The 230,686-nt window shown below is 44.0% G+C and carries 216 protein-coding genes, 10 pseudogenes and 1 other annotated feature (2 of these 227 only partly in view); of the genes and pseudogenes, 105 read left to right on the plus strand and 121 right to left on the minus strand.

The genetic code is table 11. The features are described 5' to 3' along the window. The 8 genes from M654_RS12240 to M654_RS12275 all read left to right on the plus strand — a co-directional run. On the plus strand, positions 1 to 117 hold the end of the coding sequence (locus M654_RS12240; RefSeq protein ID WP_026587177.1) for a phage tail family protein. Its footprint begins 720 nt before the window's first position; 117 of the gene's 837 nt are visible here — the last part of the coding sequence; the start codon falls outside the window, past its left edge; it ends in the stop codon at positions 115 to 117. A 12-nt stretch (positions 118 to 129) separates the two neighbouring features. Then, the gene (locus M654_RS12245) at positions 130 to 1,839 is read left to right on the plus strand and encodes a phage tail protein (protein ID WP_026587178.1); all 1,710 of its coding nucleotides are present in this window, start codon (positions 130 to 132) and stop codon (positions 1,837 to 1,839) included. A 36-nt stretch (positions 1,840 to 1,875) separates the two neighbouring features. After that, positions 1,876 to 4,437 carry a peptidase G2 autoproteolytic cleavage domain-containing protein gene (locus M654_RS12250; RefSeq protein WP_026587179.1) on the plus strand — a complete coding sequence of 854 codons (2,562 nt, stop codon included), beginning with the start codon at positions 1,876 to 1,878 and terminating at the stop codon, positions 4,435 to 4,437. Positions 4,438 to 4,449: 12 nt separating this feature from the next. Continuing rightward, the gene (locus M654_RS12255) at positions 4,450 to 5,637 is read left to right on the plus strand and encodes a phage baseplate upper protein (RefSeq protein ID WP_201278474.1); all 1,188 of its coding nucleotides are present in this window, start codon (positions 4,450 to 4,452) and stop codon (positions 5,635 to 5,637) included. Continuing rightward, on the plus strand, positions 5,634 to 5,816 hold the full coding sequence (locus M654_RS12260; protein WP_026587180.1) for an XkdX family protein: 183 nt from the start codon (positions 5,634 to 5,636) through the stop codon (positions 5,814 to 5,816). Before M654_RS12255 ends, M654_RS12260 begins: the two co-directional genes overlap by 4 nt. 62 nt (positions 5,817 to 5,878) lie before the next feature. Further along, positions 5,879 to 6,148: a hemolysin XhlA family protein gene (locus tag M654_RS12265; RefSeq protein WP_026587181.1), complete on the plus strand. Its 270-nt coding sequence runs from the start codon at positions 5,879 to 5,881 to the stop codon at positions 6,146 to 6,148. Between the two features lie 14 nt (positions 6,149 to 6,162). Beyond that, positions 6,163 to 6,426 carry a phage holin gene (locus M654_RS12270; RefSeq protein WP_026587182.1) on the plus strand — a complete coding sequence of 88 codons (264 nt, stop codon included), beginning with the start codon at positions 6,163 to 6,165 and terminating at the stop codon, positions 6,424 to 6,426. Between the two features lie 48 nt (positions 6,427 to 6,474). Beyond that, complete coding sequence (locus M654_RS12275) at positions 6,475 to 7,428, plus strand: glycoside hydrolase family 25 protein (protein ID WP_026587183.1); 954 nt, start codon at positions 6,475 to 6,477, stop codon at positions 7,426 to 7,428. A gap of 63 nt (positions 7,429 to 7,491) precedes the next feature. Here the strand turns inward: M654_RS12275 and M654_RS12280 are convergent, their stop codons facing one another. Further along, entirely contained in the window at positions 7,492 to 7,713 is a 222-nt protein-coding gene (locus tag M654_RS12280) for a hypothetical protein (protein ID WP_026587184.1), read from the minus strand. Positions 7,714 to 7,729: 16 nt separating this feature from the next. Then, positions 7,730 to 9,247, minus strand: a complete 1,518-nt coding sequence (locus M654_RS12285) for a T7SS effector LXG polymorphic toxin (RefSeq protein ID WP_026587185.1) — start codon at positions 9,245 to 9,247, stop codon at positions 7,730 to 7,732. 193 nt (positions 9,248 to 9,440) lie between these two features. On the opposite strand from M654_RS12285, the gene M654_RS23580 reads away from it, so the two are divergent. Together M654_RS23580 and M654_RS12290 are read left to right on the plus strand one after the other, a co-directional pair. Next, positions 9,441 to 9,584, plus strand: a complete 144-nt coding sequence (locus M654_RS23580) for a hypothetical protein (RefSeq protein WP_021837703.1) — start codon at positions 9,441 to 9,443, stop codon at positions 9,582 to 9,584. 254 nt (positions 9,585 to 9,838) lie between these two features. Then, positions 9,839 to 10,069 carry a MerR family transcriptional regulator gene (locus M654_RS12290; RefSeq protein ID WP_026587187.1) on the plus strand — a complete coding sequence of 77 codons (231 nt, stop codon included), beginning with the start codon at positions 9,839 to 9,841 and terminating at the stop codon, positions 10,067 to 10,069. Between the two features lie 22 nt (positions 10,070 to 10,091). On the opposite strand, the gene M654_RS12295 is transcribed toward M654_RS12290, so the two are convergent. Further along, complete coding sequence (locus M654_RS12295; RefSeq protein WP_179115763.1) at positions 10,092 to 10,460, minus strand: YolD-like family protein; 369 nt, start codon at positions 10,458 to 10,460, stop codon at positions 10,092 to 10,094. A 103-nt stretch (positions 10,461 to 10,563) separates the two neighbouring features. Beyond that, positions 10,564 to 11,139, minus strand: a complete 576-nt coding sequence (locus M654_RS12300) for a hypothetical protein (RefSeq protein WP_026587189.1) — start codon at positions 11,137 to 11,139, stop codon at positions 10,564 to 10,566. 513 nt (positions 11,140 to 11,652) lie between these two features. On the opposite strand from M654_RS12300, the gene M654_RS12305 reads away from it, so the two are divergent. Further along, positions 11,653 to 11,763: a helix-turn-helix domain-containing protein gene (locus M654_RS12305; protein WP_328700289.1), complete on the plus strand. Its 111-nt coding sequence runs from the start codon at positions 11,653 to 11,655 to the stop codon at positions 11,761 to 11,763. A 237-nt stretch (positions 11,764 to 12,000) separates the two neighbouring features. Here the strand turns inward: M654_RS12305 and M654_RS23920 are convergent, their stop codons facing one another. Then, positions 12,001 to 12,375 (minus strand): hypothetical protein, encoded by a 375-nt coding sequence (locus tag M654_RS23920; RefSeq protein ID WP_236251126.1) that lies wholly within the window; start codon positions 12,373 to 12,375, stop codon positions 12,001 to 12,003. A 551-nt stretch (positions 12,376 to 12,926) separates the two neighbouring features. Between M654_RS23920 and M654_RS12315 the strand changes: the two genes are divergently transcribed. The 3 genes from M654_RS12315 (at position 12,927) to M654_RS12325 (ending at position 13,939) form a co-directional block, all read left to right on the plus strand. After that, complete coding sequence (locus tag M654_RS12315) at positions 12,927 to 13,157, plus strand: hypothetical protein (protein WP_051290372.1); 231 nt, start codon at positions 12,927 to 12,929, stop codon at positions 13,155 to 13,157. Between the two features lie 15 nt (positions 13,158 to 13,172). Then, positions 13,173 to 13,445: a DUF3986 family protein gene (locus M654_RS12320; RefSeq protein WP_026587190.1), complete on the plus strand. Its 273-nt coding sequence runs from the start codon at positions 13,173 to 13,175 to the stop codon at positions 13,443 to 13,445. A 155-nt stretch (positions 13,446 to 13,600) separates the two neighbouring features. Then, positions 13,601 to 13,939 carry a hypothetical protein gene (locus M654_RS12325; RefSeq protein ID WP_035428098.1) on the plus strand — a complete coding sequence of 113 codons (339 nt, stop codon included), beginning with the start codon at positions 13,601 to 13,603 and terminating at the stop codon, positions 13,937 to 13,939. A gap of 243 nt (positions 13,940 to 14,182) precedes the next feature. Here the strand turns inward: M654_RS12325 and M654_RS12330 are convergent. Continuing rightward, positions 14,183 to 14,488 (minus strand): annotated as a pseudogene (locus tag M654_RS12330) (alcohol dehydrogenase catalytic domain-containing protein); the annotation flags it as partial. Between the two features lie 892 nt (positions 14,489 to 15,380). On the opposite strand from M654_RS12330, the gene M654_RS12335 reads away from it, so the two are divergent. From M654_RS12335 to M654_RS12370, 8 genes are all read left to right on the plus strand, one after another. Then, positions 15,381 to 16,367, plus strand: a complete 987-nt coding sequence (locus tag M654_RS12335; protein ID WP_026587193.1) for a mannose/fructose/sorbose PTS transporter subunit IIA — start codon at positions 15,381 to 15,383, stop codon at positions 16,365 to 16,367. 37 nt (positions 16,368 to 16,404) lie between these two features. Then, a complete protein-coding gene (locus tag M654_RS12340; RefSeq protein WP_026587194.1) occupies positions 16,405 to 17,205 on the plus strand; it encodes a PTS mannose/fructose/sorbose transporter subunit IIC in 801 nt (266 codons plus the stop codon). A gap of 22 nt (positions 17,206 to 17,227) precedes the next feature. Then, positions 17,228 to 18,139, plus strand: a complete 912-nt coding sequence (locus tag M654_RS12345; protein ID WP_026587195.1) for a PTS system mannose/fructose/sorbose family transporter subunit IID — start codon at positions 17,228 to 17,230, stop codon at positions 18,137 to 18,139. Between the two features lie 165 nt (positions 18,140 to 18,304). Further along, positions 18,305 to 18,700: a DUF956 family protein gene (locus M654_RS12350; protein WP_026587196.1), complete on the plus strand. Its 396-nt coding sequence runs from the start codon at positions 18,305 to 18,307 to the stop codon at positions 18,698 to 18,700. Between the two features lie 414 nt (positions 18,701 to 19,114). Then, positions 19,115 to 20,002 carry a sulfite exporter TauE/SafE family protein gene (locus tag M654_RS12355; RefSeq protein ID WP_026587197.1) on the plus strand — a complete coding sequence of 296 codons (888 nt, stop codon included), beginning with the start codon at positions 19,115 to 19,117 and terminating at the stop codon, positions 20,000 to 20,002. Between the two features lie 271 nt (positions 20,003 to 20,273). Continuing rightward, positions 20,274 to 20,570, plus strand: a complete 297-nt coding sequence (locus tag M654_RS12360; protein ID WP_026587198.1) for a class I SAM-dependent methyltransferase — start codon at positions 20,274 to 20,276, stop codon at positions 20,568 to 20,570. Between the two features lie 229 nt (positions 20,571 to 20,799). Next, entirely contained in the window at positions 20,800 to 22,053 is a 1,254-nt protein-coding gene (locus M654_RS12365) for an MFS transporter (protein ID WP_026587199.1), read from the plus strand. A 199-nt stretch (positions 22,054 to 22,252) separates the two neighbouring features. Next, on the plus strand, positions 22,253 to 23,383 hold the full coding sequence (locus tag M654_RS12370) for a Rap family tetratricopeptide repeat protein (protein WP_026587200.1): 1,131 nt from the start codon (positions 22,253 to 22,255) through the stop codon (positions 23,381 to 23,383). A gap of 852 nt (positions 23,384 to 24,235) precedes the next feature. Here M654_RS12370 and M654_RS12375 read toward each other — a convergent pair. Continuing rightward, a complete protein-coding gene (locus tag M654_RS12375) occupies positions 24,236 to 24,841 on the minus strand; it encodes a DUF1643 domain-containing protein (protein ID WP_026587201.1) in 606 nt (201 codons plus the stop codon). A 287-nt stretch (positions 24,842 to 25,128) separates the two neighbouring features. On the opposite strand from M654_RS12375, the gene M654_RS12380 reads away from it, so the two are divergent. From M654_RS12380 to M654_RS12440, 17 genes and pseudogenes are all read left to right on the plus strand, one after another. Next, on the plus strand, positions 25,129 to 25,731 hold the full coding sequence (locus M654_RS12380; protein WP_026587202.1) for an SAM-dependent methyltransferase: 603 nt from the start codon (positions 25,129 to 25,131) through the stop codon (positions 25,729 to 25,731). 127 nt (positions 25,732 to 25,858) lie between these two features. Beyond that, a complete protein-coding gene (locus M654_RS12385; protein ID WP_026587203.1) occupies positions 25,859 to 26,392 on the plus strand; it encodes an AAA family ATPase in 534 nt (177 codons plus the stop codon). A gap of 25 nt (positions 26,393 to 26,417) precedes the next feature. Beyond that, positions 26,418 to 26,765, plus strand: coding sequence for a DUF3221 domain-containing protein (locus M654_RS12390; protein WP_236251264.1), 348 nt, complete (start codon positions 26,418 to 26,420; stop codon positions 26,763 to 26,765). 25 nt (positions 26,766 to 26,790) lie between these two features. Continuing rightward, a complete protein-coding gene (locus M654_RS12395; RefSeq protein ID WP_026587205.1) occupies positions 26,791 to 27,351 on the plus strand; it encodes a GNAT family N-acetyltransferase in 561 nt (186 codons plus the stop codon). A 198-nt stretch (positions 27,352 to 27,549) separates the two neighbouring features. After that, a complete protein-coding gene (locus M654_RS12400) occupies positions 27,550 to 28,521 on the plus strand; it encodes an alpha/beta hydrolase (protein WP_026587206.1) in 972 nt (323 codons plus the stop codon). Positions 28,522 to 28,719: 198 nt separating this feature from the next. Beyond that, positions 28,720 to 29,400, plus strand: coding sequence for a hypothetical protein (locus M654_RS12405; protein WP_026587207.1), 681 nt, complete (start codon positions 28,720 to 28,722; stop codon positions 29,398 to 29,400). Positions 29,401 to 29,597: 197 nt separating this feature from the next. After that, positions 29,598 to 30,245 carry a hypothetical protein gene (locus M654_RS12410; RefSeq protein ID WP_026587208.1) on the plus strand — a complete coding sequence of 216 codons (648 nt, stop codon included), beginning with the start codon at positions 29,598 to 29,600 and terminating at the stop codon, positions 30,243 to 30,245. A 220-nt stretch (positions 30,246 to 30,465) separates the two neighbouring features. Then, entirely contained in the window at positions 30,466 to 30,636 is a 171-nt protein-coding gene (locus tag M654_RS24395; protein WP_442858866.1) for a DUF3986 family protein, read from the plus strand. Between the two features lie 809 nt (positions 30,637 to 31,445). Further along, the gene (locus M654_RS24130; protein WP_256860393.1) at positions 31,446 to 31,577 is read left to right on the plus strand and encodes a hypothetical protein; all 132 of its coding nucleotides are present in this window, start codon (positions 31,446 to 31,448) and stop codon (positions 31,575 to 31,577) included. Between the two features lie 95 nt (positions 31,578 to 31,672). Beyond that, positions 31,673 to 32,164: a Rok-like winged helix domain-containing protein gene (locus M654_RS12415; RefSeq protein WP_026587210.1), complete on the plus strand. Its 492-nt coding sequence runs from the start codon at positions 31,673 to 31,675 to the stop codon at positions 32,162 to 32,164. A 365-nt stretch (positions 32,165 to 32,529) separates the two neighbouring features. Further along, positions 32,530 to 32,865, plus strand: a complete 336-nt coding sequence (locus tag M654_RS12420) for a hypothetical protein (RefSeq protein ID WP_026587211.1) — start codon at positions 32,530 to 32,532, stop codon at positions 32,863 to 32,865. A gap of 635 nt (positions 32,866 to 33,500) precedes the next feature. Next, a complete protein-coding gene (locus M654_RS12425; protein WP_026587213.1) occupies positions 33,501 to 33,935 on the plus strand; it encodes a dUTP diphosphatase in 435 nt (144 codons plus the stop codon). 452 nt (positions 33,936 to 34,387) lie between these two features. Beyond that, positions 34,388 to 34,471 (plus strand): annotated as a pseudogene (locus M654_RS24210) (hypothetical protein); the annotation flags it as partial. 64 nt (positions 34,472 to 34,535) lie between these two features. Next, complete coding sequence (locus M654_RS23585) at positions 34,536 to 34,703, plus strand: hypothetical protein (RefSeq protein ID WP_201278475.1); 168 nt, start codon at positions 34,536 to 34,538, stop codon at positions 34,701 to 34,703. A 237-nt stretch (positions 34,704 to 34,940) separates the two neighbouring features. After that, complete coding sequence (locus M654_RS23925; protein ID WP_236251127.1) at positions 34,941 to 35,588, plus strand: hypothetical protein; 648 nt, start codon at positions 34,941 to 34,943, stop codon at positions 35,586 to 35,588. A gap of 216 nt (positions 35,589 to 35,804) precedes the next feature. Next, positions 35,805 to 37,220 (plus strand): flavin monoamine oxidase family protein, encoded by a 1,416-nt coding sequence (locus M654_RS12435; RefSeq protein ID WP_035428324.1) that lies wholly within the window; start codon positions 35,805 to 35,807, stop codon positions 37,218 to 37,220. Between the two features lie 240 nt (positions 37,221 to 37,460). Further along, the gene (locus M654_RS12440; RefSeq protein WP_026587216.1) at positions 37,461 to 38,585 is read left to right on the plus strand and encodes a Rap family tetratricopeptide repeat protein; all 1,125 of its coding nucleotides are present in this window, start codon (positions 37,461 to 37,463) and stop codon (positions 38,583 to 38,585) included. Positions 38,586 to 38,710: 125 nt separating this feature from the next. Here M654_RS12440 and M654_RS24400 read toward each other — a convergent pair whose 3' ends face one another. Then, positions 38,711 to 39,145 carry a YrvL family regulatory protein gene (locus M654_RS24400; RefSeq protein ID WP_026587217.1) on the minus strand — a complete coding sequence of 145 codons (435 nt, stop codon included), beginning with the start codon at positions 39,143 to 39,145 and terminating at the stop codon, positions 38,711 to 38,713. A 306-nt stretch (positions 39,146 to 39,451) separates the two neighbouring features. On the opposite strand from M654_RS24400, the gene M654_RS12450 reads away from it, so the two are divergent. The 4 genes from M654_RS12450 to speG all read left to right on the plus strand — a co-directional run bounded on the left by M654_RS12450 (position 39,452) and on the right by speG (position 41,325). Then, a complete protein-coding gene (locus M654_RS12450; RefSeq protein WP_026587218.1) occupies positions 39,452 to 40,036 on the plus strand; it encodes a TetR/AcrR family transcriptional regulator in 585 nt (194 codons plus the stop codon). A gap of 80 nt (positions 40,037 to 40,116) precedes the next feature. Next, positions 40,117 to 40,452 (plus strand): DMT family transporter, encoded by a 336-nt coding sequence (locus M654_RS12455; RefSeq protein ID WP_026587219.1) that lies wholly within the window; start codon positions 40,117 to 40,119, stop codon positions 40,450 to 40,452. Then, positions 40,452 to 40,766 carry a DMT family transporter gene (locus tag M654_RS12460; protein ID WP_026587220.1) on the plus strand — a complete coding sequence of 105 codons (315 nt, stop codon included), beginning with the start codon at positions 40,452 to 40,454 and terminating at the stop codon, positions 40,764 to 40,766. Before M654_RS12455 ends, M654_RS12460 begins: the two co-directional genes overlap by 1 nt. A 28-nt stretch (positions 40,767 to 40,794) precedes the next feature. Further along, positions 40,795 to 41,325, plus strand: a complete 531-nt coding sequence (speG, locus tag M654_RS12465; RefSeq protein ID WP_026587221.1) for a spermidine N1-acetyltransferase — start codon at positions 40,795 to 40,797, stop codon at positions 41,323 to 41,325. Between the two features lie 81 nt (positions 41,326 to 41,406). On the opposite strand, the gene M654_RS12470 is transcribed toward speG, so the two are convergent. Next, the gene (locus tag M654_RS12470) at positions 41,407 to 41,763 is read right to left on the minus strand and encodes a YxeA family protein (RefSeq protein WP_026587222.1); all 357 of its coding nucleotides are present in this window, start codon (positions 41,761 to 41,763) and stop codon (positions 41,407 to 41,409) included. 207 nt (positions 41,764 to 41,970) lie between these two features. Next, the gene (locus M654_RS12475; protein WP_026587223.1) at positions 41,971 to 42,156 is read right to left on the minus strand and encodes a DUF4177 domain-containing protein; all 186 of its coding nucleotides are present in this window, start codon (positions 42,154 to 42,156) and stop codon (positions 41,971 to 41,973) included. A 307-nt stretch (positions 42,157 to 42,463) separates the two neighbouring features. Here M654_RS12475 and M654_RS12480 point away from each other — a divergent pair. The 5 genes and pseudogenes from M654_RS12480 (at position 42,464) to M654_RS12500 (ending at position 46,092) form a co-directional block, all read left to right on the plus strand. Continuing rightward, positions 42,464 to 43,335: pseudogene (locus M654_RS12480) on the plus strand (manganese catalase family protein). Positions 43,336 to 43,399: 64 nt separating this feature from the next. Then, positions 43,400 to 44,200, plus strand: coding sequence for a DUF2935 domain-containing protein (locus M654_RS12485; protein ID WP_026587224.1), 801 nt, complete (start codon positions 43,400 to 43,402; stop codon positions 44,198 to 44,200). Between the two features lie 144 nt (positions 44,201 to 44,344). Further along, the gene (locus M654_RS12490) at positions 44,345 to 44,839 is read left to right on the plus strand and encodes a GNAT family N-acetyltransferase (RefSeq protein ID WP_026587225.1); all 495 of its coding nucleotides are present in this window, start codon (positions 44,345 to 44,347) and stop codon (positions 44,837 to 44,839) included. A gap of 14 nt (positions 44,840 to 44,853) precedes the next feature. Beyond that, positions 44,854 to 45,153 (plus strand): hypothetical protein, encoded by a 300-nt coding sequence (locus tag M654_RS12495; RefSeq protein WP_026587226.1) that lies wholly within the window; start codon positions 44,854 to 44,856, stop codon positions 45,151 to 45,153. A gap of 333 nt (positions 45,154 to 45,486) precedes the next feature. Continuing rightward, positions 45,487 to 46,092 carry a TetR/AcrR family transcriptional regulator gene (locus tag M654_RS12500; RefSeq protein WP_026587227.1) on the plus strand — a complete coding sequence of 202 codons (606 nt, stop codon included), beginning with the start codon at positions 45,487 to 45,489 and terminating at the stop codon, positions 46,090 to 46,092. A gap of 159 nt (positions 46,093 to 46,251) precedes the next feature. Here M654_RS12500 and M654_RS12505 read toward each other — a convergent pair whose 3' ends face one another. Further along, positions 46,252 to 46,620: a P-loop NTPase family protein gene (locus M654_RS12505; protein ID WP_051290375.1), complete on the minus strand. Its 369-nt coding sequence runs from the start codon at positions 46,618 to 46,620 to the stop codon at positions 46,252 to 46,254. Between the two features lie 255 nt (positions 46,621 to 46,875). Between M654_RS12505 and M654_RS23590 the strand changes: the two genes are divergently transcribed. The 6 genes from M654_RS23590 to M654_RS12530 all read left to right on the plus strand — a co-directional run bounded on the left by M654_RS23590 (position 46,876) and on the right by M654_RS12530 (position 53,370). Further along, on the plus strand, positions 46,876 to 47,016 hold the full coding sequence (locus tag M654_RS23590; RefSeq protein ID WP_179115722.1) for a hypothetical protein: 141 nt from the start codon (positions 46,876 to 46,878) through the stop codon (positions 47,014 to 47,016). After that, entirely contained in the window at positions 47,009 to 47,842 is an 834-nt protein-coding gene (locus M654_RS12510; RefSeq protein WP_026587228.1) for a prohibitin family protein, read from the plus strand. Before M654_RS23590 ends, M654_RS12510 begins: the two co-directional genes overlap by 8 nt. Positions 47,843 to 48,310: 468 nt before the next feature. Continuing rightward, positions 48,311 to 49,069: a hypothetical protein gene (locus M654_RS12515; RefSeq protein ID WP_026587229.1), complete on the plus strand. Its 759-nt coding sequence runs from the start codon at positions 48,311 to 48,313 to the stop codon at positions 49,067 to 49,069. 76 nt (positions 49,070 to 49,145) lie between these two features. Further along, positions 49,146 to 49,985, plus strand: coding sequence for a thymidylate synthase (locus M654_RS12520; RefSeq protein ID WP_026587230.1), 840 nt, complete (start codon positions 49,146 to 49,148; stop codon positions 49,983 to 49,985). A gap of 41 nt (positions 49,986 to 50,026) precedes the next feature. Beyond that, positions 50,027 to 50,719, plus strand: coding sequence for a hypothetical protein (locus M654_RS12525; protein ID WP_026587231.1), 693 nt, complete (start codon positions 50,027 to 50,029; stop codon positions 50,717 to 50,719). Between the two features lie 206 nt (positions 50,720 to 50,925). Continuing rightward, complete coding sequence (locus M654_RS12530; RefSeq protein WP_026587232.1) at positions 50,926 to 53,370, plus strand: peptidase G2 autoproteolytic cleavage domain-containing protein; 2,445 nt, start codon at positions 50,926 to 50,928, stop codon at positions 53,368 to 53,370. 231 nt (positions 53,371 to 53,601) lie between these two features. On the opposite strand, the gene lexA is transcribed toward M654_RS12530, so the two are convergent. Continuing rightward, positions 53,602 to 54,225 (minus strand): transcriptional repressor LexA, encoded by a 624-nt coding sequence (gene lexA / locus M654_RS12535; protein WP_026587233.1) that lies wholly within the window; start codon positions 54,223 to 54,225, stop codon positions 53,602 to 53,604. 155 nt (positions 54,226 to 54,380) lie between these two features. Here lexA and yneA point away from each other — a divergent pair, with 155 nt between their 5' ends. From yneA to M654_RS12565, 6 genes are all read left to right on the plus strand, one after another. Next, entirely contained in the window at positions 54,381 to 54,692 is a 312-nt protein-coding gene (gene yneA, locus M654_RS12540; protein WP_026587234.1) for a cell division suppressor protein YneA, read from the plus strand. Between the two features lie 19 nt (positions 54,693 to 54,711). Continuing rightward, positions 54,712 to 55,401, plus strand: a complete 690-nt coding sequence (locus M654_RS12545; protein ID WP_051290376.1) for a YneB family resolvase-like protein — start codon at positions 54,712 to 54,714, stop codon at positions 55,399 to 55,401. 16 nt (positions 55,402 to 55,417) lie between these two features. Next, on the plus strand, positions 55,418 to 55,651 hold the full coding sequence (locus tag M654_RS12550; RefSeq protein WP_026587235.1) for a DUF896 domain-containing protein: 234 nt from the start codon (positions 55,418 to 55,420) through the stop codon (positions 55,649 to 55,651). 166 nt (positions 55,652 to 55,817) lie between these two features. Beyond that, on the plus strand, positions 55,818 to 57,821 hold the full coding sequence (tkt, locus tag M654_RS12555) for a transketolase (protein WP_026587236.1): 2,004 nt from the start codon (positions 55,818 to 55,820) through the stop codon (positions 57,819 to 57,821). A 180-nt stretch (positions 57,822 to 58,001) separates the two neighbouring features. After that, on the plus strand, positions 58,002 to 58,442 hold the full coding sequence (gene sirA / locus M654_RS12560; RefSeq protein ID WP_026587237.1) for a sporulation inhibitor of replication protein SirA: 441 nt from the start codon (positions 58,002 to 58,004) through the stop codon (positions 58,440 to 58,442). A gap of 85 nt (positions 58,443 to 58,527) precedes the next feature. Further along, complete coding sequence (locus M654_RS12565) at positions 58,528 to 58,746, plus strand: YneF family protein (RefSeq protein WP_026587238.1); 219 nt, start codon at positions 58,528 to 58,530, stop codon at positions 58,744 to 58,746. An 80-nt stretch (positions 58,747 to 58,826) separates the two neighbouring features. Here M654_RS12565 and M654_RS12570 read toward each other — a convergent pair whose 3' ends face one another. Next, positions 58,827 to 58,994: an aspartyl-phosphate phosphatase Spo0E family protein gene (locus tag M654_RS12570; RefSeq protein WP_026587239.1), complete on the minus strand. Its 168-nt coding sequence runs from the start codon at positions 58,992 to 58,994 to the stop codon at positions 58,827 to 58,829. A 242-nt stretch (positions 58,995 to 59,236) separates the two neighbouring features. Here M654_RS12570 and M654_RS12575 point away from each other — a divergent pair, with 242 nt between their 5' ends. The 3 genes from M654_RS12575 (at position 59,237) to M654_RS12585 (ending at position 60,971) form a co-directional block, all read left to right on the plus strand. Next, positions 59,237 to 59,944 (plus strand): cytochrome c biogenesis protein CcdA, encoded by a 708-nt coding sequence (locus tag M654_RS12575; protein ID WP_026587240.1) that lies wholly within the window; start codon positions 59,237 to 59,239, stop codon positions 59,942 to 59,944. A gap of 83 nt (positions 59,945 to 60,027) precedes the next feature. Then, positions 60,028 to 60,393, plus strand: coding sequence for a response regulator (locus tag M654_RS12580; RefSeq protein WP_026587241.1), 366 nt, complete (start codon positions 60,028 to 60,030; stop codon positions 60,391 to 60,393). Positions 60,394 to 60,476: 83 nt separating this feature from the next. Then, on the plus strand, positions 60,477 to 60,971 hold the full coding sequence (locus tag M654_RS12585; RefSeq protein WP_142246118.1) for a CcdC family protein: 495 nt from the start codon (positions 60,477 to 60,479) through the stop codon (positions 60,969 to 60,971). A gap of 36 nt (positions 60,972 to 61,007) precedes the next feature. Here M654_RS12585 and M654_RS12590 read toward each other — a convergent pair whose 3' ends face one another. From M654_RS12590 to sspO, 4 genes are all read right to left on the minus strand, one after another. Then, on the minus strand, positions 61,008 to 61,436 hold the full coding sequence (locus M654_RS12590) for a DUF2621 family protein (protein ID WP_026587243.1): 429 nt from the start codon (positions 61,434 to 61,436) through the stop codon (positions 61,008 to 61,010). Between the two features lie 250 nt (positions 61,437 to 61,686). Then, positions 61,687 to 62,058 carry an Hsp20/alpha crystallin family protein gene (locus tag M654_RS12595; RefSeq protein WP_026587244.1) on the minus strand — a complete coding sequence of 124 codons (372 nt, stop codon included), beginning with the start codon at positions 62,056 to 62,058 and terminating at the stop codon, positions 61,687 to 61,689. Positions 62,059 to 62,189: 131 nt separating this feature from the next. Next, entirely contained in the window at positions 62,190 to 62,336 is a 147-nt protein-coding gene (locus tag M654_RS12600) for a small acid-soluble spore protein P (protein WP_026587245.1), read from the minus strand. 33 nt (positions 62,337 to 62,369) lie between these two features. Beyond that, positions 62,370 to 62,516 (minus strand): small acid-soluble spore protein SspO, encoded by a 147-nt coding sequence (gene sspO / locus M654_RS12605; RefSeq protein ID WP_026587246.1) that lies wholly within the window; start codon positions 62,514 to 62,516, stop codon positions 62,370 to 62,372. 233 nt (positions 62,517 to 62,749) lie between these two features. Between sspO and acnA the strand changes: the two genes are divergently transcribed. The 7 genes from acnA (at position 62,750) to M654_RS12640 (ending at position 67,567) form a co-directional block, all read left to right on the plus strand. Then, the gene (acnA, locus tag M654_RS12610; RefSeq protein ID WP_026587247.1) at positions 62,750 to 65,476 is read left to right on the plus strand and encodes an aconitate hydratase AcnA; all 2,727 of its coding nucleotides are present in this window, start codon (positions 62,750 to 62,752) and stop codon (positions 65,474 to 65,476) included. A gap of 75 nt (positions 65,477 to 65,551) precedes the next feature. Continuing rightward, a complete protein-coding gene (locus M654_RS12615) occupies positions 65,552 to 66,034 on the plus strand; it encodes a peroxiredoxin family protein (RefSeq protein ID WP_026587248.1) in 483 nt (160 codons plus the stop codon). A 93-nt stretch (positions 66,035 to 66,127) separates the two neighbouring features. After that, positions 66,128 to 66,253: an FbpB family small basic protein gene (locus tag M654_RS12620; protein ID WP_077736713.1), complete on the plus strand. Its 126-nt coding sequence runs from the start codon at positions 66,128 to 66,130 to the stop codon at positions 66,251 to 66,253. 65 nt (positions 66,254 to 66,318) lie between these two features. Beyond that, positions 66,319 to 66,462 carry an acid-soluble spore protein N gene (locus M654_RS12625; RefSeq protein ID WP_006637039.1) on the plus strand — a complete coding sequence of 48 codons (144 nt, stop codon included), beginning with the start codon at positions 66,319 to 66,321 and terminating at the stop codon, positions 66,460 to 66,462. Between the two features lie 28 nt (positions 66,463 to 66,490). Next, complete coding sequence (gene tlp, locus M654_RS12630; RefSeq protein WP_026587250.1) at positions 66,491 to 66,727, plus strand: small acid-soluble spore protein Tlp; 237 nt, start codon at positions 66,491 to 66,493, stop codon at positions 66,725 to 66,727. A gap of 114 nt (positions 66,728 to 66,841) precedes the next feature. Then, the gene (locus M654_RS12635) at positions 66,842 to 67,258 is read left to right on the plus strand and encodes a YbgC/FadM family acyl-CoA thioesterase (protein WP_026587251.1); all 417 of its coding nucleotides are present in this window, start codon (positions 66,842 to 66,844) and stop codon (positions 67,256 to 67,258) included. Beyond that, positions 67,259 to 67,567, plus strand: coding sequence for a hypothetical protein (locus M654_RS12640; RefSeq protein WP_026587252.1), 309 nt, complete (start codon positions 67,259 to 67,261; stop codon positions 67,565 to 67,567). It abuts the gene before it with no gap. Positions 67,568 to 67,580: 13 nt separating this feature from the next. Here the strand turns inward: M654_RS12640 and M654_RS12645 are convergent, their stop codons facing one another. The 3 genes from M654_RS12645 to plsY form a co-directional block, all read right to left on the minus strand. Further along, a complete protein-coding gene (locus M654_RS12645; RefSeq protein WP_163170535.1) occupies positions 67,581 to 67,748 on the minus strand; it encodes a hypothetical protein in 168 nt (55 codons plus the stop codon). Next, positions 67,735 to 68,022 (minus strand): HesB/YadR/YfhF family protein, encoded by a 288-nt coding sequence (locus M654_RS12650; RefSeq protein ID WP_026587253.1) that lies wholly within the window; start codon positions 68,020 to 68,022, stop codon positions 67,735 to 67,737. Before M654_RS12650 ends, M654_RS12645 begins: the two co-directional genes overlap by 14 nt. A gap of 84 nt (positions 68,023 to 68,106) precedes the next feature. Beyond that, positions 68,107 to 68,700, minus strand: a complete 594-nt coding sequence (gene plsY / locus M654_RS12655; RefSeq protein ID WP_026587254.1) for a glycerol-3-phosphate 1-O-acyltransferase PlsY — start codon at positions 68,698 to 68,700, stop codon at positions 68,107 to 68,109. 179 nt (positions 68,701 to 68,879) lie between these two features. Between plsY and M654_RS12660 the strand changes: the two genes are divergently transcribed. The 3 genes from M654_RS12660 to parC all read left to right on the plus strand — a co-directional run bounded on the left by M654_RS12660 (position 68,880) and on the right by parC (position 74,008). Continuing rightward, positions 68,880 to 69,293 (plus strand): CoA-binding protein, encoded by a 414-nt coding sequence (locus tag M654_RS12660; RefSeq protein ID WP_026587255.1) that lies wholly within the window; start codon positions 68,880 to 68,882, stop codon positions 69,291 to 69,293. Positions 69,294 to 69,612: 319 nt separating this feature from the next. Next, positions 69,613 to 71,580 carry a DNA topoisomerase IV subunit B gene (gene parE / locus M654_RS12665; RefSeq protein ID WP_026587256.1) on the plus strand — a complete coding sequence of 656 codons (1,968 nt, stop codon included), beginning with the start codon at positions 69,613 to 69,615 and terminating at the stop codon, positions 71,578 to 71,580. 4 nt (positions 71,581 to 71,584) lie between these two features. Then, entirely contained in the window at positions 71,585 to 74,008 is a 2,424-nt protein-coding gene (gene parC, locus M654_RS12670; protein ID WP_026587257.1) for a DNA topoisomerase IV subunit A, read from the plus strand. 265 nt (positions 74,009 to 74,273) lie between these two features. On the opposite strand, the gene M654_RS12675 is transcribed toward parC, so the two are convergent. The 3 genes from M654_RS12675 to M654_RS12680 all read right to left on the minus strand — a co-directional run bounded on the left by M654_RS12675 (position 74,274) and on the right by M654_RS12680 (position 75,870). Beyond that, positions 74,274 to 75,056 carry a (S)-acetoin forming diacetyl reductase gene (locus M654_RS12675; protein WP_026587258.1) on the minus strand — a complete coding sequence of 261 codons (783 nt, stop codon included), beginning with the start codon at positions 75,054 to 75,056 and terminating at the stop codon, positions 74,274 to 74,276. Between the two features lie 316 nt (positions 75,057 to 75,372). Then, positions 75,373 to 75,498: a hypothetical protein gene (locus M654_RS24135; RefSeq protein ID WP_256860391.1), complete on the minus strand. Its 126-nt coding sequence runs from the start codon at positions 75,496 to 75,498 to the stop codon at positions 75,373 to 75,375. A gap of 27 nt (positions 75,499 to 75,525) precedes the next feature. Further along, positions 75,526 to 75,870: a hypothetical protein gene (locus M654_RS12680; protein WP_026587259.1), complete on the minus strand. Its 345-nt coding sequence runs from the start codon at positions 75,868 to 75,870 to the stop codon at positions 75,526 to 75,528. Between the two features lie 323 nt (positions 75,871 to 76,193). Here M654_RS12680 and M654_RS12685 point away from each other — a divergent pair, with 323 nt between their 5' ends. Further along, positions 76,194 to 77,606 (plus strand): alanine/glycine:cation symporter family protein, encoded by a 1,413-nt coding sequence (locus tag M654_RS12685; protein ID WP_026587260.1) that lies wholly within the window; start codon positions 76,194 to 76,196, stop codon positions 77,604 to 77,606. 37 nt (positions 77,607 to 77,643) lie between these two features. Here M654_RS12685 and M654_RS12690 read toward each other — a convergent pair whose 3' ends face one another. The 9 genes from M654_RS12690 to M654_RS12730 form a co-directional block, all read right to left on the minus strand. After that, on the minus strand, positions 77,644 to 77,985 hold the full coding sequence (locus M654_RS12690) for a hypothetical protein (protein ID WP_026587261.1): 342 nt from the start codon (positions 77,983 to 77,985) through the stop codon (positions 77,644 to 77,646). 114 nt (positions 77,986 to 78,099) lie between these two features. Next, a complete protein-coding gene (narI, locus tag M654_RS12695) occupies positions 78,100 to 78,786 on the minus strand; it encodes a respiratory nitrate reductase subunit gamma (RefSeq protein ID WP_026587262.1) in 687 nt (228 codons plus the stop codon). Then, positions 78,783 to 79,325: a nitrate reductase molybdenum cofactor assembly chaperone gene (narJ, locus tag M654_RS12700; protein ID WP_026587263.1), complete on the minus strand. Its 543-nt coding sequence runs from the start codon at positions 79,323 to 79,325 to the stop codon at positions 78,783 to 78,785. Before narJ ends, narI begins: the two co-directional genes overlap by 4 nt. Positions 79,326 to 79,342: 17 nt before the next feature. Continuing rightward, a complete protein-coding gene (gene narH, locus M654_RS12705; RefSeq protein WP_026587264.1) occupies positions 79,343 to 80,812 on the minus strand; it encodes a nitrate reductase subunit beta in 1,470 nt (489 codons plus the stop codon). Further along, positions 80,802 to 84,488: a nitrate reductase subunit alpha gene (locus tag M654_RS12710; RefSeq protein WP_026587265.1), complete on the minus strand. Its 3,687-nt coding sequence runs from the start codon at positions 84,486 to 84,488 to the stop codon at positions 80,802 to 80,804. Before M654_RS12710 ends, narH begins: the two co-directional genes overlap by 11 nt. A gap of 198 nt (positions 84,489 to 84,686) precedes the next feature. Further along, positions 84,687 to 85,928: a DUF438 domain-containing protein gene (locus tag M654_RS12715; RefSeq protein WP_026587266.1), complete on the minus strand. Its 1,242-nt coding sequence runs from the start codon at positions 85,926 to 85,928 to the stop codon at positions 84,687 to 84,689. Then, the gene (locus M654_RS12720) at positions 85,925 to 86,167 is read right to left on the minus strand and encodes a DUF1858 domain-containing protein (RefSeq protein WP_026587267.1); all 243 of its coding nucleotides are present in this window, start codon (positions 86,165 to 86,167) and stop codon (positions 85,925 to 85,927) included. Before M654_RS12720 ends, M654_RS12715 begins: the two co-directional genes overlap by 4 nt. Positions 86,168 to 86,258: 91 nt before the next feature. After that, positions 86,259 to 87,362 carry a TIGR04053 family radical SAM/SPASM domain-containing protein gene (locus tag M654_RS12725; protein WP_026587268.1) on the minus strand — a complete coding sequence of 368 codons (1,104 nt, stop codon included), beginning with the start codon at positions 87,360 to 87,362 and terminating at the stop codon, positions 86,259 to 86,261. Between the two features lie 113 nt (positions 87,363 to 87,475). Beyond that, complete coding sequence (locus M654_RS12730) at positions 87,476 to 87,943, minus strand: cyclic nucleotide-binding domain-containing protein (protein WP_026587269.1); 468 nt, start codon at positions 87,941 to 87,943, stop codon at positions 87,476 to 87,478. Positions 87,944 to 88,086: 143 nt separating this feature from the next. On the opposite strand from M654_RS12730, the gene M654_RS12735 reads away from it, so the two are divergent. Beyond that, positions 88,087 to 88,809 carry a YwiC-like family protein gene (locus M654_RS12735; RefSeq protein ID WP_026587270.1) on the plus strand — a complete coding sequence of 241 codons (723 nt, stop codon included), beginning with the start codon at positions 88,087 to 88,089 and terminating at the stop codon, positions 88,807 to 88,809. 44 nt (positions 88,810 to 88,853) lie between these two features. On the opposite strand, the gene M654_RS12740 is transcribed toward M654_RS12735, so the two are convergent. Next, entirely contained in the window at positions 88,854 to 89,567 is a 714-nt protein-coding gene (locus tag M654_RS12740; protein ID WP_026587271.1) for a fumarate/nitrate reduction transcriptional regulator Fnr, read from the minus strand. A 142-nt stretch (positions 89,568 to 89,709) separates the two neighbouring features. Further along, positions 89,710 to 90,897, minus strand: a complete 1,188-nt coding sequence (locus M654_RS12745) for a nitrate/nitrite transporter (protein ID WP_026587272.1) — start codon at positions 90,895 to 90,897, stop codon at positions 89,710 to 89,712. A gap of 219 nt (positions 90,898 to 91,116) precedes the next feature. Between M654_RS12745 and M654_RS12750 the strand changes: the two genes are divergently transcribed. From M654_RS12750 to M654_RS12760, 3 genes are all read left to right on the plus strand, one after another. Beyond that, positions 91,117 to 91,356 (plus strand): DUF2164 domain-containing protein, encoded by a 240-nt coding sequence (locus tag M654_RS12750; protein WP_026587273.1) that lies wholly within the window; start codon positions 91,117 to 91,119, stop codon positions 91,354 to 91,356. Then, positions 91,334 to 92,065, plus strand: coding sequence for a Crp/Fnr family transcriptional regulator (locus tag M654_RS12755; protein WP_236251128.1), 732 nt, complete (start codon positions 91,334 to 91,336; stop codon positions 92,063 to 92,065). The genes M654_RS12750 and M654_RS12755 overlap by 23 nt, the downstream gene beginning before the upstream one ends. A 163-nt stretch (positions 92,066 to 92,228) precedes the next feature. Continuing rightward, complete coding sequence (locus tag M654_RS12760) at positions 92,229 to 94,583, plus strand: nitric-oxide reductase large subunit (RefSeq protein WP_026587275.1); 2,355 nt, start codon at positions 92,229 to 92,231, stop codon at positions 94,581 to 94,583. Between the two features lie 87 nt (positions 94,584 to 94,670). Here M654_RS12760 and ric read toward each other — a convergent pair whose 3' ends face one another. After that, complete coding sequence (ric, locus tag M654_RS12765) at positions 94,671 to 95,384, minus strand: iron-sulfur cluster repair di-iron protein (RefSeq protein WP_026587276.1); 714 nt, start codon at positions 95,382 to 95,384, stop codon at positions 94,671 to 94,673. A 158-nt stretch (positions 95,385 to 95,542) separates the two neighbouring features. Here ric and M654_RS12770 point away from each other — a divergent pair, with 158 nt between their 5' ends. The 4 genes from M654_RS12770 to M654_RS12785 all read left to right on the plus strand — a co-directional run bounded on the left by M654_RS12770 (position 95,543) and on the right by M654_RS12785 (position 98,752). Continuing rightward, positions 95,543 to 95,914 (plus strand): DUF1360 domain-containing protein, encoded by a 372-nt coding sequence (locus M654_RS12770; protein WP_026587277.1) that lies wholly within the window; start codon positions 95,543 to 95,545, stop codon positions 95,912 to 95,914. A gap of 401 nt (positions 95,915 to 96,315) precedes the next feature. After that, on the plus strand, positions 96,316 to 97,866 hold the full coding sequence (locus M654_RS12775; RefSeq protein WP_026587278.1) for a cellulase family glycosylhydrolase: 1,551 nt from the start codon (positions 96,316 to 96,318) through the stop codon (positions 97,864 to 97,866). A 100-nt stretch (positions 97,867 to 97,966) separates the two neighbouring features. After that, on the plus strand, positions 97,967 to 98,221 hold the full coding sequence (locus M654_RS12780; RefSeq protein WP_026587279.1) for a YnfE family protein: 255 nt from the start codon (positions 97,967 to 97,969) through the stop codon (positions 98,219 to 98,221). Between the two features lie 24 nt (positions 98,222 to 98,245). Then, a complete protein-coding gene (locus tag M654_RS12785; RefSeq protein WP_026587280.1) occupies positions 98,246 to 98,752 on the plus strand; it encodes a GNAT family N-acetyltransferase in 507 nt (168 codons plus the stop codon). Positions 98,753 to 99,102: 350 nt separating this feature from the next. On the opposite strand, the gene M654_RS12790 is transcribed toward M654_RS12785, so the two are convergent. From M654_RS12790 to M654_RS12830, 9 genes are all read right to left on the minus strand, one after another. After that, positions 99,103 to 99,660 carry a TetR/AcrR family transcriptional regulator gene (locus M654_RS12790; RefSeq protein WP_026587281.1) on the minus strand — a complete coding sequence of 186 codons (558 nt, stop codon included), beginning with the start codon at positions 99,658 to 99,660 and terminating at the stop codon, positions 99,103 to 99,105. A gap of 22 nt (positions 99,661 to 99,682) precedes the next feature. Next, on the minus strand, positions 99,683 to 100,861 hold the full coding sequence (locus tag M654_RS12795; protein WP_026587282.1) for an MFS transporter: 1,179 nt from the start codon (positions 100,859 to 100,861) through the stop codon (positions 99,683 to 99,685). A 528-nt stretch (positions 100,862 to 101,389) separates the two neighbouring features. Beyond that, positions 101,390 to 101,884 (minus strand): DinB family protein, encoded by a 495-nt coding sequence (locus M654_RS12800; RefSeq protein WP_026587283.1) that lies wholly within the window; start codon positions 101,882 to 101,884, stop codon positions 101,390 to 101,392. A gap of 508 nt (positions 101,885 to 102,392) precedes the next feature. After that, the gene (gene ppsA, locus M654_RS12805; protein WP_026587284.1) at positions 102,393 to 104,993 is read right to left on the minus strand and encodes a phosphoenolpyruvate synthase; all 2,601 of its coding nucleotides are present in this window, start codon (positions 104,991 to 104,993) and stop codon (positions 102,393 to 102,395) included. Between the two features lie 230 nt (positions 104,994 to 105,223). After that, on the minus strand, positions 105,224 to 105,745 hold the full coding sequence (locus M654_RS12810; RefSeq protein WP_026587285.1) for a DUF2812 domain-containing protein: 522 nt from the start codon (positions 105,743 to 105,745) through the stop codon (positions 105,224 to 105,226). A 1-nt stretch (position 105,746) separates the two neighbouring features. Beyond that, positions 105,747 to 106,082: a PadR family transcriptional regulator gene (locus M654_RS12815; RefSeq protein ID WP_026587286.1), complete on the minus strand. Its 336-nt coding sequence runs from the start codon at positions 106,080 to 106,082 to the stop codon at positions 105,747 to 105,749. 185 nt (positions 106,083 to 106,267) lie between these two features. Beyond that, positions 106,268 to 107,671 carry a right-handed parallel beta-helix repeat-containing protein gene (locus M654_RS12820; RefSeq protein WP_026587287.1) on the minus strand — a complete coding sequence of 468 codons (1,404 nt, stop codon included), beginning with the start codon at positions 107,669 to 107,671 and terminating at the stop codon, positions 106,268 to 106,270. A gap of 196 nt (positions 107,672 to 107,867) precedes the next feature. After that, positions 107,868 to 109,208, minus strand: coding sequence for a branched-chain amino acid transport system II carrier protein (brnQ, locus tag M654_RS12825; RefSeq protein ID WP_026587288.1), 1,341 nt, complete (start codon positions 109,206 to 109,208; stop codon positions 107,868 to 107,870). Positions 109,209 to 109,652: 444 nt separating this feature from the next. Further along, entirely contained in the window at positions 109,653 to 110,060 is a 408-nt protein-coding gene (locus M654_RS12830) for a hypothetical protein (protein WP_026587289.1), read from the minus strand. 359 nt (positions 110,061 to 110,419) lie between these two features. On the opposite strand from M654_RS12830, the pseudogene M654_RS12835 reads away from it, so the two are divergent. Beyond that, positions 110,420 to 110,641, plus strand: a pseudogene (locus M654_RS12835) (MerR family transcriptional regulator); the annotation flags it as partial. Here M654_RS12835 and M654_RS12840 read toward each other — a convergent pair. The 13 genes from M654_RS12840 to M654_RS12900 form a co-directional block, all read right to left on the minus strand. Continuing rightward, entirely contained in the window at positions 110,625 to 110,879 is a 255-nt protein-coding gene (locus M654_RS12840; RefSeq protein ID WP_081692840.1) for an HPr family phosphocarrier protein, read from the minus strand. The pseudogene M654_RS12835 and the gene M654_RS12840 overlap by 17 nt on opposite strands. Positions 110,880 to 111,229: 350 nt before the next feature. Then, positions 111,230 to 112,285, minus strand: a complete 1,056-nt coding sequence (locus M654_RS12845; protein WP_026587291.1) for an enoyl-CoA hydratase/isomerase family protein — start codon at positions 112,283 to 112,285, stop codon at positions 111,230 to 111,232. 15 nt (positions 112,286 to 112,300) lie between these two features. Beyond that, on the minus strand, positions 112,301 to 113,080 hold the full coding sequence (locus M654_RS12850; RefSeq protein ID WP_026587292.1) for an enoyl-CoA hydratase-related protein: 780 nt from the start codon (positions 113,078 to 113,080) through the stop codon (positions 112,301 to 112,303). Between the two features lie 84 nt (positions 113,081 to 113,164). After that, a complete protein-coding gene (locus M654_RS12855) occupies positions 113,165 to 114,616 on the minus strand; it encodes a CoA-acylating methylmalonate-semialdehyde dehydrogenase (protein WP_372709334.1) in 1,452 nt (483 codons plus the stop codon). Further along, positions 114,600 to 115,508: an NAD(P)-dependent oxidoreductase gene (locus M654_RS12860; RefSeq protein WP_026587294.1), complete on the minus strand. Its 909-nt coding sequence runs from the start codon at positions 115,506 to 115,508 to the stop codon at positions 114,600 to 114,602. Before M654_RS12860 ends, M654_RS12855 begins: the two co-directional genes overlap by 17 nt. Positions 115,509 to 115,522: 14 nt before the next feature. After that, on the minus strand, positions 115,523 to 117,238 hold the full coding sequence (locus tag M654_RS12865) for an acyl-CoA dehydrogenase family protein (RefSeq protein ID WP_026587295.1): 1,716 nt from the start codon (positions 117,236 to 117,238) through the stop codon (positions 115,523 to 115,525). A gap of 359 nt (positions 117,239 to 117,597) precedes the next feature. Continuing rightward, positions 117,598 to 118,542, minus strand: coding sequence for a mannose-6-phosphate isomerase, class I (gene manA / locus M654_RS12870; RefSeq protein WP_026587296.1), 945 nt, complete (start codon positions 118,540 to 118,542; stop codon positions 117,598 to 117,600). Between the two features lie 17 nt (positions 118,543 to 118,559). Beyond that, positions 118,560 to 120,482 (minus strand): fructose-specific PTS transporter subunit EIIC, encoded by a 1,923-nt coding sequence (locus tag M654_RS12875; RefSeq protein WP_026587297.1) that lies wholly within the window; start codon positions 120,480 to 120,482, stop codon positions 118,560 to 118,562. A 141-nt stretch (positions 120,483 to 120,623) separates the two neighbouring features. Continuing rightward, the gene (locus M654_RS12880; RefSeq protein ID WP_026587298.1) at positions 120,624 to 122,567 is read right to left on the minus strand and encodes a mannose transport/utilization transcriptional regulator ManR; all 1,944 of its coding nucleotides are present in this window, start codon (positions 122,565 to 122,567) and stop codon (positions 120,624 to 120,626) included. A 216-nt stretch (positions 122,568 to 122,783) separates the two neighbouring features. Further along, on the minus strand, positions 122,784 to 123,440 hold the full coding sequence (locus M654_RS12885; RefSeq protein WP_026587299.1) for an ABC-2 transporter permease: 657 nt from the start codon (positions 123,438 to 123,440) through the stop codon (positions 122,784 to 122,786). Further along, positions 123,424 to 124,293: an ABC transporter ATP-binding protein gene (locus M654_RS12890; RefSeq protein WP_201278508.1), complete on the minus strand. Its 870-nt coding sequence runs from the start codon at positions 124,291 to 124,293 to the stop codon at positions 123,424 to 123,426. Before M654_RS12890 ends, M654_RS12885 begins: the two co-directional genes overlap by 17 nt. Before the next feature lie 11 nt (positions 124,294 to 124,304). Continuing rightward, positions 124,305 to 124,679, minus strand: coding sequence for a GntR family transcriptional regulator (locus M654_RS12895; protein WP_026587301.1), 375 nt, complete (start codon positions 124,677 to 124,679; stop codon positions 124,305 to 124,307). Positions 124,680 to 124,953: 274 nt separating this feature from the next. Continuing rightward, positions 124,954 to 125,931 carry an amidohydrolase family protein gene (locus tag M654_RS12900; RefSeq protein WP_026587302.1) on the minus strand — a complete coding sequence of 326 codons (978 nt, stop codon included), beginning with the start codon at positions 125,929 to 125,931 and terminating at the stop codon, positions 124,954 to 124,956. A 204-nt stretch (positions 125,932 to 126,135) separates the two neighbouring features. Here M654_RS12900 and M654_RS12905 point away from each other — a divergent pair, with 204 nt between their 5' ends. Both M654_RS12905 and M654_RS12910 read left to right on the plus strand, forming a co-directional pair. Continuing rightward, on the plus strand, positions 126,136 to 126,756 hold the full coding sequence (locus M654_RS12905) for a TetR/AcrR family transcriptional regulator (protein ID WP_026587303.1): 621 nt from the start codon (positions 126,136 to 126,138) through the stop codon (positions 126,754 to 126,756). 369 nt (positions 126,757 to 127,125) lie between these two features. Next, positions 127,126 to 127,479 (plus strand): annotated as a pseudogene (locus M654_RS12910) (ferritin-like domain-containing protein); the annotation flags it as partial. A gap of 169 nt (positions 127,480 to 127,648) precedes the next feature. On the opposite strand, the gene M654_RS12915 reads toward M654_RS12910, so the two are convergent. Next, positions 127,649 to 128,032: a GNAT family N-acetyltransferase gene (locus tag M654_RS12915; protein ID WP_236251130.1), complete on the minus strand. Its 384-nt coding sequence runs from the start codon at positions 128,030 to 128,032 to the stop codon at positions 127,649 to 127,651. Between the two features lie 305 nt (positions 128,033 to 128,337). Further along, positions 128,338 to 128,593 (plus strand) — a binding site (T-box leader). An 80-nt stretch (positions 128,594 to 128,673) separates the two neighbouring features. Between M654_RS12915 and M654_RS12920 the strand changes: the two genes are divergently transcribed. The 3 genes and pseudogenes from M654_RS12920 (at position 128,674) to M654_RS12930 (ending at position 131,660) form a co-directional block, all read left to right on the plus strand. After that, the gene (locus M654_RS12920; protein WP_026587305.1) at positions 128,674 to 129,933 is read left to right on the plus strand and encodes an MFS transporter; all 1,260 of its coding nucleotides are present in this window, start codon (positions 128,674 to 128,676) and stop codon (positions 129,931 to 129,933) included. 232 nt (positions 129,934 to 130,165) lie between these two features. After that, positions 130,166 to 131,307, plus strand: a pseudogene (locus tag M654_RS12925) (IS4 family transposase); the annotation flags it as partial. A 104-nt stretch (positions 131,308 to 131,411) separates the two neighbouring features. Beyond that, a complete protein-coding gene (locus M654_RS12930) occupies positions 131,412 to 131,660 on the plus strand; it encodes a beta-xylosidase family glycoside hydrolase (RefSeq protein ID WP_152520968.1) in 249 nt (82 codons plus the stop codon). A gap of 273 nt (positions 131,661 to 131,933) precedes the next feature. Here M654_RS12930 and M654_RS12935 read toward each other — a convergent pair whose 3' ends face one another. From M654_RS12935 to M654_RS13000, 14 genes are all read right to left on the minus strand, one after another. Further along, the gene (locus M654_RS12935; RefSeq protein WP_026587307.1) at positions 131,934 to 134,852 is read right to left on the minus strand and encodes an insulinase family protein; all 2,919 of its coding nucleotides are present in this window, start codon (positions 134,850 to 134,852) and stop codon (positions 131,934 to 131,936) included. A gap of 30 nt (positions 134,853 to 134,882) precedes the next feature. Continuing rightward, on the minus strand, positions 134,883 to 135,197 hold the full coding sequence (locus M654_RS12940; RefSeq protein WP_026587308.1) for a thioredoxin family protein: 315 nt from the start codon (positions 135,195 to 135,197) through the stop codon (positions 134,883 to 134,885). Position 135,198: 1 nt separating this feature from the next. After that, positions 135,199 to 136,155: a trigger factor gene (locus M654_RS12945; RefSeq protein WP_152520969.1), complete on the minus strand. Its 957-nt coding sequence runs from the start codon at positions 136,153 to 136,155 to the stop codon at positions 135,199 to 135,201. Next, on the minus strand, positions 136,152 to 137,894 hold the full coding sequence (locus tag M654_RS12950) for an ABC transporter ATP-binding protein (RefSeq protein WP_026587310.1): 1,743 nt from the start codon (positions 137,892 to 137,894) through the stop codon (positions 136,152 to 136,154). The genes M654_RS12945 and M654_RS12950 overlap by 4 nt, the downstream gene beginning before the upstream one ends. Then, complete coding sequence (locus M654_RS12955) at positions 137,887 to 139,674, minus strand: ABC transporter ATP-binding protein (RefSeq protein WP_026587311.1); 1,788 nt, start codon at positions 139,672 to 139,674, stop codon at positions 137,887 to 137,889. Before M654_RS12955 ends, M654_RS12950 begins: the two co-directional genes overlap by 8 nt. After that, complete coding sequence (locus M654_RS12960; RefSeq protein ID WP_051290377.1) at positions 139,664 to 141,157, minus strand: sigma-54 interaction domain-containing protein; 1,494 nt, start codon at positions 141,155 to 141,157, stop codon at positions 139,664 to 139,666. Before M654_RS12960 ends, M654_RS12955 begins: the two co-directional genes overlap by 11 nt. Before the next feature lie 25 nt (positions 141,158 to 141,182). Then, entirely contained in the window at positions 141,183 to 142,358 is a 1,176-nt protein-coding gene (locus tag M654_RS12965; protein ID WP_051290378.1) for a trans-sulfuration enzyme family protein, read from the minus strand. A gap of 350 nt (positions 142,359 to 142,708) precedes the next feature. Beyond that, on the minus strand, positions 142,709 to 142,858 hold the full coding sequence (locus tag M654_RS24405) for an RNA polymerase factor sigma-54 (protein ID WP_163170557.1): 150 nt from the start codon (positions 142,856 to 142,858) through the stop codon (positions 142,709 to 142,711). Then, positions 142,812 to 143,147 (minus strand): hypothetical protein, encoded by a 336-nt coding sequence (locus M654_RS12975; protein ID WP_026587313.1) that lies wholly within the window; start codon positions 143,145 to 143,147, stop codon positions 142,812 to 142,814. The genes M654_RS24405 and M654_RS12975 overlap by 47 nt, the downstream gene beginning before the upstream one ends. A 388-nt stretch (positions 143,148 to 143,535) precedes the next feature. Then, on the minus strand, positions 143,536 to 144,135 hold the full coding sequence (locus M654_RS12980) for an NAD(P)-dependent oxidoreductase (protein ID WP_051290379.1): 600 nt from the start codon (positions 144,133 to 144,135) through the stop codon (positions 143,536 to 143,538). Between the two features lie 32 nt (positions 144,136 to 144,167). Further along, a complete protein-coding gene (locus M654_RS12985; RefSeq protein ID WP_163170558.1) occupies positions 144,168 to 144,344 on the minus strand; it encodes a hypothetical protein in 177 nt (58 codons plus the stop codon). Between the two features lie 249 nt (positions 144,345 to 144,593). Then, positions 144,594 to 145,013 (minus strand): arsenate reductase (thioredoxin), encoded by a 420-nt coding sequence (arsC, locus tag M654_RS12990; protein ID WP_026587314.1) that lies wholly within the window; start codon positions 145,011 to 145,013, stop codon positions 144,594 to 144,596. Between the two features lie 18 nt (positions 145,014 to 145,031). Beyond that, positions 145,032 to 146,330 carry an arsenical efflux pump membrane protein ArsB gene (locus M654_RS12995; protein WP_026587315.1) on the minus strand — a complete coding sequence of 433 codons (1,299 nt, stop codon included), beginning with the start codon at positions 146,328 to 146,330 and terminating at the stop codon, positions 145,032 to 145,034. Positions 146,331 to 146,447: 117 nt separating this feature from the next. After that, complete coding sequence (locus M654_RS13000) at positions 146,448 to 146,795, minus strand: ArsR/SmtB family transcription factor (protein ID WP_026587316.1); 348 nt, start codon at positions 146,793 to 146,795, stop codon at positions 146,448 to 146,450. A gap of 663 nt (positions 146,796 to 147,458) precedes the next feature. On the opposite strand from M654_RS13000, the gene alr reads away from it, so the two are divergent. Together alr and M654_RS13010 are read left to right on the plus strand one after the other, a co-directional pair. Further along, the gene (alr, locus tag M654_RS13005; protein ID WP_026587317.1) at positions 147,459 to 148,640 is read left to right on the plus strand and encodes an alanine racemase; all 1,182 of its coding nucleotides are present in this window, start codon (positions 147,459 to 147,461) and stop codon (positions 148,638 to 148,640) included. Positions 148,641 to 148,801: 161 nt separating this feature from the next. Further along, on the plus strand, positions 148,802 to 149,527 hold the full coding sequence (locus tag M654_RS13010; protein ID WP_142246116.1) for an endonuclease/exonuclease/phosphatase family protein: 726 nt from the start codon (positions 148,802 to 148,804) through the stop codon (positions 149,525 to 149,527). A gap of 27 nt (positions 149,528 to 149,554) precedes the next feature. Here the strand turns inward: M654_RS13010 and M654_RS13015 are convergent, their stop codons facing one another. The 8 genes and pseudogenes from M654_RS13015 to dacB form a co-directional block, all read right to left on the minus strand. Further along, complete coding sequence (locus M654_RS13015; protein WP_026587319.1) at positions 149,555 to 150,412, minus strand: GRP family sugar transporter; 858 nt, start codon at positions 150,410 to 150,412, stop codon at positions 149,555 to 149,557. 123 nt (positions 150,413 to 150,535) lie between these two features. Further along, positions 150,536 to 150,682, minus strand: a pseudogene (locus M654_RS23930) (glycoside hydrolase family 10 protein); the annotation flags it as partial. A 75-nt stretch (positions 150,683 to 150,757) separates the two neighbouring features. Further along, positions 150,758 to 151,906 (minus strand): annotated as a pseudogene (locus tag M654_RS13020) (glycoside hydrolase family 10 protein); the annotation flags it as partial. A 123-nt stretch (positions 151,907 to 152,029) separates the two neighbouring features. Next, the gene (locus M654_RS13025; RefSeq protein WP_026587321.1) at positions 152,030 to 153,232 is read right to left on the minus strand and encodes a DHH family phosphoesterase; all 1,203 of its coding nucleotides are present in this window, start codon (positions 153,230 to 153,232) and stop codon (positions 152,030 to 152,032) included. 114 nt (positions 153,233 to 153,346) lie between these two features. Beyond that, positions 153,347 to 154,081, minus strand: a complete 735-nt coding sequence (gene pflA, locus M654_RS13030) for a pyruvate formate-lyase-activating protein (RefSeq protein WP_026587322.1) — start codon at positions 154,079 to 154,081, stop codon at positions 153,347 to 153,349. Between the two features lie 53 nt (positions 154,082 to 154,134). Next, positions 154,135 to 156,360, minus strand: coding sequence for a formate C-acetyltransferase (pflB, locus tag M654_RS13035; RefSeq protein ID WP_026587323.1), 2,226 nt, complete (start codon positions 156,358 to 156,360; stop codon positions 154,135 to 154,137). 297 nt (positions 156,361 to 156,657) lie between these two features. Continuing rightward, entirely contained in the window at positions 156,658 to 158,151 is a 1,494-nt protein-coding gene (locus M654_RS13040; protein WP_051290380.1) for a glycosyltransferase, read from the minus strand. 126 nt (positions 158,152 to 158,277) lie between these two features. Next, positions 158,278 to 159,756, minus strand: a complete 1,479-nt coding sequence (gene dacB / locus M654_RS13045) for a D-alanyl-D-alanine carboxypeptidase/D-alanyl-D-alanine endopeptidase (RefSeq protein ID WP_026587324.1) — start codon at positions 159,754 to 159,756, stop codon at positions 158,278 to 158,280. Positions 159,757 to 160,120: 364 nt separating this feature from the next. Here dacB and M654_RS13050 point away from each other — a divergent pair, with 364 nt between their 5' ends. Continuing rightward, a complete protein-coding gene (locus M654_RS13050; protein ID WP_152520971.1) occupies positions 160,121 to 162,184 on the plus strand; it encodes a CIA30 family protein in 2,064 nt (687 codons plus the stop codon). 599 nt (positions 162,185 to 162,783) lie between these two features. Further along, positions 162,784 to 163,096: pseudogene (locus M654_RS13055) on the plus strand (transposase); the annotation flags it as partial. Between the two features lie 57 nt (positions 163,097 to 163,153). Here M654_RS13055 and M654_RS13060 read toward each other — a convergent pair. From M654_RS13060 to M654_RS13085, 6 genes are all read right to left on the minus strand, one after another. Next, the gene (locus M654_RS13060) at positions 163,154 to 164,179 is read right to left on the minus strand and encodes a substrate-binding domain-containing protein (protein ID WP_026587326.1); all 1,026 of its coding nucleotides are present in this window, start codon (positions 164,177 to 164,179) and stop codon (positions 163,154 to 163,156) included. Between the two features lie 295 nt (positions 164,180 to 164,474). Then, the gene (locus M654_RS13065; RefSeq protein WP_026587327.1) at positions 164,475 to 165,839 is read right to left on the minus strand and encodes a glycoside hydrolase family 1 protein; all 1,365 of its coding nucleotides are present in this window, start codon (positions 165,837 to 165,839) and stop codon (positions 164,475 to 164,477) included. Between the two features lie 308 nt (positions 165,840 to 166,147). After that, a complete protein-coding gene (locus M654_RS13070) occupies positions 166,148 to 166,765 on the minus strand; it encodes a hypothetical protein (protein WP_026587328.1) in 618 nt (205 codons plus the stop codon). A 53-nt stretch (positions 166,766 to 166,818) separates the two neighbouring features. Continuing rightward, positions 166,819 to 168,087, minus strand: a complete 1,269-nt coding sequence (locus M654_RS13075) for an ABC transporter substrate-binding protein (RefSeq protein WP_026587329.1) — start codon at positions 168,085 to 168,087, stop codon at positions 166,819 to 166,821. Positions 168,088 to 168,194: 107 nt separating this feature from the next. Further along, positions 168,195 to 169,076, minus strand: a complete 882-nt coding sequence (locus M654_RS13080; RefSeq protein WP_236251131.1) for a carbohydrate ABC transporter permease — start codon at positions 169,074 to 169,076, stop codon at positions 168,195 to 168,197. An 18-nt stretch (positions 169,077 to 169,094) separates the two neighbouring features. Then, complete coding sequence (locus tag M654_RS13085; RefSeq protein ID WP_026587331.1) at positions 169,095 to 169,979, minus strand: carbohydrate ABC transporter permease; 885 nt, start codon at positions 169,977 to 169,979, stop codon at positions 169,095 to 169,097. Between the two features lie 481 nt (positions 169,980 to 170,460). On the opposite strand from M654_RS13085, the gene M654_RS13090 reads away from it, so the two are divergent. Next, on the plus strand, positions 170,461 to 172,701 hold the full coding sequence (locus M654_RS13090) for an alpha-galactosidase (RefSeq protein ID WP_026587332.1): 2,241 nt from the start codon (positions 170,461 to 170,463) through the stop codon (positions 172,699 to 172,701). Positions 172,702 to 172,715: 14 nt separating this feature from the next. After that, on the plus strand, positions 172,716 to 173,684 hold the full coding sequence (locus M654_RS13095; RefSeq protein ID WP_026587333.1) for an ROK family protein: 969 nt from the start codon (positions 172,716 to 172,718) through the stop codon (positions 173,682 to 173,684). A 272-nt stretch (positions 173,685 to 173,956) separates the two neighbouring features. On the opposite strand, the gene M654_RS13100 is transcribed toward M654_RS13095, so the two are convergent. The 8 genes from M654_RS13100 to M654_RS13135 form a co-directional block, all read right to left on the minus strand. Next, positions 173,957 to 174,661: a hypothetical protein gene (locus tag M654_RS13100; protein WP_026587334.1), complete on the minus strand. Its 705-nt coding sequence runs from the start codon at positions 174,659 to 174,661 to the stop codon at positions 173,957 to 173,959. After that, positions 174,658 to 175,359, minus strand: a complete 702-nt coding sequence (locus M654_RS13105; protein ID WP_051290412.1) for a fluoroquinolone export ABC transporter permease subunit — start codon at positions 175,357 to 175,359, stop codon at positions 174,658 to 174,660. The genes M654_RS13100 and M654_RS13105 overlap by 4 nt, the downstream gene beginning before the upstream one ends. A 5-nt stretch (positions 175,360 to 175,364) precedes the next feature. Further along, the gene (locus M654_RS13110; RefSeq protein ID WP_026587336.1) at positions 175,365 to 176,219 is read right to left on the minus strand and encodes an ABC transporter ATP-binding protein; all 855 of its coding nucleotides are present in this window, start codon (positions 176,217 to 176,219) and stop codon (positions 175,365 to 175,367) included. Then, positions 176,212 to 176,817, minus strand: a complete 606-nt coding sequence (locus M654_RS13115; protein WP_026587337.1) for a TetR/AcrR family transcriptional regulator — start codon at positions 176,815 to 176,817, stop codon at positions 176,212 to 176,214. Before M654_RS13115 ends, M654_RS13110 begins: the two co-directional genes overlap by 8 nt. 141 nt (positions 176,818 to 176,958) lie before the next feature. Then, positions 176,959 to 177,516: a hypothetical protein gene (locus M654_RS13120; RefSeq protein ID WP_026587338.1), complete on the minus strand. Its 558-nt coding sequence runs from the start codon at positions 177,514 to 177,516 to the stop codon at positions 176,959 to 176,961. Between the two features lie 196 nt (positions 177,517 to 177,712). Continuing rightward, a complete protein-coding gene (locus M654_RS13125) occupies positions 177,713 to 178,891 on the minus strand; it encodes an NAD(P)/FAD-dependent oxidoreductase (RefSeq protein WP_026587339.1) in 1,179 nt (392 codons plus the stop codon). A gap of 42 nt (positions 178,892 to 178,933) precedes the next feature. Then, positions 178,934 to 179,368, minus strand: coding sequence for a DUF1641 domain-containing protein (locus M654_RS13130; protein WP_026587340.1), 435 nt, complete (start codon positions 179,366 to 179,368; stop codon positions 178,934 to 178,936). A gap of 396 nt (positions 179,369 to 179,764) precedes the next feature. Further along, on the minus strand, positions 179,765 to 179,995 hold the full coding sequence (locus tag M654_RS13135; protein WP_026587342.1) for an excisionase family DNA-binding protein: 231 nt from the start codon (positions 179,993 to 179,995) through the stop codon (positions 179,765 to 179,767). Positions 179,996 to 180,091: 96 nt separating this feature from the next. On the opposite strand from M654_RS13135, the gene M654_RS13140 reads away from it, so the two are divergent. Further along, positions 180,092 to 180,319 carry a hypothetical protein gene (locus tag M654_RS13140; RefSeq protein WP_026587343.1) on the plus strand — a complete coding sequence of 76 codons (228 nt, stop codon included), beginning with the start codon at positions 180,092 to 180,094 and terminating at the stop codon, positions 180,317 to 180,319. A 77-nt stretch (positions 180,320 to 180,396) separates the two neighbouring features. Here the strand turns inward: M654_RS13140 and M654_RS13145 are convergent, their stop codons facing one another. The 16 genes and pseudogenes from M654_RS13145 to M654_RS13220 all read right to left on the minus strand — a co-directional run bounded on the left by M654_RS13145 (position 180,397) and on the right by M654_RS13220 (position 198,488). Next, entirely contained in the window at positions 180,397 to 182,349 is a 1,953-nt protein-coding gene (locus M654_RS13145) for an AMP-binding protein (protein WP_026587344.1), read from the minus strand. Between the two features lie 27 nt (positions 182,350 to 182,376). Beyond that, positions 182,377 to 183,921 carry an acyl-CoA carboxylase subunit beta gene (locus tag M654_RS13150; RefSeq protein WP_035428114.1) on the minus strand — a complete coding sequence of 515 codons (1,545 nt, stop codon included), beginning with the start codon at positions 183,919 to 183,921 and terminating at the stop codon, positions 182,377 to 182,379. 1 nt (position 183,922) lies between these two features. After that, positions 183,923 to 184,705: an enoyl-CoA hydratase gene (locus tag M654_RS13155; protein WP_026587346.1), complete on the minus strand. Its 783-nt coding sequence runs from the start codon at positions 184,703 to 184,705 to the stop codon at positions 183,923 to 183,925. A 16-nt stretch (positions 184,706 to 184,721) separates the two neighbouring features. Then, positions 184,722 to 185,633, minus strand: a complete 912-nt coding sequence (locus M654_RS13160; protein WP_026587347.1) for a hydroxymethylglutaryl-CoA lyase — start codon at positions 185,631 to 185,633, stop codon at positions 184,722 to 184,724. A 17-nt stretch (positions 185,634 to 185,650) separates the two neighbouring features. Then, a pseudogene (locus tag M654_RS13165) lies at positions 185,651 to 185,869 on the minus strand (acetyl-CoA carboxylase biotin carboxyl carrier protein subunit); the annotation flags it as partial. Positions 185,870 to 185,882: 13 nt separating this feature from the next. Beyond that, a complete protein-coding gene (locus M654_RS13170; RefSeq protein ID WP_026587349.1) occupies positions 185,883 to 187,217 on the minus strand; it encodes an acetyl-CoA carboxylase biotin carboxylase subunit in 1,335 nt (444 codons plus the stop codon). A gap of 43 nt (positions 187,218 to 187,260) precedes the next feature. Further along, positions 187,261 to 188,898 carry an AMP-binding protein gene (locus M654_RS13175; protein WP_026587350.1) on the minus strand — a complete coding sequence of 546 codons (1,638 nt, stop codon included), beginning with the start codon at positions 188,896 to 188,898 and terminating at the stop codon, positions 187,261 to 187,263. Between the two features lie 31 nt (positions 188,899 to 188,929). Next, complete coding sequence (locus tag M654_RS13180) at positions 188,930 to 190,090, minus strand: acyl-CoA dehydrogenase family protein (protein WP_026587351.1); 1,161 nt, start codon at positions 190,088 to 190,090, stop codon at positions 188,930 to 188,932. Positions 190,091 to 190,446: 356 nt separating this feature from the next. Beyond that, positions 190,447 to 191,718, minus strand: a complete 1,272-nt coding sequence (locus tag M654_RS13185; RefSeq protein WP_026587352.1) for a glutamate-5-semialdehyde dehydrogenase — start codon at positions 191,716 to 191,718, stop codon at positions 190,447 to 190,449. Between the two features lie 26 nt (positions 191,719 to 191,744). Beyond that, positions 191,745 to 192,866, minus strand: coding sequence for a glutamate 5-kinase (gene proB, locus M654_RS13190; protein WP_026587353.1), 1,122 nt, complete (start codon positions 192,864 to 192,866; stop codon positions 191,745 to 191,747). Between the two features lie 40 nt (positions 192,867 to 192,906). Then, positions 192,907 to 193,758, minus strand: a complete 852-nt coding sequence (proC, locus tag M654_RS13195) for a pyrroline-5-carboxylate reductase (protein WP_026587354.1) — start codon at positions 193,756 to 193,758, stop codon at positions 192,907 to 192,909. 329 nt (positions 193,759 to 194,087) lie between these two features. Next, on the minus strand, positions 194,088 to 194,765 hold the full coding sequence (locus M654_RS13200; protein ID WP_026587356.1) for a DUF421 domain-containing protein: 678 nt from the start codon (positions 194,763 to 194,765) through the stop codon (positions 194,088 to 194,090). A gap of 141 nt (positions 194,766 to 194,906) precedes the next feature. Further along, positions 194,907 to 195,500 (minus strand): adenylyl-sulfate kinase, encoded by a 594-nt coding sequence (gene cysC, locus M654_RS13205; RefSeq protein WP_026587357.1) that lies wholly within the window; start codon positions 195,498 to 195,500, stop codon positions 194,907 to 194,909. Then, on the minus strand, positions 195,497 to 196,660 hold the full coding sequence (sat, locus tag M654_RS13210) for a sulfate adenylyltransferase (protein ID WP_026587358.1): 1,164 nt from the start codon (positions 196,658 to 196,660) through the stop codon (positions 195,497 to 195,499). Before sat ends, cysC begins: the two co-directional genes overlap by 4 nt. Continuing rightward, positions 196,623 to 197,762, minus strand: coding sequence for a sulfate permease (locus tag M654_RS13215; protein ID WP_026587359.1), 1,140 nt, complete (start codon positions 197,760 to 197,762; stop codon positions 196,623 to 196,625). The genes sat and M654_RS13215 overlap by 38 nt, the downstream gene beginning before the upstream one ends. 15 nt (positions 197,763 to 197,777) lie before the next feature. Next, on the minus strand, positions 197,778 to 198,488 hold the full coding sequence (locus M654_RS13220) for a phosphoadenylyl-sulfate reductase (protein WP_026587360.1): 711 nt from the start codon (positions 198,486 to 198,488) through the stop codon (positions 197,778 to 197,780). Between the two features lie 823 nt (positions 198,489 to 199,311). On the opposite strand from M654_RS13220, the gene M654_RS13225 reads away from it, so the two are divergent. Then, complete coding sequence (locus M654_RS13225) at positions 199,312 to 200,076, plus strand: phosphosulfolactate synthase (RefSeq protein WP_026587361.1); 765 nt, start codon at positions 199,312 to 199,314, stop codon at positions 200,074 to 200,076. 20 nt (positions 200,077 to 200,096) lie between these two features. Here M654_RS13225 and M654_RS13230 read toward each other — a convergent pair whose 3' ends face one another. The 8 genes from M654_RS13230 to gltB all read right to left on the minus strand — a co-directional run bounded on the left by M654_RS13230 (position 200,097) and on the right by gltB (position 212,568). Then, on the minus strand, positions 200,097 to 200,720 hold the full coding sequence (locus M654_RS13230) for a YitT family protein (protein WP_026587362.1): 624 nt from the start codon (positions 200,718 to 200,720) through the stop codon (positions 200,097 to 200,099). Between the two features lie 73 nt (positions 200,721 to 200,793). Beyond that, the gene (locus M654_RS13235; RefSeq protein WP_026587363.1) at positions 200,794 to 201,900 is read right to left on the minus strand and encodes a mandelate racemase/muconate lactonizing enzyme family protein; all 1,107 of its coding nucleotides are present in this window, start codon (positions 201,898 to 201,900) and stop codon (positions 200,794 to 200,796) included. A gap of 13 nt (positions 201,901 to 201,913) precedes the next feature. Next, positions 201,914 to 203,167 carry an MFS transporter gene (locus tag M654_RS13240; protein WP_026587364.1) on the minus strand — a complete coding sequence of 418 codons (1,254 nt, stop codon included), beginning with the start codon at positions 203,165 to 203,167 and terminating at the stop codon, positions 201,914 to 201,916. Positions 203,168 to 203,250: 83 nt separating this feature from the next. Continuing rightward, complete coding sequence (locus M654_RS13245) at positions 203,251 to 204,267, minus strand: glycosyltransferase family 2 protein (RefSeq protein ID WP_026587365.1); 1,017 nt, start codon at positions 204,265 to 204,267, stop codon at positions 203,251 to 203,253. Positions 204,268 to 204,279: 12 nt separating this feature from the next. Next, entirely contained in the window at positions 204,280 to 205,980 is a 1,701-nt protein-coding gene (locus M654_RS13250) for a DUF6044 family protein (RefSeq protein ID WP_026587366.1), read from the minus strand. 65 nt (positions 205,981 to 206,045) lie between these two features. Next, entirely contained in the window at positions 206,046 to 206,291 is a 246-nt protein-coding gene (locus M654_RS13255; RefSeq protein WP_026587367.1) for a hypothetical protein, read from the minus strand. Between the two features lie 213 nt (positions 206,292 to 206,504). Further along, positions 206,505 to 207,986, minus strand: coding sequence for a glutamate synthase small subunit (gltD, locus tag M654_RS13260; RefSeq protein ID WP_026587368.1), 1,482 nt, complete (start codon positions 207,984 to 207,986; stop codon positions 206,505 to 206,507). Positions 207,987 to 208,002: 16 nt separating this feature from the next. After that, positions 208,003 to 212,568 (minus strand): glutamate synthase large subunit, encoded by a 4,566-nt coding sequence (gene gltB / locus M654_RS13265; RefSeq protein WP_026587369.1) that lies wholly within the window; start codon positions 212,566 to 212,568, stop codon positions 208,003 to 208,005. Between the two features lie 148 nt (positions 212,569 to 212,716). Between gltB and M654_RS13270 the strand changes: the two genes are divergently transcribed. Both M654_RS13270 and M654_RS13275 read left to right on the plus strand, forming a co-directional pair. Further along, entirely contained in the window at positions 212,717 to 213,619 is a 903-nt protein-coding gene (locus M654_RS13270; RefSeq protein WP_026587370.1) for a glutamate biosynthesis transcriptional regulator GltC, read from the plus strand. Between the two features lie 253 nt (positions 213,620 to 213,872). Continuing rightward, positions 213,873 to 215,504: a PhoX family protein gene (locus tag M654_RS13275; protein WP_035428117.1), complete on the plus strand. Its 1,632-nt coding sequence runs from the start codon at positions 213,873 to 213,875 to the stop codon at positions 215,502 to 215,504. 28 nt (positions 215,505 to 215,532) lie between these two features. On the opposite strand, the gene M654_RS13280 is transcribed toward M654_RS13275, so the two are convergent. Next, the gene (locus M654_RS13280; RefSeq protein ID WP_051290413.1) at positions 215,533 to 217,407 is read right to left on the minus strand and encodes a hypothetical protein; all 1,875 of its coding nucleotides are present in this window, start codon (positions 217,405 to 217,407) and stop codon (positions 215,533 to 215,535) included. Positions 217,408 to 217,613: 206 nt separating this feature from the next. Here M654_RS13280 and M654_RS13285 point away from each other — a divergent pair, with 206 nt between their 5' ends. The 4 genes from M654_RS13285 to M654_RS13300 all read left to right on the plus strand — a co-directional run bounded on the left by M654_RS13285 (position 217,614) and on the right by M654_RS13300 (position 223,348). Then, positions 217,614 to 219,185, plus strand: a complete 1,572-nt coding sequence (locus tag M654_RS13285; RefSeq protein WP_026587373.1) for an alkaline phosphatase family protein — start codon at positions 217,614 to 217,616, stop codon at positions 219,183 to 219,185. A 139-nt stretch (positions 219,186 to 219,324) separates the two neighbouring features. Further along, complete coding sequence (locus tag M654_RS13290) at positions 219,325 to 219,801, plus strand: MarR family winged helix-turn-helix transcriptional regulator (RefSeq protein WP_026587374.1); 477 nt, start codon at positions 219,325 to 219,327, stop codon at positions 219,799 to 219,801. Then, entirely contained in the window at positions 219,798 to 221,525 is a 1,728-nt protein-coding gene (locus M654_RS13295) for an ABC transporter ATP-binding protein (protein ID WP_026587375.1), read from the plus strand. Before M654_RS13290 ends, M654_RS13295 begins: the two co-directional genes overlap by 4 nt. Then, a complete protein-coding gene (locus M654_RS13300) occupies positions 221,522 to 223,348 on the plus strand; it encodes an ABC transporter ATP-binding protein (RefSeq protein ID WP_026587376.1) in 1,827 nt (608 codons plus the stop codon). The genes M654_RS13295 and M654_RS13300 overlap by 4 nt, the downstream gene beginning before the upstream one ends. 57 nt (positions 223,349 to 223,405) lie before the next feature. On the opposite strand, the gene M654_RS13305 is transcribed toward M654_RS13300, so the two are convergent. Further along, the gene (locus tag M654_RS13305; protein WP_026587377.1) at positions 223,406 to 224,971 is read right to left on the minus strand and encodes an alkaline phosphatase D family protein; all 1,566 of its coding nucleotides are present in this window, start codon (positions 224,969 to 224,971) and stop codon (positions 223,406 to 223,408) included. Positions 224,972 to 225,368: 397 nt separating this feature from the next. Here M654_RS13305 and M654_RS13310 point away from each other — a divergent pair, with 397 nt between their 5' ends. Continuing rightward, complete coding sequence (locus M654_RS13310) at positions 225,369 to 226,523, plus strand: cytochrome P450 (RefSeq protein WP_051290414.1); 1,155 nt, start codon at positions 225,369 to 225,371, stop codon at positions 226,521 to 226,523. A 45-nt stretch (positions 226,524 to 226,568) separates the two neighbouring features. On the opposite strand, the gene M654_RS13315 is transcribed toward M654_RS13310, so the two are convergent. Further along, positions 226,569 to 227,285: a 3-ketoacyl-ACP reductase gene (locus M654_RS13315; protein WP_026587379.1), complete on the minus strand. Its 717-nt coding sequence runs from the start codon at positions 227,283 to 227,285 to the stop codon at positions 226,569 to 226,571. A gap of 312 nt (positions 227,286 to 227,597) precedes the next feature. Between M654_RS13315 and M654_RS13320 the strand changes: the two genes are divergently transcribed. Further along, positions 227,598 to 229,034, plus strand: coding sequence for an MDR family MFS transporter (locus M654_RS13320; RefSeq protein WP_026587380.1), 1,437 nt, complete (start codon positions 227,598 to 227,600; stop codon positions 229,032 to 229,034). A 148-nt stretch (positions 229,035 to 229,182) separates the two neighbouring features. Beyond that, positions 229,183 to 230,686, plus strand: the 5' portion of a protein-coding gene (locus tag M654_RS13325) for a molybdopterin-containing oxidoreductase family protein (RefSeq protein ID WP_026587381.1). The gene runs 536 nt beyond the window's last position; only the first 1,504 of its 2,040 coding nucleotides appear in the window; its start codon is at positions 229,183 to 229,185; its stop codon lies off the right edge, out of view.

The following is a 230,686-nucleotide window of genomic DNA, read 5'->3' on the forward strand; positions in this document are numbered from 1 at the left end:
AAACCCGTAAAAACATCTGGCCGGCTCCCCGGGCTCGATATCGGAATGAATGAGTTTGAAATTCAAAATACCGATGATTTTGAAATCACATTCGATACCCGTTTCTATTACGGATAAGGAGCAAGCAAAATGGCAAATTCAGATTTTATAAAAGAAATTGCAGCTGACGCACAAAGAATATATAAAAAATATGATATTCTTGCGTCTCTCATTATTGCTCAAGCCTGTTTAGAGAGTGCATGGGGGACAAGCGGACTCGCTCAGAAGGGTAAAAACTTATTCGGTATCAAGGGTACTTATAACGGTCAATATGTCCTCATGTGGACGACTGAATATGATAAACACGGGAAGCCCACCCAAGTGCAAGCCAAGTTCCGCAAGTATCCATCTCGGTATGCTTCCCTTCAAGATTTAGCCAGGCTGTATGTAAACGGAACAAGTTGGGATCCCGATCACTACAAAGCTGTGGTAGGTGAAAAAGATTATAAGAAAGCGACAGCCGCCCTTGTAAAGGCCGGGTATGCGACTGATCCCAATTACGCTACTAAACTGAACAGTATCATTTTCACTTATAAACTCACACAATATGATTCTGTGGATGGGGTGCCGGACGAGCCAGATGAACCTGAAATCCCGATACCGGAGCCGGAATATCCAAGCAAGGAGTATGACGGGAAAGATGTCCCTCTCAATCAAAATCTGCCTTCTGATGTTGATTTTCCACAGCTGCACGTATCAACAAAGGACGGTAAAAATGTAGTGGAAATTACGGGCGTTTCTGTCGATCTGACAGACGATACGACAGGAAAAAAGAGCTTTACCTTCTCCATCACTAAAACACAGGAGAACGCCATAGAATTTGATTTGTTAGTGAACGACAATATTCTTTATCTGGATGAAAGGAAATTCAATCATCAAAAGTATTACATTACAAACGTTGACCTGCGGCAAGAAAATAATGTCCTTAGGAAAACAGTTTCAGCCAGTCACATTTTTTCGGTTCTACTGATCAATAATTATGTGAATGAAACTGCTTCTAAAAAAATGACGATTAAAGAGGCTTTTGATATTGCTTTAAAAGATACCCCTTTCAAATATGAATTGAAGTCTCCAGAAAGTGACTTCCCTATTGCCGAGCAAGAAAACTTTGGAGACGGAAATTCAACGGAATTGGTGGATAAAATTATTTCGGAGTACGGTCCTGAGCTGGATGTTGATAATTATAAAATACTTGTTTATAAGAAAATGGGGCAAAAAATCAATTTCACCTTAGATTCGCGCTATAACATGCCAGGCATTTCTATTGAGACAAATTCACAAAACAGTACAACGCGTGCCTGGGGTTACGGGGCGTTGAAGAAGAGCAGCACTGACAGTAAAAACCCACAATATGAATTTGAGCCGATCTTATACGTACATCCGGATGAAAAAAAGTTTTTACTCGAGGGCCTGCCGCGCTGGGCTGATCCAATTAAAGATGAAACCATAAAAAAAGCCAGCAGCATGATTTCTGCTTTGAAAAAGCGTGTAAATCCTTATCCGGAAATGACAATTGAAGCAGACTTCCAAAAAATCTATGAGCCAAAGCTTTTAGAAATTGAACAGGGTTTCTGGAAAGGCGACACGATTCATGTCCTGGCTGATACGGCAGCGGGAATCACATTTGAAGATGATGTGAGACTGATTTCTATTCAGTACAACCCGTTAAACCCATACAGCAGCCCGAAACTAACATTCGCGAATTTCAGAAAAGACATTCAGGATGTTGCAGTAAATCAGGCCAAACAACTAAGGGATCAAAAACGATATATTGATCAGCTTTTTAAAACGCTCAGGTAGGCGTTTTTTTATTTTGCCAAAAAAGGAGTGAACAATATGGTTCGGCTAATTAAGGACTATGATCATACACGAAATTCCCGCCATCAAGCACAGTTAAGATCAGATATGCAAAGTATAGAAAGTGGTTTAAATGATCAAGAAATTAAGCTTCAGTCCCATAAAAAAGCTAAAACCGCCCACACGTCGGATCAAATCGACCACGGCGGGTTTTCTTTGCGCACATATATAGACGGCTTGTATAATCGGTTTCGCAACTTGATTCTAAACACTGACGGTACAAACGTAAAAGAAGTAGTGGATGCCCGTGTAGATGCTGATGGAAATATCCAACCATTGTTGAAAGAACGGCTCGATAGGGAATATAAGAAGCTCCTACAAAAAATCAAACGGACTGTAAACGTCGACGATTTCGGAGCTGATCCGACAGGCGTTAAAGATAGTACCGAAGCCTTCCAAAAAGCTATTGGTACCGGTAAAGTCAGACTGAATCTATCGGCCGGAACCTATATAGTAAAAGGCGTAAAACTTCCGTCCTGGACGTATATGATCGGTCAGGGTATAGGAGTCACCACACTGAAACTTCACGAAGATACGCCGGCCAGCGAATGGGTCGTAACAAACGTGGATCATGCAAAAGGAAACCGCAATATTATGGTCGAAGGAATGTCACTTGACTGGAACCCAAATCGACAAGGCGGTGTAGGTGCAACCGGTGGTTTGCATTCAAGCTGCCTAACCTTTGCGAATGTTAAATTCGGAATTGCCCGCGAAGTAGAGGGTATTAATCCAGGTCTTCATTGTTTCGATGCGTCTGCGCCAACTTATAATATTTCGGACGCTGACTATACGAAAAATGGCTGCCGGTATATATGGTTTGATCGATGTGTCGGTTCGGGGTATGGCGATGATGGGGTAACTACGCATTATGGTGAATACATCTTTATTACACGGTGTGTTATGACAAATCCAAGTGGAAAGGCGCATGCTGCAGGAGCGGCCAATTCCAATGGTATCGAGGTAGACGACGGTTCTAAAAACGTTTGGGTCATCGACTGTTACACGGAAGGCAACGTGCGAGGCGTCGAAGTAAAGGCGCATACGGAATGGCCGGCACCGTCAAACGTCCATATACGCGGCTGCGAATCTTACCGTGATGTTCGAGCATTTGATTTGCGTCACATCGGCCACCACTTGGCAAGCGATCCATGGAGTGAAACAGCTAGAGACGTTACAATAATTGATTGTACTGCTCGGGAACCGATATTTAATGATCTTTATGCCGGATTAGAACCGAAAGCGCTTGTTGTTTCAGCTTACCAGCGCGTCATGATTTCTAATTTCCGGGCGATCGGTGATCCGACATATGACTATAAAGGAACGCCAATAATTGCTTTTCAATACAAAAGCCGAAAAATTAATGTTAATGGTTTACAAGTATACGGATTTGCGAGGGCCGGTTCTGATATTCACGTTATTGGGGGCGATCAACGAACGGATGACGTTCACATTTCAAACTTCGCGATCCACGATTCGGCACCGGTCGGGATTAGTTTAGGCGGCGGTGTATATTTTGTCACCTTAATGAATGGTATTGCACACACAAGAGGCGGAACCGCCGGAATTACATCTCCGAACAACCAAGCAAATATTATCGCGGTACGTGCTTACGGTTATACGGATGCGGCAGTTATTGCGGGTGAACGTTATTCCTCCGTTCCAAATAACATTAAAAGCGGATTTCGGGCGGCTTCATCTTCCGGATCTCCGTTGACTGACACAAGCGCAATCATCGCGTCAACGGGAAGCGGGAAAGCGAAAGGCGAGGCGAACGCACTCATAGCAACCCGTGGTGGTTCCACGACTGAAGGTTCGCGCTCTACCGTAATAGGCTCGAATAATTCACACGTAAAAGGATCGGGTTCAGTGTCGGCAATGGTCCTCGGATCGGTTAACGTCATAAACGATAAAAGTTATACCACCGTTTGGGGATATGGCAGCGAGCCATCTGCCGCGAACAAACGAGCCGAAATAAATGCGAAGGCGGGAACGGTTCGAGGTACCGGCGCCGTCGAAAGTGTATCTGATCTAAAAGACCTCGCGGAATACTTTGAATCCAAAGATGGCCGAAAAATTGAATCCGGTTATCTGGTGACCTTGGACGGCGACAAAATTCGGAAAGCAGAAAAAGGCGACAAGGTTTTAGGCGTTATTTCTGAGACGGCTGGCGTCATTATGGGTGGCGCAGCTTTTTATTGGAATGATCGCTATTTAAGAAATGAGTTTGGTGGCATTATCTATGAAACCATCAATGAAAATGGCCGAGAGATTAAGGTCCCGAAGGAAAATCCAAACTATAACCCTGATCTTGAATACATCCCGCGGGAAGAACGGGACGAGTGGCATGTCGTCGGCTTGGTCGGGCAGGTATATGTCAGAATTGATGAAACTGTTCAGGCGGGGGATCGCATCGTGCCATCTGGCGGAATAGGGACTAAATCCGAGGATGGCCCAGGCTTTTACGTGATGCGTATTAAACAACCGTATTCTCTTCAAAAAGGCTATGGTGTCGCCCAGGTCTTCATGCACCCACAGATGTAAGGAGGTTTAGTGATGATTTATAAAGAAGGCGAGGTATCATTTGATATTAACGTACAGAAAACCGCGGCCAAATCAACCAATATACAGTTTTTCACCCAGGACACGGGCAGCGCAAAGCTGTCCTTTTCTTTTACAAAAGACGGCGCTCCGTTGCCCCTTTCGGCCGTAGACGCCAAAATCGTTCTATTGTATGCGGATGACTCATTTTATAAACGCAGCTTGACGCTGACGGATAAAGTAAACGGGAAAGCAGAATATGTCTTATCCGATGAAGAGCTTAAACATTACGGCCAGGTCAGAGCTGAGATCAAACTATATTATACGAACGGACAGGCGATTGCGACAGTTTATTTCACTTTCTCCATTGCGAAAACGTTAGAAGATCAAAATATTATCCCTGTGGCTGAGTATTACATTGATGATGTTGAAACGTTTCGGGCGAGCATTAACAAAACAATGGATGAAATCAGCCAAACCATTGAGGAACTTAAAGCCAAGTTTGCTGATCTTGAGAACATCGAAACAAAGGACGGCGCCCAGGAAAAAGCAAATGCTGCGGAATCAAATGCAAAAGTTTACATTGACAAGCATGCGAACAATAAAGATAATCCGCACAATGTGACGAAAGCCCAGATCGGTTTATCAGAAGTGATGAATATAAAGCAGGCAGCAAAAATTGATTTCGATGCCCATAATCAAGACAGCTCACGACATATTACATCAAGTGAAAGAACAAAGTGGAATGAGGCAGAATCCAAAATAAATGACCATGTTAATAGCAAGTCTAATCCGCATCAAGTAACAACGAAGCAGGTTAATCTGATTAATGATTCTGCTTTTCAAGATGCTTCTTATGATGGAAATAATTATCCTGATGGAATTTCAACCTTTCCACTTTTAGCTAATGAGGCCATAGGATACCCAGGTTCTTATGGCGGGATTTTAAATGTGAAGTCAACTCAATACCGGTTTGCTCAGTTTTTCTTACCTGCAGGAAATATAAAAGACCCAAGAATCTCTATAAGGTATTGGTATCACAGCCAAGGATGGACAGATTTTATGACGCTTGTAACTTCCACAGATCTGGAGGCAGCCGAAAAGCAAATAGATACCTTAAAACAGCAGAACGCTTCTTTGTCTTTACAAATAGCGCGTCTTCAGGCCGATATTGAAGCGCTAAAAGGTGGTGCGTCTTCATGAAGTATCCAGCTTTATCAGATATAAAACAGTTTTATGATTGGGGGTGTTATACAGATGATGACGTGCGAGAATATGTGAAAATTAATTGGATCACTCCAGCAGAATATGAACAAGTCACAGGCAAGAGCTATGATAAGCCTGCCTTCAGTGTGGACTTGGGTATGACTATCACCCTATAAGGGTGTTTTTATTTTGCCTCAGGGGAGGTGAATACGATGTGAGAACAGGAGGATTTCAGGACATGCCACAAGCGAATGATTATGATGTTTTACAAAAAGAAATTGCAGAAATCAAAGCAGATCAAAAAACACAAGATCAGCGGATCACTACCCTCGAAAGGACGTCTGACCGACATGATCAGCAGATCATTTCAATCAATGAAAAGCTGAACAAGATCGAGGAAAACACAACTTGGATCAAGCGCAGCATTACGGGCGCGATCGTTACTGCGATTAGTACCGGCATCATCGGCGGCGCAATCGCTGTTTTTTATAATCTACTGCAAAAATAGGAGGAATACACATTATGAAAAACTTAGACAAAGGCACGGTCGTCCGGACGGTGCTTCTTTTTATTGCATTGGTAAACCAGACATTGATCATGTTTGGAAAGTCAGCATTGCCGATCAGCGAGGATCAGGTCAATACGTTGGCCGACGCTTTGTATTTGGCGGGCTCTACGATTTTTACAATCGTCACAACGGTGGTCGCTTGGTTTAAAAACAACTATGTCACCGATAAAGGTAAGCAGCAAAAAGAAGTTTTGAAACAAAAAGGATTAACAAAATGAGGTTGCTGGCTGGCAGCCTTTTAACTAATTTAAAGGAGGATTTTAATAATGGGAATCAAAGGAATCGACGTATCACACTGGCAAGGAAACATCAATTGGAAGAAAGTTGCGGGGGACGGTATTAAATTCGGCTTTATCAAAGCAACAGAAGGAACAACCCTAAAGGACAATAAATTTGAAACGAATGTTTCAGGTGCGAACGCTGCTGGGATTAAAACGGGAGCCTACCACTTTGCAAGATTCGGTTCAAAGTCAGAAGCATTGGAAGAAGCGAGATTCTTTTTATCAGTTGTCAAAAAGGTCAGTCTCTCATACCCTCTTGTTCTTGATCTAGAAGTGAATCAGAGGAATGTTGGTAAATCAGTTTTGACAGATGCAGCAGTGGCCTTTTTACGGGAAGTTGAAAAAGCCGGTTATTTCGCCATGATTTATAGCGGCAAGTCTTTCCTTGAGAATTGCCTTGATGAATCTAAACTGAAGCCATTTGCATTATGGGTCGCCCGTTACAACAACAAACTTGGTCGGGATGCAGATATTTGGCAGTATTCTGATTGTGGAAAGGTGGCTGGCATTTCCGGTAATGTGGACATGAACATTTGCTACCGTGACGGTTTACGTGCACAGGCAGCTGTAAAAACTGAAAAAACATCCTCAGTAAAACCTGTTTCAAACAAAAAGTCAGGGAAATCCAACACGACTTACACTGTCAAAAAAGGAGACACACTTTCTGAAATAGCACAGAAATACGGAACAACTGTTAAAGCTCTTCAGAGTTTGAACAACATAAAAGACCCAAATAAGATTTATGTTGGCCAGAAATTAAAGATTAGCGGTAATGTATCAAAATCATCAAACAAAAAGCAGTATTACACAATCAAATCCGGTGACACTTTATCCGGTATTTCAAAAAAGTTCAATACATCAATTAAAACGCTGCAGGCTTGGAATGACATCAAGAATCCCAACAAGATTTATGCTGGCCAGAAAGTTCGAGTTAGATAAAAATCAACATTGTAGTAATAAAAAAGGGCAGGCGCTATGCCTGCTCATTTTATATCATCCTTATTAAATATCAATTTTATCCCAAATTTCTTTAATTTTCTTATTATCTATTGTTCCTTTTTCAAAAAGCTCATCTGTTGTTTTGAAAGATTGTGAATTGCTATCCCTTTCTCTGGTTAAGTACAAACCTTCATCATTTTGACTTATCCAGTAGCTCTCATCCAGATAGTAGAATTGAAATTCTTCACCCATTTCAACTCTTTCTTTAAACTCTTCAATATTCAATATTAAACACTCCTTTTTATGGTAAACGTTTAAATTTACCATCCTCTTTCCATTCAAAAATGTGTTCGTGCGGCCACTCTGGATGTTGTTTTGCATTTCCATGGTTCGTAAAATCCACATCTCGAATAGCGCGCCCTTCAGAATCATAATACCTTCTAGTTTTTACTTCACCAGTTTTCTTATCTACAACATCAACAGATGAGTTAGGAACTCCTTTTCCTGGATGTGGTATAAATGTAGTTGTTGAATGATTTGGAGAAGGTGTAATATCGATAGTTTTTCCTTTATTTGATGTTACAGTTTTTTTCTCAATCCCCGAAACTTTCTTAGACGTCTTGGCACCTTTTTCAGCCTTAGAAGCTTTCTCAGTTGTTTTTGCACCTTTCTCAACCTTGGCAATTTTCTTTGCTGATTCCTCACCTTTGAATAATTTGTAACCGCGTTTTCCGTATTTAAATGCTTTTCCAAAAGGTGTGACATAAAATCCAGCCATAAAACGATCTTTAACTGAGACAATTTCACCTGTTGCAAGGTCGTACCCAAATCCGGCTCTTACTGCATCATAAACTCCTGCAAATTCCAAACCAGTCTCTAGATATTTTTCCCATTCGCTCTTTTCAACATTTTCAGGAAGGGTGTATGCAGGTTCTATCTTGACGATTATATTACCATCTATATAAGCTCGATACACTGTGTCATTATAAGCAGTATATTTCTTTTCTAGCTTTTCTAACTCCTCTTCACTATACACTTTCTTAGAAACTTTTTGTGCCGCCAATTTCTTTGTTCGATCAGGGTCGGCGAGAGTATTCATTTCAGTGTCTTCTTTGTCTCCGACTTTTTTCAACATAACACCCATCGCTGATTCTTGATTTCCACTCAGGGTATCCATCTCATCCGGCTTTAAAATCGCGCCTTTTTGATAGCCGGTTATTTCAATTTTTGGTCCGGTATACATCTTTTCGAGCCGCGCAATGTATTTCTGCATCGTCTCAAGGTCGTTTTCAGCCGTTTTGAGGGCGTTTGTTTGCTCGCGGTCAAACGCATGCAGCTTTTCAAGAGTCGTGCTGATTTCCTTTAACGCTTTCTGATTCTGTTCGTGAAAATCGCTGTCGTTCAAATCCGGCAGATCAACGATATGACTGACTTTTGCGATTGTCGCGTTGGTCTTGGAAACCAAATGTTTCGTTGTTCGATCAGCAGCATTTAAACCATTCTCAAGTTCGTGCTCGAGAAAGGACTGTGAAATAAATCCATTATGGTTTGGTTCCAGGGAATTCAACGCGTTTTTCATTTTCTTCAGCGCGGAACTGTATTCCTCTATGAAAGTATCATAGAACTGTAGAAAAGGGGTGTGGCATTCCTCGTAAAAGGCGCGAATCGCGTCGCCGCCTTTTCCTTTTAAAGCATCATCAAGTGATGTGATGCCGTCAACGGCCTTTTTGACTTTGGCGAATTCGTCTGATTGTTGTTTTAATTGTTCCAGCGTTTGATCAATTGCATTGTGCAACGCCTGAACATCCAGAGTCTTCATGGCATTCTCCTCTAATCCTTTTAGTTACAATCAGTATAGAGTTTACCACTTTACGGAAAGGAATTGGTTAATAAATCCTGTACAACCATGAAAATGAATCGATTTACATAGATAATTAAACCTATTTTTTGTAATGCTATTTACCGTTGTAAATAGGTTTGGTATAATTAAAATATAGAAAGGAGGTGCTAAAGTGGACGAGGTGAGAAACTGGATTCTTGCTACTGCTGGAGTGGTGACCATATTCAAACACATTTATGATATATGGCAAAACGAAAGCAAAAAAAGAGGCAAGAAAAAGAAAAAGCGCTCCCGCCGGGTAAGCAAGAAGCGCTAAACATAGTGAGTGAGAGAAGGGGAGAAATCCCCTTGCTCTCCAATTCATTATATCACGTCCACAAATTATGAAACAATATTTTAAGCATTACAGCTCATTAGATATGGCAACTATGCTCATCCTAATAGCGGGCATTGTTGCAATTGATTTTGAAAAAGTCGGCACTCTCGGGAAAATCACGGGCATCATTTTATACCTGGCTGTGATTGTTACACTGTTAAAAGGATTAATTATGATTTGGAGCGAGAAGAGACATGACAGAAAACGAAAAAATTAAATTTATTCAGGAAGAGGTTTTGACAGCAGCAGAAGCAGGGGAGCTGCTTGGTGTTACACGACAGCGCTTAAGCACCCTGGTGACTTCCGCTAAACTTAAACCCGTAAAGAAGGTAGGCACTGTGAGCTTGTTCCTTTTGAGTCATGTGGAGGAATTAAAAAAAGAATTAGAGGCCGGCCGGAAAAAATACCGGCCGTATGATCAGTAGGCCCTTCTTTCGTCGAGAGGGGCTATTTCATTTTCACGCCAACAACATCCTCAAAATTTATCAAATTCGTGTCTCCCTTTGAATCCACGACATGAAAAACCTTCCGTAGCTGATTTATGTAATGGATTTTTCCTTCTATATAAATGATCTCCCCGGTTTCAGGGCCGTTAAGCATTGGCAGCTGCTTAAATACAGAAAACTGAACTGGATTATTAAACTCCATTGCTTCACTTATGACCATTTCCATATCTTCGATCTGAGACATGTCAAGAACCGGCCTTTTTACTTTGTCCTGGTTGCTTTCTAACTCACGAAGCAGGCTGACATGTTCGGGTAGCATCATAGCTGTCCATTTGATTGATCCCCGATCTTTTAAGTTGTCATCTTTCATGGTGGTGTTCATCTCCTTGAGATGATTATAAGGGAACGTTTGTTCTGTTCTCAACAAGAAAAATAACCCATTCAAAGTAAAGCCCTCTTTAAAGAGAAGGCTTTTATTTTAGTGGGCGAATTTCGATAATAAACATTTTGAAATTAGGGCGGAGCTTGAGTGTAAGATCACAGATATCATTTGAAAGTGAATAATCAGGATCAGCTTCTTTTAAAGCCTTATTTAAATCATCCTGACTAAATCCCATAGTTACAAATAAAATATAAGCAGCCCCCATACCTTTCATTGACGGCTTTGAATAATCATCGCTGTTGGAAATAAGGTTAATTCCTGTTAAAACATCTTGTTTATTGAACATTCCTGATATTATATAGTCTCTATCCGTATTAGAGTTATCCTTTTCATTAGCCAAAATCTGAACAAAATTCTCCTTCGTCTCATTTAATTCACCATCTTTATCAAGCCTGGAAAGAGGTTCCTCAATAACATCCATGTCAATACTGTCTATGTTTTTATTATATTCATCAATAAATTCATTTAGAGTAAAACCAAAATCACTCTTTGCTTCGGTGGTTTCTGTCTTCTCTTCAGCTGCAGCTGTCTGGTCGTCAGTTTTATTTTGTGGTGCACTGCTGCATCCTGCTAACACCAAAAATAAAACCAGTAATATCTTTTTCATATTGATCCCCCTCTAGTTTAAAACGAACATTTACATTTTAAAACAAATGAGGGGGATTATCCAATGTGTTAACAGTTAAGTGAACACCCACAAATGCACCCACAAAACACCCACAATCAAAAAATATTTCTTGATATTTTATCCTACATAAAAAAATGAAACCCTTATATATCAACGTTCATGACCCAATATGATATATAAAGGTAATATAGGTTATAATCCGCACACAAGTCCACCCTTGGGAGCGCGAGCAGTATATGTCTCAGTATTAATGGGTAAATCATTGATTTAAAAGAGTATTAGAAAAATAAGATGGTGGTCAAAATGAATGGTAAGACCTTAATTGATAGGTTTGACCACTTTTTGACCACCAAATTTTATAAAAAAATTACCTCATGATTGAGTTGAAATAACTTTCATAACTGTCCACTGATTTGTTTTCAGATTCTCCGATACATAGAAATGTTTGATTTAAAAAAGGGCTTAGGGATATCATCATCAACCTTAGTTAAAATGTCTAAAAGGTCATTGGCAGTCATTCTGAAAATCTGCGAATACTTAGAGTGCAATATTGAAGAAGTAGTAGAGTTTGTTGAAGATGAAACTGCAGATGCAAATAAATAAGTCGCCCAATTAATGAGCGACTTGATCCTTGCCAATAATCAGCTTTCTTAAGAGCAGTTTTAATTATGTCACTGTCTTTCTTATAGCCAACAGGAATATAACCAGGAGAATCATGGATAGGTAGGAAATCAATATAGTGAACAGGGTTTTTAAAATCATCCACCGTTATTTTCATGGTAATGGACTTAATCATCGTAACCTGCTTTGAGCCAGAAGAAAGTCCGCCAATTATTGCTCCTACACCTCCTGCCAAACCCCACCGATTGCTGCACCAGAAGTCTGCTTACCTCTAGAAGCTTTGGACACTATTTCATTGTGTTCATTTCGTTTGTAAATTTTAAAAATCTTCTTGGACTCGTTGAAAGAAATTTTTTTATTGTAATTAGTAAAAGAACCATCAGCTTTAAAGTCTGAATCGAATTCTTTAAGCATTTCAACATTATTTCTAATCTTTTTGGCTAATTGTTTATTTCGTATTCTATACGGCTTGGTTACCAAAAGTAATATTCCTAATACGGAGAGTATCACAGCAAAAACTTTCCACCCGTCCATAAAATAGAAGAAGACTGTCAATACTCCATATAAAATATAAAATAAAACCTTATTATTCACCAGTATGCCACAATTTTCTTTCTCAGGAATGTTTATCTTGAGCAGAAGGGAAACACCATCAACGCAATATTTGACTGATTAAAGTGAAATTGACTGAATTAACTGTTGATTCCCATACCTTATATTGATATATTTGGAATGTAAATAATTAACTAGGAGGTCAAATGTGGCGAAAAAGTTTATTAAAACTATTGTCTCACTTTTGGTCTTTGTGTTGGTTAGAATGTTCTGAGTCCATTATCTCAAGCAATTGAAGAGGGAAAAGAGGATGAAAGCATTGATTTCAACTCAACTCTCAATACATATGATATTTTTCCAAAAAACATTGATGGAACATCTTCAATTTCATCCCTCAATAAAAAAGATATTCAAAGTTTTAATAATGAAGAGTTTGAAAAAGAATTTGATTTTTTAATAGAAGACCCAGTATTTCAGCTGTTAGAACAGGTGCTAGCCAAACAAGAAGTTAAGGACGCTGAAATAAAGCAGATGTGGATACCAGTAGTTGCTGCTGCTTTAGGGTCTTAATGAGCAAAGTTGGCAGATCTGGAATGAAAAAAGGTTGGGCGATTGCGAGGCCGCATGTCCAAAAAGCTTTAAAAGCGCCGAGCAAATACAAGATCGATGGCCCCGGTGGTGGTGGCAGAATTATTCAGGTTCGTTTAAAATCTACCGGAAAACCAATTTTCAGATTAGATTACTATCCAGTTAAAACAGGAGGCCCCTATAAACTTCATTACCATGTGCCGCCTAACATGAAAAAACATCATATCATTTTCTAAAGGGAGGGTTTCCAAATGAATTATGATGAAACACAACATCTACATTTTAGTTACAATAAAAAGGGATTAGATCTTGAAGCAGTAGGATTAAAGCGACTAGATGTTGATGTTTGGGACGTTTATTTTAACTTTCAGGATCATAACATAAATGAACCAACTATGAGGTTTTCAAAAATCGATCCATTCGGTTGTAAGATATTTTCAATAACAAGTAAAGATTTAAGTGAAGATGAGGCGACTCAATACTTCGAACTTTGGATTAAACATGAGTTAAATAAAGCTCTCTAATTTAAGCTCCCTCGTTATGAGGGAGCTTTATAGTAAGCTGAGAAAGAATAAACACAGCATAGCAATATGTATCTTGAGCAGAAGAGAAGGAAAGAGACTAATCAAGGCCTTTTTTGTAAAGCTCCGGATATGTTTTTAGAAGGGTATGATATTTCATGAGAATTTTTTGGTTTTTTTTGGCTGCCGCTCTGATTGGAATAATAATGAATACTATTCAAGAAATTTTTTCGTCTGCTGTCACAACAACTGTTTTAGTGGTTCTTGTGGCTGCTTGTTTGGTTTTTGACCTAGTTAAAGGTAAGAGGAGCCAAGAGCAGGGTGATAAAAAATATGAGTTTATATGGTGGATTGCAACAATTCTCATGGTTCTAGTGATGACTTTTAATACTGTCTTTTTAAAAATTGATCCTAAGTATAATATCATCGTTGTATTGATTCACATTTTGTTCATGGTGATTATTAAGAGTAGATGGAAGAAAGCTAAGACAGATTAAGCAGGTGGTCGACCTGCTCTTTTCGTTCCATCTCGGCTGATTTTTTCCGGTGTCAATTTTCTCCTTCAGTTTCAAAATAAAAGAGACATTCATTGGGATGCCTTTTGCCGAAAATGATGTCTGGATTTAGCCTTTGCGGAAATATGTTTAATTCAAGGTTAAATAATCAAACCCTTTATAATTGTATACCAATCTGCAAGAAGAGAATCCTGATTTTCAAAATGGATGAATCGCATACTAACGAAGTGTTTCTCGACCTGTTAAGCAGTACTCGCAGCGGCCACAACTTTCAAACATCCATGCAATAGAGACGCGGTCTCCCTCTTTTAAGCTGGTTACGCCTTCACCAATCTCGGTTACAATGCCTATTCCTTCATGACCTAAAGTGACACCTGCAACATCACCAAAATCAGCATTCTTCACATGTAAGTCAGTATGACATATATCACAGTATTCCATCTTCACTTTAGCTTCACCATGTTTTATAGGACGCAATTCTTTTTTTACTATTTCTACATTTTTGTCTTTCGTTGCTACTACTGCTTTCATCTAAATAACACCATTTCCAATTTATGTTAGGGTATAAAACCTACACTGGTAATTTAGCACAATATTCTTCTTGGAAAATCAACATAAATATGAATTTTTTTTTAGATAAATGGCAGACTATGAACGCAGAGCAGTCGAATTCTCTCGACAGCTTTACCAACGTCTTGCTCAAAGCAACAGAGTATAGAGTGAAACTTTCCAAGTTGTATCCGTAAAATTGGAAGCTGTTAAACGTTGTCAGTTCCATTTAGCATCTTAGTCTGGTGACAGGTGACCATCAACCACAGGTCATATCTGACTCTATCTCTGTATGCTTCAAATCGGCATTGACATTTATATTTCGGCCCTATTTTTTCTTTGCAATTAGGGATGATTGGGAAGTATAAGTATACATAGTCAACTTTGATCCTGACGATAAAATGACTGAGTTGTGCAGACTCTTTTCGTTTTGCGACTTGTACTTGCAGAGTTCGCAAGCTATTCGATGAGAATGATAAAAATATTGTGATCTATCACAATATTTACAATTAAACGACTTATTTTATCGTCTTGATTTTTCATAAAAATGTCATAGAGGAGTCGATCTGCAACCTTTTTCCTATGTTATTGTAATAATTGAACAAATAATCCGATAGGGAGATGAAGCGATCAGTATAGTATAAATAAATAAACTGGTAGTTTTTTAATGTATTTATAAGTGACGATTAAGAATCAACGAGGCTTAAAAACAGTAAAATGAAAGCGGTTTATAGAAATGGTGATACAGAATGAGGGGGTCTTAAGAGGAGAAAAATCCTTTTAAATGACAAAGACTGACGAAACTGAAGTATAAATAGTTGTGTTGGTTGTGTCTATTCAAAAAAAGAAGGATGGAATATTAGGAGGCAGAGAGATGGTAGGGATTATCCTGGCAAGCCATGGAGGATTTGCTGAAGGCATCTTACAATCTGGCACAATGATTTTGGGAGAACAAGAAAACGTTAAGGCTGTCACCTTAATGCCAAGCGAAGGTCCAGACGATTTGAGAGCAAAAATGGAAGCAGCAATTGCATCTTTTGATAATCAAGATGAAGTATTATTCCTAGTCGATCTATGGGGAGGTACACCATTCAATCAAGCTAACCGCTTGTATGAAGAACACAAAGACAAATGGGCAATCGTTGCTGGTATGAGTTTGCCAATGTTGATTGAAGCTTATGCATCCCGTTTTTCAATGACGTCTGCTCAAGAAATCGCAGCACACATCATCAAAACAGCAAAAGAAGGGGTTAGAATGAAGCCTGTAGAGCTAGAACCTAAAGACAATACTGTGGCTCAAGTTGCTGAAGGTGGACAAGCAAAAGGTGTGCTTCCTCCTGGTAAAGTAGTTGGTGACGGGAAGATTCAGTTCGTTTTAGTCCGCGTGGATTCTCGTTTATTGCATGGTCAGGTGGCGACTGCATGGACAAAGGCTACAAAACCAAATCGTATTATCGTAGTTTCAGATGCAGTGTCTAGAGATGACCTTCGAAAGAAATTGATCGAGCAGGCCGCACCGCCAGGGGTTAAGGCAAATGTTGTTCCAATCAGCAAAATACTGGAAGTTGCAAAAGATCCCCGTTTTGGTGACACAAAAGCACTGTTATTATTTGAAAACCCATTAGATGTCCTAAGAGTTATTGAGGAGGGCGTGGATATTAAAGAAGTGAACGTTGGATCTATGGCTCATTCAACCGGTAAAGTGGCCGTTAGCAATGTACTTTCTATGGGACGAGAAGATGTTGAGGCTTTCGAGAAAATGAAAGAAAAAGGCATCCAGTTTGATGTACGGAAAGTACCCAGTGATTCTCGTGTAGACATGGATGACATTCTAAACAAAGCGAAGGATGAATTAGCATAGCGATATAACAAAATTTATATAAAAAGGAGGGCATATGATGTCTATTATAGCAATTGTTTTCATCATTTTAATTGCTTTTCTAGCTGGTATGGAAGGGATATTAGATGAATTTCAATTCCATCAACCACTAGTGGCATGTACATTAATCGGTTTAGTAACAGGTAACTTGGAGGCCGGTATTGTTCTTGGCGGTACACTTCAGATGATTGCACTTGGATGGGCGAATATCGGAGCAGCCGTAGCGCCGGATGCTGCATTTGCGTCAGTTGCATCAGCAATTATTTTAGTATTGGGCGGACAAGGTGTTGACGGTGTCGCATCGGCAATCGCAGTAGCGGTTCCACTTGCAGTAGCGGGTCTTTTCTTAACAATGATCGTTCGTACAATTGCTGTTCCTATCGTACATATGATGGATGCCGCAGCTGAAGAAGGAAATTTCAGAAGGATCGAAATTTTGCATATCGTTGCGGTGTGTTTACAAGGTATCAGAATTGCGATTCCTGCAGGAGCACTTTTATTCATCCCGGCAGAAAGCGTTCAATCATTCTTGGAGTCAATGCCTGCATGGCTAACAGACGGAATGGCTATTGGTGGTGGAATGGTGGTCGCTGTTGGGTATGCACTAGTTATTAATATGATGGCAACAAAAGAAGTATGGCCGTTCTTCATTATTGGTTTCGTAATAGCTGCAATTTCTGAATTAACACTTATTGCACTTGGTGCATTGGGTGTAGCGTTAGCTCTTATTTACTTGAATCTTTCTAAAATGGGCGGTTCTTCAAATGGCGGCGGAGGCAATTCCGGCGACCCGCTTGGTGATATCTTAAACGATTATTAATTCTAAAAGGAGGAGAAGAGAAATGGCAGAAAAAATACAACTAACAAAAAGGGATCGCTTAACCGTTGCATGGCGTTCTACATTTATTCAAGGTTCTTGGAACTATGAACGCATGCAGAATGGCGGCTGGGCCTTCTCAATGATTCCGGCAATCAAAAAATTATATCAATCAAAAGAAGATCGTGTAGCAGCGTTAAAACGTCACTTGGAATTTTTTAATACGCATCCTTATATAGCTTCACCGATTCTGGGAGTTACACTAGCACTTGAAGAAGAATGTGCTAATGGTTCAAAAGTTGATGATGTGGCCATTCAAGGAGTTAAAGTTGGGATGATGGGTCCTTTAGCCGGTGTTGGTGATCCAGTATTTTGGTTTACATTACGTCCGATGTTAGGTGCTTTAGGGGCATCATTAGCAATGGGTGGAAGCATCCTTGGGCCAATCCTTTTCTTCTTGGCTTGGAACCTGATTCGTTGGGGATTTATGTGGTATACACAAGAATTTGGATATAAAGCCGGTTCTAAAATCACCGATAATCTTTCAGGCGGATTATTGCAAGATGTTACAAAAGGTGCATCAATCCTTGGTATGTTTGTTCTTGCTGCCTTAGTGCAACGGTGGGTATCGATTAAATTCTTGCCAGTCGTTTCTGAAGTTAAGTTAGATAAAGGCGCGTATATTGAATGGGACAAACTTCCTGGAGGCGGAGAAGGGATTCGTCAAGCTTTTGAACAAGTAAACTCGGGACTGGCACTTTCATCTACGAAAGTAACAACCTTACAAGATAACTTGGATCAATTAATTCCTGGTTTGGCTGCATTGCTTCTGACATTCTTATGTATGTGGTTGCTTAAGAAAAAAGTCAGCCCAATTGTCATTATTCTTGGCTTATTCGTATTTGGGGTAGTTGGTCACGTTATTGGGCTTTTATAATTAAAGTGAGGATTATTGATTGAAGTATAGTGTAGTAGCACACTTCTGTCGTCTGTGAATCGATAATAGTTCGCATACAAAAAGTGGCTGGAAAATGATTGTCTGAGCCATTTTTTGTATTGGGTTGAAATGAATAAATCAGATAAATGAAATGGAGTGGATATCATGGTTCAATCAATTAATACAAAGGTCGATTTAGTAATGGATGCCACCGCTTTTACGGGATTGACGGACTATGGGAAAATTATGATTGGTGATCAAGGGTTTGAATTTTATAACTCCCGTGATCCTCGTAAATTTATTCAAATTCCATGGGAGGAAGTAGACTATGTCATAGCCTCTGTGATGTTTAAGGGGAAATGGATTCCGCGTTATGCGATTGAAACGAAGAAAAATGGGACCTTCATTTTTTCTTCTAAGGAACCTAAGAAAGTTCTTCGGGTCATACGAGAATATGTAAATCCCGATCACATGGTACGGTCCTTAAGTTTCTTTGATGTTATTAAACGAGCTTTTAAGTCGATAGGTAAGAAGAATAATGGAATGAAAAGAAGAAGGTGATTTTTCATTTTAAGTATACTAAGGTTATTCATGTTTTAGATTTAATTAGAGGAATTAAACATGAAAACAAATACTAAGGAGTATGTGGAGATCATGGTACATATCGACCCTAGAACACGCACCGTTGCTTCTTCTTGAACAAGCTTTACATTTCGTGTAGTTTTGCCCTTGCCCGTTCTTTCGCTTCCCCTTGACACTTTTCCTGTAGTAATTCAAAGCGGCGTCCGTCCTTAACATCTCCATTTGCTCACTTTCTCTCAACGGGATGATCACATTTTACCAACAGATGATCTGAGGATTTTCCATTTAAAATGAGTGAAGATTTTTTATTTTTTAAATTCACACTTTACAGGTGGGGATAATATGAATTATGATATTTAACAATAAAATAAGCCAACGAACTGAGGGGGAAAAATGAAAAAGTTAATTGTGTTTGTCTTTATTGGATTATTTGCACAGCTGATAGACGGTGCCTTAGGAATGGCGTACGGGGTGACTTCATCCTCGCTGCTGCTTGCTTTTGGAATCGCACCGGCGGTTGCCTCAGCATCCGTCCACCTGGCGGAAGTCGTCACAACCGCTGCGTCAGGTGTGTCGCATATTAAGTTTGGAAACGTCGATAAACAAACGCTCAAACGCCTTGTCATCCCTGGATCAATCGGGGCATTTCTCGGCGCTGCATTTTTAAGTAACATCCCCGGAGAACTTGCAAAACCTTATATTTCAATGTTTTTGCTCGTCCTTGGTGTGTATGTGCTCATTCGCTTTCTGTTCATGTTTAAAATGGGAGAGCAAAAAAGCGGTGTCAGTCTTTCGAGAGGGAAAGCCGTTCCTTTAGGGCTAATTGCCGGTTTTGCCGATGCGACCGGAGGGGGAGGCTGGGGACCGATTGCCACCCCGGTCCTGTTATCCAAAAAAGGAGCCAGTGCCCGAAAAGTGGTGGGAACTGTTGATACAAGCGAGTTTGCCATTGCCGTTTCGGCAACGTTAGGATTTTTCATTTCCCTCGGCTGGGAAGAAGTGAATTGGCTGTGGGTCGGCGCGTTGATGATTGGCGGAATCATTGCGGCTCCGATTGCCGCCTGGCTGGTACAAAAGGTTCACACCCGATTAATGGGCGTTCTGGTCGGCGGGTTGATCATCCTCGTCAACGCAAGAACGCTGATCAATTCGTGGTTCGATCAAACAGCATTATATCCGATGGTTTATGTTGGAATCATTGCAGTTTGGATATCAGCTATTGTTTATATTGTCATTAAAATAAGAACAAGTGATCCAGCTGCTCAAGCGTTAAATCAATAGCTCTCCGCGTGGCCCGGATAACAGAAGGAACATTCGTAAAAGACATGAGATTTGAACAAATGTTTAGGGATAAGCGCCATGGGGATTGGAGCTAGTACGGTTTGGATCAAAGTCAAGATGTGAGAAAACAGCCATCAAAGCAGAATCTTTCGATCAACCACATGCCATCTTCACCTTAAAGGGACAGAGGTGAAGGTTCAAAAAGGAGACGGAGTTGTTGAAGCCTGCAATATGCTATACTTTATATACCAAAATATCGGAGGCTTGAACATTGGTTAACTTTGATCCTGAAAAATTGAAGAAACTCCTTGATTCTGCGACAAACCCAGCAAATCCAAAGGATACAAAAATAAAGAATTATTACGTGAATCAAGAGTTTGTAGCCTTTGATATTGATTCTGAAAATGTGGAGATTGCTTTGCGCATTGCTGGTCATTTAGGAAAAACCGCCACGACCTTTACGATAACAAACTTCCTTTTTCCTGACACAAACAAAATTGACTACATTCAATTTATGGTTTTTAAAATCAATGACCCAGAACTTTTAGCATTCTTAGATGAAATATAAAAGCAAACCCCACAAAAAGTGGGGTTTCTTATGTGTTTTTTCCCTTGGTCCTTTTTCGGCTGCCTTAAAGCTTCATATGAAAAGAAAGTTGGAAAGTTTAAAAAAGCCCTTTCCACTTTATAAAAATTACCTTAATTATTCCAGGTCAACATTGACATAAACGAAAAATAGAATATGCTTAATGAATAGACACTGTAAAATTGAGGAATTTTTGTAAGGGGGAACTTAAATGAATAATGATACAGTGTGGCAAAGAAATTTCACCTTTCTTTTTTGCTCTAAGATGGTGAAGATAACGGCCGATTCTTTGGCATTTAACACAATCCTGTGGTTTCTTATTTTGGATGGAAAAGGGGCTGTTGGAACAGCCTTTTTAATAGCTGTAAGTTTTCTTCCTCAGGCTATATTGGGGCCAATCATTACTCCTTTGATGAAAACAAGTACATTGAAGTTTTGGATGTTCTTTTCAGACTTAACGAGGGCATTAATCATGTTAATTATTCCAATTTGCTACTTCAATGGCTTTTCACCTTTGCCGTTTATTATTTTGCTTATGCTTGTGCATTCTGCTACAGGGGCTTCATATGATCCTGCTTCTGTTTCTTTAATTCCGAAAATTGTGAAGCAGGAAATGATTCAAAAGGCGAATGCGACAATACAATCTGTAGGCCAAGCAATCAAATTAGGAGCGGTTTCACTCTGTGGTGTTTTAATTGTATTGATTGGTGCAGCTCATACAATGCTGCTGATATTACCTCTCTATGTAATATCAGCTATTTTAGTCTTATTCATAAAGTATAGTGTGAGTGAGGTGAGAAATGCGAAAGCAGCCAAACCACGAGAGCCATATTTAAAGAAGTTAAGAAGGGGATTCATGCTTGTAAGGCGTCATCATATATTGTTTCCATTAGCCATTTTTTGTGTGTTTTTAAACTTAGGATCTGCACCATGGGAGGCGCTTGCAGCAGTCTACATAGCCGAGGATTTAAACCAGGGGGCAATTATTCATTCTATAGTGAGGGTTTTAACCACAGGCGGGGCTTTTTTGATGGGCTTTATTTTGACTAGAGTGAAAGTAAATCGTTATGGGTTGTTGTTTGTTGCTGCTGGCATTGTAGAAGGAACAGCTTTCTTCATTACAGGTATGAATTCACTTTTACTGTTGGTGTTTGTTGCAGCCTTTGTCTTAGGAGCAACGATTAGCGCAATAAATGTCCCAGAGCATACGATCATACAAATATCGGTTGATGATGAGGACCAGCCCCAGGTCTATGCTGTTATCAGTATGATTTCATATGTAATGATTCCTATTGGTGCTTTAATGGCTGGGTATGCTGCGACTGTTTTTGGGGCAGGAAAAGTCATCGCTTTTGGAGGGATAGTCGAAATACTTGCAGGACTCGGTATCTTAGCTTTCACAAAACTCGGAAAATCTCAACGATCAGATTTATCAAAGGCCAAAGAAGATAGCTTAGAGCTGTAACAATATGAGTGTGTCACATTTACATTCTAAATATTCAGACTATTTGATATAATAGATTATATTCTGTCATTTGTGGGAATTTTTCAATGTTTAGCGAAGATAATGTCAATTTTGCTTGTCAAAGAGAAACTTTAGTGTGGAAGAGATAAGATATCCACTTAATTGGCTTTGCCTTAGCTTAATGAGAGGGGTTTAAGTAATGTCTACTGAAAGTGTGATTCCGTATGATCTAGTGGCAACGAAGATGAACTATTGGTATAACTGTATAAAGAATAATAGGAGAACTGCGGCTGAGAAGGCGAAAGCTGAAGTTAAGCAAGAAATAAAAATAATGGAAGAAAATCAAGATGTTCTTGTTTATTTTTCGTTATTAGAGTTCCGTCATCAGCTTATGTTGGAAGAGTTTTATCCAAATACTCGCGAAAAAATTATGCTGCAATACGAAAAGTTGAAGGAAACACGGGGGAGTCAAGACCTCAATGGAATGCTTGAATATTATTATCATTTTTTTATGGGGATGTACTACTTCAGACAAAAAGAGCTTATATTCTCATTGAATTGTTACAGAAAGGCAGAACTAGAAATAGAATCGATTGATTGTGAGGAAGCAGAGAGAGCTGAATTTTATTTTAAAATGGCTGAAGTTTATTATCACATGAAACAAACATACTTCTCGATGAATTATGCTAAACGTGCTTATGCCATATATCGAAATCAACCCGCCTATGGCAACAAACGTGTACATTGCCAGCTTGTTATCACAGGTAATTGGCTTGACAACATGCAAACTGCAAAGGCATTGAAACATGCAAATCAAGCGTTAGAAGATGCTGAGAAATTTGGCGAAAGTTATTTGATAAGAAAAGCACTTTTTAACATCGGCCTATGTTATACTCATCTTGAAGAACTTGACAAAGCATCCGATTTTTATTTAAAAGCACTTCATATAACTGAACCAAAAAACCCTACTTTTGAAGCAAAGACATTATGTGTTTTAGCATTTGTGAAAGCAAAGTCAAACGATTTAAAATCGTCAAGAGTTTTTTATAAAAAATCATTGGAAATCGCCAAGAAAAACAACATAAGGGACACTTTTGAAACACTGAAGATAATTAAGGGAGTATATCTAAAAGATGATTTGGAAATTGTAAGGGATGCTTTTAAGTTCTTCGAGGAAAAAAAGATGTATCCCGATATGGAGTGGTATGGAATTGCTATTGGTGACTCGTTGAGCCAAAGAGGAGAAATCTTGGCTGCTAATGAATTTTATCGCAAGGCAATTGAAGCACGAAAACAAATTCAAAGGGGAGAGATTCTAGATGAAAGCTAAACTTTTAATTTGTGGAATTTTAGTGTTGGGACTTACAGGAGTAGCTAGTGTTTCTTTTCTGCATCAGGAACATGACAGCTATAATGTTGCTATTAGAGCAGAAACTTGATCATTATGATAATCAAGCGCAGCTAATTTAAAATGGGAATTGATAAATGAAGGTATTACCATTGAATATAGATCTACCATTTCAAGTGTTTACTAAAGAGGTAGGTCTATTTTTTATTGAGATGTAGGGCATATGCTATTACCCTTCCCCCAGCTAAGGTGTTAGCAAAATAAGCAAAGATATATTCAATGTCTTTTCACTGTTTCCCGTAAAAAGTTTCAGGTTCACCTAAAAATGACATTTCAGGATTAGACTTTAAATAAGCAGGGGGAAGAAAGACAACTATTCCACGGTTTTTATTTACTGAATAATTTAGGGTTAATTCATTTTCGGGATGTAGGTTTGCAGCAGTGGTTACAAAAACAATATTCCAAGCTTATTCTTTTAAAAAGACCCCAGGCTCTCGCGAGGGCAAGTCATTTTTACATAACCTAAAAGGAAGCATCGTTTGAAGAAGAAAAATGGTATGTATTTGTTGGAGAAGTAACTACAAAAGCGTATGATCTCACGTTGAAAAACAAACTGTCTTTACCTGATTCTCCACTTAAAAAAAGAAAAGGCCACATAAAATCACCTGATTTTACAACAGTTGTTAAAGGCGTGGGGGAACTAATTGATGAGAAATTTGAAAGTAAACAATTTTATCTACATGTAGAGTTAAGTACAGTTGCACGATGATATGATTGTTACTGAGCTTGGCTGGCCTAAAGGGGATACCCGTTCTTTCCCCTTTGATGAAAAAATTAAGTGGATAAAGGGTATAACTCAAGATTTACAAGCCTATTTTTAGATGGATGTCGTGGGAAGCGGGTTAATGTTAAAAGATTTTCATGCTGAGTTTTAATGGCATAAATCTGATCTTGTTCTATTTCTTGAAGAAGAGCAATGCAATCCTCGCATTGTTTCCTATATGCTTGTTTATTGAATTTTTTTGGGTATTCACCCCAAGCTAATATGACTTTTTTGGCACCTTTAGCTAGCGATCTTATAATCTGGAGATTGTTTTCCGTTGCTTGCCTAAATAAATCACTATTCTCATTTTGTAAATAGCTAATCAAAGATGATAACAGTTTAGAATCTGTTTCATAAAAAGGATAAAGGTTAACGACATGTATAGCACCCACTTCATTCAATGAGTGACTAAACTTGCACAGCTTTCCTATAGTCAAGTCAGAGATTTTCTTGTCTGCCTTACTTGGGTTTAACATGATAAAAACATAGGATGAGTCTAAACTGTTATTTAATTTGATTGATAAGCAGTACCTAGCTTCAATTGAAGCTGTTAACCTTTCTGTTTTGCATTCTACGACTTCTTTCACAAAATTAGGATTATATTTATAAACAGGCAAAAGAGATCATTCCTTCCCGGTTCATGACTGAGAATATTTTACCAAACGATGGATAAGAAAGGAAGGGAATCAATGTGTTTTTCGGGGGCAGCTCTAAGACAACATTTAAAAAAGTACTATCCGAGGCAAATCAGATTTGACCTGAATGGTTTGATAAAACATCTGCTTATACGTTGAAGTATCTAGGGGCTTGAAATAAATTGTTAAGCGTGAACCGTTAGCTGCCTAAACTGATGTAGGTGAAATGTTCATGTGGAACCATCTTTAGAAAAGGGAGAGCTGTGATCATGAATTCTTTTTGGAATACCCGTTTTCAAGATGAGAACTATGTGTATGGAACTGAACCGAATGCGTTTTTAGCCGACTCGCAGAAGAAACTTCAATTAACGGGAGACGCATTGGCGATTGCGGAAGGGGAAGGGCGCAATGCCGTTTTTTTGGCCGAACAAGGAATGAATGTCACTTCATGGGATTATGCGGAATCCGGATTGAGAAAAACTGAAAAGCTTGCCGAATCCCGAAACGTAGCAGTTCATACTGAGCTTGTTGACTTAAATGAAGCGACATGGATAAAAGATCAGTGGGACGAGATCGTATGTATTTTCGGGCATTTTCCAAAAGAATTACGACATCAAACACTTTTAGGAGTGAAAGAAGCGGTGAAACCGGGCGGGTTTTTTGTTACAGAGGTTTATTCCACTCACCAAATTCCGTATAAAAGCGGAGGACCGCAGGATTTGGAACTTTTATATTCTCCGGAAGAATTTTTACAAATTTTCTCTGATTGGCGTATTGTTCACTTTTTCATGGGGGAAGTGGTTCGTCATGAAGGGGAATTCCATCATGGCTTGTCTCATGTTATTCAATTTATCGGACAAAAAAGAGGGTAGAGTTACGCTTTTTATCGGCCGGTTCGTTTCACGCTTTCGTGTGAAATGCCGGCTTTTTTCTGATTATTCGGGAGGATCATGATCACTTGTGCCGAAATGAAAAAGCATATATAAAGCAGGTGGAACGATGAAAAAAATGTATATCATATCCGGGCCGGCAGGGGCAGGTAAATCCACGATTTCAAAGAGGCTTGCTGAACAGTTTGACGGGAGCGCTTATATTGAAGGAGACCTCATCAGTGATATGGTGATCAGCGGCTACCGTCCGCCCTGGGAAAGCGAAGAATCATTGGCATTAACTTGGGAAAATATCGCTGATGTCAGCATTAATTTTATACAGGCCAATAAGACAACTGTAATTGATTATGTCGCTTTTCCGGAGGAAGTGGAAACCCTTTCTGAAAAGGTTTATGGCGCGGTGAAGGATGCTGACATTTTTTATGTTGTTTTATGGGTTGAAAAAGATGAATTGTTGCGGAGAGACGCTTTAAGAATGAAAGAATACCAGATGGGAGCAAGATGTTTGGCATTAGCGGATGAGTTCAAACGTAAAGGAATAGATGAACGTTTTCTTTATGATATAACCAACATAGGTATCCCCGACATTCTTTCCAACATAAAAGAAAATCCCCGATTCAAATACGTGAAAACGAATTTTTAGGAAAGGGGACGATGTATTGCAAAAAGTGTTGTGGCTTGTTTCGCTTTTGGCTGTTTTAGCTGGGGGCGGCTGTCAAGCAAATGAAGAGATGCCTGCTTCAGAGAATGGACAAAGTAGTGTAGGGTACATTTTCTTCAAGAAGGAGGATAGTGCAATCTTTATTGAGAGTCAACAAAAACCAAATGATGAGGATTACAAACTAACAGAAAGAGAGATCATAAAAAAATACCGGAACAAAGTGATTTTGTTAGGGCTCAGCAAACTAAAAAACAAAGAAGAGCTGAAACAGAGACAGAAAGTAAAAGTATGGTTCAACCATTTGAAAGAATCAAACCCTCCTCAAGCAACGATTGATAGATTTGAAAAAAGGTAAAGTACTAACAAAGGAGTGAGCCTGAGTGCATAACATCGAGATAAGAAGACCGCGACTCGAGGACCAAAACGAGCTTAATCAATTTTTTAGAACAGTGGTTACAGATACATTTGCCAAAGAAGGTCTGTCAGAGCTCATTCAGGATATCGAAAGTGAAATCGAAAATAAAAAGCAGTACTTGCAAAGTGACTTGAACACGAGCGGGGAGGGACGCTATTTTTTGATCGCTTCAGATAAAAATGGCAATCAAGTGATCGGAACAATTGAATTTGGACCTGCAAGTGAATTGATTCGTCATACAGATCGAGCGCTGCAAGAGCAGTATGAGGTCGGTACTGTATTTGTCCATCCGGATGTCCAAAATCGCGGGGTAGGGACGTTGCTTTTAAACGCAATGCTTCTCACCCTGCTGAGCAGAGGAATCGAGGAATTTTGTTTGGACAGCGGCTATCAGAGCGCTCAGAAGATATGGAAAAAGAAATTTGGTGAACCGGATTATTTGTTGAAAGATTATTGGGGAAAAGGGGCTGACCATATGATTTGGAGGATATGTACGGATGATGTGCCGATTCAATTTTGCAGATGATCATGTGGTGATATCTGCTGCAGCATTAGCGTGGCTTGAATTTCTATAGATCAGCAGAAAATGAGATACGGTGATGAAGAAGACAGTCAGAATGGGCTGTCTTTTTAGTTGATTGCCCTTATCCGCCAATCCATTTCCGTTAAGTGATAAAATAAAAGGGTTTGATCAGACTCATTTCAAAGTTCGGGAGGGCATAACGTGTTTTTTCCAAAGATGATAGATCGTTTGGCCTTATATGATTTACACAGAAAAAGAAGCAAGAATAAACATTTTTCTGCTTTTTCGTTGGATACAACGGCTAGAGATCTATTCTATAAATCAAATATAGCTGATGTCTCAATTAGACTGAATGAATCAAGAAAACATTATAGGATTGGGACATTCAGCTATCAATCCTTAATTCCATCCGGCGATCGCGTCAATGATACGTTAAAAGGGGAGGTTTTTTTTAACAAAAATTATACAGATAAACCGAATGTTATTTTTGTCCACGGCTGGCGAATGGATTCATACGATCGAATCAAAAAGATATTTCATCACCGCGTCATGAATGATTTAGGATGGAACATGTACTACTTTCCCCTTCCATATCACATTGAAAGAGAGCCGGATTATTCACTTTATAGTGGAGAATTGATGATCAGTGCGAATCTTGATCGTACAGTTGAATCAACGAGACAAGCTGTTGTAGATTTACGTGGATTAATACACTGGATAAAAGAAAATAAAACCGGCCCAGTTGTTATCGTGGGCGTGAGTTTAGGGGGATGGATTACGAATCTAATGGCTGCCCTTGAATCTCAAATTGATGTAATGGTATCAATATTTTATGCCAACCGCCTTTCCTATTCGATATGGAATACAATTCCGGGTCAATTCATAAGAGAAGAATTAGAACAGCATGGTGTGACTTATAAAGATGTAGTAAGATACTGGAACATCACCGATCCTAGCCAAGCCACACCGAAAATAAACAAAGAAAACATTCTGCTGATTTCCGCTAAACATGATCAGTATATTCACTTAGAAGATGCAGATGATTTGTGGGAAAGTTGGGGGAAACCCGAAAGATATCTCTACAATTGCGGCCATGCCGGGATTGTTCTTTGTCGCAGAAAGCTGGCTTTAGATACGCTTTCTTTCATCCGACAAAAATTAATTCTTAGATGAAATATAAACGCAACCCCCACAAAAAGTGGGGTCTCTTCAATTTTTCACCTGGTTCTCTTCCGGCTTCAACTCTTCGCTTCTGAGTTGCAGAATCTTTTACTGTTACCATGATAATCTAGGGGGATACACTCTTTTGCGTTTGTTCCTTGACATGAAATACCAGTATGATATTTTATGATAGATGAAAGGAATGGTTGGATGAAGAAACGAACAAAGATTTTTTATTGTAATGCTGCTCTGGCTCTGCTGGTGCTCGCAGGATGTACAGGCGGTACGAAAGAAGCAAAAACAGCTCATTCAAATAATGACTCTGTTTTAGAATCTCAAGAAGCACCCAGCGAAAAACAAGACAGCAATTCAACAGACAAGAAGGAAAATGAATCGGTGGCCAAAAAGGGATCAGAAGAATCTGCAATAGACGATTCAAAGGACAAAGAAACAAAAACCAGAGAGACAAAACATCCATCTAAAAGTGAAAAAGACGATGCATTATCTGGATATTCTGCTGAGGAAATCGAATACGCTAGAGTTTGGTTGCAACTTGGACCAAATCAAGAGCTAGATGAATTGAATGTTCGACATATTTCGGCTGGCGAACCAATCAATCCTAATGATGACACCAGTGCTAGATATCCAGAAGATGTTATCCAATTAGCGGGTTCTCGATTAGTAGATGGATCAGTAACTTACAGTGGAAACGGGGATGGCACGATTAAGGTATACAATGTTCCTTTACGTTGGGATCGTTCTGCTGATGTAGATAAAAACTTCATGCACGAATACACAAAAGGAATAATTGAAAATAAAAAGCTTGTTCACGTAGACCCCGGCGATGATGTAAAAGTGATAAAGCTCATTGATATTATGAATATTCATTAATCAGATTGATTTTTTGCGTTTCCCCAAAGTTACATTTATTGAACTGCTATACCGTTTTTATTTGTAAAACAATCTTAGCCCTCGGATGTGCATCCATTTACCAAAAAACGATAGAAACACACATTAAACAGAAATACCGGTAAAAATGTGCAAAAAATATAGTATAATGGTTAAATGTAATGCCGAGGAGGAAAGTCATGAAAGCATTAGTGAAGTATTTAATTATTTTAGGGATCATTGGAGCAGTGACGGTAGGATTTATCGTTTTTAATGGAATACATAACAATGATCACGAGGAAATAAATCATGATGTAAAACGAGAAATGATTAAAGAGTTACATACGAATAAGAGAAGTATTGCTTCAGAAGAATCGGAAGACACGAAAAAACGTGATGAAAAGAATTTTACGCTGGCACAATTTGAACAACGATTCAATGACGAAGCGAAAAAGCTGGAAGTAAGTTCTGAAAACATACGTTTAAAGGTCCAGGAAGGAAAAAAGAAAGAGTTAGCAGTCTATCACTTTAATCATAACCTTGCATTAACTGCAGTCATTGACAAAAAATCAAACAAAGTGATCAATGTAGTGCTGTTTAGAAGTGGTGAGATAGAGGCGGAAGGATTAACGGAATTTTATAAAAATGCTGCCGTCATAATGAATACTTTTCATCCAGAGATGACAAAAAAAGATAGAGGAAAACTATTGTTTGATGACTTAGAAGCCAATCAAGTAATAACACATGATGATTTCAGCAGAGAAAAGCGTTATGCTGGTTTTCATTATACCGTCGAGTATTCAAAAGAAAAATTACTTTTGTTGTTCGCTGTAACAATTCCACAGTGAGTATAGCCGGAAATCATTTTATTTTCAGCATAACGGACAAAGTAAAGGCAGCTCCTTTCTAGATTAGTGGAAAATAAACAAAAATTTAATGATTTTTAGCATTGGAACAGGGGTTGTCTTAGTCTGCAAATTCATGTCTTGTATGATTTGAAAGGAGAGAATTCAATCCCTCAACAAAACACCGTCTAAACAATTTTTCTCTCCTTTCAAGATCATCACGATCCTCACCACAAATGTAACTCAATGTTCCGTAAAGCGACTAGATGTTGGTGTTTGGGACGTTTATTTTACATTTCAGGGATCATTCTCTGTAAGCCAATTTGAGGTTTTAAAAATCGTTTCATTCGGTTGTATGATGCTCTCAATATTAATAAGTGATGATTTAATATAGATGAGGTAAATCAGTTTATCAAAGCTCTTTAATTTATCTTTACGGCAAAATGATATTAAACGTATATAAATCCCGCCCGGCATGAGGGAGTGTAGTTTTCAGTGAGGGATTATATACTGGCATCCTCCATGGCTTTTTGTCTCCGGCTTTTCTTTTCCAAGTTTCCTTCAGACACCTCAATATCATTTAAGTAACTGTTCCAAAGATTAAAAAGCACCCATTCTTCATTTTGGTTCAATCCTAAAAATGCCCTTCAAATGAACGTTTTCCGTCCTCTTCAGGCTTTAATCGTTCTGTTATTCATCCGTATTGTTAAGCCCGGAAAGGAAGTCGTATTATTAACACTATTTTGTGGAAACCGTTTCCCAATTCAATTACACAGTAATCTGGTGTACCGCTAATGTTTAACGGCTCCCTGGCATCCAAAATAAAGGAGATAAGGCTTAATTACGACATAAAGAAAAATAAGAAAAAATTAGCATTTCAATCATTTGTATACCTGGATAAAATGCCACATGGAAAATGAAAGAAGGGGTTTTTGATCGATATTTTAACTATTTTAAAAATCGTGATCGGAATTATTATTTTGATATCGGCGTTTTTTATCATAAGGCGGTATCAAAAAGATCGAACGGCTGAGTATGATAAAGCGGACACCTTTTTGTTAATTTTAGTAGCATTTGAGCTAGTGATACTTCCAATTTGGGGATATTTGTTATATGAATAAAAGGGGAGATTGAGTGAATTGAGAAAAATAGAAAACAATTTATTTAAACCATTTATTTTTATCTTAACTATCCTTAAGTACAATGGGTTTAGCAAAAGCTCAAGCCGTTGAATTTTCTGCTGATGAATTAACAGAAATCAATAAGATTGCAGAGATATTAGAATTTTACTTTGATGAAGTTGGGGAAGTGGATGCTGCTGCAAGCACTTTGTAAACCTGTTTTTGCTTCAAATAACTTATAAATCAATTGTGAAAGTTAAAAAAGTCCTATAAACTATAATTAAACAATTGATTTAGGAGCTGGGGCTTATGTTCAATGAAAGAGAAGCTTTACGTTTGAGACTTGAGCAGCTTAATGATAAAGAGATTCATGTCATGCGGGAACTTCGAGAAGAACGAGAGAGTATTTATATTAAGCTCCGCGAGTTGGATAGAGGAAATCAGCTTCCTAAGGCTGACAAAAACTCTTCATTGATTGAACTGGCAAGTGCGGCGGCCCAAGAGTTGAAACAATCCAAAAATCTGTCTCAACATTCTTTTTCTGATGACGGCACATCCCCGTTGGACTCAGAAGCCGAAGAACGTCATAGGTCTAAAACATCAATTCAGCGGGAAGCAGCATTGAAAATATTGAATGAGCATAAAGACGGTATAAGAGGGACAAGCCTTCGTACGGAAATTGAAAAAGAAACGGGTTTCCCGGTTAGGAATATGACGACTTTCATGAATGGCTTGATGAAGCATTATCCTGAAATCGAAAAACCAGAGCGCGGTCGTTATCTCCTTAAGTCCTTTCAATAGGACTTTTTTGTTGTGCTTGTTTTATGAAGCTGATTTGATCCTTGAAGCCGATTATACAGACTGCTACACAGGAAAGATTTTTCGGATAGGGGTCTGAGCAGGAATAAACGACCTTTAGAGCTTATGTTATTACAGCTGGAAAATTCAAAAAGGTGAAATTTCTCGCCATTGAAAATGCACTTAGTGTGGATGAATTGTTCTACAATTATAATCAGAGCTGTGGAGTGTTTGCTTTCATTTAACTAAGCCAGTCTTTTATAAAAAATTCTCAGTTGAATCAGGATTTAGCTTAAGGAAGGATAATGAGAACCTTGAATACAAGATTTAAACGTTTATTAAGACTGCGTCATTTTGAATTCTTTCAGGTGGTATCTGCGGAGAATGACTACATAGCCCATCTTTTAATACACGATGACCAAACAGATCAAGATTGTATCGATGTTTATTTGATTTATACTCAGGAACTAGATGATGATTCTTATCAGGATGTTGTTAGCTTTAATGATGATCTTTTAGGTATGAAGTATAAGCGTACTCACTACATGAATTTGTTAAAAGTTGAGGAAGAATTTGATTTTGATTTTCCTTTTGATATGCTTGCTATTCGTCATTATGTTCAGGAAATTTTAAATATATTAGGAATTAATGAAACGCTCCCTAATATGAAAGAAAGCAATTTTGATAAACTGTCTCAAGATTGATAACCCTTGCAAAGGCAGCTCAGTCACATTACCAAAAACAATGAAAGAGAATTGATCCTAAATGAAATCGCGATTAGAAAAGAAAAAGCAAGAAAATCTGATAGTGAAGCTTTTCAAAACCTTAAAAAAAATAATATATGCAATTGTCTCAATGATTTTCGCTATATTAATTTTGGGAGTGCTATTCCTGCCTGGAGCCGGGAAAGATAAAGAGGAAGATGAACTTCACAGCCATAAATATTATAACAGCAGTCACAAGAATTATCATTCGAACCAAAAATCATATCGGAAAAGAAGCAGTAGCAGCCAAAAATCATATCGAAAGAGCAGTCACCATCACTAAGGGGTTTCCCATACATACTTTTAAGGAATGAGCTGACATTGTTATGGCAGTGGTTCTTAGAATAAGAGCGGATGAAATAAATGCACCTAGCGATTGCTCGCTTTGGATAAAGGAGGAAACTCACGTAAAACGAGTGCAGTACCGGATTTAAACCAGACAGAATTGAGACATGGTATGACAAGAGTGAAGTTCAGAACGGGTGACTGACTTTCAAAGCTTCAGCTGTTATACTTTCAATAGGTTTGAGTATATCATGAAGGAATGACAATAAAGAAAAAAGGAGCCAGCACATATGCCACTGCAAATTAAAATCAAATATTTAGATCAAACACAAACACGCATCTCAAAAATTGAACAAGGGGATTGGATTGATTTGCGAGCTGCCGAAGATGTGTCCATTCAAAAAGGGGAGTTTAAATTGATTCCACTCGGTGTAGCGATGGAATTACCTGAAGATTATGAAGCCCATGTAGTTCCTCGTTCAAGTACATATAAACATTTCGGAATCATTCAGACAAATTCAATGGGTGTGATTGATGAATCATACAAAGGGGATGATGATTTCTGGTTCTTCCCGGCTTATGCGCTCAGAGACACTGAAATCAAGAAAGGCGACCGCATTTGCCAGTTCAGAATCATGAAGAAGATGCCTGCAGTTGAACTGGTCGAGGTTGATCATCTAGGAAATGAGAATCGTGGCGGCCATGGTTCTACAGGGACTAAATAAAAGAGCAAGCCTTGGCTGTCTTCATCATGATGTACAGTCAAGGTATTATTTGAACACCCTCCTCGAATTTCTGAATTCTTCCAACAAAAGTCTTTTTTAATGCCCCTATAGTAAATCTGTGTTCTCACTGAAGAAGCCTAATTTCGTTTGAGTGGATGGAGGATTTCATTTGTAGCCAATGCAGCACACACAGTGTGATTGGCATCGGTGAGAAACAGGCATTCTCTATAAAATCACTTGATTCTGTAGATTTCTATATTTTTAACCCAATTAGTTCTATAAATTGTTGAAGGAGCAAAGGAATAAGTCCATTATTGAAGTATTTTTTTTTATAAGTGGAATAAGGAAACATCTGCACAAACGAGGGAGTTTCCCATTTTCCAGCGTCTGCTTTTGATGAAGTATGTCAGAAGAAAATTTGAGTAAAGGCCTGCTTATTCACAAAAGATGAAAAACATTATACAAAAGAAGTCATCATTGTCGTGACATTGATTGTGTTGTTTATTTATTTCTTTTACACGCTGCAAGGGTTTTAGCAGGAGAAGAGATAAATGTACTTTCTGGAGCGGCATTATCGCAAAAAGAAGGGGGAGTTATGTCATGAAAATGAATGAGAAAAAGAAAGCGATACAAGAAAAATATAGAGAGGAAATGAAAAGACAGAGACGGGGAAAGGAAGATGAGAAAACATATACAATAGAAGTAGTGATCATAGTGGGCATCATCGTGCTGGCGATTGTTTTAAATTTAGCGATCAAGGAATTTTAGCATAACACACCCGTGCCTCTTTTGCGTCAGAAAAATAACAGCTTAAATAATCACCTTTTGAGGCTGAAAAATCTATTTTAGACATAAGACCCGACCCGCTATTGTCGGGTCTTTGTTTGAAAACATTAGCAATCATCAAATATATAAAGAGATGGCCGATATTATACATATAAGGTGACAGTAAGTGTAGATCACTCGCTTTTATGGGATGATTCGTACTGAGAGGGGCGTTTGATGGTGTTAGAAAAGAAAAACAGGAAAAAGATTATAATTGGAGCTGTTGCAGCAGTCGGTGTTGTTGGGGCATCATACAGCTGGGGATCTGCCAATGCTTCAACAGAACTAGGCAAAGAAAAAGTGAAATACGAAGAAATGACTGATAAGGTTTCTAAAAAGAAAAAAGAATTGGATCTATTGGATAAAAAATTAAGAGAGACTGCTGCCAAATTAGATGAAAAATCAAAGGCGTATCAAGATGCGAAAAAAATGATTGCACAAAGAGACGATGCCCAGAATGAAAAAGAAGAGCTAACCAATGAAATTAGCACCAAGAAAGAAGAATTAAAAGAGGTTAAAAACGAAATCAATGATAAAAACAAAGAATTGTCTTCAGTAACAGGACAGATTCAAGAAAAGAAAGAAGCTCCTAAAGTGTTTTCGGCCGGCCAATATATTGTTGGCCAAGACTTTCCTGAGGGTAGATACAAAGCGGTGCCTGTTGGGCAGGGAAGCAACTTCTTTATTTACGGAAGTGACGGCAGTGCAACTGTCAATACGATTCTGGGCTCCAGTGCAGATGGAAATGAACCTGAGTATGTCTTCTATACTTCAGAAGGGGATATCATGAGGACCGAAGCCCAGGTTAAGCTTATACCTGTAAAATGATTTCTGTAAACGACTCTTTACAGCTTGTCGGCTTTATTGACAAGCTTTTTAGTAGTAAATTTTGAAGTGCCCGTCAAACGTACGAATGCTTTGTAAATTTGAAAGGCTGCAAAATATCCATGAGATGGTGATAGGCGTCCTTTTTAATGAATATAATGCAATAAATCATTAAAGAGGGTGCCTGAACAATTGAATTCCCAATTAAAGAGCGAAGACATGATGACGATCATTAAACATGGGCTTAAAACATCGCAGCATCCCAAGCATATTCTAATTGTAGGAGCCGGTTTGTCCGGGCTCGTTGCGGCATCTTTATTGAAAGATGCCGGGCATAAAGTGACGATTCTGGAAGCGAATGATAGAGTGGGCGGGCGCGTTTTCACTTTGCGGTCTCCCTTTAGCAATGGGTTATTTTTCAATACCGGACCAATGCGCATTCCGGACACCCATTCTTTAACTTTAGAATATATTAAAAAATTTAATCTGCCTATAAATGTATTTATAAACCGAACGGATCAGGATATCATTTATGCAAATGGCATCACAACACGGCTGCACTTGTTCGAAAAAAATCCGCAAATTTTGTGTTACCCGGTTGCCCCACATGAACAGGGAAAAACGGCTGAAGAGCTGATGCTCAATGTTTTGCAGCCGATCCTCAACTTTATAGAGCAGAACCCGGAGAGAAATTGGCGGATTGTAGAGCAGAAATACAGGTTTCATTCGTTAGGCTCTTTCTTAAGCGCTTATTATTCAGCGGGTGCGATCGACATGATTGGCGTACTTCTGGATATGGAAGCGTATATGGGGATATCCCTTATTGAAGTCTTGAGGGAATCAATTTTTTTTACATCACCGGCTAGGTTCTATGAGATAACCGGCGGCATGGACCGGCTGCCGCATGCATTTCTTCCGCAATTAAAAGATCATATTCTGTTTCAGCAAAAAATGGTGGAGATTTCCCAAAAGCAAAACAGTGTAACGATCCACTGCATTCATCAGCAATCAGCAGAACATGTAGCGCTGACAGGCGACCTCGCTATCGTAACCATTCCTTTTTCAGCCATGCGATTTGTAAAGGTTGAACCGTTCCATTCTTTTTCCTATTACAAGCGAAGGGCAATCCGTGAACTCAACTATATAGCCGCAACCAAAATCGGTATCGAGTTTAAAAGCCGGTTTTGGGAAAAAGTTGGACAGCTTGGCGGCAAATCGATAACCGACCTGCCGATTCGATTTTCGTACTATCCAAGCTACGGAATTGGCTCGGCTGGACCTGCTCTCATGTTAGCGAGCTATACATGGGCGGATGAGGCGCTGACATGGGACAGTCAGCCTGAAGGAGAGAGAATCCGCTATACGTTAAGGAATTTAGCAGAAATCTACGGAAATATCGTCTATTCTGAATTTGTCTCAGGCGCTTCTTTCAGCTGGAGTCAGAACCCCTATTCTGTCGGGGGATTCACCGCTTTTGAACCCGGACAGGAAATCGAACTGTATCCTTATATTCCAACCCCTGAGGGAAGAGTCCATTTCGCCGGAGAACACACCTCACTGACACACGGCTGGATGCAAGGAGCGATTGAGTCGGGGGTACGCGTGGCGTATGAAGTGAATCATTTAACGAAATGAGACGCCTGAGGCCATATTCTGTCTCTTGGAAAGTGCATACTTTCGACAGCGGGGATTCAACTTCAGAAAGCTTGCGTATCAAGTTTTTTAAAAAACTCTTTCTGTATTCTTTTCCTTTCAACTTCCTCCAATTAAGCAATTATACTTGTATAAAATTTGCATTTTTGGTTCTGGATATCCCAAAGATATGGTAAGATAAAATAAATTTACACGAAAATAAGCGGGAAGGAGTTTTTGTTTTTGGATAATGAAAGTGTAATACCATACGATCTAGTTGCAATAAAAATGAATTTTTGGTATAAGACATTAAAACAAAATTGGCCGCATGAAGCTGAAGAAACAAAAAAGGAAATTGAAAAATTGATAGATCAAATGGAACAAAATCAAGAGGTTCTTATTTATTACTCTTTACTAGAGTTCCGACATAGACTGCAATTTGATTATTTAAGATCAGGAGCTGAAGGTGACCTGGACAGCCGTTATAAAAAGTTTAGGGAAATTAGAACGACCAATGATTTAGAAGGGATGCTTGAATATTATTATCATTTCTTTGCTGGCATGTACCACTTTCGACAAAAAGAATTATTACATGCATTAACTTACTATAAGAACGCCGAATTTCAGCTTCGTTCTATGGAATGTGATGAAGTGGAGAAAGCGGAGTTTTATTTCAAAGTGTCTGAAGTATATTACCATATGAAACAAACGATACTTTCAATGAATTATGCCAGTAAAGCATATAACATATACAAACATTATCCTACTTATGGCGAGCGGATTATTCAATGCCAGTTCATATTAGCTGGTAACTGTCTGGACCAGATGTGCCCAGAAAAAGCAATGCCCTTCTTCAATAAAGCATTAAATGAGGCCCGGCAAATAAGTGCTGCCCATCTAATAGGGTCTTCACTTTTAAACATTGGACTTTGCTATGATCAATTAGGAGAATTCGAAACATCAAAAGATTATTTTCAAAATGCGATAGGATTGTATAAAGAGGAAAATCACAGTTATTTGCCGAAAGCAATCTTCAATCTTGCATACGTTAAAGCAAAATTAAAAGAATATTCATCGGCTTATAATTTATATCTTGAAGGAACAGAACTAGCAGAAAAGAATAAGGATATAGATATGTTGTCAAAGCTGAACATGGTTAAGGGACTCTATTTTTTAAACGATTTAGATATGGTTAGAGAATCCTTCAAGTTCTTTAAAGAAACGGGAAAGTATGCAGATTTGGAGGAATACGGTTTAATTGCAGCTCAATTTCTGGAAGCGAAGGATCAAGTTCATGATGCTTTAGAATTTTATCGAGCAACTATTGATGCAAAAAGACAAATTCAAAGAGGTGTGCTTTTACATTAAAATTATGGTGTGAAATTCTCAACTATACATAAACTAACGACGACATCCCCTGTGGGCGGAAAAGGCAAGCAGTATTTGATGTCAGGTAAATGTGAAGGAGAGGGGATTCACTCCTTCATTTTTTGCTATTTGCGGCTTTTTGAATTTGTTTCATCAAACACAACTTCAATAACAGCAATAAAAGCCGCCGCTATGAAAAGAGTGTTTGAAGGTATGAAAATACTGGTCATAAGTTGATCGACGATACGAAAGGTGACCAGGTTCATGAGAAAGTCGATCATAAACTTCAAAAATAAATATATCTTTCTGTTTTCGAAAGTCAGAAAGGACATCGTGTTTAAGACTTTTCCAATGAACTCAAAGATCCCGCCGATCAAAAAACAACCCAACATAAAAAGCAGGATGGATGTATGTGATTCATATGATACGGCAAAGAGTTTAAAAAACCCCGTGATGAGAAAGAAAATGAAAAAAGCAATAAGCGCCAGCGCGATCAAAAGCATGAGGCCGATTCCTGTGAGTACACTAAATTTTCTAAAGAGCCATTCTCCCTTCCTCATTGTTCAAGTGCTGCTCCCTTCTTCAATAAGCGTTTCATGAGGCCGCCGCTTTTTTCTTCCCGTTGGTCCATTGAACGGTAGGCAAGACAAAGAAAAGCGGCAATTGGCCCAAGATAAATAAACAAACGAGCGCAAGTTTGCAATGTTGCTGTTATATAAAGTATATAGGACAGCAATTTCCATGTCAGCGAATGTTTCGGATTTTAAAGGAATGTTAAGCTGAAAGAGAGATCGGCACCGTTGACATAAATGCATCGATCCGTTAAAATGACTGATAGTCATTCATTTTCAAGGAGGCCTTTATTTATGCCTAAACAAACTTCAGGGAAATATGAAAAAATTTTGCATGCGGCCATTGAAGTCATTTCTGAAAAAGGGCTTGATAAGGCTTCCATTTCAGATATTGTGAAAAGAGCCGGGACGGCGCAAGGCACTTTTTATTTGTATTTTTCCTCGAAAAATGCGTTAATTCCTGCGATAGCAGAGAATCTTTTAACACATACACTGAATGAAATCAAAGGCAAAATGGACGGAACAGAGCCCTTTTGGACGGTCATGAAAATTCTGATCGATGAGACATTCAACATTACTAGCCTTCATAAGGATATTATTGTGCTTTGTTACTCAGGGCTTGCCATCGACCACTCCATGGAAAAATGGGAAGCCATTTATCAGCCGTATTATTCCTGGCTGGAGGGAATCATTGAAAAAGCCGCGGAAAACAATGAAATTATTCGCGATATCAATGTAAGATGGACGGCCAGAACGATTATCAATTTTGTTGAAAATACAGCTGAACGTTACTATATCGGCGCTGAAAAAGAAGAGGATATCGAAGTGTTCAAGAAGGAAATTTTCACATTTCTGAAAAGAAGCTTAAGCGTCAGGTGAAAAATGACTGGCCTATGCCGTTCATTTTTTATCGCCACAAAAATGACTGACATTCATTCATAATAGGAAGGATGCTGCATATGTATTGGCTGTTTGTTTTGATTGCAGGCTTTTTGGAAGTGGTGTGGGCCACGGCGCTTAAAGGTGCAGAGACATTGTTAGATTGGACGGTCATCTTTATATTGATCGCTGTCAGTTTTATTTTGCTTATTCGTTCTTACCGGAAAATTCCGATGGCGTCTGCTTACACTGTATTTGTCGGTATCGGAACCGTCGGAACTTATGTTACTGGAATTGTTTTGGGGGAACCCTTTTCAGGAGGCCAAATTTTCTTTTTAACCGTGCTCTTAGCCGGAATTATCGGCATGAAGCTTTTCACAAAAGAACGTGAGACACATTCAAGAGGTGAACATTGATGGCATGGTTTTTGCTTGTCGTTTCAGGAATTGAAGAAATGATCGCTGCCATTGCGATGAAATATGTGGACGGCACGAAAAAGAAGTGGCCGATCATTGTGATGGTTGTTGGATTTGCTTTGTCATTTTACTGCCTTTCAAAAGCAATGCAGGTTCTCTCCGCCGGAGTCGCGTATGCAGTCTGGACCGGGATAGGGATCATCGGCATAACGGCCGTCAGCTTTTTTTGGTTTAAAGATCGCTTTCAACTCCCGCAGCTGATATCCCTTTTCCTGATCATTGTCGGAGTTGTCGGCCTGCGTCTTACATCTTAATATTTGATTTACATTGGAGGATGTTTACATGTCGAATCAGCTTAAATTGCGTCCGTTGGAAAGAGAAGATTTGCCATTTGTCCACCGTCTCAACAACGATGCAAAAATCATGTCCTATTGGTTTGAAGAGCCTTACGAAACGTTTGTGGAATTGCAGGATTTATTTGATAAACACATTCACGATCAAAGTGAACGTCGATTTATTGTTGAAAAAGAGACAGAGATGATCGGATTGGTTGAGTTGGTGGAAATTGATTATATTCACCGCAGGGCCGAGTTTCAAATTATTATTGATCCGGCGCATCAAGGCAATGGCTATTCGTCAATCGCGACTTATCTGGCCATGAACTACGCGTTTTCCGTATTGAATTTGCATAAGCTTTATTTAATTGTCGATGAAGATAATCAAAAAGCCATTCATCTATATAAAAAAGCCGGTTTTTCCATCGAGAGCGAGCTTCAGGATGAATTTTTCGTCGACGGTTTTTACCATAACGCCATCAGAATGTGTATTTTTCAGAAGGAATTTTTAAAAATCAAACAGGATGGAACAAAATAAAAACAGCACAGCCCTTGTGCTAAAGAAGCGGCGGTGAAATGCGCGGACGTCCTGTCCGGCCGCCGCCGTCATTTCTGCCGTTCATTTTTTTACATCCAATCGCTCATTCGCCAAATCCGGGATGTCCTCTTTGTCAACTTCTTCCCAGGATGTTACGCCCTTTTTCTTGGAATCGTATACGCGCAAAAATGCGCCTTTCTTGAGATTTTTGTCTGCGGTAAACGTCATTGTTTTTTCCTTGCCTTCTTCGTCAAAGCCGGCTAATTGATAGTTGAATATTCGATATTCCTTGCCATCATCCGCCTTTGAAATCTCCTCTTTTCCATCACCTGCAATCTGGACATAATATTGGTCTGTTCCCAGACGATTCAGGTTGCAGCCTGTCAATACGGCAGCAAATGCGATCATGAGACTGATCAATGCGAAATGTCGTTTCATGTTGTTCACCTCTTTTTTGTTCTGTCCTGATTGTAAGCTTCTTTCTTGAAAGAAAAAATTGAATCATATAACAAGAACATTACACTTTTGTAAGGTTTTATGTGGACTTTTATCGTATGGAGGAAACCGGCTGCGCGGGGTTTTTATTTATGAAGACCCTGATGATAGGAGGATCATTTAAAAAAGGGGCAGAGCCCCTTTTTGCCGTCATGCATCTCTTTCAAAGATCAACTCAAAATAAGATGCAATTCCATATCCTGAAGTCGCAGGAGCGAAGATTTGCACAAATCGCCACCCTTCCCGGGCGTACTCTCGGATGACTTCCCGGTAATCTTCCTTTGGTTTCTTATTAAATGAGCTCAATTCAATTTTGACAAATTGATATTCTTTCATGCTAACGAAGCCTCCTTTTCATGTTTATACGCATGAAGAAGCGAAAAGGTTTCCGCATGGAAAATGAAGAAGGATAGACTAATCAATAAGCATGAACCGAAATAAAGGAGCCGGTTTTGATGTGGCTGCCATCTGCCGTTCCTGCACCTGTATTGATTTAAAGTCTCCCAAGCATATAAGGGGGAACAAGTCATACAGAAAGCCGGTTCAATTACCTGGATTGCCAGCTATATGTTGGTTCTGTTTTCCGCAAGACAAACACCTATTTTCTTTCCGGTCATTTGGTAATGCAGGAAAGGGTGGTTTTATGTTTTTTCATATAAAAGAATTGCAGTACCGGGCAAAACCGGAAAAGCCTGATGCTTTATGAAAAAGCTGCAGGAAATATTGGGCGGGCAGTTTGGCGAAATCTCCGTTGCCTTGCAGTATCTTTTTCAGGGCTGGAATGTCCGGGGAAACGGCAAGTACAAAGACCTGTTGATGGATACTGGGGCGGAAGAGCTGGCCCATATTGAAATGCTGGCGACCATGATTGCACGCTTGCTGGATGGAGCGCCTGTCGGCGATCTCGAAAAAGCGGCAAAAGATCCGGTTATAGGGGCCATTCTTGGAGGGATGAATCCGCAGCACGCGATTGTATCGGGACTCGGGGCTATGCCTTCGGATAGTGTGGGGAACCGTTGGACCGCCGATTATATTATTGCCAGCGGCAATTTGCTTGCTGACTTTCGGGCAAATTTAAATGCTGAGTCACAAGGCCGTCTTCAGGCAGTCCGGCTTTATGAAACAACAACAGATCGCGGTGTCAAAGATATGCTGTCTTGGCTGATCGCAAGGGATACGATGCATCAAAATCAATGGATTGCGGCGATTAAGGAGCTGGAGGCGAAAGAAAATGTCGTCGTGCCAAGCACCTTCCCGAGGAAACTTGAAAAAAGAGAAGTGTCCCATGTCTTATTTAACTTCTCAAGAGGAAATGAAAGTGCGGCTGGCAGATGGGCACATGGAACGAGCATGGATGGCGAAGGGGTCTTTCAGTATGTTGAGAAGCCGCAGCCGCTCGCGAAAAAACCGGTGTTAAGCCCTGCTCCTCCTTATATCCATGATACACCGCCTTCAGTCATTCAAAACCATCGGGAGTCCAAACCTGTACTGACGCTTTTGTTCCATGCCTCCTGAATCATATTTCGGACTGAAAGCGAATAGCCATGTTAAAGAATGGTTATGAAAGGGAGGCGCAAATTTGAAAACATATCGGGAAACGGCGGTCTTTGAACACAAATTTTGGCTGCAAGTGATGGGGGATCACGCCCGTTTTATCTTGGATTCTTTGGCTGAAAAAGAAAGGGAAGACATACAGAAAGCGAAGCGGTTTAAGCAAATATTTGACGTTTTGCTGAAAAAAGTGAATACATCGGCTGATTTATATTCCTTAACATTGGAGGCGGAGGAATACGTCCTTCAGTTTAGAAAATTTAAACTGTCCATTATTAAACGGCATATTACAAGCGATATTAAAATCCATCTTTCCCCGACTTTTATCAACCATATGGTGAACGAGCTTGAAGAATATCTTCTGATCATCAAATATTTGAAAAAGCGGGAGACGCCGCCCGTTTTCCATGAATTGCACCACCATATGCTATGGCTGATGGATGCAGCCGGGCATGCTGGAGCGATCGCTGATGAGCTTGATGCGGTTGAAAAACGGCTGAAAGAAAAAAGCAGGGGATTTGTCAAGCATTTTGAACAGTTTTACCTTAAATCTGTGGAATTGACAGGTTATCTTAGAGCAAATGTGGAATCCTTTCCGGCTCTTAGAAGAATGAACAAAGATGTCAAGCTTGAAATCGAATTATTCCGCACCTTTTTAAATGAAATCGAAGAATTGGAATTGACAGAGCAGATGCTCGGCACTTTCTCAGCGCTTATGGCAGATCATATGATGAGGGAAGAATGCTATTATTTAATGAAAATCGCCGAATCGACAAATACGCAAAAGCCTGCATGCGACCCGGCAAAGCCAAGGCTGCAAGAAAAGTAAAACCATCGGTTTTGCTTTATTTTTTGTCCTTAAAACAAACCATTTCTTTGAAGCTGGAAAACAGCGGCGTTTTTTTGTTATCATATTCAGAATACATAGAGCATTCGAGAGCTTACGGTGATTTTGCAAGAAAAGAGGGGTTTTATGGAAATTAGAAAAATCAATATATCAGATGCAGAACAATTTCTAAAGCTGTGTCAAACTTTAGATGAAGAATCCGAATTCATGATGTATGAACCAGGGGAGCGGCTGACAACAATAGAGCGCCAAAGGGAACAGATCAGATCCATGTTGGCCGGTTCATCTCAGATCTTAGTTGCGAGTGCAGGCGGAAGCTTGATCGGCCACATTACGGCAGTCAGAGGACAAGCTAACCGGACACGGCACCGCGCCCATATTGTCATCGGAATCCGCAAAGCTTATAGAGGACAGGGGATAGGCACGCACCTGTTTCTGGCTTTGGAGAAATGGGCCTGTGAAGAAAAACTGCACAGGCTTGAGCTGACTGTTATGAGCCATAACCAAACTGCCGTGAAATTATATCAAAAAATCGGCTTTAGCATAGAAGGAACGAGAAAGCATGCGATGATGGTCAATGGTACATATGTTGACGAATATTTCATGGTCAAACTGATCTAAAAGAGGTGAAACATATGAAGGACGGAAACGGTGAGATGATGTCCGCTGTCAGCTTTTATAAAACCGAGCGCACGATCGATTTCAATCAACAGCATTATACGAAAAGACGGTATGAGATGTATTTATATCATGACAAGATTTTAGCGGACAAGCGTCAATTTTCTTTGGACAATGTTCACGATGTATCATTCAGGCCTTTTTCCGATGCGGGACTGCTTTACCTCCATACAAACCAAGGGGTTTTCGCATTTGAAGTAGAGGCTGATCCGGCGCATTTTATCAAAAGTTATAAAAAACTGAAAAAATCCAATTAAATAAATTCAATATATATGAAGTTTTTAGCAGTAAATGCTAGAATGTATGTTGGACATTTTGCGTAAAGGAAGGTACATACATATCAAAGCAGAAATTTACATAACGTTTGACCTTGTTGAATTCTTGATCGTTACCGGCCTTATGTCACTTGGCGCGATTTGCTTGTCACTGCTATGCTTGTGAGAGAGCCAACCTTTTTGTTGGCGGATTCTTATTGAAGGGTTTAAGCGCCTTTTCCAATTTTCTTTAACATGTAATAGTCCTTGGCGTTTCAAATTTTCTAAATACATACCGATCCATTTTAATGAGAGAAGAGAGGACAGGACAGCTTAATGAAAAAGAACACACAGAATACGATTCAAAAAATCGTAGACGCCGGATATCATCTGTTTGCCCAAAATGGATATTCGGCCACCTCTGTAGACGAAATCATGAGAAAAGCCGGATATTCCAAAGCTACATTTTACCTATACTTCAAATCCAAGGAGATGCTGTTTCTCCATATTATGAATGAACAGATGGAAGAGCGGTTTCAAACGAGCATAAAATGTTTTCGAAAGAAGAATTTAAGTGGACTGCTGACAGGTATCGAACATCTGATTCAAACATCAAATAAAGAGCACTCGACAGCTCTGTTTTTGGAGTTCATGGCAAATAGTCACAGATACCCTGAAATTCAGAGGAAAGTGGCCTTGCTTTATGATAGGTGGAGAGAGTTTTTTGTCATTTTGATTGAACAGCTCCAAGATGAAGGAATCGTTCAAAACGAGCTTCACCCAAGAGTCATGGCGACGACCTTGATTTCGATCTTTAATGGATATAATCACCAGCATTTTGCAGATCCCTCGATTAATAAACAAGAACAGCTTCAATCCATCATTTTTTTGCTCAATCCGAAAATCTATTCCAAAATCAAACACAAAATCATCAGTACATAATCATGTAAAAAGCTGCCGGCCGACCGGCAGCTCCCCAATTTTTTTCGCGTACTTATACAAGGCGCGCTTCCGATTCTGCCCGTTTTATTTCAGCTAATGTCTCTTCAGGAGTCAAATCAGATGAGTCGATCCAAAGCCCTGTTCTTGGATTTTCATTTTTCAGGATATCAAAGAGAGGTTCGTTTTGCTTCGCTTTTTTTCTCTCTCTGCCATCGCCGCAGAGTTCGGATTCAGTGTAATCAAATAAAGAGGCTTCTCCGTAAACCTTTTAAGAAAGGGATGGACCGCTTTTCCCAAATAGATGGTTCTGCAAGACAACGCGAATCCCGCTCTGTCATACATTTCTGCAACATTTGCCGCGATATCGTAGCGGAGCTGCAGTTGTTCTTCTGCACCTGTCGCGTCATCGGGAGACATGTCGATGTTTCCTTTTACAATCATCTTTCGAAATAGATCACCCCGCACCTGCACACTTTCTTCAAATGGCTCGGACAACATCTGAGCAATCGTCGATTTTCCAGAGGCCATGAGTGTCCTATCAGAATATAAATTCCTTTTTTTAACGACTTATCACTTCCTTTTGGTATAAGAACCCTCCTAACGCCGTATGAGTTTATATTGAACCCTTTAATCTTGAGTGTTCTTCTCTCGGCTGCCGTCGAATTTCTTCCAAAATCATGATTTCCCCAGAAAAATGAAACTTTAAGTTCATATGAACGTAAACATTAGTGAAATGATTTTTAAGTCATACTGAATCTTCAACACATAAGGAGGCAGGAACAAGTGAAAGTGATGATCGGCTCCATCATACTTCTATTGATTATCGGGTTTGGAGTATGGCTGATGTTAAGCCCGCTTTTTAAAAAAGTCGGCAGCGGAGCAAGCAAAATCAAGAAAACGCTGGAGGATGATCAAGATGAATGAGCAACAAACAAAAAAAGGCAGAAACAAAACACTGCTTGGCGGAATTATTGTCGCCGCCGCTTTAATCGTAGGGGGATTCACAGCTTCCCTGTTCATAGAAAAAATCCCGAACGGCTATGTCGGTGTCGTCTATTCGCCAAATGGCGGCGTAAAATCGGAAACGCTTGATCAGGGCTGGCACTTGGTCGGTCTGTTTGATAAAGTCACAAGATATCCGGTTCGGATGCAGACTGTAAACAATCAAGATATTCAAGTGGCCACCTCTGACGGAAAAAACATCTCAATGGATATCGCCTACAACTATGTCGTTCAGCCTGATAAAGTCGTAGAGTTGTTTAATAAATTCGGAGCGGTTGAGATTGAATCGATTGAAAACAGCTATCTGAAAACGAGATTATGGGATGCTGCAAGAAAATCGATTTCCAAATATTCCGTTATAGACACTTACGGTCAAAAGTCATCGGAGGCGGCTGCAGAAGTGCAAAAAGCCTTTGCCGATGATATGAAGAAGCTCGGCTTTGTGATAGATGACTTGACCCTGGGAGTTCCGAAACCGGATAAAGCCACACAGGAAGCGATCGACGCGCGCGTGAAGTCCTCGCAGGAACTGGAACGAAAACAGACAGAACTTAAAATCGCCGAAGCGGAAGCGAAAAAGAAAAAGATCGAAGCTGAAGGGATTGCCGAATACAACGAAATCATCAAAAAGTCTATGTCAGATCAAATGATCAAATATCAATGGATTCAAAAATGGGACGGAAAAATGCCAAAAGCTACGGGATCCAATTCATTTATACAGCTGCCGATCGACGAAGACCAGAAATAAACATATCACTTAAAAACTCCCTTAGCATTAAGGGGGTTTTTAAGCGAATCCCCCTTTCAGAAGGGTGACAAAACATTCAGTACTCTAAAGTAAATATCAACAAGAGAAGGTCAAAAACAGCAGAGATTGATTCCTGAGGAAACGATTGAAGAAATCAAAAAAACGAACCAGCTTGATATCCAGCTGTATCATCAGGCAAAAGCACGTTTTGAGGAACGGTTAAAATCTTTGAACAACGTTTTTTTAAAAAACTAGATTTACCGGATGACGTCCATTCAATCCTAAAATCGACATGCATCATATCAGCCAGGTGTCCCGGACTTCATATTTATGGAAAATTCCCCTCGTACGGCATTCGGAGATTTGCCAAAAAGAAGGAGTCTCCGGTGTTGCCGAGTATCATGATTAATGAATGCCAGATGATTCAAATCTATCAGAAAGATGAATGCACGCAAGAAAAGGAGGAAGATCATGTTTGCACCGGACGAGATCCTTTCTGTATGGAGAAAGTTTGACGAATTCCCGATGGAAACGTTGACAAAGGCTTGGTTTTACGACCAAGCTGGTGATCGGAAGCAGCGCGACATATCCTTAATGCAAGAGCATCATCAACAATACGGCATTTCAGGCAATTGTTTTGATCTTGCGATTTGGCTGCTGGCCGAATTGAAAAAAGCCGGGGTTGAGGCCTATCCGATTGGCCATCATTTCAAAACAGACAGGGCGCATGCGGCAGTGATCGCACTTGATGAGAGGGGAAGACGATTTTTATGTGATTTAGGCGACCAATGGTTGAATCCGATTTTAATAGATTCAGGCTGTGAAGACTATACAGAGGAAAAGCTGAGCGGTTTTTTTCCGGCCGCAAAAGTTCAGGTCAAGCCGTCGCAACACCAAATCGAAATCACTTACCATCGGCCGAATGGTAAAATCGTGACACAAGCCTACGATCCTGAGCCGGTCGACGAAAACATATTTTTAGAGGCGGCTGAATATTCACAGCGCAGATTGAAGCCTGAGCCGCTGGTGGAATGCCGGGTTCCCTATCAAAATGAAACGGCGCACTGGGAATTCAGCGGATGGAGCAGTCATCTGAGCACAAGCAATGGATTGGATCAGGAATCAAAGCCGAAATCGATTGAAGGCTGGGCTGACAAAATCCAGCAAATGACCGGCTATGACAAACATGTTTTGCTCAGTGCATTGACGACTTATCAATCCCGATAAAGAAATATCTTCTCTTATCTATTGAAAAAAACTCGTTTTATACATATCATTTGGAAAGAGGATAGGAGAGGATATGATGAGCCACTGCGATCAACAATACAACGCTATTATTCAAAAAATTATTGAATCCGGGATTTCAGATGAAGAGTATCGCGTCCGGACGAAATGGGAGTCAGACGGTACAGCTGCTCATACTTTGAGCATCATGAGCGAAAAAATGCGCTTTGATAATTCTGAAGTGCCGATTTTAACAACCAAAAAAGTAGCATGGAAGACAGCGATTAAAGAGCTGCTTTGGATTTGGCAGCTGAAATCGAACGATGTTCAGGTTCTTCAGAACATGGGTGTTCACATTTGGGACCAATGGAAGCTTAAAGACGGAACGATCGGTTCAGCATACGGCTATCAGCTGGCAAAGAAAAACAGAACGATCAACGGCGAAAAAGTCGATCAGGTTGACTACCTGCTTCATCAATTAAAGCATAACCCGGCTTCCCGCAGGCATATTACAATGCTGTGGAATCCCGATGACTTGGATGAGATGGCGCTGACGCCTTGCGTTTATGAAACGCAATGGTATGTCAAGGAAGGAAAACTGTCTTTGGAAGTAAGGGCGAGAAGCAATGATATGGCATTGGGCAATCCGTTCAATGTGTTTCAATATAATGTGCTGCAGCGCATGATCGCCCAAGTTCTTGGCTATGAACTGGGCGAATATATCTTCAATATCGGAGATTGCCATATCTACACCCGCCACATCGACAATTTGAACATTCAGATGTCGCGGGAGCAGTATGAGGCGCCGAAGCTTTGGATCAATCCGGAAATTAAAGATTTTTATGATTTCACGATCGACGATTTTCAATTGATTGATTATCAGCACGGAGACAAGCTCACATTTGAAGTAGCAGTATAAAAACAGGCGGAAAATCCGCCTGTTTTTCTTAAAAAGGGGGAATCGAACCGGTGAAAAAGTTGGCCTGTCTTCATGCCCACCACTCAAATATTGGATATATTGAACGTGTGTTTTCTCAATATGAAATAGAGCTTATTCACTTTGTCGATCCCGGCTTGATGCATGAATTAACGGCAGAATCAACCTTTAATGCCGGACAAAAAGCAAAAGAGCAAATAGAATGGATGGCACGCTGCAGCCCAGGGGCGATCTTGATCACCTGCACAAATTATATTGCGGTTTTACAGAAAGCGGAACTTTCCATTTCCGTGCCGGTCATTTACATTGATGAACCATTTTTTGAACAGATCTGTCAAACCGAGAAGCGGCAATTGATGCTTTTTTCTAATCCTGCAACTGTTGAAAGTACAATGGAGCGTCTGAAAGAATATGCGCGTCAACGACAAAAATCCCCGAATGTAGAGTGTATGATCCTTAAACATACTTTCGATCTCATCATGCGTGGATATAAGGAAATGTACGATGCCGAGATTGAGAAACATATAAAGCGAATCGCAAATACCGAAAACAGGCTGCTCTCCGTTGCTCAGTTATCCATGGTTGATGCAGCTGAAGCAGCGGAAAGTTCATCATCTGAAATGATCATCAATCCGCTCGAACCGCTAGAGCGCCATGTGGCAGCTTTGCTGCAATTAGAGAGGCGGCACTTGATCGCAGAAAATACAAAGCTATAATAAGCCGGCTTTAAAAGGATGGAGGGATCGGAAATACTGATCATCCGTCCTTTTTTTGCAGGGGTTAGAAGGATTACAGTGATGTATATCCAATTTATAACATAGATGTAAAATGGATGATTTGGCCGCTCCGTTTTCGAAATTTGAGACAGGCCTTCCCATCCGCATTTCAACGCCCATATTAAAAAGAAAGAGGTGTCCTTAGAATGGTTCATTCACAAAAACCTTCTGATGTGTCTCTAAATGCCGAATTGAGATCCACCGCTAAAGGTCAATTTTTAAAGCATCAAAACCGTTTGACGGAAATCGAGCAACTGAAAGCAAGGATGCAAAATCTCATTCAGCATGTCGAAACCTCTCAAAGCGTTGAGGTGACAGATGCAAGGGTGACGGCCGAAGGAGAGGCGGCCTCACTGTTGAAGGAGCGGCTTGATAAGGAGTATCACAAATTGCTTGGCAAAATCACTCGCGAAGTGAATGTTGCAGATTTCGGGGCTGTTCCTGATGGAAGGGATAATACTGAAGCTTTCCGCAATGCGATCGGAAATGGACGAGTTAAAGTGAACATTCCGGCGGGCGAATATTTTGTTCAAGGAATCAAGCTTCCGTCTTGGACATATCTTGTCGGACAAGGCAAAGGCGTCACTGTCATTAAACTTCATGAGGATACCCCGGCACATGAGTGGGTCATCACGAATGACGATTATGAAAATGGAAACCGTCATATTTTTGTCCAGGGAATGACTTTAGACTGGAATCCTGACAGACAATGCGGGGTGAGAAATCCTGGAGGGCAGTTTTCCAGCTGTTTAACGTTTGCAAAAGTCGAATTTGGCTGGATCAAAGATATTGAAGCCGTCAATGCAGGTCTCCACGGAATTGATATTACATCCCCGACATATGATCATTTGCCTGATACAGACTGGACAAAAGACGGCTCCAAATATATTTGGATTGATAACTGTGTCGCATATGGCGCCGGCGATGACGGCATCACTACGCATTACAGCGAATACATCTTTATTTCAAACTGCTATTCTGCAGCCCCTCGCGGCACAGAGCACGCCGAAGGCATGGCCAACTCCAACGGTATCGAGATTGATGATGGGTCAAAGCATGTCTGGCTTTTAAACAACGTGACAAGCGGAAACATTCGCGGGGTAGAAGTGAAAGCCCATGAAATGTGGCCGGCTTCTCAAAATGTCCATATTATCGGCCATATATCCTACCGGGATGTCCGCGCGTTTGACCTTCGGCATATCGGCCACCACCAGGCATCAGATCCGGAAAGCACCACAGCATACGATGTAACGCTTATTGATTGTACAGCGGTCGAGCCAGTCTTCAATTCTCTGTATGAGAGTGTGACCCCAAGAGCACTCGTTGTTTCAGCCTATAAAAATGTTTATATAAGCGGATTCACAGCGATCGGAAATCCGGATTACGACTATGGCGGCTATCCTGTAGTAGCATTGCAGTACCGAAGTCAAAACATTACGATCAATGGGATTAAGATTCGCGGATTTAAAAAGGCCGGCATCGATATTCGTTTATTGGGAGGGGCAAATCAAACCGATCATATCAAAATATCAAACTTTGATTTTTATCATTCAGCTCCAATCGGAATATCGATCGGAGGCGGACTCTATAACGTGAATATTATGAACGGAACCATGATAACAGAAGGCGGGACAGCAGGGATCCAGTCTCCGAATAGTCAGGCTGTCATCATCGGCGTTTTGGCGGAAGGGTACAGCGCCGCTGCATCCATTAAAGGTCAAACCTACCAGCAGATGCCCGTCAATTTAAAGGGCGGAGCCCAGATTGCAACCACCTCCGGTTTTGCATTTAATCAAACAAGCGCCGTTATTGCCGGAACCGGGGATATTACGGCAAAAGGTGAAAGAAATGCGGTCATCGGAGCTTCGGGCGGTTCCAGCACAGAGGGCTCCCGCGCATTTGTCACAGCTTCAAACAACTCTCATATTACAGGCAACGGCGTATCCAGAACGATACTTTCATCAGAAAGCATTACACTTGAAGAGCCGTACACTGTGGCCGGAGGTCACCAGTCAATCAAATGGCTCCTTGACTCCCGTTATGGAAATGGAGCATTTGCGGGGGCGGTAACCTCTTCATTAACCGGCTATGGAGAGTATTTTGAGAGTGAAAGCGGGCAGTTGATCGATACAGGCACCATCGTCACTTTAAAAGGAGAAAAAATAGCCCCTGCCCAAAGCGGAAATGATTTGCTGGGGGTTGTGTCAGAAACGACAGCTTTTGTTTCTGGGGCATCCAGCTTTGTCTGGCAGCGCCGCTATTTGACAAATGAGTTCGGCGGATTGATTGATGAAGAGGTAACCGATCATGAGACAGGGGAGCTGATTCGCCTCCCGAAACAAAATCCGGACTATAACGAGTCTTTGGAAGGGAGCTATCTGTCACGCGATGTCAGAGATGAATGGCATGTCGTCGGGCTTTTGGGCAGACAGTATGTACGTATTGACGGCACAGTGCGGCAAGGAGATTATTTAGGAGCGATTGACGGCATAGGGACAAAAGCAACTGAAGGTTCTTGGAAGGTGATCAAAATAACTTCTCCGTACACTCCTGAAAAAGGATACGGAATCGCTCTCGCCTTGATCAAATAGCGGGCGCCATAAAAACGGTCAGGAGAAAAACATTTTAAACATGAAGATGCATGAAAGTTTCCTGTGTGCAAAAATTTTGTTGACTATCAATAAATCATCATAGATAATGGACTTGTAAGCATATTATGAATTCCTCTTTTTCAGGTTCGCCCCCCAAAACAGCGGGAAGGGATGAACCTGATTTTTTTTGATATCAAAAAGGCCGCCGGTAAACCGGCAGCCGCTGCATCATTAGTGAACGGTTCTGAAGACGCCGATCACTTTTCCGAGAATGGTCACATTTTGCAGAATGATAGGCTCCATCGTGGGATTTTCAGGCTGCAGGCGGATGTGAGTCTTTTCTTTGAAAAACCGCTTGACGGTCGCTTCATCTTCTTCGGTCATGGCCACGACGATATCCCCGTTGTTGGCTGTGTTCTGCTGTTTGACAATCACATAGTCTTTATCAAGTATTCCCGCATCAATCATGCTTTCCCCCATGATCTCAAGCATGAAAACATGCTCGTCCGGCGGTGCCAGGCGGTCGGGAAGGGGAAAGTACTCCTCGATATTTTCCACAGCTGTAATCGGCGTCCCGGCTGTCACCTTTCCAATAACGGGAACGTTGACCACCTGGTTTTGCGGAATGTGAATGTCTTCTTCGGTATCCAGTATTTCGATGGCTCTCGGCTTTGTCGGGTCTCTTCTGATCAGTCCCTTTGTTTCAAGCCTTGCCAAGTGGCCGTGTACGGTTGAACTTGATGCAAGGCCGACCGCTTCGCCGATTTCCCTGACGGAAGGCGGGTAACCTTTGCGTTTCACTTCTTCCTTAATGAAACGCAAAATATCAAGTTGTCTTTTTGATAGCTTCGTCATGTTCTGCACCTCAAAACGTCGATTTTAGGTAGATTATAGCATGTTTTACCTCCAAGTACAAACATAGGTTCGAAAAAACGTTTGACAGAAACGTGTGTTCGTATGTATACTGAAAACACAAAAAGCGAACAAATATTCTGTTTGGGGTGATGGATTTGAAAAGGGAATCGTTGGTTTTCGTCGGTCTGCTTACTGCTGTGATCAGCTGCTGTATTCTGTTTTTGTCTCTTGCCGGGAAAATGGAGGAAAACAAGCAATATGTTAAAATAGAGGTGCAGGAAGGCGATACGTTATGGGAGCTTGCCGATCGCATCGAAGGCGGGAAAAACGCTGATAAACAAAAGTTCATTGAGTGGGTTGCCGACAAAAACGGCCTTTCGACGTCCGTCATCAGGCCGGGCGACGTTTTGATCCTTCCGGTAACCAAGCAGCACTCCCACCGGTATCAGCTTGCAGTCGTAGAATAATAAGGATGAGGGGATTTCTATGAACGCGATTATATACACCAGGGTGAGCACGTCAAAAGAGCAGCAGGAAACCTCCTTAAAACGGCAGGAAGAGGAGCTTGCAGCGCTTGCCACCGAACACGGCATGACCGTTGTAAAGGTCATTTCAGAACAGGCGAGCGGATATGAGATGGACCGCGACGGCGTATTCGAACTGCTGGAAGAACTCAAAAGCTCAAGAGTAGATGCGGTCTTAATCCAGGATGACACAAGGCTTGGCAGGGGAAATGCAAAAATTGCCCTCCTTCACTGCTTATATAAAGAAGGCGTTCAAATTTATACGCTTGCTCACAGGGGCCGGCTGGAACTTTCCGAGGCGGACTCGATGGTGTTGGAAATTGTCAGCATCGTTGAGGAATATCAGCGGAAAATACATAACCTGAAAATTAAAAGAGGCATGAAAAAGGCGGTCGAAAACGGCTACCGTCCGGAAAGAAATTTGAAAAACCGGCATGAGGGAAGCGGAAGAGAACGGATCGAAGCACCGCTTTCGGAAATCATCCGGCTCAGGGAAAACAAGCTGACGTTTGCAGAGATTGCAGCCGTGCTGAGAGGCTTCGGCTACAGCATTTCAAAGGCAACAGTGCACCGCCGCTATCAGGAGTATAAAGAGGGACAGGTTCATTTGTTGTCAAATGGAAGCGAATTTAGTAGTATGAATGAGAAATAAACCAAAGGAGCATGTTATGATTTCCAAAGAAAAAATAGCCAGGATTAATGAGCTTGCGAAAAAATCAAAAACCGGCTCTTTAACAGACAAAGAAAAAGCGGAACAGCAGAAGCTCCGCCAGGAATACCTGCAAGGTGTCCGCGCTTCTATGAAAAACACGCTGAAAAATGTAACCATTGTTGACCCGGAAGGCAACGATGTGACGCCGGAAAAACTCAAACAAGAAAAAAACAAGCGCGGGCTCCATTAATTTTAGGGAATACGTCAATATCGTATTCCTTTTTTGTATATACTACTGTTGTTTAAAATAACTGCAAATCATCATTTTTCAGCCGTCTTTTGAGACGAAATGGTTGTGAAAACTGATGGGTAGATTTATGATAAGGAAGTAGAGTACATACAGGAAGGGGATTAAAATGAAAACGATTGAATCAAAATCTGTCGCAACGATCCGGACTCTATCCATAGATGCGATTGAAAAAGCAAAATCCGGCCACCCGGGCATGCCAATGGGTACAGCTCCGATGGCTTATACGCTTTGGACAAAAATGATGAACGTGAACCCGGAAAACCCAAATTGGTTTAACAGAGACCGGTTTGTGTTATCTGCCGGACACGGTTCAATGCTGCTTTACAGCATGCTGCATTTAAGCGGATATGACGTATCAATGGAAGATCTGAAGAATTTCCGCCAATGGGGAAGCAAAACTCCCGGACATCCTGAATTCGGTCATACTCCAGGGGTCGACGCGACGACAGGGCCGCTTGGCCAAGGAATCGCAATGGCTGTCGGTATGGCGCTTGCAGAACGCCATCTTGCGGAAACCTACAACCGTAACGAATATCGTGTCGTTGACCATTATACATACAGTATTTGCGGTGACGGAGATTTAATGGAAGGAATTTCCTCAGAAGCGGCTTCACTTGCCGGACATCTGAAGCTTGGCCGTTTAATCGTTCTTTATGATTCCAACGATATTTCTCTTGACGGAGATCTGGACCGTTCCTTCTCTGAAAATGTGAAACAGCGCTTTGAAGCGATGAAATGGGAAGTGCTGTATGTTGAGGACGGGAATAACATTGAAGAAATTACAGCTGCGATCGAAAAAGCAAAGCAGAATGTAGATCAGCCGACACTAATTGAAGTCAAAACAACGATCGGTTACGGTTCTCCAAACCGGGCTGGAACTTCCGGTGTTCACGGCGCTCCTCTCGGTGCAGAAGAAGCCGGTCTGACAAAAGAAGCATATAAGTGGACATATGAAGAGGATTTCTACGTTCCTTCCGAAGTCTACGATCATTTTAAAGAAACGGTCAAGGAAGCCGGCAAACGCAAAGAACAGGAATGGAACGAGCTGTTCGCCGCATACAAGAAAGCCCATCCGGATCTTGCAGAACAGCTTGAACTGGCAATGAAAGGAGAGCTTCCTGCAGGTTGGGATAAGGAAGTTCCCGTTTATGAGAAAGGAAGCAGCCTGGCTTCACGCGCATCTTCCGGCGAAGTCCTGAACGGAATCGCCAAAAAAGTGCCATATTTCTTTGGCGGATCAGCTGATTTGGCCGGTTCCAATAAGACGACGATCAAAGACGGCGGAGACTTTTCTGCGAAAGACTATGCCGGCAGAAACATCTGGTTCGGAGTCCGCGAATTTGCGATGGGAGCGGCTTTAAACGGAATGGCTCTTCACGGCGGCCTTCGCGTATTTGGCGGCACATTCTTCGTCTTTTCTGACTATTTGAGACCTGCGATCCGTCTTGCAGCCTTAATGGGGCTTCCGGTCACATATGTGTTTACACATGACAGCATCGCAGTGGGAGAAGACGGACCGACACATGAGCCGATTGAACAGCTCGCATCGCTGCGCGCCCTTCCAAACCTGTCTGTCATCAGACCTGCCGACGGAAATGAAACGGCTGCCGCTTGGAAACTTGCCCTTCAATCGACAAACCAGCCGACAGCGCTTGTACTGACGCGCCAAAACTTGCCGACAATTGACCAGTCTGCTGAGGCGGCGTATGAAGGTGTTGAAAAAGGTGCATACGTCGTGTCCAAGAGCCAAAGCGAAAAGCCGGCCGCGCTTCTTCTCGCAAGCGGATCAGAGGTCGGACTTGCGATCGACGCACAGAGTGAACTCGCGAAAGAAGGCATTGACGTATCAGTCGTCAGCGTTCCGTCTTGGGACCGCTTTGAAAAGCAGCCGGCCGAATATAAAAACGCCGTCCTGCCTTCAGATGTGACGAAGCGCCTTGCCATTGAAATGGGTTCACCGCTGGGATGGGACAGATATACAGGAACAGAAGGCGACATTCTCGCAATCGACCAATTTGGCGCCTCCGCTCCTGGAGAAAAAATTATGAAAGAATACGGCTTTACAGCTGAGAATGTAGCTGCCCGTGTGAAAAAGCTTTTAAATCAATAAAGATGTCATAGGATTTTATCAACAATCTAAGAGAATGATCTTTGAATCATTCTCTTTTTTTCGTTTCGACAAAATTAGTCGCTTCTTTTATCACCATCAGACAATTATTTCTATTCCCCTTTTGTATAATTGAAAGCATACATTCATCAGAATCGATATCCTAAGGGGGATGAGACAGTGATGGAACGTCATTATTATACGTATCTGATAGAAGAGGAATTTGCCAGTCATTATTTTGGAAGAGAATCTGTCATGTTCAAGCTTTTTTACGATTACCATTGGACAAGCCCCGAAAACAAAAAGTCTCAATTAGCGGCCAGACAAATCGAATATATTACGAAGCCGATTCCGGTTGCCCATATACACAACAGGCTGAAAACGAACCTGAACCGTGAGGATTACACACAGGTAGACTGCATATACAGATTATACGTTCCAAAGGGAAGCGCTTCTTTCATTATCAAAGACCGCTATATCGAAATTTTAGCAAACGGGCAATTTGATGCGGAAACCGTCTTCTTTGAAGTCTTGCGGAAGGTAAGTCCTTGTTTTCTTGCGATGGACTTCGGCATGGAGCGGTACGGCTGGCTGAACCCTGTGAAAGAAAGAAATTTTGTATAAAAAAAAGAATTTAGAGTGTAAATGTTGTATAATAGCGTTTGGTTTAGTACACTTTATTACGAGACAACATGAAGGAGGAAATTAAATGGATTTATGGGTTGTCATCCTAGTGGGCATTTTGGCATTGCTCGCAGGTGTTGCACTCGGATTTTTTATTGCTCGTAAATATATGATGAACTATCTGAAAAAAAATCCGCCAATTAATGAACAAATGTTACGCATGATGATGATGCAGATGGGAATGAAACCATCCCAAAAGAAAATCAACCAAATGATGAAAGCCATGGAAAATCAAACGAAATAATACGAATGCGATTATGACATAGAAGGAACATGGTTATAAATAAAAAACCCGTTTTCTGGGTTTTTTATTTTGATTTATGATTATTGTGTGCTGCCGCCGAGAGATCGTTTTTGATATTCCAAGAGAAGGATGTCCAGCTGCTGGCTGTGCTGTAACGTGACATGGGAGGTCATGCCGTTTGTCATGACGATTTTCACCAGCTCTTTTCTTTTTTCCTCAATTTCATGAAGCAGGTTCTCTTTCATCACAGGAATTTATCCTTTCTTCTGTAAAAATCATCTTTTTGTTGCCTACTAAATGCTATTATATCCATATATAGGTTTCTTTTCAATTGTGAAGGTGATAAGGGGAAATTGTCAAAATTGATTATATAAAGAAATTCGGGAAACCAACACTTTTTTTGGTGATATGTAAGGAAATTGAAATTCCATTGTCATAACCGATGATTTTTCTTCATATCATCCCAAAAAATAGAAGGGAGAAAGAGAGAATGACGGATATTAATTATATTCTGGCTTTCGGCGCCGGATTTCTATCTTTTATTTCACCCTGTTGTCTTCCGCTGTATCCGGCTTTTTTATCCTACATTACAGGCGTCAGTATGAGTGAAATCAATTCGGACAGACTGCTGCTTCAAAAGAGAAGCCTGCTGCACACGGTTTTTTTCCTGATCGGCTTTTCGATTATCTTTATCGCCTTAGGCTACAGCACATCGCTGATCGGCACGTTTTTTAAGGATTACCACAATCTCATCAGACAGCTCGGAGCGATCTTCATTATCTTTTTCGGGTTTGTCACTTTAGGTGTTTTCAAACCCGAATTTCTAATGAAGGAAAGGCGCCTCCAATTGAAAAGCCGGCCGGGCGGTTTGCTCGGGTCTGTCGGGATCGGAATGGCGTTTGCTGCAGGCTGGACGCCGTGCACCGGGCCGATTTTAGCGGCGGTCATTGCACTGGCGGGGACCAATCCGATGTCCGCTGTCCCGTATATGCTGCTGTATGCGCTTGGGTTCAGCCTGCCGTTTCTGCTGCTGTCTTTTTTCATTTCCAAGATGAAATGGTTCCGGAAACATCAGCTGCTGATCATGAAAATCGGCGGCGCTGTCATGATTGTAGTCGGCATCCTCCTGTTCTTTGACTGGATGACGAAGATCATTATCGTTCTATCAGGGCTGTTTGGTGATTTCAAAGGTTTTTAAAAACTTTTGATCTGCTCTGTTCAGTTTTTTGTTAAAATAGAACTTATTCACAGCTAAATTGAATCGTGATGTTGGAGGGGAGTATGGCAAGGGTTTTAATTGTTGATGATGCAAAATTTATGAGAGATAAATTGAGGGAAATACTTGAAACGGAGAATGTTCAAGTCGCAGGGGAAGCCGAGAATGGTGAAGAGGCCGTCTCCTTATATCAAAAGCTGAAACCGGATTTGGTGATCATGGATATTACAATGCCAGTGAAAAACGGGATAGAGGCTTTAAAGGAAATGATTGCGGCCGATCCAAAGGTGAAGGTCATCATGTGCACGGCTATGCGCCAGCAGCGGATCGTCGTCGAGGCAATTGAAGCCGGAGCCAAAGACTTTATCGTCAAGCCATTTGAAGAAACCAAGGTGGTTGAAGCGGTTCGGATCGTTCTCGGAAACGCATAAACAGAAGCAAAAACCCGGAAGAATGGTTTTTTTCTCCGTTTTAGAGTATAGTAACATATAGAGAAAATTCGCTGAATAAAGGGATGATACGTATGATGATTATCATTTCATCTATACTTGCCGTTGTGATGGCCGTCATTGTCATGGCTGTCAGAATTAAGTCATCGGAAAAACCGGCTACGGCAAAAAAAATTATACTGCCGCCGATCTTTATGAGCACCGGCGCCTTAATGTTTCTATTTCCGGCGTTCCATGTGACTGGAGCAGAATTTTTAGAAGCGATTACGGTCGGAATGATCTTTTCCATTTTCTTGATTAAAACATCAAAATTTGAAATTAAAGATGATAAAATTTACATTAAACGTTCGAAATCTTTTGTGTTTATTTTAATCGCTCTTCTCATCATTCGCATCGTGATGAAGAGTATATTGAGCACAACGATTGATTATGGAGCTTTGAGCGGAATGTTTTGGATTCTGGCTTTTGGAATGATTGTTCCTTGGCGAATCGCCATGTATCTCTCTTTCAGAAAGCTTTCCAATCAGCTTGATGCGTCAAATCATATTCAGGTGAATTAAAACAAAACCTTTCCATCATTCCGGAAAGGTTTTGTTTTATTTAAAAAGCTCCTGGTATGGGGAGTGGTCAATGTTTTTTTCTCTCAGGCGCTTGAGGAGAAATTTATAATCTTTTTTCGGCGTGGCCATAATGTAGCCTCTGACGATTAAATCCTGATCGATTGTGCGGGCTTTTTCCTGTAGTGCCAGCTCGCCGATCTTTCCGGCTATTTTGGCTTTGGCTGTGTCGCGAAACAGCTCGGGAACGGGAGAAACAAGCTCTTCTAGCAAAGCTTTTTCTTCTTCTTTCCATAAATGCTTAGTCTGTTCGATATAATAATCCTGCCAGTCAAGCTCTGATTTTCCATCCTCTTTCGGAAGGCGCTTCAAAAATTTGCGGAACATGAAAAAGCCGCCGATGGATAAAAGGACGATCATGATCATGATCCAAGCGATTATCAGCCATAAAAACCATCCTTCCAGCATCTCTCATCACTCCTTTGTCTACAGACTATTGTACATGAAGCCGTATTAGAAGAACATAGAAAAAATAATATGAAATGGTAAGGACATTCACCTGGTCAAAAGAGATGCTAGAACATATTCTATCGTATAGCAATTCTCTATTCGGCCATGGAGAAATGCTAGAGGATATTTGACGAATGAACGGAAAAAACCCGGGTATTGGCTTATGACTGCAAGCTTTTACCCGGGTTTCTCGTTAAGGCTTTAAGAATTACAGGAAAGGAATGTTGAGAGAAACAGAAGCTTCATCTTGATTTGCTTCCTTGTTTATTTTAACGGAAAGGATCTTATTTTGGCATTCGGTTTCAATCTGTTTGTCATTCAGAAAAAAAGGAAGCATCAGCGTTTTTTCGTAATGCTGTTCATCGGTTCTCACTTTCAGCTTGAAATCATAGCCCGAAAATGTCATGTGCAGATGTTCGCAATTTAAATGGGATAAATCTGCTTCAATTATATAGTCGGTGCTCGTCTCGTATAAATCAATCGGAATTGTCTCGTCATAAAGGGCAAAAGGATCATCAAAAAACTGCTTCATCCATTCCTCGTCGAACTCCGGGTAATCGGACCGTTTGGCATTTGTCATTGAAGCATTCCTCCATACCTTTAGCCTTACGATAAGTTATGCAAGGCTTTGAAGACGTGTGAAGAGATTCCGCTGACAGGAAGGGGGGGCAATGAGAAAAACCTGCGTCAAAGAACGCAGGCTCCAATGCTTTACATATCGTGATTTGAATTATGCTTTTGTCTTGTATGGTTTCGGTTTTTCACTTTTTTGCTTCCGCTTAAGGGTTCAGGCTGTCCAGGCTGAGCACCCTTCGGCGCATTTTTGCGCATATCTTTGCCATCATTTTTATTTGTCAAAGTTAAGCCCTCCTTATTGTAGATCAAGCAGGATTATTGATTCGTTTTGCGTTTTTTGTTGTTTTGACGTTCCGCTTCTGTAAGAATGTGTTGATCATCTTCGATATAGCCCGCTCCATTCCCTTGGCGCTTCGCATTGTTCATTCCGTTTATCACATGATTTGCTTTTTGTTTTGCCAATCTCGATCACCTCAGACTGTAGTATATCCCCGGTCAGTGAGTTGTATAAAAAAATGTATTTCCAGTAAAATAAACTTTTTTCGTGCATAAGCCATTCTTATTGAATTTAATAAAAACATTGATATTTACTTATGTTTAAAATTGTTTTAAGATTAAATTGTGAGAAAATTGTGGTGAAATATGCCGGATTTTCAGGCATATGATCTTGATCTTTAAAGGGGGATTTTGGAGAAATGGCGAAACAGCAACAAGTCGCAAAAAAAGACGCTTTTCAATCAAGAAAAACGTTTACTGTACAAGGCAAAACGTACAGCTATTATTCTTTAAAAGCATTAGAGGATCAAGGAATCGGAAAAGTGTCAAAGCTGCCTTATTCCATTAAAGTCCTGCTGGAATCCGTACTTCGTCAAGTCGACGGAAGAGTCATTACAGAGGAGCATGTCGAAAATTTGGCAAAATGGGGCACTGCTGAATTAAAAGATATCGATGTTCCTTTTAAACCTTCCCGAGTTATTTTGCAGGATTTCACCGGTGTTCCTGCCGTCGTCGACCTTGCTTCATTAAGAAAAGCGATGGCTTCAGTCGGCGGTGATCCAGATAAAATCAATCCTGAAATTCCGGTTGACCTTGTCATCGACCACTCCGTACAGGTTGATAAAGCCGGAACAGAAGATGCGCTGACCGTTAACATGGACCTTGAATTCCAACGAAACGCAGAGCGTTATAAATTTTTAAGCTGGGCAAAGAAAGCGTTTAATAACTACCAGGCTGTTCCGCCTGCAACCGGAATTGTCCACCAGGTAAACCTTGAGTATTTGGCTAATGTCGTTCATGCCGTTGAAGAAGACGGCGAGATCGTCACATATCCGGATACGCTTGTCGGAACAGACTCTCATACAACGATGATCAACGGCATCGGCGTTCTCGGCTGGGGTGTCGGAGGAATTGAAGCTGAAGCGGGAATGCTCGGACAGCCTTCTTACTTCCCGGTTCCGGAAGTCATCGGCGCCAAGCTTGTCGGAAAGCTTCCGAACGGGACGACAGCGACAGACCTTGCGCTGAAAGTGACACAGGTGCTTCGCGAAAAAGGCGTTGTCGGCAAATTTGTTGAATTCTTCGGACCTGGTGTTGCCGAGCTTCCACTGGCCGACCGGGCGACAATCGCCAACATGGCTCCGGAATACGGTGCGACTTGCGGCTTCTTCCCTGTAGATGAAGAAGCATTGGAATACATGCGCTTAACAGGCCGTGATGATGAGCAAATCGCGGTTGTCAAAGAATATTGCCGTCAAAACGGACTGTTCTACACGCCTGATCAGGATGATCCTGTATTTACGGATATCGTTGAAATCGACTTGTCAAAAGTTGAAGCGAATCTTTCCGGACCGAAGCGTCCACAGGACTTGATTCCGCTGACGGAAATGAAAGATACGTTCCATAAGCATTTGACAAGCCCTGCAGGCAACCAGGGATTTGGCATGGACGCCTCCGAAGCTGACAAAGAAATCAAGTTTAAACTTGAAAACGGCGAAGAAGCGGTTATGAAAACAGGTGCGATCGCGATCGCTGCCATTACAAGCTGTACGAACACATCAAATCCGTATGTCTTGATCGGAGCAGGTCTCGTCGCGAAAAAAGCGGTGGAACTGGGCTTGAAAGTGCCGAACTATGTGAAAACATCACTGGCGCCGGGTTCCAAAGTCGTAACAGGCTACCTGGTCAATTCCGGACTGCTTCCATATATGCGCAAGCTTGGCTTCAACATTGTCGGCTACGGATGTACCACTTGTATCGGAAACTCCGGCCCGCTTGCGCCTGAAATCGAAAAAGCGGTTGCTGAAAACGATCTCCTGATTACGTCTGTCCTTTCAGGAAACCGTAACTTTGAAGGCCGGATTCACCCGCTTGTTAAAGGAAACTATCTGGCGTCTCCGCCGCTTGTCGTTGCATATGCATTGGCTGGTACGGTCGACATCGACTTGAAAAACGAACCGATCGGTGTCGGCAAAGACGGACAAAACGTATACTTTAACGACATTTGGCCGTCTATGGACGAAATCAACTCCGTCGTGAAGCAAACGGTGACACCTGAGCTGTTCAGAAAAGAATACGAGCGCGTCTTTGATGACAACGAGCGCTGGAATGCGATCGAAACAACAGATGAAGCTCTTTATAAATGGGATGAGGAGTCAACTTACATCCAAAATCCGCCGTTCTTTGAGAACATGTCGGTGGAGCCTGGAACCGTTGAACCGTTAAAAGGCTTGCGCGTTGTCGGCAAATTCGGAGATTCTGTCACAACAGACCATATTTCTCCAGCGGGAGCGATCGGCAAAGATACACCGGCCGGAAAATATCTTCAGGAAAAAGGCGTTTCTCCAAGAGACTTCAACTCATACGGTTCAAGACGCGGAAATCATGAAGTCATGATGAGAGGAACATTCGCCAACATCAGAATCAAGAACCAAATCGCTCCTGGCACAGAAGGCGGCTATACAACCTACTGGCCAACCGGAGAGGTCATGTCGATCTATGATGCCTGCATGAAATACAAAGAAAACGGCACAGGCCTCATCGTCATTGCCGGAAAAGACTACGGAATGGGATCTTCACGTGACTGGGCGGCCAAAGGGACCAACCTGCTCGGCATTAAAACGGTCATTGCCGAAAGCTTTGAACGGATTCACAGAAGCAACCTTGTGCTGATGGGTGTTCTTCCGCTGCAATTCAAAGAAGGAGAAAACGCCGAAACGCTGGGCTTGACTGGCAAAGAAACGATTGAAGTCGACGTCAGCGAATCCGTCCGTCCTCGCGATCTTGTTCAAGTGAGAGCGATTGGCGAAGATGGCACAGTCAAATCGTTTGAAGCCGTTGTCCGTTTTGACAGCGAAGTGGAAATCGACTACTACCGCCACGGCGGAATTCTGCAAATGGTGCTTCGCGATAAAATGAAACAGTAGATATCCGCGGAAGAGAGCGCACTTTAGCGCTTCTCTTCTTTTTGTCAGTAAAACGCGGAAATGTGGAGGATGTCGATGGTTAAAAAAACGCTTGCTGTACTGATCCTGCTTGTCTTGGCCGGTGCTGCCATCTGGAATTTCACAATGCAAAAAAAAGCGGAAATCGGGATTGAAAAAGGGGATCAAGCACCGGATTTTACACTTCCATCGTTAAAAGGCGAAAAAAACGTCTCATTGTCCAATTTCAAGGGCCGGAAAGTGATCCTTAATTTTTGGGCGACATGGTGCAAACCTTGTCAGACGGAAATGCCTGCGATGGAAGAGCTTCAAAACGAACATCAAGACATCACCGTTTTAGCTGTCAATTTCACATCAGCCGAGAAAAACCGCGAGACGGTTGAATCATTTGCCGAAAAGCTTGGCTTAACGTTTCCGATCGTTCTAGATCGAGAGGGCATCAATGCCAAGTACGAGATTTTTTCCTATCCGACGACCTACATTATTGATGAAAACGGCATCATCCAAGACATCGTTTTAGGAACCATGACAAAAAAATAATGAAAGAAAAGCTGGGTTTATAAAAAATCCCGGCTTTTTTGCTTATATTGGGCTAAAAATGGCGAAAATGAATACAAGCTGGAGGTGATTCTGATGAAAAAAACAAAACGTCGGACATTTGAAGAACTTGTCTCAGAAAATAAGAAGGAGCTTTTAAGCAACCAGGAGTTCCTCGATCGGCTGGAGGACAGGCTTGAAGAGAAATTCAAGCTGAAGTGACGATAGAAAACGTTCATGTTTTTTCTTCTTTTTGAGAATCCTAATTCTTAAAAGGAGGGATGGACATGCCGAGAGAGCATGACAAACAGGCGAAATTTGCCCCGAGCCACCTCGGGACAAAGCCGGTTGAATACAAGCGGAACAAAGGCAAAAAAATGCATGATAAATCGGGAGAAACGCCGATTATTATGCAGACAAAAGGCGAATAATGTTGGAAAAGGAGGCGTATACAGCATGATGGAAAAACAGCAGCATCATCCGGATGACAGATCAGACAACGTGGAAAAGCTTCAAGACATGGTACAGAATACGATTGAAAACATCGAGGAATCCGAAGAACAGCTGTCTTTTGCAAGCGGTGAAGAGAAGCAGCAAATCCGTGAGAAAAACGAACGCCGAAATGAAAGCATTGAAGCTATGCGCAATGAAATTCATGACGAGGCTAAAAGCCAAAAACAAGAATATGATCAATAAACCAGGGCAACCTGGTTTTTTTGCATGGCTCATACATAAGCCGCCTGCCGTGTGTTTGGTCATACCTTATGCTAAAATAGAGTTATACATTGCTGATAAGGGAGTAGAAGGAATTTGTACGTCTCAAAAAAAGAAATAGAAGTACGCTATGCTGAAACAGATCAAATGGGTATTGTGTATCACGCCAACTACCTGATTTGGATGGAGGTGGGCCGGACGGCTTTAATAAAAGAACTCGGTTTTTCCTATGCCGAAATGGAGAAAGACGGTGTGCTTTCTCCTGTCGTGGATGTCAATGTCCGCTACGTCAAACCGCTGCGCTATGGAGAAACCGCGATGGTACATACATGGATTGAAGATTACAATGGATTTAAAACGGTCTATGGGTATGAGATTTTAAACTCTGCCGGAGAAACGGCTGTGAAAGGAACGTCTTCCCATATTTGCGTCGACCAGGACAGCTTCAAGCCGCTTCAATTCCGTAAACTTTATCCAAAATGGCATCAGGCGTACGAAGAGGCGAAAAAATAAATGGCCTTTGGAATCACCAGGCGCGAGCTGAACAAATGGAAACAAGCGGTATTAAACGGGGAAATCGCCTTTCTGACGCATTATTGGATTGATGACAGGTTTCCTGAGGCCCGCACCGTGACAAAAGCGGGCTGCCAAAACATTGAAAAGCTTGCCGCATGGGGCAAAAAGTACGGTTTGAAAGAAGAGTGGATTCACAAAAGAGGCGAATTTCCCCATTTTGATTTGCTGGGGAAAAAGCAAATCGACATTTTAAAAAAAGAACAGCTCTTCAGCCATATCGAACGCTTTCGGCTTGAAAAACGATAAAAAAAGAACGCATTTAAGCGTTCTTTTTTTTTACTGATTCAAAAACCGGTTCTTCAGATGATTCATTGTACGTGACGAGCAAATCGTGGCCGTCGAAATACCAGACATCGCTTTCTTCGATAAAAAACGTAATCCCATCAAAAAGAACGCATTTAAGCGTTCTTTTTTTACTGATATTCAAAAACCGGTTCTTCAGATGATTCATTGTACGTGACGAGCAAATCGTGGCCGTCGAAATACCAGACATCGCTTTCTTCGATAAAAAACGTAATCCCATCTGCTTCTGCGCTCGCCCCGATTTGCTGAGGCTCATCTTTTGAAACACCGAGGGAGAAGCCTTTTTGAACATTGCTGCAACCGCCGTAACGGACAAAGAAGCGAACCTGATCCCCTTTTTTCAAATCAAGCTCGTCCTTATACCAATTCAGCGCATCTTCATTAATTTTCAAATTCACGAGCAAGCACTCTCCTTTATCATTCATTTCAAATATGTGCTGCCTTTATAGTATATAATGATTGAACCGATTGATGAAAGGCATCTACCTTTTACCGGACATCCATTTTATTTTCGGTTCGGTTTTATCGATAATCCGCTTAATGTTCATTCTGTGTCTGTATATGACAAACACCGTAAGAACGACGACGACCGCCACCAAAAAGAGGTCTTTTGTGAACAGGCTGTAGATGGTGGTATACAGGCCGGTTAAAATGGATGAAAGCGATACATACTTTGTCATATACAAAAACAGGAAAAACACAGCGACCATGGTAAGAAACAATAGAGGCTGATAGCACAATAATACGCCTCCTGAGGTAGCGACAGCTTTTCCGCCTTTAAACTTTGCGAAAACAGGGAACATGTGCCCGATCACCGCGGCCACTCCCGCAAATAAAGGGTGAACGCCGACGTGCAGGATGGCCGGCAAAAAAGCGGCAAGCGTCCCTTTTAAGATATCCGCGGCGATGACAATCGAGCCCGCTTTAACGCCGAGCGTCCTGAATGCGTTGGTGGCTCCGAGATTGCCGCTGCCGTGTTCTCTGATATCAATTCCTTTGGCAGCTTTTCCGACAATCAAGCCGGACGGAATGCTGCCGAGTAGATAGGCTAACAAAAATAATAAAGCAATAAACATTTCATTTCTCCTTTTTAGATGATCCCTTCTCTTTATTTTAACATGAGAGGCACCTTCTCTGAGGATTTTTATTGGTATGTACCCGTATATATCATACAGGATAATGCGATGCAATCATATGAAAATTTTGATTGCGGCGATTGTTTTCGTGTAAACTAATAAATAAAGGAGTGAGCGGTATGGAAAACCCATCTAAACAGGAAATTAAAAAGATTCTTGAAAACAGCAAGCGAATCGCGGTCGTCGGCCTCTCAAACAATCCGGAGAGAACGTCGTACATGGTTTCAAAAGCGATGCAGGAAGCGGGCTATGATATTATCCCCGTCAATCCGACTATCGATGAAGCGCTCGGAGTGAAGGCTGTGGCGTCTTTAAAGGATATTGAAGGACATGTGGATATCGTTAATGTGTTTAGAAGATCTGAGCATCTTTTAGATGTCGCTGAGGAGTTTTTGGAGATCGATGCCGACGTGTTTTGGGCGCAGCAGGGACTTGTCAATGAAGACGCATATCAGCTGCTGAGTGAAAAGGGCTATACAGTCGTTATGGATTTGTGCATAAAAGTGGCCCATGCGCTGACCAAATCGGCATAAAAAAGACAAAAATCCTTGAAAAAACAAGGGTTTTTGTCTTTTTTATACGAGATTATGTTTGCGATTTATTGTGAAACAGATACAATAAGTCTTGGACAGTTTTTTTAAGAATGATTTTCCAAATACTTTTAAACAGCCTTGTATTGTGCCGAAAGATTCGTGTAAAATGACGTCTGTCATTCAATCGGCTAAAGGTTAACGAAATCATGACAAATCTTTGAAGCGGTCGAAAGAAAATCGGATATCGCTTTGATTTGCATGTCAGAGTGTGTATTATTCTTTATAAGCAATGTTTGATTTTTGAAAGGGGTTTATGCATTTGGTTAAAAAACAGCAGGTTGACTATAATGATGATTCCATACAGGTGCTCGAAGGCCTTGAAGCGGTCAGAAAACGCCCCGGCATGTACATCGGTTCAACGGACAGCCGCGGCTTGCACCATCTCGTTTATGAAATCGTCGATAATTCCGTTGACGAAGTTCTGGCGGGCCACGGGGATCACATTATAGTGAAAATACATAAAGATAACAGCATATCGGTGCAAGACAGAGGCCGGGGAATGCCAACAGGAATGCATAAGCTCGGCAAACCGACTCCGGAAATTATTTTAACCGTCCTTCACGCAGGAGGTAAATTCGGCCAAGGCGGCTATAAAACGAGCGGAGGTCTGCACGGTGTCGGTGCATCCGTCGTCAACGCTCTGTCCGAATGGCTGACGGTGACGATCGAACGGGACGGAAATGTCTACAAACAGCGGTTTGAAAACGGCGGTAAACCGGTAACATCCCTTGAGAAAATCGGAACGACTAAAAAAACCGGCACCCTGATTCATTTTAAGCCGGACCCCAAGATGTTCAGCACGACGACCTATAACTTTGAAACGCTTTCAGAACGGCTGAGAGAATCAGCCTTTTTATTAAAAGGATTAAAAATTGAGCTGATTGATGAACGCCATCAAACGAAAGAAACTTTTTTGTATGAAACCGGCATCGAAGCTTTCGTCGCTTATTTGAACGAAGAAAAAGACGCGCTTTGCGAAGTGGTTTCCTTTGAAGGCGAACATAACGGGATCGAAGTCGATTTCGCGTTCCAGTTTAATGACGGCTATTCCGAAAACATACTGTCCTTTGTCAACAATGTCAGGACGAAGGACGGCGGGACCCATGAGTCCGGAGCCAAAACAGCGATGACGAGAGCATTCAACGAGTATGCGAGAAAGGTTGCGCTGTTAAAAGAAAAGGACAAAAATCTGGAAGGAACGGATATCAGAGAAGGATTGTCTGCGATCGTTTCTGTGCGCATACCGGAAGAGCTTCTTCAGTTTGAAGGACAGACAAAAGGCAAGCTCGGCACAAGTGAAGCAAGATCAGCGGTTGACGCTATCGTTTCCGAGCAGCTCGCCTATTTCCTTGAAGAAAATAGAGAAACCGCGACTTTGCTTGTGAAAAAGGCCATCAAAGCTTCACAGGCAAGGGAAGCAGCCCGAAAAGCAAGAGAAGAAGCGAGAAGCGGCAAAAAGAGAAAAAAATCGGAAGCGACATTAAGCGGTAAACTGACGCCTGCCCAATCAAGAAACCCGGCTAAAAACGAACTGTATCTTGTTGAGGGTGATTCTGCAGGCGGTTCAGCCAAGCAGGGAAGAGACCGGAAATTCCAGGCGGTTCTGCCGCTCCGCGGAAAGGTCATCAACACAGAAAAAGCAAAGCTTGCCGATATCTTCAAAAATGAAGAAATTAATACGATCATTCATGCGATAGGCGGGGGCGTCGGCGTCGATTTTGATATTGAAGACATCAACTATGACAAAGTCATCATCATGACGGATGCCGATACAGACGGTGCGCATATCCAGGTGCTTCTGTTAACCTTTTTCTACCGCTATATGAAACCGCTGATCGAGCACGGAAAAGTGTTTATCGCGCTGCCGCCGCTCTATAAGGTCAGCAAGGGCTCAGGCAAAAAAGAAATCGTTGAGTACGCCTGGTCTGATGAAGAAATGGACGATGTTCTGAAAAAAGTCGGAAAAGGATATACGATACAGCGCTATAAAGGTCTCGGAGAAATGAATGCAGATCAGCTTTGGGAAACGACGATGAACCCTGAATCAAGGACGCTCGTCAGGGTCAAAATCGATGATGCGGCCCGCGTTGAACGGCGCGTAACGACATTGATGGGGGACAAAGTTGAACCGAGGAGAAAGTGGATTGAGAAAAATGTCGCTTTCGGACTTGATGAAGAAAGCAATATTTTGGAAAATGAGAACTTATCGGTCGCTGAGGAGGTTTAAATAAATGGCACAGCCAGAGATTTTTCATGATTTACCATTGGAAGACGTGATCGGCGACCGTTTCGGCCGATACAGCAAATACATCATTCAAGACCGGGCGCTTCCTGATGCGCGCGATGGACTGAAGCCGGTGCAAAGGAGAATTCTATACGCCATGCACGCGGAAGGAAACACGCATGACAAAAACTTCCGCAAAGCCGCGAAAACGGTCGGGAATGTGATCGGGAACTACCATCCGCACGGGGACAGTTCCGTGTACGAAGCGATGGTGAGGATGAGCCAGGATTGGAAGGTTCGCAACGTGCTGATTGAAATGCACGGAAACAACGGAAGCATCGACGGCGATCCGCCCGCTGCGATGCGTTATACAGAAGCGAGGCTTTCGGCGATTGCTTCAGAGCTTTTGCGGGACATCGATAAAGAAACGGTCGAGTTTGTGCCGAACTTTGATGATACAAGCAAGGAGCCTGTTGTTCTGCCGGCGATGTTCCCGAATTTGCTTGTGAACGGATCGACGGGAATATCCGCGGGATATGCGACAGACATCCCGCCTCACAACCTAGGAGAAGTGATCGACGCCGTCATTAAACGAATCGATTCGCCCAACTGCAGTGTTGATGAACTCATGGAGCTTGTCAAAGGGCCCGATTTTCCGACAGGCGGCATCATCCAGGGGAAAGAAGGCATTAAAAAGGCCTATGAAACCGGAAAAGGCAAAATCATCATCAGAGGAAAAGCCGAGATCGAAACGATTAGAGGCGGCCGCCAGCAAATTGTCATCACGGAAATTCCGTTTGAAGTCAATAAAGCAAATTTAGTGAAAAAAATCGACGAATTCCGGATTGAGCGCAAAGTTGAAGGAATTTCCGAAGTCCGCGATGAGACCGATCGCACAGGTCTCAGAATCGTGATCGAACTGAAAAAAGAAGCGGATGCACAAGGTATTTTGAATTTCTTGTATAAAAATGCGGATCTGCAAATTCCATACAACTTCAACATGGTCGCCATCCATAACAGAAGACCGATGCTGATGAATCTCACTTCTATTTTAGATGCCTATATCGAGCATCAGAAAGAAGTGATCACCAATCGTTCTCAGTATGAGCTGAGAAAGGCGAAGGAAAGGCATCATATCGTCGAAGGATTGATGAAAGCACTGTCGATCCTCGATGAAGTCATCTCGACGATCCGCTCTTCAAATGATAAGCGGGACGCCAAAAACAACTTGATTGCAAAGTTCGCATTCACAGAACCGCAGGCGGAAGCCATCGTTTCCTTGCAGCTGTACAGATTGACAAACACCGATATAACCGCTTTGCAGGAAGAAGCGAAAGAGCTGAATCGGAAAATACAGGAGCTGGAAGCGATCCTTTCTAATGATCGGAAGCTTTTGAAGGTCATCAAAGACAACTTGAAAAAGTTGAAAAAAACCTATGCAGGCGAGAGGCTCTCTGTGATCGAAGAAAAGATCGAAGAGATCAAAATCAACCTTGAAGTAATGGTAGCCTCAGAGGACGTCTATGTAACCGTAACGAAAGACGGCTATATCAAACGTACAAGCCAAAGATCGTTTGCCGCTTCAAACGGACAGGATTTCGGCATGAAGGATACCGACCGTCTGCTTTGCCAACTGGAAATGAACACGACAGATGTGCTGCTTTTGTTTACGAACAAAGGAAGCTATGTGTATTGTCCGGTTCACCAGCTGCCGGATATCAGGTGGAAAGACCTTGGTCAGCATATTACGAACATCATTTCCATTGACAGTGATGAGTCTGTCGTCAAAGCGATTCCTGTCAGGGAATTTACCGAGTCGGAATATCTTCTGTTTTTCACGAAAAACGGAATGACGAAAAGAACGCAGCTTCTTCAATATAAAGCACAGCGTTATTCAAAAGCCTTGGTCGCGCTTAATTTAAAAGGCGATGACGAAGTGGTCGATGTCCATGTCACAGACGGGACGAAAGACGTATTCATCGCTACACATACAGGCTATGGCTTATGGTTCACAGAGGAAGAAATCAGTGTTGTCGGCGCCAGAGCGGCCGGTGTTAAAGGCGTGAACTTAAAAGAAGGCGATTTTGTCGTCTCAGGACAGATTTTAGAGGAATCAGATGTGCTCGTCCTCGTCACACAGCGCGGCTCAGTCAAGCGAATGAATCGCAGCGAATTCGAAAAAACCTCGCGGGCCAAACGGGGCGTTCTCATGCTGCGGGAACTGAAGAAAAAACCTCACCGCATCGCCGGACTGCTTGCCTGCTCATATCATGACCAGATCATGATTCAAACTGAAAAAGGCTCCGCAGAGGAGATGCTTGTCAAAGAAATCAAACTGCATGACCGGTACAGCAACGGTTCATTCATCATCGACGAAGATGAAGCCGGAAAAGTAACAGATGTCTGGCTTAGCAAACATGAACAGGAGTGAGATAAAACTGCACTCCAATTGTCAGACAAGGTCTAGGGGGATCACCAGCAAAACGCGGATTTACAACATTGCCTCCTTGGCATTTAGTGAGGAATTTAAAAAATAAAATCAACCATCAAAAAGAGCCGGAGATCGTTTTTTGATCATCCGACTCTTTTTGAGTATTTCAGGCTGGTTATGTCCCAGCCTCTTTTTACGTTATTACTTAATATTTGGTTCAGAGTGAAGACATTCGTTCAGCTGATCCGTGCAGGTTGTTTTAACCTTAATTGAACACCATCCCGCCATCGATGATAAGTGCTTGACCAGTCATATAATCTGAATCTGGTCCTGCAAGGTAGGAAACGCATGCCGCTACATCTTCCGGTTCGGATAAGCGTTTTAATGCAATATTTTGAGAGAATTGCTCCAATCCCCATTCAAATGGCTTGCCTGCTTCATGAGCGGTTTGCTGTGCAATGTCCATCATCATCGGCGTTTTTACGATACCCGGACAAAAGGCGTTTACAGTAATACCTAACTCAGCTAGATCTTTTGCTGCCGTTTGGGTGATACCGCGAACAGCGAACTTTGTTCCGCCGTAAACGGCTAAGCCCGGATTGCCGACTTGACCGGCTTGAGAAGAAGCATTAATGATTTTTCCGCCGTGTCCAAGTTCTTTGAAGGCTTTTACAGCTGCTTGTATTCCCCAATAAGTACCGCCAACATTAACATCATAGACTTTCCGATAATCTTCATATGTAATGCTTTCAATAGGGGTGGTTGGTCCAAGACCTGCATTATTGATCACCACATCAAGACCGCCAAGACGTTTTACTGTTTCATCGACAGCTTTAAAAACATCATCACGATCAGCAACATCTACTTTAACCGCGATTGCTTTGCCGTTAAGCTTGTTAATGTCCTCAGCAACTTGTGTTGCAGTTTCTTCATTATAATCAGCAACTGCAACAGCGAATCCGTCCTCTGCCAAGCGTTTGCAGATTGCTTCACCAATTCCTTGGCCGCCGCCGGTAACAAAAGCAATTTTTTCAGATACTTTACTCATATGAACATCTTCTTTCTATAAGTAATTGGTACAGGAGTATTATATCTTATATGTGTAGATTTGAGGTAAAGCCGCGGCATTTGTCGAAAAGATGTTTAAAATTTTTCGAAAAAATTTAATAGTTTTTAAAGGAGGCGAAAAACTGTGTGTCAGACTATAAAAGGGATGTTCCACTATAAAACAGCGATTCAGTTCAATCACTAAACGGATGAAGAGCAAATGAAAAGGCATGAATCCGTGCAATGCCGGACTCATGCCAATCAAACTGTTTCATGAAATTTTATTGTCTAACTTTTTGGGGCACTGCAAATATCATTCAGCTGTCCTGGCGATTAAACAGATCGGTAATCGCGTGCATGAATTCAATTCCTTGAAATACAAACAAGTTTAAAGCTGTCAATGAAAAGAGCCCGATAATCACCATTCTTATGATAAATAACATGTTTAAAAACCTCCTGTTTTAGTATGGTTATGGTTTTAGAACATGCGCTTTATCGAAATAAGAAGAGTGATAGAAAACTGCGAGCATAAATGCCTTCAGATGTTCTTTCCGCCGGTTCAGAATGTAAACTTGACTGGTAGCGGCAGCTAAGATTAAGAGCAGTATGAATTCAATTCGAAACCCGAGTGAATTCCATAATGATTTAGCCTTTTCCTCACCATGCTTGCCGATTGACAGTTCGTGAAGCTCATCGCCTGAAACTGCGGCTTTTTGTACATGATGATTTGCCGGCATCTGGGGCATTGAGAACGAATGAAGGCTCGCAATGACTAAAAAGAACATAGACAATTGCAGTAACAATGTCTTTTTCATCAGATCTCATCCCCTTAACGTCTCATAATCTTAACATATTTTATTAGATAATAAAAGATGATTTTTTTGTGACAGTTTTGCTTTATTTGTTGACAAATTCCTTGGGTTTTCGAGGACCATCACAATGAAAGCGCTTTTTTATATATGATTACACGTGTATCTCTGTTATAATGAGAATCGGGACTAAAGTAATGATGACGCCATAAATATACAGGATTAAAAAACAGAAAATTCTATCTAGTTTTGCTTGCGTCATGATTATGATATAATCCTATCATGTTAGGAAACTTAACATCAAAATCAGTTTGTTGCAGGAGGGTGCTATGGAAGAAATTTTAAGCGAAATTATTAATGTCCCAAGCGGTTTTATTTGGACTTATTTAGTCTATATATTAATAGGTATAGGACTGTATTTTACTTTTAAACTGAGATTTGTCCAATTTCGTTATTTCTTTGAGATGTTTCGTATTGTCGGCCAAAAAGAAGAGAAAGGGCAAGGCGTTTCGTCTTTGCAGGCTTTCTTTATCTCAGCAGCTTCGCGGGTAGGAACGGGAAACCTGACCGGTGTGGCGCTGGCTGTTGCGACCGGCGGACCCGGAGCGGTCTTTTGGATGTGGGTTGTCGCTCTTGTAGGGATGGCATCAAGCTTTGTCGAGAGCACATTGGCCCAAGTCTATAAAGTAAAGGACGGCGATCATTTCCGCGGCGGTCCGGCTTATTACATGGAAAAAGCGCTCGGCGCCAGATGGATGGGCATTATCTTTGCCGTTTTAATTACGATTACATTCGGCTTGATCTTTAATGCGGTGCAAGCCAATACGATCGTCGGCTCCATGGAAGGGGCTTTCAACCTTGATAAAACAACGGTCGGAATTGTTCTTGCGGTATTGACCGGATTTATTATTTTCGGCGGCTTGAAACGGGTTGTAACAGTCACGCAATTAATTGTTCCCGTCATGGCCATCATTTATCTTGCCTTGGCTCTTTACGTCGTACTGACGAACATTTCGCAGCTGCCGGCTGTCTTTGCCATGATCGTGAAGGATGCGTTTGGCATCGAACAGATCGCAGGGGGTACCTTGGGATCGCTCATCATCATCGGTGCCAAGCGCGGTTTATTTTCAAATGAAGCCGGAATGGGAAGCGCGCCGAACGCGGCGGCGACTGCCAATGTGTCTCACCCCGCAAAACAAGGCTTTATCCAAACGCTCGGTGTATTCTTTGATACGATTGTCATCTGCAGTGCGACAGCCTTTATGATCCTTTTGTTCAATTTGACGCCGGGCAAAGAGCTTGACGGCATTCAGATTACACAAGCAGCGATGCAGCATCATATCGGAAGCTGGGCGCCTGCGTTTGTCGCCGTGGCGATTTTCCTGTTCGCTTTCAGCTCAATCGTCGGGAACTACTACTATGGTGAAACAAATATCGAATTTATTAAAAAGAGCAAAACGGCGCTTGCCGTTTATCGCGCGGCAGTTGTCGCAATGGTGATTTTCGGATCCGTCTCCGGCTTTCAGCTCGTATGGGACATGGCCGATTTATTCATGGGCTTAATGGCCATCATCAACCTGATCGCGATTCTCCTCCTGTCAGGAATCGCGGCCAAAGTGCTCAAGGATTATACAGCACAGCGTAAAGAAGGGAAGAATCCGGTCTTTAAAGCGAGCTCTATACCGGGGCTGAAGAATACAGAGGCTTGGGAAGATGAGAAGGAAACACTTAAATCAAAATAAAAGATGAAAAAGGCGTCTTGTAGATGACGCCTTTTTCTTATTGGCAGCTGAAAGATGTGATTTCATTCAGGTCAATCCCGAAGTACACCCAGCGGAACTGCCGCGGCCTCCAGCGGTAGCCTGCGATCGAACGCCTACCGAGAAAAACCGGGTAAAACCAAAAGCGGGCGCCGTTCCTTAAACGGATGTACGTAAATCTGAACAGGCATCTTCTGATTCCTCCAGGGTCAACGGCAAAAACCGAAGGGCCGCCGGTGTCTTGAGGAAGCTGGCTTGGGGGAGGAGGCAAAACCTGCTGCTGCGGTCCTCCTGCTCCAGGAGGAGGACCGGGCGGGAACTGCTGACGGTACGGGTCATATATATAATCGTATGGATACAAGCAAAAACGCTCCTTTCTAACTGTTTGCTTTATCGTATGATTTGCTGAAAAGATGGGTAGCTTGCCTTATAGAGAAAAAAATCCCTAAAGCCATTTTGGCTTTAGGGAGATGGTTTACATGCTTTTGCGCGGCGCCCGTTTCCTGTAGACGACATAGCTTCTTGTCAAATATTTCAGCGGCATGCTGAAAACATGGACAAGCCGCGTAAACGGCCAGACAATGAATATGACATAGCCCATGACGATATGAATTTTAAACCAGATCGGTACACTTGCCATAAGCGAGGGATCCGGTTTAAACATGAAGATTCCACGGAACCAAGGTCCGATTGTCGTTCTGTAGTCGAATCCTTTTGAATCGATGTTGAGGAAAGTTGACGCAAGGCCGGTTATCATCATGAACAATAAGGCCGCTAACGTGATCAAATCGCCGGCTGAACTCGTTTTCCGGATTCGTTTGTCAGTCACTCTCCGGTAAGCAAGAATGATGAGTCCCGATAGTGCAGCAATTCCTGCCGGCAGTCCGAAACCGATGGCGACTTTATGATAAAGATGTTCTGAGACGCCGATTGTCTCATAAAAGCTTTCCGGAATTAAAATCCCCATCACATGTCCGCCGATGACAAAGAAGATTCCCCAATGAAAGAGGCTGCTGCCAAGCGCCAGCTTTTTCTTTTCGAGCATTTCGCTTGATTTGGCCGTCCAGCCAAACTGATCATGCTGGTAGCGGTAAATATGACCGCCGATAAAGATCGTCAGGACAATATAGGGGAGAATGACCCAAAGAATTTGTTCGATCATGGCTGTACAGTCCTTTCAACACCGATTTCCGCCAATCCTATAAACAATCCGTCCAACAGCGCGGCATAGATGCTTTCATTTTCGCTTAGCTGCAATCTCAGCTCTTCAAGATTCCCCGCATACTTTTGAAAGACAGCCGCCGCTTGATCGCGGTCGGCCAATGCGGCGAACTCCAGCATGAGCGGAAGGTAGTCAGGAAGCTCTTTTTCTGTCGGCTGAAAACCTGATTGCTGATATAAATCTTTCAGCTGCAAGAGCTCAATCCCGCGTTCCCGCTGTTCTCCGGAATTGAAGTAGGTGACATAAAGGTTCGTTTTTTTGCCGAAATCAAATGTGTATACATATGTTTCGATCAACTCTTCCGGAGAATAGAGAGCCGCCTCCTCCATAAATGAAAGCAATTTCTCTTTCAATTGCTGATGCTGTATCTGATTGATCATGGTTTGCCATTCAGAGCGTTCTTTTCTCCACTGTTCATCAGGGTAGGAGAGGAGATAGGAAAGTGCGGCGAAAACGGCTTGTTTATCTGTTGCATCCATTGTGCTTCACTCCAGTCTTATAGGGTTTGGCAAGAACCGGGTCCTCCGGCAAATGATAACCCGCAGCTTCCTTGTTCCATGTACAGATCTGCGACTTCTTCGCGATGGGTTTGCGGAATGACAAATCGGTCATCGTATTTGGCGATTGCAAGCAGACGGTACATATCTTCAATCTGTTCTTCAGTCAATCCGGTATCTTGTATCAGAGCTGAATCGATCTGTTTGTTCGTTTGGGTCGCCCGCATGTACATACGCATCACAGACATTTTCTTTAATGTCGTTCTAATATGGTGTGTATCACCGGCCGTCAGCAGATTGGCCAAATATTCGATCGGAATCCGCATTTCATCAATGGCCGGGAAGATATCCTCAGCTGATTGGGCCGTTCCTTTTCCTTCAAACATATTCATAATCGGACTGAGCGGAGGAATGTACCATACCATCGGCAATGTCCGGTATTCCGGATGCAGCGGCAGGGCGATTTTCCAATCGATGATCATTTTGTAGATTGGCGATTTTTGCGCGGCTTCGATCCACTCCAGCGGAATGCCTTGGGCTTTTGCTTCTTCTGCGACAGCAGGATCATTCGGATCCAGGAAAATCTCCAGCTGTGAGTGATACAAATCTTTTTCATTTTCGGCTGAAGCTGCTTCCTCGACTTTATCTGCGTCATAAAGCATGACACCGAGATAGCGGATTCTGCCGACACATGTCTCAGAGCAGATTGTCGGCAGTCCGGCTTCGAGACGAGGGAAGCACAATGTGCATTTTTCCGCCTTGTTTGTCTGCCAGTTGAAATACACTTTTTTATAAGGACATGATGATACACAGTGCCTCCATGAGCGGCATGCATTTTGATCGACGAGAACGATCCCGTCTTCTTCGCGTTTGTACATCGCGCCTGACGGACAGGAGGAGACACAGGAAGGATTGATGCAGTGTTCGCATATCCTTGGCAGATACATCATAAAGACGTCTTCAAATTCAGTCTTGATCGATTCTTCCATTTTTTTGACGTTTGGATCTTGGAGGCCTGTAATGTGGCCGCCGGCAAGGTCATCTTCCCAGTTCGGGCCCCATTCAAGGTTCATGAAGTCTCCCGTAATGGAAGACTTCGGCCGTGCAACAGGCTGGTGTTTTTTCTCCGGACTGTTTGTCAGTGTTTCATAATCATAATTCCAAGGTTCATAGTAGTCATCGATCGTCGGCTGATACGGGTTGTAGAATAAATTCATGAGCCGTGTTGTTTTGGCGCCTGATTTGAGCTGCAGCTTGCCTTTTTTCAGCTCCCAGCCGCCTCGGTATTTATCCTGGTTCTCCCATTGTTTCGGGTAGCCGATGCCCGGTTTTGTTTCGACGTTGTTGAAGTACATATATTCTGCTCCGGAACGGTTTGTCCAAGTGTTTTTGCATGTGACGCTGCATGTATGACAGCCGATGCATTTGTCAAGGTTCATGACCATCCCGATCTGCGCTTTAATCTTCAAGCCAATCGACCTCCTTCAATTTTCTGATCACGACATTGAGGTCGCGCTGATTTCCTGTCGGCCCGTAGTAGTTGAATCCGTAGCTGAGCTGTCCGTAGCCTCCGATCATCTGCGTCGGCTTGACATGAATGCGGGTCGGGCTGTTATGGGTTCCTCCGCGGTTATTCGTCAGCTTTGTTCCCGGCACGTTGATATGCCGGTCTTGGGCATGGTGCATAAACGCCATTCCTTTTGGAATCCGGTGTGATGTCACGGCCCGTGCGACGACGACTCCATTTCGGTTAAAACACTCGATCCAGTCGTTGTCCTGAATGTCGGTTTCTTCCGCATCGTCTTTATTCATCCAGACCGTCGGTCCGCCTCTGAAAAGGGTGAGCATCGGCAGGGAATCAAAATACATGCTGTGCACCGACCATTTATTATGCGGTGTTAAATAGTTCAACACGATTTCTTTCCCTTCTTGCTCAGGCCGTTTATTTACGAAAGGGCGGTGGATCAGAATCGGTTTGAATGTCGCCATGTTTTCCCCGAATTCTGTCATCATTTCATGATCAAGGTAAAAAGACTGTCTGCCGGTCAGCGTTCTCCACGGAATCAGTTTTTCAACGTTCGTCGTAAACGGAGAATAGCGCCGTCCGCCTTTTTCAGAACCGCTGAAAGCAGGGGAGGTGATCACCGTTTTCGGCTGAGCTGAAATTTGCTCAAATGTGAAGCATTCCTCTTCCCGTTCTTCAGCTAAATCTTTCAACTCAAGATTCGTTATTTTTTCAAGCGATTCCCACGCTTTAACGGCTACTTTCCCGTTTGAAGTGGAAGAGAGGGTCAATACCGCTTCAGCAGCTTGTCTTGCATCACTGATGTCAGGACAGCCTTTGGCAATCGTGTCTTCTTTTACGACGCCGAGCGTTTTTTTGAGAGAATCATATTCTGCTTCAACAGACCAGTTCATACCTTTCGTACCAAACGGCTGTTTGGCAACATTCGGCCCGAGCGATGTCATCTTATTGTAAATCTGCTTGTAATCCCGTTCCACGACGTGAATTTGCGGCATTGTTTTCCCTGGAACGGCAGGGCAGTCATCTTTGCTCCAGTCTTTGATTTTCCCGAGCGGCTGCGCCATTTCTTGTGGAGTGTCATGGAGAAGAGGAGTCGCAACAGCCTCTTTGACAGGTTCCATGTCAACTTCTTCAGCCAGATCGGAAACCGCTTTTGCTAATGCTTTGAAAATATCCCAGTCAGACTTTGATTCCCACGGCGCTGAAATGGCCGGGTTAAACGGATGGATGAACGGATGCATATCCGTGCTGCTGAGATCGTGTTTTTCGTACCAGGTGGCCGCAGGGAGCACAATGTCGGAGTACAGAGCGGTACCCGCCATCCTGAAGTCGAGATTGATCAATAAGTCGAGCTTGCCTTCAGGCGCTTCGTCGCGCCATTTGATTTCTTCAGGACGGATGCTGTCCTGATCATCGTTCATCAGTCCGTTTGTCGTACCGAGCAAGTGCTTCAGAAAATATTCATGACCTTTGCCGGAGCTCGAGATTAAGTTGGCTCTCCAGACAAATAGGTTTCTCGGGAAGTTCTTTTCATTGTCAGGATCTTCAATCGAAAACTTGAGCTTTTTCTCTTCAAGCTGTCTGGCAATATAGCTTCCGACTTGCTGAGCGTTTTCAGCGCCTGCTTTTTCTGCTTCTTTATACAAGTCGATGCCGTTTTTCTCAAACGTCGGATACGATGGAAGCCAGCCGAGTCTTGCCGCCAGCACATTGTAATCAGCATGGTGCTTGTAGCGCGATGTTTTTGCGATTGGGGAAGCGAGCCCGCTGATTTCCTGATCTTCATAGCGCCACTGGTCGGTAGCGAAATAGAAGAAGGATGTGCCGTTTTGCAGTTTGGCAGGGCCTCCCCAGTCTTTGGCCATCGCGATCGTCTGCCATCCTTCGGCCGGACGGAGTTTTTCCTGGCCGACATAGTGGGCCCAGCCGCCTCCGTTAACCCCTTGGGCTCCGACGAGAAGCACAAGGTTCAGCACAGCTCTGTAAATGGTGTCTGAATTGAACCAATGGTTAATCCCGGCGCCGACAATGATCATTGAGCGGCCCTCTGTGTCAATCGCATTTTGCGCGAATTCCCTTGCGATCTTGATCACCATTTCACTTTTAATGCCAGTAATCGGCTCTTGCCAAGCCGGTGTAAATGGTTCAGGATCATCAAATGATGCCGGGGTCTGTCCGCCGATTCCGCGGTTGACGCCATAGTTGGCGAGAGTCAGGTCGAAAACGGTGGAAACAAAGACTTCCTCGCCGTCCAGGATGACTTTTTTGATCGGAAGCGGTCTTTCGATCACCTTATTGCCTTCATGTGAGAAGTAAGGAATGTTGACCGTGCCGATCATATCTTCATGTCCAAGCATGGAAAGCCGAGGTGTGATCGGTTTTTCTGAATCCTCATCAACCATGCGCAAGTTCCATTTTCCTTGGCCGTCCCAGCGGGAGCCCATCGTGCCCTGCGGAATCGCAAATCCATCTGTGTCTTCGTCCCAAACGGCAGGCTTCCATTCATCATGCTCTGTCGCACGCCCGATATCTTTAGCATGGAGGAAGCGGCCTGCTGTGAACGTTCCGTTTTCCTCTTTCAAAGTCACCAAAAACGGGAAATCGGTATATTGTTTTGCATAATCAATAAAACGTTCGGTCTTCTGGTTGACATAAAAGTCTTGCAGAATGACATGGCCCATCGCCATGGCCAGTGCTCCGTCGGTTCCTTGTCTGATGCTCAGCCAATCATCGGAAAACTTAGATGACTCAGCGAAATCCGGGCTGATCGAAATCACTTTTGCTCCTTTATAGCGGGCTTCGGCCAAAAAGTGTGCATCAGGTGTTCTTGTCAGCGGTACGTTGGAACCCCAAGTCATGATGTAGCCGGAGTTGTACCAGTCGCTGCTTTCGGGAACGTCGGTTTGATCTCCCCAAATCTGCGGTGAAGCAGGGGGAAGGTCGGCATACCAGTCATAGAAGCTCAGCATCGGGCCGCCGATCAGCGACATAAAGCGAGAGCCTGCCGCATGGCTGAGCATGGACATAGCTGGTATCGGCGAGAATCCGACATTGCGGTCAGGTCCGTATTTCATGACTGTATATAGAAGGGAAGCGGAAATCAGCTTTAAGACTTCGCTCCATTCGGCGCGGACAAAGCCGCCTTTTCCGCGCGCCTGTTTATAGGCTTTCGCTTTTTCAGGATTTTCGACAATCGATTTCCAGGCTTCCAACGGGTTTTTGTAAGTTTTTAGCGCCTCGCGCCACATTTGGATCAGCACGCCGCGGACATATGGATATTTGACGCGGAGCGGACTGTAAATATACCAGGAAAAGCTGGCTCCGCGCGGACAGCCGCGAGGCTCAAAGTCAGGCATATCAGGGCCTGTCGATGGGTAATCAAGGCGCTGTCCTTCCCATGTGACAATGCCGTTTTTAACGTAGATATTCCAGCTGCAGGATCCGGTGCAGTTCACCCCGTGGGTGGAGCGGATCACTTTATCATGCTGCCATCTATTTCTGTATACATTTTCCCAATCCCGGTCTTCATAAGTGGTTTGGCTGTGATGATCAGAATGATGTTCTATAGGAGAGAAATAGTTTAATCTCCTGAAAAGTGGACTTGTTTTCTTTTTTTTCATGACTGTTTCACTCCTTTGTCGGTGCTGCTACCCTCACTATATACGGAGGAGAAGCGGCACCTTGTTAACTTTGTCACAATGTTGCTTCATTTCACGAATTCGTCACAATTTCAGGACGGCCTGTGAAAATGGGGCGGGGACTGAGGAATTAAAAAAGCCTGCTTCTTTAAAAAAAGAAAGCAGGCTGGGGCGCCGTTTTCATTCGCCTGTATCTAAAATTCTTTTTTCCCCGGTTATCTCCTGGATCGGGGCGATGTTTTGCGTGAATTCCAAAGTGCCGATGTAGTTGTTGTTTTCATCGCGTACGGCAAAGTAACGGATGAAAACATATTTATCTTTAAACTTGATCCAAAAATCTTCGACATCTTTTTTGCCCGATTTAAAATCGTCGAGAAGCTTGTTGACAATATGAACGCTTGCCGGTGGATGGCAGTTTTGGACGGTGCGCCCGATCACTGCTTTTGTCCTTGCAAAAATCCGTTCTTTTCCGTGGGAAAAGTAGCGGACCACATCGTTTTTATCGATAAAGGTGAGGTCAACAGGAAGGTGATTCAGCATATGTTCAAGCTGTGTTACAGATAAAATACCTGTTGGAAGTCTGACATATCCGCTGGCTGTTTCTTCATTTATGTTGATCTGGTGCCGTTCAGGCTGCCAGACGGCTTCGGGGGCTGTCAGACAGTAGCCGATTTCATCGCTTTCCGCCGCGATTTTCAGCCATTCATCCTCGGTCAATGTCCGGAGGGCCATCGGCAGAAGAATATTCTCTTCTTTGTAGATCATTTCTGTGCCTTCATTGATGATAAAGCCGATCTCGCGAATGACGTCATCTTTTTTATCAGATGTGTAGTGTTCCAATAAGCGCTTGGCTTCTTTGATGCTTTTGCGGATGAAATCATCAACAGCCCACATCACTTGACTCGGCCCGTTGATCCCGTACTTTTCTAAGTAGGGGAAAAGGAGGTTTTCTTTTCTGCTGTAATGTTTGTCGACATCGGCCAGCAAATGTAAGTCTCCGATCAGCTTGTGTATGTTTTCCTGATTGTCTTCCTTTTCAAAACGATCGAGATGGAGCTGGATCTTAAAATTCAACAGAAGATCGAGTTCTTTATTTTCCTTTATAAACGTATGAACAGGATGGCCCGGCTCTTTGTCAGCCTCCGGTTTGTGAATATCGTCAATCGAACCTTTGAAAACGGAAGCGTGGACGGAACAGAGCTCCCGGATTTCTTCAGGCTTGATGCCTTCTTCCTTCATTAACGCCTGCTCCAATTGGGCGATTTCCTCGGCAGTGACAGATCCGAAAGCTTTTTTAAACCGCTCTTTTACCACTTCAAGAGATTTTCCTTTATGAAGGTCAATGATGATGTCTTTGAGCTGCTGTTTTTTTTCGCTTGACATTTCCCGATGTTCTTCCCGGTTGTTGATGAATTCGCTCATTGTTTGTCTCCTTTCCAAACGGGGTCAAATCCGTGCGCTTTTAATTTGTCTAAGACAAGCGTCAGGTCAATTTGTTTCATCCGCGCGCCCTTAGGTATTGTCATGATGCGCCCGGCGGTTTCAAGCATTCCCGGCTTTGTGATATGTTCAAAGCCGACGGCCTTCATCAAGGTTTTGATTTCAGGATGCTGTGTGCAAAGTTCATAAACAGACTCATTCAGATCAATGGTTTTCTTCAGAATGGATCACATCCTTTTGACATTGATGATCTCTCACTGTCTTTACGATAATACAGGGCGGCGGAGAAAATTGTGACGCAGATCACAAAGATTAGCGCAATGCTTTCGGAATATAAATGCAGCTCGGGTCGCTTTCCAAATAGTCACCTGTCAGAGCATATGCCCGTGAGCGAGAACCTCCGCAAACATGGCGGAATTCGCAGACACCGCATTTTCCTTTCAATATGTCTGGATTTCTTAGATCTTTAAAGATCGCTGACTCGCAATAAATATCGGCCAGCGGCTGCTCACGGACGTTTCTGGCTTGAACCGGCAGGAGTCCGCTCGGATACACATCACCGATATGGGAGATGAACATAAAGCCATTTCCGTCATTCACGCCCTTAGGAGCGCGTCCCAAGCCGCCGATCACATCGATTTTGCCTTTTTCTAAAGCGTGCTCGTAGCGGATCTGCATGTGGGGATCTTTCGCTTCACGCATTTTTTGCTGAATCACGACCCGTCTATAGTGCTGAGCCGCTGTTGTTTTAATATCGAAAGGAGCTTCTTTGGCCAAGCGGCTGAGCCACAAAAATGCTTTTTCGTGTTGGACGGGAGAAATCATGTCTTCCCGTTTGGCGCGCCCGGTCGGAACAAGGAAAAAGACGCTCCACAGCACGCAATCCAATCCTTCAATCAGCTGTGCCATTTCCTCCAAATAATCGATGTTATATGTTGAAATGACGGTGTTGATCTGCAGGGGCAAACCGAACGCATGGATGTGCCGAATGGCGTCCATCGTTAAATCAAAAGATCCGTCTGTCCCCCTAAAATGATCATGGATCTCGCGGTTCGGTCCGTCCAGGCTGAAAGCCCAGCGCGATAAGCCGAGATCTTTGGCGGTTTTGATCGCTTCCTTCGTGACATTCGGTGTCGCGCTCGGTGTCATGGATATCCGGACCCCTTTTTGGACGGCATACTCAATGATGTCGAAAACATCTTCTCTCATTAATGGGTCGCCTCCGGTCAGGACCAAAAGAGGGTTGTTCATGGCATGGATTTGATCGATCAATTCTTTTCCTTCCTGAAGGGAGAGCTCCCGCGGATCCCGCATATTTTGCGCAGATGCCCGGCAATGAAGGCACTTCAGCTCACAAGCTCTTGTCAGTTCCCAGATGACGATAAACGGAGCTTTCTGAAAATCACAATGTATCATGGTTGATCTGTCCTTTCCTAAAGAGCATTCATCTGTAGCGTAGCGGAAATAGAGGAGAAAAAAAGTTAAGTAGATCACATTTCAAAAAAAGAAGAGAAGGGGGGCCGCCCTTCTCAATCGTCGCCTTCTGAAGAGGAATGGAGATAGCGTAAAAACAGCTGATAGGAACAAAATAAATTTTGCTGAAGCAGAATGAGAAAGTTCACTTGCAGCTGTTTATTGTAGGTCATCATTTTTTTGAATATATGAAAAGGAATTTCAAGAACAGCGGTTTCTGCGGTGGTTTTGACCGAAATAAACGGAGATAAAAACGGCTCTCCCTTTTGGTCGATGGGAAAAACATCGCCCTTTTCCCATTCGGCGATGGTGCGGGCTTCCTCCGGAAGCCTTCTGTCCGAAAATTGAACTTCTCCTTTTAACACAAAATAGACGGCTTGTGCATGAAGGAACGACCGGGAAGGGCGGGATGAGGCGATATCAATCACCTTTCCGTTTTTCAGCAGTTTTTTGACGATGGGGAGGGGCACCCCGAAAAACATCGGAAGATTTTTCAAGAATAATAAATAGTCAAACCGGTCCATAGAACATCCTCCTTCTATATGTTAGCTCAAGTATAGAGTGACAGGCTATAAATGGCAGTGATATAATTCACACTTCTGTATGCAAAATGTCACTTTGTGATAGAGTGAAACTTTTTATAATGGAATAGAAGGGAGGATGTCTGATGAAAGTGTTGATACCGAAGCAGCACGGCGCCTGGGCGATGCTTGCGGTTCCTTTTATTCTCGGTGTGGTTGGCGGCGGAGCGGATGGCCGGCATGTACCGCTGTTTATCGGTTGGCTGTTTTTGTACCTGGCTGCTTTTCCTGTGACGATGATGGTGAAAAAGAAGAAAACTGCTTATTATCAAAAATGGGCGGGGGTCTACAGCATTCCGGCCGTCTCGTTTCTGGTTATTGCCGTATGGATGGAACCGGGGCTCGTGCTCTTGGGAGTCTCTCTGTTTCCGCTGTTTCTCATCAATCTTTATTATGCGAAAACAAACAACGACAGGGCGCTGTTGAATGATGTCGCGGCGATCGGCGTGTTCAGTGCGGGAGGAGTAGCAAGCTATTGGATCGGTGCCGGGATGCTGGACGGCTGGGCATGGTTCATTTTCATTCAATCGATCCTGTTTTTCACCGGCAGCGCCTTTTACGTCAAATCGATGATCCGCGAAAAGAAAAACAAGCGGTTTAAATGGTATTCTTGGGGCTATCATACGGTCCTGCCGATTTTGTCGTTGGGGTTTGGAGCCGGGTGGGCTGTTGTCGGATTGATTCCGAGCAGCATCAGAGCTTGGCTTTTTTACGGGCGGAAACTGTCGGTGAAGAAAATCGGGATCTTTGAATTGGTGAATGCCTGCGTGTTTTTGACAGTGGTCAGCGTCTTTTTGCTGAGAATATAAAAACAAGGACAATTCGTTGCTCTGTCCTTGTTTATTCTCTGTTTTTAGTCGATGTTACATATTTCGAGAGGGCAGTTTTCACAGTCGATTTCACGCTTTAAATGGTTGAGCTGGTGGATGACGATTTTTCCGGAATCTTCAATTGAAATGACACCGGTTTTCCTAAGATCGCTCAGCATGCGGTTGATGCTTTCTCTAGCGGCCGCACAAAATTTCGCCAGCTCCTGATTTGTCAGCACGATGTTGATGAGAATGCCGTCGCTTCGCGTGATGCCGTAGCTGTTCGCAAGGCGGATCAAGGTGGAGTACAGCGCGCCTTTCTTGCCATTGAGAAGAAGGTCGCGGATTTTGGATTGGATTTTTCGCAAATGAGTGCTCATCCATTTCATGAATTCAAAGGTTAAGGCACCATTTTGAATCAGTTCTTTTTCGAGCTTTTCTTTATTGATGACCAATACTTCTCCATCCAAGAGGACTTTAGCGCTCAGCATATATTTCGCTTCATCAGAAAAAAGCGTCAGCTCCCCGACAATATCATTTTTTTTGCACATTCTCAGTGTCAGTTCTTTTCCGTCAGACGTTAATTTACCGATTTGGACGAGTCCTGACTGAATGAGATACAGTTCTTCAGCATCCATGCCTTCTTGAAAAAGGAATGTATCATGCCGGATTTTTCTTTTCGTACTGATCGATTCCAATAAATGATACAGATCGGCTGAGAGCAAATCTGTGTCGGATTTTCGAATAGACATGTTCATTGAGTGTCACCCCTTTTGCAGTTCTATTGTAACGTTAACTTGAGCCCGTTCAGCCTTTTAAAAATAACAATCTTGTGAACGTGAATCTAAAGTCCTGAAAAAACCTGAGACCAATAGTCTCAGGTTCTTCATATTCCGGCTTTTATATATTGTTTGTGTTTGTTTTCGATGCCGAATTTCTCATGTCCTGAAAGTACATCCATGCCACAATCACAAAGCTGGCAAGCGCCGCTTCAGACAGCGCCATGAAGCCGATCGCATACTGGCCTGTCGCCTGAAAAACGCTCGATAGGATGAGCGGCGGGAAAAAGCCTCCTAAACCGCCCATCGCTGAGACGATGCCATTGACAATTCCCGCCTGGTTTGTCGGAAAGTAGAACGGGACCAATTTAAAGACGACACCATTGCCGATTCCCGCGCATACGGCAACGGTCAAAACACCGAAACCGTAAAGCGTCAGGTCTGGAGAAAAGGCCAGTAAAACACCTGATAATGTGCATCCTGCGAATACATACATTAAGAGTTTCAGCGGATTGAACTTATCCGCAAGCCAGCCGCCGACAGGTCTGAGAAAAGTGGCGACGGCGATGAAGCCGGCGGTTCTAATTCCCGAATCGACGGGATCAAGTCCGAAGTTGTTGACAAGAAAGTTCGGCAGATAGACGGTGAAAGCTACAAAGGAACCGAATGTGATAAAGTAAAACAAGCTTAAAAACCAAAGCTTTTGATTGCGGTAGACGGCCTTCATTTGATCCTTGACAGAAACGGTGATCCGCTTTTCTTTTGGATCTCCAAATAAAAAGTTCAGCAAGGCAAATGCGGCGACTAAAATCAGAAACATCCGGACCGTATTCGACCATCCTATCGCTTTGGCGATCACGGGAGCGGAAAATGTGGTAATCGCCGTTCCGATGTTTCCGGCACCATAGATGCCGTTTACAAAACCGTGTTTTTCTTTAGGATAATACTTCGGCAGCGATGTCACACCGATAGAGAAGACCGCTCCGCTGATCCCAAGGAAAAAACCGCCGATGATTAAATCGGACAAAGAATCTGCAGTGCTGATCCAAAAGATCGGGAATAGAAGCAGCAAAAAACTGATCATAAACGTCATTCTTGCTCCAAATTTGTTTGTGTAGTACCCAAGCGGAACCCGGAGCAGGGATCCAAGGATGACCGGGATCGCGGTAACGAGGGAGATTTGGCTTTCAGTCAGAGCGATATCTTGTTTAATGTGAGGCATGAGGGAAGAAATCAACACCCAAACCATAAATCCTGCCACCAAACTAATTGACTGCAGCGGCAATTGCATTTTTTGACGTTTTACCATTAGGGAATACTCCTTTCAAAGAGAAAAATGAAATATTTCATTGGCATGTTTTTATCTTACAAAATGTCTTTCAAAAACAATGTGAACAACATCACACGTTCAAGATGATAAGATGGTGTTGAATAGGCGGTCAGGCAAAAGAAATGAGAAAATCACAAAAATAGGTCGTTCATTGATGAACATTTTCGTTTATCATGAAAAGAAAAAGGAGTGCTAGGCGTGTTTTTACAGCTGACACAGGAAGAAAAACAGGCGATGATGAATGAGATCAAACGTTTTTACCTTGAAGAGAGGGGAGAAGACGTCGGAGATATTGCGGCGATTCAGACGTTTGAATTTATCAAGGAAAAGCTTGGTCCTTACTTTTACAATCAGGCGTTAAAAGACAGTCGCAAGGTCGTGGAAGAAAAAGCGGCGGCGATAGAAGAGGAGCTTTTTGCACTGGAAAGGCGCCTTTGACAGGGGGCTTAAAGGCAGTCATTTGAAGGGATTGAAGTTTGCGATGGAATTTTTGAAGCAGTTCCTGATTTTCAGCGATTTGAATGACGAAGAGTTCAAACAGATTGAACAGATCGCATCAAAGCGCAAATATCAGCCGAGAATGTTTGTTTTCATGGAAGGGGAAGAGCGGGAGGCCGTTTTTTTCATCAAATCGGGGCTAGTGAAAGCGTATAAGATTGATGAAGACGGCAATGAGCAAGTCATTTCCCTTCTGCAAAGCGGAGAGATGTTCCCGCACGTCGGTTTTTTTGACCGCTCCCCATACCCGGCAACGGCTGAAGCGGTTCAGGAAACCGAATTAATCGTGATCCGGATTGACGATTTTAATCATCTGCTCATGACATATCCGGAGATGACGATAAAGGTTATGAACCTGATGGGCAAAAAAATCCTTGACCTGCAGGAACGCATTCAAGGATTTATTTCCAAAGATGTGCAGCACCGGCTGATGCACGCCTTAGAGAAGTTAGCGGCTGAACACGGGGTGCGAAAAGGAAAAGACGTCTATATCAATTTGCCGATCACCAATCAGGATTTTGCCAATATGGTCGGAACATCAAGGGAAACGATCAACCGCACATTGAATGAAATGAAAAAGAAAAAGCTGCTGTCCGCCGACAGAAGCGGGATTCTGATACATGATTCAGATTGGCTGAAAAGGCTCTAGTTGTATGCCTTTGCCGCACCGCACCATCAGGCTTTCCTTTGATAAGGGGAGCCTGGTTTTTTGAATTCACAAATCTGCCATCTTTTAAGTGATCTGGTTCACAACCGGTACTCTCAATATCCAGTATCTTAGGACATGCAAATTGAGAAAGGAGTGAACCATCATGGAAATTCAAAGGGAGACGGTACCCGAGAAGAAGACGGCAAAGAACGGCTTTTTGAAATCTGTTCTCGTGTTTACGCTGATTGTGAGTTTTTCGGTGCTGTTATTAGGGGGCTATTGGATATTCAAGACCCTTGCGCCAAGACCGCTTGAAACATCAGCCCCAAACGGAGAGGTGCTGATGACAAAATCGTCCATCAAAGGCGGGCAGGCCGTTTTTCAAAAATATGCGCTGATGGATTACGGAACGATTTTAGGGCACGGATCATACATGGGGCCTGATTATACAGCAGAAGCGCTGAAAATCTATACGGAAGGGATGCAGAATTTTAAGGCGGAGAAGCGGTACGGAAAGAGCTTTAAACAGCTGTCTGAAGAAAAACAAAACGTGATCCGTGATCAAGTCATTCGCGAAATGAGAAAAAACCGCTATGATTCAGCTTCCGACAAGCTGCAGCTGACAGAGGCGCAAGTCTATGGTTTAGAGCAGGTCCGCGCCCATTACCGTAAAGTGTTCACAGAAGGCGACGGCTGGGGGCTTGAGCCCGGGCTGATCAAGGAAAGCCATATGCCGAGTCATGCTAGAGCATGGATCGACAGTGAGGACCAGATCACACAGGTTTCCGATTTTATCTTTTGGACGGCTTGGCTGTCCAGCACGTTAAGGCCCGGCGATGACATAACGTATACGAACAACTGGCCGTATGATGAAGAGGCCGGCAATACGATGTCTTTCGCCGCGGTTTGGTGGAGCGGCGCCAGCGTCACGATTCTCATTTTATTTATCGGCATCATTTTATTCGTGTTTTACCGTTATAAGCTTGGGATGAAGGAAGCTTATCAGGAAGGGGCGTTTCCGGTTTTTGATTTGGAAAAGCAGCCGCTTACGGCGTCACAGGTTAAAACCGGGAAATATTTCGCCGTCGTTTCCGTGCTGTTTTTTGTTCAGGCGATGCTCGGCGCATTACTTGCCCACTATTATATCGAGCCGGACAGCTTCTTTGGCATCGATTGGATCAGAGAGCTTTTACCTTTCAACATATCAAAGGGATTCCACCTGCAGCTGGCGATCTTTTGGATTGCGACATCATGGCTTGGCATGGGCATTTTTGTGGCTCCGCTTGTCGGCGGCCGGGAGCCGAAGCGGCAAGGCTTGTTTGTCGACATTCTGTTTTGGGCGCTGATTGTTCTTGTCGGCGGAAGCATGGCCGGTGAATGGCTCGGAGCAAAAGGCTATCTAGGGAACAATTGGTTCTTATTCGGCCATCAAGGAATGGAGTATATCGAGCTCGGCCGTTTTTGGCAGATCATTCTTGCGCTCGGCATGCTGATCTGGCTGTTTATCGTTTTCAGGGGCATTAAGCGCGGTTTAAAAAGAGAATCTGATAAAGGCGGCTTGATTCATTTGCTGTTTTATTCGGCCATCGCCATTCCGCTGTTTTACGGGGCCGCCTTTATGTTCAACCCGGGCACAAGCATCACCATGTCCGATTTTTGGCGCTGGTGGATCATCCATTTATGGGTGGAAGGGATTTTTGAAGTCTTCGCCGTCGTCGTTATCGGCTTTTTGTTGGTGCAGATGAATTTGGTGACGAAAAAGTCGACCGTAAGAGCGCTCTATTTTCAGCTGATACTTCTGCTCGGCAGCGGTGTGATCGGCATCGGCCATCATTACTATTACAATGGATCATCAGAAGTATGGATCGGTCTCGGGTCTGTCTTCTCATGCCTGGAAGTGATCCCGCTGACCCTGCTTGTTTTGGAAGCGTATGAACAATATAAAATGATGCGGGATGGAGGACATCACTTCCCGTATAAAGCGACATTCTGGTTTTTGATTTCAACCGCGATTTGGAATCTTGTCGGTGCGGGGGTATTGGGCTTTTTGATCAACCTGCCCGCCGTCAGCTATTTTGAGCACGGCCAGTTTTTAACACCGGCCCATGGACACGGAGCGATGATGGGGGTTTACGGCATGTTCGCGATTGCCGTATGGCTGTACACATTGCGCAATATCGTCAAGCCTGAGCGCTGGAATGATAAATGGCTGAAAATCGCCTGCTGGACGCTTAACATTGGCCTGTTCGGCATGGTCTTTATCAGCCTGCTTCCCGTCGGTTTCCTCCAATTGAAAAAAGCATTTAGCGACGGCTATTGGAGCTCACGGGCGTCCGCATTTTTGCAGCAGGATGCCGTGCAGGGGCTATTGACATGGCGGGCTGTTCCCGACACCATCTTTTTAATCGGGATTGTCCTGCTCGTCGTTTTCAGCGTCAAAGCATTGTTTCATCTCCGCAAACCAACACATGGGGAAGGAGAAGAACTGCCGGTTAAAGACATTGCCTCAGAGGATTAAAAAGAAAGGACAGAGGATCATCAAATCCTCTGTCCTTTTTCACGTGTATAGAGAATGAAAAAAAGACAGGATGCCCTGTCTTTTTTCTTATCGTTTGGCTTCGGCCGCTAAACGAGGGAATAAAATGTTATTTTCTAAATGAATGTGCTGAAAAAGGTCTGTTTCCAATTCATCGAGCTTTAAGTAAGTCAGTGTGTATGTGGTGCACGCGCCTTCAGGAAGTGTATAGTCGCTGGTCACTTTCCGCAGTTCCTTTAAAATGTTGCCGCATGATGCATGCTCTTGTTCCAGGGTGTCGATCGCTTCGACGGCCTCGGTTAAATAGGCTTTATCGTTTGTCTCTTCGAAAGCGGTGATTTTCGGGAAAATCTGTTCTTCTTCCTGGATCAAATGGTGCTCCAATTCAGCTTTCAGCTGATGGAACAATTGATGAACCCGGCCGAGCTCAGGATGATGGATCCCATGAACGCGGTATACCTTTGTAACAAATCCCGACAACTCAGGCAGCACGTCGTACAGATAGGCATGATGGGTCTGGACCACGTAGTCAATCAGCCGGGAATAAGGGGCTTCGCTCCAGTTCGTTTCTTGTTCATTGAGAGCTTTTGTCTCTTCGTATAAGGTGTTGATTTTCGTTAAGATCTCTTCTTCATTTAGGTTTTGTTCCTGAATCGCTTCTGCAATCGGGCGGTTTCCTCCGCAGCAAAAATCGATGCGGTATTCCTTCAGAATCCGGCTCGCCCTTGGAAAACGGGTGACAATCTCGCCGGTTTTGGTGTTTTGGTCAAATACTGTGTCCATCGTAAAAAACCTCCTGGAGCTAGATTGATGTTACAGGTTCAATGTAACGTGTTTTCCAGGAGAAAATCGTGATGTATATCACATTTTCAAAAAATCGGGATAGAAGCGGGGAGGATTCGGGAATAGCTATAGATAACTTACGGATTTGGAGGCCCAAGATGGAGGATATATCCTGGCTAACGTATATCATGCTGATCCTTGCCAGCTACCGACTGACCCATTTGATTGTCTTCGATAAAATCACGGAGTTCATCCGGAAACCGTTTATGAAGAAAAAGAAAACGATCGATGAACAGGGGCATGTCGACACAAAAAAGGTGCCGAAATCAAACTTCGGCTATTTGTTGAATTGCTATTGGTGCGCCGGCATTTGGTGCGCCATCATCATCGGAATCGGCTATATGCTGATGCCGAAAGCGAGCATTCCGTTCATTTTGATTTTGTCGGTAGCCGGGGCACAGGCGATTCTTGAAACGTTTGTAGGTGTCGGCACAAAACTGGTCGGTTTTTTATCCGATTTCAAAAAGTAAACTTTCCTTTTCTTTCAGGGCTTAGAAGAGGAGGGTTTATTTTTTGAGACATGCGGCGATGGTTTGATCTTTTTATAGCGCTTTTCTCCCGAATAGTTTTTTTTGAAACCAAACATTTTTATTATTCTGATTCTTATAATTGGGAATTAATAGATAAAGGATGTGTAAAGTCCTGAAGGTTAGCAGTGATGAATGCCGTTTTCTAGCATTACGGCCTCCCAATAAATACGAAAAGAGGAAATAGATAGATTTTTAAGGATTCAAAAACAAGAAATATGGTTGATAGACAATCCATCCAGAGGTTTTTTACAATCAGTTCGTGCTTAAAGTGAGAAGAGAGGTGAGAAACGCTCGCAGAAAAAGCATATTCTAAATCAAATGGAGGAAAAAGAATGTCATCAATCAAACGTTCTGTTTCTGTTTTTGTCACATGCTTCATGATGGCGGCGCTTGTCATCAGCGGTGCATTTGTTCCAGCGGCATCAGCAGCAGCGAAAACGCCTGTTTCTGTCAACGGCCAGCTTAAGCTGAAAGGGACACAACTCGTCAACCAAAATGGAAAAGCGGTGCAGCTGAAAGGCATCAGCTCCCATGGTCTGCAGTGGTACGGCGATTATGTCAACAAAGATACGTTAAAATGGCTGAGAGACGACTGGGGCATCAATGTGTTCCGCGCGGCAATGTACACGGCAGAGGGAGGATATATTGATAATCCGTCTGTTAAAAATAAAGTGAAAGAAGCCGTTGAAGCGGCAAAAGAGCTTGGAATATATGTCATCATCGACTGGCATATTTTAAGCGATGGCAATCCGAACCAAAACAAAGCGAAAGCAAAAGAATTTTTCAAAGAAATGTCTAGTCTTTACGGCAATACACCAAATGTCATTTATGAAATCGCAAACGAGCCGAACGGCGGTGTGAACTGGAACAGCGACATCAAACCTTACGCGGAAGACGTGATTTCGGTCATTCGCAAAAATGATCCCAATAACATCGTCATCGTCGGGACAGGTACTTGGAGCCAGGATGTCAACGATGCGGCAGACAACCAGCTGAAAGACGACAATGTCATGTATGCGCTCCATTTTTACGCAGGTACGCACGGTCAATCGCTGCGGGATAAAGCAAACTATGCGCTGAGCAAAGGAGCGCCGATTTTTGTAACCGAATGGGGAACAAGCGATGCTTCCGGCAATGGCGGGGTATATCTTGACCAGTCACGCGAATGGCTAAAATTCTTGGACAGCAAGAAGATCAGCTGGGTCAACTGGAATCTGTCGGATAAACAGGAGTCGTCAGCCGCTTTAAACCCGGGCGCATCTAAAACCGGAGGCTGGTCAATGTCTGATTTATCCGAATCCGGAAAATTTGTAAGGGAAAACATCCGCAGCACAAGCAATCCAGACAATTCATCTGAAGATACCGATTCTGATTCAGGCTCAAAAGGTTCTGATCAGAAAAATTCAGACCGTGACCAAACAGATCAAGGCAGCAGCACCGAGAAAAATGCAATCGCTGTACAGTACAGAGCGGGGGACGGCAATGTGAACGGAAATCAGATCCGTCCGCAGCTCAATATTAAAAACAACAGCAAAAAAACGGTGTCGCTCAAAAATTTGACCGTCCGCTACTGGTATAAAGCGAACAACAAAGGACAAAATTACGACTGCGACTACGCACAGATCGGCTGCAGCAGCATCAAGCACAAATTCGTGAAATTGAACAAATCTGTAAAAGGAGCAGACACATACCTCGAACTTGGCTTTACAAACGGTACACTGTCTCCAGGAGCAAGCACCGGGGAAATCCAGATTCGCCTCCACAACGATGATTGGAGCAATTATGCGCAAAGCGGCGACTATTCATTCTTAAATTCAAACACGTTTAAAGATACAAAAAAGATCACATTATATGAAAACGGAAAGCTGATTTGGGGCACTGAACCTAAATAACGGCATTCTTGACGGACACCGGTACTTGGTGTCCGTTTTCATGTATATTATAATATAAAGCATGAGGAATTTTTTTGAAAACATGAAAGGAGGTGGATGCATGGATGAAACATTGCAGCATTATATGATGCTTGTGAAGGAAAACCGCGACATCATCAATGGACCAGACTACACAGGCAAAGATCAAGATATTGAAAAACGCCAAGAGCAAATCAAGCTTTATACCAAAAAACTGCAGCAAGGCTTTTCAACAGATGATGACTACGATGAATTTGCCGATGCCGTCATTAAATGCGCATACGGGGACATCACAATGGAAGAATTAGAAACGGTTTATCATGAACTTACTAGATAAATTTGGATAAAGGAGAGGAGACTCATGACACAAATTGTCTTACGTACAGAACGGCTCATTTTGCGGAAAATGGCCATTGATGATGCCGACAACCTGCTTGAAATCTTTGCAGATCCGAAAGCGATGGAATATTATCCGTCAACAAAAAATGAAAAACAGACATTACAATGGATCGACTGGACGCTGGGAAACTATGAAAATCACGGAGTCGGCCTATGGATCGCAGAACATAAACAAACAGGCGAATTTTTAGGCCAATGCGGAATCGTTCCTCAGGAAGTTGAAGGAGCAAGCGAAATGGAAATCGGCTATTTATTTAAAAGGCCCGTGTGGGGCAACGGCTATGCAACCGAAGCTGCCGCAGCATGCAAATGCTACGGATTTGAGTCACTTAACCTGAAAAAGATCGTTTCTTTGCCTGATGCGAAAAATCTGCCGTCCAGAAAAGTTGCCGAACGAATCGGCATGACGCTTGAAAAGAACATATATAAATGGGGAAAAGAAATTGCTTTTTATACGGTTTATCGCTAAATTTTTCATTCTGTCTCACTAACATAAGTATACTTTGGTATTGAGACATAATCTCATTAAATTCAATAACTTCCGAGAATATATATTATGTAAACTAAGAAACAGAATCATCGTTTAATTTAGCTGTAACAAAACCCCCTACTCAATACCATAGGGGGCAAACGTTATTCTGGTTGGAGTCCTAAATTTTTATATTTCCAAATGATTTTCCTTACTTATATGGTCGTTGGCTTCAGATAAGTCCTCATAATCAAATTTGAACTTACCGTCGCTTTGGATCATCTCTGTACATCTTCAAGAATTTCTCCATAAATGAATACCTTTGACCATGATTCCGGTAACAGATGCACCTACAACAGTCCGCGCCAAAAAATATCAAATGAGATCTCTAAAGACCGTTCAAATGATTGTTTGTTTTCGTACACCAGTTGAATGTTAAGCCCGTCATAAAGCGTAATAAATCCTATCGCGCACTTCTCCGGCGGACAGTTCACATCCGATTCCTTGAAAACATTCGCTATCCGTTCTTTTAAAGTATGCAAATATAAAAGGTATTGGGCTGAAATAAAATCACTTACTTCAGCAGGTGCTTTAAAGGACATTGCCTGCAAAAAAGCTACATTTGGCAATGCATGAAAACGGACTTGGTTTTCTTTTAAAAAGTCATACATTTGACTCTTTGCGGATGTATGTTTTCGGGAATCGAAGTATTCATTGATAAATGAAATTTCCTCTCCAACAATCTCGGGGTATATTTCCATCAGCAATTCTTTTTTTGATGAAAAATGATAAGCGAGAGATTGTTTTCTGATTCCCAATTCTTTTGCAATATGCGACATTTTGACTCCCTCATAGCCCAATTCATTAAATTGGCGAACCGCTGTACGCTTTATATTCTCTCTGGTCAATATAGCGTCCTCCCCTCCATTTTCAGGCTGTTTTTCTCTTCAAGAAGATATATAAAATATATAATAAAACAAACAGCAGGTACATGAAAATAGCGGCAATATAGATCTCACGATAGGAATAAACCGTTGCAACCAAACCTAATAATAAGGAGCCTCCGCCAATTCCCATATCGAAAAAGTTAAAGAACGTTCCCATTGCATCCTCATGTTCATGCTCTTCCACAAGGTTTATACACCATGTTTGGATGGCGGGAAAAATTGAGCCGAATCCAAAACCGTAGCATATAGCCGCTGTAAAAAACATTGCATTTGTTTGTGCGAAATATAATATTGACAGCCCTGCTATTGAAAATAGCGAGGCGGGAATAAGGATGGCGGCAGCTCCGTATCGGTCAAATGTTCTGCCGGAAATGAGCCGTATAAAAAAACTGGCTCCTGCAATCAAAAAGAAAAACATCCCGACACTATGAAACCCCTTTTCAATTGCATAGAGCGAAAAGAAAGACATAATTCCAGATGCAGCAATACCAACGAATAAAATAAGAATTGACGGAAACAGTACACGTTTTTCCAATACTTTTAACTTTACAGTTCCCTTTCCGCCAGTGCCAGTTGTTTCCGGCTGTCTGCGCACGAAAACAGCCATAAGTACCGCCAGCAAAAGAACGGACATCCCGCCTAAAAAAAGCCTTTGAAAATCATAAAGCTCCAGAGCCGCGATACCGATCATCGGTCCAACGGAAACTGCAATTGTCTCACCTACTCCAAAATATCCAATTCCTTCCCCTCTTCGCTCTTTAGGGATAATTTCGGCTGCGATTGTCGCAAAATAGGTCGTCGCCAATCCAAACCCGGCCCCATGTATTAAGCGAATCAATAATAAAACGCTGACATCAGGCGCCAGGTAATAGGCTCCTGTTGAGAAAGCGCTGATCACAATTCCTAAAATGAGCAAATATTTTTTATTGAACCTTAAAGCCAGTGCCCCTGCAAAAGGACGAACAGCAATTGCAGAGATCATAAAAATACCCGTGACATAGCCGACTTGTTTTGCCCCTCCTCCAATAGCCGTCACAAACAAAGGCAAAGTCGGCAATAACATTTCAAATACCATAAACAAGAAAGCATTTGCAAGCGTCACAAAAACAAATGACAATGACCACATTTTTGCAGTATGTATTTTTTCTACATTCAATTCCATGGCTACCTCTCACTCACTGTTTTTATTTTTCTTCTCACGCATTGACTTTAACTGACCAAGGTCAGTTTGTAAATATAATTTTATAGAATTTAAGCTATTAATAAGCAGAATTTAAAAAATAAAACTTGATTAAACTGACTGTTGACAGATAGAAGTTGAGTCACAAAGGGTATCTTCCAATAAATAAAAAAGCTACTCTCAAAGAGTAGCTTTTGTTGGCGAGCTCTTCCTGCTCCGACTTCGTATCGACCAGCCGGGTGGCTGCGGCTCTTCTATTATAGTGCTCTGGTATAGTGCTCTGGGTGAGCTCTTTTTGTAGCTTTGAAATAAAGTTTGAGCAAAAATCCCTCATAGGTCCTTGTTTTACGATAAATAAGAAGAATCCATTTTGAAAAAAGATTGATCAAAATGGATTCTTCTTTAGCAGATTTAAGTTTGGTTTTTATAAAAAAGTTTGATCATTTTCTACCCATGTTGCTCAACACTCGCGCCTTATAATTGAATAACTGTAAAGCTAATGAAGCTTTTTTAAAAGCTGCGTTTCGCTGCCCAAGCTCCTTGCATTTTACTAAGGAATACAATTTGCCCAATATGATATGCGTCGTGCATTGCTAAACTCTTCAGTTCAAGCACTAATGAATTATCTTCTCCTGGGATCTGTCTATACAAATCTTCATGTTCTGATTTTGCTAGTATTTTTCCAAGTTCACGATGAACATAAAAGTATTCTTGTTTTGTTTCCTTCCAATTTTCTAACGTCTCAGTTGGTAATCGAAATGTAGATTCATTATTTTCTGCCTGTGGTTCATTCGCTGTTTCACCAATAAACCGCATCAGAAATCTCTTTTCATAGAAAAGTAAATGACAAACTAATTCCCAAATGGAATTCATTGCCCCATCAGCTGGTTTCCAAATTGCCTGTTCAAAAGTGATATCCTCTAGCACTTTTTCAAGTGGTGGAAACCAGTCTTCTTCATCTAAGCAGCTTGCCCATTGCTGTGACAAAAGTGTCTTTACATCCATTTTCTATTCCCTCCAAATTTAGTCCCTTCAGTAGATAATCCCTTTGGTCAAAACTTCATTTGCGGCGTGTTGTTCTGGCATAACTTACAATTTCAAGATGAACCATCTAATTACCTCCCTTACTCCACCAAAAATATAATTTGAAAAAAGATTATTCGGTGTATGATCTCTGCGGGCTTAATGACCGTGAATCTCAAATTTTAGGTAATACGGCGTTACCGATCATCATGTACATAAAATTCTGTCAATCGTACATCATGGATATATAATTCTGTCATTTTTAGTGACAGAGTTGTTTATCCAAAAATTAAAAAACTCCATAAATAATATGGAAACGAATTAGATGGTTCTTAACACTAATAACGACAAAGAAAGTTTTCGACGATTTCAAATCTAGGCTTTCGGGGAGAAATATTGTTTGAAAATGTCTGAGCTTTTTTTCAAGCAGGATTCCTGCGAGTAAAGTGAATTTTTTACTCTCGTTTTCCTTAGCTGCAATAGACAGCCATTACAATATTTCGATATACCCTTCTGTTCCATGAACGCGAATTCGTTGCCCATCCTTTATCAGCTGGGTGGCATTCTCTACTCCGACTACTGCCGGTAACCCATATTCGCGGGCGATAACGGCTCCATGGGTCATCAATCCGCCGACTTCGGTGACCAGGCCTTTTATGGATACAAACAATGGTGTCCAGCTAGGATCGGTAAAAGAGGTGACTAATATATCTCCAGCTTCCAGATCAGCATCTTCCATGTTTAAAATGACACGGGCTCGCCCCTCTATCACTCCGGAGGAAACAGGCAGACCTGCAATCGCTCCGGACGGGAGATGTTCTCGTTTGTACTCGCCTGTAATGATTTCGCCATCAGACGTGATTACACGCGGCGGAGTTAGTTTTTCATATAATTTGTACTCGTCTTTTCGTTTGCTGATGAGCTGGTCATCTAATTTTTTTGTGCGTACGACTTCGTGAAGTTCTTCAAAAGTGAGATAGTATATATCTTCTTTTTCATGAATAGCGCCTACTTCTACAAGTTGTTCGGCTTCTTTCAGCAAAGCCTGCTTATAAACGAAGTAGCGATTCACCATGCCGTATTTTGGATATTCCCGATACCCGCTGAAATTCCGGATGAGGTCGATCATTCGTTTTGTTTCTTTGGCTTTTTGTTCACCATCCGGCAATTGCTTCAACCGATCTAATAATTCTTGTTCTTTCTTCAAAGCTTCCTGCCGTCCTTGCTCAAATTTCCGATGGCTGGCATTAGGCTCAAAGTTTTTGACATGATTAAGAATCATAGGGACAAGTGTAGTTGGTTTTTCGCTCCATCGAGTTCTAGTGATATCAATTTCTCCGGCACATCGCATTCCGTATTTGTTGAGATAAGCAGAGATAGCGTCTTGGATTTCCTGTCCACCTTCAAACTGAACCAGCTCATCCAAAAAGTGATCATCTTTTACATGCTGTAAATAAGCAATTACTTCTGGATAAGGACGTATCACATCTGCGACGTCCAGCAGCGCAAGACCCATTTCTGAAGTAATATTATGGGGTACAGATTGAGAAAGCGTATCTGCTGCGTTTTTTTCACCTAACCACTCGTTCATTTTTTCGTTAATCCATGATGAAGCATTCATAGCAGCTTGAATCACAACCGAACTTTTTGGGTGAAATAAAATCTTCTTTAATTCCTGGATATCTTCCAGAATAAAACTAAATAAATCCGACCCTGATTTCGTTTGGATGTTTTGTTTTAACTCTTCTATCGATGTTTGACTGCTCTTCATCAAATCAGAAACGATTGTCGGATCGTTTTCAGCTGGAGCCGGCATATCTGCATTGCTTCTGCTGGGATTCGGTGTTGTGTTATCATTTGGTATCGACTTAATGAAATCTCGTCGCTCAATTATGGTCATAAGTGCGTCTTTTAAGAGCGGATCGTGTTGTCCCATGCTATTTAATAAAAATTGTCTGCTGTCAGGTGATGCCAGATGATGTGTAACATCAACAAATAACCTTCCACCAGCTTTACGCATGGGTGCAGAAGTCGTCAGCAGAAAAAAAGACAATCCCAGTGGTTTTATGGGATCCGTCATCATTTGTTGATGACCGACAGAGATATAGACGTGATTGTCTTGATCGCTCGCTTCAGGGATGGGATATAAAGTCGTTATTGGCCGACTCTGGACAATATAAAATGTATCGTGGACCAAACACCATTCGATATCTTGCGGCTGGCCGAAATGAGCTTCCATCTGTCTTCCGATGCGTGCCAGTTGTAAAATTTGTTCATCAGTCAGTATTTGCGTCTTTTGTTGATCAGGAGCGATCTGCCGTGTTTCTGTTCCGCCTTCTTTTCGTCCATAGATCGCCAATTTTTTGGTTGCTATCCGCTTACCCGTGATTTCTCCTTCCTGTACTTTATAACCATCGGAAGATACCAAGCCGGAGACCAGCGCTTCTCCGAGTCCAAAACAGGCATCAATCGACAGCAGCTTACGGTTGGAAGTTATCGGGTCAGCGGTAAATAAGACTCCTGATGCCTGTGGGAAAACCATCCTTTGAACGATAACAGATAAATAAACTTGACTGTGGTCAAATCCATTTTGCATACGATAGATGATTGCGCGATCTGTAAATAGGGAAGCCCAACATTTGCTGATATGCTGCAAGATGGCTTCTTTTCCGATGATATTTAAATAGGTGTCTTGTTGACCGGCAAAAGAGGCATGTGGTAAATCTTCAGCCGTTGCACTGGAACGCACGGCATAAGCATGTTCATCGCCAAATTGGGAGAGATAGTGGGCAACTGCTTTCACCACATCGGCTGGGATTTCTGTTTCCATAATGAGTCGTCGAATCTTCCTGCTGATTTCACCAATTTGATCTCGATCTTCCGCTTTGAGCATTGTTAATTGATCCACCAACGCTTGGAACGTTTCGTTTTGTTCGACCGCTTTTTGATATCCCGCTGTTGTGACACAAAATCCTTCTGGTACTTGTAGTCCTTGAATTTTTGATAATTCCCCTAAATTTAACCCTTTTCCCCCAACGAGTAAAAGCTGTGTTTTTTCCATTTCGTGAAAACCGAGAACCAAAGAACTCATTCTGCATCTCTCCTTCTAAAAAAAATTTGACATGAGCTTTGCGACGTGATACAATTAAAATATAAAATGGGATATCTATAACATATAATCAGAAACGCACATCATCTGATTATATCATCACGTATGTTTTTATGCAATCTAAAAAGAACCTGGATAGTTTGACCAGGTTCTTTCTTCATTTCCCGCTACCATTGTTCGAGCGGCTCCGTTACTGCATCATCATCTAATTGTCACACTGATTTTCCCCATATTCCAAGCACCCTTCCTTTCGCTGCAGCTAACGTCAGGACAGACGGCAAGGTCACGAGGAAGCATGTCAAAGGCACCCACTTTGATATGCCTGTTATGTAATGAAGGATTGTTGCTAAGAGAGTTAAGCAAATCAAGACAATAGTGACATGTCGAACAGATGTTTCGCTTCTCTTATACTTTTCAATCAGGGTTGATCGATCTGTATATATCGGAGCAGTCCCGGGCTCTGCAGCGAAGATATGCATTCCATGAGAAGAGCATACATGTGTCCACCCTCCGGCTTCAAACGTTTCTGTATATTCCTCAAAGCTGTCATCATCAATATCCTGATAGTCAATGCTGTATGTTACATTTTGCGGCTTGGCTTTTTTAAGTTTATAGCCCATAAATGCAAATGAGTCGAGCAGCCAGCCTTTGCTGGCCATATATTTGAGTTTCTTCATATCTTTTTCCTCTGAAAAAGCCAAGCCTTCGGACATAATATATTTTTTTTGTATCATGTTAATCCCCTTTCAATTGTTGAAAAGCGAGCTCCCCGTGTTCAGCCATCACTCTTCTGCGTTGAATTTCTTTCTTTAGCAGTTCTCGGCCGTGCAAGGTTGTTCGATACACTTTGCGGCGCGGGTTTTCATTGTTTACAAGTTCAATCATCTCTTCTTGAAGTAATTTCTTCAACAGGGTGTATAGTGTAGCCGGACCGATGATAAAGGAATGGTCGGTCATCTCCTCTATTTCCTGCATAATGGAATATCCGTGTTTTGGTTCCAGTAATGTTAAAACGATGTAATACGCTGGATCGGTGAACTGATCCATTTCTTGCGGACGCTGCTTAGGCAAGTGGTCACCCCATTTATTATATCAATTATTGATATATCATTTATAGATATAATAAAATTTCCCTTCCGATTTGTCAATACATCATGACTAAAAAACAAACACCAGGCAGCTGCCGGTGAATTCAATGTTATCCATAAATAAAAAAGCCCCCATAAAGGGGGATTCAGCAATTCAATTATTGCGCTTTACTTCATGACTGACCAAGCAGGTGAATCTGGATCCAATGTAAAGTCATAAGACTTCTCATCACGATACATCGGATCGGCATAAATCGATTCTTGATCTTGATTTGTTGCCTTTTGATATGATGAAAACGAGTCGTATTCATTCTTTTTCCAAATCCATAAGCCATCTTTACCGGCTTCCTTATGGTACACGTTATGGTTCACTATATTTTCGTCATTCTTCGTAAAATCGTTTGCAATAAATATTCGCGAATGACTTGCTGTCATGATGTTTTTTTCGATGTTGTTATTTTTTGTATCATATTGCAGCAAAAGCTGTCCGCCATAGAGACCCTTTGTATCATTACGGTACATAATATTGTGCGCAATGACGGAGTTGCTGGTGCCTCCCCGCTTGTTGTCGTATCCGCCGATTGAAATACCGGTATACGCGTTCTCATACACTGTGTTGTCGGTTATTTGAACATCGTCAGCATATTTCCCTCTATGTTCAGACGTTGCTTCAATGCCGATATCGTTTTCGTAGACGATGTTTTTCTTAATGTCAATCCTTTGTCCTCCATCGACATAGATTCCGCCCGCTGAGTAATCATCTCCATATGCGGGATTTCCGTAAGTCGAGTTATGATAAACTGTATTGTTTTCTACGACACCGTTGCGCACAAAATCGTTTTGATCGGCCGTTCCTTCATAACCGATCAGATCAATTCCGATGTTGTTATTGTCACGGACGACATTGCCGCTGATCGTGAAACCGTCAATGTTTCCGTTCAGCACGACCGCTTCACTCGCTCCGAGTGTCAGCTTTTCAACCGTATTGTCTTCGATCTTAATGTCTTTCATGCTGCCCGAGCCATAGACGGCAATTCCGTGGGCATTTCCGTCATCTGCTGTTGTCTTTATATCCCGAATATGATTGTTCTTCATGGTTATATGACTGCTGGAGCCTGATACATAAATTCCCATGGCGGTTGCTTCTTCAGATGATACAGACAGATCCTGAATCGTGAACCCGCTGATTGTAATGTTATGTTTATCATGAATATGAACGAGCGGTGTTTCATATTCTGCGTCTGTAACTGCTTCTCCGCTGATCACGACTTTTTCATTCTCATAGTTTCGGAATGTGACGGGGTTTTCGTCCGTCCCGCTGTGCTTCACATCAAGTGTTTCATGATATGTGCCTTCCCGAATCATGACGGTTGTGCCGGGGACAGCCTCTTTTGCGGCATGTGCCAATGTACGAAACGGCTTTTCTTTCGTGCCTTCATTTTGATCATTTCCATCTGGAGAAACATATAAGCAGTTTGCCGGTTCCGCTTCTTTCGCTCCTGTCTTATCGTAAGCTAAAGCGATGATAGCTGATAAAATACCTGCTGATAAAATAAAATACCATATTCTCATTTTCAGCACTCTTTTCTCTTTAATAATATGGATGACTATCACAATTATAGAATATCCATTTATGGAAAACCATCGCAAAAATATGAAAGGATCCCTCGGACTTCAGCGATGAGTGCTGCAACTGAACAAAAAAAGCCTCTGCTGCGCAGCAGAGGCTTTTATAAATATCGCAAATTCCGACCATTTGTTCATCGATTTAATTGAATTTTCCCACAGGGTGATTTTTCTTACGGAGCAAATGAATGAGGTAACCGCCTATTCCTCCCGCAAGCGCCGGGAGCAGCCATCCTAATCCTATGTTATACATCGGGAGAAACCGATTGAACACTTGATTGATAGCATCGATTTTTATGCCGGCAGCATTCAAGCCGTCAAAAAGGCTGATGATAAAGGTTAATATCAAACTGCCTTGATATACTTCCCTCCGCCCTTTAAATAAAGGGTGCAAAAATGTTAAAAATATTAAAGAAATCGCGATAGGATACAAAGTCGTTAATACAGGCATTGAAACATTAATGAGCTGTGTTAACCCTATATTTGCTACAAGGGTGCTGAATATAGATAAAGTGACCGCCATTTTTTTATAGGAGATGTTTGGGAACAATCCATGAAAAAATGAAGAGCACGCTGTGATCAGCCCTACACTCGTTGTTAGACAGGCTACCGTAATCATCAAGCCCAAAAACACTGCACCATAGCTGCCGAAATAATAGGATGAAACCTTAGCCAAAACCGCGGCTCCATTTTCTAAAAGACCCAGTTTTTCAACGCTGGATGCCCCCATATATGAAAGGGCGGAATAAATAAGAGCCAGGAGTGCGGCAGCAATGGCTGTCGCTTTTGCACAAACGATCATGAGCTGTTTTTTAGAGGTGGCTCCCTTCTCTTTCATTGCATTCACAATAATAATTCCAAACACAAACGCGACAAGAGCATCCAATGTAAAATAGCCTTCTTTGAAGCCTTTAAAAAATACATTGGATGTATATCCTTCAGACGGCGCTTGAAAGCTTCCGATTGGCTGAATAATAGCGATCGCGACGAGCAATCCGATAAATGTTAATTTAATAGGTGTCAGAAATTTTCCAATGACATCAATAATTTTGCTTGGATTCAGGGATAGCAAGCATGCAACCGTGAAAAACAAAATTGAAAATATGATTAATGCCGCAGGGCCTGCATCATTTGATAAAAAAGGTTTGACTCCGATTTCAAACGATACATTACCGGATCTGGGAATCGCGTAAAAAGGGCCGATTGCTAAATAAAGGATGGTTGTAAATGCTATGCCAAACAACGGATGTACACGGCTGGCCAATGATTGCAAATCATTTTTGCCTGAAAAAACAAAAGCTGTGATTGCTAATAGCGGCAAGCCGACTCCGGTCACTAAAAATCCAGCATTGGCTGTCCATACCTTCTCTCCGGCCATTTGACCAAGCATAGGCGGAAAAATTAAATTTCCCGCACCAAAAAATAATGCAAACAGCATTAATCCGATAATGATAATAAAAGAATAAGGGATTTTTTTTGCCATCATAAGTCCTCCGATTTTTAGTACGTGCAACTGTTAGATCATTTAGTAGTTAATAGCTTTCAAAATAAATGTCCTGAATAGTCAGTAAATATTAAAAAAACGGCAATACTATCCCACTATAGTAGCTGTTGCCGGCATTGTCAAAGAATTAGTCAGTATAAAACGAAGCAAAATCCCTTTTAACGAGGCATATTTTAGAGGCGCATATGTTGATGGATTGCCGGCGATATGTTTTGGGGACACTCGATCATCGTGAGCGGCCATCGAAACGGTATGTTTGAATCGGCGGACATTGCCGGATAAAGCGAGGCGTATCCGGTGTGCGGCGGCTTTCCCCGCGGAGAGTCCCTGCCATGACAAAAAAACCTTGAACGACTATAGCCAATCAAGGTTTCGATAAGAGTGTTCCATATGATATTTAGAAAAAATGACGGGCCGCGGCAATTATTTTACTTCCACCAATAAAAATGTATATGTTGTGCCCGGTTGTTTGTTTGCCCAGTAAACCATGACCTCTACATTCCCTTTACCCAGTCCTTCGTAGTCCAGTGTGTTTCTGTCTGGATTAGCATACACATTTAGAGCACTCGAATCATCAACAGAAACATATAAATCTTCATTTGAAAAATCAATTGGAGCACCGCTCGTACTGCCACAATAGAGATTCCAATGGCCGGATTCGCCAACCTTAACTGTTGGTTGGTGATCATCGGGTACGATGAATGTTGGGCACTCACTTGGTGTTATGGCGCCGTCTGATGCAGCGTTTGCGGATGTGGCATGAAAGGATAGAACCATTGCGAAGGTCATAAACAGTGACAAGACATACTTGCTTAATCTTCCAGATTTCATGTTATCAACCTCCTAAATACATATTTTGTTAATGTGTACAAATATTATAATAATCTATAATTTGGAAATTTTCAAGTCGCAGTCCAATGAATGATACGTCCGCACATCCCCCTTTCGTATTTCCTCCCGTAGGGCAGTATTCACATTTGCCGTCCGAGTTGCCGCAATTTCCTGTCCCTTAACCATCGCGGAAAGATTCATCTTCCCCATTCATCATAAGGGTCCTTTGTCCCTTTTGCTTTTTGGTCTTCTAGAGGGCTTGCTTTAAAGTGAACTTTAAGGTCTATAATCATGATGGAGATTACAATATTGCTTGCTGACGCAGCCAATGTGTATTTTGTTGAGTTGGAGGTTATCAGATGGGGTATTCGATAAAAGAAGTTGCGGAAAAAGTAGGTTTGCCTACGCATACACTCCGATATTATGAAAAAGAGGGTCTTCTCCCCTTTATTAAAAGAGATGCCAATGGAAATCGTATTTTTGAAGAAAAAGATTTGTCATGGTTGGAGCTTGTGATATGCTTGCGAAAAACCGATATTGCGCTTTCAGCTTTTTTCTTTTGCATTACAAGTTTAAAAGAAATTTTTCCAAAGTCTCTTTTACGGCTCGCTCATCCGCTCCATTTATGATTAACGTGATTTTATCTCCTTCTTGAACCGCTAAATTTATGATTTCCATCAGGTCTTTCCCGTTTGCAGTCTGGCCGTTTTTAGCGAGTACGATCTCACTCGCAAATGCTGCAGCTTTGCGGACAAATAGAGTTGTATGCCTGGCTTGAAGACCCCGGGGAAGCCGAACGGCAGGCTTTGTGACCAACATTATATTTCACCTTATTTCTATTTTGATAAAGGCAGTTTCATTTACAGGATAAATCTTAAAGTCCGCTTTAACGCAAGGGGTTTTTTTAGGTGAATGAAGTATGGCGCCAACAACAGTGCCTTCACCACAAAAAACATTGAAAGGCGCACGGCCCATCAAGGTTTCTATGCTTACTCAATGAAAATTGAGAATCGCCATTTACATTGCAATAGAGCTGAAATCATGTATCTAAAGCTTTATTCGACAATCGGCGTTAATGAATCACCGTTCCAGATCTCGCCCTTGTTCAGCGTCCAGCAATGAACGATATCTTACATTGGAGAATATTTCCGCAAAAAAAGAGCTGACATCTAAAGGTCAGCTCGGGGGTGAAAAAACTGATTCACGGCATCATCGGTTACATCTGAAATGTGCCTGTACTGATAGTTCGGTGATTGATCGCGATCGATCAGCACGGACCGCACACCTTCGAAGAAATCGTGATGCTTCAAAAAGTTCTGGGCCAGCACAAGATCTGTGGCAAAGCATTCCTCCAGCTTTTTTTGTTTGCCGTCTGCCAGTTGTTTCAAGGTGATTTTCAATGAAAATGGAGACTTGGAGAGAAGCTGTTTTTTCACATTCAGACTAAAAACGCTCCCCTCGCTTTCGAGAGACTGGATGATCTTTTCCAATGTATCATGCTTAAAATGATGATCAATCGCGTTTTGTTCAGGAGCGAGCTTGCTCTCCTGGTGCGGTTTCGCTTGAAATTCGCCGATTAGCTGTTCCAGCTTTTCCTCGATATTGACATGCCTCCAATTCGTCTGCTCCACTTTTTGAATAAAGCGCTCTAAATCAACACTCGTCATATAGATGTCTGCGCCGTTCATATACAGCACATCAGCGGCATGGATGACAGACGCTGTTAATGCAAGATAGCGTCCTAAGTACCCGGGCGCTTTGTTTAAAAAGTAGGCTGCGCCGACATCCGGAAAGAAACCGATATTCATTTCGGGCATCGACCATTTTGTTCTCTCCGTCACAATCCGGTGGCTGGCCCCGTATGTCAGGCCTACCCCTCCGCCCATGACGATGCCGTCCATGCAGGCGATGATCGGCTTTGAAAATCGATAGACGGCCATGTCGACTTCATATTCTTTTTCAAAAAAACGCTCTGCCTCTTGCAAAGCTTGTTTTGATGACCGAGCTTCATAAAGTGCCTTAATATCACCGCCGGCACAAAGCCCTTTTGGTCCGCTTCCTTTGATGACGACGACAGAAACGTTTTGATCTCTCTCCCATTCTTTTAATTGATCACCGATCACACGAACCATATCATAAGAAAGCGAGTTGAGCGCTTTCGGACGGTTGAGAACGATCGTTGCTGCGCCGTTTTGATTAACGGAACACAAAACGTCATCTGACATCTGGATCCACTCCTTTTATGAATGATGAAACTCTGGTTTACGCTTCTCCACGAACGCGTGAATTCCTTCTTTGGCATCAGCGGTTAAAAACAGCTCGGCAAACCTTTTTCGCTCCCTTTCCAGCGCTTTTTCCATGCTTTCGTTTGCGCCCTGGATAATGCATTCCACTGCACGCATGACACTCGTCATGCTTTTTCCTTTTACAAATGACGAGGCGATAGCTGTTGCCGTCTTCAACAGCTCCTCACCTTTCACGGCCAGCTGGGCAATCTTCATCTCTACTGCTTCATCAGCTGAAAGCGTCCGGCTTGTGAGGATAAGATCGAGCGCAGCGGCTGTATCCGTGATCTTGCGGAGCCGCTGAGTACCGCCAAATGCAGGAATCAGGCCGAGCTTCAATTCCGGAAGACCGACTGTCGCCTCGTCAGATATGACTCTGAAGTGGCAGCTCATCGCCAGTTCAAGACCTCCGCCAAGAGCCGGTCCGTTGATTGCGGCAATGACGGGTTTTTTCAAAGCTTCGATTTCATCACAGAGCGCCTGGCCATCTTCTGCGAGCGCCAATCCTTGTTTTTGATCCCCTAATTTCGAAACGAATTCTTTGATGTCCGCTCCGGCCGCAAAGAAGCGGCCCTCTCCCGTGATGATGAGCGCTTTTGTATCTTCGTCACGGGCCAGTTCTCGAATAAGGGAGCGCAATTCAGCGATGCATGAAGAAGACAGTACATTTGCCGGCGGATTGTTCAATGTGACGGTTGTGATACCATGTTCTTTTTTCAGTGTCACGTATTTCATGATTGATCCCTCCAGTTTAAATAGAAAGATCCCTCTCAAGTCTTTATCCTGGAATTAGAGGGATCCTGCTTTGTCAATGTAAGGCTAGAACCAGCGTTCGGTGACGACCTTTTTCCGTGTGTAAAACTGGACACCGTCTTTTCCGTTTGTCCCAAGGTCTCCATAGAAAGAGGCTTTGTTTCCTGCGAAGGAAAAGAACGCCATTGGAGCCGGGACATTGACATTGACACCGATCATGCCGGCGTCAATGTTGTCGCGGAATTTTTGAACGCTTTTGCCGTTTGACGTATAAATGACAGCGCCGTTGGCAAATTTGGACTTGTTGGCGAGTGCGATTCCCTCATCAAGGTCTTTGATTCGCACAACACTTAAAACCGGCGCGAAGATTTCATCCTGCCAGATTTTCATATTCGGTTTCACATGATCGAAAATGGTGGCTCCCACAAAGTATCCTTCCTGAACACCCGGATTGCGTCCGTCCACCGTTAGTGCGGCTCCTTCTTTTATGCCGCTGTCAATATAATCAAGGACGCGGTTTTTGTGGACTTCACGGATCAGCGGGCCGACAAAGTGATCATCGAATCTGCCGTCTCCCGTCTTCAGCTTTTGTGTTTCAGAAACGAGCATTTCCATGAAGTCATCGGCGATGTCGGTGGCAACCGCCGCAACGGAGCAGGCCATACAGCGTTCCCCGCTGCTGCCGAATGCCGCTCCGATGATCCCTTGAACCGACTTTTCAAGATGGCAATCCGGCATAACAATCGCATGGTTTTTAGCGCCGGCAAGCGCTTGAACGCGTTTTCCGTTTGCTGTGCCTGTTTGGTACACATATTTTGCGACAGGTTCTGATCCAACGAAGGAAATCGCTTTGATTTCTTCATTCTCCAATAAACCGTTCACGACGTCTTTTCCGCCGTGGACGAGGTTGAGAACCCCTTTTGGAAAGCCTGATTCATAGAACAGTTCGACTAGTTTCTCTGCAAGAAGAGGCGTCCGTTCTGAAGCTTTCAAGACGAACGTGTTTCCGCAGGCGATGGCGAGCGGAAACATCCAGAGGGGAACCATCATCGGAAAGTTAAACGGCGTAATGCCGGCGACTACTCCCAATGGATAGCGCCAGATCGAGCCGTCGATGCCGTCTGCTATCCCGGGCAGGGCTTCTCCCATCATGAGCGTAGGTGCCGCGGTCGCCAGCTCCACGACTTCAATTCCCCGCTGCACTTCCCCGCGGGCGTCCTTGAGCGTTTTTCCGTTTTCCATCGTAATGATGTCAGCCAGCTGTTCTTTTTGTTCTTCAAGAAGCTGCAGGTATTTGTATAAACGTCTTGTCCTGTTGGGCACAGGCACCGATGACCATGTCTCGTAAGCGTGTTGTGCGGCCCGTACGGCGCGCTCCACATCTTCTCTTACAGACAGGGGGACATAGGCGATTGTTTTTCCGTTGGCAGGATTAACCACTTCTTCGACTTCGGCAGCAAGAGAATCCACCCATTCCCCATTGATGTTGTTCCGCATTTTTTTAATGTTGCTTTTCATGATTCGTTTTCCCACCTCTATTTTGCTCACTGATTTTTTTGTATAAGACAGACATATCCTTTTCGCCGTATCCACCCTTATCCGCTTCTTGATAAAGCTCAAAGAGGATGTTGCTCACCGGCAGTTCCACGTTGTTTTTGTGAGCCAAATCCAGGGCGAAGCCAAGGTCCTTTAATAGAAGCTTCAAAGAAAAGCCCGGCTCATAGTGATCATCCGCTATGAAACTTTTATAGTTGCGCTCATAGATGCGGCTTTGGCCATAGCTTACATTCAGCATGTCAAACAATTGATCAAGATCGAGGTTGCTGTTTTTTGCAAGGTGCAGCGCCTCACTGACCCCGGCTGTATAAAATCCGATCAAGAGGTTGTTGATCAGCTTCGTGTTCGTCCCGCTGTCGATATTCTCGTTCACATGAAAGATATTTTCGCCCATAGCGTTAAATACAGGCATTGCCTTTTCGAAAGCGGACTTTGCGCCCCCTGACATAAAGGTGAGTGTCCGGTTTACCGCCCCTATCACACCGCCGCTGACGGGCGCCGCCAGAAAATCGACACCTTTATTTCCGGCCGCCTCTTCAATTCTCTGATTCAATTCGGGAGCGACCGTACTCGTGTCGATCAGCAGGATGCCGGGTTCAGCCAGGTGTACAAGCCCCTTTTCCCCTAAAAAAACCTCCTCTGCTGCGTTTGATGAAGGAAGGCTTGTCAAAATCGCGTCACACTGTTCAACCATCTTCTCAAGCGGGATACCGATGGTTCCGCCTGCTTGCTGAAAGGACAGCTCCGCTTCCTTGTTGAGATCCATACCATAGACAATGAAGTTTGCCAGAAGCAAATTTTTTGACATCGGAAGACCCATGTTGCCCAAACCGATAAACCCGATTTTTTTCAAAAGTTTCACTCCGTTCACACAATATATTTCTCATGTTCGGCTATTCTTTCTGCGATTTCGCGCTTTTGGATAAACAGGTTGCTGAAGAGGGGGACAGGCAGGCTGCGAATCTCTTGCAATACGAGCTTTCTTTCGGCTTCATCTGATTTCAGCCCTGTTAAGACAGACACCGCCATCTCTTCAATGTTGCGGAAGCCTTCTTCACAAATGACGTTTGTCATGATTTCTTTCAGCCGTTCTTTAGCTTTCCCGCTTTTTTGTACCGCTTTTTCCGTCCGTATGACAGCGGATTCCATCACATAGATTTCTTTCTTCATGTCGGCGATAAGCCGCGAGTATTCCTGCTCCTCTTGAATGTTAATGTTGGCGTGTGCCAGTGTATTCAAAGATTTGTTGAGAAGCCGGTTAGACTGATAGATGAATTGCCTGTTTCGTTTTTCCTGCTTTTTTAACGGGATTTCAAAGTTTGTGCCAACGTTTTGGTGCACCATTTTCAGCAAAAGTTTGGCGATCGTCAGCCGGTTGATTTCGTTTGTGCCTTCGAAAATCCGGCTGATCCGCGCATCCCGGTACAAACGTTCCACTTCATACTCCTGCATGTATCCGTAGCCGCCATGAATCTGAACCGCCTCGTCTGCGATCCGGCCGAGCACTTCGGAGCAGTTTACTTTATTGATCGCACATTCAGATGCATAGTTTGCCAGTTCTCTTAAACTTTCGCCCAGTGAACCGGCAGTCTCAAACACATTGTCTAAGTTTCCCGCCGTCCTGTAGGCAGCACTTTCCGCTCCGTAAATCGAAATCGCCATATCGGCGATCTTTTCTTGAATCATGGAAAAATCGATGATCGGCCTGTCAAACTGTTTCCGCTGTTTGGCGTAGCTTACGGCAAGCTTCAATGCTTGTTTTGCAGTTCCGATGTTTGAAAAGGCGAGTTTCAAGCGCGCCATGTTTAAAATATTCAAGGCGACATGATGCCCTTTTCCGGCTTTTCCGATAACATTCCCGATGGGTACTGTGACATCATCCAAGATCAAGGTCGCTGTCGAAGACCCTTTGATCCCCATTTTCTTTTCTTCAGGGCCGACCGAAACCCCTTTAAATGAGCGCTCCACGATAAACGCGGTCATGCCTTCAGCCGTTTTTGCAAAGACAACATAGACATCAGCCACTTGCGCGTTCGTAATCCACTGTTTTTCGCCATTTAAAATCCAGGCTGTTCCTTCTTTGTTCAAAACAGCCGTCGTTTTTGCATTTAAAGCGTCTGATCCTGCACTGGGCTCTGTCAGGGCATACGCTCCGATCCATTCTCCCGATGCGAGCTTCGGCAGGTATTTTTGTTTTTGTTCTTCGGTTCCATAATAAACGTATGGCAAAGTCCCTACACCCGCATGAATATTAAAGGAGACGCTGAACGACCCGCCGGCTCCCATTTTCTCGGCCACAAGCCCTGACAGCTTTTTGTTGAGAGAGAGGCCGCCGTATTCTTCCGGCACCTCGATCCCGAGAAGGCCGAGCTCTCCAGCTTCTTGAAACAATTTTTTAACGTTTACGTGATCATGCTGATCAATCGATTCAAGAAGGGGCATGACGTCGTTTTTGACAAATGATTCTGTCGTTTTGGCCATGAGTTGCTCTTCCTCAGTAAAATCCTCAGGTGTAAATAGGCCAGCGGCAATTTCATGATGAAAAATCAAGGGTTCATTCCACCGGAGTTCTGCTTTTTCCATCACGTTCCTCCTCGCTTTCCATTCATGAATATGAACTGTGATAAAAAGGCGATGAATTCGCTTACATTATCTTTCTTAACCGAATCATCGCCTTCTTTTCTCATGGTGTGTTTTTTACGGTTGATGTTCTTCAGGAAGGAAGCGTTTTTTCTTTTCTCGAACCGTGCTCACTTCCCGTTTGAAGAAAAGAACGATTGTTCTAATCATATGCGGACGTCCTAAGGTTCATGCCATCTTTGATGTGTCCCAACGGCTGAAAACGGCGGCTATTGAACGGAGGTCTGGGGAAGAAGTTGATGGAATACAAAAAGAACACCTGTATGAAGACAGGTGTTCTAAAAAGGTGAACGGATGTATGTTTAGATGCTCGATACAATACACTTTGTATGCCCGTTGAGTTCAAATTCACCAAATCCATTTGGCAGCAGCATGTGATCTCCCTTTTGAAAGCCGTATTCGCGCTCGCCGGAGATCACGCGCCCCTGTCCTTCGATGATGCTGATGAGAAGAAAAGGTTTTTCCTGTTTTAAGCAGGCTGTTCCTTTTAATTCCCACTTTGCCACTGAAAAATAAGGGCCTTCAATTAAAGTGGCGCTAGCCAGGTCATCTGTTTGTTCATATTGAACCGTTCGCTCTTCCGGCAAAAATGGAACGTTGATGACGTCAATGCTTTTTTCCAGATGGAGATCGCGAAGGTTGCCAGCTGCATCCTTTCTGTCATAATCATATAATCTGTAGGTTGTATCGGAATTTTGCTGCGTCTCCAAAATCAAAATACCTTTTCCGATGGCATGCACGGTCCCGCTTGGCACATAAAAGAAATCTCCCGGCTTCACCTTTACCCGCCGTAAAAGCTTGTCCCATTCTCCCTTTTCTATCATGGAGATCAGCTCATTCTTTGTTTTGGCGTGATGGCCGTAAATGATTTCTGCGCCCTCTTCACAGTCTATGATATACCAGCATTCTGTTTTTCCGAGCTCCCCGTTTTCGCGTGCCTTCGCATACACGTCATTTGGGTGGACCTGAACGGATAGGTCTTGATCAGCGTCTAAAATCTTCGTCAACAGAGGGAAGCGATCCCCCTCCAGATGTCCGAATAAATGCCGATGATTTTCCCAAAGCCCGCCGAGTGTGAGTCCTTTATATTCTCCGTTTAAAACGACGCTTTGTCCATTTTGATGAGCGGCAAAAGCCCAGCACTCTCCCGTTTGTTCTGACGGAATGTCATAGCCGAAGGCGGCTAAAGCGGTGCCGCCCCAAATTCTTTCTTTGAAAACGGGTGCAAAAAACAACGGTTCAGTCATCCTCATCATTCCCCCGTTTATATGATTTCGTCCAAAAGCTTGTATGCTTCTTCTTTTGTTTCCACAGACAGCAGTCTTTGACGGTAGCTGTCATCCATTAGTTTTCGCGACAGCATTTGCAGGAGTTTTAAATGCTCGTTTCCTTCGCTTTCTTTCGGTACGGCGATCATAAAGATTAATTTCGCCTTTGTTCCATCAAGGCTTTTCCAATCGACACCCGATCTTTTCATCCCAAATGCGACGCTTGGCCGTTTCACTGCATCAGATTTTCCGTGCGGAATCGCAATATTCATTCCGATCGCTGTTGTGCTTTCTTGTTCGCGAGCCATAATCGCTTCTTTAAATCCGCTTGCTGAATAAAGTGCGCCGGCGCTGGCTAATTTTTCGATCATTTCATCGATAATCTCGTCTCTTGTTTCCCCTGATAATGCAGGCTCGATCAGCTCGATATCGGTGATGTCGGTCAGCTTGTTGATTTCCGGCATGTTGATGTGCTTTTTGGCTTCCATCGGTGCGTCTTTGACTGTTTCGGGCCGAGTTGGCTGCGGTGCTTCAGCAATATCTTTTTTTAAGACATTGACCAAAAAGGCAGTGACAAGTGATCCGGCAATGACAGCGATAAAAAACATCAGGACATGATCCACCGCTCCAAGCACCGCAACGATTGGTCCACCGTGTGCCACTCTGTCCCCGACGTTTCCGATCATCGCGATGACAGAACCTGTCATCGAACCAGCCATGATACTCGGAATCACGCGAAGCGGATCTTGCGCTGCAAATGGAATGGCGCCTTCAGTAATGCCGAACAATCCCATCGTAAATGCCGCTTTTCCCATTTCTCTTTCTGCCGTCTGGAATTTTCTTTTTCCTAAAAACGTCGCAATACCGAGCCCGATTGGCGGTATACAGATGGCAACTGCAATCGGGCCCATGATTTCGTAGTTTCCTTCACCGATCATGGCAGATCCAAACAGAAAGGCCACTTTGTTGACGGGACCGCCCATATCAAACGAAATCATCGCGCCCAGGATCAAAGCCAGAAGGATGGAGCTTGATCCCTTCATCCCAGCCAGCCAGACCGTCAATGATTCAAAGATTTGCGCGACAGGCGCGCCGATCAATAGTACAAATGCCAAACCTACAATCAGTGATGCAACCACCGGTATGACAATAATCGGCATAATCGGCTGTAGCGCTTTTGGGACTTTTAATTTTTTGATGGCCAGCGCCGCATAGCCCGCTAAAAAACCGGCGATAATCCCGCCGAGGAAACCCGCGCCGCTCACGCTGCCGTAAAAGCTTCCCGTCGCCGCGATATAGCCGCCGATCATACCTGGAACAAGCCCTGGTTTATCGGCGATGCTGTAGGCGATATATCCGGCTAAAATCGGGATCATGAATGAGAATGAAGCGCTTCCGATCTGTTCAATCGTTTTCCAGAAAGAATCATCCGGAATCACCAGGCCTTTCGGCGTTTTCTCACCGCCGAGCGTCAGGGCAACCGCTATCAGCAGTCCGCCGACGACGATGAATGGAACCATGAAGGAAACACCGTTCATCAGATGACGGTAAATCGGGTTTTGTTTTTTCTCCCGCTGACTGTCCGGGGCCGATTTTGAATCTGATTGATGGGTCGGGATGTCGCCGTTTACCGCTCTCTTAATCAGTTCTTCCGGCTTGCGGATGCCGTCTTGAACACCGACAGCCAACAATTTCTTTCCGATAAAGCGGTCTTTATTGACCGACCGGTCCGCAGCAATAATAATCGCGTCTGCTTCGCGAATGTCTTGTTCGGTCAGCTCGTTTTCTACTCCGATGCCGCCTTGGGTTTCGACTTTCAGTTGAACGCCCAGCCTGTCGGCCGCTTTTTGCAGATTTTCCGCGGCCATGTACGTGTGGGCAATTCCGTTTGGACATGATGTAATCGCTAACAGTTTCATGCTCGTCCTCCCCTTAGAATAAAGTATGTTTAGTAGGGCTTGTCACTACTGTATATCAAAATCAGGATGTTAAAAGCGCTTGTTTTTACCGTAGTTTCCGGAAAAATCGGCTTTTTTCCCTATCAAATTAAAAAACAGGGCTTAGCCCTGCCTTTCATAGTCCAAATAAGATAAAAATTTCATCACATTTGTTTCTTGTGTCAGCATGCGAATGAAAGCCGGCTGTTCGCTAAGGTATGACAGCTCGTGAAACAATTGCCGCGTCATGTTTTGATCCTCGTGTTTCACAGCCAGCATAAAGACGAGCGACACCTTTTCAGCCCCCCAGTCAAGCGGCTCTTTTAAGGTGGCGATAGCGATGGCCGATTGTTTAATCCATTTCGCGTTTGCATGGGGAATCGCAATTCCGGCACCGATGTTTGTCGCCGACATTTTTTCACGCATGACGGCATGTGCGGCGTAATCCTTTTCGACATAGCCTTTTTCATACAAAGCCGCTGCCAATTTTTCAATCAGTTTGTAGCGATGCTCTGATTCTTGCTGCAGAAATACTAAAAATGGCGTCGTATTGTTTAACATTTTAAATGTTTGTTTTTTGCGATCATCCATTTGCTCGACAAACACGTTCAGCTTTTCTTCATCACCGGACTCTAACAGCGGTGATACGACAACATGGGGAAGCTTCATATCTTCCAGGGATACTGTGGAAATGACGAGCTCTGCATCACTGTGCCTGGCTAAATAATCCGGCAAGTCGGCTTTGGCGATACAGTCGAGCACATCGATTTGCCGGCATTTCCGCTCGATCTTTGTTCGCAATAATTGCGACATCCCGATTCCCATATGGCAGACAATGACGGCTTTTTTTCTTGCATGGCCGCCGCGGTTAAAACGTTCGACCGCCGCTTGAAAATGCAATGTCAGATATGCGGCTTCTTCCTCCGGAATCGCAAGCGCGAACGCTTGATTGATGTCTTCCAGCGCATCGATGACGATATGAAACAAATAAGGATACATTGTTTTGATGTCTCTAAGCATTGGATTGGATACCGAAAGACCATAGTTTAGGCGATTTAACACTGTGTTGAGATGAATGTTCAAGCCGCCCATCAACACCTGATCCTGGCGGAAATCCTGCATTTTCAGCTCTGATACGCGGTCGATCAGGTGCCGGACAACCTGATGGAGCAAAGGATTTTCCAGGTTTTTCTCTTCCTGATGACCCGGATACCGAACTTTCCCGCCCAGGATATGCAATGTCAAATAGACGATTTCCTCTTTGGGAAAGAGGATGGTAAAAGGGGCCTCCAGCCGTTTTAACAATGATAGTGTCCATTGATATTCTTTTTTCTCTTCGACAAGGGAGATGTCTTTTTGAGCAATGGAAATCGGCTGCTTCATTTTAATCCGGCGGATCATTAATAAAATATGCAGCAGCAAATTTTCACTCGTTTCATCTGTGAAGTATAAAGAATGCCGCTTTTGCATTGATTTGATTTCATTCATCACACATTCGATTTCATGGCTTAAAAATTTGTTTTTGATAAATTGACTTGTAAATTGTGGATGGTCGATTAAATCCGATAGCCTGGCCATCGCTTTTCTTTTATTTTTTTCGCTCCCTTTAATGGTTAAGCCGAGCCGCTGCTTTGACACCAATGTGAGGTCAAACCGCTTCAGCCACCCTCCTATTTTGGTTAAATCTTTTTTGATGGCCGATTTATTTAAAAAATATCGCGCAGCAATGTCTTTTGCAGAAGCGGGCTTTGGATTCATTAATAAGTGGTAAGCGATGTCCAGCATTCTTTCCTCATCGGTTTTCTGCTTATGGCCGCTGTGTTCACGAAATAGTTGATGGGTCAGGCGGACCCTCTCATCATCTTCTATTTGTAAGTAAACGCCCACCCCCGGTTTGCGAATCAGTTCTGCATCAGCATGTTCATTTAAATAATCTTCGATCGCTTTAAGGTCGTTTCGGATCGTTTTTTCGGAACACTTTACTCTGTCAGCGACATCTTGCACGATTAAATAATCATCAGGTTCAGATAATAACAGATATAAAATGTCTTTTTGCCTCGTATTCATGTGGATTTCACCTGTTTTCTATCCTTCCTGTCAATTTCCCTTAATGCCTAAAATTATAGTATAAGTATACTACATACGAAACCGTTTACATTATATAATGAAATAAAAGAGGCAAAAGTTTGATTTTTTACCGAAGCTTCCGGAAAAATGATGTTTATCAAAAGCAAACAATAAAAAAGGATCAAAAAGAGCCACGCTCCCTTCTGATCCTTTAGACTAAAACTCTCTTTTTTGATAAAACTTAAGAGAAAGACCATATGAACAAATGATGATGGCAAATAAAGCAACAATCAACAGAATGAAGCTTCCCGCGTTTGAGGTGCTTCCAATCCATTCCGTGAGCTTTTTGTTAAAAGCGAAATGCTCATCCTCGCTCAAAAATTTAACAACTGCTGTTCCGCCAAATATAAAGACGAAAAAAATGATAAGGTTCGCCATTTTCGATTTCAGATAGCCGTACTTAAAAATTAACGGAAACGAGATGGCGCTAAACAAAGTGACAGCCACAACGGCGCCCATTGCCCCTATCGCTGTGAATGGAAACTCAAGCGGTACGTGTAGCAACTGACAGATCATATTCAGCAAGAAGTAGACAAGAATCGCGTAGGCTGCATACACATAGACTGAAACATACTTGGACATGACGATGATATTTCGTTTGATAGGTAGGCTGATCAGGATTTTGTCGCTGTTGTTTTTGTCCTCCAATGAGCTTGCACCGAGAGTCAGCTGATACGTGATGGCCAACACGGCGAGCGTATAGCCGATATGCTCAAGCTGAGAAAACGTAAATGTGAAAAAGATCATCAAAAAGAGCGATAATTTGATTGTTTTTTTCTGCATTAAGATATCTTTTTTAATAAGATGATACACGATGATCACTCCTGTTGGTTGAAAATACCATGATATCCTCCAATGTAGGCTTTTCGATCATGACGGAATCCCCGAATTGCTGCAGGACGTCTTTTCGATTGTCCGACAGCGCTTCAAAACCAAAGTGATTTTCTTTCAGACCGATAAATGTGTTTGGCTGGCGCGAGTTCAAGATTTCTTTGCTTCCTTTGACAATGCAGTACCCCTCCAGCAGTTCGTCTTTTGTTTTGCTTAATATCATCTGTCCGTTATCGATGAGTGTAATAAAGTCAGCGACTTTCTCTAAATCGGATGTAATATGAGTTGAAAAGAAGATCGATTTGTTTTCGTCTTCAAGCAGTGTTTGCAAAACATCCAACAGTTCAGACCTGACAAGAGGGTCTAATCCGGAAGTCGGTTCATCCATGATCAACAGTTCAGCATGATGGGAAAGGGCGATCGCCAGCGAGAATTTCATTTTCATTCCTTTTGACAAGTGTTTAATCTGTTTTTTCAAAGGAAGCTGAAAGTCTTTTGCATACCGTTGAAAAACGGCTTCATCCCACCTTTTGTAAAACGGGCTGATGATGCCCTTCATTTCGCTGAGCGTCAGTTCTTCATAATAGTGATTTTCATCGTAGACAAAGCCGATTCTTTGCTTGATCTCGATGTTGTGCTTTTCGCTGTCAAGGCCGAAAATATTGATTTCGCCTTCATCTTTTTTGATCAGGTTCATGATCAGCTTAATTGTCGTGCTTTTCCCTGCTCCGTTTGGACCGATAAACCCCATGATATACCCTTTTTCAAGAGTGAAGTTGATATTTTGTAGTGAGAAATCCTGATAATGTTTCGATAGATTGTTTATTTCCAGAATGTTGTTCATCTTTACCACCCTTCATACAACAGTTTGAGCATCTCTTCGAGCTCTTCATATGTCAGGCCGACGAGCTTGGCTTGACTGACGGCTTCTGCCATTTTTTCTTCAATCATTTTTATTTTTGTTTCACGGAGCATGTCTTTATTGATGGCTGCCACATATGAGCCCTTTCCGGCAACGGTGACAATGAACCCTTCTTTCTCAAGCTCATCATAGGCTCTTTTCGTTGTAATCACACTGATTTTCAGCTCTTTGGCCAAGTTTCTGATCGATGGGAGCGGCTGTGTTTCCGAGAGCGCTCCTTTGACGATCTGCTCCTTTAATTGGTTGACGATCTGAAGATAGATCGGTTCGTCTGAAGCGTTTGAAATAATAATGTTCAAAGCATGACATCCCTCAATTCGTTATTACTGTATATATACAATATAAACAGTAATAACAGAGATGTCAACATTGATCACCATTCTTGAAAGATTTCAGCTTCCCAGAAACACCCTTCTGCAAGCGTTCCTTTTGCTGGATCAGGAACTTGCCGGAGAGAATCCGGCGAATCATAATATCCTCCTCTTTAGCTCTTTGGCAACTCCTCATCATTCCACCCCTTGAGTACGCCAAAAAGACCTCCATGATAGTAGAGGTCTTTTTGGCGTGTGTCATTTAGAAATTAAATAAGCGGGCCGCATTTTGGCTGCCGATCTTTTTCCTGTCCGTTTCACTGATTGGACATTGATCAAACCATGATGAGATTTCATTCATTGATTCGTATGGATAGTCAACGGAAAATAAAATTCTGTCTGAGCCGACTTCCAGCATCGTATCGATTAAAGCCTGTGTCCGGAAAACGCCGCTTGTGGTCAAATAGAAATTTTGGCGAAGATACTCGGTTACTGGCTTTTGATGTCTACCGTGCGTTTCGGGCCTCTGATGGCGAAGCCGGTGTTCCACGCGCGGCAGTGTAAACGGCAATCCTTCGCCGAGATGGCCGAGGATAATGGTCAAGTTTGGATATTGATCAAACAGTCCGCTTAACATCAGCCGCAAAGCATGTGTGGCCGTTTCGACACCAAATCCCCATGCTGAACCAAGCAGTCCCTCATAACCTTGGTAAATTCTTTGCTGATGAGGCAGCGGAATGCGAGGATGAAGGTAAACGGGAACGCCTAATTTTTCGACTTCTTCCCAGAATGGCCACACTTTGGGTTCGTCAAGATATTGGGCTGTATTTTCATCACCGATATTACTGTAGCCATTGATCAATGCTCCGACAAAACCAAGGTCTTGCACCGCCCGTTTCAGCTCTTTAGCTGCCTCCTCTGGATCCTGCATGGGAAGCGCAGCAAAAGCTTGAAAACGGTCTGGGTGTTTGGCAAGGAAATGCTGTGCCACATGGTCATTCATCTGCTGCGCCAGTTCGATGGCCTTTTCCCGATCAGTAATACCTTCAATTCCCGGCTGTGTCAACGATAATATCGATGTTTGGATTCCGTTTTGATCCATATCTTCAATCCGTTTTTCATATTCCTGCAATCGCTTTTGGACCTTTGCAAAATAGTCTGCGTCTGTGAAATCATGGCTGCCCGTCGCTGGAAAATCAGGCGACTCCCAATGTTCTTCTAAAACGATTTTACCTCTCATGATAAGCTCCTTTCGATGATAAAACAACGCGAGATTTGACGGACCGTCATCATTTTCGCAATAATCATATACGCAGCTGCTAGTTAAAATTTTATCACTTGGCATGATTTGGTCAATCAACAGTTCATTTCCAAGTGTTGAATACTTTACATATATCCGACATTTGTAAAAAAATGATGTAATGTTATACAAGGAGGCTGAACAATGTCTAATCATCAAAATGTTGACCGACGGATTAAAAGAACGTCTAAATGTTTAAGAGATGCTTTCATCCAGCTTTTAAAAGAAAAAGATGTGCATTCGATTACGATCCAAGAAATTGCCGATAAAGCCGATTTGACGCGCGCAACCTTTTATCTTCATTACAAAAATAAGCATGATTTTATCTTGCAAAGCATGGAGGGCATGCTCAATGAACTGATTGAGCAGGTGAAGCCGGTCCCTTCAACAGCAGACCGGCTGCATCCGCCGCCTTCTTTTTTACGTTTGTTTGAGTTTATTCACAAACACGCTGAGTATTTTGAAGTGATGTTAGGTGACCGGGGGCTTCCCCAATTTAGAAGCCGTCTCATGAAGATTGTGCAAAAGCGGATTTATGAAGAGTTCATCTCATCAATCGCGGAATCTGAAAAACAGCTGGTGATTCCACAAGATCTTCTCATCGATTATATAACCTCCGCGCATATAGGTGTTATTTCCTCGTGGCTCGAAAGCGGAATGAAATTCAGCCCTGTTTATATGGCAAAGCAATTGACCCGCTTAACCTTACTCGGGCCGATTCGGGTCGCAGGTTTAGAAAACAAAATAAAACACCCCTTTAAATGATTGTTTTGAAAAAATCCTTTAGCTTCCCCAAGTCTTATGTCTTTGCATGATTGCTTGCAGCAAACTTTCCTTTTCCATTTATTAACGAAAGAATTTCAGCTAAAGCCCATTTAACATTCCAGTTCTGTTTGTTTGGCACACCTCTTTTGAATTCTCATACATTGCAATAGGCGAAAATCTAAATAGACTCGGGGAGATTGATGACTTTGATAAGTGAACGAATGCAACAGTTGATCAATAATTTGATCCAAATTAAATACCAGTCCGATATTTATATTTGGCGATGTCAAATTACTTTAATCATTTAAATTTGACAGGGATCAGCACTGGTTTAGGCTTCAGCATGATGAAGAACGCAGTCATGCATTAAAACTGATTGACTACTTAACTGATCGTAATGGGGTCTTAAAATTAAAGGGATATCAGAACAGCCGATCAATTTGGCAACACGGCGGAGCCTTTCAAAGAGTTCTTACGCATGAACAATATGTGACGGAAAGTTATAGAAAAGCATATGAAGTTGCTCAGCAGGAAGGAGGCCAGCAAAGCATTGCCATCTTTATCGAAAAGATATATCATCCTGTCAAAGAACATGCTGAATGTAGGACTGCTCGTTTTCAATATTATAAACAGCTGTACAATTACTTTGGCGTTAAGCAGACAGGTATAATGAAAACTTTAAAGCAGCTTCGCGAGCCCCGCAAGGAAGCAAAGCTGGGCTGAATCGACTGCTGTTTCCGAATTTTATTTAAGATTGAAGTCCCTTGGTCAAATCGAGGTGATCAGGGGGCATTTATTGTAAAGTGTCCTTAATATCCGTCCAGCTTATGGCGATGACTTTCACATGCTGTTTGCCATATCGGTTGAGGCGAACGCGCTTCCTCCCAATCTTTCATAAAAAGCTGCCAGAATTGATGCCCTGCTTTCTGAGCTCCCCTGCAACAGCCTGCATCAACCGCCGGCCGATTCCCTGTTTGTGATATCCGGGCAAAAGGTAAATCGCTGACACTTCACCTTGATATGCGCTGTGCTTGAGACGGCTCGGTCCACCTGAGGCAAAACCTGCGATGCTGCCGCCGGTGTCCTCGGCAACGAAGACAATCTCTTGATCATGAGGATCGCTTAAAGATGACCTCCAAAGGTCTGCCCGTTTTTCTGCTGACAGTCTAGATAATGTATCTTCCGGCAGAATCCCTTGATATGCTGCTCTCCAGGTTTCTACATGAACATTTTCGATGGGTTTGGCGTCTGCCGCTGTGGCTGTTCTGATGATCATGTTTGACCACTCCTATCCAGTTTTTTCTGAAATATTATGAGATCGGCATGCTTTTTTCCTGTTTTTAAGAAAAAAAAGCCCAGTTCTTTCAACCTGGGGTACCACCACATCGCTATCAAGCTAATATTTTATAGTACCCCAAAACGAAAAAAACGACTTTGTATTAAAGTTGCAAATAATTTTTGCCCTGAAGTATTTTTCTTTTTTTAGTTGTTAGATGAGAATCATATATCTTAATAGGTTTTTTGTATTATAAAAAAATTCAGACATTTACACGGATACCAATAGGTGATATTATATAAAAAATAAATGCGATGAAGAGAAGAGTAAATAAAGTGAATTCTATACAGAGAACCCTGGTAGTGAAAAAGGGTTAGAATTTCTTTATTGAAGCAAGCCTCAGAGCAGCACGTCGGAACCTTTTAGGAGGGGGTGATGTGACGGGAGCTCCCGTTATAGAGCTAAGGTATAAGCATTTTTAAATGCCGTACCTGATAAGGTTAATATGGCGACATATTAATAAACTAGGGTGGCACCGCGATGATAAATCTCGTCCCTAAGACTTCAAGTCTTGGGGGTGGGATTTTTTATTTTGTTTTAAGGGTTGCATTCTATCTGATTATATTTTAGGAGGAATTCAATTGAGTTTTAAAAAAACATTGGAAACTTGGCGGTATCCATCTATCTTATTGTTTAGTATTGGTGTTTCAAGTGTTGGAAGTTGGGTTTACTTTATTGCTCTAAACCTAATCGTTCTTAACATAACAGAATCGGCAATTGCTGTCTCTGGTTTATATATTATTAGGGCTTTATCAACATTGTTTACTAATATTTGGTCAGGAAGTCTTGTAGATCGTTCAAATAAAAAATATCTCATGATAGCACTAGGTGTCTTTCAGACTGTGCTAATTGCATTATTACCTTTCTTCTCTTCTTTAGGGCTTATATATGCTATGGTCTTTCTTATTACAATAGCGAGCTCTATGTACCACTCAACATCGGTAACTTATATTACAAAGTTAATACCAATAGGACAAAGAAAACGTTTCAACTCTTTACGTAGCCTACTTGATTCCGGAGCATTTTTGACTGGACCAGCAATAGCGGGAATGATGTTTACAATTGGTACACCTAATATGGCTATTTATATCAATGCTGGAGCTTTATTTTTATCTGCATTAATTACAGTAGGAATGCCTAATGTTGAATCCTCTGCACAGTTAGAAAAAACATCAGATACAACAAAATTATCTCTTAGGTTATTAATAGATGATTGGAAGCTTGTTATTGGATTTAGCCGTAAGTTTCTATATGTCATGATAATATATCTTTTATTTAGTGCGATGGTAGTCATGATGACAGCTACAGATTCGTTGGAAGCTGCTTTTGCAACTAGGATACTTTCTTTATCTGAAGGTGAATATGGAATTTTAGTCAGCATTGCTGGAGCAGGAGTGTTGGTAGGTTCTTTATCTAATACAATAATTAATGAAAAAATACCTACCTCATGGCTTATGGGTATGGGTTCCTTAATAACTGCAGTAGGTTATATGATTTTTACATCTTCTAATACCTTTTTTATAGCATCTGTAGGGGTTTTTGTTTTATCATTTGCTATTGCTTTTTGTAATACCGGTTTTTACACATTTTATCAAAACAATATACCTGTTGATGTGATGGGCAGAGTTTCCAGTATTTACGGGTTTATTGAGGCTTTTTTAATTATTACAGTTACTGTAATCTTTGGTGTTTTTTCAGAGCTTATATCTATACGATTTGTTGTAGTTTCAGGAGCATTTGTAATGTTTTTGATATCTATCATACTATTTATTTGCAGTGTTCAACCATCAAAAGCGAAATTCTATTCTAATTCAACTGAGCTTAAAGATTCGTTTCAATAAATTCTTTTTTTAATAAATAAAATTAAATAATAGTGATGAAATAAAAAGGATCTTTACTGAAAGATTCTTTTTATTACCGATAACGAAGGTCATGTAAATATAGGTAAATAACAGAAATAATTATTAAACGGCTATATAAAGTATTGCTATAAAGCTAAAGTTTTGCACTATCCATAAAACTAAAAAGACGTTATCCTTTCTGTAGAATCATAGGAAAGGATGGCGTTTTTGTATATCTATTTCTGTATCCGATGAATTACAACTATTTGCTCAAGAAATTCAAAGTTTTTTATCCCAAAATACCTTGCGAAATCTTGCTAGAGATGTTGGTTTTGTGCAACGAACTAGTAAGTACCAAGCAAAAGATTTAGTCGCTTTATGTATATGGATGAGTCAAAATGTAGCAATGACTTCTTTATCCCAGTTAACTAGCTGTTTAGAAGCATCAACAGCAGTACTCATCAGTCCTGAGGGACTGAATCAACGATTTAATAAGGCGGCCGTCCAACTTTTACAACATCTACTAGCCGGAATACTAAGCAAAAAATTGACCTCGTCTATGTCAATTTCTTCTCCATACACTTCTGTTTTTAAGCGTATTCGTATTTTAGATTCAACTGCATTTCAACTCCCGGATGTCTTTTCATCGGTTTATCCAGGTGCAGGAGGATGCAGCCATACAGCAGGGATGAAAATTCAGCTTGAGTATGATCTATTAAGTGGACAGTTCCTACATATTCATACAGGTCCAGGTAAACAACATGATCGAACCTATGGCTCTCTGTGTGTCCCAACTGTGACAGCAAATGATTTATGTATCCGAGATTTAGGTTATTTTCATTTAAAAGACCTTCAATATATACAAGATCAAGAGGCATACTATATCTCTCGTATCAAGTCCAATACACGTATTTATCAAAAAAATCCTAACCCGGATTATTTTCAAGACGGAAGAATTAAGAAAGGTACAGAGTATATACAGATAGATATGGAGACGTTAATGAACTCCCTTCAACCAGGACAAACATATGAAATAGATAATGCTTATGTAGGAAAGTGCCAGCTCGTGTAATTGTTCATCGATTAACAAAACAACAGCAACAAAAACGATTACAGGATCAATCTGTAAGAGAAAAAAAGAAAGGAATGAAGTATTCTCCTCGTAGTAAACGACTCAGCGGTATCAATGTATATATGACAAACACCCCTACAGATATTGTCCCGATGGGACAGGTACATGACTGGTATTCTTTGCGTTGGCAAATCGAAATTTTATTTAAAACGTGGAAGTCATTCTTTCAAATTCATCATTGTAAAAAGATAAAACCAGAACGATTGGAGTGCCATTTATATGGTCAATTGATCGCTATTCTACGGGGAAGGCGGCATCACGTTCTATATGGATGAACATCATCATTACGATGCAGCCGTGCGTAAAGATGAGAACGGGTATAAAGTGTTCGAGCGCCTGCATATCGGTGTTATTAAATCGTATTGAATCTGAAGTAGATCTGGGGAATGTCAACTATACGATTTTAAAGATACGGGCAAGTCATGAGCGCTACAGCTTCTTCATTCACGCCAACGGCATTCTCTTAGGAACGACGCAAACCAGATACCTTTCCTCTGAGGTTGCGGGAGGATGTAGAGGAGTACTCATCGGTTTATATGCTTATGGGGAAGGCTCTATGGCTGAGGTTTCAAACTTTAAGTGCGACTATCTTTAAAAACGCTTCTTCACATATTTCGAGCAACAAAAATAGCTGTAAATGTTTCGTTAAGAAAAAGGATGCCCCTTGCCTTCTGTCCCCCTCTTTATATTCCATTTACCGCTTAAGGTAACCGCTCCAATGTGCCGGTCCATCGTCACAGTCGGTCAGTTGACGTCATAGGAAAGGAATGTCCGCCAGAGCGAAGGAAAATGAGGTCAACCCGAAATCGGGTTGACCTCATTTTATCGACAGGTGTGTTTGCATACATGAAAGATTGGAATTGCGAATCTATTGATACAACGGAAGCACTTCTTTGAATATTCTCCCCTCTTGCTTTAGTTTGCTTTCACTGCCAATCGTGCAAACACTATTATAGTCGAGGATCGCCTCTACAAGCGAGGCAAGCTTTACGATATCATTGGAGGTTGTTCTTAATATCTCCGCTCTTTCCTTCTGTAAATCGGTCAGCGTGTAATTGGTCAAATATAAACTAAGGGAACGCAAACCTGCCCCATACGGATTGACCGGCGCGTCCAGTTCTCGTATAGCCCCCAAAATATAACGGGTCATTTCCGTCTCCGTCGCCGCAAAGCCCTGTATGAACTCGGGAGTCCGGGCAAAGACCTCATAGGTTTTATTCAGATGCGGGTCTCTATAAGAGGCTAGATAGCTGTCTCCATTCCGCTGGAATTGGTTCATACATCCATAAGCTCCGCCCTCCACACGAATATTCTGCCAGAGATAGTCGTAAGCAAGGATTGTTTTCAACACTCGCAAAGAGCCTGTATAGGCAAACCCCTTCTGCAGGAAATTGCCGGATTGCGCCGTATACTGCACTTCCGATGACGTTATGAATCCATCATTCCGTTGCGAAGGTGAAAGGTCAAATGCCTGCAGCGGTTTGGGCTCCGTGTACAAACTGGATTTCAGTTTGGTTACAAGCGGCTCCAGCCTTGCGTATCCTTGATCGTCTGCCGTAAAGTTAACCAGCATATTTTCAGGTCTGAAAATATAAACAACAAGCTCTTCTAAAGCAGCGATAAGCACCTTTTCTTCACTTTGAAAATTCCTTTCCAATTGCTCGATCTTTTGAAAGTGGGTAATGCCACTGATCAGATCCCGAAAATTCCCCATTTTGGAATGATAGGACAATGCACGTTCTATCGCCGTTTGATGCCCCGCTGAGATGAGATTTTTTTGTTCTCTGGATTTCATCTCGGCGATCAGTTCATAAATTCGTTTGCTATCCTTAAAGGATGAGGTAAGAATTATTTCAGGGATCATTTCTAGCGCAAAATCCAACTTCCCGTATAACACCTTGGCATGAACCTCAAAGGTAGCTTTAAACTGATCTGGCTGTTTGGTATCTCCATACGTAGCCAGACTGGTGAAAATGCCGCCCGTATGCAAATCGATCGCATGGGACAATTTTTTAGAGCTGTACCGCTCCGTATCGACACGTGTCATCAAACCTTTTAATATCCCGACATAGGGTAATAGATGATCCGGCACAGCTTTTAAATCAAACAGGATTTGTAAATATCCTATACCATTTGTAAACATCTTATTGTACAGAACCGCTGTTCCATCCGCGTCTTTTACGACTGGATAAACTGTAGAGACTCGGGGATCAATGTCTTCCCGTGACAGCAACGGAAGTTTGCAGCGCTCCTCCAAGGTCGAGGATTGACTTTTATACGCCTTTAAAGCCTCGGTTCTGTCTACGAGCTCCTGGATCTCGTCGCTGCCAAGACGATTTTTATAAGCTTGCAGCTGCTCTTTAAGCAACTGCTCCTTTTGCATATTCAATCCCTTGGAAGGGACTAAAACGACAATGGATGCATGGGGATTGTTAAGCAAATACCGTTCAACCAACTGCTCAAAAAAACCTTCATGTATTTGCGCCCTGAGCTTGTCAAATACTTTGTTGGTCTCCAGGTGAACAAACGGATGTAACGGATCATAAAGCCAACTGCCCAAAACTTGCAAACCGTAAACCAACCCTTTGGGAAAACTACCAAAATCGGCCTCCCGATATTGAAATTCCAAGGAATTAACGCCGGCCAACAACGCTTCCTGATCGATTCCTGTGTTGATTAATTTTTGCAAAACCGAAGTAATCGTGGAAGCGAATTTTTCCTTGTCAGGGTCATCTCCGTTTTTGGCAATAATACTAAAAACAGGCTGGCCAATACTATCGTTGTATGCGGCATAAGCTTCCTTCGCCGCTACGCAATCCATTAACGCTTGCTTCAAGGGAGCACCTGGAGCATTTATCAGTGCATACTGCAGAACTTGGAAGGCTATTTTCAGTGCGATATCCTGGTTTTTTCCAACAACCGCATTATAGGACATCACGACCCGGCCCAGCTCCGATTCTTGACTGCCGATCGAATAGCTCTTTTCCACTTCCGCTCTACGCCCAAATGGAGCTTGAAAGGGAATTTCCGAATCAATCTTCTGGACTTCATATTCGCTAAGATAACACTCATCCAGCCAGGCAAGCTTTTCGTCCATATTCATATTTCCATATAGATAGATAAAGCTGTTGGATGGATGATAGTATTTTTGGTGGAAGGTCAGTAAATCCGTATATTTCAGTTGCGGTATTTCTTCCGGAAGCCCGCCGTATGCATAGGCATACACGGTGTCCGGGAACAGGGAGCGCAAAACCTCCCGCTGCATGACACTGTCGGGATTGGAAAAGGCCCCCTTCATTTCGTTGTAAACGACTCCGTTGTACTGTAACTCGGCATCGGGGGACTCCAGACTATAGTGCCAGCCCTCCTGCAGGAATATTTCTTCCCGTTGGTAGATATTCGGTCTCAGCACAGCGTCCATGTAAACGCGCATCAAATTTTGGAAGTCCCGCTCGTTCCGGCTGGCGACAGGATAGATCGTTTTATCAGGGAATGTCATTGCATTTAAAAAGGTGTTCAGCGTTCCCTTGGCCAATTCCACGAACGTGTCCTTGGCAGGAAAATGTGAGGATCCACACAGCACGGAATGTTCCAAAATATGGGCCGCCCCGGTATTGTCCGAAGGAGGAGTGCGAAATCCAATGTTGAATACCTTGTTGTCGTCCTGGTTAGCAATCAGAACAACTCTGGCCCCGGACTTGATATGCTGAAGCAGAACGCCCTCCGATTTCAACTCCTCAATTCGGCATTGTTGCAGCAAACGATAGGCCTGCGATTCATACGTCATCTTGTGCTTTCCCCCATTCACTTTTTAGACTTAATAAATATAGGAAGCAATTTTCTCTTTCAATGGTTCCATCTCAATTACGCCTACGTGCTGCTCCACAATCACATTATCCTTATAGAAAAGCACCGTCGGGGAAGCCTTAATGTCAAACCGTTCCGCCAACTCGGGATAATGGGTCGCATTCACTTTGACAATGTTGACAAACGACATCTCAAAGTCAACATCATCCAATATCTTGGCAAACCTTTTGCAAGGGGCGCAGAAATCCGTATAGAAATCGACAATGACAAACCCTTCTTTGACAAGTTCTTGATAATTATCAATACTGGCTATATTAATAGACATGTTAAACCTCCCGTATTTGTTGTTTTAAATAAGCAGCCAGCTTATTTCTGTAATAACTTATGATTTTCCCCTTCGCAAAAAAGTCAAACGTTATAGCCTGGGCGGCATGACCCTGCGTCTGTTTATACATATGGCAGTATTCTTCAATATAAGCGTCATAATCCGCTCGACTGACAACAGCCTGATCTTCGAACATATGCTTTACGCCCAGTAGAAGAACGGGAAATTCCTCTTCTTGCATACGCCGGACAAACACCCGGAATTGTTCGTAGCTCTCGACCGGTATTCTGTCCTTGAACTGCTCGGGAGTCATCTCTTCCAGAATCAATCCTTCATGTGTGGCCAGCTTCCTCACCCGCTCAATCTCCATCTCCATTAAAAACTGGATGTCCTGCTGATCTATCACAAAAGTGCTTCGCCTTACGACTTGCTGAATCATTTCATTTACAAGTGGGGGAAGCATCTGTTCGATCAGAGAGCCGGTCACTTCTTTAGACACATGATTTTGCAGGTTCGACACCGTCGAGACGCCTTCAATAGCCTCTTGCGTCACGATCTGTTCATTCAGCTCGGGCACAACAGTACGGACGATCCGGGTCAGCCGCGCGTTTACTCGTTGGCCGTCCACGCTTACATTTGCAGGCTCTCCAAGGCGAACTCCGGCCAACTGATGTTCCAGCTCGCGATGAAACAAACCGAGCCCCAGGGTAATATTAACATTGCGGCGGTTGAATCGTTCATCTGCGCTTTCCAGATCGCAGGTTACCGAATCGCGCAAGGCGGCCTGTTCTGCCTCCACCGTAGTTCTGTATTTGCGGCGAATACGTTCAAGCTCCGCTGTGACGGCTGGAGTGATGGAGCACTCCAGCTGCGCCGGATCAAATGCAACCTCTTTATAGTCGTATTCGGATACGACATGGGATTTTAAATGTTGAATGAACATGGATTTCCTCCTCATTTGGCCTCTTGCAAACGGATGAATGTTGCGAATGTTTCGCTAGAAGCCAAAACTTCATTGTAGTTGCCTTGATTCTCAACCCGACCGTTCTTCAATACAACGATATGATCCGCCTTTCGCGCCATTTCCATATCATGGGTAATCATAATTAAGGTCCGGCCCTGTATCATATTGTCCAAGCCTTTCATGACCTCCCAGCGGCTTATCCAGTCCAGATTGCTCGTCGCTTCATCCAGCAGCAAGTATTCGGGATCCTTCATGATGGCCCGTGCGATAGCCAGACGCTGCAGCTCACCGCCGGAAAGCTTGACGTCCGAGTTTACCAGCGTATCTAAGCCGTCGGACAGCTTCATGATAAAATCATAGGCATTAGCCAGCTTGGATGCTTGAATTAACTCTTCCTTCGTATATGAGCCTTTCAAGCCATAAGCGATATTCTCAGCGATCGTTCCGGGAATCACCTGACATTGCTGTGAGACGTAGCCGATCTTCTCACGCCATTCGTCTAGCTTGATATCGTTGATTGAGTGTTCTCCCGCTCTGATCACTCCGTCATCAGGTGTGTATAACCGCTCCAGCAATTTCAGTACGGTCGATTTGCCGCTGCCGTTTTCCCCGATGAGAGCCGTGACCTTACCGCTGGGGATTGTGAAGTTAACCCCCTTCAGCGCCTCCTTGTCTTCGGCATACTGGAACGACACGTTTTCAAACCGGACATCGCCTGCACGCTCGTTGCCCAGTGATAGATTCCCTTGGGCAAGCTCCTCTTCCATGTCCATCAGAGCGGCGATTTTATGCGTTCCGCCATGGGATATCTTAATATTCTGCCATTGGGTGACAATTTCGAAAAATCGCGGCATTAAAATCAGCGAATAAGAGTAAAACTCAACCAGACCGCTCGTCTGCATGTCACCCTTTCTAACGTAGAAGGCCCCTCCGGCAAAAACGATGATCATGATGGCATACTTCACGACATACCCGATCGGCATTTGTAGCATCCGCAACAATGCGGCCGTCACATCTGCTTTGTACTTGATCCCGCTTGCCTCCAACCCTCTTCGATATTCATCGTTCTCCACATTCGCGGTTTTGATATATTGGATATTCGTAAGACGCTCGGAAAAGAAGCTGGTCATTTGAGCCAAAGCATTGGTGATCAAGTATTGAATACGATACTGCAGTTTGCCGATGGCAACTATAATGATAAGCGCCACCGGCACGACAATCAAAATCAGTTTCGCGAGATCAGGATAAATTTTGTTCATTTCCAGATAAGCTACGGTTATACCATAAATCGCACTGATAAACCCCGCCACGCTCATCGGCGCCGACACAGCATTCTCCGTATCGGTCGTTACCCGCGAAATCAAACGATGCGGCTGCTCTCTGTCATATACAGAAGAGGGCAGCATCAATATTTTGAACCAGACCGCCGACCTGGCGTTCCGGACAGAGATGATCCGGCTATAGCCCGACACGATGGTATGGATCAATTGAGTACCGGCATGGGCCAATGTCCACAAAATAAACCCGCTCAGGAAAGCCGATGTCGCGATATCTCCCTGATAAATACGCGAGGTATAAGGGACAAGGAGCAAGCTCAGCTTTGTCATCGCCAGCGTCAGCAAAAAGGTAAGAATATACAAGTGCCAGGGAAGCTTTATTTTTGTATAAAATTTAAGAAAAACTCTCCACGATGCATGATTTTTCTGCTTTTTTAGAGATTGCCCATTATTCATGTTCGTCACCTCTCATCTCTTCCCCATTCATCATGTGCCTGAAAAAAAGGTTGCCGACTAGCATCTCGGCATAAGACCCTGAAGAGACCGTGCCATCTTCGTGGAATACAACGACATGGTCCGCCCGCTTGACCGCTTTCTGATCATGGGTGACCATGATCACGGTCCGATCTTTCTGTAAGCTTTCCAATCCTTTGAGCACATCGGAAGTGGCTATGGCATCCAGGTCGGCCGTAGGCTCATCCAAAATCATATATTTAGGATCCAGAAGAATCGTCCGGGCGATCCCGATTCTTTGTCTTTGACCGCCGGAAAGCCGGGAGCCGAACTGGCCCACTTGTGTTTCATAACCGTCCGGCATGGCGACGATCATCGCGTGGACGTTGGCCAACATCGCCGTCGCCACGATTTCCTCGTGGGAATGCTCCCGCTTCAGTCCAAACAATAAGTTTTCCTTGATGGTTCCTGACATAAGCGGCACATTTTGCGGCAAATAACCTATCTCTCGCCGCCAATTCCGGATCTCATAATCCCGGATATTGGTCCCCTTGACCGTGATTTCGCCGCTGTGCGGTTCATACAAGCGTTCCAGCAGCTTCAACACCGTCGTTTTCCCCACGCCGCTCGGCCCGACAATGGCCGTTGTTTTACCTTCGGGAAATATAAACGTAGCCTGCTTCAACACGGTGCTGTCCGCGTCGTAACCGAAATTGACTTTGTTGAACACAATGTCTCCGGACTCTGTGGACTCCTTGAGGTAAGGAGCCGTCCCCTCTTCCGGATCGCGTAAAATGTTCGATACGCGCAGCAGGGAGCCCTGTGTCGACTTGATCGTCTCCCACTGCGAACCTTTGTTGCTAACCATGTTCATTAAGTTCGTTGCGAACATATAAAAGGCGTACCAGCCCGCCACGTCCAAAGTTCCGCTTTTCAACAATGGAATGCCCATAAAAATAAGCGCCAGTGTCTTCCCTAAGCCAAGCAAGTGATCGAACGGATAATTAAGCACGCTTACGAACAAATGGCTTCTTTCGGCCCCGTACAGCGTCTGGATCACTTGTTTTCCCCGCTCCGCCTCCCGTTCTTCTTTATTGAATGTTTTGATGGTAGGGAGTACGGTAATCAACTCATTTAGAAACTGGGTCAGCCCGGACAGCCTGTCCTGGATTTTGAGTGAAACTTTCATAAACAGGCGTCCGAAAATAAAAGCCAGCAATGCGACCACAGGAATCAAGCCCAGCAGCATATAGCTGAGTCTTGAATCGTACTCGGAGATTTGGGCCAGGGTTATATAAAGCACGTAGATCCCTAACAGTTCGCTAACTACAACATCCATGATGAATATGCGAAGTTTCTCCGTGTCCAAGGTAATCCGGCTGATCAAGCTCTGGGCGGGGATCTTGTCAAAAAAGCGGGGACGAAGCTTCAGCACCTTATCCCACATCACATTTCGAAAGTTCCGGTCAATCCGGGCTTTGACAATATCGGAAATAAACTCGGCAATCTGACCGATCACATTGGTCAAAATTTCCGACAGGATCACCACTGTGACGATTTGGACTGTTACATTGCCCGCAAGCAGCTCCCCCGTCTTAGTGGGCACAAATAGATAGATTTGGGAACTTCCCATGCTGACCAGACCGAAAACAATAATCCAGACTACAGGCAACCTGGCCTTTACACAGAGCTGAAAAAAAACCTTCCAAATCCCTTTGTTCGGATTTGAATACCGCTTGGCCAGCGGCGATACTTCCGGTCCCAACTCAAGCTCATTTGTCATTCAATGCCCTCCCCCCAAGCCAATCTTCGATACAAAACTCGTACTTCTCAAGTTTTCGATAGAGGGTAGATAACGAGATCCGCAGTTCCTTTGCTACTTTTCCTTTATCTTTTCGGTACTCTTCACGAATCAAATAACTCTCCAGTATTTTTCTTTCATACTGCGCTAGCAGCTGTTCCAAGCTCATGCTGTTTACTGGTTCAACCTGTTCCTGCAAATATTCCGGGAGATCGGAAAAAGAAATTACATCTGTCTCCGCCATGTTGACCATGTATTCAATCGCATTTTCCAGTTGTCGAATGTTGCCCGGCCAGTCATACCTTATGAGCCATTCCTCCAGATCAGGTTCCAGTTCGAGCGGCCTTTTATTTAGAACCAGGCTATGTTTACGGATAAAATGATCGCAGAAAAGAGGGATATCAGCTCGTCTTTCCCGGAGCGGCATCGTGTGCAACGGAATCACATTCAACCGATAATATAGATCTTCACGAAACTCCCCATTTCTCACCATTTCCTCTAAATTGCGGTGAGTCGCAGCTATGACTCTGACTTGAATGGGCACTGATTTTGTGCTGCCGATCGGCTCAATGTATCGTTCCTGCAGTACCCGCAAAATTTTGGGTTGCAACGACAAGGGCATATCGCCGATTTCATCCAAAAAAATAGTTCCTTGATGCGCCAGCTCAAATTTCCCTTTTTGCCCAGATTTTTTGGATCCAGTAAAAGCTCCGCCTTCGTAGCCGAACAGTTCACTTTCCAACAGCGTATCTGGAATAGCGGAACAATTTAAAGCGATAAAGGGATGACGGCTGCGATTGCCCTCGCAATGGATCGCTCGGGCAATCAACTCCTTCCCTGTTCCGCTCTCCCCTTGGATCAATACGGTGGAAGGGCTGTTCACCACTTTCCTGGTCTTGGCGATAAGGTTTTTCATTCCGGTGGCATTGCCGATAATATCTTCGAACAGAACATCGTGCGGTGATCTTCGCTCTTTCTGTTTTGGCATTCTTGTCAATTTTAATCTCCGCTTCAGACGAAGACTGGCCTCAGCCAAATACGAGAAATAAAATTCTTCATCTGCTGCGATTTTCTTCTTGTGTTCTTCCGAGAATCCAACAATCGAAATCACACCCAACAGCGTCCGATCATGACCATATACCGGAAAAGCAATCGCCCCGTACCCGCCACATTTGTCATTAAACCTGCAGTTTGAGCAACCGAGATCGCTGGTTTTGGAATCACGGACGATGTAAGGCCGGCCAGTTTCCAGTACTTTGGCGACCACTGAATTGTTTCTGCCCCTGCCAAAGCTCATTCCATATCTCCCGGTACCGCCGATAACCATCCCGCCCGCATCGTGCAGAACCGTTTCAAATCCCAAAGTCTGCTCAACTGTCGTTAAAATTGCATCAACCCCGAGTTCATTACGAATATTCAGTTCATATTTTTTTGCCTGTTCCACAAGCTCCGAATAATAGGTCATCGTGACCCCCTCCCCTTGTCGTTATTCAAACATATATCAGTGCCTGCTCCAAATCTTTCAAGATGTCAACATCGTCCTCCAAACCGATGGACAACCTGATCAATCCGTCCGTTATTCCGCAATTCATTCGTTGCACCCGCGGTATCGAAAAGTGTGTCATCGAGGCCGGATGCTGAACCAGAGTTTCAGGATCACCTAAGCTAAAGGAGATCATAATCATTTGCAAAGAATCGATGAATTTCTTGGCCGCATCATATCCTCCCTGTACTTCAAATGACACAATTCCTCCCATATTCCTCATTTGACGTTTTGCCAATTGGTGCTGAGGATGTGAGGCAAGTCCCGGATAATAGACTTTTGCTATTTTCGGATGTCCTTCTAAAAATCCCGCCACTTCCATTGCTGTGTTGCAATGCTGGTTCATGCGCAGGCCCAGCGTTTTCATCCCTCTCTCAATCAGAAAGGAGTCCCACGCGGACTGAACCTGTCCCAAATCGCCCACAATATGTTTACGCATATAGCGAATCGAATCCGCGTCTCCGACAATAAAGCCCGCGATGACATCACCGTGTCCGTTCAAGTATTTGGTTGCGCTATGCACCACAATATCTGCTCCAAGGCGTAACGGACGTTGCAAATAAGGAGTCATGAACGTGTTGTCGACAATGACTTTCAGACCGTGAATATGTGCGAGCTTTGAGAGCCCTTCGATATCCAGTACGGTTAAGCAAGGATTCGAAGGCGATTCCAAATACAATACTTTGGTCTCCGGCAGAATCGCAGCTTCTACGGCATCCAAATCCGTACAATCCACAAAACTAACGTTGATACCAAACCGGGGAGCCAGCGTAGTAAGAAATTTATGACTTCCGCCATACACATCTTTTGTACATACGACATGACCATGATGTTTCAGGAAAGCCAACAGTGCGGTCGAGATGGCGGCCATCCCGCTGCTAACCCCCAGCGCCTCCTCTCCCCGTTCCAAATCGGCGATTTTCCGTTCCAATCGCTGCGTCGTCGGATTGCCGTATCTCCCGTAATAAGTTCCTTCGAGCCTCCCCGCAACGGTACAGGCTGCCTGCTCCGCATCCAGGAAAGAGAAAGCTACGGCCGGAACAATGCTGTTGGCGACAGGTCCGTTCTTTTTCATGTGAGCTGTACGACCGTGTACCAATATTGAATGATCATGCCAATCCATCTGTGTTCCCCTCCTTGCTATTATTCAAGCAATAATCGTGCCAACTTTTCATAAAAAAATAAAATATTCAAAATCAACGAAAATGCACTGAATAGAGCCGATCATCCGGCAACCGCCAGGCATGATTCTGCTCTTTGCCCTATCCTCCGACTCCCGCTTCGCAAATGTGAAAAAGACGATCGTCAAAGTTGCGAATTATTCAATGGGATTTACACAGTATGGCCGGCAAGATACGTTCTTCATTTCGGTATTTCGCAATGGTTCGTCGGGAAATCAGAATCCCTGCGCCAGATTACGAAAATGCTTCGGAAGGATCTCCACAGCGAGCGGATGACTGAAAGGCTCTCTACTTACTTGCAAAAGCAAAGATTCGCTAAGATTGCGCCGAGCGGGTCAAAGGACTGAAGAAACTGCAGCGATTGCTGAACCGTCTCGTACGGAAGGGCAAGAATTTCACTTGTTTCTTCGACACTGATAGTCAGATATCCGGATTCGTTCAAATTGCTCGGGAGAATAATGAATCCAGCGCAGTTGCTGAAGAATGATCGTTTCCAAGGTAACCAGATTGCCTTGTGTTAGGGGAAGCTCGTTCCAATTCATGCCGTCCGTCGGTCTGTCGCTCCCCCATTTCTCTTTGGACGTCCATTCAATTTCAATGAAAGGATTCTCGGCTTCTTCCATCTGCAAGAATTGTTCAAACTCTTGGGAGGAATACTCTAGCATATTGATGGATTGTATAAGGGCCGTTGTCAGGTTTAATTTTTGCGCTAGATGCTGTTCCACTTTCATAGATGTAACATCGCTTGGCCCTATAATAGGAAATTTTAGGTTTAAAGTTAATTTATCTGACATCAGCTATAGATTCAAGCCTAAAAAAATAAGGGATTCTCTCTTGAACTGTTAAACTATTTTGAAAAGTATATCAACAAAGTGAAATAAATACTTTTTGACAGTAGCCATAACAAGAAAAAACTTACATTTGTTTTAAAAAAATTAGTCATGTTAGCCAATTTGTTTAATAAAATATGAGCAATGATCTTCAACAAAAGGGCGTTTTTCCGTTTATAGAGGGTACTGCAAGAGTACAATTTTTTTAAAAATAAAAAAAGAAAAACGAACCTCAAGAATCGTTTCTAAGGCTCGTTTGGCATAAAGGGAGACTTGCTTGAATTCTGTATTACCTATTAAGGGATAGTCCTTCTTCTTGTAAAGATATTGCTTCAATACATTTGATTAAAGCTGCCCAATCAAGACTTTCCCATCCTTTAAAAATACCTTCTGAATAATGATCTTTTGCTAAGTTTGCAAGTGGCAATGAAGCCGAAACTTGATCTGCAGCTGACAGCATTAATTCTACAACTTTTAAGCCAAGATTCATTTTAAAACCTGCTGGTTTGAATTTACGCTCTGCAATAATATTTCCGTAGTTTTGATAAACAGAAGAAGCAAATAGTGTATTAACGATCTCAAGAAACTGTTTCGGTTCTATACCGTATTTTTCTACCAGGATTAAAACTTCAGAAAGTGCTTCTAGCATGGCTACAATTAAAAAGTTATTCCCGAGTTTCGCAACATTTGATAAATACCCCCCATCACCTATAACAAAAATATTTTGGCCTTCTGCCTCTAATACTGGCCATATTTGTTTACGAGCTTTTTCTAGTCCTGCGACGATCAAACGTAGAGCTGCTGATGCTACAGCGTCAGGGCGTAAATCAATGTGCAAAGCAAAAAATTGCTTAATCCCTTCTTTTACTCTTGGAGCATCCAATAACACTCGTTTTTTCTCTTCTCATTTTTTTGTAATGATTAATGGCTTGACAATAAGTGTCTGTTCATCAATAAAGGTTTCATACAGACTTGATCTGCTGATTTCCATCGCATTTGACAGTTCAGGATACTCGTCGCTTCATACCCATTTTCCCCAAAAACAAGTTTTGCCTTATACAAAACCTTTTCTTGAGCAAATTCTTTCAATCGCCCCATGTTTTCACCTCCTAACGTAGTTATAGTTTAGCAATTGCGGAACGTATAGTCCGGAATAAAATGCTAGTATTTCAACAATACCAGCTAATATAATCAAAGGGTTATTCAAGAAAAGGGAGTTTTTATGAAGTAAATTTAGCCTAATTTCTCGGTATTGTAAGCGAGAAATTAGGCTTTTTATATTTGGGTTTTCTTAACGTTGTAAATCCGCGATTTGCTGATGGTACCCCAACCTGAGCTTTTCTGTCTTTATTCGCCGTCTTGTGCAAAACGCTTGATCCGTTCGCCGATTTCATCGCGCACCCGCTGGAAAAATGCCCATTTTTCTTCTTCGGTTCCCTCAGCTTTTGCCGGATCGTCAAACCCCCAGTGTTCGCGCTTGACGTGCGGCGGTGTCATCGGGCATTTGTCAGCCGCGTCTCCGCACAGTGTAACGACAAGATCCGCATTGTTTAAAATATTTGGATCAATGATATCTGATGTCTGTCCGGAAATATCGATGCCGGCTTCCTTCATGGCTTTTACGGCATTCGGATTTAATCCGTGCGCTTCAATGCCCGCGCTGTGGACGTTCCATTCGTTTCCAAGGTATTGTTTCGCCCAGCCTTCAGCCATTTGACTGCGGCAGGAGTTGCCTGTGCATAAAAAATAAATGGTTTTCTTTGACATAGTTCATCGTCTCCTTTTTTAATGGATGAAAAGCAGCCAGACATAAAGTCCGACAAGTGTGATAAAAAGTGTAGGAATCGTTAAAATGACGCCTGTTTTAAAATAGGTTCCCCAAGAAATCCTCACGCCTTTCAATGAAAGGACATAAAGCCATAAAAGCGTCGCCAGGGAGCCGATCGGCGTGATTTTCGGACCGAGGTCGGAACCGATCACATTGGCATAGATCAAGGCTTCCCTCATGATGCCGTGGGTATCCGTGTGCTGAATCGCAAGCGCATCGATCATAACCGTCGGCATGTTGTTCATGACAGCAGACAGTATGGCTGCGATGAAGCCCATGGCAATCGTCCCCGCAAACAGTCCGTGATCAGCGGCAGCTTCTATCACCTGTGAAAGGACAGCTGTTAAACCCGCGTTTTTCAGTCCGTATACGACGACATACATGCCAATCGAGAAAAAGACGATCGCCCAAGGAGCGCCTTTCAGCACTTTTTTCGTTTCAACAGCCGGACTGTTTTTCGCAGCCATTAAGAACATGACGGCAATCACCCCCGCAATGATGGATACGGGTATGGAGAAGAGCTCACTGACGAAATAACCCGCTAAAAGGACGGCCAATATGAACCATGACAAGCGGAACATCGTCCCGTCTTTAATGGCCTCCCCCGGCTGTTTCACATATGTCATATCATAATGACGCGGGATGCTCTTCCGGAAAAACAAATAAAGGACGATCATGCTTGCAACAAGGGAAAACAGATTTGGAACGATCATCCGTCCCGCGTATTCGATAAAGCCGATATGAAAGAAATCGGCCGAGACGATGTTAACAAGGTTGCTGACGACAAGCGGCAGTGATGTGGAGTCGGCGATAAAACCGCTTGCGATGATAAAAGGAAACACCAGCTTCTCCTCAAAGTTCAGGGCGCGCACCATGGCGAGAACGATCGGAGTCAATATTAAAGCAGCTCCATCATTGGCAAACAGTGCGGCGACAACGGCACCCAAGACGGAAATATAGATAAACATCCGAATGCCGTTTCCTTTTGCTGCCTTTGCCATATGTAAGGCAGCCCACTCAAAAAATCCGATTTCATCCAGTATCAGAGAAATAATGATAATCGCTACGAAGGCTAAAGTTGCGTTCCAGACAATACTTGTCACATCTAGAACATCCTGAACATTAACAACTCCCGCGATGAAGGCCAAAACAGCTCCCCCGCAGGCCGACCAGCCGATGGATAAATTTTTCGGCTGCCAAATGACGAATATAAGCGTCAGCAAAAAAATGATGATGGCTAAAACCGCAGACGTCAATTGTAATCCTCCCTTGCCTATTGATGGTCCGTATTTATATAATAAATTGATTATATAAAGGGATGTTTATATTGAGAATACAGGAGGCCAACCGGACATTGAATGCTTTCCCTCCTATTAACTGCACGAAACAGGTTTTTCTTTCGATTTAACGGCTTGAAAAATTTCATCACCGTCATCAAGCTGTTCCACAATGCTAAGCACTAATTCCCGTGCGGGAAAATCGTCATTGAGAGAATAGAACCGCCATTGCTCCCTTCTTTCTTCCTTGATCATGTTTGCTTTCTTCAACTTTCGCAAATGCTGGCTGATCGCGGGCTGGCTCGTTTCGAACATGTCGACAAGCTGGCAGACGCAATACGATTTCTCCTGCAGCAGCTTCAGCATGAGCAGCCTGGTTGGATCGCTTAACATCTTCATGCAGTTGACAGTGCTTAAAGAATCAAGCTTTGTTTGTACAGCCATAGCAATGGTCCTCCTCATGTTTGCCTGATGATTTCAGTCAGTATTATATAATTAATCGTTTATATAATCAAGAGTTGATGAAAAATATTTTTCCTTCTCCATTTGTGTTCACTCATCATGGCATCGAGCTGGCGATCATAATACGGCTAAAATCATCGTCTTCAAAGTAGAAGTTATATCCAGCTGTTTTATGACTTGTCAAGCAGATGATGATTCCACATATCGTTGAACATCCCCATATGATGAAGCCGTTTGTGTAAAAAAAGCCAAAAAAAAGAGAACACCTGCATGAATGATGACGATCAAAGGCACCGTGAAGATCGGTTTAATATGCGGCAATAAGATCCCCTCCGAAGGAAATGATGCGATAATCGCCCTGTTAACTGGAATGTTTCCGAAGTCTGTTTACGGCTTTTGCCAGATCAATTGACTGCTTCCCTCATTAGTATTGCAACACTTCCGGAAGCCATTTTTTCCTTAATGCGTGTTTAAATTCACGTATCACTATGCAGCCTTGCCTGCTATTTCAAAGGTTTGCTGTCGAATGATTTCAGGTGAAGTTGAATAAAAATGAGATGGAAGCACCCAACCATTGATGTCAGGGAATTTATCAAACGGACAAATGCGCTTGATACTACTCTATTAAGAAGGAAGGAAGCGTTGATGAAAAAGCTTTGCCGAGAAGTTTGGGTGGAAGTCGATCTTGATGCCATTAAGAAAAATTTACGTGCCATTCGCCGTCATATTCCAAAGAAGAGCAACATTATGGCTGTCGTAAAAGCGAACGCTTATGGTCATGGGGCGGTAGAAGTGGCGCGCCATGCACTGGAATATGGAGCGAGTGAGCTCGCTGTTGCCAGCCTGGAGGAAGGAATCGAAATACGAAAAGCGGGGATTAAAGCACCGATCCTTGTGCTCGGTTTTACACCCCTTAGATGTGTGAAAGAGTCAGCAGCTTGGAATATTACGTTATCGGCATTTCAGGTTGGTTGGATTAAAGAAGCGAACGAGATATTGGAAAATGAAGCGGAGACGAACAGGTTGAATATCCATATTAATGTGGATACTGGCATGGGGCGATTAGGTGTACGGACAAAAGAAAAGCTTTTAGAAATCGTGAAAGCACTTACGGCAAGTAAATTCCTTAGATGGAAAGGGATTTTTACACATTTTTCCACAGCCGATGAGCCGGATACGACACTCACAAGAGTACAGCACGATAAATTTATCAGTTTTCTTCGTTTTCTAAAAGATCAAGGCTTTGAGCTGCCCGCAGTTCATATGAATAACACGGCTGCATCTATCGCTTTCCCGGAATTTAGTGCTGATATGATTCGTTTAGGTATAGGTATGTATGGATTATATCCTTCAGCCTATATCGAGCAGCTGGATCTCGTGAAGCTTACACCTGCCTTAAGTTTGAAGGCGCGTATCGCTTATGTGAAAAAAATGTTGACAGAACCGCGGACCGTCAGCTATGGTGCTACATACATTGCAGACCCCGGGGAGGTCATTGCTACACTCCCGGTCGGCTATGCTGACGGTTATTCCCGTGAACTGTCCAATCGAGGGGTTGTTCTTCATCGCGGAAGACGAGTGCCGGTTGCAGGAAGAGTGACAATGGACATGATCATGGTTAGTTTAGGAGAGAGTGAAGGTAAACAAGGAGAGGAAGTCGTGATTTACGGCCGGCAAAAGGGAGCTGAGATTACCGTTGATGAAGTTGCCGAAATGCTTGACACGATTAATTATGAAGTTGTATCTACTATAAGCCGCCGCGTCCCTCGAATTTATATTCGCGATGGTGAGATTTTGAAGGTGTCGACTCCAGTATTATACGTGTAGCTTTTGATCGGCATTGGAAGATCGCCGTCAATTTGTCATCACCGCCGCCCGACAGAAATCCGTGTCGGGTTTTTTCTTGTCCATAAGGAAGAGTTCGTGGAATATTTTGCCTTATCCGGAGACAAAATACTTTTAAGATGACAAAGAACAGGCGGGATTTTATGAACATCACCATTATGACATTTAATATCCATCATGGAAAAGGCTCTGATAAAAGGTTGGATTTGGAACGGATCGCTCAAGTGATCGCTGAAAGCGATGCCGATATTGTCGGATTGAATGAAGTGGATCAACATTTTTCCAAAAGAAGCCATTACGAAGATCAAATCGGCTGGCTTGCATCGCAATTAAAGATGCACCATGCGTTCAGCCCGTCACTTTCCTTGAGCACAGGTCCCTCCACACCTAAAAGGCGGTATGGCAATGCCTTGTTGACGCGTTTTCCGATTGTTCAACAACAGCATCATTTGTTTAACTTGATCGCGGGGCTCATCGAGGGAAGGTCCCTGCTTGAAGCGGATGTGGAAATCGGGGGACGGATTTTACGGATCTTTGTGACGCATTTGAGTTTGAATCCATTTCTGCACCGGAAGCAAACAGACTTTTTGCTGCAAAGAATCCGAAAACGGGAACAGCCGGCGGTGGTGATGGGTGACTTTAATATGAAACCCCATTCAAGAGATTGGAACAAAATCACCGGAGAGCTACGCGATGTTTGGAAAGAAGCCGGAGACGGCCAAGGATCCACCTATCCGTCGCATCGTCCAAATAAGCGCCTGGACTATCTCTTTATCAGTCCCTCCCTTCACGCGTCAGCCGCTGAAGTTGCGGCGAATGATCCGGCTGCATCCGACCATCTGCCGCTCTTAGGACGGATTGACATTTAAAAGACGGCTGATTATCAGCCGTCCTGCTTATGCTTTGGCAATTCCTAAAAAGACTCCGGCCGTCACAATCAAAATAATGCCGATGACGATTCCGATCAGCTGCCGCTTCGACTTCTTTTCACCGAGTATAATAATGCCGCCGAGCGTCGAAATGACGATCCCCATTTGCGACAATGAAAAGCTGGTCGCCACGCCGACCCGCGGCTGAGAAATGAATAAAAACAAGTTTCCCGCCGCCCAGATTAAGCCGGGGATAATATTTTTGATCACGTAAAAATTAAAAGGTTTGTGTCTGAATGTTAAAATCAAGCCCCCGGCCACCATACCGATGGCCTGTGGGAACAGAGCGGCCCAGCCGCTGACATCAAAGAACCGGACAACAACGACATAGACGAGGTAGCCTAAAGTGGAGATCAGCAAAATGATGATCCCTTTTTTCATGTTGCCTGTGGCTTCCTCTGTTTTTCGGCTGCGGTCTTCGAGCGATGTCAAGATGATCCCGACGATGATAAATATCAGCGCTAAAACGCCGAGGATGATGGAGATCGTTGTCGCCCACTCATGAAATACAAGAACACCGAACAGCGATGTGGATACGAGTTGCATCCCGGTTGAAATCGGCATCGTTTTGGAAACGCCGATTAATTTAATGCTTCTCAGCTGATTGGTTTGGCCGAGCGCCCAAAACACTCCGGACACAATGCCTACGGCAAATATGCGCGGCGATAATTCAGGCTGTACGACAAAATAGACCCCGATTGAAAAGATTAAGGCTCCGATTGTCGTTCCGAGGACTTGGCTGTAAGGGCCTCCCCCGAGTTTTACATTGAAGAGAACAATGCTTCCCCAGAAGACTGCTGGTAAAATTGCTAAGAAAATGTCCATCTGATTAAAACCTTTCCTTTAGAGTCTTTATGTATTAAGGTGCGCCATAAAGGGGAATTTTAAAACAAAAAATCCACTTTGAATTAAATCAAAATGGATTTTTTGTTTTAAGAAGATCGATTTTTATTGATCATGGTTTGCGGAGCTGGCAAGCCACGGCATCTCGGGAATGAGAGCCGGGTGATGGTAAAGGTCATTGATCAACCTGTCCTTTATGCCGAGCGGGTTTCGATTTAAATCCTTCAGGCTGAAATGAATGCTTCCCGGGATGTCAGAAAATCCACTTTGAATTAAATCAAAATGGATTTTTTGTTTTAAGAAGATCGATTTTTATTGATCATGGTTTGCGGAGCTGGCAAGCCACGGCATCTCGGGAATGAGAGCCGGGTGATGGTAAAGGTCATTGATCAACCTGTCCTTTATGCCGAGCGGGTTTCGATTTAAATCCTTCAGGCTGAAATGAATGCTTCCCGGGATGTCAGAAGAGCGGTTTAATGCGATCTGTCTTGGGTATTCTTCAGGGTCTGACCATGCTGGATCAGCGTTTTGGTTGATCTTATAGGCCGCTTGTCCAATATATAAATGAATGGGGCGACCTTCCGTTTCATGTTTCCACCAATCGACCAATATGTCATAGCTGGCTGGTGCAAAACCGATGCTCCAATAGATTTGCGGGGCAATATAATCAAGATAGCCCTGCTTGATCCATTCCCGTGTGTCTGCATAAAGGTCGTCATAGTTTGTCATTCCGGCCGTCGTATTCGAACCGGTCGGATCATCCGCCTTGTTTCTCCACACACCGAATGGACTGATGCCAAATTTGACGCATGGTTTTTCTTTCTTAATGGCGGCATTGATCTGTTTGACAAGCTGGTTGACGTTGTCCCGCCGCCAATCATCGATATTTGCAAAGCGGTCCTTGCCGTATTTCTCATATGTGTCCTGATCAGGAAATTCTTTACCTGCGATTTTATAAGGATAAAAATAGTCGTCCATATGAACGGCGTCAATATCATAGTTTTTGACGACTTCTTCAATACCTTTTACAATGAAGGTCTGTGCTTCGGGGATGCCGGGATTATAGTACAGCTGGCTGCCATAGGCGACGACCCATTCCGGATGTTTTCTGGCCGGATGATCTGCGGAAAGCCTGTTTACATCCGTATGATTCATCGTGATCCGGTAGGGGTTGAACCATGCATGAAATTCAAGCTTTCTTCGATGTGTTTCATCCAGCAAAAAACAGAGCGGATCATATCCCGGGTCTTTCCCTTGGATACCAGTCAAATATTCCGACCACGGACCGTAAGACGAAGGATAAAAAGCGTCGGCTGTCGGCTTGATTTGGACGACGACAGCGTTCATTCCCATGTCCTGAACGTCATCTAACAATTTGATGTATTCTTCTTTTTGCTGGCTCACTGTGAGTCCTTTTTTTGAAGGCCAATCAATGTTTGTGACGGTGGCGATCCATACCGCACGCAGCTCTCTCGCTTGACTTGTGCCGCACATCGCTTTCATGCACATCTCCCCTTTCGAAAAATTCGAAACTTTCTGTTATTATATGCCAAACCGTTCGATTTGTATATAAAAACAGACTAAGGCAAAACGTGTGCCTTAGTCTGTTTGTTTGATGAACTGTTGAATTTGCTGCATGAGAAACCGGATATATGCCTCATCCCTGACGAGCCATGCTGCATAATTCCTTTTCATAAACCGTTCAGCTTCCTGAAACGAAGCAAATGTTTCATTTTGCGTCACACCGTTTAATTGGATCTTCCACCCGCGGCCGCTCGGAAAAAGAAAAAATTGATCCTCTTCTCTGTTTGTATAAAGTGATCCGTATTCGGACTCTTTCAGGTTATAGATGTTTTTGAAGGCGTCCGCTCTCAAAGGCTCTATCGGGAACGGCTCTATTACATACAGTCTGAACACGTCGTCTGTCAACGGGCAGCCGGCCGCTTTAGCATGCCCTCCTCCGCCAAATCCGGCGGCGATTTCTGATACATCGGTATCATCGTGAATCGTGCGGAGGCTCACCTTTTTGCCGCCCATATTTAAGATGGCAATGTAGTCGAGATGCGGGTATGTTTTACCAAGTTCGTTTCCCACCTCTGAATGGTAAGCCTCGGCGTGAACGATACCGACACAGTGGGCATTGATGAAGGTTTGCACGATTTCCCGCCTTTTCCTGCGGATATATCGTTCGATTTTTCCCTCTTCCATATCCAATATTTTTTCTTCGAATTCGTCAAAAGAAAATTCATCATTTTCCTTAAGACGACGGACCATTTTATCTTCAAATTCATCAATCGACACAAGAAAAAACAAGTCATTCAGACGCTTCGCCTGCTGGTTGCCCGCCTGTTCCCATTCCCAGGTGTCGTATTGTCGGACAAGTTCGACAAATTGATCCAAAGCTTTTGATTGCGGGATGAGACCGTTGTCCAGCAGATATTCATAAAAAAGCGATGTGGCTGAAGCGAGCCGGCCGTCTTCATATTGAACTTTGACCATGCCCCATGGGTGCTCATTCAAATGGCGCGCCGTTTTGTGGTGGTCGATCAGTTTGACCTTTCCTCCGGCTTCCGCATACTCGCTCAGCTTTTTTTCGTTTTCCTGATGGACGGACAAATCGGTTATCCATAATCCGTCATGATGCTTCCCTTTTTCTTTCGCTCTGTCCAAAAACCGTTCGACTTGCATATCCAGCCCGGTGACAGAGTTATAGCGGACCTCCACCTGTTCACCAAACGCCACTTTCGCGATGATTCCGCAGCCGACTCCGTCCAAATCATTATGAGAATACAAATGGTACATGCTGCCGCCCACCTTGCTTATTTTTTCGCCCTGTATTCTCCTGTTGGAGACGGGCGTCTTTTCTTAGCTGATATCTGTTTTACTATTGTAAAAATGCAGCGGTTTTATACTCTGTTATGTGATTTGGGCGGTTAAGAGTCTGTAGGCGTTTTCGACACGCTCTTCAGCCGGGGGATTAATACCTTTTAATGGGTATTCGATTCCGAGCGCTTCCCATTTATAAACGCCGAGCTTATGATACGGCAGAACTTCCACTTTTTGAACATTCGACAGGGTGCCGATAAAGCGGCCAAGCGCGATTAAATCTTCATCAATATCCGAGATGCCGGGAACCAATACATGACGAATCCAGACAGGAACTTGATGGTCGTTTAAGAAGCCGGCGAAATCCAAAATGTGGTCGTTCGCCATCCCTGTCAGCTTGATATGCTTTTTTCGATCGATATGTTTTATATCAAGCAGGACAAGGTCGGTGTATGTCATCAATTCCGCGATCTGCTTTTGAAATGAGGACGCTGTTGAATAGCATCCGCCGGAAGAGTCAAGAGCCGTGTGAATGCCGTGCTTTTTACACGATTTGAACAGCTCTGTTATAAAGGGAAGCTGCAGCAGCGGCTCGCCTCCGCTGACCGTGATCCCGCCGCCCGATGATTGGATGAACGGGAGGTACGATTGGATGTCGCGGACGATTTCAGAAACCGACATTTGTTTTCCTGATCCAATCTCCCAAGTATCTGCATTATGGCAAAATTGACAGCGTAAAAGACAGCCTTGTGTAAAGATGACGTATCGAATCCCGGGGCCATCGACCGTACCAAAGGTCTCAATCGAATGAATGTTTCCCAACATGTGAAGATCGCCTCTTTTCCGGGAGCGAAGCAGGAAAGCTTCGCCCCAATTGCTTACATTGATTCATGGAATGTTCTGCTGATCACGTCCAATTGCTGCTCTTTCGTCAGTTTAATGAAGTTGACCGCGTAACCTGATACACGGATGGTCAGCTGCGGGTATTTTTCAGGATGTTCCATCGCATCAAGCAATGTCTCTCTGTTGAAGACGTTCACATTTAAGTGATGTCCTGTTTTTGCAGCATAGCCGTCAAGAATGCTTGATAAATTAACGGCGCGGGTTTCTTCATCTTTGCCGAGCGCTTTCGGGACGATGGAAAATGTGTTGGATATACCGTCCATTGCATAGTTGTAAGGCAATTTCGCCACGGAAGACAGAGAGGCGAGCGTTCCTTTTGAATCGCGGCCGTGCATCGGATTTGCACCAGGGGCGAACGGTTCGCCGGCCCGCCGTCCGTCCGGTGTATTTCCCGTTTTCTTGCCGTAAACAACGTTTGATGTGATCGTTAAAATCGACATCGTATGAAGCGACCCGCGGTACGTTTGGTGCTTGCGGAGCTTTTTCATAAACCGTTCGACAATGTCGACAGCTATGCTGTCCACACGATCATCATTGTTACCGTATTTCGGGAAATCACCTTCTGTTTCAAAGTCAACAGCGAGGCCATTTTCATCGCGAAGCACTTTTACTTTGGCATATTTGATAGCGCTTAACGAGTCGGCCACAACGCTTAGTCCCGCGACACCGGTTGCCATTGTCCGCAGAATGTTTGTATCATGCAGAGCCATTTCAATTCTTTCGTAAGAGTACTTATCATGCATGTAATGGATGATGTTCAGCGTGTTGATGTACAGAGCGGCAAGCCATTCCATTGTCTGATCAAACTTGTGCATGACTTCTTCATAATCGAGTACATCTGAAGCGACCGGCGGCATTTCAGGTGCGACTTGAACCTTGTGTTTTTCATCTTTTCCGCCGTTAATCGCGTAAAGAAGCGCTTTCGCGAGGTTGGCGCGGGCACCGAAAAATTGCATTTGCTTGCCGATTTCCATTGCGGATACACAGCAGGCGATACCGTAATCATCGCCATATTCAGGTCGCATGATATCATCATTTTCATATTGAATGGAGCTTGTTTTAATCGACATTTTCGCACAGTAGTGTTTAAAGTTTTCAGGAAGCCTGACAGACCAAAGCACGGTCAAATTCGGTTCAGGTGCAGGCCCCAAGTTATCAAGCGTATGAAGAAAGCGGAACGAGTTTTTCGTAACAAGAGCCCGTCCGTCATGTGCGATCCCTCCGATCGATTCTGTCACCCAGGTCGGATCTCCGCTGAACAATTCATTGTACTCAGGTGTGCGGGCGAATTTGACCAGGCGCAGCTTCATGACGAAGTGGTCGACGAGCTCCTGGGCCTCCTGTTCTGTCAACACACCGTTTTTAAGATCTCTTTCGATGTAAATATCAAGGAAAGTGGATACGCGGCCAAGGCTCATCGCGGCTCCATTTTGCTCTTTGATGGCTGCCAGGTACGCGAAGTAGAGCCATTGAAAAGCCTCTTTTGCATCGGCGGCCGGGCGGGAAATATCATAACCGTAGCTTGATGCCATGGCCTTCAATTCATTCAAGGCACGGAGCTGCTCAGACAGTTCTTCGCGCAGGCGGATATTTTCCTCCGACATGAGCGGGCTGGTTTCCTTTGCATCTTTCTTCTTTTCATTGATTAAAAAGTCTACGCCGTAAAGTGCGACTCTGCGGTAATCGCCAATGATGCGTCCGCGTCCGTATGCATCAGGAAGCCCGGTGATAATCCCGACTTTTCGCGCAAGCTTCATTTCATCCGTGTAAGCGTCAAAAACACCTTGGTTATGGGTTTTCCGATAATCTGTAAAGATTCTTTCCACTTCATCATCCAGCTTAAATCCGTATGACTCGCATGCCTGCTTCGCCATGCGGATGCCGCCGAAAGGCTGGAGCGAGCGCTTAAACGGTACATCTGTTTGGACGCCGGCTACTTTTTCTAAATCTTTGTCCAAATATCCTGGATTGTGAGATGTGATCGTGGAGACGATTTCCGTATCCATATCAAGGACTCCGCCGTTGTCCCCCTCTTGTTTGCTTAAATCCATGATTTGGTCCCATAATCTTGATGTGGCTTCTGTTGGAGATTCGAGAAACGATTCGTCACCCTGATAAGGCTCGACATTACTGAGGATAAAGTCCCGGACATTGACTTCTTTTTGCCACACATTTTCAGTGAAACCCTTCCATTGTTCCATTTTCATCCACCTCTTTTTGAATCAATTTAATATAACAGCTGTTACCTCTATATCTTATGGTTAATATAACAGACTTGAATGTGAAAAAAGTCACACAATCTTGTGAAATACTTAACAAGTTTGCGAAAGTTCTTTGAACATCTACTATTTAACGTGTTAGAGCGTTGGTTTACAGAATGACAATGTACTATAATAAGTAGCTTTTCCACTAAACTGTTATATAAAATGTGTATAGCTCTGTTTGGATCACACAAATAAGCCGGTGACTGAATGGCCGGCTTATTCGGGAGGCGAGCCTTATCGGCAACCGACAGAGATCGTTTGGTTGCCGAACGATTCAAGCGTACTTTTCAATACATAGCTGCCGGCGGGGAGATGGTGAAACTCATAAACTCCTTCCGGCTCGACTGCCTTTGTTTGCAACAGAACACCTGACAGGTCATAGACATGAATGTAATGTTGCCGCTTCCTGAGCTGGCTTTTCAAGTCCGTCGGGATTTCTCCTGATAGAATAAAACCGGGTTGATCGGTTATGCCCGGGTCAATTTGCTTTAGGATCTCCACATCAGGCTCTGTTCCGGATGAAGGTTCAAGGGAGGCAGGCTGTCCGACTTGGCACTTTAGGTACAGCCTTTCCATCGATGCCATGTGGACGCTGATATCCCAATATTTCATGGCTTTTTCCCGCGCCCGTCTTCCCAATTGTGAGCGGAAGGCGTCATCGTCCAGCAAAAGCCGCAGCTTTTCCGCAAGTGCATCACTGTTGCCTGTGGGAACGAGCAATCCGTCAGCGCCGTCTTTGATGATTTCTTTTATGCCGCCTGCTTCTGCGGCCAGGATCGGTTTTGCGGAAAATTGGCCTTCCAGGATCACAAGCGGAAAAGTATCATGCAGTGAAGGCAAAACAATGATATCGCTGCCGTTCATTAAATGAGGTATGTCATGCCGTTTTCCGAGAAAGGAAATGGCTGCCCCGATGTCGAGCTGTTCGGCTGTACGCTGCAAAGCTTCCAATTCCGGCCCCTCCCCCGCCAGCAGGCAGTGAAAATCCTTCCGTTCTCGGCTGAGTTTGGAAAGGGCTTCAATCAGGTAGCGGTGCCCTTTTACCGGTACCAGCCGGGCCGGGCAGAGGATGTTTTTTTTGCCTTCATCTCGGCTTTTTTTCGCCGGGTTTTCATTTTCGATAAAGGGTTCCTTGACGATGCCATATGGAATGACTTGAATTTTGGACGGGGTGACACCGATTTGGATCAGCTGTTTTTTCAGCCACTGGCAGGGAACGGCAACAATGTCGCCTGACATCGCCCCCAGGCATTCTTCCATTTTCATATACTGCTGTTCACGTTCCGTTTTATTGTAAAATTCACCGGTTACTTTTGCCTCGTGATATTTAAAATTATGAAGCGATACGATCAGCGGAATATGCGGGGGTTTGGAACGGGCCATCGCTCTGGCCGTCATAAAATCGTGACAGTGAATGACATCGTAGCCGCTCATGTCAAACTGCTTAATAGCTTGTTCCAGGCTGTAGCGCTCCATTTCCCTCCAATAGATCCACAGCGGATATTTTGCTGTGTAGGATGTTTGAAAGCGGCGGATGAGCTCGCGTTTCATGCTGTGTTTATCTGCTGACTGCTGATCTGCGATTTGAATGTTCAGCCAGCTTTTATCATGTGACATAAGATCGACGGTGTGTCCTTTTTCTTCTAAGCTTTTTCGAAGTGTATCAATATAGGTGGATGGGCCGTTTGTGTGTGGAGAATACCGATAATAAGCAAGCAATATTTTCATATGTTTCCCCCTATCTGTTGTTAAATTTATCGGAACCCACTCCCATAGCATTATATGGCCGAAAGCGAAAAAAGTACGCAATAAACACCGAAAACACCCATTGCCCGATTGGGAAATGGGTGTTGTTTATGAAGCGGCTAATATTTCGGCGATCCTGTCTTCGATCTCTTGCCCTTTTTCATCATCCAGCAGCTGGTTTAAAAGGATGGAGAAGATCAATGTGTCTCCGCTTTTGGTGTCGATATAGCCCGATAATGAGCTCACAGTTGAAAGCGATCCTGTTTTGGCTCTGACTTTGCCTTTGACCGAAGGGTTTGTCAATCGGTTCCGAAGCGTTCCGCCGACCATTCTGTCGCTTGCCCCGCTTACGGGCAGTGAACGGATGTAAGAGGAAAACCATTCTTCATGTTGGACGGAATACAGGAGTTTGGTGATTTGATGGGCAGAAATAAGATTGATATGTGAGATTCCCGAACCGTCTCTAAGCAGCAATGCATCTGTATCAACACCAAGCGCTTCAAGCTCTGTTCTCATCACTTCAAGTCCCTTTTCCCAGCTGCCTTCTTTTTTGACTGTCTTTCCCATTTCCTTGACCAATGTTTCGGCATGGCCGTTGTTGCTCAGCTTCATAAAAGGGATCATCAGTTCTGACAGCGGCATGGATTGATGAACCGTCATGAGCTCCGCATTCTTCGGTGTTTCACCGATTTTTGCGTCTCCGAGGATGTGAATGTCTTGGCGGTGAAGGGCCTTTTTAAATAAATCGAGCGCATAATGGGAAGTCTCCCAAACAGCAACCCATTGCCTGACTTTTGATGCTCCCTGCGGAATGGTTCCTTGAATATGGATCGTGTTTGTACCGTGGTCCCTTTTCACTTCGATGTCCTTCTTTTTGCCCTCGGGGACAGTTTTGGCATGATTGACGACGTTGACAACGTTTGTCTTGGGGGAAACGGCCACCGCTGGTTTTTTTCCGGCTTTGCTGCCCGGGGTCACCTCGAGAATGACTGTGCCTGCATCATAATCTTCGTTTGGCGAGGCTGTTAAAGCAGACACCTGGGCGCCGTAATACTGATCTTCATCGCTCCAGGCCAGGTCGCTGGAATAGCGGACATCATCATACCAGGTGTCATCTCCGACAAGGTGTCCGCGAATTGAAGTGATCCCTTTTTTGCGAATGTTTTCAGCCATCTCCTCAAAGTCTTTTGTTAACAATGTCGGATCACCTTTTCCTTTTAGATACAGGTTTCCTTTCAGTGTTTTGCCGCGCTGAACGCCGTCTGTCAAAACCTCTGTCTTGAAGGAATAGTCTTCACCAAGCACAGAGAGCGCGGCCGCCGCTGTTAAAAGCTTCAAATTGGAAGCAGGTCTGAGGCGAATATCCCCCATGTGGCCGTAGAGGATTTTGCCGGTGGACAGAGATCTGACACTGATCCCTGCGAGGGCGCCTTGTAAATCCGGGTCCTGTTCTAACAGCCGGTCAATGGCATGCTGGATTCCGCCGCCATCTTCTGCGGCAATGACGGCCGGTTCTTCCCCGCGAATGTTTAAACCCGGCGCCAATATCATCACGATGCATAAGACAAGTTTTACATATGTTTTCATCCTTGTTCCCGCCTCCCATTCTGTTTAATACTTTATTGCAAAAACGGGCGGGATATACGATCATGTACATATAATTCTGTCGTTACACAGTCGATAAACACTGACGAAAAGCTCCTCTTCCCCTCCTATGTATATTTCCCTTTGAGCATAAGTCAGCGCTTCCTTATAAGTTTTCAATGTTTATATAGCAAATTACGAAAAACATGTTAATAAATGAGTAAGTTCCTACATACTTCCTCTTTATTTTTAATTCATCGAAAACTTTAAAAATAAAAAAAATCACTTTATTTATTAAGTGACTAAATATATAATATAAAATTGAAGCGCTTTCAATGTTGAGGGATCAAAAGGAGGAACTGGTTTGGTGAAAAAAGGATGGGTTTCTTTTACAGGTGCTTTCGTTTTGTCTTATTCTCTTCTTATGCCTTCCGCACAAGCTCAAGAGCGTGTTATTAATCTTGTAGATGCTGAAGCATCGACGTCGACAAGACAACTGTTTTCTTACTTGCAAAGAATTAGCGGCGAAAAAGTTTTGTTTGGCCAGCAGCACGCAACGGATGAAGGACTTACCATTACCGGATCCGGTCTGCGGGCCGGTTCTACCGAATCTGAAGTGAAAAATTCGGTCGGTGACTATCCTGCCCTCTTTGGTTGGGATACGCTCAGCCTGGATGGATATGAAAAGCCAGGATCACTTGAACAATCTGCCGCCGAAAATCGAGCAAATCTGATCAAATCAATGAAAGCAGCACATGAACTTGGCGGCATCTTAACGCTTAGCACTCATCCGCATAACTTTGTAACCGGCGGCGATTTTTATGACACAAGCGGCCATGTAGTCAAAAATATACTGCCAGGCGGAAGCCATAATGCTAAATTCAATGAGTGGCTTGATAACATTGCTGCTTTTGCTAATGATTTGAAAGACGATGAAGGCAAAGATATTCCTTTGATTTTTCGCATGTTCCACGAACAAACCGGCGGCTGGTTCTGGTGGGGAGCTCAAACCACTTCGGCTGCAGAATACAAAGAACTTTACCGTTATACTGTTGAATACTTGCGTGATGTAAAAGGCGTCGATAACTTTTTATACGCTTTTTCACCAGGTGCCTCGTTTGGCGGAGATGAAGAGAAATATTTAATAACATATCCTGGAGATGATTATGTTGATGTTTTAGGATTTGATCAGTATGATAATCCAAACAACCCGGGTTCTGAAGGTTTTTTAAATACTCTCGTGGAAGATCTCAGCATGCTCTCGAAATTAGCAGAATCGAAAGGGAAAATATCTGCTTTAACTGAATATGGTATTGGATTAAAAACAACCGGAAACCTTGATACACAATGGTTCACGAAAGTGCTTGATGCCATCAAAGCGGACCCCGATGCAAGAAAAATTTCTTATATGCAGACTTGGGCTAACTTCGGGCTTAATGGCAACTTGTTTGTTCCATACAAAAATGCACCAAACGGGCTCGGAGATCACGAGTTACTTCCTGACTTCATCAATTTTTATAAAGACCCCTATTCTGCTTTCTCGAAAGAAGTTGGGAATATTTACGGAGGAGCGGTACCGGAAACAGTTACAGAAAAGCCGTTTATGCATATTGTTTCGCCAATTGATCGCAGTCTTTCACTCCAAAAAGAAACACCAATCATCGTTAGTGTTGTTCAGGGTAAACCAAAAGATATTTATTATACCGTGAATAACAAATCGAAGAAGTACCCTCTTATCAAAGGGGATGGTTATTATTATGAAGGATCTGCTTCTTTAAAAGGTGACAAAGCAACTATTCATGTAACAGCCGAATTTGCTGATGGAACCTCTCAAAAACAAACGATTCAGGTGTATTTAAAGGAGCCAGAAAAACAGCCGCCAACAGTAGTTGATACATTTGAGACATATTATGGCGACGATGAACGGCTGCAGGCTGCTTTTGCGACTCAAGGTGATCCCCTAAAGCTATCGTTAACAAGTAACGTCAAAACGGAAGGTTCCTATGCGTTAAAATACGACTATTCACTAGCTGGAGCAGGTTATACGGGCATGACCAAATCTCTAGAAAGTGTCGACTGGTCTGGAGCAGATTCAATTGATTTCTGGCTGAAAGCAGACGGGAAAAATCAAAAAATGGTTGTTCAACTCAATGCCGGAGGAATCGCATTCGAGGCATATCTGTCACTTGCTTCTAAAACAGCCTGCGAGATATCCATCCCATTTTCCGAATTTAAACCGGCCCCATGGGAATCCGCCGAACGGCAAAAAGAAACATTGACAGCTGAACGCTTGAAAAATGTAAGGTCGTTCTCTATTTATGTAAATGCTACGGGATCAGAACCTGTCAACGGCACGCTTTACCTTGATAATATTCGTGTATCATCTTCTGTTGTAAAAACAGACTTTACCGATGCACCGACCAGCGACTGAGCACATGTATATATTCGCGACTTGATGAATCAGGGTATTTTGATCGGCAAAAATTTGGACCGGAAGAAGTTGTTATACGTCTTGATTTTACCGAAATGATAGTTCGCGCTTGAAATGTACCCGCATCTTCAAAAGCTATCACGTTTACTGACGTACCCGCTCGTGCAAAAAGCATAGTTGCTTTTCAAAAGGGAGTGGGTATTATCTCTGAAAATCAACTCAGCCATCCGCGCCGTCTGAACCAATCTCACGCGAAGAAATGGCTGCTATTCTGCTTCGGGGCTATGGAAAAACGGACCTGTTTGAAAGATAGCAGCTATATTGCTCCTTTTGCCCGTGAAGCTGTTGGAAAAGCCCAACAGCTTCATTGGATGGACATTCGAACGGTGCATTCAATCCGAAAAAATTCTCTACATGCGCTCATGCTGCAAAAACCATCTGATCACTGTTAAAAAGGATCTCTTTTGTTAAGAGGTCCTCAGCTTGTCAACCCGTCGGTCGCCTTTATCGATGGCACACATATGACCCTGAGAGCGGGTATTTTGTGAAAGGCGAACGGGAACGCCGGGTTTCAAATAGCCGGATTGATGATTCACTGGCATCTCTGGCAGGATCATTAGGATGAAGTTGACCACCTTGTCACACGGATGAGAATAAGCGAATCTACGCCAAACGCAAAGAAACGATCGAACGGGTTTTGCGGATTTAAAACACAAGCATGGCTTGCGCTGGACAACCCTGCGGGGAAAGAAAAAATTATCCATGCAGGCCATGCTTGTGTTCGCTGCCATGAATCTAAAAAAGCTGCCGAATTGGACCTGGAAAGGTCCTCATCTTCCGCTTTCTCGTCGAAAAAACAGAATAAAATGGACAAAAAGAGGTCGTATTTCTAATATCCGACCTCCTTACTAATTTAATCAAAATGATGATTGTTATAATTTGAATATAAAAAAGCTTAGACAAAAAAGTCTATACTTTTTGCGGAGGGACAGTTGGAGAACTGACAGAATCGCGGTAAATGATACGGCCTTTTACTTGAACCCGACCAAATTTTTTAGTAGGATCGTTTACTTTTTCATACATAAATTGAACCGCGGTACGTGCCATTTCTTCCACATCGACAGCTAAGGTTGTTAATTCAGGAAACCCGATCGTTGCATAAGCATCATTGTCAAAACCAACTACTGATACATCTTCCGGTACCTGATATCCATGTAAGACGAGCTTATTAATCAATAGACGTGCTACTTGGTCACAGTTACAAACAAAGGCAGTTGGCATTGGGTCCGGCAATTGAATATCTACAAATTTCCCTTCTTCATTCCGGTCATTTAAAATAAAATCGTCGTTTCTTTCTAACCTGTGTTCAAGGAGCGATTTATAATAACCCAAAAAGCGGTCTTGAATACTGCTTGTCGCGTATAAATTACCGACGTACCCGATTCTCTTGTGTCCTTTGCTGATCAAGTAGTTTGTTAAATCGTAGGCGCCATAAAAATTATCCGTAATAACCGCATCCATATCTGTTTTCTCATCATAAAAATCCATAAATACTACTGGAATATTTACGGACTGCATCATCTCAATATATTCTTTACTGACCTGCCCCAATATGATCAGACCATCTACTTTTTGTTCCGAGTAAATCCGCGGTGGCACTAAAGAATTTTCATCATCTGAGCTTAAAATGTGAAGGATGCCATAATAGCCTGTTTGCTCCAACGTTTTAGACAACGACTGATAGACGTTTAAATAAAATGACTGCGTCATGCCCGTAAAGCGTTCTGGAATAGTAACACCAATATTATAAGAACGCCCATCTTTCATGGCACGGGCTGATGTGTTGTAGCGATATCCCATTTCATCAGCTACTTGTTTAATTTTTAATTTGAGATCAGCACTGACTCCTTCTTTATCATTTAATGCTTTTGATACTGTTACGCTGCTTACACCAAGCTTTTCTGCAATGTCACGCATGGTAATATTAGTTTTCAAAGCCTCTCTCCTCACCGAATTATTGTTAATCGATAACTTAATTTTACGGCTGGTAAAATGGTTTGTCAACATAGTATGAGCGGGATAAATAAAGCCTATATTCACTGTTTATAACAGAAACAATGGATATAGGCGGAGTATGGCAATCATGAATTATCAGCGATTTTAAATCCAGCAAAAGTGTTTTTAGTCAATGCGAGCAAAAAGCCGTCTAATGCGGTTCGGTTTATTACTTAATAATTTTCATCAGAAGAGATAACCTTTAACTAACTTTTAATGACTCAATATTATATGTTTATAACTTAACCCCATTTGAAGAAATGACTCCCTTAAACCAATCAAAACTTTTCTTCTTATATCTTTTCAAGTCTCTTAAATTTGTTTCATCCCTGTTTACGAAAACAAAGCCATAACGCTTCTTCATCTCACCTTGAGAGCTTAAAATATCCGTTGATCCCCATGCAAGGTATCCGATAACATCTACACCTTCTTCCATGGCCAGTTTCATTTGTTCAATATGTTTCCTTAGATAATCAATACGATACTGATCTTCCACTGTTTGGTTTTCGTCCAGCTCTTCCCTTACACCAATCCCATTCTCTGTTATGAAAATAGGCAGCCGATAACGGGCGTATATATCTTTTAAAGCCACTCTTAAGCCAATTGGATCAATTGCCCATCCCCACTCATTCGTATCCAGTTTTGGATTCGGACATACACCTGCAATAATGTGTCCATCCGTTTCCGGCAGATGCTTAACCGTTTGACTTTGATAATAGCTGATGCTTAAGTAATCAACCGTGTTATCCTTAAGTAATGCAGCATCTCCCTTTTCAAACACCGGCATTATGTTGTTTTGCTCAAGATGACTGGTAACATAGGATGGATACTCGCCGTGCACAAATACATCAAAATAAAAGTCTGTCAATAACTCTTTTGCTTTCATATTTGCTATAGCATCTTTTGGATCACAGGTCGCTGGATACGTTGTAAGGTAGGTTACCATTCCTGCCATTTGTCCATTTGGCACTAACTCATGCAGGGCTTTTACCGCCTTAGCATGTGCAATAAAAGCATTGTGGCACACCTGATATCTTAAAGCCTCATCCGTTTCATTATCAGCCAATGTCACTCCCCAATATTGCGGGTTTGTTAAAACAAGATTTTGCTCATTAAAAGTAAGCCAATATTTAACTTTTTCTCTATAGCGCTTAAATACTGTCCTTGCATATTTATCAAATAACTCTACGACTTTTCTGGAAGCAAAACCGTTATATTTTTCTGCCAACGCCAAAGGTAAATCAAAATGATAAAGAGTGATAACAGGTTGGATTCCATTAGCCAGCATCTCATCAAATAATTCATCATAAAACTTTAACCCTTCTTCATTAGGCTCTCCTTCTCCATCTGGAAAAACCCTTGACCATGAAATGCTTGTACGGTATGCATTAAATCCCATTTCTTTAAAAAGCGCAATATCCTCTTTATAGCGATGATAAAAATCCACTGCTACCTTCCAATCTGAATGATTATCCTTTACCGGCCTTGCATCTACTATAGACGGGCCCTTTCCACCCTCATTCCAAGCACCTTCAGTTTGAAAAGAAGTTACTGCTCCTCCCCAGAAAAAACTTTCAGGAATAATGTTCTTATTATTCATTTCTTTCACTCCTTAATTGTGAAATTAACATTACTGGCTTACTCAAGCACAGTCTTTTAAGACCTATTTCTTAAGCGGAAAAAGAAATCTTTTGTTGCATTACCTTATAAATATCGCACCCCGCCATTCTGGTAGCAGTTCTCTCCAGAATAGTTTTTCTGCTTTTGCTAAGCCTTTCGCACAAACACATCTATTACCCTTCACTATAGAGCAGCAACAGAATAAGCGGAAGCAGGCGACTTCTCATTTGATAAACCTTTCGGTGCATACTGCAAACAAATAACGGTTGTCTATCAGATCTAGTATTCTTAGTTCAAAACTTCGTTTTTGTATATTTTTCTCAATATCAAAGTCCCGCACATAACATAGAGAGAAGGAGCAATGAAAATAAGAAAAATTAAGTTCATCTGACTTAATAAAACTATGACTAAAAATACAGCAAATAATAAAATAGATCGTACAAACCTTTTAAACATTAAATAAAAACCATAAAATAAAGCTTTCTTTACACTTAAATCCAACTTAACCAAGTTCCACGATACATATGTGAATAGCACCGCTCCCAATAAAAACAAATAAACAAACGCAAACTTTGTAAAAACTCCTATATCTGCCGGTACGGATTCAGGTAATGGAAGTATGATAAACAGCCCTGTATAAATAAAAAAACAAAAAGTAAACAATGAAACTTTTTTATAGCCTTTATATTTTTGGCTTCCCTCTCGAAATCCTTTCCTAATTGAAACCCCGTTGCCCAAAAGAACTTCATCCATCATTTCAACCAATTTACAGAAAGAAGCAACAACACCAAATATAAAGAACTCTTTTATCAATGTCACCCAAAAGAATACACTCGTTTTAGCCAGGCTAAAGACCAGATCCATTAGCCAGCCAACCTTGCTGTCTAAATACGTACTTTTATTCATCCGCTTCACCTTCTTGAAATAAGGTACTTGATTTAACAAGTGCCATTTCTTTATTACTTCAGGTCATATTCTTTTCGAATCTGATCCGCAATTTTTTTCAATTCTTTTTCCGCATCGAGATCCTTCAAATTAATATTGTCAATGACTGGCTGGATTTTATTTGCAATCTCAGCATACTCAGGTGTATACGGTGCATTCATAACAGTTTTGCCTTTCCTAAGAAGCGTTTCTAATGAATCTGCATTCTCCGGCGCGTTTTTCATAGCGGTAATTTTATCTGCATGACGCTTCATCACTGGAATAGCGTTAATCGTATCAATCTGGATATCCTGCCCTTTACCGCTTGATAGGAACTTCAGCAACTCAAATGCTTCTTCAGGATGTTTTGTCCCTTTTCCAATACCGATTGGCAGATAAGAAGCTGCAGATACATTGCCGGCTTTTCCTGCTGGCATTGGTGCCACGTCCCACTCAAAGGAAACGTTTTTCTCTATATCTGCCCAGTCCCATGGGCCGATTAATTTCATGGCCGCTTTTCCAGTTAGGAACAAATTAGACATGCCATGCGCTTGAGCTGATGTTGGTTGGACTTTATATTTGTTGATAAGATCGGATCCAAACTGGATTGCTTCAATTGATTCCGGCGAGTCCACCGTCACTGTCTTACCATCTTGGCTTATGTATGATCCCCCGTTTTGCACCAAAATTTCTCCAGTATAGTAGTTTTCAATTCCAAACTGCACTGTTTTTCCACCTTCAACTTTTGTTAATTTCTTCGCTGCATTAAGGAAGTCATCCCAAGTCCAATCATCTGAAGGATATGGCACTCCTGCCGCATCAAACATATCTTTGTTATAGCCCATCTGGAATGTCGCTGCGTCACGAATCAGCGCATATTGCTTGCCATCAACCTGACCCATTTCAAGAATGTTAGGCAAGTATTCATCTTTATTGATCTCTTTGTCAGATAGATCCATCAATACATTTTTAGATACCAACTGTCCAAAGGCGGATGGCTGGATCCAAACTAAGTCTGGCTGGTCACCGCCGGCAGACATTGTTAGGAACTTGTCGTTGAACTTATCGTATGGAGCATAAACCATTTCAACATTGACACCAGGATTTTCTTTCTCAAATGCTTTAAAGATCTCATTTTCAAGCTTTGTGCCTTCTGGATTGTTATTCCAAACTAATATACGGAGTGTCACGTCATTCTTTGAGTCTTCACTTGACGCATCGGATCCAGAACATCCCGACAAAAAAGCGGATAAAGCCAGTACAAGGGTTAAAAGGAAAACACCTAATCTTTTCTTCTTAAACATCGAATTACTACCCCCTATTAATTTAGTGAAATATAGATAATAAATAGATAAGGTTCCAGAAAAGGACCATTATCTAGCGTTACCCTTACCAATCAAACCAACTGTTATTACTTTCCACCGGTTGTCGCGATACCTTCTATGAAATACTTCTGCCCGACAAAAAACATGATTATCAACGGCAGGATAATAAGCACACTTGCTGCCATCATCGGTCCCCATTCTATCAACAATGCACCCTTGAATTGGAGAATCCCTAAAGCTAACGTGAATTTAGAATTGTCATTGAGATAAATTAACGGTCCCAAGAAATCGTTCCAAGTCCACATGAAACTTAGCAAGGCAACCGTAATCACTGCCGGAGTGGATAACGGAAGAACAATCCTCCAGAAGATCCCCAGAGTGCTGCACCCATCCAAATAAGCTGATTCTTCGAGCTCTTTTGGGATGGTTTTAAAAAACTGTCGAAGCAAGAAAATAAAGTAAGCGTTACCAAAAAAGGCGGGGACAATTAGCGGCAAAAAGGTATTTGTCCAACCAAGTTTCGCAAAAATCATGTATACAGGGATCATGGTGACTTGCGGAGGGAGCATCATTGTTGCCAGCAACAAGATAAACCAAACATCCCGTCCTTTTCCCTTAATTCGGGCAAAGCCGTAAGCTACCAATGCCGAGGATAAAACCGTCCCAATGACCGTTGCTACGGTAACGATGATGGAGTTTAAATAATATTGACCAAAGTTCACAATAGTGAATACGTCTTTATAATTCGCAAAATCCCATTCCTTCGGCAGCAAACTAGGCGGAAAAGAAATAGCTTCATTTTCAGGCTTTAGTGATGTCCCAACCAACCATAAAAACGGAAAGATGAAAACGATAGATAAACTGACAAGAAGTCCGTATGTCAGAATTCTTTCAAAAAGTTTCCCTTTTTTTATGCTGCTCTCTTTTTTTATCCTCACTGCTTTGGTTTTTGCTTTTGAGATTTCCACTCCAATTCCCCCCTTCACTTATTCGTCATATTCATAGTAGACTTTCTTTCCAAACACCTTAAATTGAATCAATGTGAAAACTAAAATGATGAGAAATAGAATCCAAGCAAGGGCGGAAGCATACCCCATCTTAAAAAACTTGAATGCATCTTGATACAAGTAGAAAACATAAAATAATGATTTATAATTCGGTCCACCGTTTCCGCTGCTTACAACGTACGCTTGTGTGAAAATTTGAAAAGCGCCGATGAGCCCCATGATTAAATTAAAAAAAATAACGTTTGATGTCATAGGTATTGTTATATGCCAAAACTTCGATAACTTACCTGCTCCATCAAGCTCAGCAGCTTCATAGAGCGAAGCAGGCACATTTTGAAGGCCAGCCAGGTAGATAACCATTCCTCCACCTGCTCCCCATAGACTCATAATGATTAACGAAGGTTTAACCATTGCCTCACTCAGCAACCAATTCGAGGTTGGCAGATGAAAAAATGAAAGGATCGCATTCGCAATGCCAAAATCCGGCTGAAAAATCAAGATCCATAATAAAGAGCTGGCAACAGTGGGAACAAGAGACGGTAAATAGAATACAGTTCTAAAAAACCCCATAAACTTTACTTTCGCGTTTAAAAGGACCGCTAACAGATAACCAACTATCAATCCAAGCGGCACTGCAAAAACGGTATAAAAAAGTGTATTCCATAATGATTGCCAAAACAAAGGATCTTTTGTAAATATCTTTTGATAGTTTTCAAACCCTACCCAATTTGCTGTTCCAAGACCCGAATAGTCAGTAAAGGACATATATAACGAATACACCATTGGCCCCGCTGTAAAAACAAAGAACCCAATCAACCAAGGTAAAATGAACATGTAAAACAAAAATGTTTTCGATTTATGCATTTTCCACCCGCCTTATCCAATTCATAAAAAGGGACTCCACATGGCTTTATCAAATACTGGGGAATTCTCAAAATCTTTCTTGTAACCCTTTACATCAGTTTTTAAAAAAATTTTTAACCCCCTTCTGAAATATTAAATTACTAATCAGTTAATTCAATTATTAACGAAACTTAAATATTTGTTAATCGTTAACCTAATAACACAATTATATATTTGCTGAAATTAAATGTCTATAATTTTTTGAGATTTTCAAAAATTAAATAGAAAACGCTTACAATTGTCGTTTTATTTCTAATTCATTCCTGATACCAACAAATAACTAGAATTAAACACATTATCTGTCACAAAATCGTTTTATTAAGTTATGTTTTAGTTTATATATAAGTTTATTCGGTTAAAAAACAAATAGTTTATTTTAATATTTTTTGTTATAATTTAAGTCGCTTACAAATAAGGGATCAGTGAGGAGTGGTGAATAGTAATGCCGATTAAAGTCAATGAGGAAACAAAAGAATTTCATCTTTTCAACCGAAATATTAGTTATATTTTTAGGGTGTTAGAAAAAAGCAAGCAACTAGAGCACCTGTATTATGGGAAAACAATAAAACACCGGGAATCATTTAAGCATCTTATTGAGCGTGAAATAAGACCTTCTTGCAATATGTTCGAAGGCGATCACACTTCATCCTTGGAACACATAAAACAAGAATACCCAAGTTTCGGAACTACAGACTATCGATATCCCGCCCATATGATAACAAATGATACAGGCAGCCATGTTACAAACTTTCAGTTTGAAAGCTATGAAATTATTCAGGGAAAGCCCCCACTCAATCAATTGCCTTCCACTTATGTAGAAAATGAGAGTGAAGCGGAGACCATCGCAATCACATTAGTGGATCCTATTTTAAAGAGCAAATTAATTTTAAGTTATTCCATTTATGCGGATAAAAGTGTTATCTGCCGAAATTCTAGATTGATCAATACCGGTGAGGAAGCATTTTATCTTAATAATGTTATGAGCATGAATGTGGATTTCCCAGACGACAACTATGAAATGGTTCATCTAGCAGGAGCTTGGGCCCGAGAAGCTCACATGGAAGTGCAAAAATTATCAAAAGGAATCCAATCTGTGTATAGTGCGAGAGGTGCCAGCAGCCACGCCCACAATCCTTTTCTTGCTTTGAAGCGGCCGGATACCACTGAGCACACTGGTGATGTATATGGATTCAGCCTGGTATACAGCGGTAACTTTTTAGCACAGGTGGAAGTAGACACATATAGTGTAACCCGGGTAATGATGGGAATTAACCCTTTCTGTTTTAAGTGGAAATTGAATTCAAAAGAATCCTTTCAAACCCCTGAATGCGTTATGGTGTATTCTGACCAAGGATTAAACGGAATGAGCCAAACATTCCATGAGCTTTACCGTACAAGGTTGGTTAGGGGGAATTGGCGTGATAAAGACCGTCCTATTTTAATTAATAACTGGGAAGCCACGTATTTCAATTTCAATGAAGAAAAAATCTTAACAATTGCCGAGGCAGCCAAGGATTTAGGAATTGAGTTATTCGTTTTGGATGATGGCTGGTTTGGAGAAAGACATGATGACACAAGTTCGCTTGGGGACTGGTTCGCAAACAAAGAAAAATTGCCAACTGGCATTAAAGGCTTATCTGAAAAAATAGATGCATTAGGGTTAAAATTCGGCTTGTGGTTTGAGCCAGAGATGGTATGCAAAGGTACAAAACTATTAAATGAGCATCCGGATTGGATTATCGCCACTCCTGGCCGCTCGCCTTCGCATGGGCGCAACCAGTTTATTTTGGATTTTACAAGAGAAGAAGTGGTCGACCATGTCTTCTCGCTAATGGATGAGGTTATTACAGGTACAAAAATAAGCTACATTAAATGGGATATGAACCGGTATATTACAGAAGCTTATTCAATGAGCCTGGCTGCAGATCAACAAGGCGAGGTTTATCATCGGTATATTTTAGGAGTCTATAGACTTTACGAGCGATTAATCCAAAAACATCCGCAAATATTGTTTGAATCTTGTGCAGGAGGAGGAGCTCGATTTGATCCGGGGATGCTATATTATGCTCCGCAAGCTTGGGCCAGTGATGACACAGATGCGGTTGAACGATTAAAAATTCAATATGGTACTTCTCTGGTCTATCCACTAAATTCTATAGGAAGCCACGTTTCAGCTGTTCCGAACCACCAGGTCGGCAGGACAACACCGATTGAATCTCGGGCAAATGTTGCTTATTTCGGCACATTTGGCTATGAACTTGATGTAACAAAACTAAATAATGAAGAAAAAAGAAAAGTGAAAGAACAGGTTTCCTTCTTTAAAGAAAAACGTAATCTCATTCGTAACGGACAGTTTTACCGGCTGCAAAACCCGTTTGAATCAAACGAAGTGTCTTGGATGATTGTATCAGAAGATCAAAGAGAAGCAATCGTGGGATATTATAAGATCCTCGCAAAACCGAACGATAAATACTACCGTATTAAATTAAAAGGCCTAAACCCTGAGAAACTTTATCATATTAAAGAGCGGGGCAGCAATCATTACGGTGATGAATTAATGAATATAGGAATTATTTTAGCTGAGGACTACACAGACCGCGCTGATGAATATTGGCAAAGGGAGTTGCCAGGTGACTTCTCTTCCGAAATATTCGTACTGAAGGAAGTAGAAACTGTGTTGTAAAAAGGAGGATACCTATGAATAATTACATGGTTTTTGATATAGGCGGTAGTGCCATTAAATATGCTGTTATTAATGAAAATGGTGATTTTCTAACCAAGGGTTCATTCCCTTCTTCACCGCTTGGTTTTGAAAAGCTCATCTCTGAATTGTTACAAGTAACGAGTGAAAATCAGAATAAGTACCAAATTTCCGGGATTGCTCTCAGCAGTCCTGGGGGAGTTAACAGCGACACCGGCATTATAGGGGGAACCAGTGCCCTCCCTTGTATACACGGCCCGAATATAAAAGAAATAATTGAAAACAAAAGCGGTTTGCCGGTTGAAATCGAAAATGATGCAAACTGTGCGGCATTATGTGAGGTTTGGAAAGGTGCAGCTGTAGGTAACAACGATGTTTTATTTGTGGTAATCGGTTCTGGAATCGGCGGTGCAGTTGTAATAGATCGAAAAATTCATAAAGGAGCTAACTTGCACAGCGGAGAAATCGGCAATATGATCATGGACACTGTTGGCGATAAAAACAATATTTCTTTCCGGACATGGAGTGATTTAGCTGCAATAGGTGCTCTCGTTCGTCGGGTTGCAGAAGTTAAAGGAATCGATGTATCGAATTTAGATGGAAAACAAGTATTTGCAGCGGCTGAAGCAGGTGATCGGGAGTGTATGAATGCCATCGATGATTTTTATTTATCTTTAGCTAAGGGTATTTTCAACCTCCAGTATGTTTATGATCCGGAGAAAATTATTATTGGCGGTGCAGTCAGCGGTAATGACAATCTTATTAAACAAATAAATAATAAAATTGATATCATAATGAATTCATTGCCGGGTGCTAAAGTACGTCCAATAATAGAAGCATGCAAATTTGGAAACGATGCTAACCTTCTCGGCGCTTTATTCCATTACTTTCAGTGTAGAGATATAGACTGGAAAAGAACAATGCCTGATACTGACCATGAAACTTACGACAGAAGCCCTGCATAAATGCAGAGCTTCTTTTACGAAATTAGTTACAAGCCAATGGCTGTCCCTTAAGACACCAGAAGATTATACAATTTTGTCACTAAAAATGACAGAATTGTATTTCTTTGATAGCGATTGACAGAATTACATGTACATGATGATCGGTAACGCCGTAGTATCTAAAATTGAGATGCACGGTCATTTTTTATTTTAATGTAGCGGTCGGCTGGTCGGCAAAAGTAAGTCAGCCAAGGAATGCGTGTAGCCTCGAAGAAACAACAAGCCCGCAGAGATCATTCACTGTAAAGATCTGTTTTCAATATAAACCTTCGATATAAGCCACACAGCATCAATAAATGAAAAACGATTCCCAATCCGCCGAACAAGAGAACATGCGACCCGGCGAGATAGGTTTTGGCTGTCCAATAAGTCGGTGTGATGATCCCGAAAAACTGCCATGGTTCTGGAATGAAAAAGACGAACGCTGGTGTAAATGCCATAAGGCTGAACCCTTTCATCAAAGCCAATCCTTCGACTTTATTGGAAGCATAAGCCGCCAAAAGCAGCGTATACAGCGGAGCTTCGAGTGTGATCATCGAAAGCGCGAAAAAGAGATGAAGCGGGTGTCCGCTCTCCCACAACAAGAGAATCATGCCATAGCAGAGGGTCACTAACATCGGGAAGGCAAGCCGGATCATTAAATAACCGCGCTTTGAAAGCGGTGTGACGGCAAAATACTGGATTAGATTGTCGTCGCGTTCATCCAGCAGGATAAATCCTGACATGATGCCGAGAATCAGCGGAATCAAGAGCATGGCAAAGCTTATGACCAGCCGGTGGTATACAGCGGCATCCACTCCCGTCATTTTCGCCGCCACCGGTTCGCCGAAACGTATGACGATGATCAACAGCAGCGGCGCCAGTCCATAAAAAGCAAGCATTGAGTCGCGGCAAATCTGTTTCATATCTCCGCGGATCAGCTGGATGATTTTCATCATCGCTTCTCACCTCCGCCAAGCTTGAATGTGATGAACGTTCTCACAGAATGCCGCGTCCATAAAAAGGCGGCACCATTCCAAAGCAACAGGAGGAACAAACAGTAGGCCAGCTCCCATTTGCCGAGCGGGTGAAATGCGGCTTCTAAAAGCAGCAAAGACGCTTTTGACGGCAGAAGGTAAAAAAGCGGACTCTTCCATAACCCGACTGTCTCAAACAATGGGAGAATGAACACCAGTGTGCAGAGAGTGGACAAAAAGAAAAATCCATTCAATGTCACACACCGGACAGCCAATCCCAAACCGATCTGTGTGAAAAAAAATGATGTTAAAAGAACGCCTGACAAAAACAACACGGCGTTTGTGCCGAAACCAAAAACACTGCTGTGGATCAAATAGCTTGATACAAGCGACAATAAGGACAGCGATGCCGTTTTCGACAGGATGTATTCCTCAGGTCTCAGCGGTGTCACAAACAGACTGTCCAAAATGTTTTGCCCTTTTTCCAATAAAACGAGACCGCCGATGAAGAAAAAGCCCAATACACTCGGATCAGAAAAAGTCAGTACGACATTGACCGATTCCTGATGCCCCTTCGGAAGAAATTGCAGGAACACGATGTATGCCGCGCTGATCAGCAAGTAAGCATAATAAAATCCGTGCTTCGCCTGCAGCTTGACATCATGCCGAAAGGCGGACATAAGCCTCACTTTAAACGCCTCCCCGTCACATCAATAAAAATATCTTCAAGCGAAGCTTCCTGTGAATGAATCGTCTCGACCGGATGGCTTTGGATCAAGTTCAAAAACTGTGAATTGTCCCCGATTTGATCGAGTTCAAAATGGGCGGTCTGCAGTTGTTCCCGCCTGCGGTACTCGACTTTGACCAGCCGTTTCCCTTTTTGGACTTTCAGAGTGCGAGGGGAATCAATCAGCGCTACTCTTCCGTCTACGATAAACGCCACACGGTCGCAGATTTCTTCAGCGACATTCATATGGTGCGTCGTGATCAGAATCGTCTTCCCTTCCGCTTTTTTCATCAGGATCAGATTTTTGAGTTGCTTGGCGTGAACGGGATCAAGCCCTGAAGTCGGTTCGTCTAAAAACAAAAGTTCCGGCTTATTGAGGAGCGCCCTGCAAAAGTTAAGTCTCATTTTCATGCCTTTTGAGAAATCGGATACCTTCGTCCTGCCGTCATTTTGAAGGCCGGTCATTTTGAGCAGAGCCTCAAGATCTTCTGTTTCAGAAGCATAAAGGGAACGAAAAAGGCTGAGATTTTCCAGCGCCGTCAATCGATTATAGAAATTGGGAAATTCAAAGGCGACGCCGATTTTTTCGTAAAACGAGCTGCCGGCGCGGTGAAGTTCCTCCCCCATGACACTGACGCGCCCGTCATATCGTTTTAAAATGCCGATCAGTATTTTTTGTATCGTGCTTTTTCCGGCGCCGGACGGTCCGAGAAATCCGAAAATTTCACCCTTCCGGATCGAAAAGTCGATGTCTTTCAAGACCGGTTTTGTTTGTCCGGGGTATGTGAAACAAAGCCCGCTGACTTCAATCACGCTGTTCTGCCCCCTTGCCTGAAAGTCCCTGTCCGATTAATTCGATGAATAAGTCCATCGTTTCCTCGTAATGTTCTGCTCCGATCGTTCTTTTTTGAAAGGATAAAAGAACAAGGGAACGGATCAGGCTGATGATCGTTTCCGGCTTTTTTCTGATGAGCCAGCCGTTTTCCTGGGCGTTGATGATCAACGGTTTAAAAAAATCTTCATCACTTGTGAAATGCTCCTTCAGCTTCTCTTCCGGAAGCTTGCGGAAGAGAGCTTCCATTAATTCTTCATCATACATTTGCCGAATGTATGGATTGTCTTCCAATAGTGCGAGCGCTTCCCGCAAGAACTGTGCAAATGTCTGCCCCGTTTTCGCGAAAGACGCTTCAATTTTAGAGCGAAGCTTTCGTTCCTCCTCCTGCAAAATCTCAAAATACAGCTCCTCTTTTGAGGCGAAAAATAAATAGAACGACCCTTGGGCGATGCCCGCAGCTTTTGTCAAATCACTGACGCTCGTTTTTTTCAGCCCCCATTGTGCAAACTGCTCTCTTCCGGCTTGTAACAGCTTTAAACGGATGGTTTCTTTTTCTTTTTCGCTAAACTTCGGCATCGTGCTCTCTCCTTATTTTAAAAACATATGAATATTTTTATTTTATATTCATAATAATGCGCTTTTTCTTTTCATGTGTCAATCCCTTTTTATTGCAAAAGGAAGTGGGAGCTGAATAGTCGGGGAGCGCATGTTCCAGCGCTATGAAAGGGAATTTCGTCCGTCATGGTCAACTGCAAATGCAAAAATGACTTTAAAGATATATAAGGACAAAAGGATCGTGAGAATGTTCGGAAGCAAATTTGAAAATAAAAGGAGCAGACAAATGCCGGACATCGCAAAAAATGCCCCTGTGATCCTTTGTCTTGGATGTCTTGTTAAAGCATTGATAAACAACGCTGATATGACGGTGTAGCCCCATGCAGAAAAGCAGATCCGCATATATGGAGTAAATAACCATCCAAGAACGATCGGCTGGATATGAATCAAAATAAATACGAGCCGGGCTTTCGCATTTTCTTTGTAATAGCGGTTTGTGGAAGAAGAAAAATTGGCGATCACTCCGCCTGTGATATCAATGGTTAATGCCGCCAGCAGCAAGCTTTGCCATATGTGAAAATGCTGCCACCCTGAATATGAAGCAGTTAACAGAAGCGAGGACATCCCCATGGCAAACAAAAGTGTTAAACATAACTCAGATACAGCAATTCTCTTGCCGAACAATTCATGAAGAGGAGCAGGTACTTTCAGCATTTTCATGTGTTTTACCTCCTAGTTCTTATTCTTTCGGTACATGTCTATGTTGCCTGAAAAAAATCATCAAGGCCTTCCCGTCAGTGAAATCTGTGCGGCATTTTTTGTGTCATAGTTTTCACAACATTTTCATTTACCCGTCAAATTTGAAGCAAAAAAAGCGCCACTTATAGTTTAAACTATAAGTAGCGCTTCCTTTACATTAATAAGCTAAGCTGAACAGACCTTTAATATGGCTCAGGTAACGGACATTGCTCGCTTCTTTCATCAATGAAGCAGGCAGGCCTTTAAGAGACGTGCTGTTTGCGCCGATCACGGCAACCGCGTCTTTGCGGCCAAGGCTTGCAAGCGTCCCTGAGTTTACAGGGCTGAATGTTTCCATTGATTTGTTTTCTAAGTATGCATATAAGTTGTAGCCGATCAGCTCGCCCATTTGCCAAGCGATTTGCGCTGTCGGAGGGTATGGACGGCCATCCGGACCAAAGACAACGGCACTGTCTCCTGCAACAAATACATCTTCGTGGGATGTAGATTGAAGGAAGTCGTTGACAGTCGCGCGTCCGCGGTTGACTTCAAGTCCTGATTCGCCGATAAGCGGATTACCTTGAACACCGCCGGTCCAGACGAATGTGTTTGTGACGATTTTTTGACCGTCTTTCAAATCAACGACGTTTCCTTCCACATTTGTGACAGGAAGACCTGTTAAAAATTCAACGCCGCGTTTTTCAAGGCTTTTTGTCGCGCGTTCGATCAGCTCGTCAGGAAGCACAGGCAGGATTTTCGGACCGGCTTCGACTAATTTCAGCTTGATTTCTTTAGGATCTACACCGTAGCTTTTGGCAAGGTTCGGCATGATGTCAGCCAGTTCGCCGACAAGTTCAACACCGGTCAGTCCGCCGCCGCCGATTAAGATTGTCGCATCAGCTTCATTTTTTGTTTTGGCGTATTCCGCCACTCGTTCTTCAACATGCTTGAAGATTTTGTTCGCATCGTTTGCGGATTTCAGCACCATGCTGTTTTCTTCAAGTCCAGGGATGCCGAAGTAGGCTGTGACAGATCCAAGACCGACAACAAGCGCATCATACGTTAAAGTTGAGCCGTCAGAAAGGGCGACTTCTTTTTTGTCGACTGAGAAAGAATTGACTTTCGCGATTTTAAGATCGATGTCTTTTCCTTTGAAAAGCTTTGTAAGCGGCATGGCGATCGCTTGTTCAGAAACGTTGCCCGCTGCCAGGCGATGCAGTTCTGTGATGATTTGGTGTGTTGGGTATTGGTTAACCACTGTAACTGTTGCTTCTTCTTTACTGTAATGTTTGCGTACTGTTAAAGCGGACAGTAATCCGCCGTAACCAGCGCCTAAAATGACAATATGTTTTGACATCGTAAATCCTCCGTCCTTATTCTAAATATATTCTGAAGGTTGTTATTTTTGTTTTTCGCGTTCTGACATGATTTGCAGATAGCTTTGAGCAAAGCGGAACAGCTTCTGCGCCTGCGGATCCTTGAGCATTCTCAGAAGACCGAACAGGCCGATGACTTCGTTGCTTTCCTCAGCGCGGTCTTTTGCTTCAATGGCCGTCGACGCGATTTCTTTCGCCGTTTCTTTCACAGGCTCCAAAATTTCTGTAATGGCACCTACAGTGTCGCTTTTCAACACTTCATCAGTTGCCACGGATTGGGCGAAATCGTAAGACTTCGTCAAAATGTTGACCAGTTCTGTCAGCTTTGGAAGCTGGTCGACCAGGACAGTCAAAGATTCCTGCACTTCAGGTTTTAACAGTTGATCAATAAGATCGCGTTGGCTTTGACTTACAGATTCGTTTGTTTGATCATTCGTTTGATCGATTGTTTCCGGCATAACCAATTCTCCTTTACAATAAGCGATGTGCTGTTTTTTGATGGAAGCCCTTCCAATTACAGTTTGTGAATTTATGCACAAACAAGTCCAGAAAAAAGCGCTCCCCGGTGTGTTTGTTTTGCGTTTTCAGCGGTGTCCTTTTGAAGCACAAACCAAAAACTTGCAATCTAAAACACAATGTATATTTTACTATTAAATGATAACATTTTTTGAACAAAAAATGAACGCGATTGTGTCGGAAATGAAAGAAAAACATAGAAAACTTGATCTGAAAGGGTTGTTTCATTCCTTTCATTTCCTATATTGTGTCTTCGTGATCCAATTCCCCTCCCCTGAGACAAAAGATGCACAAATGAAGATGCTGAAAAAACCTTTGTTTACATAATATATTTATTGTCAATCTTCATCTTTTACATCCGGGTCCTCCGGAAGCGGTTCGTTTAAAATCGCCTCAACCATTTCCTTATACTTTTCCATCTGCTCCAAATGTGTATGAAATTGTTCTTTATTCAGCAAATATTGCTGTCCGTCATGGATCGCCCGGATTTTCCTTTGTCTGACGAGCTGTTCGATATATGATTCTGGAAGTGATAAATATTCTGCGGTCTCTTTTATCGTTAAGTACATTTTTGGATCCCTTTCGTCCCGATTTTAGGCGAACGCTGCCATTTTACAGATCATAAGATAAGGTATATCAGTTTAGATGATGGAGGCACATTCACGATGTATTCAAAATGGAATTCTGAAGCGCCCTATCCGCCTGCTGCCTCACAAATCCCGCCGGGTCAGCCATCTGCCCAACAGATGACAGAAAGGTTAAAACATCTGGAGGATCAAATGGGGATGCTGATTAAGCTGATGGAAAGCAACAACCAGCTCCTGCGCTCAATTGAGGAACAGCAAAACCGTGTATGTACGTCCGGCGGCGGTTCGGTTATTGTCCGAATGTAAGTCAGCGACCCGCTTATCTCAAAATAAAGAAGAAGGCCATCACCCTTCTTCTTTATTTTTGCGCCTCCATCAGTATACTATAGAAGTTTTCGCTCCGAAAGCCGGGCGATTTCATCGTAAACTTCGGGGTTTTCCAAGGCGGACAAATCTCCCGAAGGCTCGTTTAAATAGGCGGCACGTATCAGTCTTCTCATTACTTTTGCATTTCTCGTCTTTGGCAGTCCGCTGACGAAATGAACATCTTTCGGCTTGACCGCTTTTCCGATCGCGCGGCATGCGAGCTCCAGCAAGTCTTCCTTCAATGTCTCAGAAGGCGGCTCTGTTTTCGCGGGAACGGCAAAGCATACAACAGCCTGCCCTTTCATATCATCGGGAACGCCGATAACTCCGGCTTCCGCGATGGCGGGATGCGCCACCAAAACCGATTCGATCTCCGCGGGACCGATTCTTTTGCCGGCGACATTGATGACGTCATCCGACCGTCCGCTGATCGTCCAGAACCCTTCCTCATCTTTTTTCGCCCAGTCGCCGTGCACCCAAACATCTTTCCAGCGGCTCCAGTATGTTTGTTCATACCTGTCCGCCTCCTTCCAAAAACCGTTCGTCATGCCGACCCACGGTTTTGTCAAGACAAGCTCTCCGACCTCGTTTGTGACCTCTGCCCCTACTTCATTGAAGACATTGGCGGCCATTCCCGGTAAAGGCGAGTTGAAAGCTGCCGGCGCTATCGGCCGAAGGAGCACGTTGCCCAAAATGCCGCCGGCAATTTCCGTTCCTCCCGAATAGTTGAAAATGGGCACCTTCTCTTTTCCAACGTGGCGGAACAGCCACATCCACGGTTCTTCATTCCACGGCTCGCCTGTTGAGCCGATCACTTTCAGGCTGGAAAGATCGCACGTTTGCAGAAACCCCTCCCCATGCTGCATCAACGAACGAATGAGCGTCGGAGAGATGCCGAGATGTGTGACCCCGTGGCGGCTGACAAGCTTCCAGATCCGGTCCGGCTCCGGGTGATCAGGCGCCCCGTCATACAGCAAAATGGCCGCTCCATTGATCAAGCCGCCAAATATTAAAAACGGCCCCATCATCCAGCCCATGTCTGTATACCAAAAAAAGGTGTCTCCTTGTTTTACATCCATGCCAAATCCGGCATCAAACGCAGCTTTAAGCGGAAAACCGGCGTGGGTATGAACCGCTCCCTTCGGCTGTCCGGTCGTCCCCGAGGTATAAAGGAGCATAAGCGGATCAGAGCTTGCCATCTCTTCGGTGTTTTCAAGCGGTTCGTGCTTCATCAGATCATCCCAGGCTATATCCCTTGCTTTGTTTATGTTTGGATTTGAACCGTGAAGGCGGCAGACGACGACTTTTTCGACAGATGGCGAGCGGTTTGCGGCCTCGTCCGCCTCTTTTTTCATCGGGACGGCTTTTCCCCTTCTGTGAAACGCGTCTGCGGTAACAAGCACTTTTGCTCCGGCGGCTCGCAACCTTGAGGAGACAGCATGCGCCCCATAGCCTGAAAAGATCGGCGAAAAAACCGCTCCGATTTTGGCGGCCGCAAGCATGGCGATGACGGTTTCGGGGATCATCGGCATGTAGATCGCTATCACTTCGCCTTTTTGAACCCCCAGCGCTTTAAAGCCCGCTGCCGCACAGGATATGCTGTGATGCAAGGAAGAAAATGAGATTTGCTTCGTTTTTCCGTCTTCACTTTCCCAAATGAGCGCTGCAGCGTCCGCCGTTTCTGTTTGGACAGACCATTTTTCCACGGCATTACAAACGGCATTTAAGCGGCCGCCGGCAAACCATGTCGGCCATTTGATGCCGTGATCTGTGTTTAATGCCGCACTGTATCGCTTGTACCAGCTGATACCGAGGGCTTTTTCAGCTTCTTCCCAAAACCAGGCGATATCGTCTATCGAGGCTTTCAAAAAGTCGCCATAATCGCTAAAGCCGAGCCCTTTCATCCATTGATACAGCCTGGTCGTTTTGACGAATTCAGGATCCGGCCGCCAAACCGCTTGTTCAGTCATGCATTTTCTCCTTTCCATTTTTTGATATCAGACAGGATAGACAGGATGCTTCCGTTCGGTAAATGTCATGTATTTTGTCATGTAGGCCTTAAAGCGTTTCGTCAGCTCCGTCCGGAGAGAATCGGCCGGAATGATGCCGTCGACGATCATTTCCGAAGCAAGCCGGTAAATATCGATGTCTTGTTGATACTCTTCGCGTTTTTTGGCGATAAATGCTGCCCGTTCTTCTTTGGGAAGCTCTGCGATTTTCTTGGCGTAAACGGCGTTGACCGCAGCCTCAGGCCCCATCACGGCGATTTGCGCCGTCGGCAGCGCCAGGCAGCAGTCAGGTTCAAAAGCCGGTCCGGCCATCGCATACAATCCGGCGCCGTACGCTTTTCTGACGATGACGGATATTTTCGGCACGGTTGCTTCGGCCATCGCCGAAATCATTTTGGCTCCGTGTCTGATGATACCTGCCCGCTCGACTTTCGTTCCGATCATAAATCCCGGTATGTCGGCTAAAAAAAGCAAAGGAATGTTATAGGCATCGCATAAGTGAATGAATTTTGCAGCTTTATCTGCGGAATCGTGGAAAAGGACCCCTCCTTTCACACGCGGCTGGTTGGCGATGATGCCGACAGGCTGTCCGTCCAGCCGCGCCAGCCCTGTGATGAGTTCGGGAGCGAACAATTTTTTGATTTCAAAAAAAGAATCCTCATCAATGATCCGGCTGATCAGATCCATCATTTGAAAAGGGGCGTTTTGATTTTGCGGAATGATCTCCTCCAGTGATTGATCAAACGTTTGTGCCGGCCTTGGGTGAGCGGCGGGCGCTTTTTCTCTGTAGTTGGCCGGAAAATAGGACAGATAGCTGCGGGCTGACAGGATCGCTTCCTCTTCCGTTGCAGCGAGGATGTCTCCGCAGCCGGATACAGAGCAGTGCATCTTGGCTCCGCCCATTTCTTCCAGGGTGACCTTTTCACCGATGACCATCTCCGCCATCCGCGGTGAGCCTAAATACATCGATGCGTTTCCTTCAACCATTATGACGATGTCGCAGAAAGCCGGAATATAGGCGCCGCCGGCCGCTGAAGGGCCGAACAAAAGACAGACCTGCGGAATGCGCCCGGATAATTTGACCTGGTTGTAAAAAATCCGTCCCGCCCCCCTTCTTCCCGGAAACATGTCAACCTGATCGGTAATCCTTGCACCGGCCGAGTCGACCAGGTAAAAAAGAGGACAATTTAATTTTTCGGCTGTTTCCTGAATGCGGATGATTTTTTCAACGGTTCTCGCTCCCCATGAACCGGCCTTTACGGTTGAATCATTGGCCATCACGCAAACGGTTTGTCCGCCGATTTTGCCGATCCCTGTGACCACCCCGTCCGCCGGAAGCTCCTCAGCCATGCAATTGGCAAAAAAAGCATCTTCCAGGTCGAGGTCGTCGTCCAAGAGGAGCTTCAGTCGATCTCTGACAAACCATTTCCCTTTCTTTTCGTTTGCATCATGATATTTTTGCGCCCCGCCAGTTTTGATCTGTCGGATGCGTTCATTTAGTTCTTTTTCGGCTGCCAACGGCTGTCCCTCCATTCTATTCTCCTGTATAACGAGGCTTTCGTTTTTCTGAAAAAGCCTTCAGCCCTTCTGTTCGATCCTTCGTCGGAATCGTCAGTTCATATGCCTTTTGTTCAATGGAAAGTCCTGTTTCGATGTCTGTCTCAAGCCCTTTATTGATGGCGAACTTCGCCTGCCGGACGGCAATCGGACCGTTTGCGGCGATGGTCAAGGCGATGTCTTCCGCTTTCTCTTTTAGCTCTGATAAAGGAACGACATGTTCGACAAGACCGATGTCCTTGGCTGTCTGTGCGTTAATACGACAGCCGGTGTAGATCATTTCCTTCGCTTTGCCGCGACCGATTAAGCGCGGCAGCCGCTGCGTCCCCCCTGCACCCGGGATAATTGCCAGCGTTGTTTCAGGAAGGCCGAGTTCGATGTGGCTGGCTGCGATTCTGATATCGCACGCCAAGGCAAATTCAAGCCCGCCGCCCAAAGTGCTGCCGTTCAGGGCGGCGATGACCGGCTGCGGCAGCCGATCCGTTTCACGGAACACGTTTTGGATCAAAGACACGGCCTGTTTCGCTTCCAAGCGGCTCATTTGGGCCCTTTCCTTTAAATCGGCGCCGGCACAAAATGCTCTGTCGCCTTTTCCAGTGATGATGACACAGCGGATGTCCGGATTGGATTGAATATCGCGGAGAGCATTCTTTAGCTCATCAAGGAGCGCAAGCGATAAAGCGTTTCTGGCCTGCGGCCTGTTCAGTGTGAGAACCGCGACTGATTGTTGCTGGATGGAAAATTGGAGATTCGGTTCCACCGGTCTCCCTCCTTTTTTATGAAAAGCAGTCCAATGATTTGGCTGTCTGTAAATTTCGGCTTGGCAGCTGCCTGCCTGCTTTGTCTTCGATCCATTTGGCAGCCAAAAGAAGCTTCCCGAGATCGACCCCGGTTTCGATTCCCATTTGCGCGCACATATAAATCAGATCATCTGTTGCGGCATTGCCCGATGCCCCCGGTGCGTACGGGCAGCCGCCCAACCCGCCGCAGGCTCCGTCAAAGGTGGTGATCCCCATGTCCATGGCCGCGATCATGTTGGCGAGGGCCATCCCTCTCGTATCATGAAAATGGAGTGCGATGTTTTCTTTCGGAAAACGTTTCAGCAGGGCTTCGAGCACAATCTGCACCTGAACGGGATTGGCGGCGCCGATCGTATCCCCGAGGGAAAGCTCATCGATCTCCATTTCAAACAGCGCCTCAGTGATGCGGATGATCTGCTCTAAAGGCACGCTGTTTTCATAAGGGCAGCCAAATACAGTGGATAGATAGGCTCTTGTGGTGAGTTTGGCTTTAATGGCTTCTCTTGTGACATCTTTTAAAATGGGAAGCGTTTCACTGATCGATTTGTTGATGTTTTTCATGTTGTGTGTTTCACTTGCCGACATAAATACGGCAGCTTCATCAATTTTTCCTGCAAGCGCCCGCTCCAGCCCTTTTTGGTTGGGGACGAGCGCGGCATAGGTGACGCCCGGCTTCCGGCTGATGCCCTTGGCGACGTCAAGGGCGTCCGAAAGCGCCGGAATCCATTTAGGGTGAACGAATGATGTGATTTCAATATAGGAAAGTCCTGTCTCAGAGAGCATGTTGATCCAGGCGATTTTTTCGCCTGTCGTGAGTACGGTTTTCTCATTTTGCAGACCGTCGCGCGGTCCGACTTCCTTGATGCTGATTGTTTTTGGAACGTTCATTTGTTTTCCTCCAGACGCTATTGAAGCTCTAACAATACTTCACCTTCATCTGCAAAATCACCCTCGCTTTTTTTGACCGCTTTGACGACCCCGTCCGTTTCCGATAAAATCGGAATTTCCATTTTCATCGATTCCAAAATTGCGACTTCTTGGCCTTTTTCGACTCTGTCTCCTGTTTTCACGAGAATTTTCCATACGTTTCCCGCCATATTGGTGACAACAGTACTCATGGCAAGCCTCCTTGTTTTTTTATTTCATCTGGCTGATAAAATCGGTTGGGACTCCCCCCTTTTGAAATGCTTCTGAGCGTACGATGTCTTGAAGAAGCGGAATGTTCGTTTTGATTCCCTCAACATGATATTGTGCGAGCGCTTCGGTTAAGAGGGTGATCGCTTCGCTTCTGTCCTTCCCTTTGACAATCATTTTGGCAATCATCGGATCGTAAAACGGGGTGATGTTCATATTGGCTGATACGGCGCATTCATGCCGAATGCTTGGATGCTGCGGCAGCTTGAGATCAGTGATCCGTCCCGGTGACGGGAAAAAGGTTTTCGGGTCTTCAGCGCATATCCTGACTTCAATCGCATGACCGTCCCGCTTGATATCTTTTTGGGAAAAAGCGAGTGACTTGCCTGAAGCTACAGCTAGCTGTTCTTGTACAATGTCCAGCCCGGTAATTTCTTCTGTGACAGGATGTTCGACTTGCAGGCGGGTGTTCATCTCGAGAAAATAGAAACGGTTCTCTTGATCGACTAAAAACTCGATTGTCCCCGCATTGGTGTAGCCGATTGACAGGGCGGCTTTGACGGCGGCATCGCCGAGTTTTTTTCTCATTGTTTCATTCAAGAGCGGGGCCGGGGCTTCTTCGATGATTTTTTGCTGCCGCCTTTGAATTGAGCAGTCGCGCTCCCAGAGGTAGACGGCGTTCCCATGCTCGTCTGCTAAAAGCTGGATTTCGATATGTCGGGCCCGTTCAATGCATTTTTCCATATACATGGCTCCGTCTCCAAAAAAATCGGCAGCGCGTTTTTGGTTGCCTTCATATGCCTTTTTTAATTCATATTCGTCTGCGATGCGCTGCATGCCAATGCCTCCTCCACCGAGAGAAGCCTTGAGCATCACAGGATAACCGATGGATGACGCGACAGAGAGCGCTTCCTCTAGTCCTGACAGGCGTTTGGATACACCGGGAACAACGGGGATTGATGCGTTTTCCATTGCTTTTCTCGCTGCGATTTTGCTCCCCATTTTGGCGATCACGTCGGGTGATGGGCCGATAAAAGCGATGTTTTCCTCCTTGCATCTTTCAGCAAAGCGGCTGTTCTCCGAAAGCAGGCCGTAACCGGGATGGATCGCGTCGGCTTCCGCTTGTTTGGCGGTATCAATGATTTTTTCGATATTTAAATAGCTTTCATTGACCCGCGGCTTTCCGATCGGCCATGCTTCATCAGCCGCCTTGACATGCAGGGACTCCGCATCGGCTTCAGAATACACAGCAATGGTTTGAATGCCGAGCCGTTTGCATGTTCGAATAATCCGAAGGGCGATTTCCCCGCGGTTGGCAATCAGCAGTTTTTTATACAAGTAAGCTCCCCCTTCCATGTTAGTCGCACGCAGAAAATACCAATTACAATTTGAAATATTCGGATGCCATTTCCCTTAATTTGAATTTTTGCACCTTTCCTGACGCCGTCATTGGAAAGTCATCTACAAAAGCGATATAACGCGGAATTTTATAGCGCGCAATTTTCCCTTGGCAATACGCCTTGAGCTCATCTGCTGTTAAAGATTCTCCGCTTTTCAGCTTGACCCAGGCCGATACCTCTTCGCCGTAGGTCTCACTGGGGACGCCGACGACCTGTACATCCAAAATGCCGGGGTGCTGATACAAAAATTCTTCAATTTCCCGCGGATAAATGTTTTCTCCGCCTCTGATCACCATGTCCTTGAGTCTCCCGGTAATCCGGCAGTAGCCGTCTTCGTCCATGACGGCCAAATCGCCTGTATGCAGAAAACCGTCTACATCAATGACCGCCTTTGTTGCCTCCGGATTTTGATAATAGCCTTTCATGACATGATAGCCGCGTGTGCAAAGCTCGCCTTGTCTGCCTCTTTCCACTTCCCGGTTTGTACCGGGCTCGGTGATTTTCACTTCAATATTCGGAAGGGCGCGTCCGACGGTTTCAACCCTTCTTCTCAAGGAATCATTGACCCTTGTCTGGGTGATCACCGGTGAAGCCTCGGTCTGTCCGTAGGCGATCGTAATTTCTGTGATTCCCATTTTTTCAATAACCGCTTTCATCACCTCAATCGGACAGTTTGATCCAGCCATGATGCCCGTTCTTAAAGAAGACAGGTTGTAGGATTGGAAATGTTCATCATTCAATTCAGCGATGAACATGGTGGGCACTCCGTGAAGTGCGGTGCATTTTTCTTGTTCAACAGCCTGAAGGACCTTGGCCGGGCTGAATTCCTGGATCGGAACCATTGTCGCGCCGGCGGTGACGCACGCCAGGTTTCCTAGTACACATCCAAAGCAGTGAAAAAATGGTACGGGAATACACATGCGGTCTTCGGCCGTTAAATTCATACATTCGGCAATATTGGCTGCATTGTTGATGAGGTTGTAGTGCGTGAGCATGACGCCTTTTGGGAATCCTGTTGTGCCTGATGTATACTGCATATTGATCACATCATGTTCATCCAGGCTCTCCATTCTTTCATCAAGTTCTTTTTCACTCACAGAGCCGGCCTGAGCCAAAAGATCCTCCCAGGTGAACATGCCGGGGTGCCGGCTTGTTCCAAGTACAATGATATTTTTTAAGAAAGGCAGTCTGTCAGAAGTCAAACTGCCGGGTTCGGCATCTTTTAATTCAGGGAGCAAGTCATATAAGATATCAATATAGGAAGTGCCCTTGTAAGACTCCATTAAAATGAGAGTCGATGAATCCGATTGCGCCAAAGCAAATTCGAGCTCTGAAGACTGGTAGTTTGTATTGATTGTGACGAGCACGGCGCCGGTTTTTGCGGCTGCAAACTGCGCTGTAAGCCATTCCGGTGTATTGGAAGCCCAGATGGCTACGTGTTCCCCCTTTTGAATACCGAGTTTCATCAATCCTTTTGCCGCTTTTCTGCATAGCTGATCAAATTGCCGATACGAATAACGGAGGCCGCGGTCGCAATAGATGACGGCTTCGTGATCAGGCGCGCTTTTTGCCGTTTGCTCCAACAGTTTTCCAATCGTCACATGGACTGGCTCTGCCAATCGTTGGTCTCCCCTTTCTTGGTAAGCGTTTTCATTTTAGCGCCTGTTTTCCCATGCCAAGCTGTCTGGCGATGACGAGCCGCTGAATCTCTGACGTACCTTCACCGATTTCCATCAGCTTCGCATCGCGGAGCATCCGTTCAACTCCATACTCTCTCATATACCCGTATCCTCCGTGAATTTGAATCGCCTGGTTGCATGATCTGACGGCCATTTCCGAAGCAAACAGCTTGGCGAATGCGGCTTCCTTTGTAAACGGCTGGGCTTGATCTTTCAGCCAGGCAGCTTTCAAGACCATATTGCGGGCCAGTTCAATTTCCAGCGCCATATCAGCCAGTTTGAATTGAGTCACTTGAAAAGATGAAAGCGGCCGGCCAAATTGCCTCCGCTCGTTGGCATAGGCCAATGAAGCGTCAAAGGCGCCTTGAGCAATTCCAACGGCTAGCGCAGCAATCGAAATCCGGCCGCCGTCTAATGTGTTGAGAAATTGTTTGAACCCTTTTTCAGGGCTGCCCAAAAGGTTTGTTTTCGGTACGCGGACGTTGTCCAATATCACCTGTGATGTATTGGAGCCGCGGACACCCATTTTGTCATACTCGCTTTTAATGGTGAGCCCTTCTGCATCGGTCGGAACAATGATCGCCGATATAATATTTTTTCCGCTGCTGTCTTTTCCGGTGACAGCGGTGACAATGATGGTGCGGGCGTAGCCGGCATTTGTAATCCAGCATTTTTCCCCGTTGATGACATAAAAATCCCCGTCCGTCAGGGCCTTTGTTTGAGTTCCTCCTGCGTCAGAACCCGCATTGGGTTCAGTTAATCCGAATGCGCCAAGCGCTTCCCCTGTCGCGAGGGGAACAAGATGTTCCTTTTTTTGTTCTTCTGTGCCGAAATAATAAATCGGGGAGGCGCCGAGCGATACGGCAGCGGCGTAGCTCAGTCCCGTGCTGCCGCAGGCTCTGCCGACTTCTTCAACAGCAAGCGCATAAGAAATCGTATCACCGCCCGAGCCGCCGTAGTTTTCAGGAAAGGGAATGCCTAAAAGCCCAAGCTTCCCCATTTTTTTGAATGTGTCAATTGGAAATTCGCCCGTTTTGTCAACATGTTCTGCGTACGGAGCAATCTCGTGCTTTGCAAAGTCCCTGGCAAGTTCGCGTATCATCTGCTGTTCTCTTGTCAGTTCAAAATCCACTGGATGACCCCCTTTTTTGTGGTGATATGGATCGTCAATGTTGAAGCAGAAAAACTTTCTAACATTATATTAAAAAAATCCGCCCTTCATGCTATGAGGATGGATGGCGTTTGAAGTATGAAAAAAACCTGCCGATTCCGGCAGGTTTCAGCGTGACGACAAACCCTCGCATTCATTGTCAGGCCTGCTAAATCAGTGCTCACGAATCCATCGGTTAAGTCCATGGACGTGCTGTCCAAACACCGACATCATCACATTCTGTGAAAAGTCGCTCCGATGCTCGGCTTTCCTAGACTGCAAGGGTTAGGTTGAAAAAATCCTAAAACTTTAAACCGTTTTAGGATTTTTCAGTCGTTTTATATTCTGATGTGGCCGTCGCCTTTCATGATAAATTTGCAAGTGGTCAGTTCTTTCAGTCCCATCGGTCCGCGCGCATGAAGCTTTTGCGTAGAAATGCCGATTTCCGCTCCGAAGCCGAGCGCCCCTCCGTCTGTAAATCTGGTGGAGGCGTTATGGTAAAGGGCCGCTGCGTCAACAGTGTTGAGAAAGGCTTCGGCCGTTTCCGGATTCTCCGTAACAATTGCTTCCGAGTGCTTCGTTCCGTATGTTTCGATATGGTCGCAGGCTTCTTCAACACTGCTAACGACTTTAACAGCGATGTCAAGACTTAAATATTCATTCCGCCAGTCGGATTCATCCGCTGGTTTCGCACCGGGAATGTGCCGGAGCGCCTTTTCGTCTCCATGGACTTGAATGTCATGGGCATCTAACGCGGTCTTGAGCGCCTCGCTGTTTTCTTGAAGCCATTGTTCGTGGACAAGCAATGTCTCAAGCGCGTTGCAGACAGCAGGGCGATCCGTTTTTGCATTGATCATAATGCGGAGCGCTTTTTTCGTATCGGCGTCCTTGTCGATATACAGATGGCAGTTGCCGACACCGGTTTCCAATACAGGGACGGTCGCATTTTCTACGACCTCTTGAATAAGAGCGCCCCCTCCCCGAGGAATTAATACATCGATATGTTCTTTCATCTTAAACAGCTCTTTTGTGGCGCTGCGGTCTGTGCTCTCGATAAATTGAACGGCATCCTGCGGAATGGCTGTGTCCGCCAATGCGTCGTGCATGCAAGAGACGATCGCTTTATTGGAGTGTATCGCCGATGATCCGCCTTTTAAAACAACGGCATTTCCGGATTTAAGAGCAAGTCCGGCTGCATCGACTGTCACATTCGGCCTCGCTTCATAAATCATGCCGATGACGCCGAGCGGAACGCGGACTTTCTCTGCTTTTAACCCGTTGTCGAGCGTCCAGCTTGATAGCGTTTCACCGACCGGATCTTCCAGGCGGGCGACATCTTTAAGACCTTTCGCGAAATCGAGCACCCTGTCTTCATTAAGGGAGAGGCGGTCAATGTATGCCGCCTCATAGCCTTTGCTGCGTCCGGCCTCTATATCCTTTTCATTTTCATCGAGAATATATTGCATGTTTGTCACTAAATGCTCCGCCAATGTGAAGAGCGCTTCGTTCTTTTCTTTTTCCGTTGTCAGCCTTAATTGTTTTGCCGCCTTTTTTGCTTTTATCGCTTTTTCCTCAATACGTGCCGGGATGCTCTCTCTGGTCGCTGTCATATCAATTCCTCCTTCTGATTCATTTTTTAAAGCGGGACGGATAGCTCTAAATGACAGACAAACGCTTCTCTGTCAACGACAGCCTGTGAGGAAGCCGGTGTTTCCTGATTCGCATCCTTCTTCCATTTACGAAGCTGTGATGAAGAAAAGTTGACGACACCGAGGCCGATTTCTTCACCTTCCTGGTCAAGGATTCGAACGACGGATCCGTTGCTGAAGCGTCCGTTGATTTCGTAAATACTAGAAGGATACAGGCTTTTTTTACGGTCGATAATAAACTCTTTGCTTTCATTGCTGACGATGATGTCCCCTTCCGGTCCAGAGTTGAAAGCTATCCATTGTTTTTTATGATTGAGGGTCTGTGAATCTTCGTTCGGTTCAAAATACGTTCCCCTCGCAGTCCCATTGATGGCTTCCTGCAAAATATCGGGGTTGTCGGCCCGGCCTAAAAACCCTTTGATGCCTGAAGCCATTGTAATTTTAAAGGCGTCAAGCTTAGACTTCATACCGCCTGTGCCGACATCGCTTCCGGCATCCCCTGCTGAGGCTTCAATTTCCGGTGTGATTTCATTCACTTCTGTCACGAGTCTGGCGTCCGGATCATGTTTCGGGTTGGCGTCGTACAGGCCGTCAATATCAGAGAGAATGGTCAAAAGATCGGCGTCAACGAGCCCCGCCACTTTTGCCGACAGTGTATCATTGTCACCGAATTTGAGCCGGTTGACAGTGACGGTGTCGTTTTCATTGATGATCGGGATGATTCCCCGTTCCAGCAGGACGTTCATCGTGTTTCTGACATTGTTGTACCGTTTTTCATCTGAAAAATCGCTTCTTGTGATCAAAATTTGTGAGCCAATGTAGCCGTGTGATAAAAAAAGCTTGGAATACGACTCGATCAATAATCCTTGACCGACTGAAGCAGATGCCTGTTTTTCCGGCAACGTATCCGGCCGGCTGATGAAGCCGAGCTTTCGGTATCCCGCCGCAACAGCGCCTGATGAGACGAGGAGAACCTCATGCCCTTCATCTTTGAGGCGGACGATCTGCTCAACCAGCTTTTCGAGCTTTTTGCTGCTGATTTCTCCGTGAAGACTTGTTAGCGAGCTGCTTCCTACTTTGACAACTACCCTCTTTTGATTAGAGGTCATTTTATCACTCCTGTGGTATTTTTCCTTATGTTTAGACGTTTTATCTTGCTGCGACTAATTGTTTGAGTTCCTGACTGATGGTTTTTGACCGTTTTGCGGCATGTTTGACCGCCTGCTCGATCGCTTCCCCTCCGCCGTTTTCTTCCAAAGCTTTTAAGCCGGCGGCAGTCGTTCCGTTAGGAGAGGTGATGTTGTCTTTGAGAACAGCTGTGTCTTCAGGGCTTTCCAATAGCATTCTGGCGGCGCCCATGAGTGTCTGTGCACCGATTTCCCTCGTTAATTTTTGGCTTAGTCCGGCTTCGGCTCCCGCTTTTTCAATGTGCTCCATTAAAAAGTAAAAGTATGCAGGTCCGCTTCCGGCAATACCTGTGAAAATGTCCATTTTGCTTTCTTCGATCGTGTAGACTTCTCCCATGCACCGCAGCAGTTGTTTTGCGGTTTTGAAGTGATCGGATTCGACGCTCTTTCCTTCAGACATCGCGGTCGCTGAAGCTCCGATCGCACTCGAAGTGTTAGGCATGATTCTGATGACGGGCTGTTTGTCGTGCAGCGCGTTTTCGATAAAAGAGATTGATATGCCAGCAAGAACTGACAGTATGAGTTGATGAGGTTTGATATGCGGTTTTAAGGATACAAGAGCAGCTTCAGCGTCTTTTGGTTTCATCGCGAGGATGAAGCAATCGATTTTCTGATAGTCGAGGTCTTCCTTTCTGACACCTTGTATCCCGTATTTTTGTTGGAGTTCTTCTAAACGCTTGTGGTTCGCGCGGTTTGTTACATAGATTTGACTGGCGGGCAGTTTTTTAGACTGGACGATGCCTGAAATCATCCCTTCTGCCATGGAACCTGCCCCGATAAAAGCTACGTTTTTTTGATTAAAGATCTTTAACATCTCCCTTTGTTCGCATTTCTGTTCGTATTTTTTTGAACACGGTTAGTATATTAACACTTTAGATATTTATGTCAAGTTTGCGTGTTTTGACTGGACGGTGTCGAGCCTGTGAAAAATGGAGATTTTTGCAGAAAATTTACATAATAAAGGGAAAGTCAATGAGCTGACAAAAGGGGATTTGATTTTGCTGTGTATCTTTTGTCGTTGTGATCCGTTTGAAGGGAAGAATTGCCCTTCTTTCCGCCTGGTATAAAAGTACGAATTCCAAATCATCAATAGCGGTCAAAAAAGGCGAGGACCCGAATCTTGTCGAGCCCTCGTTTTCATCGTCAATATTTGGTGATATAAAGCTGTCCTTCATCACCCCGCCATTCCGCGTACAGAACCTCAGTGTATTGTTTGATGTTTTGGCTTAATAATTGATTTTGCAGCCAAAGTTCATCGAATCCGGCTTCATGGAGGTTATCCTTTTCCAGCTGTCCGTCAAGGATTAATGGGAAAGGAAGCTGAACCTGTTTATTGGGAATGTTTAAATCCTGGTTTGTCGGCGTTCCGTATTGGTGTTTGGGAAGAACGCTGAGCGTGCCGTCTGTTTCCAATATCGCATAATCGACTTCGTTTAAGGAAAAACAGCCTTTTTCACGCGCTAACGTTTGCAGCTGGTTTAAATCAAGCTTGTTTTTTTTCAGTGTGTTGTAGTCGATTTTCCCTTTATTAATGACAAGGCTTGGCCTTCCTTCCAGAAACCCTCTGATGCCTTGAACTTTTTGTGATAAAATTTCGATTGAATAAATGAGAATGCCCCAAACGATGATGGCAAAAAGGATTTTCCAGATGGTAACGTCCTCATCAAAAATTGCGTTTCCGACCATTTCCCCCAAAATTAAAGCGGAAATAAAGTCAAACGGAGTGATTTGTGCGAATTGGGTTTTCCCTAATATTTTCGTCATGAGAAATAATGCTGCAAATCCGATCAACAGTTCAATTGTCAAGTGTAAATACTCCATCAAGGTTCCCTCCCGAGGCTCTCTCTTCATTGTTAACATTCGGGATGCACTTTAAACCAGCGGAATTTTTTTCAGGAAGGCGATAAAAGAAAAAGGCCGATCTGCTGTATGTTCACCAGACAAGCCTTTCATTTTAAATGCTTAAATCCATTCTTTTTCTTGCAAATAAGCGATGACCATATCTGCTGCTTCATCCGCTCCGCAGCGATTTGTATCGATGATCAGCTCCGGATCTGCGGGAGATTCATAAGGGGCGTCGATCCCGGTGAAATCCCGGATCTCCCCCTTCCTTGCTTTTCGATAAAGCCCTTTTGGATCACGCTGTTCACAAATAGAAATCGGACAGCTGATATAAATTTCGATAAATTCGCTTTCAGGAAAAAGCTTTCTGATTTGGTCGCGGTCTTTGCGATACGGAGAGACGAATGCCGTGAGGACGATTTGGCCGCTGTCAACGAAAAGTTTTGCCACCTCACCGATTCTTCTTAAATTTTCAGTCCGATCTTCCTTGCTGAACCCCAGACCTTTGTTCAAACCGTGCCGGACATTATCTCCATCCAGCACATAGCTCCTGATGTTTCTTTGATGGAGCCTTCTGTCGACTTTGTTGGCAAGCGTCGATTTTCCCGAACCGGGCAGCCCTGTGAACCAAAGCACACCGCTTTTATGCTGATTGAGGCGCTGCCTGTCGGCTTTGGTGACAGACGGCTGATGCCAGACGATATTTTGCGTCATATATTCGGGCTCACCTCTTTTTCAGTTTGTTTGGACATACCCCTGATTAATATTTCACTGACTTCAGGACGGGTAAATTCCTGCGGAGGTTTTTGGCCGCTTCTCAACATTTCCCTTACCTTTGTGCCTGATAAGTGGACATGGTCTTCCTTGTCGTGCGGACATGTTTTGAGAGAGCCCATGTTTCCGCATGTTTTGCAATAAAAACAATGCTCGAAAAACAGCGGCGTAATACCGATTTCATCCTCAGTAAATCGGCTGAAAATATGCTGTGCGTCATAGGTGCCGTAGAAGCTGCCGACCCCAGCATGATCGCGGCCTACAATGAAGTGTGTGCATCCGTAGTTTTTGCGGACGAGCGCATGAAAAATCGCCTCTCTGGGCCCCGCATAGCGCATCGCTGCCGGAAATACGGCTAAACAGACGCGCTCCTTCGGATAATAGCTTTTTAAAAGAGCCTGATAGCTTTCCATTCTGACATCAGCCGGAATGTCATCAGACTTTGTCTCGCCGACGAGCGGATGCAGGAGCAGGCCGTCAACGATTTCCAAAGCCGATTTTTGAATGTATTCATGTGCGCGGTGCACCGGATTCCGCGTCTGAAAACCGACAACCGTTTTCCAGCCGCGCTTTTGAAAGTGCTCCCTTGTCTCTTTCGGATCAAGATAAAAGCTTCCGAATGTTTGGCGCTCAGGGCGGCGGATCATCTTGACCGGACCGGCCATATAGACGTTCGGCCGCTGAAACAATTTTTTTACGCCCGGATGACGAAGATCGGCCGTTCCGTAAACATGGACGGCTTCCTTCAGTTTATCGGCGAAAAACAGATCGGTAACCGTCAACACACCGTAGACCGTCTTGTCTTTGACCAGTTTGACAGAATCGCCGATATTGATGCGGCTGAGCGTATCTTTTGCGACAGGAAGCGTGATCGGAATGCTCCAAGGGAGCCCGTTTGCTAGGCGCATCTCCTCAACGACGGACTGATAATCCCGTTCGTTTAAAAAACCGGTTAACGGGCTGTATCCGCCGGTTGCAATCAGCTCCAAATCGCTCAGCGCCATATCATCCAGTTCGACTTCGTGCCGGGCTGTATCCGCGAGATGCACACCGTCAAACCTGTCAACTAAAATCCCTCCATGCGGCTGGTTCCCTTTCATGATTTCTCCCTCCAACGATCGATTTAAAATGGTCCCTTTTTTGATCACCCTTGCGCTTTGATTTGCCGGCCTGTTTCATCAGGCTGACAGAGCCGAGGGTTGCCAGAAATACACACAAGACAACAGCAACTGAGTACAAATCAAATTCAAGAAAGGTCTTGACGAGACTATAGGATATAACAAGAGAAAAAACAGGAGAAACAACCCACACTTTCATAAGTTTCACAATGACGCTTTTGCGGAAGATCGCTTTCCCCTTTTCAGACAATCCGATACCGATAATGCTGCATGTCGTGATCTGTGTTTGCGGAATGGGAATACCGAGGAGTGATGCACCGATGACCAATGAAGCCCCAAGCCCTGAAACGGCCGATCCTTGAAGCAGGGACAATTCTGTAATTTTTTTGCCGTTAGTTTCAATGACTCTGCTTCCAAGGCAAATCGCCCCCATTGCCACAAACAGGCCGCCTAAAAACGTGCCGCTTTCAACCGATAACAGCCCGGCTCCGACCAGTGGGCCGACTGAATTGGCGACATTGTTCATGCCTGCGGAAAACGCCTCTAAAAACCCAGTTAAAATCACGAGCACGACAAGAATGCGCGACCATTTTTTCCGCCTCAGCCGTTTCAGCTTTTGTTCCCCCCTTTTCATCACCAGTCCAATGATGAAAGCGAGAAAAAAAGCAGCGATCGGAACGAGCAGCCAATACATCACAATCAATAGCAATTGATCTGTAAAAACGGCATGAAAGGCGATACCGACACCGACGATCGATCCGACCGTGACTTCGCTTGTCGACAGCGGAATCCCCGTCATATTTGCGATAAAAAGTGAAATCGCCGATGCTCCGAGGATGATTACGACGATATTCACATTGAGAATGGACGAAGGGATAATCCCTGAACCGATTGTTTTGACGACTTCCCCGCCCCCTATCATGGCCCCGAGAAACACGCCGATGCCGCTGATCCATAAAGCAATCCGCCTTTTTTTGACAGCCCCTGAGCCGTAGGCGATGCCCATTGCCGCCGCAGCCCCGCTTGCTCCGATGTTCATGGCAAAAAATAAAGCGATGATAAATGCTAAAACTGTAATTGTCATCTTTCTACCCAGCTCCTACCGGAATTGATGAAGCCCGCATTCCGTTTTTTCGCGATGGGCCCACCTTCCCGCTCTTAAATTGCCGCCGTCTGTCACAGGAAGCGTGCACATCTCACAGCCGATGCTCGGATATTGCTGATCGTGCAGCTTGTGATATGTCAGCTGATGCAGCCTGATGTAGTTCCAGACATCATCCCACGTCCAATGAATCAGCGGACAGATTTTGACCAGTTTAAATTGATCGTCCTTATTCATAAACCGGACATGCCTTCTCGTTTCCGACTGCTCCCGCCTTAGTCCGGTAATCCATGCTTCAATGCCTGAAAGGTGTTCTCTGAGCGGCTCGATTTTGCGGAGGCTGCAGCAAAGATCGGGATGATGCCTCCAAAGCTCGCTTCCGAACCTCTCTTCCTGTTCTTTTAACGAGAGCTTAGGTTTCAGGAAACGTATCGAAAGATCGGGATATGTTTTCCGGATGTCCTCGATGAGGTCGTAAGTCTCCTGAAAGTGCAGCCCCGTATCCAGAAAAACGATGTCAGCATCTTTTTTGATCTTCGAAATCAAATCGATTAATACGATTCCCTCGGCCCCGAAGCTGCAGGCATAAACGATTTTGTTGTAAGTCCTGTAGGCCCATTTCAAAACATCCATTTCACAGCTGAAATGATCCATGACTTTTTTTGCATCATGTTCGTTCCATGTGTTATATGTTAAACACTCGTTCATCTATTTTCCCCCACTTTTAATACAACGTATTTTACTAGCTATACCCTCCCAACAAGACAAAATGAACTGACAGAACATATAGGCAGATTATTCACTTGTAGAGCAAATGTGATCTGGAAAAAACTTTTATGCGCCCACTTTCTAAAAATATTTAAAAAAGCCGGTCTGGTGCGGTCGCATTCTAAGATGAAAAACATTCAGAGGATCCATCATGACGTATGTGTGCATGCAAAATTGAAGGGAATTCCCAAAATACGGGATTATCATAGCATACCGGTCATAAGCGAAACAATCCAATAAATTTATGTATATCATTTACATGTTTGACAATGAATTAAATATTATTCTGAGATATTAAGAGGATGGAATTTTGCCCGATGATTCTTATATATTGGCTGTTTTCATTTTTCATCCAGAATCGCTAGCAGTCTATTTAATATATTGAAATAATCTTGAATGTGAAAAATCGGTGAAATTTTTGTCGCGTTCGCAAAACTGTCACCAATCCCTTTTTGCCGTATTCACGAATGATCCCCCCTTTGAGTGGAACCTTATAAAAGGACGGCGAATATACTTAATTTGACTTCACAATATGGATGAATACCCATACGTAAAGGCTTGTCAGCAGCTGCTTTTGAAATCCGGGTTTTTGCTGATTCAACCATGCTGTCCGCTAAAGGAGGTGAACAGGTTGACTCCTGGCTCAGGAGATCGCAGGAGAAAACGCAGAACAGATGTATCTTTTAGAACGGCAGCGACATGATGGTAAAAAGGCATTTTTCCAAGGTGTGAAAGATACAGTTAAAGATTGTGAGGGGTCATCATGATTTCATCTGAACTGAAACTGCCTGAGAGGCATTTTAAACCGAGAACAAAAGGGATCACCATCCTCATTGACAACGGAGTTCCTTTAAATTTTTTTAAGGACACGGTAAATGGAGCAGCCGATTATATAGATTTTGTGAAATTTGGCTGGGGTACGTCATTAATCACAAAATATTTGGAGGAAAAAATCGATTGCCTCAAGCAAAATGATGTCCAATTCTTTTTTGGCGGGACATTGTTCGAGAAGTTTTTATGCCAGGATAAAATCGAAGACTACTATCGCTATTGCAAAACATACGGGTGTCAGTATGTGGAAATCTCAAATGGGACGATCCGCCTGTCCAACAAAGAGAAAGCGAGCTTTATCTCCGACTTTGCCAAGGAGTTTCATGTGTTCAGCGAGGTCGGCTCCAAAGACAGTGCGATCAGCAACGAGCAAGAGTCCTCGGAATGGATTGACTACATTCTCGAAGATCTTGAAGCCGGGGCGGAAAAAGTCATCACGGAAACGAGAGAAGGCGGAACAAGCGGACTGTGCAAAAGCGACGGGGAAATGCGCTCACAGCTGATTGAGGAAATCCTCCGGTCGGGGATCAAGCCGGACGATTTAATATTTGAAGCGCCGAATAAAAAGATGCAAACGTGTTTTATTGAAAAAATCGGACCTGATGTCAATATGGCCAACATTCCGTTTCAAGACGCGATCCCGCTGGAAACTTTGAGGCTTGGTCTTCGCTCAGATACATTTTATTTGTTTGAATAGGGTTCGCTAAACAAGCGGACCTATTTTTTGTTGCGATAGCCATATAGGGGCATCAACAACGGGCGCAAGCGAATTTGGTAAATAGCATCGATGATCTTGGTTGAAATCCATTGGCAGACCAACGCCTGGATGACGATGCCCCAAGCGATAACGGAAGCCGTGAAGAGAAAAATAAAAGCGTTCATGAAAAATAAAGTCGTACCGGGCTTTCCTCCCCTGTAAATTGAAATCATCAAGGCTAAGGCACCGAATCCCCCGTTGGAAATATTGTATTTATATAATAATCCGACGCCTGCACCCAAAAGGACGGCACCGTAAAATAAGTCAAGCCAAATGTTGTTTGTCGTCATGACAGGCATCATTGTTTCGAAAATCTGCACGGATACGGACGTCATCGTGATGGCTCCCATCGTTCCGATGACCGTAACCGGCTCAAGCCACCTGACAGCCGTCAGAAGCAGGGAAATGTTGACGGCCCAGACGGTTAACCCGTGTGGAACCTGGAACCAAAAGTTAAGGAGCACGGCAATCCCGGCCGCCCCTCCGGATGGAATGTGGTTTGGAAATAAAAAGAGCGCCATACCGAGTCCCTGCAAAACGCTTCCTAAACAACAGGCATATACAATTTTCAATTTTCTTCCCATATGGATGAAATCCCCTTTAAATGAACTTGTCCTCTGTTTACTATATGAAAGGGGAAAAGAAAAATATTCCGCATCAGCCATAGTTTGTCCCGTCCCACAGGTACGCTTTGATCAGGTCTGTATCGACTTCGATCTTATCAGGCACCTGTAGATATCCGTCCTTTAGTTGAATATCGACGATCTTTGTGAACGGATTTTCCATGACGTCCCATTCGAGCGGTTCAATATCTTCTCCATCCATTTTTGACCAAGGGGACAGACAGGCTTGCCCGAAAGCGGCATACAATCTTGACAGCGCACCATCAAAGCTGTGCGGGGAAACCCGCCTTCCAAAATGCCGGGCGAGCTTAAGCGCGCTCTGAAAGTCGTCTGTTCCATATCCGTGAACATAGTCGGGCTGTATGATATCGACGGCATGTTCAAGAAGGAGGGGCAGAAACTGTTTGGCCCCTTTCATGTTTTCTCCCCCTGCAATCGGAAAAGCAGAACTCAAGCGAAGCATGCGATATTCAGCAAGGTCATCAAACGGCATAGGCTCTTCAAACCAAAGCAGATTGCGCCATGCTGCAAGCCGGTGCTCCCACCTGCGGGCGGCCGCCAAGTCATAGCTCTGGTTGGCATCGATGATAAAGCGGATCGTTTCCTCCGACAGCTCTTGAAAGGCATCGAGATGTGCCGCATCTTCAGAAAACGATCTTCCTCCCACCTTCAACTTGACGGTGTCAAACCCTTCCTGTACTTTTTTCTCAACGGACTGAAGCGAATGGCTGATCCAGTCTGGCCTGTCCGAATACGATTGAAACGACGCATAGACCGGTATGCGCTCTCTCAACTTTCCTCCCCATATATCACATATGGATAGTCCGGCTTTTTTTGCCGTAATTTCTGTTAATGCCATGCTGACGGCGGCAGCTGCCCGCTGATGCCACTTTTTAATGACAGCGGTTATCTTCAAGCGGTCCGTCGCCTGTTTTCCAATTAAATAAGGAATGATCCGTTTCTTAAAGCCCGCATCCACCAGCGGCAGAAAGTCAACACACTCCCCCCACCCCGTCAGTCCTGATGCGGTTGTCACGCGAAGCAAATAGCATGTTCTGTAATGTTTGTAGCCATTGGCATCCCCATAAGGTTCAGAAAGCCGATAAAAAAGCGGGAATGTATCTACCCTTTCAATGCGCATGTCTTTTTTCCTTTCACCGTGCATCAGCGGGGCGGAGTCCTTTCCGCCCCTTCTCCCCTTTTTTCGTCTTGTCTTCATTTTTGACGTGAATTATTGTTAATACAAGGATGCCGACGACGAATGTCAGTCCGGCAATCGTCATGAACATACCGATTTTTGACCACTCCATCAGCCTTCCGAAAATCGGCGGACCGATGGCCACTCCTAAAAACCGAACCGAGTGGTAAAGCGATGTCACAAACCCGCGTCTTTCTTTGCCGACTGCACCAGTGATAAAACTGTTAACGCAAGGCAGGACAAATCCTGTGCCGATGCTGCTGATGACCAGAATCGAGATAAAGGGTATAAGCGCGGAAAAAAATGACAGTGTGCCATATGAAACTGTAATAAATGCGAGTCCGATCACGATCATTTTTTTCATGAGCTTTTGATTTTGTCCGATTTTACTGCCTGTTATGTAGGAAGTCGTACACATGACGAGCAGTGGAATTGCTAAAATCAGACCTTTTTTGACCCCGTCTGTATGATATTCTTTTTCCAAAATGTCAGATAAATAAAAGAGAATCCCGAACAATGTAAACAGGCAGACAGCACCCGCCAAATATGCCGTCACCAGCCATTTGCCTTCGTGTTTAAAAACACTGACTAAGCCTTTGACATATTTTCCGAAAGGCGGAGGCTCTTTCTTTTTATCCTTTTCTTTAATAAATATCCAGCTCAGAACGATGGGCGCGATGCAAAAAGCCGGAAAAGCAAAAAAAACCCAGAACCAAGCGATCAATGCGATCAGAGAGCCTATGATCGGCGACAGCACTTTTCCAAAACCGTTTGAGGCTTCGACAAGTCCAAGCACCCTGCTTTCATCAGATCCTTTAAAAAGGTCTCCTGTGAGCGCCATCGCGATCGGCGCCGTCCCGGCTGCACCGAGTCCCTGCAGTCCTCTGCCGACAAGCACCCATGGAAATGCATTGGAAAATGCCGTTGCGGCAAATCCTGCGAGAATGCCCCCCGCCCCGTAAAGAAACAGGGACGGAATAATAATCACTTTCCGAGAAAAACGGTCTGCCAAGTATCCGAGAAGCGGAATAAAAAGGGCCGCCGTAATGGAAAACACGGTGATCACGAGGCTGACTTGAAATTGCGACAAATCGAGTTCAGATTTCATTTTCGGCAAAACCGGAATCAACATTGAATTTCCCAATGTCATAATCAGCGGAATCGAACCGATGGCCACAACGGTCAGGCCCGAGGTTTGTTTTTCTGCCATAAGCTTGAAACATCCTTCCTTGTACTTGATTATAGATTAGATTGTCCGCAAGGAACGGATGCTATTCCTACCAGCATCCGCCTTTAACTGAGCTTTGTCCCGTGAATGTTTTCAGATTCAAGCCGTTCCAGGCGCCCCAGCCTGTCGGTGTACAAATCAACATCGACCGCATACCTCGGCCGCCTTTTCACTTCAGTGAAGATCGTCCCGATATATTCACCGATGATACCGATTCCCATCAGCTGCAAGCCTCCTAAAAACCAGATCGAGATTATCAATGACGCCCATCCGGCATTCGTGTACCCGAGGAGCTTTTGAATGATCGCATAGATGCCGGTGATGCCGCTTAGGAAAAATAAGAAAAAGCCGATGAACGTAAAAAATCGGATCGGAGCCACACTAAAAGAGGTAATACCGTGAAAAGCAAAAGAAAGCATTTTTTTCAGCGGATATTTTGTCTCTCCTGCAAGACGCTCTTTACGGTCATAGAGCACTTTGGCCGAGCGAAGCCCGATCAGCGGCACAAGGCCGCGCAAAAAGACATTGGCTTCAGCATATCGGCTGAGCTCTTCGAGCGCCCTTTTATTCATCAGCCGAAAATCAGCGTGATTGTCGATTAATTGGATGCCAAGCTTGTTCATCAAGCGGTAAAACCACGCCGCTGTTGTCCGTTTGAAAAGCGTGTCAGTCTTGCGGCTCCGTCGCACACCGTAGACGATTTCATATCCTTCATGATACTTTTCCATAAACTCGCGGATTGCGCCGATATCATCCTGAAGATCGGCATCGATGGAAATGACGCAGTCCGATTTATACTTCGCTTTATCCAGCCCAGCTAAAAGCGCTTTTTGGTGCCCTGCATTGCGGGCTAGCTTTAAGCCTGTCACATAGTGGTTTTTTGTGCTTTCCATGGCGATCAGCGCCCAGGTCCTGTCTGTTGATCCGTCGTCGACAAATAAGATTTTGCTGTCGGCTGAAACCAGTTTGTCTTCGGTCAGATCTTGCAATACCGATGTCAGCTGTTTGGCGGTTTCCAAAAAAACCGCCTCTTCGTTATAGCAAGGAACAACGATCGTTAATAATGGCTGTGTCAGATTCAATGGGCTTCCCTCCTATTTTGCTTCATATAAATAGATGTTCCAGGCGGACTGTGGATGGCTGAACCGCTTTAACAATGCGAGCTTGTTTTCTTCGGCGTTTACAATCGGAACGGCTGAAAAAATGTACTGTCCGCCCATTTCTTTAAAAGCTTCAGTGTTCAGCTCCAGATTGGTGATTTTTTTCTTGGAATCTTTTTTAAAGGCATAATGTTTTCCCAGCTCATCAACAAACAGATAGCAGCGGCTCCCCCATTCATCAAAATAGCGCTTTAAGACGGGATTTTTCTCAAGCTCTTTGGCGATGATTTTCCGAAATTGATATTTATATTTCAGCGGATAAATATTGGCATACGTATCAAGCGTGTAAAAGCCGTTGTATTGGGCGATCGCCGGATGCAGTCCGATGCTCGCTACCCGATATGAACGCTCAGGCCGGCCGATAAACTGTTTGATTTCTTTAAATTGTTCAGACGCATAAAATTCCCGGAAGGAAGGCGAATGGCGGTAAGCCCCGTAAGTAAATTCTTCATTGAATGGAATGAGAACGATCAGCTGGGCAAGAAGCGCAGCGCCGACAAACCGCCGCCATCTCTTTCCCATGCGCCATAAGATCCAGCAAGCGACCGCAAAGCTCACATAGATCACAAGCGGCCGCAAAAAATGAAAGCGGGCAAAATTGAATGCCGACAAAAAGCTGATTTTTTCCTTCGGGACAGCCCAAAGCTTGTTGAACCAAAACGCATACCATAAAGACAGGGCGTAGTTTAAAATCGTCAAAAAAATGAACAGTTTTTCTTCCCTCGCGCGCATTTGTTTTGCTCTGCCGACCACGATCATGAACGTCAAAAGAATCACAGGCAGGATCACGGCTGTATGTACGGTCATGACATGGTTATGGCCGAGAGCAAAATTTTTAAAAGACAGACGGAAAGAATGCAGGATGTCGTGTCTTGATGAAATAAATTCGACGCGGTGCATCGTTTCGCCCGAGGCGAAAACCGAATAAACGAGCCGGTATTCAATCGCGAGAAAAATCCCCGTCATCAGCGCGATGCTCCCCAAAAAAGGAAGGTTCCAGTCGCGTTTTGTAAATGCGTCGTAAAGCCAAAGAATGGATACTGCGGCAAGAAAAAAGAAAAAGCCGAGCACAAAGCTTGAATAAAGCGGCAAAAGCGCAAGAGTCAGCCACTCTTTCCAGGAAAAAGTCCCCGCCCTGATATTTAAAAATGCCCATAAGGCAAGGGGATGTCCGAGCGTGCTGAGCATGCCTGAAGGCCAAAAGGGCGTCAGGGCAAATGCGAGGGAGACGCCGATCATGATCAGATACGCTTTTTCGTTGCGAATCACATGAACCTTCAACAGCAGATACATGCCGATGAAGGCGAAAACCCTTGTCAATGTTTGGCTTAATGCATATGCCGTCATCGGCGGAAACAACGCATGAAGCCAGACAATCCCGCTCCATTCCGTTCCATACGCATCGCGGGGCAGGCCGTTGATGATTTGCGGAATGACGGCCTTCACACCGCCGAGCATCTGCCCGCTTTCTGCCAGCACTTTATACCAGGCGATATTGGAATCAAGATTGTCGTGTACACGGATATGGGCGTTTTCATTTAATATGTAAAGAGGCAAAACATACAATAAGATGACGGTAAAAGCGATCAAGAGAACCGCTTTTTCCCGGCTGAGCTTTTTGGCAAATAACAACATAAAAACAACACATCCATCTTTTTTCTTGTTCCAAGAGAAGAAATATTTGGGGCGCTGCCATTTTATTATTGCTTCAGCAGGATTGAAACATGCATGAAAATCAAAATTAGGCTTTCCGATTCTGCCGGAAAGCCCTCGTTTTTACCAAGGATAGAATGGATAGTAAGGATAATAAGGGAAAGGAAATGGGAAATAAAAATATGGGTATGGAAAGAACGGGCGCGGCCTTGGCCGCGGTCTCGGCCGCGGGTATGGGTAAGAGTATGAATAAGGCTGTTGTCTTTGCTCTTCAAAGCCATGCTCGAAGTCATAGTTCACTGCCTCCACCATCATAGCCTCCTTTAACGGGTATTGAATACTTTAGGCTATGCGAATTTACATAAAATAGAGTACGTACAAATGTAATTTTCCTTGGCCGAAATTGTAAAAACAACTCCAGATTTTCGCACTAAAAAAGCCTGGCCCATGATCCTGCAATCAGGTTCATGAGCCAGGCCGTCATCTATCATAGATCCCCTTTGTTTTTACGGCAGTACAGAACTACCCATCAAATACTTGTCAACCTCCCGGGCGACTTCGCGTCCTTCATGAATGGCCCAAACGATTAAGCTTTGGCCCCTTCTCGCATCCCCTGCCGCAAAGACTCCCTCGACATTTGTTTTATACTCCCCGTATGCTGCGTCTACTTTGTTTCTGACCGCTTTGACACCGAACTGCTCCAAGAGCGGCTGATCTGTACCTTCAAAGCCGATGGCGATGAAAACAAATTGAGCCGGCCAGACTTTTTCCGTTCCCGGAATTTCGTGAAACTCGAACTTGCCTTGTTCATTTTTCACTTTTTTCATTTGAATCGTGTGCAGCTCTTTTAGATGACCGTTTTTGTCGGCAACCAGTTTTTTCGTCTGAATGCAGTATTCTCTCGGATCGCGTCCGAATTTTGCTTCCGCTTCTTCATACGCATAGTCGAGCGCATAGACGTGCGGCTGTTCCGGCCACATGTTTTCAGCCGTTCTTGTATCAGGAAGCTTCGGGTGCTTGCCGAATTGAACAACGCTCCGCGCCTTTTGGCGCATTGCCGTCGCAACGCAGTCGGCTCCCGTGTCTCCGCCGCCGATGACGATGACATCTTTGTTTTTCGTATTGATGAATTGTTTATCTTTGAAATTTGAATCAAGCATGCTCTTGATTGTGTCTGTCAAATAATCCATCGCAAAGTGCACGCCTTTTGCTTCGCGGCCTTCAATGACGAGGTCGCGCTGCTTTTGTGCTCCCGTGCAGAGGATGACCGCATCATACTTACTTTTGAGCTCTTCGGCTGTGATGTCTTTTCCGATCTCCGTGTTGGTGACAAAATCGATGCCTTCTTGCGTCAACAATTTGATGCGGCGCTCAACGACGCTTTTTTCGAGTTTCATATTCGGAATGCCGTATGTTAAGAGGCCGCCCGGACGGTCGGCGCGTTCATAAACGGTAACGGAATGCCCGGCCTGATTAAGCTGGTCGGCGCTTGCGAGTCCTGCCGGACCCGATCCGACGATCGCAATTTTCTTGCCGGTCCGCTTTTTCGGTATCCGCGGCTTGATCCATCCGTTTTCAAAGCCTTTATCAATAATGGTCCGTTCAATCCCTTTGATGGATACGGCCGGATCGGAAATCGCGACCGTACAAGAGCCTTCACATGGTGCCGGACAAACGCGTCCCGTAAATTCAGGAAAATTGTTCGTTTTCAGGAGGCGTTCAAGCGCTTCTTTCCATCTTCCCCGATAGACGAGATCATTCCATTCAGGAATCAGATTATGAATCGGACATCCTGACGTATATCCGCTGATATCCATGCCGATTTGGCAGAAGGGAGTGCCGCAGTCCATGCAGCGCGCTCCCTGTCTCTTTGAGACTTCCTCAGAAAATGGAGACGAATATTCGTTCCAATCGTTTATCCGTGTGAGAGGATCGCGTTCAGCAGGCTTTTCCCGCTTGAATTCCATAAATCCTGTTGCTTTGCCCATTTTCCCCTCCCCTTTCTTACTGTGCCACTGCTTCTTTGGAAGAGGCAGCCGCAGAGGTTTGAATCTTTTGCTTTGTTCCGGCTTCAAATGCGTACATCATCGCTTCTTCGTCTGATAAGCCGGCTTCTTTTTGTTCTTTAATCCGTTCCATCATTTGCTTGAAGTCTTTCGGAATCACTTTCACAAACTGGGATATCGCTCCCTCCCAATCGTCCAGAATGGAAGCTGCTTTCGTGCTCTCAGTGTAGCGGTAATGATTTTCGATCATGGCCTTCAGCTCTTCTTTTTCTTGCGGCGCTTCAAGCGATTCAAATTCGATCATTTCATGGTTGCATTTTCGTTTAAAGGCCTTTTTGTTTTCCGTATAGACATAGGCGATTCCGCCGGACATTCCTGCGGCAAAGTTTTTGCCGACATCCCCCAGAACGACGACACGCCCTCCTGTCATATACTCGCATCCATGGTCTCCGATTCCTTCGACCACAACCTTTACCCCGCTGTTTCTGACGGCAAATCGCTCTCCGGCGAGTCCGTTAATATACGCTTCACCGCTTGTCGCTCCGTAGAAGGCGACATTTCCGACGATCACATTGTCGCGGAAAGCAGGATTGAAGTCTTCAGGAGCTGTAACGGCGATTTTTCCGCCTGACAAGCCTTTGCCGATATAATCGTTGGCATCCCCCGTCAAGTAAAGCGACATCCCCTTCGGCACAAACGCACCAAAGCTTTGGCCCGCCGAGCCTGTAAAGTGCAATTTGATCGTGTCGTCAGGCAGCCCCGCTTCACCGTAGCGTTTTGAAATCTCGCTTCCGATGACAGCGCCTGTTACACGGTTGATATTGCGAATCTCAAATGATGCCTCGGCCGGAGTGCTGTTTTCAATCGCTGTTTGAACTGCCGGCAAAATAGCGGTGATATCAAGCGATTGATCGATGTTGTGATTTTGCGGCGTCCTGAATGTGCGAGCCCCTTTCGGCTGATAGAGCAGGTTCGATAAATCGAGCTGTCCCGCTTTCCAGTGCGCTTTGGCGCGTTCGCTGACACGAAGGACATCTGTGCGCCCCACCATTTCATCAACCGTTTTGAAACCGAGCTGAGCCATCAGTTCGCGCACTTCTTCAGCGACAAAGCGCATATAATTGACGATATGGTCAGGATCCCCCATAAATTTCTTGCGCAGTTCAGGGTTTTGCGTCGCCACCCCGACAGGGCATGTATCCAAATGGCAGGCTCTCATCATGACGCAGCCGAGGACGACGAGCGGCGCTGTGGCGAATCCGAACTCTTCGGCTCCTAAAAGGGCGGCCATGACGACGTCTTTGCCCGTCATTAATTTTCCGTCTGTTTCCAGTACCACACGTTCGCGCAAACCGTTCAGCATCAAGGTTTGATGTGCTTCAGCAAGACCGAGCTCCCAAGGAAGGCCGGTATGCTTGATGCTCGTTTTCGGAGATGCCCCAGTTCCGCCGTCATATCCGCTGATGACGATGACATCGGCCGTTGCTTTGGCCACACCGGCAGCGATCGTGCCGACGCCTGCTTTTGCGACAAGCTTGACACTGATGCGGGCATCGCGGTTGGCGTTTTTCAAATCATGGATCAGCTGTGCCAAGTCTTCAATCGAGTAGATGTCATGGTGCGGCGGCGGTGAAATCAAGCCTACGCCCGGCGTTGATCCACGGACATCGGCTACCCACGGATACACTTTGTTTCCAGGGAGCTGTCCGCCCTCACCTGGTTTTGCACCTTGGGCCATTTTGATTTGCAGCTCATCAGCATTGACAAGGTAGTGGCTTTTGACACCGAAACGGCCGGATGCGATCTGCTTGATAGCGCTTCGGCGGTTATCTCCGTTGGCATCTGGAATAAACCGCTTCGGATCTTCTCCGCCTTCCCCGCTGTTGCTTTTTCCGCCTAAGCGGTTCATGGCGATCGCCAGCGCTTCATGCGCCTCCTTGCTTAAAGAGCCGAACGACATCGCACCCGTTTTAAAACGGCGTACAATCGATTCAACAGGTTCGACCTCTTCAAGTGGCAGCGGCTTCCGCGTTTCATCAAATGCAAAGAGGTTTCGCAAAAAGCCGATCCTTTCTTCATCCGCCGCTTTTGAATATTGCTTGAACAGGCTGTAATCGCCTTTACGGCACGCCCATTGCAGCGTATGAATCGTTTTTGGATTGAAGGCGTGATGTTCGCCGCCTTTTCTCCACTGAAAATCGCTTCCGGAATCAAGCGTTTCACTGAATGTGTCTTGATACGCTTCACGGTGGCGGCGCTTCGCTTCTTCGGCGATCGTATCAAGGCCGATTCCGCCAAGCTGTGACGCCGTTCCTGTAAAGTAGCGGTCAATCACATCTCTATCGATGCCGACGGCTTCGAAAATTTGTGCGCCGCGATAGCTTTGGACAGTCGAAATCCCCATTTTTGACATCACTTTGACGACGCCTTCGGTTACGCTTTTGCTGTATTTGGTCACCGCTTCTTCATAGCTGATGGAAAGAGCGCCGTCCTCAATCGCCTGCTTGTAAGTCGCATATGCGAGATACGGATGGATAGCATCCGCACCATAGCCGATCAATGCGGCGAAATGGTGGACTTCTCTCGCTTCCCCTGATTGGGCGATGATGCTGACCTTCGTCCGTTTTCCTCCGCGGACCAAATATTGATGAAGCGCGCTTACGGCAAGAAGCGAAGGAATCGGCGTGTTTTCCGGGTCCATCTTGCGGTCTGACAATATAAGCAATGTGACGCCTGCAGCAATCGCTCTGTCGGCCTCTTTAAACATATCTTCAAGTCCGCTTTTCAAGTTATCCGTAAAAAGCGTGTGAATCGTTTTGCTTTTAAAGTTCTGATGGACAAGCCCTCTTAGAGAGTTGAACTGAGCGTTTGTCAGCACCGGCGTATACAATTTGATTCTGCGGCAGCTGCTTTCATTCGGGTGAAGAATGTTCCCTTCCGCTCCGAGCCATGTCAAGGTTGATGTGACGATCTGCTCGCGGATCGCGTCAATCGGCGGATTGGTAACCTGGGCAAACAGCTGCTTAAAGTAATTGAACAGCGATTGCGGCCGGTCTGATAAAACCGCCAGAGGCACATCATGGCCCATTGAGCCGAGCGGATCTTTTCCTTCGGTAATGACAGGAAGCAAATATTTATGGATATCCTCATACGTGTAGCCGAACGCTTTTTGCCGCGTTAAAAGGTCTGGCACCGGCTTTTCTTCAGATTCCTGAAGGTCATTTGCGACATGGACAAGCTCGTTATTGAGCCATTCCTGGTAAGGAAATTCGCCGGCGATTTCGGATTTGACCTCTTCATCTGAGATGATCCGGCCTTCTTCAAGGTCCACCAGGAGCATTTTTCCCGGGTCGAGGCGGTCTTTATATAAAACATTTTCCTGTTCGACATCAATGACGCCAACTTCAGACGAAAAAATGATGTAGTCGTCTTTTGTCACATAATAGCGGGCCGGTCTGAGTCCGTTCCGGTCAAGAATGGCTCCGATCTGCTTGCCGTTTGTAAATGAGATCGCTGTCGGGCCGTCCCACGGCTCCATTAAAGAGCTGTGATATTCATAGAATGCTTTCTTTTCTTTCGACATATAAGGGTTTTCGTTCCATGGTTCCGGAATGAGCATCATCGCAGCATGAGCCGGTTTTCGACCAGCCAGGACGAAAAATTCAAAAGCGTTATCCAATATTGAAGAGTCGCTTCCGTTTTCATCAAGAATCGGCAGAACTTTCGGCAGATCCTCCCCGAATGCTTCTGAGACAAACTGCTGTTCCCTCGCTTTCATCCAGTTCATATTGCCGCGCAGCGTATTGATCTCGCCGTTGTGGATGAGATAGCGGTTCGGGTGAGCCCGCTCCCAGCTCGGGAACGTGTTTGTGCTGAAACGGGAATGAACAAGAGCGAAAGCTGAAACGAAATCCTCATTCTGAAGATCTTCATAAAAGGCGTCAACCTGCTCGGGTGTAAGCAGTCCTTTATAGACGATCGTGTTGCTGGACAGGCTGACAACATAAAATGACTTTTCTCGTTCGCGCGCCCAGTTTTCCGCTTGTTTGCGGATGACGTACAACTTGCGCTCAAAGGCCAAATTGTCTTTGATCTGTTCGCTCGCACCGATAAAGACCTGACGGACGACAGGTGCGCTCTCCTGTGCGACTGTTCCGATTTTTCCGACATTTATTGGCACAGTTCGCCAGCCGAGCACTGACTGTCCCTCTTGTTCAATCAGCTCATTCATACGCGCTTCGATTTCAGCGCGCTCAGCGTCATCTTTTGAAAAAAACACCATACCGACGCCATAGCGCCCTTTCTCAGGCAAGTGAAAATCAGAGCAAACTTTTTTGAAAAAAGCGTCAGGAATCTGCATCATGATCCCTGCTCCGTCTCCGGTATGCGGGTCACTGCCCTGACCGCCCCGGTGGTCCAATTGACAAAGCATTTGCAATCCTTTTTTGACAATATCATGAGTCGGAAGGCCCTTTAGATTAGCGTAAAGGCCGATTCCGCATGCATCATGTTCAAATTCAGGACGGTAGAGACCTTGTGCCTTTGGTAGTTGATTATAAGTCATAGTTCCTCTCCCCCGTTCTTTTTTCCCGTTTATCCCCGGTCATAAAATCTTACAAACTCTAATCCTATTGTAGGTTTTCAAATCTATACAAACAATATATAATTTAGATTAAAACTATCTCATTTTGAGATGAGCAGGTGAAACAACGATGGAATTACGCCAATTGCATTACTTTATGGAAGTTGCAGAAAGAGAGCACGTATCGGAAGCGGCCATGCACCTTCATGTCGCCCAATCGGCGATCAGCAGGCAGATCGCCAATCTGGAAGAAGAGCTCGGCGTCGATTTGTTTGAGCGCGAAGGCCGCAATGTCAAACTGACTCCGATCGGAAGGCAGTTTTTAGATCACATTAAAACGGCGATGAAAGCGATCGATTTTGCAAAAGAACAAATCGATGAATACTTGGATCCTAACAGAGGGACGGTGAAAATCGGCTTTCCGACAAGCCTTGCGAGCCAGTTTCTTCCGACCGTTATTTCCGCGTTTAAAGAGGAGCACCCAAACGTCGCTTTTCTTTTAAGACAGGGTTCCTATAAATTTTTAATAGAAGCGGTGAAAAACAGGGATATCGATTTGGCTTTTCTCGGCCCTGTTCCGACGAACAATCCTGAGATTAAAGGAGATATTTTGTTCACAGAAAGCCTTTTTGCCCTCGTTCCAGTCAACCATCCGCTTTCAGGGCAAAAAAGCCTTCATTTGGGTGATCTGAGAAACGATAATTATGTCCTGTTTCCGGATGGATTCATCCTGCGCAAGATGGCTGTTGATGCTTGCAAACAAGTGGGGTTTACACCGAAAATCTCTTCGGAGGGTGAAGACTTGGATGCGATCAAAGGGCTTGTATCTGCTGAAATGGGGGTTACGCTTTTGCCGGAAACCGCCTTTAATGAGACCACTCCCCGGTTTACGAAAAAGATTCCGATCGACTATCCTCAAGTTAAGCGAACCGTCGGCATCATTACTCCAAAAAACAGAGAGCTGTCCCCTTCTGCAAAAGATTTTTATCAGTCTGTGAAGAAGTTTTTCTCGCGGCTTCAGCAGTATCAATAAAAGGATGGCCATATAATGAGATCAGCCAGGCGATAAGCTTGGCTGATTTCATTATATCATAACCGGCATAAAGAGACGGAATTTTCTGATGATTAATCAGGGAAATTTCTTCTATATATGGCCACATCTGATATGTCTATGCCGAAATGAACGTGATCATGCCTAATTTTCAAACACTTCATACAAGCTTAAATGAAACTTAATATTTTTCCTTTACGATAAAATCAAATCCATATGAATGAGGTGTTTACATATGTCCCCTGTCATCAACCGCCGCAAATTTTTAACTTATCTCGGCACAGGCACTGCCGCTTTGGCTGCGGCCGGGTCCGGGCTTGACGGACTGGTGAAAGCCGCTGAAGCAAAAGGAATGTTCCATCAGCCGGGCAAATTTAAAAAACCGAAATACGGTCCTTTAAAATTTACGCCGATCGAACCTTCGACAAACGACGAGCTGGTGCTGCCGAAAGGATACCGCTACGATGTCATCGCTTCATACGGCGACAAGATCAACCGAAAAGGCGAGACTTTTGGCTATAACAATGACTACACGCTTTATTTCCCGATGGAAAACAAAAAAGACCGCGGACTTTTATGGGTTAATCATGAGTATATTTCAGAGCTGTTCCTCTTCGGACAAACGGTCGAAAACGGCTATACAGCGGAACAAACCGAGGCATTGCTCTATAATCAAGGCGGTTCTGTTATTGAGGTGTACAGGGAAAAAGGCCGCTGGAAAATGGATCCGTCTTCCAAATATGCCCGCCGCGTTACTGGGCTGACACCGATTGATTTAACAGGCCCTGCAAAAGGAAGCGCTGCTGTCGGCGGTGCGGTGAAGGTCCAAGGAACGTTTGCCAATTGTTCAGGGGGACGGACATTGTGGAATACAGTGCTGACCTGTGAAGAAAACTTTGAATCGACGGCGAAGGCTGCAAGCCTTGACCAAACACACTACGGCTGGGTCGTTGAGGTCGATCCGTTCAACGCCGATTTCCAAATTCGCAAGCATACGGCACTTGGCCGATTCAACCATGAAAATACGTGTATGGGGCTTGCAAAAGACGGCCGTGTCGTCGTATATATGGGTGATGATAAAAAAGACGCGTGCGTCTACAAGTTCATCAGCAAAGGAAAGTACGATCATAGGGCCGGAAAAAAGAACACAGCACTGCTGCAAGAAGGTACATTATATGCAGCAAACTTCGCCAAAGGCCAATGGGTGCCGCTAACGATTGAAGCCGTCCGGAAAAAAGCCGCGGGAAACAGCACACTGCTTGAAAAATTCAAAACACAGGCAGACGTACTCGTCCATTGCCACGAGGCGGCGATTTTGCTCGGCGGAACACCGACCGACCGCCCTGAAGATGTCGAAATCAGCCCTTTTGACGGGACGATTTTTATCGCTCATACGAACAATGACCGGCATGGCAACTTTCACGGCCATATTACGAGATTTTATGAAAAAGATGATGACCACGGGGCATTGGAGTTCCAATTCGCAATCTTTGCCGCTGGCGGCATTCAAAGCGGCTTCAGCGCGCCTGACAACTTGACATTCGATGAGGACGGAAATTTGTGGACTGTAACAGACATTTCCAGCAGCAGCATCAACACGGCCATCTGGAAGACTTTTGGGAACAATGGCGTATTTGTCATTCCGACTGCCGGCAACCGGGAAGGCGAAGCATTCCAATTCGCTTCGGCACCTGTTGAAGCCGAATTAACCGGTCCATGCTTTACACCGGATGAAAAAGCGCTGTTTCTGTCAGTACAGCACCCAGGTGAAGAAACCGCAGACCTTGCCAGTCCGACAAGCATGTGGCCCCACCGCAAAGGCGATCACATGCCGCGGCCTAGCGTTGTCGCGATTACCGGATTTTAATGAGGAATAAAGCCGCGTATTGGCGGCTTTATTTTTTCGGCATATCAAGACTGAACAAATAATCGATTAAAGCTTTTTGTTCCTTTTCGGAAAAGCCGCTTTTTCGATCGACCCAAAACTCATGCCCTTGTCCTGTCACTCTGACGGTTTGTAAATCGCGTGATGCTTGATTGCTTTTGACGACGCGCTTTCTTACATCCCTGTCGATCAATGACAAGAGGCTGTTGTAGGGATCGGCCGGTTTCCCTTTGGCTACGGTTTCGGGGATGCCGGCTTCGTCAAGCGAACGTCCAACCGCGGCGCCTCCGTCGTGTAAATACGGCGCACTCCAATAAAGTCCGATCAAACTCGGAACTTTGTAGCCTCCGGATGAGCCATCCTTAGCCCACGCCAGTTTGATTTGCTCCTGATCAAATTTGTTTGTCGGCACCTTCAGCACTTTCGCCTTGCCGCTGATCGGCAGCTTTGTGTCCGGCGCATAGATGAGGCTTTCGCCGAATAGTTTTTCCGTTTTTTTAAACGATTGCGCTCTTGTCGGCTCAGTGCCGATTTCTTTGACGGAGACGACCTTGTTGTTTGTCAAATAGCGTCCTGCATGGCAAGAAATGCAGCCCGCTTTGGCAAAAACGTCCCTTCCCCGCTTGATCGATTGACTGTCGGCTTTTGTCGGCGGATTTGGCGGTTGCAGCGTGTTTTGCCAAGCGGATACCGCATTGTTTTCTTCGTTCGCTTTCCTGCCCGGTGAGCCGACATGTACGCCATCCGGCGCAGCCAGCGAGATTTTCGGAAAACCCGGCGGTTTCACCATTTGATTGACGCCTGGAACACCTGGCGTAGGGTCATTCTTTTTGAAAAAGGCGGCAGGTGTCTCACCTTTTGCTGGATGATACCGGTATTTTCTATCTGCGGCACGCTGAAGAATGGTTCCGAGATAAACGTCTTCACTCATACCAAACAGAGCCCGGCTTCCCGGAGACTGTGAAAGGCTGTCCGAATTTTGCGCATGCACATTATTGCTGAACGCGCTTAAGCCTTTGAACGGACCGACCATGGCGGCCCCGCTCCAGCTGTAAGGATGATCCCCAAGTGTAAAAGCGTCCGGTATTTGGGTCGGATTGCTTTTCATATCGATTGTTGAATCGAAGTAGCCTTTCGGCCATTTCAGAAATACTTGATCAACTGCCGCTTCAAGCTGATCGGGATCGGGAAGGCGCTCTTTTTTTCCGTTTGCATGGGTCATCACAGGGCTATCATGATGAATGTATTGCTGAATGCTTTTGACTTCAGCATGTGTGAAATAAGCTGCTGAATTCGTCGCCAGCGCGAGCATCAGTCCGGTGTTTAAATCGGGATTCGTCACCCCTTCCATCACCTTCTTCGTTTTCGGGTCTGTCGTGGCGTGGCAGGCGGCACAGCTGATGCCGACTTTTGCTTTTCCTCCGGCATATTTGACAGGCATGCCGAGAGGTGCATAGGCTCCTTTTGCCACATCGATTCCGGTGTCGATCTTCTCCCCTTTTTTAAACGTTTCATCCCCGATTTTCACCGTTTTGGCCAGCTCGACCCGCAAGTTGGTCGTCCCTTTCCCTTTTAACGCCGCGATAGCTTTTGTCATATTCGCAACTGTGATCGGTCCGTCAAGGAGCCCGAGGATGTCCGTCAAAAAAACCTCATTACCGAACGTTTCTTGATAAAATGTTTTCCGTCCCAAATCCAGCAGCTGATCATCGACCTTCACCGCCCCATCACGAGATCGGATGTTGTCCGCCTCTTCATTTGAAACGAACGTCCCCCAAATATCGTATCCGTTCATCCGGCTTTCTTTTGCGACGACTTTTTCTTTCGGCGGCGTGTAAGCATATTCAGGTTCAAAATATCGCATGGCGATAAAAGCACTCACCATAAAAACCGCTATGATAGCTAAAGCGGTCAGCCATTTTCGTTTTTTCACTTTTATCCTCCTTTTAAATGATTAGATTTCCCCCATTTAAAAAAATGATCGTTAAAAAGGCCGGAAATAATGTAGAACCTATTTCCAGTTATAAAAGGGGCGTCCACCTGGGAAAATATGTGTTCAGTAACGCTTTAGGGGAAAGGAGTGAAGCCGTTTTGAAAAAGTTCATCATGATGTTTGCCGTTTTCTTATGCGCACTGATTATATTTATGATATGGCTTAACACCGGAGATGAAAAACAGGGACGGACCAATGAAAAAACAGCGGTTGTCAAAACTGCCGAAAAGCCTGTCATTGTACTGATCATCGATTCGTTAATGGATGTTCCTTTAAAAAAAGCGGTCAAAGAAGGGCGCGCTCCAGCGCTGAAATTTTTTCTTGAAAACGGCCGCTATGAGCCTGAAGTCGTGAGCGCCTATCCGACGATGTCTGTGTCGATTGACAGCACTTTACTGACAGGAACCTATCCCCATATCCACCATGTGCCCGGGCTTGTCTGGTATAACGAGAAGGAAAAGCGTCTCGTCAATTACGGCAGCGACAAAAAAGAGATGGTCTCACTCGGTCTCAAGCAAACGATCAAGGACGGAATGTATTCGTTAAATCATCGTCATTTAAGCACGAAGACGACAACGATCCATGAAGATTTAGAAAAACAGGGAAAACAGTCGGCCTCTGTAAACGGGCTGATCTATCGCGGGAATCACCGGCACGAGTTAAACATTCCGCCGCCGCTTAAACGGCTGAAGCTGATGCCGGAGAAGATGAGCATCAATGGTCCGGCGCTCTTTTCGCTCGGCCGGTTTGCCCAGCTGAATCCGGAGAACCGCGACCATCATATTTGGCAAAGGTATGGTGTGAATGACAAATTTACGGCGCAGGAAGTCTCTTATTTAATCAAAAAGCACAAGCTTCCGGCGTTGACAGTAGCTTATTTGCCCGATTTTGACCGTGTTGCCCATCAAAAAGGCCCGAACAACATGAATGGCCTTGAAAAAATCGATGAAGAGCTTCAGCGGATGTTAAGCACTTATAATTCATGGAGTGAAGCTTGTCAGCAGGCGGTGTGGGTGATCATGGGAGACAGCGGCCAGACGGTGATCGGAAAAGACAGAGATAAAGCCGTCATCAGGCTCCATTCCGTATTTGCTGATGACAGGACGGCCGATATAAAGGGTCCGCGGAATCAAGACCAGCTTATGTTTGCCGTCAACGACAGAATGGCATTTATTTATTGTATCGAGCAAAGCATGCCGGTTAAAGGAGCGGTAAATACATTGAAGAAAGACGGAAGAATCGGTTTTGCCGCTTGGAAAGAAAACGGCTGGATCTATGCCGATTCAAAGCAGGCGAAAGAGCCGCTTCGTTTCCGACCGGGTGGACGCTATACGGATTCTTACGGACAATCGTGGTCTATCGGCGGGGACTTCTCTGTATTAAATCTTTCAGTGAACGGGAGAATGCTCCGCTACGGGGATTACCCCGATGCCCTCGCCCGTCTTTACAGCGCCCTCCACTCCCACAGCGGCCGATACGTCGTCGCCGACGCGAAACCGGGTTATCAATTTGCCGCAGAAAAATCCCCTCTTCATCTCGGCGGAGGCGGACACGGCTCCCTCTATAAAATGGATAGTCTGGCACCGATGATCATTGTCGGATCGGATGAAGCTCCGAAACATCTTCGTCACGTTGATTTAAAAGAGTTTTTTATCCGATTGACCGAATAGCCTGATTCGTTCCTGAAGCGATCAGGTTTTTTCTTTTGTCCAGGGGTTCTTCGTTGACATTTTTTTGTTGTTCTTTGTAATATATTGATAGCTATTTAGTTTACTTACTTAATTAAATTTAAAAGAGCAGGTGCAAGCGATGAAACAGGATGACATCAGCCGGGAAACGGTTGAACAATTAATTCAGGCGTTTAGCCGGGTGCGTTACTTGGAAATGAAACACACGATTCCCTCTCAAGACTGGAAAAATAATGAAGGGAAAGCATTAATGTTTCTAAATGAAAATGCCGGAAAAGAAGGGAAAATGGTATCGGAAATCAGCCAGGCGCTGCACGTTACCTCCCCTTTTGCCACACAGCTTTTAAACCGGCTGAATGAAAAAGGACTGATTGACCGGCGCATGGATCAAGGTGATCGAAGGATCGTCCGGATTTTTTTAACCGATAAAGGTAAAAAAGCGGCAAAGGAAGTGAAAAAAGAACTCAATCAATGGTTCATCCAGCTGGCCGCTTATATTGGCGAAGCGGAAAGCAAACAGTTTGCCGAGCTAGTCCATAAAATGTCCGACTTTTTGGAGCTCGGCCTAAAAAAAGACGAAAAGAAGGTTGAAAGATGATATCTCTCTTAAAATTTTTGAAGCCTTATAAGCTGCAGGTGATTCTCGTTGCAGCTTTTACACTGTTCGGCAGTTTGCTTGAACTATATTTGCCTACATTAATGGCCGATGTCGTTGATGTCGGGATCGTCAACTCAGACATGGGATACATCCTCAAAAACGGTGTATGGATGATTCTTTGTTCTCTCCTGGCGATCATCATGACGGTCGGCAAAGCTTTTTTCTCATCCAAAACGGCCCTAGGCTTCGGCAGGGACATTCGGCGCAAGCTGTTTGTGAAAGTCGAACATTTTTCGCTGGAGGAGTTCGGGAAGGTCGGGTCCGCCTCCCTCATCACGCGGACGACAAATGATGTCAAACAAGTTCAAGATGTGCTCAATATGATGCTCAACATGATGACAAGAGCCCCGTTGATGTTAATCGGCGGGATTGTGCTGGCCGTATCAAGGGATGCAAAGCTGTCGATCATTTTCCTGGCGTCTCTTCCGATACTGGCTGGCTTAATTTTTCTGATTACTAGAAAGGCCGTCCCTCTGTTTGGCGTCCTGCAAAAAAAGACGGACCGTCTCAACCTCATCCTTCGGGAAGGATTGACGGGTGTCCGTGTCATTCGCGCATTTAATCGTGTAGATGAAGAAAAAAAGCGGTTTGAACAGGCAAACAAAGAATTTCGGGATACGGGAATCGCTGTTAACAGAATCATGGCCTTCCTATTTCCGGTGATGATGATCATGATGAATTTCACGAACATCGCCATCATCTGGTTCGGAGGAATTCGGGTTGATGAAGGCACCATGCAGGTCGGTAACTTAATGGCATTCCTGCAATATGCGTCCATGATCTTGTTCGCTTTGATCATGCTTTCCATGACATTCGTCATGATTCCGCGAGCGCAAGCATCGGCGGACCGCATCAATGAACTATTGATGATCGCTCCTAAAATCTCCGATCCAAAGCAGCCGACTGAAGATAGCGGGCTCTATGGCCATGTTGAATTCAAGGATGTCACATTCCGCTATACCGGCGCGGAAAAGCCTGTCCTTGAACAGATTTCATTCAAGGCAAAGCCGGGCGAAACCACCGCGATCATCGGCAGTACGGGTGCGGGAAAAACGACCATCCTGCAATTGATTCCGAGGTTCTTTGACATCGAAGAAGGGGCTGTGCTTGTAGACGGAATCGATGTGCGGAAGATCCCGCAAAAAGAGCTGCGCAAGAAAATCGGCTACGTGCCGCAAAAAGCTTCATTATTCAGCGGGACGATTCGCGATAATATCCGCTTTGGCAAAGAAGATGCGACTGAAGAGGAAATTCTTGAGGCGCTTGAAGCCGCCCAGGCCTCAGAGTTTATCGAAGGCAAGGAAAACGGAATCGACGCTTATATCGAGCAGGCCGGCGCCAATCTTTCAGGAGGCCAAAAACAGCGGCTTTCCATCGCCAGGGCATTGGTCAGAAAACCGGAGATCTATCTGTTTGACGACAGCTTTTCAGCGCTTGATTACAAGACGGACAAAAAGCTAAGAGACGCGCTGGAGAAAAGAACCGCCGACGCCGCCGTGATCATTGTCGCACAAAGGGTCAGCACGATCACGGAAGCGGATCAAATCATCGTCTTAAATGAAGGGAAAATCGCCGGGATCGGCACACATCAACAATTGCTTGCGGAAAACAAGATTTATCAGGAAATCGTCGCATCCCAGCAAGCTGAGGAGGAGAGCGCATGAGCAAAAAAGAAAATCGGCACCCCGGCTCATCCCCAGCAGGTATGAAGCCTGAAAAACCAAAGGAGTTTAAGAAAACACTCTTGAGGCTGGCCGGCTATTTAAAACCGCGGACTTTTCAGCTTGTGCTGGTCTTCATCGCGGCAATTTTAGGCACCTTGTTTAATGTCATCAGCCCAAAGCTTCTCGGTGATGCCACCTCCTCCCTTTTTGCGAGCTTTACGAAGGGAACCGGTGTTCAGTTTGATTTCCTTGGCCGGATTACGCTGACTTTGGCCGGTCTTTACTTGCTCTCGGCTTTATTTACATTTTTGCAGCAGTACATGATGGCCGGAGTGGCGCAAAAAACGATATTTGAAATGCGTCAGGAAGTTAATGAGAAGCTGACTCGCCTTCCTTTAAAATACTTTGACGGTCATTCGCACGGCGACACACTCAGCCGTGCAGTCAATGATATCGACAATATTAATAATTCGCTGCAGCAGGCGCTGACACAGATGATCACCTCGGTCATCACCATTGTCGGGATCATCATCATGATGCTCTTGATCAGCCCTTGGCTGACCCTTGTCGTATGTATCACCATTCCGCTGAGCATGATTGCGGTGAGGCTGATCGCTTCCTTCTCACAGAAGCATTTCAGCAGTCAGCAGCATGAGCTCGGCGCAATCAACGGCCATGTTGAGGAAATGTTTACTGGACACCAGGAAGTAAAGGCGTTCGGACATGAGGAAAAAGCGATTCAGCAGTTTGATGAAGTCAATGAACGGCTGTACCAATCCGGCTGGAAAGCGCAATTTATATCCGGACTGATGATGCCGATGATGACCTTTATCGGCAACCTCGGCTATGTTTTTGTCAGCATTACGGGCGGTATTTTCGTCTTAAACGGCGCCATGCTGGTCGGGGGCGTGCAGGCTTTTATTCAATACACCCAGCAGTTTTCCCAGCCGCTTGTCCAGGCCGCCGGAATCGCCAACACGATTCAGTCTGCGATCGCTTCGGCGGAAAGGGTCTTCAGCCTGTTGGACGAAGAAGAGGAAAAACAGGAAACACCTGCAGACATCGACACTGAGATATTAACCGGCGATGTGTCGTTTGAACACGTCGCGTTCGGCTATGACAAAGATGTACCGGTGATCCGCGATCTACACCTCGATGTCGAAGAGGGCCGGACAATTGCGATCGTCGGACCGACCGGTGCGGGAAAAACGACGATTATCAATCTATTGATGCGCTTTTACGAACTGAACAAAGGTCGGATCAAGGTGGGCGGAATTGATCTTACCGAGCTCTCGCGCGAGCAGGCGCGCAGCATGTTTGCGATGGTCCTTCAGGACACCTGGCTTTTTAACGGCACGATCCGCGACAATATTGCGTATGGGCGTGAAAATGCGACAGACGAAGACATCATCCAGGCGGCAAAAGGCGCATATGCCGACGACTTTATCCGCACCCTGCCTGACGGCTATGACACGGTACTTGGCGAGGATGCACAAAATATTTCGCAGGGGCAAAGGCAGCTCTTGACGATCGCGAGAGCCATTTTGGCCGATCCGAAGATTTTAATTTTGGATGAAGCGACAAGCAGTGTTGACACCCGTACGGAAATGAATATCCAAAAAGCGATGAACAGGCTGATGGATAACCGCACAAGCTTTGTCATCGCCCACCGCCTATCCACCATTAAAGATGCGGATCTGATTCTTGTCATGAATCACGGAGACATTATTGAACAAGGAACCCATGAAGAGCTGCTCCGGCAAGATGGTTTTTATGCTGATTTGTATAACAGCCAGTTTTCCCGGGAAGAAGCCGTCGGATAAGATTTTAGGCTGTGCCTGAAAGCGTGAGTGAAACGCTTTTCTGGCACAGCCTTTTCTTTACATGTCGGATGCCCGGCGGACGCCCGGCCGTCCATTTTCGCAAATAAATGAGGCGGCGGTAGTAATTGGTGCGCCCGGCCTTGAGACATAATCAAGCATTCGATAATCGGCCCGCCAAGATTGCGGCGTCACCGTACAGCGGACATAGCCGCGCTGATCGCTAAAAAATTTCAAATGAGGATTTTCCATAAAAAGGGTCTTGGGGTCCAGCGAACTTGCCCGGTCTCCTCCCGAGCTCACGGAAGTTCCGGCAAATTCAGCGCCCACTGTTGTGGAATTGGGGTTGTCAAAATCGCTTTTAATGTCAAATACCCAGTTGGTATGCACGTCACCTGTCAGGACAATCGGATTGGAAATATGCTGTTTTTGTAAAAACTCGACGACCTCGTTTCGTTCTGCTGAATATCCGTCCCATCCATCCATTGGTAAAATTTTCACATCACCGGCCTGGTGGTCGACCTGTGAAAAAAAGACCTGCTGGGCGAGTACATTCCAAATCGCCTGAGAACTGCGGAGTCCCTCATATAGCCACCTTTTCTGCTCCTGGCCTAAGATGCTTCTTGAAGGATCGGTTGAATCAAAACTGGGCGGCTTATTGCCGTCATTATTGGCCTGGTCGTCGCGGTATTGGCGTGTGTCAAGGATGTTAAACTCGGCTAAATCGCCGTATGTGACTCTCCTGTACATTTGCATATCCGCTCCCTTCGGAAGCGACGAAGTCCTGAGCGGCATATGCTCATAGTAGGCCTGATATGCACTTGCCCGTCTCAGAATAAAACGATCAGGAGATTGATTTTTTTCAGGAATGAGTCCGGCGTAATTGTTTTCCACATCATGGTCGTCCCATGTGACGATCCATGGAAACAGTGAGCGGGCCCGCTGATAGTCGGCGTCAAATAAGTACTGGGCGTGGCGCGTTCTATAGTCTTCAAGCGTTAAGGTCTCCGCGCCTTTATGGAGCCGGACATTCTTGGCTGCTGTCCCTTGGCCGTATTCATAAATCGCGTCACCTAAATGCAAAACGAAGTCAAGGCTTTCTTCCGCCAGTCGGCGGTACGCCGTATAGAACCCCTCTTCGAAATGCTGGCAAGAGACAAACGCAAATGCGAGGTGATCCACTTTTGCCGTTTGGAGAGGAAGTGTTTTTGTGCGGCCGATTTGGCTGGTTTCATAGCCGGCATGAAAACGATAATAATAAATGCTGTCAGGATCCAGCCCGTCTACTTCGACATGGACAGAATGGGCATACTCGCGCTTGGCGGCCGACTCCCCCTGTCTGACGATATTCCGGAAGTCGATATCTGTGGCAACTTCCCATTTGACCGTCACATCTTCCGGGGGCATCCCTCCGCCGTTCAGCGGCTCAGGGGCAAGGCGTGTCCACAGCACGACGCCGTCGGAGAGAGGCTCGCCTGAAGAAACGCCCAAAGTAAACGGATAAGCGGTAAACTTCGGAACTTTCTCCGCAGCTGCTCTGCCCCCCGGTTCTTTTGCTGTCGGTGCACCGCCTGACATTCTTTCATGAAATGCTTCCAGATACCTCTTTGAAATATTTGTTTTCATTACACAGTCCCCTTTACGATTCATAATGAAAAACAGTCCAGAGGCTTTATAACCGGCTTTTCACTTCTCATTCTCTTTTGTAAGCGCTATCAATCCTTTCATCTTTTAAAATGTGATGCTATTTTAAATCTAGCAGACATCGCCTTGAATGTAAATAGATTCCATGTCCTTCCCGCTTAAAGATGAGAAGTGATCAGCCCTACTCTTTTTCTCTTTATTAAAAGCGTTACTTTTGTCTAATTGACAATTTCTTCATAGTATGTCCGTTGAAAAGGGTATAAAAATAGTGATAACGTAAACATATGAACCGGTTCAGGCATGTAAATAACGAGCTTATAAAGGAGAGTTGACCGTGGCAAAATCCATACAAACCAACCGATATGCCAACTGGATTCCAATGAAAGAAATCCGTGCAAATGAAGACCGGCTGTTCCCCTTTCCGGTTTATAACAGACTTCGGCAAACAGAGCCAGTGCGTTATGATCATGATCGCCAGTGCTGGGACATATTTTCGTATGAAGATGTTCAATATGTGCTGAAAAACCCTAAGCTTTTTTCTTCAAAACGCGGCGGTGATATGGAGGGAAAAAGCATATTAACAATGGATCCCCCAAGACATACAAAAATGCGGGCGATCGTCAACAAGGCTTTCACACCGAAAGCCGTGAAACAGCTTGAAGCGCATATTGAAGAAGTCACGGCTTTTTTGATCAATCAAGCCGAAAACAAAGAATCGTTTGATGTTGTGGATGATTTGGCCGGACCGCTTCCGGTTATTATCATTGCTGAACTGCTGGGCGTACCGGCAGAAGACCGGCTTATGTTTAAACATTATTCAGACATCCTTGTTTCCGGTGCGAAAGACAGCTCTGATGAAGCGGTCGAACAGATGAACAAAGAGCGGGACGAAGGCAACCGATTTTTAAAGGAATACTTCAGAGACATTATCAAGCTGCGCCGGAAAGAGCCGAAAGAAGATTTAATATCGCTTTTGATTCAGGCGGATGTCGAGGGCGAATCCTTGTCTGAAGAAGAATTGCTCAGCTTTTGTATACTCCTTTTAGTCGCGGGAAATGAAACGACAACGAATTTGATTGCCAATGCCGTCCGCTACTTAACGGAGGATGTCAAGGTACAGGAAACGGTTCAGAACGACCCATCCCTCGTTGTCCAGCTTGTCGAGGAAACGCTGCGCTATTATCCGCCCGTACAGGCGATTGGCCGCGTGGCGGCTGAAGACGTAGAGATCAAAGGCGTCCCGATTCAAAAAGGAGAATCCGTCATCAGCTGGGTCGCTTCAGCTAACAGGGATGAAACAAAGTTTAATGACCCTGAAATCTTTAAGCTTGACCGCAAGACAAATCCTCACATGAGCTTCGGCTTTGGCATTCATTTTTGTCTTGGCGCTCCCCTCGCCCGTCTGGAAGCGAAAATCGCGCTCTCTCACCTGCTGCAAAACTTCCGGATGGAAAGGGAACGGACAGAAGTGCTTGAAGCGATTCAGAGTCCATTTGTATTCGGGGTTCGCCATCTTCCCATACGGCTTTCATAAAAATGAAAACAGGACGGGTTTAAAAACCCGTCCTTATCGTTTGACTTATGGATTTGTAGACCACATGCCCGCAGATTTAATAAAAATGCGCGGATGCAGTTTAAGCTGGGCTACCATAAATTCAGCGAGATCCTCCGGCTGCATGACGCGTTCAGGGTTGCCGTCGGTTAATTTTGAATCGATGGCTAAATCTGTTGCAACCGTGCTCGGCGTAAGGGCGCTCACTCTGATGTTGTGCTTTCTGACCTCTTGCATTAACGATTCGGTCAGCCCGAGCACGGCAAATTTAGATGCGCTGTATGCGCTCGTTCCCGCTGCGCCCCTTTGACCCGCTGTTGAAGAAATATTAATGATGTCCCCCGCTTTTCTTTCCACCATTTCAGGTAAAACGGCGCGCGTTACATTGTATACGCCCATCAGGTTGACCTGGATGATTGATTCCCACTCTTCCGGCGTTTGTTCAAGAAACCCTGCAAATCCTCCGATACCGGCATTATTAATGAGGATATCAATCTGGCCGAGTTCCCCTTTAATGGATTGGACTGCGCTTTCCACCGCTTTTAAATCTTTCACATCAGCTGTGCTGACAGACACTTTTACACCGAAAGGCTTCAATTCTTCAGCCGCTTTTTCCAGATTGGCTGTCGTGCGGCCGATCAGGCCGATATGGACGCCTTCTTTTGCCAGTGCGATCGCAGCCGCACGGCCGATTCCTCTGGCCCCGCCTGTAATAAGAGCTGTTTTGTTTTGTAAAGATTGCATGACGAAACTCCCTTTCTCTATGTAAGTCACAAGGAAAATTATAATGAAACCTTGCAAGAATAGGCAAATAAAAAGGTTTGGATCACCTGCCCCATCATCAGGACGTACTGCAATAATTTAGAAACCAAACAACATTATTGTAAATCTGTAAAAGACCAAGTATACTCATATAGTCGCGGTAAAAACCTAACCTTTGAAGCGGATAGCGAAACTCGTGAGAGATGCGGATATACATGATAGAATCGTCTTTTTCTTCGCCTCTCATCTTGTGCAATATCTACATTAGAAAGACGAAATAACAGGAGGAATGGTATGGAAAAGACCCAAACCTTTAATTCTAAAGCTATACTTATCACCTTCATGATTGGCGCGTTCTTTGCCATATTAAATGAAACCTTGCTGAACATTGCGCTGACGGAGCTGATGACCGTTTTTCATGTTGACGCTCCGACCGTTCAATGGATGGCGACCGGATTTATGCTTGTCATGGGCGTTTTAATGCCTGTTTCCGCGTTACTCATTCAATGGTTTACGACAAGGCAAATGTTTATCGGCGTCATGACGGTGTTTTTGACAGGAACCGTGATCGCCGGCTGTGCGGTCAATTTTCCGATGCTTTTGACCGGACGCATGATTCAGGCTGTTGGTACGGGATTGTTAATTCCCATTATCATGAATGCATTGCTTTTACTCTACCGGCCTGAAGTCCGCGGCAAAATCATGGGGACGTTTGGACTGGTGATCATGTTCGCCCCTGCCATCGGCCCTACGTTGTCAGGTGTCATTGTCGATGTCCTCGGCTGGCGCTGGCTGTTTTTTATCGTGATTCCTTTTGCGTTATTTTCCATTTTGTTTGCAATGAAATATTTGCAGAATGTCGGTGAAGTGACGCGCCCGCGTGCGGATTTTCTCTCGATCATCCTCTCCACGATCGGGATCGGCGGAATCGTATATGGATTCAGCAGTGCTGGAGAAGATCCCGAAGGGTTTGCTTCCGTCAAGATCATTGCTGTGATTGTCATCGGTCTGATCAGCCTCGTTTTCTTTGTGCTTCGTCAATTGAAGCTTGATGAGCCATTGCTCGATGTCCGTGTGTTTGCCTATAAAAATTATACACGCGGAGTCTGCATTTTCGTGATTGTCATCATGGCGATGTTTGCCTCAGAAATAGTGATGCCGATGTATTTGCAGGGACCGCTTGGTTTTTCTGCGAAAACGGCCGGTTTGCTGCTTTTGCCGGGTGCTTTGTTAAACGGCCTGATGTCGCCGGCGATGGGCGCTTTATTCGATAAATTCGGGCCGAGAAAGCTCATTATCCCGGGCACAATCGTCTTGATCGGTGTGATGATTTTCTTTAGCAGAATTAATCCGTCTGTGCCGATATGGGCGTTCATTATTGTTTACATCATCCTGATGCTGTCAATCTCTGCGATCATGATGCCATCGCAAACAAATGCTTTGAACGAACTGCCGAAGCATTTGTACCCGCACGGAACGGCGATCTCCAATACATTGCAGCCTGTTGCCGGAGCACTGGGCGTTTCGGTCTTTGTCAGCATCATGACCCAAGGCCAGCAAAGTTTTCTCGATCAGCACAAAGGAGCTGCCGTCAGCAAAGGATTGCTGAATGAAGCGATGACACACGGTGTACATCATGCCTATTGGTTCGCGCTCGCTTTAAGCGTTGCGGCTTTCTTTACCGCGATATTTATCAAAAAGGCGGTTTCGCCTGATTTTGATAAAGAATAAAGTCTTTTTAAGCCCCCGCGTTTCGCTGAAAGAAGCTCGGGGGCTTTGATCATGTTCTTCATAAAGAATAATTTTCAGAATTGACGGGATGTTGTGACATGATATAATGCTAGAATCATACTATTTTTACCGGAAAGGAACGTATCCTATGGAGTCTTATGTTGATCAAAAAGACGGCATTTTTAAATCCGTATGTTCACTTGACTGTCCTGACCAGTGCGGGCTGCTTGTTCATAAAAAAGACGGTAAAATCGTAAAAATACAAGGTGATCCGGATCACCCGGTCACGCGTGGCAACATCTGCAATAAAGTTCGCAATATGAAAGAGCGCATTTATGATCCACAACGGCTGAAAACCCCGCTGAAACGGACGGGCGCCAAAGGCGAAGGGAAATTTGAGCCGATCAGCTGGGATGAAGCCATTGAAACGATCCGCACACGCTGGCAGGAACTCATTGAAAAAGAAGGCGCTGAAAGCATACTGCCTTACAGCTTTTACGGCAATATGGGAAATTTGACTGCTGAAGGAATGGACAGGCGTTTCTTCCACCATCTCGGCTCAAGCCAGCTTGACCGCGCGATTTGCACCCCTGCGGGCTCAACGGGCTACAAATACACGATGGGTGGAAGCATCGGCACAGATCCGGAACATACAACAGAGACAAAACTGTTCGTATTTTGGGGAATCAATGCCGTCTCAACAAACATGCATCAGATCACAATCGCTCAAAAAGCGCGGAAAAACGGGGCCAAAATTGTTGTGATCGATGTTCACAAAAATCAGACAGGCAGAATGGCGGACTGGTTCATCCCGATCCGTCCGGGAACCGACAGTGCCCTTGCTCTCGGCATTATGCACGTGTTATTCAAGGAAAAAATGGCTGACGAGGCCTTTCTCAAAACATACACAGTCGGATATGAAGAACTGCGCCGCCATGTCGTTCAATATGATCCTGACACGGTGGCGGAAATCACCGGGGTTCCGCGTGACGATATCGAAAGGCTTGCCCGTCTGTACGGCGAGACCTCCCCTTCTTTGATTCGCATCGGAAACGGTCTCCAGCATCACGACAACGGCGGTATGATCGTCAGAACGATTGCCTGTCTGCCCGCGATTACTGGGCAATGGACGGTAAAAGGCGGAGGCGCGATTAAAGGCAATACTGCATTTTTAGCCTATAATACAACGGCCTTGCAGCGCCCGGATTTGTTACATGGCAGAACCCCGCGGGTGATCAACATGAATCAGCTTGGAAAAGCCCTTTTGGAAGCCGATCCCCCGATCCGTTCTTTGTTTGTGTACAGCAGCAATCCGGCCGTCGTCGCGCCTGAAGCAAACAAGGTCAGACAAGGACTAGAGCGCGAAGATTTGTTTACCGTCGTCCATGATTTATTCCTGACGGAAACCGCGCGGTACGCAGATATCGTGCTGCCCGCTTCTTCCGCTTTTGAAAATACCGATTTCTATACATCATATTGGCACCATTATACACAAGTGCAAAGACCTGTGATTGAGAAATATGGTGAGAGCAAATCGAATACGGAAGTGTTCCGCCTTCTGGCTGAAGCGATGGGCTTTGATGATGAACCGCTCAAGGACTCGGATGAGGAAATGATCAGACAGGCTCTTCATTATCCGGACAATCCGTGGC

It is taken from the genome of Bacillus sp. NSP9.1, assembly GCF_000465465.2.
GTDB classification, from domain to species: Bacteria; Bacillota; Bacilli; order Bacillales; family Bacillaceae; genus Bacillus; species Bacillus sonorensis_A.

What these genes read in the sequence shown, in the direction of transcription:
- M654_RS12245 (WP_026587178.1), top strand. Translation starts at nt 130, where the DNA reads ATGGCAAATTCAGATTTTATAAAAGAAATTGCAGCTGACGCACAAAGA.
- M654_RS12250 (WP_026587179.1), top strand. Translation starts at nt 1,876, where the DNA reads ATGGTTCGGCTAATTAAGGACTATGATCATACACGAAATTCCCGCCAT.
- M654_RS12255 (WP_201278474.1), top strand. Translation starts at nt 4,450, where the DNA reads ATGATTTATAAAGAAGGCGAGGTATCATTTGATATTAACGTACAGAAA.
- M654_RS12260 (WP_026587180.1), top strand. Translation starts at nt 5,634, where the DNA reads ATGAAGTATCCAGCTTTATCAGATATAAAACAGTTTTATGATTGGGGG.
- M654_RS12265 (WP_026587181.1), top strand. Translation starts at nt 5,879, where the DNA reads ATGCCACAAGCGAATGATTATGATGTTTTACAAAAAGAAATTGCAGAA.
- M654_RS12270 (WP_026587182.1), top strand. Translation starts at nt 6,163, where the DNA reads ATGAAAAACTTAGACAAAGGCACGGTCGTCCGGACGGTGCTTCTTTTT.
- M654_RS12275 (WP_026587183.1), top strand. Translation starts at nt 6,475, where the DNA reads ATGGGAATCAAAGGAATCGACGTATCACACTGGCAAGGAAACATCAAT.
- M654_RS12285 (WP_026587185.1), bottom strand. Translation starts at nt 9,247, where the DNA reads ATGAAGACTCTGGATGTTCAGGCGTTGCACAATGCAATTGATCAAACG.
- M654_RS12290 (WP_026587187.1), top strand. Translation starts at nt 9,839, where the DNA reads ATGACAGAAAACGAAAAAATTAAATTTATTCAGGAAGAGGTTTTGACA.
- M654_RS12295 (WP_179115763.1), bottom strand. Translation starts at nt 10,460, where the DNA reads ATGAAAGATGACAACTTAAAAGATCGGGGATCAATCAAATGGACAGCT.
- M654_RS12300 (WP_026587189.1), bottom strand. Translation starts at nt 11,139, where the DNA reads ATGAAAAAGATATTACTGGTTTTATTTTTGGTGTTAGCAGGATGCAGC.
- M654_RS12305 (WP_328700289.1), top strand. Translation starts at nt 11,653, where the DNA reads ATGTCTAAAAGGTCATTGGCAGTCATTCTGAAAATCTGCGAATACTTA.
- M654_RS12315 (WP_051290372.1), top strand. Translation starts at nt 12,927, where the DNA reads ATGAAAAAAGGTTGGGCGATTGCGAGGCCGCATGTCCAAAAAGCTTTA.
- M654_RS12320 (WP_026587190.1), top strand. Translation starts at nt 13,173, where the DNA reads ATGAATTATGATGAAACACAACATCTACATTTTAGTTACAATAAAAAG.
- M654_RS12325 (WP_035428098.1), top strand. Translation starts at nt 13,601, where the DNA reads ATGAGAATTTTTTGGTTTTTTTTGGCTGCCGCTCTGATTGGAATAATA.
- M654_RS12335 (WP_026587193.1), top strand. Translation starts at nt 15,381, where the DNA reads ATGGTAGGGATTATCCTGGCAAGCCATGGAGGATTTGCTGAAGGCATC.
- M654_RS12340 (WP_026587194.1), top strand. Translation starts at nt 16,405, where the DNA reads ATGTCTATTATAGCAATTGTTTTCATCATTTTAATTGCTTTTCTAGCT.
- M654_RS12345 (WP_026587195.1), top strand. Translation starts at nt 17,228, where the DNA reads ATGGCAGAAAAAATACAACTAACAAAAAGGGATCGCTTAACCGTTGCA.
- M654_RS12350 (WP_026587196.1), top strand. Translation starts at nt 18,305, where the DNA reads ATGGTTCAATCAATTAATACAAAGGTCGATTTAGTAATGGATGCCACC.
- M654_RS12355 (WP_026587197.1), top strand. Translation starts at nt 19,115, where the DNA reads ATGAAAAAGTTAATTGTGTTTGTCTTTATTGGATTATTTGCACAGCTG.
- M654_RS12365 (WP_026587199.1), top strand. Translation starts at nt 20,800, where the DNA reads ATGAATAATGATACAGTGTGGCAAAGAAATTTCACCTTTCTTTTTTGC.
- M654_RS12370 (WP_026587200.1), top strand. Translation starts at nt 22,253, where the DNA reads ATGTCTACTGAAAGTGTGATTCCGTATGATCTAGTGGCAACGAAGATG.
- M654_RS12380 (WP_026587202.1), top strand. Translation starts at nt 25,129, where the DNA reads ATGAATTCTTTTTGGAATACCCGTTTTCAAGATGAGAACTATGTGTAT.
- M654_RS12385 (WP_026587203.1), top strand. Translation starts at nt 25,859, where the DNA reads ATGAAAAAAATGTATATCATATCCGGGCCGGCAGGGGCAGGTAAATCC.
- M654_RS12405 (WP_026587207.1), top strand. Translation starts at nt 28,720, where the DNA reads ATGAAGAAACGAACAAAGATTTTTTATTGTAATGCTGCTCTGGCTCTG.
- M654_RS12410 (WP_026587208.1), top strand. Translation starts at nt 29,598, where the DNA reads ATGAAAGCATTAGTGAAGTATTTAATTATTTTAGGGATCATTGGAGCA.
- M654_RS24130 (WP_256860393.1), top strand. Translation starts at nt 31,446, where the DNA reads ATGGGTTTAGCAAAAGCTCAAGCCGTTGAATTTTCTGCTGATGAATTA.
- M654_RS12415 (WP_026587210.1), top strand. Translation starts at nt 31,673, where the DNA reads ATGTTCAATGAAAGAGAAGCTTTACGTTTGAGACTTGAGCAGCTTAAT.
- M654_RS12425 (WP_026587213.1), top strand. Translation starts at nt 33,501, where the DNA reads ATGCCACTGCAAATTAAAATCAAATATTTAGATCAAACACAAACACGC.
- M654_RS23585 (WP_201278475.1), top strand. Translation starts at nt 34,536, where the DNA reads ATGAAAATGAATGAGAAAAAGAAAGCGATACAAGAAAAATATAGAGAG.
- M654_RS12435 (WP_035428324.1), top strand. Translation starts at nt 35,805, where the DNA reads ATGATGACGATCATTAAACATGGGCTTAAAACATCGCAGCATCCCAAG.
- M654_RS24400 (WP_026587217.1), bottom strand. Translation starts at nt 39,145, where the DNA reads ATGAGGAAGGGAGAATGGCTCTTTAGAAAATTTAGTGTACTCACAGGA.
- M654_RS12450 (WP_026587218.1), top strand. Translation starts at nt 39,452, where the DNA reads ATGCCTAAACAAACTTCAGGGAAATATGAAAAAATTTTGCATGCGGCC.
- M654_RS12455 (WP_026587219.1), top strand. Translation starts at nt 40,117, where the DNA reads ATGTATTGGCTGTTTGTTTTGATTGCAGGCTTTTTGGAAGTGGTGTGG.
- M654_RS12460 (WP_026587220.1), top strand. Translation starts at nt 40,452, where the DNA reads ATGGCATGGTTTTTGCTTGTCGTTTCAGGAATTGAAGAAATGATCGCT.
- speG (WP_026587221.1), top strand. Translation starts at nt 40,795, where the DNA reads ATGTCGAATCAGCTTAAATTGCGTCCGTTGGAAAGAGAAGATTTGCCA.
- M654_RS12470 (WP_026587222.1), bottom strand. Translation starts at nt 41,763, where the DNA reads ATGAAACGACATTTCGCATTGATCAGTCTCATGATCGCATTTGCTGCC.
- M654_RS12475 (WP_026587223.1), bottom strand. Translation starts at nt 42,156, where the DNA reads ATGAAAGAATATCAATTTGTCAAAATTGAATTGAGCTCATTTAATAAG.
- M654_RS12490 (WP_026587225.1), top strand. Translation starts at nt 44,345, where the DNA reads ATGGAAATTAGAAAAATCAATATATCAGATGCAGAACAATTTCTAAAG.
- M654_RS12495 (WP_026587226.1), top strand. Translation starts at nt 44,854, where the DNA reads ATGAAGGACGGAAACGGTGAGATGATGTCCGCTGTCAGCTTTTATAAA.
- M654_RS12500 (WP_026587227.1), top strand. Translation starts at nt 45,487, where the DNA reads ATGAAAAAGAACACACAGAATACGATTCAAAAAATCGTAGACGCCGGA.
- M654_RS12505 (WP_051290375.1), bottom strand. Translation starts at nt 46,620, where the DNA reads ATGGCCTCTGGAAAATCGACGATTGCTCAGATGTTGTCCGAGCCATTT.
- M654_RS12510 (WP_026587228.1), top strand. Translation starts at nt 47,009, where the DNA reads ATGAATGAGCAACAAACAAAAAAAGGCAGAAACAAAACACTGCTTGGC.
- M654_RS12520 (WP_026587230.1), top strand. Translation starts at nt 49,146, where the DNA reads ATGAGCCACTGCGATCAACAATACAACGCTATTATTCAAAAAATTATT.
- M654_RS12530 (WP_026587232.1), top strand. Translation starts at nt 50,926, where the DNA reads ATGGTTCATTCACAAAAACCTTCTGATGTGTCTCTAAATGCCGAATTG.
- lexA (WP_026587233.1), bottom strand. Translation starts at nt 54,225, where the DNA reads ATGACGAAGCTATCAAAAAGACAACTTGATATTTTGCGTTTCATTAAG.
- M654_RS12545 (WP_051290376.1), top strand. Translation starts at nt 54,712, where the DNA reads ATGAACGCGATTATATACACCAGGGTGAGCACGTCAAAAGAGCAGCAG.
- M654_RS12550 (WP_026587235.1), top strand. Translation starts at nt 55,418, where the DNA reads ATGATTTCCAAAGAAAAAATAGCCAGGATTAATGAGCTTGCGAAAAAA.
- tkt (WP_026587236.1), top strand. Translation starts at nt 55,818, where the DNA reads ATGAAAACGATTGAATCAAAATCTGTCGCAACGATCCGGACTCTATCC.
- sirA (WP_026587237.1), top strand. Translation starts at nt 58,002, where the DNA reads ATGGAACGTCATTATTATACGTATCTGATAGAAGAGGAATTTGCCAGT.
- M654_RS12565 (WP_026587238.1), top strand. Translation starts at nt 58,528, where the DNA reads ATGGATTTATGGGTTGTCATCCTAGTGGGCATTTTGGCATTGCTCGCA.
- M654_RS12575 (WP_026587240.1), top strand. Translation starts at nt 59,237, where the DNA reads ATGACGGATATTAATTATATTCTGGCTTTCGGCGCCGGATTTCTATCT.
- M654_RS12580 (WP_026587241.1), top strand. Translation starts at nt 60,028, where the DNA reads ATGGCAAGGGTTTTAATTGTTGATGATGCAAAATTTATGAGAGATAAA.
- M654_RS12585 (WP_142246118.1), top strand. Translation starts at nt 60,477, where the DNA reads ATGATACGTATGATGATTATCATTTCATCTATACTTGCCGTTGTGATG.
- M654_RS12590 (WP_026587243.1), bottom strand. Translation starts at nt 61,436, where the DNA reads ATGCTGGAAGGATGGTTTTTATGGCTGATAATCGCTTGGATCATGATC.
- M654_RS12595 (WP_026587244.1), bottom strand. Translation starts at nt 62,058, where the DNA reads ATGACAAATGCCAAACGGTCCGATTACCCGGAGTTCGACGAGGAATGG.
- acnA (WP_026587247.1), top strand. Translation starts at nt 62,750, where the DNA reads ATGGCGAAACAGCAACAAGTCGCAAAAAAAGACGCTTTTCAATCAAGA.
- M654_RS12615 (WP_026587248.1), top strand. Translation starts at nt 65,552, where the DNA reads ATGGTTAAAAAAACGCTTGCTGTACTGATCCTGCTTGTCTTGGCCGGT.
- M654_RS12620 (WP_077736713.1), top strand. Translation starts at nt 66,128, where the DNA reads ATGAAAAAAACAAAACGTCGGACATTTGAAGAACTTGTCTCAGAAAAT.
- M654_RS12625 (WP_006637039.1), top strand. Translation starts at nt 66,319, where the DNA reads ATGCCGAGAGAGCATGACAAACAGGCGAAATTTGCCCCGAGCCACCTC.
- tlp (WP_026587250.1), top strand. Translation starts at nt 66,491, where the DNA reads ATGGAAAAACAGCAGCATCATCCGGATGACAGATCAGACAACGTGGAA.
- M654_RS12640 (WP_026587252.1), top strand. Translation starts at nt 67,259, where the DNA reads ATGGCCTTTGGAATCACCAGGCGCGAGCTGAACAAATGGAAACAAGCG.
- plsY (WP_026587254.1), bottom strand. Translation starts at nt 68,700, where the DNA reads ATGTTTATTGCTTTATTATTTTTGTTAGCCTATCTACTCGGCAGCATT.
- M654_RS12660 (WP_026587255.1), top strand. Translation starts at nt 68,880, where the DNA reads ATGGAAAACCCATCTAAACAGGAAATTAAAAAGATTCTTGAAAACAGC.
- parC (WP_026587257.1), top strand. Translation starts at nt 71,585, where the DNA reads ATGGCACAGCCAGAGATTTTTCATGATTTACCATTGGAAGACGTGATC.
- M654_RS12675 (WP_026587258.1), bottom strand. Translation starts at nt 75,056, where the DNA reads ATGAGTAAAGTATCTGAAAAAATTGCTTTTGTTACCGGCGGCGGCCAA.
- M654_RS24135 (WP_256860391.1), bottom strand. Translation starts at nt 75,498, where the DNA reads ATGTTATTTATCATAAGAATGGTGATTATCGGGCTCTTTTCATTGACA.
- M654_RS12680 (WP_026587259.1), bottom strand. Translation starts at nt 75,870, where the DNA reads ATGAAAAAGACATTGTTACTGCAATTGTCTATGTTCTTTTTAGTCATT.
- M654_RS12685 (WP_026587260.1), top strand. Translation starts at nt 76,194, where the DNA reads ATGGAAGAAATTTTAAGCGAAATTATTAATGTCCCAAGCGGTTTTATT.
- narI (WP_026587262.1), bottom strand. Translation starts at nt 78,786, where the DNA reads ATGATCGAACAAATTCTTTGGGTCATTCTCCCCTATATTGTCCTGACG.
- narJ (WP_026587263.1), bottom strand. Translation starts at nt 79,325, where the DNA reads ATGGATGCAACAGATAAACAAGCCGTTTTCGCCGCACTTTCCTATCTC.
- M654_RS12710 (WP_026587265.1), bottom strand. Translation starts at nt 84,488, where the DNA reads ATGAAAAAAAAGAAAACAAGTCCACTTTTCAGGAGATTAAACTATTTC.
- M654_RS12715 (WP_026587266.1), bottom strand. Translation starts at nt 85,928, where the DNA reads ATGAGCGAATTCATCAACAACCGGGAAGAACATCGGGAAATGTCAAGC.
- M654_RS12725 (WP_026587268.1), bottom strand. Translation starts at nt 87,362, where the DNA reads ATGATACATTGTGATTTTCAGAAAGCTCCGTTTATCGTCATCTGGGAA.
- M654_RS12730 (WP_026587269.1), bottom strand. Translation starts at nt 87,943, where the DNA reads ATGGACCGGTTTGACTATTTATTATTCTTGAAAAATCTTCCGATGTTT.
- M654_RS12735 (WP_026587270.1), top strand. Translation starts at nt 88,087, where the DNA reads ATGAAAGTGTTGATACCGAAGCAGCACGGCGCCTGGGCGATGCTTGCG.
- M654_RS12740 (WP_026587271.1), bottom strand. Translation starts at nt 89,567, where the DNA reads ATGAACATGTCTATTCGAAAATCCGACACAGATTTGCTCTCAGCCGAT.
- M654_RS12745 (WP_026587272.1), bottom strand. Translation starts at nt 90,897, where the DNA reads ATGGTAAAACGTCAAAAAATGCAATTGCCGCTGCAGTCAATTAGTTTG.
- M654_RS12760 (WP_026587275.1), top strand. Translation starts at nt 92,229, where the DNA reads ATGGAAATTCAAAGGGAGACGGTACCCGAGAAGAAGACGGCAAAGAAC.
- ric (WP_026587276.1), bottom strand. Translation starts at nt 95,384, where the DNA reads ATGGACACAGTATTTGACCAAAACACCAAAACCGGCGAGATTGTCACC.
- M654_RS12770 (WP_026587277.1), top strand. Translation starts at nt 95,543, where the DNA reads ATGGAGGATATATCCTGGCTAACGTATATCATGCTGATCCTTGCCAGC.
- M654_RS12780 (WP_026587279.1), top strand. Translation starts at nt 97,967, where the DNA reads ATGGATGAAACATTGCAGCATTATATGATGCTTGTGAAGGAAAACCGC.
- M654_RS12785 (WP_026587280.1), top strand. Translation starts at nt 98,246, where the DNA reads ATGACACAAATTGTCTTACGTACAGAACGGCTCATTTTGCGGAAAATG.
- M654_RS12795 (WP_026587282.1), bottom strand. Translation starts at nt 100,861, where the DNA reads ATGGAATTGAATGTAGAAAAAATACATACTGCAAAAATGTGGTCATTG.
- M654_RS12800 (WP_026587283.1), bottom strand. Translation starts at nt 101,884, where the DNA reads ATGGATGTAAAGACACTTTTGTCACAGCAATGGGCAAGCTGCTTAGAT.
- ppsA (WP_026587284.1), bottom strand. Translation starts at nt 104,993, where the DNA reads ATGAGTTCTTTGGTTCTCGGTTTTCACGAAATGGAAAAAACACAGCTT.
- M654_RS12810 (WP_026587285.1), bottom strand. Translation starts at nt 105,745, where the DNA reads ATGATACAAAAAAAATATATTATGTCCGAAGGCTTGGCTTTTTCAGAG.
- M654_RS12820 (WP_026587287.1), bottom strand. Translation starts at nt 107,671, where the DNA reads ATGAGAATATGGTATTTTATTTTATCAGCAGGTATTTTATCAGCTATC.
- brnQ (WP_026587288.1), bottom strand. Translation starts at nt 109,208, where the DNA reads ATGGCAAAAAAAATCCCTTATTCTTTTATTATCATTATCGGATTAATG.
- M654_RS12830 (WP_026587289.1), bottom strand. Translation starts at nt 110,060, where the DNA reads ATGAAATCTGGAAGATTAAGCAAGTATGTCTTGTCACTGTTTATGACC.
- M654_RS12840 (WP_081692840.1), bottom strand. Translation starts at nt 110,879, where the DNA reads ATGTTGGTCACAAAGCCTGCCGTTCGGCTTCCCCGGGGTCTTCAAGCC.
- M654_RS12845 (WP_026587291.1), bottom strand. Translation starts at nt 112,285, where the DNA reads ATGTCAGATGACGTTTTGTGTTCCGTTAATCAAAACGGCGCAGCAACG.
- M654_RS12850 (WP_026587292.1), bottom strand. Translation starts at nt 113,080, where the DNA reads ATGAAATACGTGACACTGAAAAAAGAACATGGTATCACAACCGTCACA.
- M654_RS12855 (WP_372709334.1), bottom strand. Translation starts at nt 114,616, where the DNA reads ATGAAAAGCAACATTAAAAAAATGCGGAACAACATCAATGGGGAATGG.
- M654_RS12865 (WP_026587295.1), bottom strand. Translation starts at nt 117,238, where the DNA reads ATGGAAAAAGCAGAACTCCGGTGGAATGAACCCTTGATTTTTCATCAT.
- manA (WP_026587296.1), bottom strand. Translation starts at nt 118,542, where the DNA reads ATGACTGAACCGTTGTTTTTTGCACCCGTTTTCAAAGAAAGAATTTGG.
- M654_RS12875 (WP_026587297.1), bottom strand. Translation starts at nt 120,482, where the DNA reads ATGAAACTGTTAGCGATTACATCATGTCCAAACGGAATTGCCCACACG.
- M654_RS12880 (WP_026587298.1), bottom strand. Translation starts at nt 122,567, where the DNA reads ATGAATACGAGGCAAAAAGACATTTTATATCTGTTATTATCTGAACCT.
- M654_RS12900 (WP_026587302.1), bottom strand. Translation starts at nt 125,931, where the DNA reads ATGAGAGGTAAAATCGTTTTAGAAGAACATTGGGAGTCGCCTGATTTT.
- M654_RS12905 (WP_026587303.1), top strand. Translation starts at nt 126,136, where the DNA reads ATGTCTAATCATCAAAATGTTGACCGACGGATTAAAAGAACGTCTAAA.
- M654_RS12915 (WP_236251130.1), bottom strand. Translation starts at nt 128,032, where the DNA reads ATGATCATCAGAACAGCCACAGCGGCAGACGCCAAACCCATCGAAAAT.
- M654_RS12935 (WP_026587307.1), bottom strand. Translation starts at nt 134,852, where the DNA reads ATGACGTATGAATCGCAGGCCTATCGTTTGCTGCAACAATGCCGAATT.
- M654_RS12940 (WP_026587308.1), bottom strand. Translation starts at nt 135,197, where the DNA reads ATGTCTATTAATATAGCCAGTATTGATAATTATCAAGAACTTGTCAAA.
- M654_RS12945 (WP_152520969.1), bottom strand. Translation starts at nt 136,155, where the DNA reads ATGAGGAGGAAATCCATGTTCATTCAACATTTAAAATCCCATGTCGTA.
- M654_RS12950 (WP_026587310.1), bottom strand. Translation starts at nt 137,894, where the DNA reads ATGAATAATGGGCAATCTCTAAAAAAGCAGAAAAATCATGCATCGTGG.
- M654_RS12955 (WP_026587311.1), bottom strand. Translation starts at nt 139,674, where the DNA reads ATGACAAATGAGCTTGAGTTGGGACCGGAAGTATCGCCGCTGGCCAAG.
- M654_RS12960 (WP_051290377.1), bottom strand. Translation starts at nt 141,157, where the DNA reads ATGACCTATTATTCGGAGCTTGTGGAACAGGCAAAAAAATATGAACTG.
- M654_RS12965 (WP_051290378.1), bottom strand. Translation starts at nt 142,358, where the DNA reads ATGGATTGGCATGATCATTCAATATTGGTACACGGTCGTACAGCTCAC.
- M654_RS12975 (WP_026587313.1), bottom strand. Translation starts at nt 143,147, where the DNA reads ATGAAAGTGGAACAGCATCTAGCGCAAAAATTAAACCTGACAACGGCC.
- M654_RS12985 (WP_163170558.1), bottom strand. Translation starts at nt 144,344, where the DNA reads ATGGGGCGATTGAAAGAATTTGCTCAAGAAAAGGTTTTGTATAAGGCA.
- arsC (WP_026587314.1), bottom strand. Translation starts at nt 145,013, where the DNA reads ATGTCAAAGAAAACCATTTATTTTTTATGCACAGGCAACTCCTGCCGC.
- M654_RS13000 (WP_026587316.1), bottom strand. Translation starts at nt 146,795, where the DNA reads ATGGCTGTACAAACAAAGCTTGATTCTTTAAGCACTGTCAACTGCATG.
- alr (WP_026587317.1), top strand. Translation starts at nt 147,459, where the DNA reads ATGAAAAAGCTTTGCCGAGAAGTTTGGGTGGAAGTCGATCTTGATGCC.
- M654_RS13010 (WP_142246116.1), top strand. Translation starts at nt 148,802, where the DNA reads ATGAACATCACCATTATGACATTTAATATCCATCATGGAAAAGGCTCT.
- M654_RS13015 (WP_026587319.1), bottom strand. Translation starts at nt 150,412, where the DNA reads ATGGACATTTTCTTAGCAATTTTACCAGCAGTCTTCTGGGGAAGCATT.
- M654_RS13025 (WP_026587321.1), bottom strand. Translation starts at nt 153,232, where the DNA reads ATGTACCATTTGTATTCTCATAATGATTTGGACGGAGTCGGCTGCGGA.
- pflA (WP_026587322.1), bottom strand. Translation starts at nt 154,081, where the DNA reads ATGTTGGGAAACATTCATTCGATTGAGACCTTTGGTACGGTCGATGGC.
- pflB (WP_026587323.1), bottom strand. Translation starts at nt 156,360, where the DNA reads ATGGAACAATGGAAGGGTTTCACTGAAAATGTGTGGCAAAAAGAAGTC.
- M654_RS13040 (WP_051290380.1), bottom strand. Translation starts at nt 158,151, where the DNA reads ATGAAAATATTGCTTGCTTATTATCGGTATTCTCCACACACAAACGGC.
- dacB (WP_026587324.1), bottom strand. Translation starts at nt 159,756, where the DNA reads ATGAAAACATATGTAAAACTTGTCTTATGCATCGTGATGATATTGGCG.
- M654_RS13065 (WP_026587327.1), bottom strand. Translation starts at nt 165,839, where the DNA reads ATGAATAATAAGAACATTATTCCTGAAAGTTTTTTCTGGGGAGGAGCA.
- M654_RS13070 (WP_026587328.1), bottom strand. Translation starts at nt 166,765, where the DNA reads ATGAATAAAAGTACGTATTTAGACAGCAAGGTTGGCTGGCTAATGGAT.
- M654_RS13075 (WP_026587329.1), bottom strand. Translation starts at nt 168,087, where the DNA reads ATGTTTAAGAAGAAAAGATTAGGTGTTTTCCTTTTAACCCTTGTACTG.
- M654_RS13085 (WP_026587331.1), bottom strand. Translation starts at nt 169,979, where the DNA reads ATGCATAAATCGAAAACATTTTTGTTTTACATGTTCATTTTACCTTGG.
- M654_RS13090 (WP_026587332.1), top strand. Translation starts at nt 170,461, where the DNA reads ATGCCGATTAAAGTCAATGAGGAAACAAAAGAATTTCATCTTTTCAAC.
- M654_RS13095 (WP_026587333.1), top strand. Translation starts at nt 172,716, where the DNA reads ATGAATAATTACATGGTTTTTGATATAGGCGGTAGTGCCATTAAATAT.
- M654_RS13100 (WP_026587334.1), bottom strand. Translation starts at nt 174,661, where the DNA reads ATGATGAAAATCATCCAGCTGATCCGCGGAGATATGAAACAGATTTGC.
- M654_RS13105 (WP_051290412.1), bottom strand. Translation starts at nt 175,359, where the DNA reads ATGTCCGCCTTTCGGCATGATGTCAAGCTGCAGGCGAAGCACGGATTT.
- M654_RS13115 (WP_026587337.1), bottom strand. Translation starts at nt 176,817, where the DNA reads ATGCCGAAGTTTAGCGAAAAAGAAAAAGAAACCATCCGTTTAAAGCTG.
- M654_RS13120 (WP_026587338.1), bottom strand. Translation starts at nt 177,516, where the DNA reads ATGAAAATGCTGAAAGTACCTGCTCCTCTTCATGAATTGTTCGGCAAG.
- M654_RS13125 (WP_026587339.1), bottom strand. Translation starts at nt 178,891, where the DNA reads ATGTCAAAACATATTGTCATTTTAGGCGCTGGTTACGGCGGATTACTG.
- M654_RS13130 (WP_026587340.1), bottom strand. Translation starts at nt 179,368, where the DNA reads ATGCCGGAAACAATCGATCAAACGAATGATCAAACAAACGAATCTGTA.
- M654_RS13135 (WP_026587342.1), bottom strand. Translation starts at nt 179,995, where the DNA reads ATGTACTTAACGATAAAAGAGACCGCAGAATATTTATCACTTCCAGAA.
- M654_RS13140 (WP_026587343.1), top strand. Translation starts at nt 180,092, where the DNA reads ATGTATTCAAAATGGAATTCTGAAGCGCCCTATCCGCCTGCTGCCTCA.
- M654_RS13145 (WP_026587344.1), bottom strand. Translation starts at nt 182,349, where the DNA reads ATGACTGAACAAGCGGTTTGGCGGCCGGATCCTGAATTCGTCAAAACG.
- M654_RS13150 (WP_035428114.1), bottom strand. Translation starts at nt 183,921, where the DNA reads ATGGAGGGACAGCCGTTGGCAGCCGAAAAAGAACTAAATGAACGCATC.
- M654_RS13160 (WP_026587347.1), bottom strand. Translation starts at nt 185,633, where the DNA reads ATGAACGTTCCAAAAACAATCAGCATCAAGGAAGTCGGACCGCGCGAC.
- M654_RS13185 (WP_026587352.1), bottom strand. Translation starts at nt 191,718, where the DNA reads ATGACAGCGACCAGAGAGAGCATCCCGGCACGTATTGAGGAAAAAGCG.
- proB (WP_026587353.1), bottom strand. Translation starts at nt 192,866, where the DNA reads ATGACCTCTAATCAAAAGAGGGTAGTTGTCAAAGTAGGAAGCAGCTCG.
- proC (WP_026587354.1), bottom strand. Translation starts at nt 193,758, where the DNA reads ATGTTAAAGATCTTTAATCAAAAAAACGTAGCTTTTATCGGGGCAGGT.
- M654_RS13200 (WP_026587356.1), bottom strand. Translation starts at nt 194,765, where the DNA reads ATGGAGTATTTACACTTGACAATTGAACTGTTGATCGGATTTGCAGCA.
- cysC (WP_026587357.1), bottom strand. Translation starts at nt 195,500, where the DNA reads ATGACGCAAAATATCGTCTGGCATCAGCCGTCTGTCACCAAAGCCGAC.
- sat (WP_026587358.1), bottom strand. Translation starts at nt 196,660, where the DNA reads ATGAAAGGGAACCAGCCGCATGGAGGGATTTTAGTTGACAGGTTTGAC.
- M654_RS13215 (WP_026587359.1), bottom strand. Translation starts at nt 197,762, where the DNA reads ATGACAATTACAGTTTTAGCATTTATCATCGCTTTATTTTTTGCCATG.
- M654_RS13220 (WP_026587360.1), bottom strand. Translation starts at nt 198,488, where the DNA reads ATGAACGAGTGTTTAACATATAACACATGGAACGAACATGATGCAAAA.
- M654_RS13225 (WP_026587361.1), top strand. Translation starts at nt 199,312, where the DNA reads ATGATTTCATCTGAACTGAAACTGCCTGAGAGGCATTTTAAACCGAGA.
- M654_RS13230 (WP_026587362.1), bottom strand. Translation starts at nt 200,720, where the DNA reads ATGGGAAGAAAATTGAAAATTGTATATGCCTGTTGTTTAGGAAGCGTT.
- M654_RS13235 (WP_026587363.1), bottom strand. Translation starts at nt 201,900, where the DNA reads ATGCGCATTGAAAGGGTAGATACATTCCCGCTTTTTTATCGGCTTTCT.
- M654_RS13240 (WP_026587364.1), bottom strand. Translation starts at nt 203,167, where the DNA reads ATGGCAGAAAAACAAACCTCGGGCCTGACCGTTGTGGCCATCGGTTCG.
- M654_RS13250 (WP_026587366.1), bottom strand. Translation starts at nt 205,980, where the DNA reads ATGTTGTTATTTGCCAAAAAGCTCAGCCGGGAAAAAGCGGTTCTCTTG.
- M654_RS13255 (WP_026587367.1), bottom strand. Translation starts at nt 206,291, where the DNA reads ATGACTTCGAGCATGGCTTTGAAGAGCAAAGACAACAGCCTTATTCAT.
- gltD (WP_026587368.1), bottom strand. Translation starts at nt 207,986, where the DNA reads ATGGGCAAAGCAACAGGATTTATGGAATTCAAGCGGGAAAAGCCTGCT.
- gltB (WP_026587369.1), bottom strand. Translation starts at nt 212,568, where the DNA reads ATGACTTATAATCAACTACCAAAGGCACAAGGTCTCTACCGTCCTGAA.
- M654_RS13270 (WP_026587370.1), top strand. Translation starts at nt 212,717, where the DNA reads ATGGAATTACGCCAATTGCATTACTTTATGGAAGTTGCAGAAAGAGAG.
- M654_RS13275 (WP_035428117.1), top strand. Translation starts at nt 213,873, where the DNA reads ATGTCCCCTGTCATCAACCGCCGCAAATTTTTAACTTATCTCGGCACA.
- M654_RS13280 (WP_051290413.1), bottom strand. Translation starts at nt 217,407, where the DNA reads ATGGTGAGTGCTTTTATCGCCATGCGATATTTTGAACCTGAATATGCT.
- M654_RS13290 (WP_026587374.1), top strand. Translation starts at nt 219,325, where the DNA reads ATGAAACAGGATGACATCAGCCGGGAAACGGTTGAACAATTAATTCAG.
- M654_RS13295 (WP_026587375.1), top strand. Translation starts at nt 219,798, where the DNA reads ATGATATCTCTCTTAAAATTTTTGAAGCCTTATAAGCTGCAGGTGATT.
- M654_RS13300 (WP_026587376.1), top strand. Translation starts at nt 221,522, where the DNA reads ATGAGCAAAAAAGAAAATCGGCACCCCGGCTCATCCCCAGCAGGTATG.
- M654_RS13305 (WP_026587377.1), bottom strand. Translation starts at nt 224,971, where the DNA reads ATGAAAACAAATATTTCAAAGAGGTATCTGGAAGCATTTCATGAAAGA.
- M654_RS13310 (WP_051290414.1), top strand. Translation starts at nt 225,369, where the DNA reads ATGAAAGAAATCCGTGCAAATGAAGACCGGCTGTTCCCCTTTCCGGTT.
- M654_RS13315 (WP_026587379.1), bottom strand. Translation starts at nt 227,285, where the DNA reads ATGCAATCTTTACAAAACAAAACAGCTCTTATTACAGGCGGGGCCAGA.
- M654_RS13320 (WP_026587380.1), top strand. Translation starts at nt 227,598, where the DNA reads ATGGAAAAGACCCAAACCTTTAATTCTAAAGCTATACTTATCACCTTC.